Raw genomic sequence first — 230,686 nt, forward strand, 5'->3', positions numbered from 1 at the left:
CGCCTTGTCGTCTTCGCCAATGCCGTAATCAGGTCCGGACAGCCTTGGAAAGGCGCTAACGCCTCTTGACAGCTAACACGGTAGATCCCGGCTCAAGGCCGGGACGACGACTTAGATCTACGCCACCATCCGCGCCGCTCCCATCTGGGTCAGCACCGAATCCAGGCAATCGATCATCATCGAGATCTCCTCGCGCGTGACGTTGAGCGCCGGCATGAACCGCAGCGCGTCCGGCTGCGGCGAGTTCAACAGCACGCCTTCCGCAAATGCCTGCGCGACGATCGAGGCGCCGATCGGCAGTTTGAGATCGAGCGCCAGCAATAGCCCCCGGCCGCGCACGTTGCCGAGACCGTGGCGCGCCGACAGTTTCTGCAATTCGCTTTCCAGGAACAGACCGGCGTCAACGGCTTGCTTCAGGAAGTCGGGTGTTGCGACGTGTTCGAGCACCGCAAGGCCCGCGGCGCACATCAGTGGATTGCCGTTGAAGGTGCCGCCCTGGTCGCCGTGCTCGAAACAGGACGCATATTCGGTCGCCAGCAATGCCGCCAGCGGCACGCCGCCGCCGATACCTTTGCCGAGCGTCATGATGTCGGGCTCGATCCCGGCATGCTCGTAGTGGAACAGTTTTCCCGACCGGCCCATGCCGGTCTGGATCTCGTCGAGGATCAGCAGCAGCCCGCGCTCCTGGGTCAGCGCCCGCAACTCCCTGAGGAATTGATCGGTCGCCGGCCAAACCCCGGCTTCGCCCTGCATCGGCTCCAGCATGACCGCAACGGTCTTGCTCGAGATCAGCCGCTTGACGGAATCGAGATCGTTGAGCTGCGCCTTTGGAAATCCGGTGACCTTGGGCTCGAACAGCGGCTCGAACGCCTTCTTGCCCGACGCCGACATGGTGGCGAGCGTGCGGCCGTGGAAGCCGCCAACAAAGGTGATGATCTCATGCGCGCCGCCCTTGTACAGCGTACCAAATTTGCGCGCGAGCTTGATGGCGCCCTCGTTGGCTTCCGCCCCCGAATTCGCAAAGAACACCTGGTCGAAGCAGCTGTTGGCGACCAGTGCATTGGCGAGCTTGAGGCTGGGCTCGTTGAAGAACGCCGGGCTTGGCGTCAACAGCAGTTTTGCCTGCGCGGCAATCGCGTCGGCGACGATGGCAGGCGAATGGCCGAGGCAATTGACCGCCCAGCCCTGCATGAAATCGAGATAGCGCTTGCCGCTGTCGTCCCACAGATAGGCGCCTTCGCCCTTGACGAAGACGGTGGGGGGCCGCGCGGTGATGTTCATCAATGCGTCGAACGGTTGGGTAGCGCTGGTCATGTCGAACTCCTCGTTGGGTTTGGGTGAAGGGCTGGCCGAAACGCAAGAAGGCCGCACTTTTCGGGTGCGGCCTTCTCGAAAACGTTGCTGAACTAGTTGATCAGCGGTGTCGTCGGACATGGCGCAGCCCATCATCGTCGCTGGAGCGACGACGGAAAGCTGCGCGGCGGTTGGTCCGGTTCAATGTCATGGCGCAGGCCCATACAGCCGAATGGCCGGCCCTGTCAAGCGGGGAGCTGGTCATCACTCGATCTCATAGTGGCGGAATTCCTCTGATATGTCGGCTTTGATCGCCCTGGCGGCGGCTATGTCGCTCTCCGCGCCGCTTTCATCGCCCTTTTTCCGCTTGGCTATGCCGCGGCCATACAGCGAGTTCGCCAATTTCGGATCGACGCCAAGGGCAACCGTGAAACCGTCGATCGCCGCGTCGAATTGGCCGAGCTTGAGATAGCAGAAGGCGCGGCTGTCGAGCGTCTGGGCATCGTCCGGCCTGTGCCTCAGCGACTCGCTGCAGTCTGCAAGCCCTTCCTGCGGACGGCCGAGAATGGCCCGTGTCAGGCACCGGGCGTTGAGCGCGGCGGCGTATTTCGGATTGAACCGGATCGCCTGGTCAAAGTCGGACAGCGCCCGTGAAAAGTCGTGACGGTCAAAGTGAAGAAGGCCGCGCGCATAGGCATCGCGATATTCGTCAGGCGCCAGCCGCAGCGATTGGTGCAGGTCGGCCAGCGCGCGTTCTATATCGCCTTTGCCCCTGAACAGGCGCGCCCGGTTGCCATAGGCGGCGGCGTAGTTCGGATCGAGCCGGATTGATGTGTTCAGGTCGGCGAGCGCGCGGGCTTCGTCGCCGTGATTCCAATAGGCGGTGCCGCGGTTGAAATAGGCGAGTGCGAATTTCGGGTCGAGCTTGATCGCGTGATCATAGTCGGACATCGCACGGCTGAACTCGTTGATGTCACCATAGGAGTTGCCGCGGTTGTTGTAGTACCAGGGATCGATCGAATTGAGCCGGATCGCCTGATTATAATCGGCGATCGCCTTTTCTGGTTCACCCTTGTCGCTGTAGGTGATTCCACGGTTGAACCAGGCGAACGATCCCTTCGGATCGAGCGCGATCGCGCGGTCCAGGTCGGCGATGGCCCTGTTAACCTCGCCCTTGCGACGCCAGGCTTCGCCACGGTTGGTGTAGGCGCCGGCAAGCTTCGGATTGCGCCGGATCAGTTCGCTGAAATCGGCAATGGCGCGGTCGCTGTCGTTCTTGGTGAGGTAGTTGGCGCCACGATTGAGGTAGGCGCCGACGAGGTCTTTTGGCTTCGTACCTTTCGCCGCGATCACGCCGGTGCAGCCCGCGATGATCTGGTCAGGGGTGGCCTTGCCACCGCTAAAGCATGAGCTTCGGGCCATCGCCAGGGGAGACGGTGCCTTCGCGAAAGCCGGCATTGCGGTGAACAGGGTCACCAGACACAGCATGGCCTTGGCGGCACGGAAACCAATCTCAGTCCTCTTGAAACTCGCCATCATCGATCTCGCGCTGACCCGCGTTGCCAATCTGAAAATTGTCTCCCTTTGTGACCGGAAGGTCCGGCTTGGTTCACATTCCAGGCTTCGCAATTGAACCGGCTCGATAATGGAGCCGACCAAGGCGGGCCCACCAACCGCACAAGGTCATCCCAGTGTCCGACGACTATTCCTATCCCATCGATATCGACAGCATCCGCAGGGCATTTCCGCCGGGCACCGAGGCGCCGCCGTTGCTGATTGATTTTGCTGGCTGGCTCAAGGGGCGCGATTGGGGCAATGCCGGCTGCTACGAGCTTGTCGGAGACTTTTCCGACAATGCGCCGATCGTCGACGGCAGCCCGCTGCGCGACCAGTTCGCGCTGTTTGCGCGGTTGCCGGAAGGCTCTGTCGTCGGCGCCTGGTACGGGGCCGGCACCAGCGTCGCCAATGCGCCGATCGTGGTGCTGGGCTCCGAAGGCCACTACGAAATCATCGCGGCTTCGCTCGAGGGTTTGCTGGCCAAGATCGCAATCCAGCGATTTGAGGAAGACGTGATGTGGACCGACTTCACCCCGCATGAAGATGCCGAGGATGAGACGGACGAACTCGCCGATTGGTTGGCCAAACGTTTCCGCGTGAGGGACCTCAGGAGTTTGACGGAGCCGCCGACCGGACTGCCGGACTTCGGCCAATGGATGGAGAAATGGTGCAGGGATCGCGAGGCGTTTTGGGAAAAGCATCCGGCGATGACTGGGCTCGCGGAGCAGTTGGTTGCGCACCGGCCACCTGGCAAGACGCCATGGGATCGCACGATGTTCGAGGTCGCGATCGCGGGCCAGCAGTATCAGGTGCGCGTGCTAGATCGGGGCCGCCAGCCGATCGAAGAAGTCGTCGCGATTGAACCATTGCTGCGCGGTCTGCGCGACGACATGTGGCGCGCACAACCCGATCTCGGCCTCTGGTATTCTATGTCGTTTTCGATGGGGGCCGATGGCCGCATCCTGCCGCGCTTCGACTATGAGACGCGTCCGGCGATCAATGACGTTCCCGTCGCAATTGCCGAGGCGCGCACCGACCTTGTTCGCGCACCCCGACCGGAACGATGGGTGCCGGCCTGGCTGTCGACTTCCTGAACGCGCCGTCCTGGAATCCCGCGACGCTGCCGTGCATGGCGGAGGGTCTTTGCAGTGGGGTGGCCAGAGATGCCAAAGACAAGCCTGCGACGCGACGCATCGCAATTGCCCGCGACCGCCGATCCGGTATTCTAAGGCAATAGTACCGGGAACAAGTACTTGGCAGTATCGATCCAATTCCGAGAGCTCTGCGCGATCCCGACCGTGCCAGGTTTTTCGCTCGTCAGGAGCGCTGTCGCGAATGACGGCTCACTGCTATTCCTGTTTGCGGAGACGGCGACCGCCGAGTCTCTCGCCGCGACCTACAAGCGAGGCATCGGCGTGTTTCCGCGAACCCGCACGGAGATAGCGACGGGGCTTTGTCTGGTGAGGATGACGTCGATGGCGTCGCACACGATCGAGCTTCCTGAACTCGATTTGACCTTTCCCCAGGTTGACGTTTTCCCTGATGGACGAATCCTTGTTGCGGGGCCGAGGTGCGCGTGGCGAAGCAACGATGATTTCGACCTCAACGGTGCCATCATCCTACCCGAGACGGGCGCGGCAACGCGAATACTGTTGGGAGACGGAATAAGCTCGATGCAAATCGACAGTCTTGGCCGCATCTGGGTCGGTTATTTCGATGAGGGTGTGTTCGGCAATTTCGGTTGGGGAGGCCGGGACGGACCCCCTCCCGTCGGTTGCTCTGGGCTCGCTTGCTTCTCAGCTTCAGGTGAGAAAATCTGGGAATTTCCGGGGAACCCGATCTACGCAATTTCAGATTGTTACGCGCTCAACGTTTCCGGCACCGATGCTGCGATCTTTTTCTACACGGATTTTCCGCTTTGCCGGATCAGCGGTAACTTTGAGCTGACCTATTGGAAGCCAAAACTGGCGGGCTGCAACGCATTCGCAATCTCCGAAACGGAGGTTCTCTTTTCCGGCCAGTACAATGATCCGGCCGATGCTGCGTATGTCGGAAGGCTGGCGTCAGGAGGGTTGGGCGAGACCAAGCGGGTACGTCTATTGATGCCGGACGGGTCAGGTCGATCCGGCGGGCAATTACTAGGGCGCGGCAACTCCCTCTACCACTTCGACGCCGAGAAGGTGTGTCGGCTAAGTCTGGACTAGCAAGGCGCTCAAAACCCCGCGACGCTGCCGTGCAGGTCGTATTGGTCCGCACGCTCGATCTTGGCGGTGACGATTTCGCCGACTCGTAGCGGCCGGCGGCTGGAGACGTAGACCGCGCCGTCGATCTGGGGCGCGTCGGCCTTGGAGCGGCCTTTCGAGACGGTCGGACCGACTTCGTCGATGATGATCTGCTGCCGCGTGCCGACCTTGCGCTTCAGCCGCCGTGCCGAGATTTTCTGCTGCCGCGCCATCAGCGCGTTCCAGCGCTCCTGCTTGATCTCGTCGGGCACGGGATTGCCGATCGCATTCGAGCTCGCGCCGGCGACCGGTTCATATTTGAAACAGCCGAGGCGATCGATCTCGGCTTCCTCGAGCCAATCGAGCAAATAAGCAAAATCGGAATCGGTTTCGCCGGGGAAGCCGACGATGAAGGTCGAGCGCAGGGTCAGCTCGGGACATTGCTCGCGCCACTTCTTGATCCGCGCCAGCGTCTTTTCCTGCGCCGCCGGGCGCTTCATCGCCTTGAGCACTTCCGGGCTCGCGTGCTGAAAGGGAATGTCGAGATAGGGCAACACCTTGCCCTCGGTCATCAGGCCGATGACTTCGTCGACATGCGGGTAGGGGTAGACATATTGCAGCCGTACCCAGGCACCGAGTTCGCCGAGTTCTTTTGCGAGGTCGAAGAACTTGGCGCGGACCTGGCGGTCCTGCCACGGGCTCTCGGCATATTTGATGTCGATGCCGTAGGCTGACGTGTCCTGCGAGATCACAAGCAGTTCCTTGACGCCGGCGGCGACCAGTTTTTCTGCCTCACGCAGCACGTCACCCGCCGGGCGCGACACCAGGTCGCCGCGCAGCTTCGGGATGATGCAGAAACTACAGCGATTGTTGCAGCCTTCGGAAATCTTCAGGTAGGCGTAGTGCCGCGGCGTCAGCTTGACGCCCTGCGGCGGCACCAGGTCGAGATGCGGATTATGGACCGGCGGCAGCGCCCGGTGCACCGCGTCCAGTACGCTCTCATATTGCTGCGGACCCGTGATCGAGAGCACACCCGGATAGGCGGCCTCGATCTGCTCGGGTTCCGCGCCCATGCAACCGGTGACGATGACCTTGCCGTTCTCGGCCATGGCTTCGCCGATGGCGCCGAGCGATTCCTGCTTGGCGCTGTCCAGGAACCCGCAGGTGTTAACGATAACGATGTCGGCGCCGTCATGCTTGCGCGCCAGTTCATAGCCTTCGGCCCGCAGCCGCGTGATAATGCGCTCGGAATCCACCAGCGCCTTGGGGCATCCCAATGAAACAAAGCTGATCTTGGGCGCGGCGGCCTGTTGCATATCTTATCTGCCTGATTGATCAGCACGAGCTAGTCCCAATTGCCCACAATTACAAGGCTTTGCGCGGGACCATGACGTGCTATGGATGGGCCCGCCGGGTTAAGAGTTGATCGATGAGCGCTGAGTCGTCACCGAAAATCGTCATTGTCGACGAAAGCCCGATCCGCGCGGCCATTCTCGAAGAGGGGCTGCGGGAGGCGGGCTTTACCCGCGTGGTCCATATCAGCGAAATGCAGAGCCTGCTGGCGCGGATCTATTCCGAAGACCCTGATGTCATCCTGATCGACCTGGAAAACCCCAGCCGCGACGTGCTGGAGGCGATGTTCCAGGTCAGCCGCGCCGTGCGGCGGCCGATCGCCATGTTCGTCGACCAGAGCGACGCAGCCTCGATCCAGGCCTCCGTCGATGCCGGCGTCTCCGCCTATATCGTCGACGGCCTGAAGAAGGAGCGGATCAAGCCGATCCTCGACCTCTGCATCTCGCGCTTCAATGCCTTTTCCAAGCTGCAGGACGAGCTCGACCGTACCAAATCGGCGCTTGAGGAACGCAAGGTCATCGACCGCGCCAAGGGAATCCTGATGAAAGTGAAGGGGCTCACGGAAGACGAGGCCTACGTGCTGATGCGGTCCACCGCGATGCGCGAAAAGAAGAAAATCGGCGAGATCGCGCAGTCGATCCTGACCGCGTCGGAGCTGCTGAAATGACCACACCGCTGCATATCGGCTTCATCCCGCTGGTTGACGCTTCCGCGCTGATCATTGCCGTCGACAAGGGCTTTGCCGCCGCTGAGGGGCTCGATGTCACGCTGACGCGCGAAGTGTCGTGGTCCAATGTGCGCGACAAGCTCAATATCGGCCGGTTCGACGCGGCGCACCTGCTGGCGCCGGTAGCGATCGCCTCGAGTCTCGGCCTCGGCCACGTCAAGGTGCCGATCGTGGCGCCGTTCAATCTCGGGCTCAACGGCAATGCGATCACGATATCGCCAGCCCTGCATGCGGCGATCATGGGCGAAATCGACGGCGACCCGCGCAATCCGCTGGTGACGGCGCAGGCGCTCTCTCGGCTGGTGGCTGCGCGGCGCAAGGCCGGCGCGGAGCCGCTGACGTTCGGCATGACGTTTCCGTTCTCGACCCATAACTACCAGCTTCGCTTCTGGATGGCGGCGGGCGGGGTCGATCCCGACGAAGACGTTCATCTGGTGGTGCTGCCGCCGCCCTACATGGTGGACAGCCTGGCCAACGGGCATGTCGATGCGTTCTGCGTCGGCGCGCCCTGGAATTCGGTGGCCGTCGATCTCGGCGTCGGTCACATCCTGCACTTCGTCTCCGACATCCTGGTGCGTGCCGCGGAAAAGGTGCTTGCGGTCAGGCAAAGCTGGTCGGACAAGAATCCGGAAGTCCTGGCGGCCTTGATCCGGGCCGCCTCGCGCGCCGCGCATTTCATCGAGCAACCGGACAATCGCAGCGAGGCGGCGCATATCCTCGCGAAGCCGGAATATATCGGCGTCGATGCCGAAGTGATCCTGCGGACGCTGGATGGCCGGTTGAAGATTTCCCCCGACGGCAAGATCCGCGAGAGCAGCCGCTATCTGCTGGTCGGACGCGAGGGCGCCGCGCGGCCCGATCCCGCACAGGCTGCCTGGCTTTACGCCCAGATGGTGCGCTGGGGACAGACGGCAATGCGGCCGGACGCGCTCAAGACCGCAATGGGGGTGTTCAGGCCGGATCTCTATGACGCCGCCATGGGACAGCCAGCAAAGCTCGGTAACGGTTCCGACGCGGTCGGCGCCTTTGCCGGTCCTGCCTTCACCCCCGACGATATCGCCGGACATCTGGCGGCGTTCGAGATCGGTCGCTGGAAGCCGTGACGGCCTGACCTTGATGAGGCAAAACTAGGCATTGATATCAACTGCCTAATAATTGAGCTGACTGCCTTCCAAGTCGCTGTGAAGCGAGCTTCAGAGTTTCCCCAGCCTATTTCCAACGCTTTGATATTTCAAATAAGTTTTACGAAATCGGTTTGGCACGCAACTTGTATGTTGCAGTGCAGCCAAACCGACGCGGATGTCGGTCGGCTCAAGTCCAAGATGGATTTCCGCAGCAACGAAGCTGGTCGGACCGAACAGGAGCAAAAGCCCGGCACCGCGGCTGCGCCGAGTTCCAAACGGTCAAACCCATTCGTTGACGCCACCGATCGTGGCCGCAGGAGCTTCGTCACGTCAGATGAAAATGGAAACGCTCACAGTCGACTTTACCGACGAGCAGAAGCGCTACCTCGAAGGCTTCACCACCGGCCTGCAGATCAGCAGGGTCGGGCGCGGGCTCGGCGGCGGTTCGGGCAGTAAGGCGAATGCCGAGCCGAGCGGGCCTGACGCCGCGCACGTCAAGGCGCAGGACAGGGTTACCGCCTCCGGCAAGAAACTCGTCGAGCAGGAAAAGTGGAAGCGCGAGGAGCATCCGTTCGATGCCTATCCGCGCCTAAAGCAACATGCGCTGGTCGATGCGCGGCCGTCGCCGGCGGACAATTTCCGCTGGCGCTATTACGGCCTGTTCTATGTAGGACCGGCGCAGGACTCCTACATGTGCCGGCTGCGGATCCCGAACGGCATCATGAAGCATTGGCAGTTCGCCGGCATGGCGGACCTCGCCGAACAGCTGTGCGGCCCGTTCTGCCACGTCACCACGCGGGCGAATTTGCAGGTGCGCGAAATCCCGCCGAAGAACGCCGTGGCACTCATCGAAGGCATTCAGGACCTCGGCCTGTGTTCGCGCGGCTCCGGCGCCGACAACATCCGTAACGTCACGGGGACGCCGACGGCGGGGATCGATCCGCAGGAAATTCTGGACACCCGCGAATACGCCCGCGAGTGGCACTATCACGTCCTGAACGACCGCTCGCTGACGGGGCTGCCGCGCAAGTTCAACGTCGCCTTCGACGGCGCCGGCAAGATCGCGGTGCTCGAAGACACCAACGACATCGCGTTTTCCGCCGTCGAGGTGAAAGACGGTTTTGGCGTCGAGCCCGGCGTCTGGTTCAAGCTCGGCATCGGCGGCATCACGGGCCACCGGGATTTTGCCGCCGATACGGGAATCATCGTCAAGCCGGCCGATGCGACCAGGGTGTCGGATGCCATTGTCCGTGTTTTCATCGATCTCGGGGACCGCACCAACCGGCTCAAGGCGCGTTTGAAATATGTCATCGACGGCATGGGGATGGAAAAATTCCTTGTGCTGGTCGAGGAGAAACTCGGCGACGCGTTTACGCGCGTGCCGGCGGAGGCGCTGGCGCCACGGCCCAATTTCGAGCGCACGGCCCATATCGGCGTGCACAAGCAGAAGCAGGAAGGCCTGAACTGGATCGGCGTCGCACTGCCGCTCGGCAAAGTGACCTGCGAGCAGATGCGCGGCCTCGCCAGGATCGCGCAGGATCTCGGCGATGGCGATATCCGCCTTACGGTCTGGCAGAACCTGCTGATTCCTGGTGTGCCCGACGACAAGGTCGCGCTGGCTACGGCCGCGATCGAAGCCATCGGGCTGGCGATCGGGACCTCTGAACTCCGCGCCGGCCTGATTGCCTGCACCGGCCGCGCGGGCTGCAAATTCGGCCTTGCCGACACCAAGCGCACGGCCGCCAGGATCGCGGATTGGTGCGATCCGAAGGTGCCGATCGAGACGCCGATCAACATCCACCTCACCGGCTGCCACCATTCCTGCGCGCAGCATTACATCAGCGACATCGGTATGATCGGCGCGCGTGTCCCGGTCGGCGATACCGACGACACGGTCGATGGCTTTCATGTCTTTACGGGCGGCGGCTTCGGTCCGGACGCCGATGTCGGGCAGGAAGTGTTTCACGACGTCACGGCGGAGGACGTGCCTGTCTATGTCGAGCGGCTGTTGAAGGCCTATCTGGCGCATCGCGCTTCGCCTGATGAAACCTTCCTGACGTTTGCGCGCCGCCATGACGCCGAGACGTTGCGCAAGCTGGCCGACGCCCAAGTGTCCTCGTGAAGGTGTCCTCATGAACCAGATCACGCCGCCACCCAAGATCGAGATCATTCCCTCCAGCGCGCCGTTCTCCGAAGCGCAGCGCTCGTGGCTGAACGGGTTCTTTGCCGGTCTCTTGTCCGACGCGCCGACGCCGTTGTCGGCCGAGCAGGGCGCCGCCGTCATGGAAGGCGGCGAAATCGATGACGGCGCGCCGTGGCACGACCAGACCATGCCGATTGCCGACCGCATGAAGCTCGCGGAAGGCCGGCCAGTGCGGCGGAAGATGATGGCGGCGATGGCGCAGCAGGACTGCGGCCAGTGCGGCTACAATTGCAACGACTATTCGGACGCGATCGCCGGCAAGACCGAGGCGCGGCTCAATCTCTGCGTCCCCGGCGGCAAGGAAACCGCCCGGATGCTGAAATCGCTGTATGAAGAACTGGACAAGGCGCCGGCCGCGTCGCCATCGGCTGCTGCCGCACCCGCCGCCGCGGCGCCGGCGGTCGTCGCAGAGCCGGGCCGCTCGCGCGACAACCCGGCGCCGGCAAAATTCCTCGGGCGCTATCTGCTCAACAAGGGCCAATCGGAAAAGGAAACCTGGCACATCGACTTCGACCTGTCGGGCTGCGGGCTCGATTATGTCGTCGGCGATTCCTTCGGCATCTTCGCCCGCAACGATCTCGGCAATGTCGATCAGATCATTGCCTTGCTCGGCGCCTCGCACACCACCAAAGTCCGCGGCAAGACCTTGCGTGAAGTGTTGCTCGACGATGTCTCGCTGGCGCCGGCGCCGGATTCGCTGTTCGAACTGATCTCCTACCTCACCGGCGGCGCGCAGCGCGAGAAGGCGAGGGCGCTGGCGCAGGGCGAGGATCCCGACGGCGATGCCACGACGCTCGACGTGATGGCGGTACTGCAGAAATTTCCCAATGTGCGGCCGCATCCCGAAGCCTTCGTCGAAGCGCTGGAAGCGTTGCAGCCGCGGCTCTATTCGATCTCTTCCTCGCACAATGCGACGCCCGGCAAACTGTCGCTGACGGTCGACTGCGTTCGCTACGTCATCAACAAGCGCAAGCGGCTCGGCCTTGCCTCCACCTTCCTCGCCGAACGCATCCAGCCCGGCGACGAGGTCAAGGTCTATGTGCAGAAGGCCCACGGCTTTGCGCTGCCGGAGGATCCGAAAATTCCGATCATCATGATCGGGCCGGGCACCGGCATCGCGCCGTTCCGCGCCTTCCTGCATGATCGCCGCGCCACTGGCGCGCCCGGCAAGAACTGGCTGTTCTTCGGCCATCAGCGCAGCGACTGCGACTTCTTCTACCAGGACGAACTCAACGCGATGAAGACGTCGGGGCTCTTGACGCGGCTGTCGCTGGCGTGGTCGCGCGACGGCGACAAGAAGTTCTACGTGCAGGACCGCATGCGCGAAGTCGGCCGCGAGGTGTGGACGTGGCTCGCCGAGGGCGCCAACGTCTACATCTGCGGCGACGCCAAGCGGATGGCCAAGGACGTCGAGCGCGCGCTGGTCGATATCGTCGCCCAATTCGGCGCCCGGTCCACCGACGAGGCCGTCCTGTTCGTCGCGGAACTCAAGAAAAAGGGCCGGTTCCAGCAGGACGTTTACTAACGGGACTACAATCGTAACCCGGCGGGTTCCAATTCGCTCAAATCGGCCCGAATAAAATTCTCGCCCGAATTGGGTCGAGAGAATTTTTCACTGGAAAGTGAGTCCGGAGGAGGGTCCGCATCACTATTTTTAGGGCCCGCTTGCAAGTTGGCGCGAACGATATTCCATATGCAGCCCATGCTGCGTTGGAGATCGACGATGCGCGAACTATCGGCGGAAGCCCGCCTGCACCTCTATGCACGTTCCCTGTCCCGGCGGACCGGAACCGGATTCCATACCGTCGCGCTCTACGGCTCGTTCGCGCTCATCGCCGCCATCGTGTTCAGCTCGCTCTCGGTTCATCCGTTCTAATTTGAAGCGTTCTTTTTTTGACGCGTTTTCTTAACGCGAACCGGAATCCACTTCGCTCGAAAACGCTATGTTACGGCCAGGCCGCGTAGGACGCGCCGCGCCGTATCTGCTCCAGTCGAGAACGACGTCGGTAGACGCCCGGCGAAACACCCTGGTGCTTGCGAAAGAACCGGCTGAAATATCCGGGATCACGAAATCCAAGACCGTAACCGATCTGCTCGACCGGAAGATCGAGTTGCTGCAGGCGCGTGCAGGCCTCCTCGATCAGTCGCAGATGCACGACGGCGCGAGGGCTGACGCCTTTTTCGCGTTTGCAGTGGGCGTGCAGCTTGTCTTCGGTAACGCCCAGCGCGGCGGCATAACGCGCGACCTGCCAGCCATCGCGGTAATGCAATTCTACCATCTGAAGAAAATTTCCGACCAGCCTGGTGCCGTCACCCCGGTGCGCGGCTTCGTCGGGCGCTTCGCCTGAGATGACGGAGCGCCACAGATGCAGGCAGAGCAGCAGCACATGCGATGACATCATCGTCGCGGTGCCGCGCCCGGGAGAATGCAGTTCGCGCACCAGCGCATCGCAGCCATGGATCACGGCGTTGAAGGCTTCGCCGACCTGTCCCGCCTTCAAGAGCACAAGCCGGTCGATGGTGCGGCGGAGGTGAAGTGCCTCGGCGCTGCCAGCAACGGTTTTGGTGAGAAAGTCTTCGGAGATCGCGATCAGATAGCCTTGCGCGCCGGCTTCGACCTGCAGGTCGCCCTCGAGATCGGCCGGCAGCCACAGCAGCGCCGGCGCCTCAAATGCGACATGGGTGCCGCGTAGCGCGACGGCGCCGCGCCGCGCCTCGATCACCATGAGGTGGGAACGGCGAAGTCCGCGCTGACGAATGACCCATTGGGCCGGCGCAAGGCTGGCGGAAAACCGCTCCGCATGGAGGGCCGGAATCGGCTTCTCCGCAAAGGCTTCCAGCCCCGAACCCAACTGCATGGCATCCCCCAACCGTGACAATCTACCGCTTGTCCCAAGCGCTCTTTGACGGAAGGATACAATCAATCCCCGGATACGTCCAATTCTATGCCCCGAGCGCTCCCATAGGCTGCATCCGGTCGAACGCCGCTCCAAGGCGATGGACGCAAAAGTCTCTGGGAGGAGAACATGGGGTCATCAGTCACCCGCTTCGCAGCGGGATTACTCGCCGTCACCGGGGCGGCCCTTTTCGCAGCCGATGGGCCGGCGCTGGCACAAAGCTCGGTCAAGATCGGTTACGCGCTTTCGCGTACCGGTCCCAATGCTGGCGGTGCCGCGGTGACGACGCTGCCGAACTACGAAATGTGGGTGAAGGAAGTGAACGCCGCGGGCGGCCTGAAGCTCGGCGACAAGCGGGTGCCGATCGAGGTTGTCCAGTATGACGATCGCTCCAGCGCTGAAGAAGCGGCGAGGTCGCTCGAGCGGCTGATCACCCAGGACAAGGTCGACTTCATCCTGCCGCCCTGGGGCACCGGCCTCAATCTGGCGGTCGGGCCGATCCTGAACAAGGCCGGCTATCCGCATCTCGCATCGACCGCAGTGACCGACCGCGCGCCTGAACTGGCCAAGCGCTGGCCCAACAGCTTCTGGCTGCTCGGCACCAGCGCCGGCGCCGCCAACACGCTGGTGGATCTCTTGGTCAAGCTGCGCACCGAAGGCAAGATCGGCGACACCGTCGCCATGGTCAGCGTCGCCGACGGCTTTGGCATCGACTTGTCGGGCGCCGCGCGTCCTGCACTGGCAAAAGCCAATTTCAAGCTGGCCTATGACAAGACCTATCCGGTCGGCACCCAGGACCTCAGCCCGATCGTCAACGAGGTCAAGGCGCTCAATCCGGATGTCTTCATCGCCTTCAGCTATCCGCCGGATACGCTCGGGATCACCGAACAGGCGCGGATCGCAAGCTTCAATCCAAAAATCTTCTACACCGGCGTCGGTACTGCTTTTCCGCTGTTCAAGCAGAAGTTCGGCGCCAATGCGCAGGGCGTGATGGGGATCGGCGGCTGGAGCGGCGACAGTGCGCCGATCAAGGATTACCTCGCGCGTCACAAGGCGGCATCGGCGAACGGCGCGGAGCCGGATCGCTGGGCCAGTGCGGTGACCTACGCCAGCCTGCAAATGCTGCAGCAGGCGATCGAGCGCGTCGGCAAGATCGACCGTGAGGCCGTCATCAAGGACCTGCAGACCGGGACCTTCGATACCATCATCGGCAAGGTCAAGTTCGAGAACAACCTGCCGACCAAATATTGGTGGGTCGGGCAGTGGCAGGACGGCGAATTTTACGGCGTCGGCCCGGCCACCAACGAAGGCGCGCGTACGCCTGTTGTCCCGAAGCCGGCATGGAAGGCGCCGTGATCGGCGATTGGTCCAGACGGCACTGAGTAAATGACGAACGCCATCTTCACCGGCCTGATGCTCGGGGGCATGTACGCGCTGATCGCCATGGGGCTGACGCTCCAATATGGCGTGGCGCGGATCATGAACCTGTCCTACGGCGAGTTTCTCGTCGCGGCGGCCTTTGCGTCCTATTGGCTGTTCACGGGATGGGCATTGAACCCGTTGCTTGGACTGGCGCTCGTCATTCCCGCCGGTTTCGGCGTGAGCCTGTTGCTGTACCGCGTCCTGCTCACGCCGCTGGTGCGCCGGGCGCGGACGCGGGGCGCGCTCGAAGTCGACAGCATTCTGGCGACCTTCGGCATGATGTTCATCGTCCAGGGCATCATGCTGTCGATGTTCGGCGGTGCCTACTTCAGCTACTCCTTCCTGGCGATCCCGGTCAGCCTGTTCGGTGAAATCCTCGCACTGAACCGGCTGATCGCGTTCGGCCTGGCGGTCGCGGTCGGGCTCGCGCTGTATCTGGCCCTGACCCGCACCCGGCTCGGGACCTCGATCCGCGCCGTTGCGGTCGATCCGATGGCCGCGCAGCTGGTGGCGATCGATGTGGTCAGGACGTCCGCATTCGCATTCGCGCTTGGCGGCGCGCTGGTAGCGGCGGCCGGCGTCCTGATCAGCATGTTTCTGACATTCAGCGCTTCGTCGGGCGTGATCTTCACCATGAAGGCGCTGATCGTGGTTGTCATGGGCGGCGTCGGCAATCTGCTCGGCTGTCTCGTCGCAGGTTTGGCGCTGGGTCTGAGTGAATCCTTGGTCGCGACCTTCGTCGATCCGGGCCTGACGCTGGCGGTGAATTTCGCGCTGTTCCTCGGCGTCCTGCTGGTCAAGCCGGCGGGGCTGTTCGGGAGGGCGCAGCGATGAGCGCAATGCGCCTTGCCGCCGCGCTCGCAAGCTGCGCCGGCCTTACCGTGCTGGCGCTGCTGCCGATGTACGTCGATGCCTATTACCTCGCACTCGCGATCGGGCTTTTGCAATTCACGGTGCTCGCGACCGCATGGGGGCTGTTCTCCGGACCGACGCGTTATGTCTCGCTGGCGACGACGGCGTTTTTCGGGGTCGGCGCCTATACCGTCGCCGTGCTCGGCGAACTGCTTTCCTGGCCGCTGGTGCTGCTGATCGCGACCGTGATCGGCGCACTGATGGCCGTCATCGTCGGCCTTTCCACGCTGCGGCTCAGCGGCCTGCATTTCGTGATCTTCACGTTCGGGTTGGCCGAACTCATTCGCCAGCTCGTGATCTGGTACGAGGTCAACAAGACCCGCGTGCTCGGCCGCTACGTGTTCGTCGACATCACCCAGAAGGATATCTACTGGCAGCTTCTCGTGCTTGCGGTCGCGGTGTTCGTGATCGGCTGGCTGATCGCGCGCTCGCGGCTCGGCTTTGCGCTGCGCATCATCGGCGAGGACGAGACCGTCGCAAAACATTGCGGGATCAACGTCACCGTCGCCAAGGTGACGCTGTTCACGATCAGCGCCGTCTTCATGACGTTGGTCGGCGCGATCATGGCGCCGCGCTGGACCTATATCGAACCCTCGATTGCGTTCAACGCCACGATTTCCTTTGAAGTCGTGATCATGGCGCTGCTGGGCGGCGCGCACCGGCTCTGGGGACCGGCGCTCGGCGCCATTCCGCTGACATTGCTGTTCGAGTTCCTGGCGGCGCGGTTTCCGACCGCCTCGACGCTGATCATGGGCGTCATCTTTCTGCTGATCGTATACGCGCTGCCCGCCGGCGTCGTTGGCCTGTGGGACAATTTCAGGCGGCAATGGCGGCCGCAGCGCATCGAGCAGGGGGCCAAGGCATGATGGCCACAGCCGCCACCGTTCTGGAGATCAAGGGTCTGGTCCGGGCGTTCGGCGGCCTTGTCGCCGTCAATGCGCTGGATATGACGGTCGGCGCCGGCGAGATCGTTGGATTGCTGGGTCCGAACGGGTCGGGCAAGACCACCGCGCTCAATCTCGTCTCGGGCGTGCTGCGTCCGGATTCCGGCGCGATCCACTTCGCCGGGCACGACATTGCGGGAATGGCGACGCATCGCATTGCGCGCCTTGGCCTGGGGCGCACCTTTCAATTGGTCCGCGTGCTCGACGGCATGAACTGCGCCGAGAATGTCAGGGCAGGGCTTGCCTTTCATCCGGCACGCCTCGCACGCGGCGAAATGGACGCTGCCGCCACCCGGTTGCTGGAGCGGGTCGGATTGAAAGACTCCGATCAACGCATGGCGACCGAGCTAACTTACATCGACCGCAAGCGCCTCGAGTTGGCGCGCGCGCTGGCGCTGAAGCCGCGGCTTCTTCTGCTCGACGAGTGGCTGGCTGGGCTCAATCCTTCTGAGCTCTTGATCGGCATTGCGCTGATCCGCTCGCTGAAGGACGAAGGCCTGTCGATCCTGCTGGTCGAACACGTCATGGACGCGATCCGCTCGCTTTGCGATCGCTGCGTGGTCATGAACAGCGGCCGGAAGATTGCCGAGGGCACTCCGGACAAGGTGTTATCAGATCCCGCCGTCATCGAAGCCTATCTGGGAGCGGTAGCCGATGCTTGAGGTAGCGGATATCAGCGTCGCCTACGGCCAGCATCGCGCATTGACGGACGCCGCGCTGAACGTGGGCAGCGGCGAAATCGTCGTCATCCTCGGCGCCAATGGCGCGGGGAAAACCTCTCTGCTGAAAGCCATCGCCGGGATCGTGGCCTGCCTTCCCGGCAAGCGCGTCACGCTTTCGGGACGCGATATCTCCGCTCTTCCGGCCCACGAGATTGTCGAGGCTGGTCTGGCGCTGGTGCCGGAAGGTCGCGGCATCTTTGCCGATTTGACGGTCGCGGAAAACCTGTTGCTGGGCGCCAATCCGAAGCGCGCGCGTGACGGGGAGGCCGCGCGGCGGGAGCGGGTGTTGTCGCTGTTTCCGCGGCTCGGTGAACGGCTCGGACAGACGGTGCGGACCATGAGCGGCGGCGAGCAGCAGATGGTCGCGATCGGTCGCGCGCTGATGTCCAATCCCGACGTTCTCCTGCTCGACGAGCCCTCGCTCGGCCTGTCGCCGCTCCTGGTGCGCGAATTGTTCGCAAGCCTGCGCAAGGTGCGCGAGAGCGGCGTCGGCCTGCTGCTGGTCGAACAGAACGCGCGCGAAAGCCTCGCCATCGCCGATCGCGGCTATCTCATCGAGAACGGCAAGATCACCGGCAGCGGCACGGGGACCGAGCTGATGTCCAACGATGCCGTACAGCGCGCCTATCTCGGCGGAATTGTCGCAAGCGCGGTTTGAGAGTCACGAAAACAACCTGAAAACACGGAGGATCACGCCATGAACCAGATCAGTCTGCTGCTCGAAAACCAGGACGTCCAGGCGGTTGACGGCGTCACGTTCGATCGCCTCAACCCCATCACGGGTGAAGTTGCTACTCGCGCTTCTGCCGCGCAGATATCCGATGCCAAACGCGCGGCCGATGCAGCTGCGGCGGCGTTTCCGGCGTGGTCGGCGACCGGGCCGGGTCTGCGCCGAAAGATTTTGCTCAAGGCGGCCGACGCGCTCGAAGCCAAGACGGCGCAGTTCATCGAACTGATGGCGACTGAAACGGGTGCTACCGCCGGCTGGGCCGGGTTCAATGTGATGCTTGCAGCCGGGATGCTGCGCGAAGCCGCCGCCATGACGACCCAGATTTCGGGCGAGGTGATCCCGTCGGACAAGCCGGGCTGTATCGCGATGGCGGTCCGGCAGCCGGCCGGCGTCGTGCTCAGCATCGCGCCCTGGAACGCCCCCGTGATCCTCGGCGTCCGCGCCGTGGCGCTGCCGCTCGCGTGCGGCAACACGGTTATCCTGAAGGCCTCCGAAATCTGTCCGGGCACCCACCGCCTGATCGCCGAATGCCTGCGCGATGCCGGTTTGCCGCCCGGCGTGGTCAACGTCATCACCAACGCACCTGAAGATGCACCTGATCTGATCGAGGCCCTGATTGCACATCCCGCCGTGCGCCGCATCAACTTCACCGGCTCAACCCGCGTCGGCCGCATCATCGCCCAGACGGCGGCAAAATATCTCAAGCCGGCACTGCTCGAGCTCGGCGGCAAGGCGCCGCTGATCGTGCTCGATGATGCGGATATCGATGCCGCGGTCGCTGCTGCCGCTTTCGGCGCGTTCATGAACCAGGGACAGATCTGCATGTCGACGGAACGGATCGTGCTCGACAACAAGGTCGCCGACGCCTTCGTCGCCAAGCTGGCGACCAAGGCCGACTCGCTGGTGGCGGGCGATCCGCGCAAGGGCGGCACGCCGCTGGGGTCGCTGATCGGCGCTGATGCCGTCGATCGCATCCAGGGTCTCATCAAGGACGCGGTGAGCAAGGGCGCGCGTGTCGTGGCCGGCGGCCGGTCGGAGGGGACGTTGATGTCGGCCACCGTGCTCGATCACGTCACCTCGGTCATGCGGATCTATGGCGAAGAATCGTTCGGTCCGGTGGTCAGTATCGTGCGTGTAAATAACGTCGATGAGGCCGTACGGGTCGCGAACGACACCGAGTATGGATTGTCAGCGGCAGTGTTCGGCCGCGATATCGCCCGCGCGATGGACGTCGCCAAAAGGATCGAGTCGGGCATTTGTCATGTCAACGGGCCGACCGTGCACGATGAAGCGCAAATGCCGTTCGGGGGTACCAAGGCGTCCGGCTATGGGCGTTTCGGCGGCAAGGCAGGCATTGCCGAATTCACCGAACTGCGCTGGATCACCATCGAGACCGGTCCGCAGCATTATCCGATCTGAGTTTGGGCTGACATCGCGCCGCGGAAATCCCGCGGCGTGGCGCCAAAGAAACTCTTGAATGTCCGGGTCGCGTGCGCGCCGTCGGCGAAACCGCATTGCATGGCGAGCACCGCAATTGAAGTTTGCGACAGGGCAGGTTGCAGCAGCAGGTCTCGAAAGTGATCGACACGAAGCTGGAGCACGTGGCGTTCAAACGTCGTCTGCTGGTCGGCAAAGACGCGATGCAAGGTCCGCTCCGAAACGCCGAACGCAGTTGCAATCGCCGGGGCCGGCCGGATCGCCGCAATGTTCGCCCTCAGATAGGTGTCGATCAGGCCGAACAGCTCGGTGCGGGTAAGCTCGTGGTCGTCACCCGTTGCGAGACGAAGCAGGGTCGACAGATAAGCGACGATATCGGTTTCGGCCTGGCCCGGCCGCGCATCCGACAGCTGGATGGCCGCGCGAATGAACGCCGCGATCGAGCGCGCGATGGCGCCGGACAACGGAACGGGTCTTGCGCATAGAAGCTCGGCTTGCGGAAACATCCGGAGCAGTGTCGCGGCGGGCACCGTTGCGATCAGCACTTCGGAACGCTGTTCGGGTCCATCGAGCCGATCCTCGAACGGGCGCCGCGCGTCATAGAGTACGCCATATCCCGGCTCGATCGTGCCTTCGTTACCGGCCTGCGCCATCGAGCTTCGCCCGCGACGTTGAAAATCGAACATGAATTCGTCCGAGCCCGCCTTGCTCACGAGCCTTGCGTCGCGGCTGTAGCATTGCGGGCTGCTGTCGAAACGCACGAGCTTGACGCTGCCGAGTTCCACGAACTCGAAGTGACCGCTGACCCGCGTCGGACCGATCGGCCTCGTCTCGATATGGGCGAATGACCGGCAGATCGACTCGGTCCAGAACGCCTGGCGTTCGGCGGGGTGGATTTGGTCTGTCGAGACGCTGATCGGCATTGCGGGTGCGGTTCCACACGGTGATGACTCACCGTCGCCCGAATTCGGTCCGGCTGGCAAGGTCGAAAAGCTGGCAGGTTCATTCAAGACGGTGCACCCTGGTTACCCTAACGTGCGGTCCAATGTTGCAAGGTGTGAATATGGACCTGACGAGACAACCGGCCGGTACGGCCGTCACGCATCCCCTCGATCCGCTCAGCGAGGCTGAGGTGGTGCTGGCCTCCGATCTGCTGCGGGCCGCCAAGCAACTTGGTTCGGATACCCGCTTCTCCCACGTCCAGCTTGAGGAACCGGCCAAGGCCGACATCCTGGGTTGGACATCAGGCACCAATTTGCCGAGGCAGGCGGCGGTCACGCTGTTCGACTGCAAGACCGGGGCGACCCATATCGCGACCGTCGATCTCGGGTCACGGCAGGTGACGGCATGGCGCGAGCACCCGACCAAGGCGCATCCTTATGGCCAGCCCCCGGTCACGATCGAGGAGGTGTTCAAGGTCGGCGATATCGTCAAGCGTGATGCCGGGTGGCGACACGCGATGAAGCGTCGCGGGTTGACGGACGAAGACATCGAGCTGGTCCAGGTCGATCCGTTCTCGGCCGGTTATTTCGACCGGGACGTCGAGAAGGGCCGCAGGCTTGTCAGTGGGGTTTCCTTTTGGCGCCGCGATATCAAGGACAATGGCTATGCCCATCCGATTGAGGGCGTGGTCGCGCTGGTCGATCTGATCGAGGACAAGGTCGTCCAGCTCGTGGACGAGCCGGAAATCGTTCCGATCCCGAAGCGGTCTCGCAACTATGATCGCGCGTCGATCCCGAAAATGCGCGACGACGTCAAGCCGCTCGACATCGTGCAGAAAGACGGTCCCGGTTTCTCCGTCGAGGGTTGGAAGGTTTCCTGGCAGAACTGGTCGTTCCGCGTCGGCTGGACCGCGCGCGAAGGCCTCGTGCTGCATCAGATCGGTTTCAACGACAGCGGACGCGAGCGACCGATCATCTATCGGGCCAGTGTCAGCGACATGATCGTGCCTTATGCCGACCCGACCGCTAACCATTTCTGGAAGTGCGCATTCGACGCCGGCGAGTACGGTCTGGGCAAGCTCGCCAATGCGCTGGAGCTCGGCTGCGATTGCCTTGGGCATATTCACTATTTCGACGTGCCGGTCGCCGACGATTACGGCAAGCCGTCTGTCATGAAGAACGCGATCTGCCTGCACGAGGAGGATTATGGCATCCTCTGGAAGCACTATGAATTCCGCAACGAAACGTTTGAGGTGCGGCGCTCCCGCCGTCTCGTGATCTCGTTCTTCACGACCGTGGGCAATTATGACTACGGCTTCTACTGGTATTTCTATCAGGACGGCTCGATCCAGCTTGAAGTCAAGCTGACCGGTATTATCCAGACCGCGGCGGTAGCGCCCGGCCAGGCCTATCCCTGGGGCGGCATGGTCGCGGAGGGGCTCGGCGGTCCGACGCACCAGCACTTCTTCAACGCGCGCCTGCACATGATGGTCGATGGCGAGCGCAACAGCGTCACCGAGCACGAATTCAAGCCACGGCCCTTTGGCAAAGATAATCCGTACGGAAACGTGTTCGATACGACAGCGCGAACGCTCGCGTGCGAACAGGATGCGGCCCGCGAGGCCGACGGCCGCACCGGGCGCTACTGGAAGATCATCAATCCCAACCAAACCAACAGCGTCGGCGGGCCGACCGGATACAAGCTGCTGGCGCATGCCGCGCCTGTCATGCTGGCCCAGGAAAACTGTTACATGACCGCGCGCGGCGGTTTTGCCACCAAGCACCTCTGGGTCACGCGCTATGCGCCCGACGAGCGCTATGCCAGCGGCGAATTCCCGAACCAGCATGCCGGCGGTGACGGTTTGCCGAAATACGTGGCGCAGAACCGGGGAATCGAAAACGAGGACATCGTGGTCTGGCACACGTTTGGCGCCACCCATGTCTGCCGGCCCGAGGATTTCCCGGTCATGCCGGTCGAATATGTCGGCTTCGCGCTGAAGCCGAACGGTTTCTTCGCCGAGAATCCGGCGATGGATTTGCCGCCTGACCGCAACGACGCAAGCCGCGACGTCAGGGAGAAGGGGGCGTGCTGTGGCTGACACGCGACTGGTTTCGCATCCGATCCAAACAGGAGATGGGCCATGAACCGCAGGAAGCTTCTCAAGGGCGTCGGTCTTGCCGCCGCCGCAACGGCTGTCAGCGCGCCCGCGATCGCGCAGTCCACTCCGACGCTGCGCTGGCGGCTGACGACGTCGTTCCCAAAATCCCTCGATACGCTCTATGGCGCGTGCGAGATGTTCAGCAAGGCCATGGCCGATCTGTCGGAGCAGAAATTCCAGATCAGCGTGTATGGCCCGGGCGAAATCGTGCCGGCCTTTCAAGTGTTCGACGCGGTCGCCAACAATACCGTGGAGATGGGGAACAGCGCGTCATACTATTACATCGGCAAGGATCCGGCGTTCGCGTTCGGAACTGCCGTGCCGTTCGGGCTCAACACGCGGCAAATGAATGCCTGGCTCGCGTATGGCGGCGGGCTCGAACTGATGAATGAACTTTACAAGCCTTACGGCATCTACGGCCTGCCGTTCGGAAACACGACCGCGCAGATGGGCGGCTGGTTCCGCAAGGAGATCAAGACGCTCGATGATCTGAAGGGCCTGAAATTCCGGGTCGGCGGCGTGGCCGGACAGGTGCTGGCCCGCATCGGCGTCGTGCCGCAGCAGATTCCGCCCGGGGATATTTATCCCGCACTCGAAAAAGGTACGATCGACGCTGCCGAATGGATCGGTCCCTATGACGACGAGAAGCTCGGCTTCCTGAAGGTCGCGCCCTACTACTATTATCCCGGCTGGTGGGAAGGCTGCGCCAACGGCTTTCTCTACATCAACACGGCGAAGTGGGCGGAGCTTCCAAAAGTCTATCAGGACATGATGACGATCGCGGCCGCGCAAGTCGCGGCCGACCTGACCGCCAAATACGATACCCGCAACGCCCAGGCGATCAAACGCCTGGTCGCGGCCGGCGCGCAGCTCCGGCCGTTCTCGACCGACATCCTCGACGCCTGCTTCAAGGAGACCAATGAGCTGTTCGCCGAGGTCGCGGCCAAGAACGCCAGGTTCAAGGCCCTGAACGACTCCATGACGGCGTTCCGCAACGAGCAATATCAGTGGCATCAGGTCTGTGAAGCCACCTACGACAATTACATGATCCGGCGAAGCCGCGGCTAGGCTGACATCGCCGGCGGCCCGCCAGAACCGGAGACGCATTTGGATATCAGCACCGGCCGGCCGGTTTCGCTCGCGCCTCGCGGCATGGTGACGTCGCCGCATTCGCTGGCGTCCTCGGCCGGCGTCGATGTGCTTCGCGCCGGTGGATCCGCCATCGATGCCGCGATTGCCGCCAGCGCCGTGCTGGCGGTGGTCTATCCGCACATGACAGGGCTGGGCGGCGATGCGTTCTGGCTCGTGCATGACGGCCGCAGCGGAGAGATCAAATACCTCAACGGCGGCGGCAAGGCGGCAGCGGGGGCGTCGCTGGCGTCCATGGTGGGGAGAGGGCTGAAAGAAATCCCGCTGCGCGGGATCGTCGCGGCGACGCTGACGGTGCCGGGCGCGGTTGCGAGCTGGGTCGCGGCGCATGAGGTTCATGGCAGGCTTTCGCTTCGGCGCGTGCTCGAAGCCGCGGTCGGCTACGCTCGTGAAGGCTTTCCGGTCACCGGGCGGCTGGCCAGCTTCATCGAGATGATACGCGACGACCTCGTTCAGCAACGCGAAACCGCCGGGATTTTCTTTCCCGGTGGTGCGGTGCCGTCCCCAGGCACAAGGCTCACCAATCCCAATCTGGCAAGGACGCTTGAAGCGATCGGGGATCATGGATGGTCCGGCTTTTACGAGGGGCCCGTCGCCGCTGAAATGGTGCGGTTCTCGCAAGCGCAAGGCGGTTTCTTTCAGCCCGGAGATTTCGAGGCGCAAAGGGCGACCTGGGGTATGCCGCTGACTGGCCGCTACCGCGACGTCACCATTTTCAACACGCCACCGCCGACGCAGGGCTTCACCGTGATCGAGATGCTCAATCTGCTCGAGCCGCTCGAACCGCACCGCATGGACCTGCTCGGACCCGACCGCCTGCACCTGATGGTGCAGGCCAAGCAGATCGCCTATCACGATCGCGATCTCGTGCTCGCCGATCCCGCCTTTGCCGAGGTGCCCGTCGAGACGCTGATTTCCAAAGACTATGCCCGCAAACGCGGCCAGTTGATCAATCCGGCGCGCGCGCTGAAATGGGATGAGGTGCCGTCATTCGGCAGCCTGGCCGGCGATACCGTCTACATCGCCGCGGTCGATCGCGACGGCAACGCGGCCTCGCTCATTCAGAGCCTCTATGGCGGGTTCGGGTCATGCGTGGTGGCGGGCAGCACCGGCGTCGTGCTGCAGAACCGCGGCGCGTACTTTTCGCTCGATCCAAATCATCCCAATCGCCTCGAACCCCGAAAAATCCCGCTGCATACGCTGATCGCGTCGATGGCCAAGCGCGACGGCAAGCTCTGCAGCGTGCTGGGCTGCATGGGCGCCGATGGCCAGCCGCAAATCCAGCTGCAACTCTATTCGGCGATGATCGATCACGGGCTCGACATCCAGGAGGCAATCGAATTGCCGCGGTTCCTGTCCGGCCGCTTCGCGCTCGGGGAAGCCCGCGATACCCTGCACATGGAAAACCGCTTTCCCGCGGACACGATCCGTGCGCTGGAACAACGGGGCCACACCGTCCATCGCTGGGCCCCGTGGGAAGAGATGGCCGGCCACGCCCATGGCATCACCATCTCATCGCACGACGGGACCTTGAGCGGCGGTTCGGACCCGCGCAGCGACGGCGCCGCGATCGGATACTGAAACGTCAGTTCGCTGTCTTGAACGGTGCGACCGCGATCCCGGCTTCCTTCAACGCCTGACGCACGCCGCGTCCGATCTCGACCGCTCCCGGCGTATCGCCGTGTATGCAGACGGTATCGGTGCGCATCTTGATCACCTTGCCTGATACCGAGACCACGGCGCCGTCCTGCACCATTCGGACGACGCGATCGGCGATCATCTTGGGATCATGCAGCACCGCGCCCGGCTTCTTGCGCGATACCAGCTGGCCGTCGTCTTCATAGGCGCGGTCGGCGAACACTTCGTGCACCATCGGCAGGTTGGCGGCTTCGCCCGCGGTCACCAGCTTCGAATTGGCGAGCACCACGAAGATCAAATTGGGATCGACCGCCTTGATGCCGTTGGCGATCGCCCGTGCGGTCATGTCGTCCTCGCACGCGACATTGGAGATCGCGCCATGCGCCTTGACGTGGGTGACCTTGTGGCCGGCCGCGGTCGCAATCGCCTGCAACGCGCCGATCTGGTAGGCGATCAGGTTCTCGATCTCGGATGATTTCAGGCCGGGCATCGGCCGCCGGCCAAAACCGTGCAGGTCGCGGTAGCCGGGGTGAGCGCCGACGCTGACGCCGCGCGCCTTCGCCAGCTCGACCGTGCGGCGCATGATATCAGGATCGCCGGCATGGAAACCGCAGGCGACGTTGACCGACGTTGCAAGCTCGATCATCGCGGCGTCATTGCCCATTTCCCACGCGCCAAACCCTTCGCCGAGATCGCAGTTGAGGTCGATGGTTGTCATGATGATCGTCCGCTTTTGATGAGTGGATCTTGAATTAGTCCGGTCCCGATACATCCGCAGGCGACGCGACCTGCCAGGTGGCCGCATCGACGGCGCTGACGGCGTAGCCGGCGACGTTGGCATCTTGCAGCGCGTCGATGTTGAGATCAAAGCTTTCGATTGGCCGCAGCCGGTCGGGCAGGGAACGCAACAAATCAGCGAACTGGCGCGCTGCGGCCTGGGCTTCCGCCATGCTGACGGCCTTGAAGCGAAAGGCGCGCCCGGCCGGCGTCTGCGCAAACCGGCCGAAGTCGGCGGAAATCACCGTAGCGATCTTGGGATAACCGCCGCTGGTGCCGCGATCCGGCATCAGCACGATCGGCTGGCCGTTGCCGGGAACCTGCAGGCTGCCGTTCACGGTGCCGTCGGAAACGATGTTGTGGCCGTGCAGATGCTTGATGACGGGGCCTTCGAGCCGGTAACCCATGCGGTCGCTGGTCGCCGATATCTTCCACTCGCTGTGGATAAACAGTTGTTTGGCATCATCTGCGAATTCGTCGTCCTGCGGTCCCCAGACCACGCGGATCGGCGCCTCCGCCGTGGCCGGCAGTTCGATCCGGCGTTCCGGTGCGCCGCTGGCCGGTGTCGTCTGCAATTCGTCGCCGCTCTGCAGCGGGCGCGGGTAGGGACTGCCGAGCCCGGCGCGGGCGTTGACGGAGAGGCTGCCGAAGTCAGGTTCGCCGGCGATGCCGCCCTCGATGGCGAGGTAGCTGAACGAACCGCTGCGGGCAAAGCCAAGCGTCAACGTCTCGCCGTCGGCCAGCGTCGCCGACGTATCGACCGCAACCGGGCGCCCGGCGATATCGCCATTGCGTGACGCACCTGACAGCGCGATGCGGACCCCGCCGCCGCGCGCGGTGAAGACCGCACCAAACGGGCCGATCTCGACCGCCGCCGCAAACGGCTCGTTGCCGACCAGCGTGTTGGCTGCCGCCAGCGCCAGCCGGTCCATCGCGCCGCTCGGCACCAGGCCATAGCGCTGGGAGCCGGGGCGGCCGCCGTCCTGTACCGAACTTGCCGGGCCGATCGAGGTGATGACGAGCTTGCTCATGAGGTCATCAACTCTGCCACGATCTCTCCCGCTGCTGCGGCGCGGTCCTGCTCGGCAAAGGTTTTGGTGTCGACCGGCACGAACGTAATGGCGTCGCCGGGCTCCAGCAGGAAAGTCGGATCGCGATGCAGCTGATAGGTTCGAACCGCGGTCTGTCCGAGCAGGTGCCAGCCGCTGGGGCCGGCCAGGCATTGCACGCCGGTCTGCACGCCGCCGATCGAGACCGTGCCGGCTGGCGTCAGCAGCCGCGGATTTTGGCGCCGCGGCATCTGCATCGAGGCCGCCAAGCCAGAGAGATAGGACCAGCCCGGCGTGAAGCCGATCATGGCGACGCGGTAGTCGCCGGCGACGTGCCGCGCCACGATGTCGTCGGGCGTCGTCTTGAGCGTTTTGGCGACGTCCTCGAGGTCGACGCCCTGCTCGCCGCCATAGACGACAGGGATGCGCCAGCGCCGGGTCTTTGTCGTTGCCGGTACCGGCAGCTGCGCCAGCGCCAGAATCTGCTCGCCAAGTGCTTCAAATGAAATTCGCACGGGATCGTAATGCACCAGCAGCGAGCGATAGGTCGGCACGGTCTCGGTGACGCCCTCGACTGGCGTGGCCGCCATCGCGCGGTCGAGCGCCAGCACCCGCCCGTTGGCGGCATCATCGATGTTGCGGGAAAATTCCACCGTGATGGCGCTGTCGCCACTGGGCAAAAGGCGGGGCGGGGGTAGCGTCGCGGCCATGGCCTCGGTACTGCCTCGGGATCTGTCTCAGGACTGGCTAGGGACTGCCTCAGGGACTTTTGGCTGAGATCAAGCTGTAGCGTGTTTCGCGCGCCAGTGGAATTCGCTTCGTGCGAAATCATTGAGCAAGTTCAATAAATTAATCTGCATGACGTTGATAAGCTGTTGTGATCGCACTCCTTCGAACGAGCCCTTGACGCGATGCCTGCGCCCCGCAAGATGCGCTACCTCTTGATCCCTCCCATTGGAGCGTTGCCTTACCGATGTCCCTGACCCCTGAAGCGATCGCGACCCTGTCCCGCGTGTCCACTGCCACCATCACCACAGTCCTGCTGAAGAAGGGCCTGCGGAACGTCTGGATGCGCGGCACCAAACCGTTGCGCCCGGGACAGCCGCGGCTGGTCGGGCCGGCCTTCACGCTGCGCTTCGTGCCCGCGCGCGAAGATCTCGCCACCCCCGAGTCATGGTCGTCGCCGATCTCCACCCGGACTGCGATCGAAGCGATGCCGCAGGGCTGCATTGCCGTGGTCGACGCGATGGGCGTCAAGGATGCCGGTATCTTCGGCGACATCCTTTGCGCGCGCATGGTCAAGCGCGGGGTCGCGGCGCTGATCACCGACGGCGTCGTGCGCGACGTCGAGGGTGTGCTCGGCACCGGCCTGCCGGTCTGGTGCGATGGTTACGCGGCGCCACCGTCGGTGGCCGGGTTGACCTTCGTCGGCTGGGGCGAGCCGATCGGCTGTGGCGGGGTTGCGGTATTTCCGAACGACGTCGTGGTCGCCGACCAGGACGGCGCGGTGCTGATCCCGCAAGCGTTCCTCGACCTCATTCTGGCCGAAGGCGCCGAGCAGGAGCGGATGGAAGCCTGGATCGTCAACGAAGTGAACAATGGCGCCGCGCTGCCCGGCCTCTATCCCATGAATGCCGAGACCAAGGCCCGCTACGCGGCGAGCAAGAAATAACATCAACAAAGCGAGGTAACGCCATGGATATCCACGTCTCCGGCTCGCGGCCGACGCGCAAGGCTCCACCCGACTATTTCACCGGTACGGTCTGGCAGGACCCGATCATCGCCACCGAGGCGCCGGCGCGGCTGGTTTGCAATCGCGTCTCGTTCGAACCCGGCGCGCGTACGGCGTGGCACTCGCATCCGCTGGGGCAGACGCTTTACGTGGTTTCGGGGATCGGCCGCGTGCAGGCCGCGGGTGGACCGGTCCGGGAAATCCGGCCCGGCGATGTCGTGTGGATCCCGCCCGGCGAGAAGCACTGGCATGGCGCCTCGCCAAACAACGGCATGACCCACATCGCCATGCAGGAAGCGCTCGATGGCAGCTACGCGACCTGGATGGAGAAGGTCACGGACACCGAGTATTCGGCAAAGGTCGGGTAGCGTCTCCCGAATGAAGCGAGCCAATACCCGTTCTACTTTGCATGGGGTTGATTTCGCGATTTTGTGTTCGGGCCCTGCCGTTCATCGCCGATAGCGTGAACCGGACGGTCCGACGCGAGACGAGAACCGCAAACAAAAAGCCCCGCCGGTGCAGGCGGGGCCTTTAGTTGAATGCGCGCCGTTGGCGCGTCAGTTCACACGGGTCCAGGTCTGGCCACCGCAGAACATTCCGCCGAAGGCGCAGCCCTGAACGCGCAGGCTGTCGGCGCCTTTCAGCGCGAGCGTTGAATCATAGGTGCTGCCGGAATTCGGATCAAAAATCCGGCCGCTCCATTTGTTGTCCTTGCCGGGCTTCATGTTGATCAGCACCTGCTCGCCGTTGCGGTTCGACTTCTTGTCGACGGAATAGCCGCAAAGATTGGGGCCGCATTGTTCGACCCGGACCTTACCTTCCTTCTCTTCCGTCAGCCAGACGCCAAGCGGTGAGTTCGCTGCCTGTGGGGCCGCCGGCGGCGGTGCGGGCGGCGGCGTTACCGCGGCGACGGCAGGCGCAGGCTTCGGAGCGGGAGGCGGCTCTTGCTGGACCTGCGGGGCGGGTGCGCTGGGCGGCAGTGGAGCGGCCGGCACAGTCACCGGATCCGCCGCCGGGGCAACGGCGACAGTGGCGGTCGAAGGCTCAGCCGGCGCGGTCGCGGCCGGTGCGGGAGCTGCAGGGACGGGTGCAGGGGCCGGCGGCACAGCGGCCTGCTCGGCGGGGACAGGCGCGGCGGGAGCAGGTACGGCGGGAGCGACCGTGTCGGGCTGCGTCCTGGAGTCAGTCTTTGCCTGTTGCGGCGACTGTTTGCGCGGACGGTCGCGATCACCGTCCTCGTTGCGCGAGCGTTTGGCCTTCGGCGTATTGTCGTAGACGCCTGGGATCTGAACGGTGCCGCGATCGGGATCGATCCGGATGGTGCGGCCGCCGTAATCGAAGGTGTACTGCGCCTGCGCGGCACTGCTCGCCAGCAAAAACGCGGCGATCGCCAGAAGCTTCTTCATGATGACCTCCTGAGCAGGGCATCCCAACCCCCGAAGCTACGCAATGGCAGCTCGCAAAACGTGATCCAGATCACTTTCAAATGATAAGTCGTGTACTCGCGGCTTTGGTTCAATGTCGCCCGCGCAACCTAATTTGCCCCCGACAGACGGTCAATTTGCGGCGAAAATTGCATATTTTGCCGGCCGATCAATCGAACCAGGCGGCGTAGATTTTCCTGAAGCTGCCGTCCTCTCTCGCAATGTGCAGCCACTGATCGACGAAGGCTTTCAGTGCGACGTCGCGCTGCAGCCAATAGGCCTTCTCGGCGAAGTCGAACGGCTTTTCGGGATGCACCGCGCACAGCACGCCGGGATGCAGTTTCTGCTGATACAGCGTCTCCGACGAATCCGTCATCATCAGGTCGGCATTGCCCTTGGCGATCTCGTCGAAGATCGTGACGTTGTCGTTGTGGAGTTTCACTTCCGCGTTCTTGACGTTGGCGCGGGCAAACCGTTCGTTGGTGCCGCCGGGATTGACGGTCACGCGCGTGCCAGGCTTGTCGATGTCGGCAATGGTTTCGTACTTGCCCTTGTCGGCGCAGCGGGCGATCGGCGTCTTGCCCTCACGCATGATCGGCGTGGAGAACAGGCCCTTCTTCTGCCGGTCGAGCGTGATCGATACGCCGCTCATCGCGACGTCGAAATTGTCGGCCTCGAAATCCTTCATCAGTTGCGGCCATGCGGTGTGGACGAATTCGATCTTGACGCCGAGCGCCTTGCCGAGCGCTTCCGCCATGTCGACGTCGAAGCCGTTGAATTTTTGGGTCGTCTTGTCGAGATAGGTGAAGGGCCGGTAGTCGCCGGTCATGCCGACCCGCAGCGTGCCGCGCTTGATGATGTCGTCGAGGCGGGAAGGGGCCAGCTGCTGGGCATGGGCGGAAATAGTCAACAGGGCAGCCATGCCCAGACCAAATAGCATTCGAAACATCAGTTCTTCTCCGCCGGTGAATTCGATGACACCTTGATTGTGTTGGCGCAGGATTTAGACCAGATGCCCGCGCCGTACCAGCCGGAGAAATCCAATCGTGACCATCTCGCTTTGTGAAACGTCAGTCGATGTTTTCGTGCCGTATCTCGGCAATCTGTCGGTCTTGCTGGACCACGCCTCAGCCTATGCCAAGGCCAAAAACATCGATCCGGCGATCCTGCTCAATTTGCGGCTCTATCCCAACATGTACAACCTGACGCGCCAGGTCGGGGAGGCCAACCGTCACGCGGTGGTTGCGTGCGCGCTGCTGGCCGGGCGCGAGCCGCATATTTTTCCAGAGGCCGAGCCTGATATTGCGGAACTCCAATCGCGTATCGCGGCAGCGATCGCCTTTGTGCAGGGCCTGCCGCGCGCGGAGATCGACGGCGCCGCAGACAAGGAGGTGGTGTTTACATTCAGGAGCGGGGCGACACGCAAATTCACCGGGCGGTCGTTGCTGCTGACATTCAGCGTGCCGCAGTTCTTCTTCCACGTCACCACGACTTACGACATCCTGCGCCACGCCGGCGTGGATCTCGCCAAGAAGGATTTCCTGGGGCCGCCGAGATAGCGCGTCCGATTACGCCTCGCCGCTGTCTTTGCGCACCAGATTGGCGACGGCGGCGCGTCCTGTCATTTCGCTTTTCAGTTGGTCGAACCGGCGCCGCGCATCGGCTTCGCGGTCGTCGACCAGCTGGATCGCGGCATCCTTGTTCATCGGTCCGCTCACAATGGGCGTTGAATTCTCCCCAATGGTCTCGTCGACGTAATAGTCGCCATCGTCCTCGCGGACCGTCCATTTGAAACGGATCGCGGCCATCGGTCCGGGCCCGACCTTGGAATAGCCATCGGCCTCGAACGGTAGAAAGACCTCAGGCGGCGGGGCGGCCTCGATCGGCGCGGCGGTCTCAAGCGGCGGAGGAACCGCGAGCGATGGCAGTGCTTCGATCGGTTGAAATTCTTCGAGTGGCGGAGGTTCGAGCGGCGGAGGGGTGGCCGGCACCTCTTCAACGGCAGGCCGTTCCCGCTCGCGGGGGATCACGGGCGGCTGATCGAGAATGCTGGCAATCGCCGCCAGGGCGTTGTCGGTCGGGTCGTTTTGGCTCACGATTCGGCCTCCGGATCGAACTCCGTCTGCGGAATCGGTGTCCCCGTTGCCGCCCGGTATCTTTTCCTCGCTTCCGAATGAGGCTGAGTTTTGTCCGTTCAGACGCAAAACCGGCTATGCCGGGCGCGGACCTGTGCGGTTAGCCCGCAATACGGAATAAGGGTTCCTTATGGTAGGGCCGGTATGAAAACATCCCGGGCGGCCGCTCGATGGTTCAGCCGTCGCCCGGTTTGATCATGCCGGATCGGTCAGAGCACGTCCTGATTGATGACGTTCTGACGCAACGGATCGCCGTCGAGAACGCTCAGGATATTGCGTGCGGTCTGTTCGCTCATGCGATCGACGGCTTCCCTGGTCACACCGGCGACGTGGGGTGCGAAGATGACGTTCGGAAGCGCGAACAGCGAATGGCCGGCGGGTGGCGGCTCCTGTTCGAACACGTCGAGACCGGCGCCGGCAAGTTTGCCGGACACCAGCGCGTCATGCAGCGCGGGTTCGTCGATGATGCCGCCGCGTGCGGTATTGATCAGATAGGCGGTCGGCTTCATCCGCCTCAAGCGCGCGGCATTGATCATGCCGACCGTCTCCGGCGTCTTCGGGCAATGCAGGCTGACGAAGTCGGCGCGCGGCAACGCCGCGTCGAGATCGGTGACAGGCTCGCAGCCGGCGGCCTTGATGTCGGCCGCGGGCTTGTAGGGATCGAAAACCAGCACGTTCATTTCCATCGCCTGGCAGCGCTTGGCGGTGCGGGTGCCGATCCGGCCGAATCCAACGATCAGGACGGTCTTGTCATAGAGGTCGTAGGGCAGCATGCCGAGCCGGCTCGGCCATTTGTTGTCCCTGACGATGGAGTGCATTTCCACCGCGCGCTTTGCCAATGTCAGCATCATGAACAATGCGCACTCGGCAACGGAGGGCGAATTCGCGGTGCCGGCGACCATCAGCGGCACCTTGCGGCGGCTCAACGCCGGCACATCGACGGCATCAAAGCCGACGCCGATCCGGGTCACCACCAACATGTCCCTGGAAGCTTCCAGTTCCGATTCGCCGAACCGGGTGCCGCCGAGGGCGACACCATGGACCGGCGCATGCTCCTTGAGCTTGGCCTGGAAATCCGGTTGCGAAATCATGTTGGGGAATTCGACGAGTTCGATATCCTCGCGTGCGTCGAGCAACACGCGCCCCTGCTGTGACATCGATTCCGTGACGAAGATTTTCTTCTTGTTGGTCGCCATTTCCTGCCCTTGGGTGACTGTTGTCTCCGCCGTCAAATGACGGCGCCGCTCACCTCGTTTAGCAGGTGCATATTGTTGAGGTCCACTGCCAATCGGAGCGGGGCGCCATCCTGTGCGCCGGCGTTGGGATTGACCCGGCCGCAGACCTGCGTGCCCTCGAGCGCGAAGTAGATCAGCGTCTCCATTCCCATCGGCTCGGTAACGTCGAGCGTGGCATCGAAGTTCTCGACGCCGGTTTCCGGATGCGGGCTGGCTTCCGTGATGTGCTCGGGCCGCAGTCCCAGCAGCAGCTTGTCGGTCCGCGACACGTTTTGGTATCTGGCAGCGCGCGCCGGCGGCAGCGGAAAAGCGAGACGGTCGGTGATCCGGGCGTGCAGCTTGCCGCCGGATTCCTCGAGCCGGCAAGGAATGAAGTTCATCGCCGGCGAGCCGATGAAGCTCGCGACGAATTTGGTGGCGGGATTGTGATAGAGCTCGTTCGGTGTTCCGATCTGTTCGATGCGGCCATGGTTCATCACCACGACCCGGTCGGCGAGCGTCATCGCCTCGACCTGGTCGTGGGTAACGTAAACCGTGGTGGTGCGGACCTTCTGATGCACCTTCTTGATTTCGATCCGCATCTGGACGCGGAGCTTGGCGTCAAGGTTGGACAGCGGCTCATCGAACAGGAACACCTTGGGGTTACGCACGATGGCGCGGCCCATGGCGACGCGCTGGCGCTGACCGCCTGACAGCTGCTTCGGCTTGCGGTCGACGAGTTCGACGATGTCGAGCATGCGCGCGGCTTCGTCGATCCGGGTCTTGATCTCGGCCTTCGGATAGCGCTTCAGCCGCAGCCCGAACGACATGTTTTCCGCGACCGTCATGTGCGGGTAGAGCGCGTAGTTCTGGAACACCATGGCGATGTCGCGGTCCTTTGGCGGCACGTCGTTGACGACGTCGCCTCCGATCATGATATCGCCGTCAGTGATGTCCTCTAGCCCCGCGATCATCCGCAGCGTGGTCGATTTTCCGCAACCCGACGGGCCCACCAGCACGACAAACTCATGATCGGCGATATCGAGATCGATGCCACGCACCGCCTCGACGTCGTCGTACTTCTTGACAACCTTGCGCAACGTCACGTCAGCCATGAGTTCAACCCTTTGTCGCACCGGCGGTCAGGCCGGCAATGTAATAGTCCATCAGGAACGCGTAGATGATCAGCGGCGGCGCGGCGCCGAGCAGGGCGCCGGTCATGATCTGGCCCCACGCGAACACGTCGCCCTTGATCAAGGTCGTGACGATACCGACCGGCAGCACCAGTTGATCCGTCGATGTCGTGAAAACCAGCGGATAGAGAAACTGCGCCCAGGAAACCGTGAAGGCGAAGATGGTCGCGGCGATCAGGCCGGGCAGGGCGACGGGAATGAAGATCCGCGTCAGCGTCTGGAACCAGGACGCGCCGTCGATGATCGCGGCCTCGTCGAGCTCCTTGGGGATGGAGGCGAAGTAACCGATCATGATCCAGGTGCAGAACGGCACCGTGAGCGTCGGATAGATCACCAGCAGCACGTACCATTTGTTGATCAGCTGGATCCCGGTCAGGTCGCCAAACGCCACGAACATCTTGAACAACGGGAGAAACAGCAGCGTTTCCGGGATGAGGTAAGTCAGGAAAACCCCGGTCGCGAGCGTTGCCGAGCCCCAGAACCGCATCCGTGCCAGCGCAAAAGCCGCGGGCACGCTGATCAGCATGGTGATGGTCACGACGAAGATCGAGACCAGCGCCGAGTTGCGGAAGAAGGTCAGGAACTGGTTCGATGTCAGCAACTCGACGTAGTTCGACAATGTCGGATGGTAAACCCACCACGGGTTCGTCGCCGCGGAGATTTCGGCGCTGGTCTTCAGCGACGTGATTACCATGTAGAGCGGAGGCACCAGCGCAAAGACCGCGAACAATGTGAGGAAGAAGTACGACCATCGCAGCGCCCAGGTGCGGTCGCGGCTCATGCTGCGCAGTTTGACGGGGCGGGTCGGGGCGGCCTTGTCGATCACGACGGTGCTGGTCATCAGGATTCGTTCCCGCGTTTGTTGATGTCGCGCAGGATGAAGACTGCCGCGATTGCGAGTATCGGCACCATGAACAGCGAGACGCTGGCGCCGAGCGGAATGTCGCCGCCCTCGATACCGATGCGGAACGCCCAGGTGGCGAAGACATGGGTACGGTCCAGCGGGCCGCCGGCGGTCAGGATGCGCACGATATCGAAATTGGCGAAGGTGACGATCACCGAAAACAGCGTCGTGATCGCGATGATGTTGCGCATCATCGGCAGCGTCACGTACCAGATGCGCTGCCACCAGTTGGCGCCGTCGATGGCCGCGGCCTCATAGAGCTGATCGGGCACCGACTTCAGCGAAGCCAGATACATGATCATAAAGAACGGGGCGCCGAACCAGATATTCACCAGGATAACCGAGAATCGGGCCCAGCCGGTCTCGCCGGTCCACGGAATCCGGTCGACGCCGACGCCGGCCAACAAATAGTTGAAGGCGCTGTACGACGGATCGAACAGCCACAGCCACGCCAGCGTGCTCATGGCCGGTGGGATGACCCAGGGCACTAGCAGCATGCCGCGCCATTTGCGCTGCCCCTTGGCCGGAATGTTGTGGACGAAGTGGGCCACGATGAAGCCGATCAAGGCCTTGAAGAAGACGGCGGTGATCGCGAAAATGCAGGATTGCTCGACCACCAGCCAGAAGGTTTCCCGCTTGAACAGGAACTGGAAGTTTCCGAGCCCGATGAAGCGCTGCATCGACTTGTTCAGGGTGGCCAGATGCAGCGAGTAGAAGGCGGGATAGATGACCAGCAGCGAGATCAGCAGGATCAGCGGCAGCGTCATCAGGAAGGCCGCGGTCGATTTGCGCTTCAGGGCGGTTCGTAAACTGGCGCGCTTGCGCACCGTTCGCGGAGCGGCGTTACGCTCGATCGCGACATCAGCCATGATGCATCTTCCTCGCGAGTTTCATTCAGAGAAGGGTGGTTTCCTCGTCGAGAAGCCGGCGCCGCGCCGGCTCCCATCGTGTCGGCAGGCGGATGCACGCCGCCACGGCCAAGATCCAACCAAGATCCGACGGGCCGCGGCGACGAAATCGCCTCAGCTACGCATGAAGCCTTCGAGTTCGCCTTCCGCCCAGGCCAGCGTCTTCTCCATGGGCTCGCCCCGGTAGAAGCGCACGCACATCTTGGTGAGCGTCGCCTGGGTGTAGATCTGCTGGGCGACCTTAGGCGGCGCGGGCGACGCCGAGATCGAAAGCAGCTGGTGCTTGTGCGGATTCGGATAGTGGTAGAGCGTGCCCTTCGGCGGACCTTCCTCGGCCCATGTCTTCAGGGTCGTCAGTTTCTCGAAGGCCGGCAGGTCGTAGCCGCCGCTCGCCGCCACCATTTTCTCGACCGCATCCGGCTGCGACAGACGCGTCAGCACGCTCTTTGCCGCCTCCTTGTTCTTGGAGAAGCTCCAGACGCTCCAGAAGTAGGGCAGGAACGGCGCGAAGCGGCCCTTCGGACCGACCGGGAAGCCGTGGGTCCAGCATTGCTCCGCGATCTGCGGCGCATCGCGCCTGGCGACGGCCCACGCGCTCGGCGGGTTCATGATCAGGGCGCCTCTGCCCGAGACCAGCCACCTGTTGTTGGAGCCGTCGTCCCATGACGGCGCGTCCGACGGCAGGAAAGCCATCAGCTTTTTGTAATATTCGAGCGCCTGCCGCACGTTGTCGTTCTTGACGACGACGTTGCCCTTGGCATCGACGACCTCTGCCCCGAAGGCCAGGAAGAACGCCCCGACGGTATCGACGGAATCGCTGGTTTCGCCAAGACCGATGCCGAAGGGAACGCCGCCCTTGTGACAGGCCTCCGCCGCCTTCAGGAATGTGTCCGTGGTCCAGCCATCGGCTTTCGGCGCCGAACCTGCCGGGTACATCGCCTGGACGTCGATGCCGGCGTGCTGCTTCATCAGATCGATGCGCGAGCAGGGGCCCTTGATCTGGCTGCCGACGCAGGCCGGAACGCCCAGCCATTTGTTGCCGGCCTTGCCGAGATACTGGACGGTGCCGTTGACTTCGCCGTTCTGCTTGATGAGCCCCTCGACCACATCATTCATCGGCTCGAGCAATTCCGCCTGGGCGTGCGGCCACCAGGTCGGCATCGCCAGAATGTCATGGCCCGCCTTCGCCTGGGCTTCGGCGGCGATCGTCAGGAGGTTCTTGTTACCCTGGCTCGGAATGTAGTCGATAGTGACCTCGACCTTTTCCTTCTCGGCCCACTCATTGACAATATCGGTAGAAGCCTTGTTGGCGCCGGGTACCCAATGGTCCCAAAATCCGATCGATAGCTTGCCGGCGGCGTGCGCGCCGCGCACGTAGGGTGCGGTCACGAGTGCAGCCGATGATAGCGCTGTCGCAGCGATGAATTGGCGTCGAGTAAGCTTCTTCCGTGTCATGGCGTTCCTCCCTGGATGGGCCAATCGGATGTGAAGAAATTCCCGTTTTTGCTTTTTTATTCGGCTCCGTTCGGGCGCCGCGGATTTTTCATTATTGACGATCAGAGCAGAATTGCCAGCGTCTGTCGAGAAATCACGTAGGCGCTGTCCTAGAACTAACGTTGCGTGCAGATCGAAGGCAGCGACGACCGTTAGCCCGTTGTCTACCGCTCATTGCTGACTCATGGCGCGGAATATTGCGTTGCACATATCGAACTCAGCGGAGGGGGTGAGGATGTGAAATAGCGCCACAGGTTCCCCTACCGCGTGTCCAATTTGGGATACGCCGCCGTTTTCATCACCTGGATGACCGGGCGCGGCAGGTAGACTCGCGCGGCGCGAAAACGATAAAATCGGATTCGGCCGCGGTCCTTGGCCCCGCACCACCACGCCGGAAACTCACGATCGACCATGGAGACCAGAAAATGACCAGCCCGACATCGAAGCTGCGCGCGCGGCTCAGACTGTGCGCAGCCCTTGGGGTGGCCGCCCTTATGCTGTTTAGCGCGTCGCTCACGGTGGAGGCACAGGTGGTTGAGGGGGTCCAAAAGGGCGCCCGCGAGGGGAACAAGGCGGCCGGACCGGTCGGCGGCGTGCTTGGCGGCGCTATCGGCGGTGTGGTTGGGGTCGTGACCGGTGTGACCGGCGTCCTTACGGGCGGCGCACAACAGCAGCAACAGCAACAACAACAGCAAGCGGCCCCGGCGAAAGATGCCAAACAGGGCGATGCCGCCAAATCCGGCAAGGCGGCCAAGGGGACAAAGACGGCGGCGAAGCAGCCGCAGGTACTAACCCAGACCGGCGCGCCGCAAATCACGGCCGAACAGATCGTCGCCAACAGCGACGCCAATATCGAGCGCATCAAGAAGCAATTGAATCTGACGCCCGAGCAGGAGAAGAACTGGTCCGGCTTCAACAGTGCGATGCACTATCTCGGCCATAATGGCGCCGATCGCCTCAATCTGCGTATTGCGCGCGCCAAACGCGATCCGCCCGACGACATCATCGAGCAGATGCGGAACGAGGCCCAGTTTCTCAATGACCGCGCGGTGGACCAGCGCAACGTGGCCGATGCCGCCGAGCCCTTATTCGCAAGCCTGGACGAGAAGCAGAGAAAGATCTTCGTCCAGGAAATGGTCAATCTGAGCCACGAGCGCGGGCTGGATTAGCGCGCGCGATCCCTGACGCGTTGGCATGAGAACGTCATCCGCCCCGGATCAAGTCCGGAGCGGGCTTCCGCACGACAAAGGGGTATGCCCCGTGGGCGAATAGCCGGGCACGCATGCCCTGGGGTAGGTGAAAGGCGAGGCACCCGGCTATCCTGCCGCAGCGGCGCGGCGGGTTCCAATCGCCACGCAATGATGAAGAAACCCTGACGGGATCGCGCCCGACTGATGGCTGACTTGCGGCCTTGTCGGGAACCGCTAACGCAAAGCCGAAATCAAAAAGCCGGAATTAAAACAAGTTCGGCCAGCGCCGGGGCTGGCCGAATAGTCGAACGTTGCTCGCGGCGGTGGCCGGTTACGCCTTCGGGAAGTTCAGCTCCACACCGACGCCGTCGGGATCGTAGAGGAAGAATTGCGTATCACCGGTTCGCGGCACGATGCTCTCCCGGAATTTTACCCCTTTGGCCTGCAGGCGCTTGCGTACGCCGTCGACGTCAGTCGCGGCAAAGGCAATGTGGTCAAGCCGCCCGGTGTCCTCGTATTTTTTCTCGGTGCCGCGCACCACAATGCCCTCGCGTGGCTGACGCGTACCCATCAGGTGCACGGTGGCGGTGCCGCCGGAGTAGAGCCAGTAGCCGGGGAAACCGAGCGGCGGACGGTCGCCGTTCTCCAGTCCAAGCACGTCGCAGTAGAAATCCTTGGTGCGTTCGAGATCGGAAGGTTCGATGGTGTAGTGCTGTAATCCGCCAAGTCCCATGGTTTGTTCTCCTTAGACAAAGGTGAGATCGACATCGACGCCCATCATCCAGGCGCCGACGGTTTCAAAATGTCTGATCTGGCCTTGCAGCTGCTGGGTCACGGTGTGGATGTCGCGAAAGCGGCGCTCCAGCGGGTGGCCTTCGAAGATTGCGGTGGCTCCCGCCGCGTTGTAGGCGAAGTCGACCGCCTCGCGTGCCTTGTGGATGGCGTTGGTGGCGGCCATGCGGACGGTGATGCGCTGCGCGACGGTGATGCTGGCGCCGGCGACGAGGTCCTTCCAGATTTCGGCCATCGACTGCAGCACGAAGCCGCGTGCCGCGCGCAGATTGACCTCGGCCTGGGCGAGGCCGGTCTGGACCACGGCGTTGTCGCGCAAGATGCCTTTGGCGCCACGCGGCACCTTGTTGCGCGCCACCTCGACGAAATCATCGAGCGTGCTTCGGGCGATGCCGCAGGCGACGGCGGCAAAACCGACCTGGTAGCAAGTGCCGGCCCCCATGCGATAGAGCGGGCCGCCTTCGCGGCATTCCCGGTCGAATTCACGGGTGATGGAATGGTCGGACCTGACGAAGAAGTCATTCAGCGCGAACTGGTCGCTGGCGGTGCCGCGCAGGCCGACCGTGTTCCAAATGTCGGTCCATTCGACGTCCTCGGTTCGCACCAGCATGGTACGCTCCAGCGGCATACCGTTGGCTTCCAATCTGGGAGTGCCGTCGGCCGCAAAGATCGGACAATGCGCGCCGAGCCAGGTCGCGTGCCGACCACCGGAGGCAAAGGCCCACACGCCCGTGACCCGGTAACCGCCCTCGCATTCGATCGCGCGGACCTTGGGCCCGGGACCCCAGGCCAGCACCGCGCGCGGATCCCCGAAGATCGCGCGCGCCACCGGTAGATCGAGATAGGCCGCCGACATCGCACAGCCGCCGGCCTGGCTGAGGCACCAGGCCGTGGACGCGTCTGCCTTGGCGATGGTTTCAATGACATGGAAGAAGGTGACGGGATCGGTTTCGATCCCGTCGGTCGAGCGCGGCAGCAGCAGACGAAACAGCTGCGCGTCGTGCAGCCTGTCGAGCAACGCCGGCGGCAGCCGGCGCTTATTCTCAATGTCGTTTCCGGCGGCCGCCACATCGGGACGAACAGCCTCGGCACGGGCGATGATCGTCCGGTCACCGGCAAGGTCGGCAGCAGTCGCGATCAAATTATCCAAGCCTCCATCGACGCCTTGTATTCAAGGTTATGCCTGCCGGACTCTCGCCGCCGACATATTCAGCCCGTCGGCCAGTTCCTTGTCGATCTGATCTGGTTGCCGGTCAGCGTCGTCCGGCGATCGAGGATCTCGAACATGGCGTTCCCCTTGGCGCCTGTTTATGTCCGGACGGACGCCGCGCCTGCGCACCGCCTATGTAAAAAGGGTATCGCCGGGCCGTCGCGCCCGACAAGCTCATGAAAACGCGGAGCACATCTGCGCAGAAGCGATGGAGTGAGCATCCTGCCGCTCCACACAAATCGGAAAGTCGCGGTCCATCGTCGCCGATCGCATTGCGGTGCACACACGCCATTTGCTTAAGGTTTCGCGGCTAGTTAGATAGGTCGAGCGATATCCACGGCCGGAACGTATGGAAGAAAAGCGAAAATATCCGCGGACCGAGATCGAGGAGCCCGCCTATGTCTCATCGGGCGGCTCCGTGATGCGTTGCGTGGTGAGGAATATTTCGCTCGAGGGTGCGGCGATCGACGTCGAGAACCCAGCATTCGTTCCGCAGCAATTTCGCCTCGTGATGGCGAAGGATTCCTCGATCGTCCATGAGTGCCGGGTCGCCTGGATCAAGAAGAACCGGATCGGCCTGACGTTCATGAATGTCGCGCAGGAACCGCCAGAATGAAGTGGCGCGTCACTCTATCCTGAGCTTCGCGTCACGTACCACTTTGCCCCATTTTTCCATTTCCAGCTTGATGCGGGCGCCGAACTCCTCCGGCCGGTTCGCGACCGGCTTGAATCCGAGCGCGGTCAGGCGCTCCTTCACGTCTGCCTGCCCGACTGCCTTGGCAATTTCGCGATAGAGCAGGTCGACGATCTCTTTCGGCGTTCCCGCCGGCGCAAGGACGCCTGTTATGGTGTCGGCCTCGTGATCCTTGATACCTTGTTCGGCAAAGGTCGGCACGTCGGGCAACTGGGTCGCGCGCTCGCTTGCGGCAACGCCGAGCGCGCGCAATTGGCCGGCCTGCACCGCCGAAAGGGCGGGCGGCAGCGCGGTGAAAGCGATCGGCGTGTGCCCGCCGACGGTTGACTGGATCGCAGGCGCTGCGCCGGTAAACGGCACGTGCACCAGGTCGAGGCTGAACGCCAGCCGAAACAGCTCGCCTCCCAGATGCGGCGTCGAACCGACGCCGGGGCCGGCAAAACCGTACTTGCCGGGATTGTCACGGATCAGCTGCACCAATTCCGGAAGCGACTTGGCCGGCACCGACGGGTTGACCACCACCACGTTCGGGGAAACCGCGACCAGCGTCACCGGCGCGAAATCCTTGACCGCGTCGTACGGCACCTTGGCGTAGAGGCTGGGATTGACCACAAAGCCGGTGCTGACGACCATGAGAGTGTAACCATCGGGGGTCGCGCGGGCGACCTGGCCGGACGCGGTGTTGCCGCCGGCGCCGCCGATATTCTCCACAAAGAATTGCTGACCGAGCGCATCGGAGAGCTTTCGCGACACCATCCGCGCGATCACGTCGGTCGGGCCGCCGGCGGGAAACCCGACAACCACGCGCACCGGGCGGTTCGGATAGCCCTGTGCCGAGGCTGTCGGGACGGCCCCCAGCAGCAGCGCGGCAGCGAGCAAGATTTGCAGAACGGCCGCCATGACGCCCCCCGGATTTTATGTTTGTTGACGCCATCATCAACGACGGCGCGCCGCAGAACAAGGGGGAGGTGTGGAGCGGCGCAGTCGTTATTTCTTCAGCAGCGGCTTGATCCGCTCTTCGAGTTCCTCGAACGACATCGAGCCTTTCAGCCGCTCACCGTTGAGGAAGAAGGTCGGCGTTGAATCGACCTTGAGCGTTTCATGGGCGTATTTCTGATCCGCCGCGAGCTTGTCGAGCATCGCCTGATCCCTCTCGCAAGTCGTCACGTCCTGTTCGCTCATCCCGTTCAGCTTGCCGACGAAGTTCAGCGTTTCCTTGGTCTGCGCGATCAGTCGGCCCTGCAGCTTGAACAAGGTCTCGATGACGCCGAAATATTTTTCCGAATCGTTCCTGGCGATGCAGCGCGCCAGCATCGAGGCCGCCGCAGCCGCGACATCGAGCGGGAACTCGCGGAACACGAAGCGGACCTTGCCGGTGTCGATATATTTGGAGCGTAGCATCGGAAAGACGTTCTCGCCGAAGGCGGCGCAATGCGAGCAGCTCATCGACGCGTATTCGGTGATGGTCACCGGCGCCTTCGGCGATCCGATCGCGATGTCCGGCAGCGACACCGGCTTGGCGACAGCCGCCGCCATCGCGCTCTGGGCGACGGCGGGGCCTGCGAAAAACGGCGCGGTGGAAGCGAGCAGGGCGACAAAAGCGATGCAGCGAGGAGCGTTCAACGGGCTATTCCAAATTGATGGGCGGGGAGAGTCTATCCGGTTCTTCCGTGTCTGAAATTATCTATATTCTTCAACAAGCAAAGACGAAAGCCGGATGTGTCGCAGCAGCAATCGGTCCGCGTGGAGCTGCGCGCCGTCATGGCCGCCAGAATCCCTGGTCAGCGCTTCGTCGCCGATGCGTGCAGCAAACGTCCTGAAGTTGATGGAGTGGCTGCAGACCTCTCAGGGTTTACTGCTGCGGAGGTTTCGACACTTCCCGGAACTTCCGACCTCACCGGCCTTGCCGTCGACCTCGGTGACGGGAGCGACACGGTATCCCTTGCCAACGGCATCAATTCACTTAGCGCCATCGGTATTGAGAACCTGAACGGCAGCGACTTCGGTGGCACACCGAGCGACGATACGCTGACGCTTCTCAACACCGTGTGGGCCTCAATGTTCACCTGGGCGACGGCAGCAATACGTTGAACCTCGCCGCCGGCAACAATACGTTGGGCAACTTGTTTGGCGTCAACTTCGTCAACGGTAGTGCGTCGAATGATACGTTGACTATCACAGGCGCAGTAGGCGGCACGATCGATCTTGGCGGTGGCACCGATACCGTGACGTTCAATACAAACATCTTCAGCATGACGGTACTCAACGCCGAAAACATCAACGGCAGCTCGACTTTCGACGAGATTATCATCGGCAACACGTCGGGCAACACGACGATCACCGCGGGCGGGGGCGCCGATTGGGTCACGGCCAGCGCTGGTGATGACAATGTCCGCTTCACCAGCACGGCGGATTCGGCCGCGGGCGCGGGTGACACGGTCTATAACTTCGATGCCAACGACGACACCTTCAACTTCTCGGGTATCAGCGTTTCGGGTGGCCACATCGAGTATGTCGACAGCGGGGCTTTTGTTGGCGGTAACCAGGCTTCGGCGCGCCTGCAGAACTTCGGTCCGGATAACGACTTGCTCCAGATCGACGCCAATGGTGACGGGACAGCCGATATGGACATCAGCCTGCAGAACTACACGGGCACGCTGAATAACAACCACTTCCTGCCGAACTAAGGGAAGTCGGCGCACATCACGCAGCCAGATCCGGAAGCCGCGCGCCAAGCGCGGCTTCTTCGCATTCTGCAACTGGGGCGCCGCCGTCTGCTGGGTTTTTGAGTTGGCGAATCCCGATTTTTCGATGCCGCGCGAGTGTGCGCCGCGTGAGAAATGAGGTGATCTGATCGTGCGCCGAATGAGAATCGACGCCGTTCGAAATCTCGCCGCCACCGACATTAACGATCGAGAGGTCTGCCTGAACGCCGCCGGGCCGAACATTCCCAAGCATTGAAATCCGCTTGCGGCGCTGTCGCTATAAGCAGCTGATTTGTATCACTATTCCAAAATTCTCTGATGGCATTTGGCTCGACCGTCGCAAGTGCGCAGCATGCCACATCAGTGCGCACTCGTGTCGGGCCTACCACGCATCCGCGCCGAAATTAGCCATCGGTGCTCATTCTCCCATCGCCGCTATGTTCGGTGTGGGGAACGCGGTATTGTTGCTGGGTAAAGAGGCTAATTGCTAATTTCCGGTTACCGAATTGCGGCATTGCCTAAAATTTATGTCTAGTGTTTCGGAAGGTTTTTAAATGCGCAAGATTTCGTTGTTCCTGGCATTTTGCGGTATCGCATCTGTCGTAGCCGGCCCGGCGTATCCACAGGGCACGCCCAAGCAGAAGGCAGTGCCGGCGCCAAGGCCAGCAACCCAAGCCGAGGCGACGGTACCAGCAGTGGCGGCGGCCGATGAAAAAGCCGCCAAAGCGATCGATGGATTCCGTTCTTCGAAATTCGGCATGAACGAGGCGGATGTCCGCGCGGCGATCACCAAGGATTTCGGCGTCAAGCCGGATGCGATCAAGTCGCAGGACAATCCGGCCGAACTGACCCGCAGCGTATTGCTGGCCGTTCCGGACCTGCTGCCGAGCGGCGGGATCGCCGAAGTATCCTACGTGTTCGGCTACAAGTCGAAGACGCTCATTCAGGTCGGCACGGTCTGGTCGAAAGGGACGGATCCGGCGATGACGCCGGAGAAGCTGTTCTCGAATGCCAACATTCTCCGCGCGCACTTCCTGGGCGAAGGCTTCAAGCCCGATACCATCGCCGTCAACACGCCCGTCGCCGGCGGCGTCCTGATGTTTCGCGGCAGCGATGCCAAGGATCGATCGGTGATCCTGCTGCTGCAGGGAACGTTCGAGACCAAGGAGAACAACCAGCGGATCCTGACCCCCACCGGCCTGCTGCTATTCTATGTGGCCGACACCAAGAGCCCCGACGTCTTCAAACTCCCGCCCGGTCAGTTCTGATGTCGTCTCGCTCCGGATCAACCCGACGCATGGCCGCCGGTCGCTCGCTCTTGTCACCAGCGAAGGTGAGCTGACATGCGTATGCCGCTCTCAGCCAGAAGCGAGGGTGGTTTGACGTTGCGCAGGTTCTCGCGCCTGCGTTTCGTCTCGTTGATCTGCATTGCGCAGATGACGATCCTGCCGTTGCTCGGCACTGGCCTTCGGGCGCAGACGGCCAACGTGATCATTCCCGACGGTCGCACGGGAACGAGCCTGCAGACGTCGGGCAATGTCACCAACATCACTACGACCACCGTATCCGGCGCCAACGCGTTCAACTCGTTTTCGCAGTTCGGCGTGGGGCAGGGCAACACCGTCAACCTGCAGGTGCCCAACGGCAGCCAGAACCTGATCAATATCGTTCGGGACGCGCCGGCTTACGTCAACGGCACGCTCAACTCCTATCAAAACGGCAAGATCGGCGGCAACGTCTACTTCGCCGATCCCTACGGCTTCGTGGTCGGCAAGACCGGCGTCGTCAATGTAGGCAGCCTGAACGTTTCCACGCCGTCGAAGGAATTCACCGACAGCATCATCGGCGCCTCGGGGCAGATCAACAATGCTGCCGTAAGCAGCCTGATGAATGGCTCATTCCCGATCTCGCCGGACGGCAATATCCGGATTCTCGGCCGCATCAACGCCGCGGACGGTGTCCGGCTTACTGGCCAGAACGTCTTCGTCGGCGGCGGCAGGAGCCAGCGCGAGCGGGTCAACCACGAACACGCCTCCAAATTCGCGGCCTCGGTCAATTCCAAGGGCCTGCGCAGCGCCAGCGCCATCACCGTCCGCAACGGATCGATCCATATTGGCGCGGTCAACAACGCAACCATCTCCGGACGGCTGACGGCGCGCAGCCGCACCACCACGCCAAGCACGATCACGGTCACTGCCGGAAACAACATCCAGCTCGGCAAGACGGCCAGCCTGAGCACCGCCAGCAAGACGGGCGACGCCGGCAACATCACGCTGAAGACCACGGGCGATCTGACCGTGAAGAGCGGCGCCCGGATCAACGCCAGCTCCGCCACGGGTAACGCGGCTGTTGTCGATCTGAGCGCCAACGGCATCGTCGACATCGCCAGCGGCGTCAAAATCAACGTTGCCGCGCCTAACGGCAATGCCGGCAAGCTCATCCTCGATCCGACGGATATCGTTGTCGGCGCGGCCACCGGTGTCGCCGGTGTCAACATGTCGAATGCCACGGTCGCCGCCGCGATCTCCGCGCTCAACGGCACCGGCACGTTCACGCTTCTGGCGAGTAACTCGATCACGATCAATGGAAACGGCGTCGTCGACGGCGGTACCACCGTCAATGTGACGCTGAATGCGCCGACGCTGAACCTGCTGGCGGGCAGCTATGTCAGGGGCGATGCCGTTGCTCTGACTTCGACTACCTCTGGCGGCCAGGTCAACATCAATGCTGCCAGCACTGGCGGCGCTCAGGTTTTGACCAACACTGCACTGCAGATTACTGCGTCGCGGGTGGTTCTCTCCAGTACCGCCGACATGATCGTCGGCAATGGCAGCACCAGCGCCAATACCGCCGCGGCCGGCTTCGTGTCGAATGCCACGATCGCTCGCTACGCCGGCGCTGTCGGCAGCGGCGCCACTCTTTCGCTCAGCGCGTCGTCGCGGATCACGGTCGATTCCACCGGCGTTGTCGACGGCCGCCGCATGGCCGGCGCCGTTTCGAATGCCAACTCGGTGGACAACATCGTATTCACCGCACCGACGATCAACATCGACAGCGGCGGCCAGGTCCTTGCGCAGGCGGTGAATACCACGGGCACCAACGCTACCAGCTTTACTTCCGGCCGGGTCATCATGAATGCCTTCGGCGCCGGTTCAGGTATTGACGTATCCGGTACCGTTAGAGGTGGCTACCTCGCCTTCAGTACCGATCAGGCCTCGATAACCGTGGGATCGACGGCCGTCATTGCCGCCGATCCGTCGCGGTACGTCAATTTCAACGGCCCATCGATCAGCGTAAACACCGGGGCGAGCATCAGCGCGGGCACTGTCGGTTTCTTCTTCGCCCAAAGCGCGCTCACCGTTGGCGGCAGCTCGCTGACAGGCGGCAACGTCGCCGCCAACAACGGCCAGGGCGGCCTGCTGTCGAACCTGATGGTCGCCAGATACATCGCGGCGGTAAACGGCTCCGGAACCTTGTTGCTGTCGGCTCAGGCCAACACATTGAATCTCAACGCCGATGCGGTGATCAACGCCGGCAGCACGATGAAGGTCGCGCTGCAGGCCCGGACGCTCAACGTTACGTCGGGCGCGCAGATCACCGCGGGCGCCGCCGCGTTTGCCTTCGACCAGGACAACGTCATCATCGGCAGCTCGGCCGACCCCAGTGCCGGGAGCGCCGGGTTCGTGAACAACACCCAGATCGCCTCGTTGATGCTGGCGCTTTCCGGAACCAGCGCATTCGAGATTTCGGCGAACAATTCGATCACCCTGAACGCGACCGCGGTCATCGATTCACGCTCGCTGAACGCCTCGCAGAACTCGCAGGCCAATTCGCGGAACGTCACGTTGAGCGCGCCGACGATCACGATGGCCCAGGGATCGAAGATCCTTGCCCAAGCTGTCAATTTCGGCGGCTCCACCTTCACCAGCGGTGCTGTCACGCTCAACGCGAGTGCGAGCGACAATAGGTTGTCGGGCCAGGCGACCGCGGTGACGGGAATTACGATCGACGGTCAGATCACGGGCGGCCATATTACGATCAACGCGACCTCGACCGCCGTATCGAGTTTCACAAGCTCAATCCTGGGGATGTTCGCGCTCGTCGGCGAAAGCGTTGCGCCGGCGTTGCTCGGCCTCAATGGCGGCTACGTCGCGGCGAGTGCGACGGCAACGGTGAACATCAACAGCCACGCCAACATCAACGGCACCGGCCGGGTTTTGATCAGCGCGAACGGCTCAGAGCTGGCGGAGGATCCGGTCCTGGCGGGGCTCGTGAACTTCATGCCGTTCAGCGCGGCGGTGGTCGTCGGCAAGATCGACGCGAACGTTTCAACCAACGTGGCATCCGGCGCGACGATTTCCGCCGGTAGCAACCTGTCCATCCTTGCCACCAACGACGCGACGATGAAGGTGTCTGCCGTCTCGGCAGGTTCAGCGCAGTTTGTGGAGACTGTCGCTTATTCCAAGGTTTCCGTATCGACCCTGGCCAACGTTGCAACCGGCGCCAACATCAGCGTCGGGACGGTCAACGCGGGCGGCAACACGTTCGCGGTGCGTGCGCTGAACAACAACAGTTTCTCGACGTCGGCGACGTCCGTCGCATTGAGCACGCCCAGCGCCAGCGGCGGCGTCGGCGGAGCGCTGGCGATCAGCGATATCACGACCTCGGCTACGGCATTGTTGGGAGCCTCGCTCGGCACCAGCGCCAACCGGCTGAACGGTTCGGTGGTCGTCGAGGCGACATCCAACGGCAAGCTCAACTCGACCATGGCCTCGACCATCGTCGGCACGCCGGCCCTGGTCGGCGCCCTGCAGGAAGCGATTCTTACGACCGTCTCGCCGCAAAGCATGATCTTTGCGATGATGGGCCCGCTGGTCTCGGCGAGCTTCAACTTCAAGGCTGCGGGGGCGATGTCGCTTGCGAACAGCACGCAGAATGCGACGGCCGCGATCAAGCAAAACCCGAGCGGCGGCGCACCCAGCATTTACACCAATGGCAATGTCGCTGTTGTCAGCAATGTCATCGACGTCGGCGTCCGCAGCAATGCGACCGCCAGTGCGATTACGTCCGATGTGTCGGCCGGCGAGGGCGTCGCGATCAGCGCGGCCGTCGCATGGGGCACCTTCAACCACAATTCCAACGCCTATATCGGTGGCGGTACGCTGATCAACGCGCCGAACATCGGCGTCACTGCGAACACCTATTTACCGATCACCAACACCTGGTTGCAATGGGCCGGACTCGGTGAGGTGATCAGCCATCTCAACGGCAATCTCGGCGTCGGCGGCAATATCCTGACCAGCTACGCCAATGCGACCTCGGATGCCGGCGATACGGTTGGCATTGCCGGTTCGCTGAACAATTTCATGGTCAACAACAACACGACCGCGTGGGTCGCGACCGGAGCGAGCCTGAACGCCACCTGCAGCATCGCGACCTGCGGCAACGGCGCGTGGTCGGCGTCGACCTGGAGCGGCACGCAGGACTTCAACGCGACCCTGGCCATCGCGGCAAACACGTCAACGAGTTCGATCAATGCCGCCGGGAATGTCGGCACGCTGGGCTTTCTCCCGGGCAATACCTCCGGTGGCTCCTCGCTGGGCGGCGCACTCAACCTCGTTCAGTTCTCCAGCAACACCATCGCCGGTGTTGCCTCCGGGGCTTCGCTAAGCTCCGCCGATAACATTTCCATCGATGCGGTCACAACCGACCTGTTCTTCGGTGTGGCGCCGACATCCGGCAAGGCTGCGGGCGCTCTGTCGCTGAACGGAATCACGTCGATCGCGCTGGTCAGCAACAAGACGCATGCATCGATCGGCATCGGCGCCCACGTGTCTTCTCCGACTGTCAACGTCCATGCGGCGCAGGATCTGTCGATGCTGTCGATCGCCGGTGCGGTCTCCCTCGGCGGCGCGTCCGCGGTCGGTATCGCGGTCGCCTATCTCGGAGCGAACACTGATACGGCCGCCTATATCGGTGAGAACCAGAGCGACATCAGGCCGGGTCCCTTCAGCGCCAACGATCCGTTCTCGGGTACCGGCGGAGGCAACGGCACGATTGCCGTGGACCATCTGGCAGTCAGCGCGACGACTTCCGGACGTATGACAGCGGCTTCGATCGCTGCGGCGATCTCCGAGCCGTCGGTCTCGGACTTTGCCAACAAGGCCGGAGCCGTCGGTGCCGCCGCGACAGGCGGAGCCGATGGTGTCGGGATCGCAATGGCCAGGATCAGCCAGTCCTCGGGCGCGTCAAGCGATGGCTTCTCCATCGACATCGCGGGCAGTTCGTCGATCAGCGACGTCTCGCTGGGAACGAAAGCATCGGTCACCGGTGTGACCATCAACCGCTTCACGGGGTCGAGCACAGCGGCGAGCACGCTGGTCCAGGCGCTCAACGACACGGTCCTCAACAACGGTTCGGGCTCCGCTGCGGCCAACCTCGCAGGGTCCGCGGCATCGGGAAGTGTTGCGGTCGCGGGCGCCATTGCGGTCGCCATGTCGAACAACGCCACGGTGGCCTATATCGACAACACGACCATCAACAATCATGCGGCGGTGTCGGTTCAGGCACTGAACGGCGGATCGGAAACAGTCGTCGCCATCGGCATCGCCGCATCCCGGGCCAATTCGGTTGCGATCGCGCTGTCGGTCGGCATCATCACCGACAGCGTCAACGCCTACATCCAGAATTCGACCCTCAACGGCGTCTCCAGCGGCACGTCTCGCGCGGTCGAGGTCGACGCCTATCAGACCAGCAACATCGCGATCGGCGGCGGCTCGCTTTATGTGGCCGGCGGCCAGGGCGGGGTCGGCGCCGGATTTACCTATGCCTCCATCGGCGATCCGACCGGTGGGACGGCGGTCGATGCGCATATTCGCGGGACGTCGATCAACAATTACGACACGCTTACGGTGCTTGGAGACAACGCCAGCGTGATCGCCGCAGGCGCGGCATCCGGCGGGGCCGGGGGCAATGGTGCTGCCGGTGCCATCGTCGTCACCGACATTACGACGTCGACGATGGCCTATATCCGCAGCAGTGCCACCGTTAACATCACGGTCACCGGCAACGTCATTGTGACCGCCGATAGCGTCGCCATTGCATCGCTCGACACCGCGCTGTCCAATCTCGTCAAAGCCTCGAACGCCAACCAGCTCGCGTCCGACAATTGCTCGACCACCGGCGGACAGCAAAACTGCGTCGATTTCAGCTACCAGGCGCTGAACGGCGGAACGGCAGGCAGTCCAACGGCACCGGGTGCCGCTATCATTGCGGTCGCCGGCATTATCCAGGCAGGCAAGAACAATGTCGGCGCATCGATGGTGTACGACCATATCGCGACGACACATTCGGCCTACATCGCAGGTGTCTTGCTGACTTCGACCAACGGTACCGTCTCGGTGACGGCGAGCGACTCCTCGGAGATCCAGTCCGTTGCGATCGGCTTCGGCCTATCCACCGGCCAGTTCTCGGGCGTCGGCGGACTGTCGATCAACTCGATCCAGAATACCGTGACGGCCTCGATCGGCAACGCGCAGTCGACCACCACGAATTCGACGATTACGGCCGCAAATCTCTTTGTGACCGCGAACGACACCTCGAAAATCACCGGGACTGCGGCGGTGGCCGGCGCATCGACGCAAGGAAGTGCTGCGGGCCTTGCGCTCGTCTACAGCGACATCTCGAACAATTTGAGCGCCGGGATAACCGGCTCCAAGGTGGTTTCGAACGGCAATGTCGGCGTTTCGACCAAGTCGGACGCCACGATTTCGACGGTTGCGGTGGGTGTCGCCATCTCATCGCAGGTCGGTCTCGCCGGATCGGTCGCCACCAATCTGATGGGCACGAACGTCACCGCCAGCATCACCGGCGGCGCCGACGTCATCGCAGACGGCAGCATTGCCGTGCAAGCGAACAACACCGACAACGCCGCGGTCTTCGCAGGTGCCTTTGCCATCTCCAAGGGCGCGGCCGGCGGCGCGGGGTCGCTCGTTACCAACAAGATCACAGGCAACACGTCAGCCTATATCAGCGGATCGGCCACCAAGGTCGATGCGCGCGGCAACAGTTCGCAGACCGTGGTTCCTTTCTCCGTCAATAGCGGCACGCTCGCGCACGCGCTCGACCTCGGTGCGTTCAGCGCGCCGACCGACGACACGCCCGACCTGAGCGAAACGCGTGAATCGGTGAGGGGCCTTTCGGTCAACGCCAGCTCGCATCAGGCGGTCGTCGCCAACGTTGCCAGCCTTGCCGCGAGCACCGGCGTTTCGATCATGATCAACCCGATCATCAACGTCATGTCGGGCACGACCAGTGCCTATATCGACAGCGCCAGCATCGACACGCGGCTGACCAGTTCCACCCTGGCGCCGCAGATCAACGTCGCCGCCAGCAGCATTTCCTACTCCGGCACGTTCGGCCTCGGCATCGTGGCGCCGACCGGCACCGCGGGCGGCGGTGCGACCATCATCAGCACGACGATGTCGCGCGAAACCTTCGCCTATATCACCAACGCCGAAGTCGGCGGCACCGTCAACGTTGGCGGCGTGGTCTCCCCGACGGTCGGTGCGGTCACGGTCAAGGCCAATGCCGAGCAGCACGCGTCCTCCGTCGCGGTCGGCTTCAACAGCGGTTCGGTCGGGCTCAACGTCTTCAATGCCACCACGCAAGCCTATGTCGATGGCGGCTCCCTGACCGCCTCGTCGCTGTCCGTCAAGGCCAAGAACAGCACCGGTATCGCGTCCGCCAACGGCTCCGGCGCCTATGGAAGCAACGTGGCGATCGGCGCCGCCTTCCTGGTCCAGGTCAGTTCGAACAAAACCCTGGCTTACGTCGGCGACGAATTCCACTATCGAGGTAACAGCGCGGCCCATACCACGGCCTTGCAATTGAGCGGTGCACTCGATGTCGACGCAAGAACGATCAACGATTTCCAGGCGTTTTCAGTCGGCGGCGCGATCTCAACCGGCGGCGGGGCTGTCGCTGGCATGGCCAACATCGAGATCGCCAACAACGTCACGATTGCTGGCATCTACGACACCACGCTGACGTCGCCGTCCGGCACCGCCGCGGGCGCGGTCACCGTGAACGCAAACGAGGAAGTCTACATCCGGGAGATCGCAGGCGCGCTGTCGGTTGCTACCGGGGGGGTAGGCGTCGGTGCCGCCGCCAACGTGCTGGTGTTCAAGAGCCAGACCACCGCAGAGACCCGCAACAGCAATTTGAACTCGTCCGGGGCGATCAACGTCAACGCCCAGAGCATCAAGGAAGTGCAGTCCTACGCCGTGACAGTGGGCGCCGGCAGCTCGGTGGGCATTGGGGCGGCGATTGGGGTCATCCTTATCGGCACCAACACGGCGGACGCCGACGCGCAGGGCGACCAGACCGGACAATTCGGCGGCACCATCGCCGCCGCCAATGCCGGAACCAATTCCAGCCAGGGCAGCGGCGCGGTCGCGAGCGGCACGGCGGGCAATCCGAGCGGCGCCAACGCCACCTCGACATATGACGTCAGCACCGTGCTGACCGGAGGCAATGACAGCGTCACGGCACAGATCGCGGGCGGCAACGTCACCGGCACCCAGGTCAACGTAAACGCCACCAGTGCCAATGCCGCGCAGCAGTTCCTGCTCGGCGCCGGTTTCGGCAAGAATGTCGGCGTCGGCGCCGGCATCGGCTACACCACCGTCAACAGCAGCGTTCTCGCCAATCTGAGCGCCATCGTCTCGGCTCCCACGGTCAGCGTCGCAGCTGTCGTGAAGGATGCCACAACCGGGCCTTATGCGGGCAAGACGGTTGACACCGAAGCCGTTGCCGGCGGCTTGTCGCTTTACTTCGGCGCCCAGGCAGCCGTGGCCGTCGGCAATGTCACCAATACCGTGACGGCGCAGCTCGGCGGCACGGTGACGGGAACGGGCGGAAATGGCGTCCAGGTGAGCGCGCGCGACACCTCGACCCAGGCGGCAACGGCCGGGGGCGGCAGCGGCGGCATCGCGGCCGTCGGCGTTACGATCGCCACCACCGCGAAATCCAGTTCGGTCGCCGCCAAGATCCTGGATAACGCCAGCGTCAACAGTTCGACCGTTGCCGTCACGGCAACCGAAGGCGGCGCCTTGTCGGCGTCGGCGACGGCGGTCGCCGGCGGTATCGTCTCCGGCACCGGCGCGGCCGCGACCGCGAAGGAAGACTCCACGGTGCTGGCGGAGATCGGCAATAGTGCCGCGATCACCACGTCCTCGACTGGCCTCGGCACCCTGGTATCGGCTTCGGCGACGCCGGACGTCTCGGCGACTTCGCTGGGTGTCGCCGTTGGCGGCGGCGCGATTGGTGTCTCCGTGGCACTGGCAAGTTCGTCGCTCAACGTCACCTCCCGCGTCGGCAACAGTACCACTTTCACCGGAGGCGACGTTTCCGTCACCGCCATGGCGCTGGCGCCGAGCAGCGGCAACGGCATCTATGCCCGTGCGATCGCGGGCGGCGGCGGATCGCTGATCGGCGTCCAGGGCAGCTACGCCGAGACCAGGGAAAACTCGACGGTCAGTGCCTATGGCGGGACGGGGATTACCCTGCCGGCTGGCGACTTCATCATCGCCGCCCAGAACGACAGCAACCAGTACGCGACGGCGACGGGTATCGCGGCCGGCTATATCGCGGCGGGCGCGACCATCAGCAAGGTCACATCCAACGCCACCACGGATGCCTATCTCGGGGCAGGGGCGATCACCACCGCGAACCATATCGGGATCCTGCAGATCACCGCGGTTGGCACCGACAGCCTTGCGTCCAGCGCAACGGCCGGCTCGGGCGGCACCATCGCCGGCGCCGCGGCGGTCGCATTGATCAACAACACCGCGACGACGAGCGCGAACCTTTACGGCAACGCGACGTCCAATACGCTTTACCTCGGCGGGCTGAATATCCAGGCCCAGCACCAGACAAATTATGCCGGCAATGGCGACGCCTTCCAGGCATCCTTTGCCGGCGCCAGCGGCGGCAACGCGACCAACAATATCACCTCGACCACGACGGCCGGGGTCGGATCGAACCTGATCATCCATTCCGCTGGTGGCGACATGCTCGTCATCTCCAACGACATCGTCAATCAACTCGGTGGCGGAGCGCGGGCAGGGTCCGGCGGCGTGGCCGCGGGCGCCGCGACGGTGAGTGACGCCCACGTCACCCAGAGGGCCACCACGAATATCGGCAGCGGCACGATCCTCAGCCTGAACGACGATCCCCTGACATCGACCGCCAAGGTCAACATCGAGGCCTACAACTCGCTGCGCACCGTCGACAGTGTAAGCCTGACCGCGGGCGGCCTGTTTGCCGGCGGTGGCGCCCGGTCCAACATGACGGCGAACGCCTACGCCACGGTCAACATCGACGCGACCGAGATCTTCAGTGCCGGCAATCTCTTCATCGGCACCGCGTCCTCGCTGATCGCGTACAACTACGCCAACGCGAACCTGTTCGGCGCCATCACCGGCGCCGGCGCGAGCACGAATACCTCGCTGACCGCGAACCAGGCCGTCAACGTCAGTGGCGATACGACCCTGCTGGCGTGGGGCCTGCTCAATCTCACCGCCGGCCAGGCCGGCGACGGCAGCAAGTACAGCCAAGTGAGCGCCAACGCGACCACTGTGGTCTACAATCAGGCCCTGGTCCCGATTACCGCCGTGTACAGCGGCACGGCCACGGCGCGCAGCTATACCGACCTGAATATCGCCGGCGGCGCGCAGGTGCTTGGCGTGAACAACGTCTCGCTTGCAGCGACCAAAGGCGCCGTATCGGCGAATGGCAGAGGCACCAATTACAATCCATACCTGACGCTGTTCAGCACCGAGAACCACGACAACCACAGCGATGCTACCCAGGGCCGCGGCAACATCTCGCAGAACGGCGTCGTGGTGGCCGGCATCTACAATCAGCAATCGATCCTGATTGCGGTTGGCGCCAACGTGCCAACGCTAACGACGACCAGCCCGTACGCGCTCACCCTCGAACTGGTCTCCAATCCGAACAATTTCAGCACGGTCAAGAAGTACAATCACCAGACCATCCAGTACGCGGTCGTCAACGGGTTCAATCCCTATCAGACCATCGTCTCGCAGATCGCTACGTTGAGCGGGTTGTCGACGGCGGACGTGCAGACGGTGCTGTCGGGTGCCAATCCCACCATCACGATCGCCACTGCCAATGATCCGACCGGCGATATCCAGCGCCAGGTCAACACGCTGATCCAGCAGGCGCCGTTCGCCGCCAACGTCGCCGGCGCGTCGATCGCGCTCGGCGATATCATGGTCTCGGGCGGCAACGTCTCGATCCTGGCCGATACGATGAGCGGCACGCAGGTGGCCGGCAAGGCCGCACCGCGTGTCTCGTCCCGCGACTCCGTCTCGATCAACATCGAGAACCAGGGCCTGAACTTCATGTCGGTGTCGAGGATGACGGTGACCGGCGTCAGCGGTGGCCACAATGTCTTTACGGGTGCGGCGACCGACACCACGTCGCCCGGCATCACATTCCAGCAGGATCTGACTGGCTCGACGCCGGTCGTCACGGTAAACGCCAGCTATAACCGCAAGGACCCGAACACCGGCCTCGGCGTCGATCTGAACGGGATCCCGCTGACCAAAACCCCCGACATCTATTTCAACGGTGAGGTCACCAACCTCAACGGCCTGCTCAACATCTCCAACGCGCTCGGCAACGTGGTCGCGTCGAAGACCTACAACGCGGCGACGATCCAGGTGGTGGTCCCGAACGGCACCTTCACGTTCAATGGCGGAGTCGGCAGCATCTACAACACCAACGGCATCGTGTCGTCGCAGTGGGCTGGTGTCCAGTTCAGGCCCACTGACACGCTGACCGCCGTCATGACGGCGGCGACGTGGCTCGGAACGTACGGCCAATACGTTCCAGGCGAGGTCTATATTGCCGGCAACGGCACCTACAAACCGTATACGCATTATTGCTGCAACGGCGGCAGCGGCAGCGCGGCTGCTGTTCCGAACAGCGTGGTGTTCACCGCGCGCATGCTCAACCTGTTCTATGACGGCGTTTCGCTTTACTCGGCGATCTTCCTGCCGGCAGGCGAGGGCATTCCTGGAAACCTCGCTCAAATCGAGGGAGCCAATCCTGCCATCGTCTCGACCAGGCCCTGGGAGAAGAGCACCTACGACGGTCAGACCGTGTATGGTGACAACGGAAGCCCGTTCCATTGTTCGGGCTGCGCAGCCTTCTTCCAGGTCATCAACATCCAGTCCGCGGCGGTGACGCCAATAACCGCTGCGACGACCCTCACGGCGGCGGCGCCCAACGCCTTTGCCATCGGCAAAGCCATCATCCTGTCGGCGTCGGTGCTCAACGTCAACGGAACCATCCAGAGCGGACAGAGCAGCAACTATTCGGTCAATATCGGCACCAACGCCAGGAACGTCATTGACAGCCTGCGCGCCGACACGCTGGCAAACCTGTCGCTCGCCCAGGCCCAGAGCAATGCCCAGAACGGCAATTATCTCGACCTGACCCCGTATCTGACCAAGGTGAACGGTGGCGACGTGCAGGTCGGCGCGCGGTACAACGTGCTGACCGACCAGATCGTGCTGAACAGCGTGGTGCAGGGCACCGGTGGCTATGTCTACCTGAACGGCCGGATCATCAGCACATCCACGAGCGGCGCGTCGCAGGGCAACATCGTCGTCAACGGCGGCGCCGGCACGATTACCGTCAACAACACGACCGGAACGACGCTTGTCACCAACACGATCAACACCGGGGTCAGCGCCGCGAGCGTCATCCAGATCGTCGACCAGCTCAAGCAGCAGACCACCTGGTACGTCTACAATGCGGCGGCACCGGGCGGACAGCAGGTCAGCACCTACCGGACCGCAGGCGTCAATGCGAGCGGTTACAATTCGGGGATGCTGGTCGGACTCAGCGGAACCTCGGGCGTGGTCTACCAGCCGCTGGCCAACCAGTATTATCAATGGGTCGACACCGCGACGCTGACGCGTCCCGTCACCAGCACTGCCGCCGACTATGGCTGGACCTTCAGCGGCGTCTCGGCCAACTCGCCGACCTATCCCTACACGCAGACCACGAGCCTCGTCTCGAACGTGATGCAGGTCGTCAACGGCGTTACCACCAATCAGTTGCAGACCGCCAACTTCCAGGAAGTCGTCACGGCGACCGGCGGTTACCACTCAAACAACTTCAACACCAGCAGTGGTGCATGCTGTGGCAGTATCAAACAGTACAATTGGTACCAGATGATCTACGACAGCCTGACCTTGAAGCTGACGAACACGGTCAAGGCGTCCTACGACATCGGCATTCACTTCAACGGCGGCGGTTCAAGCTCGGTGGCGGTGACATCCGACGCCAGCATCGTGATCAACGGACCGATCAACAATCTGCAGGGCGCAACGACCATCACCGCGACGGGCGCCAATTCGTCCATTACGGTCGGTGCGACCGCCAATAATCCGCTGATTTCCGGAACCAACGTCACGCTCAGGGCAGATGGCGGTATCGGCTCGCTCGCGGGGACGAAGACGCCGGTGCCGGTCCAGGTCTATGGCGGCCAGCTGAACGCGACCACGATTGACCGCGACATCGCCATTGCCGCGCAGGGATCGCTGGTAATCGGTCAGGTGAAGGTCAATTCGGCGACCCCGGGCAGCGCGCCACAAGGAAACATATTCCTGTCGGCGACCGGCGACATCAATTCGGGTTCACCCTACAATTTCGCCAACCCGGTCGTGGTCGGCAAGTCGATCGAGATCAATTCGACGGGCGGCGCGATCGGCGCGATTTCAAGCGTCAGCAACGGCGCAACCGTCCTGACCAACGTCAATCCGCTGGTGGTCCAGGCCACCGGAACGACCCTGGTCAACGGCAGTGTCGATGGCGGGGTTCTCGACAGCGCTTCCTCGACCGGTACCTACATCGTGCAATCGACCGGCGATCTCAGGCTCGGCAAGGTTTCATCTGGAGGCGCGGTCTTCCTGGCGGCCGCCGCATCCGACGGTCGCACCGCCAACATCCTCAACGGCCTGTCGGCCGGCGGATTGACCGCCGAGCAGAGCGCGCACCTGCAGAGTGTCTGGACGGATCTGAACCTGGTGAGCGGCTCTGCTGCGGCCTCCGTCACCGCCTACGAGTCGATGATCAAGGCGGCCTACAACGACTATTGGCAGCTGCGCAATCTGGCCTTCGCCGATGGCAGCACTTACGCGCTCACGTCGCTCGGCACCACCGTGCTCAAGGCCCAGGTCGCGGCCAAGCTCGGCATCGATCCTGCTGATGTCTCGACCACCCAGATGATGACCGAGGCGACGACGCGCTTCGAGAGGGCCGAGTATCTGCTCGGCATCAAGACAGCGGCCCAGCTCTCGAATTCGCTCACGACGCTGTTCGGCGCCAACCTTGCCTCGAATGCAAGCCTGCAGGCAGCGCCGGATCTGACCGTGTCGCTCACGGCCTACAATCCGAACTTCAGCTATTCGCTGTCGACCAGTTCGACGCTCTACGCGAAGATCACATCGGGTTCGCAGTGGACGCAGGACCAGCTCAAATACACCGTGAGCGCCGCTGCCAATCCGGCTACCGCTGTGGCGCCGGCGCCGATCGGCGAGCTCACGCCCGCGAACGTCAGCGGCCGGCAGGTCATGCTGTATGCGCCAAACGGTTCGGTCGGCAACCTGGCCAGACCCGAGGACTTCTCCTTCACCAGCAGCACGGGTTCCTCGACGTTGTCGGACGTACAGAAGGCACTTTTGGCCTCAGCCGGTCCGTCACAACTGACGGTGACGCCGACGACCGACCAGGCTACCGGTGTCATCACGTACAATGTGAGCGTGTCGCAGCAGAGCTACGTCGTTCTCAATCCGATCGACGCCGTGGCCGCCAAGGTGCAAAGCGACATTTATCTGGCCAGCAAGTCCGACCTGAAGCTGGGTGGTATCGCCAACGCAACGTTCGGTCCGATCACGGCGGCACGGACCAACGGCGTGCAGATCGTGGGTGTCGGCGACGTCAAGCTCGATGCCGTCGGCAACATTTTCGCGGGCATTGCCAATCAGCCGGTAATCTCCGGCAACATCAGGGATCTCACCCTGATCTCGGAAACCGGCAACATCGGCCAGGCGCCGGCGGCCGGAACCAACCCGGCGAACAATCCGAACGCCCTTCAGATCGCTTTCGCCAACCCGTCGACCAACCAGCTCGACCAGGTCGTGGCGGCGCAGGGCGGCATCTATCTGAATCAGACCACCGGCGATCTCGTCCTCGGCAACGTCACCGCCGCTGGTGCGATCCAGTTCGCGGCGACCGGCAGCATTTACGCCCAGCCGCAGTTTACCGACCGTACCGCAGTCCATATTGCGGGCGCGTCGCTGGACGTGCGCGCCGGCGGCAATGTCGGCTTCAATGGCACCACGGCCCAGCCGCTCCAGGTCAAGATATCGGGCGCGATCACCGGCACTTCGGCCGGCGCCATGACGATCCTGGCCCCGTCGGACAACCTGAATATCGGTACGAGTGGAACCTACGGCGGGCTTTCCGCCGGCGGCGCGATGACGCTGAGGACGCCGGTTGGCGCGCTCAATATCAATGCCGACGTCACCAGCGACGGGTTGATGCAACTGCTTGCCAATGGCGCGGTGACGTTCACGGCCGGCACCAGCGCCGATCCGGTCGTCGCCCAGAGCACCAACGGTGCGGTGACGCTGGCCTCGGCATCGCTCACCATGGGCGCCTATACCGCTATCAACGCCGCGGGCGTGATCACCGTGGCGACCACCGGGGATGCCACGCTCGGCCAGCTCAACTCGTCGGCATCCTTTGCCGCGGCCGGCAATGCGGCTTCCATCGTGGTTTCGGCCGGCGGCGTCTCCGCGGGTGCGATCCTGAGCAATGCCGACGGCCAAACCAACCTGGTGGCTTCAGGCGCCAATGCACGGGTCGCGCTCAACGCCAACAGCATCGGGACATCGACGCAGCGGATCACCCTGAACGCGCCATACCTGGCCGCCACGGCGACCGATGGCGGCATCTATGTCGGCGCGCTGGCTGACCTCGAGGCGAGCCTGCTGTCGGCCGTCAAGGGCAGCGTGGACGTGCAGGGCAGTGGCAGCCTGACGCTCAACAGCGTTCTGGCCGGCACGGCGACCGGCGCCAACGGCACCTTCACCGCGCGAGCAACCACCAGCGGCAGCAACATCGTCGTCGGGTCAGCCGCCAGCAGCGACAGCCAGACGCTTCATGCCGACGGCAACGTGACCTTCAACCAGCTCAGTGCGACGGGTGTCGGCAGCGATCCCGGCGATATCACCGTCAACGCCGATCACGGTTTCGTCCTGGCGCAGACGGTCGTTAACGGCGGCGTCACAACACCGGGTTCGCTCGCAGCCAATGGCTCGGCCTCGCTGACGGCCGCGACAACCATCACCGGCACCACGCTGGCGGCGACGACCGGTTCGGCCTCGCTCCATGCCGCCGGCCTGATCGACTGGACCACGCTGACCGCGGGCACCACGCTGGGCGTGACGTCAACGGCCGGCAGCATCACGCTCAAGACCGCGCAGAGCGGCGGCGGCCAGACCCTGCATGCCAGCCAGAACATCACGTTCAACCAGCTGGCCACCACCGGCATCACCGGCGACGTCGGAAACATCAACATCAACGCCGACAACGGCTTCATCCTGGCGGAGACGGTGGTTGCCGGTGGCGTCACGACGCCGGGTTCGGTCGCAGCCAACGGCTCGGCCTCGCTGACGGCCGCGACAACCATCACCGGCACGACGCTGGCGGCGACGACCGGTTCGGCCTCGCTCCAGGCCACCGGCCTGATCGAATGGGCCACGCTGACCGCCGGTACCACGCTGGGGATCAATTCGACCGGAAGCAGCATCACGCTCAAGACCGCGCAGAGCGGCGGCGGCCAGACCCTGCATGCCAACCAGAACGTCACGTTCAACGAGCTCGCCGCCACTGGTATCACCGGCGACGTCGGAAACATCAACGTCACCGCCGCCAACGGCTTCATCCTGGCGGAGACGGTGATTGCCGGCGGCGTCACGACGCCGGGTTCGGTCGCAGCCAATGGCTCGGCCTCGCTTACGGCAGCCACGACCATCACCGGCACGACGCTGGCCGCTACCACCGGTTCGGCCTCGCTCCAGGCCGCCGGCCTGATCGACTGGACCGCATTGACCGCTGGCACCACGCTGGGGATCAATTCGACCGGCAGCAGCATCACGCTCAAGACCGCTCAGAGCGGCGGTAGCCAGACGCTGCACGCCAACCAGAACGTCACGTTCAACCAGCTGGCCGCCAATGGCATCACCGGCGACGTCGGAAACATCAACGTCAATGCCGACAACGGCTTCATCCTGGCAGAGACCGTCGCGGCCGGCGGTGTCACCACGCCGGGTTCGGTCGCGGCGAATGGCTCGGCTTCGCTGACGGCCGCCACGACCATCACCGGCACGACGCTGGCGGCGACGACCGGTTCGGCCTCGCTCCTGGCCGCCGGCCTGATCGACTGGACCGCGCTGACAGCAGGTACGACGCTGGGGGTCAATTCGACTGGCAGCAGCATCACGCTTGCCTCAGCACAGAGCGGCGGTACGCAAACGCTGCACGCCAGGCAGAACGTGACGTTCAATCAGCTCACCACCAGCGGCATCACGGGTGACGCGGGCAACGTCAACATCAACGCCGATACCGGCAAGCTCGCCGGCGGCTCGATCAATGCCCATGGTTCCGCCAGCCTGATCGCGGCGACCAGCAACACCGGCAATAACCTCACCACCGTCACCGGCGGCGCGTTGCTGCAGGGAACGCTGATCGACTGGGCCAACCTCCAGCTGGCCGGCGCACTCGGTATTACGGCGACGACGGGCGGGATCACCCTCGGGACGGCGATCAGCGGCGGCACCCAGACCTTGCAGGCACATGGCGACATCGTCTTCAAGCAGCTGACCGCCAACGGCATCCCCGGCGACGCCGGTGACGTCAATCTGCGCTCCGACTTCGGCTCAATCCTGGGCGGATCGGTCTATGCCAATGGCGACACCCATTTCGATACGGCGGGTTCGATCAGGCTCGATCAGATCAGGGGCAATACGGTCGCGCTGTCCGCTCCCGGCGACCTCACCATCAAATGGGTTGGCGTCGTCAAGCAACTGGATCTCGCCGCCAACACCATCAACGTCGTCGGCGGGCAAATTCCATCGACGCCGTCGATCCCGCTGATCATGAACGTCACCGGTTACAAGGGCGGTGTCGCGACCTCGGCCAATCTCAACATCGATCCGGATACGATCATCGTGAACCAGTTCAGGGTCGTTGACGCGAACTTCGTCACCGACGCGCCGAACGTCACGATCGTCAACGGCTTCGTGCCCGGCCAGCTGATGCTGACGACGCTGACCCAACGGATATTGCTGGATAACCGTTCGCCGTCGCCGTCGAACTGGGCGACGCTGCAGCTCTACCAGCCGAGCGGCGTGTTCACGATGAGCCACAACGGCAACGCCAACGTCACCGACAGCTACGTCGTCCTCTACAATGGCGACATCTCGGCGACCGTGACCAACTACGTGGGTTCTCACACCTGCTGCAGCAACTTCACCGGCTCGATGGCGATCCGCAACATCGCGAACGACACCGAGGGCACGGAAACGCTCACCACCTGGCTGGCGCAAAAGAGCGGAGCCGAAACGTTCTATCTGCTTGGTCTTGCCGGAAACGCGCGACTGGAGGCGCTGCTCACCCCGAAGCCGGTTGAGGTGATCGGATCGGGACCGGCCGTGAATATTGAGGGGCTTACGGAAGCCAGGAAGCTTCGGCAGCTCCATCGTGAAGGCCGCAAGAATAGCCGTCCGGGCTGGAACAGCACCGGGCTTGATGGACGCGCAAAAGGGAATGCTAATCGGTTCGCGGATGCCAGGGAGAATGGCAATCCGGTAGTTCAGTTCTAAGGCGACAGGTTTTCATGCGTAGGCAGGCAATAGCATTGGGCGTCGGGCTTGCACTGTTGTGCAGTGCATCCGCGCGCGCGCAGCTCGCCCCGCAGGTCAACCCCGGCGCCATCCAGACTGACATCGACCGCCAGCGGCAGCAACTCGAGCGGCAGAGCCAACCACCCAAGCTCCAGGGCCCGGGCGTGGTCGGCGGCGAGCGGGAAAAGACCCAAACCCTGAAACCAGGTGGTCCAAAATTCCTGCTGCGCAAGCTTGAATTCGATTCATCCAAGTTCATTACGCCCGAAGAGCTCGACGAGATTGCGAAGAAATATATCGGCAAGGACGCCGATATCGCGACACTTCAGCAGGTCGTAGCCGACATCAACGCGGTCTACGCCGAACGCGGGATCGTCACGGGGATCGCGACGCTGCCGGATCAGGATGCCAAGGGCGGGATCGTTCGCATCAAGCTGACGGAAGGTCGTCTGCAAAAGACCACCATCGAGGGCAACAAGCAGACGTCGACATCCTATATCCTGCCGCGCGTCCAGGCGCCGGAAGGTGAAGTCCTCGATGTGCCGAAGCTCAACCGCGATGTGATCTGGTTCAATCGAACCAACGACGTGCAGATCAAGGCGTTGTTGCAGCCGGGGACCAGCTTCGGCCTGACCGACCTGCAATTCGCCGTTATCGAACCACCCACCGATACGCTGCAATTATTTGTCGACAATCAGGGTGTCCAGAACACCGGCCGGTTCGAAGGCGGCGCGTTTTACCGGCGTCACGGCCTGTTCGGCGTGGATGATCGCCTGACCTTCTATGGGGTGAGGTCGGACGGCAACCTCAACGGCAACGTCGCCTATAACATTCCGGTAAACCCGTGGGGCGGCCGCGTCGGCGTGAGCTACACGCAAGGGAAGATCAAGATCATCGACGGACCGTTCGTTGCGCTCGACGTAACCGGGCGATCGACCCAGGCCTCCATCAATTTCAGCCAGCCGGCCTGGGTTACACAAAACTGGCTGCTGCTGCTCAATGCGGCGCAGACCGACGGCAATACGGTAAGCCGGTTTAGCACCGTTGCGGTCACCAGCGACCGCTATCAGCGAACCACGGGTGGGTTTTCGTTGACCAATTCCGGCAACAATTATTCCATCACCGTCTCGCCGTCGATGAACTACATCGAATGGCACGATTACATTCTGAACGGCAACCGAACCTTCAATACCTATACCGGCAGTGCGATAGCGACGGGGATGGGGCCTGCCAATTTCAGCGCCAATCTGCTGGGCAGCTGGCAATATTCGCCGACGAAGCTGTTGCCGGGCGACCAGATCTTTTCGATCGGCGGCCCGACCACCGTGCGCGGCTATCCCACCAATGCGGTGGCCGGCGACAGCGGCTACTACGTCAACGCCGAACTGCACTACAACTGGTCGGCCATTCTCAAGGGCCTGGACACGTATGTGTTCACCGATTGGGGCGCAGTGTTCTCCACGTTCCCCGGCATCGTGGAATTGAGTTCGATCGGGGTGGGTTTCTCGTGGACGATGGCGCCGTCGCTGACCTTCGAGGGCAGTTATGCAACGCCTCTGAAACTGGCGACTTCCACCCAGCGGCACTACGAATACTATGGCCGGTTCATCTTCCGGCCCTTGCTGATGTTCCCAAAGCAAAATACGCCCGGATAGACCGGCGATCGGGATTCCAGCGAGCCGCGCCGCTCCGGGCCAGTGTTCCGTCATCTGAAGTGACCGCGTTGCCATTCTCGACGCGCGTCCCGGAAATGCTATGCAGGGCACGTGAGCAATTTCTGCGGAGTTCGTAAGATGCCCAACCCATCACGGCGCGTCGCCGTCGTCGGCCTTGGTCCGATCGGGCGGAAGGTCGTGGAAGCCCTGGATCAAGGCATCGACGGCCTGGTCCTCGCGGCGGTATCGGTACAGGACCCGGCCAAGCATGGCGATTTTCTCGCCAAATTGAAGCGTTCGCCCGCCGTCCTGCCAATCGACGATCTCTGCGCGGCGGCCGATATCGTGATCGAGTGCGCACCCAGCAAGCTCGTTCGATCGATTGTCATCCCGTTCGTGAGCCGCGGTAAAATTGCGATCGTCCTGAGCGTGGGCGCGCTTCTCGAGAACGAGGATCTCATTGCGCTGGCCAGGCAAAACGGCGGCCAGATCGTCGTGCCGACCGGTGCGCTGATCGGTCTCGACGCGGTCACCGCCGCGGCGGAAGGCAATATCCAGTCGGTCAGAATGGTGACGCGAAAGCCGCTCAACGGCCTCGCCGGGGCTCCCTATCTGGTCGAAAACAACATCGACATTGCCGGCATCACCGAGCCCTTGAAGATTTTCGAGGGCACCGCCCGTGATGCGGCCAAGGGCTTCCCGGCGAATCTCAATGTTGCCGTGGCGCTTTCGCTGGCGGGCCTTGGGCCCGACCGGACCACGCTGCAGATCTGGGCCGATCCAACGGTGACCCGCAACGTGCACCGCGTCGAAGTGGAATCGGATTCCGCGCGCTTTTCGATGACGATAGAGAACATTCCCTCGGAAAACCCCAAGACCGGCCGCATCACGGCACTTTCGGTCATTGCATACTTGCGCAAGCAAGGTTCAGCCTTGCGCGTCGGAACCTGAGGATCAGGCGGTGAGGGGAGGCCTCACTTCGTCAACGACATCCAGCGCTCCGTGGCGCCGATCGCCGCCGACCAAAGCTGGTCCGCAGGCTGACCGCGGTGCAGCGCTTTGCCGACCTCGCAAATCGCCATGAATGCACCAGAGCGCGCCTCTTCGACCTCCAGCGGTTGCTCGCCGCTTCCCTGAACCAGGCCGACCAGTCCGTTCAGTATCGGCAAGGCCAACTGCGCCGGCTGATCTTCGGCGGCTTTCAAGGCGTCCAGCACGCGCGTCGCCTTCTCGAAATCACGCATCGCCACCACTTGCCAAAGCCCGAGGGATGAAAAGCCCAGGATAACAGGATGGGCTGGATAATCGCCTATTTTTGGCGGAAGGGGTGTCCCGTCAACGCCTTTGATATCGCTCGTCTTCCGTCGGCTATATGCCATCGAAACTACGGTTTTGACCACGGTTTTCCTGTGCCAGCGTAGATTTGCGATTAGACCGGATTTGACGGACACCAATCGTCCCCGCGGCGATGGGCGATGAGTTTGCGGACCTCCTAGTTCACGAGGAGGTTCGAAGTGCGAGCGACGGTGTCCGATCAAATTTCTTTCGCCCAGCGCAGAAATCTTCGCCACCAAACACTGGGCAGACCGTTGGCGATAGGCCGCATCTCCTCGGGCGCCAATGTGCCGTGGTTCGCCGCGCTCTCCAACGACGCAATCAGCTCCTTCAAGTCGAGGGGGAAGCCGGGCAAACCTCTTCGGTGAGGACGTGAGGGCTGCGCCGTGAATGATGAGGCCTCCCGGATGTGAAGTAGGCGTTCTACACCGTTTGCTCGACCCTTACCGTAACCGGCGGGCCTAATCCGTATCATTCCCATCACAAAGATCATTGCAACCGACGCCGTCGCCTGCTTGCGTGGCCTCCCAGTCGGAGCGGAGCGGGACGATGTCCGCCGCGCTCTTCCTATTGGGTCGTTTACATGATCGGAACGGCAGAATCCGTAGGTTCACGCCGTGGCTTTTCCACACAGCAAACGAAGATGCGGGAAATCTAGACGATTTGGGCACCAACAGGAGGATGGTGCATCCTCGATGTTCCTGCGCTGCAGGCTGCGAAATTGTAAACCCGATCCGCATTTCTTGGGATGGTGAAACGGCAGAAGCCGATAGCGGTGCGCCCATCACGGCCTCTGACCCAGTTCGTCGATTGCCGACGCATTGGGGCAATATTCGTCATAGTGTTGAGCCGATGTGCCGGCGTCGAGATCGTGCTTACACAGCGTCTTCTGTTGGCATGAGGCACAGACGCGTATCATGTCGCGCTGCAGGAAAGGCTGCGTGCGGGACAACGTCGTTTCGTCAATGCCAAGAGATTTCAATAGTCGTGGCAATTCATCGCTGGCGTGCGGTCCCTGGCGGACGACTGCATCAAGTTCGGCAGGGGTCACGGAAAGGTCCCGCGCGATGCGGGCGAAATCCCCGCTATTCATATCACGGAGCTCGCGCATCTCGCGCCGGTGCTTGAGCCAGTCGCTGAACAGATTGATGGCGCTTTCAACGATCGCGTGAGTTTTGGTGGGTTGCCATGGTGCGCTCCCTAACTGCTGAAACTGGCCCAGCATGGCGGTGTGGGCGCGCCGCGTCGTTGCGGTAGATCAAACACCATGAACGTGTGAGTGCTCGCCTGCTCTCCGCAGGGGCATCTCAATTCCTTACTGGCGCCACACGCGCCAGTGTGTGGGATGAATCAACACGGGCTGGTCGGCCCAGACATTGAACCACACGGCATGGCGCTTTCGGCAGGGAAAAGCCCAGGGGCGCACGCCGCCCTTGTCGATCACTCCGAGCTGGAGGTCGCAGTCTTCAGGCGCGATGGATATGGGGAGCCACTGATGGGATGAAGTACGAGTCTCGGACATGCCGACTGGTATGCAAAGCCGGCGGCGAAGTCGTATTGATCTCGGTCAAATTTCGCCAATATCAACCTGAACGAATGAGTCGCGCGCATGTTTAGCGGCACCCAAATGGCCTACCGGCCGCCGCTCACGAACAGCCACACTGCCACGAGAAAGAGAACGGCTGCAAAAATATTGCCGGCCGTTTGGCGCCGTCGCGGGGCCGCGAAAAAAGTCTGCAGCCCACTCGCCAGCAACACGATCAGCCCATGCACGAAAGTGGCGACGGCGACATAGATGGAAACCAGGGTCGCAAGTTCACGCACCGAAGGCGCAGGGCCGCTGATGAATTCCGGAACGACGGCGATGAAGAACAGCGCGGCCTTCGGATTGAGTAGGTTGGTGATGAACCCGCGGCGGAATTGCACGAAGATAGACTGGTTTACCGGAGCGGCCGCGACCGGTAGCCGCGCTTCTCTCCAGCTGTCAAACGCCAGCCAGCAAAGATACAACGCCCCCGCCCAGCGAAGGGATTCGTAAACGACAGGGTTGTTGAGGATCAACGATCCGCCGCCAAGCCCGACCACAATGCCGAGCAGGGCCAGTCCCAGCGCGACGCCAAGGACGGCGGAGAAGCCGGCGAGGCGGCCCCGGCTCGCGCCCAGCACGGCGAGGTAGGCCATGTTCGGTCCCGGCGTCATTTCGATGATGAGGGAGGTCAGAACAAAAGCGATGAGCGGTGATTGGAATGCCACAGAATAACCGGCGGCAAGTTCCAGGAAACGGTCCATGTCATGGCGCGTTTGTCAGGAGGCGCGGCTCCAGGTGTGTTTGCAGGGAGCGAACGTTTGGTTCGGTAGATGTTCGAGTTCATCATGACCGCTCAGATGCACTACCTCGATGCAGTCGGCATTGAGACGTTCATTGTCGACCAGACGTTCGGCCAGCACCACCGCCTGCGACGGGCTGTCCGATTCGACGTCGATCTGGCTCTGCAGGCACTTGAAACCATGGCCGTCCGAATTGAGGAGATCTTTGTAGAAGGAGACGCGATAGCTGTTCATTGTAGACTCCCGTTCTACTGTACAATGCGCATTGTTGCGCGGCCGGTCCGTAAGCAGGCAGATAGCCGCTCACGCGTCCATGTCAGCCAGACGCTGGCGGTTACGGAGTACGATCTGGCGGGCACTGGAAAACACCAGGATGCCCTGGTCGTTGAGCTGCGACAAAGCCCGCGATACGGTTTCCAAGGTAAGGCCGAGATAATCGCCGATATCGCGGCGGCACATCGGCAGCGCCATCATACCAGCCTTGGCGAGCCGGCGGTCCATTTCGAGGAGGAATGTGGCGACCTTCTCCATCGCGGTCTTGCGGCCGAGCAACAGCATGTGATCTTCCGCGTGCCTGAGATCGCCTGCGGTCATGGTCCAGAGATTGTGGGCAACCCTAACATTGGATCCCGCGGCGGTTTCCAGGCTGCGGCGCTTCACCAGGCGGACGGTGGTCTCGGTGATTGCTTCGGCCGTCAGGCGATGAGAGGTGCCGGGATCGAGGCCGAACACGTCGCCGGCCAGATGGAACGCGCCGATCTGGCGGCGTCCGTCGCTCAACAGCTTGTAGGTACGAACCGCCCCTTGGATCACCTGATAGACATACTCGGAAGGCTCGCCTTCGCCGTAGATTTCCTCGTCCTTGCCGTAGGTAAATTCGGTGGCGATGATGCCCGAACAGCTGGCGATGATGCTGAACTGATCGGCCGACGAGGGGACTGGGGCGCGCGGGGCGTTGAGAACCGTGGTTGCCGGGGCGGTGATCGTCTGGGTGTGCATGTCGCCATCTCCTATGTGGATGGCTTTGTGTACCGAGGATATTTGTTCCCCGATATTTCGGTTGATATCCTAAGGGGGTCTACTTAGGGGGTTTTACGGGGGCGCATTTCGCCTGATTATTCAGGGCTGTCCGGTCGCGGCGCCTGAGTTGACGGCGTTTTGCACGCATTCCACCAAGTTCTCCTCGAGATTGGGCTTCAGGAGGACCTGGAGCACCCCTGCCGAGTTCGCCTTCGTAGCGATGGTTTCGTCCGGATAGCCCGTAATCAGAATGATCGGTGTGCTGACGTCGAGACCGCGCAGCCGGTGCGCCAGCTCCAGCCCATCGATTCCCGCCATCTTGTAGTCCACAACGAGGCAATCCGCGGCTTGCCGGGTCGAAGACCCCAACAATGCGGAGCCGCTGCGGAATGTGCGGACATCGAAGCCCTCCGTCTCCAGGAGAAATCGCAACGACCGAAGGACGTCGTAGTCGTCGTCGACGACGTAGATCAGCGATTTTCTGGGCGGCGGGCCGATCTCGGAGCGGCCGGATGTGTGACGGGCATCTATCATGGGTGCAGGATAGCCAACTCACCCATGCCCATATTGACGTGGCTCAATCCTCGATGATCCCGGCCCGGATCGCAAATCTGACCAGTTCCGAAAGGTTACCGGCCTGCATCTTGGTCATGACGTTGGCCCGATAAACCTCCACCGTACGCGGGCTGATGTCGTATTCTCTCGCGATCACCTTGTTCGATTGGCCGCTCACCAGTCCCTTCATCACCTGGCGCTCCCGTTGGGTGAGGGAGGCGACCCGCGCGGCTATGTCGGCCGTGAGCGCCTCGCTCTTCGTGCCGCCTTCATTCTGCGAGAGGGCGGTCTCGATCATGCCGATCAGCCGGTCATCCTCGAATGGCTTTTCCAGGAAGTCGAGCGCGCCAAGCTTCATGGCTTCGACGGCAAGGGGGACGTCGCCATGCCCGGTCATGACGATGACCGGAAGCTTCCGGGCGCCGGTGACTGAATTCAGCTGACGCAGCAATTCCATGCCGTCCATGCCCGGCATCCTAATATCCGTGACCACGCATCCGCTCTCCAGCTTCGGCAGCTCGGTCAGAAAAACCTGCGCGGAAGCGAACAGGCGTACGCTGAAGCCGGCCGAGCCCAGCAGGAAATCCAGCGAGTCGCGCATCGCTGGATCGTCATCGATGACAAAGACTTTACCGTTCTGCGACATCGGTCACATCCTTGGCAGATCCGGCGGGCAGGGTGAAACGGAACGTCGCGCCACCGGATGGATTTGTCTCGGCCCACATCCGGCCGCCATGGGTTTCGATGATGGTCCGGCTGATCGAAAGGCCGACGCCCATGCCGGCCTCCTTGGTCGTGAAGAATGGCTGAAACAGGTTCTCATGAGTATCGGCGCCAAATCCATGGCCGGTATCCGACACGGCAATTTCAATCATATCATCGGCTGCCTTGGCATTCGTGACGATCAACTCGCGATGGGTCGAACTGGCCATCGCTTCCAGCGCATTGCGGAAAAGGTTGACGAGGACCTGCTGGATCTGGACCCTGTCGGCAAGTACCAGGTCGCACGCCGGATTGAGCTTGAAGCGCAGTATGAGCCCTTGTTCGCGAGCCCCAGTGAGCCCGAGTGCGCCGGCTTCCTCGATCAGCTTCGATAGACTTTCGACGTGCTTCTCCGACGCTTCTCGTGCGACAAAATTGCGTAATCGTCTGATAATGTCGCCGGCGCGGATGGCCTGTTCGGCCGCGCGATCGAGCGCGGCCTCGATCTTCGGCGCGTTGACGTCGGTACTATCAGCGAGCAAGCGGCGTGATCCCTTCATGTAATTGCTGATGGCCGAAAGCGGCTGATTGAGTTCGTGGGCCAGCGCGGATGCCATTTCCCCCATCGCGCTGAGTCGCGATACGTGAACGAGTTCGGATTGCAGGTCCTGCAATCGTGCCTGGGTCTGTTGCTGCTCGGTGAGGTCGCGCACAAAACCCGTAAAGTAGGGCTGGCCGCTCGATTGCATCTCGCCGATCGTGAGATGCATCGGAAATGTGGTGCCGTCCTTGCGCATCCCGGTCACGATGCGGCCGATGCCGATGATGCGCCGCTCGCCCGTCTTCAGATAGCGGGCGAGGTAACCGTCATGGCGACTGCGATCCGGCTCCGGCATTAATTCGCTGATATTTTTCCCGATCGCTTCCGGTTCGGTGTAACCAAACTGCCGTTCGGCGGCACTTGAGAAAAACTGGATGATGCCATGCTCGTCAATCACGATCATGGCGTCCGGGACCGTGTTCAGAATTGAGCGAAATATCCGCTCGCGTGTCCTCAACTCATCCTCGAGGCGCTTCTCATGATCGATGTCGATCATGACGCCGCTGAGCCGGGCAGGACCGCCATCGGGGCCGGTTACGATGGCGCCGAGCGCCCGCACCCAATGACCTGCATCCGAATGCCGATGCACGCGGTATTGAACGTCGAAATTGCACCCGGTATCGATCGACTGCTGCATGGCCTTCGCGGTGTGATCGCGATCCTGCAAGTCGAGCAGCGAAAGAAAGACGTCGTAATCGATCGGTGTGTCCGGCGAGACGCCGAAAAGCTTCCGCGTGGTGTTGGACCAGGTCAATTCCCGGGTGGAAAATTCAAAATCCCAAGTGCCGACGCCGGATCCTTCGACCCCGCTGCGCACGTTCTGATCGAGCGGATTCTGACTGCGAAAGGGTCGGTCGACGTCAATCATGCTCCGCCTGTGAGCTTTTCCATGCACGCCAGAAGTCGTGTCCGATCATTGTGAGCGCGGCGGGGTTATCACTAGCGCTTATCTTATTGAGAGAAAAGACAATATCCATGAATTTGTATTGTGCCAAGTATCGCATATTTCGGATTTTCCCGTAACGGCGAAAAGTGCCCCGTCTTGATCTAGGTCAGGTTCGATCCGGAATCGCCTCCTAAGGTGCCGCTCTGCGGGCAGGCCGCCCATACGGCATTTCGACCCAAGGCTGGAGCAGGATATGGACTACAAAACCGTCATGGTCAGTCTGGCGCTGGACCGGCCCAATGGTGCCTGTCTCGCGGTGGCGGGGGATCTCGCCGAGCGATTTGGAGCGCGAGTGATCGGCATTGCCGCTTCGGACGTCAAGCCGCCATTGTATTTTGCCGACGGCGACTACGCGCAGAAACTCCTCGATGAGGAGGCCACGGCCGTTCGAGGGCGGTTGTCCGAGCTTGAGGCGGAATTCCGCACTGCCGTCGAGAAACGCACCAAGTCGGTGGAGTGGCGTTCTGGCCAGACGCTGCCGGTGCCCTACGTGTTGCAGCAGGCCAGGACCGCTGATGTTCTAGTGGTTGGCGCGCGCAGCGAGACCATCGTGGATCCATGCGCCGCCGCGGATCCCAGTGATCTCGTGATGCAGGCGGGCCGTCCCCTCATCGTCGTGCCACCTGCAGTCGAATGGTTCGATTTCAGAAGCGTGCTGGTGGCCTGGAAGGATGTGCGGGAAGCCCGCAGGGCCGTTTTCGACGCGCTGCCGATCCTTGCTGCGGCAAAGGACGTCACCATCGTGGAAATTGCCGAGCAGGGGACCCGTCGCGCAGATGCCTTGTCGCACGTTGCGGACGTGGCGTCGTGGCTGCACGGCCACGGCATCGTGGCGAGCACCTTTGTTCCGGAATCAGCAGCCGAGATACCCGAACAGCTTAACAGGATCGCCGCTGATGTCGGTGCCGGTCCGGTGGTCGCGGGCGCTTATGGTCACTCGCGGCTCCGTGAATGGATACTCGGTGGCGTCACGCGTCATCTGGCGACCGAGTCCGGTCGCTGTGCCTTTCTGTCCCGCTAGGACGTCCATCCATGACAGGGAACCGCCGTGCATAAATTCCTCGAGGCCACCGCCGGACAGTACATGACGCGCGCGGTACAGACCGTCACGCGCGATACGACCATGCGTGAGTTCAAGAACCTGGTCGACCACGCGGATTTCAATACGTTTCCGGTCCGCGAAGGCGGTGACGTCGTCGGCCTGGTGACCAAGTTCGACTTTCTGAAGTGTTTCGCTTTCAACCCCGGCCGGATGGTTCCCGGCTATGACGAACTGCTGTCGCGGACGGTCGCAGACGTCATGACGCCGGAATTCATCTATGTCGATCCGGCGACCAAGCTGACGCGCGTGCTGCAGTTGATGGTGGATCATCGGATACGAAGCATCCCCGTTTTGGATGCCGGGCAGCGGTTGGTGGGAATCATTGCGCGTGAGGACGTCATGCGGGCGCTGGCGGCCAGCACCGCGCACGGGTAGCGGCCGCGCGAAAGTCTCCCCTCAACGCATCATTGCATCAATCGGCCGGACCAGTTGGTCTTTTGCCGAATCGGCATCGTCCGGCGATTCCAGATACATCCCGGATATGGGCTCAACCCAGCACAGATGGTCGTGGACCTTCTTTACGCCGGCAACGTTCTCCGCAACGACAATGGCCGCCTGCCGCGACCGTTCCTCCGTGATGACGCCGCTGAGACGGACGATGCCATCGCGCACCACGACATTGACGCCGAATGGACACCAGTCCTTCTTCTCGAGCATATTGAGGATGCGGCCGCGAATATGATCGTCGTCAGAAGTCGGATCGGGGATTTCGCGGGCAAGGTTTGCTACCGCCTGCAGTAAATTGGCGCGCGACACGATCCCGACGAGCGTGTCTCCGCGCATCACCGGCAGCCGCTTGACGTGATTTTCTTCCATCAGGAGCACGATTTCCTCGAGCGGTGTATCCTCGGTGATGGTAATCGGATCCCTGGTCATCACTTCAGAAATCTTGCGGCCGTTTTCGTGAACGAAGTCGGCCGCTGCTGCGCCATCGCCTGTCAGGAATTTGAGCCACCGGCTGCGCTTGCGCTGCGTGCCTATTTCGCTGCGGCGAAGAAAATCACCTTCCGAGACGATACCGACGAGTTTGCCGGCAGTATCGACCACTGGAAGTCCGCTGACATGCCGCCGCAGCATGATACTCGCGGCTTCGAGGATGGTGGCCTCCGGTGTGACGGAAATGACGGATCTGGTCATGATCTGATGGGCGCGCATGCGACAGGCTCCTGTTCAATTCTGTGGCGGTGCGTTGCGGACTGGGCACCCCAATGGTCAGGCTCAAGTTAGCGATGTGCGGACCGCGCCCCTTTGACGGAGATCAAACTTTCGCCATGTAACGGCGATTGCGATCTCAAGCGTTTCGCCGCCGGCCAGCGCGTGCTGACATCGCCTGAGTTTGATGTGCATCAACTTCAGTCGCGAACTGTCGATTATTCTCAAAACTACAACGAGACGCGGGCCGAGCCCCGAAAGTTTGGGAGAGCGAGATGTTCAGGAATATTATGGTTCATATTCCCTCCGAGCGGCCTGTCAGGCCGGTGATTGACGTGGCCGTCGCGCTAACACTGGCGCGCCGTGCGCATCTCGACGCGGTCGCCATCGGCTATGAATCGATGGGTGCCGTCGGGATGATGGTCGGTGGTGTAGGTGCAGCGGTTGCCGCCATGGTGGGAGCTGAACAGGAACGGGCGATGGAGAGGGCGAACGCCGCGATCTCCGTGTTCGAAGTCGAAGCCAAGCTTGCCGAAATTCCTTATGGCACGAGGGCTCTTGCGGCAATCCCGGCCGAAGCGGGCGAGACAATCAGCGCCCTGGCGCGGCTTTACGATCTCAGCGTCGTGCTGCAGCCGGAATCCTCATTTTCCAGCTATGACAACGCCATCCCGCAAGAGATCCTGTTCAATTCCGGCGGGCCCATGCTGATGGTTCCCTACATCCATAAGGGGCCGATCGACACGCAGCACGTCGGGATCGCCTGGGATGGCAGTCGGCTGGCCGCCCGGGCGGTGCGCGACGCGATGCCGTTTCTGACCGCCGCGAAGGCCGTGACCGTGATTGCTGTCAACCGGCAAGATGCGGGCGAGGTATCTTCGGATCAGCTTGTCCGCCATCTCGCGAGGCGCGGCATCCGGGCTCGCGTCCAGCGGCTGACCGCTGATCGTGGCATTGTGCATGGCTCCATTCTGTCGATCGCGGCCGAGAGCAATATCGGCCTGCTGGTGATGGGCGGGTTCGGCCATTCCCGATTGCAGGAGCGAATTCTCGGTGGAGTCACGCGAGGCATATTCGACTCGATGACCGTGCCGGTGCTGATGTCGCATTGAGCACACGACGCTGCCTGGCGGGTGAACGTAACCGTCCGGGTGGACACAGTTGATTTAGCTCAAAGTCATGCTCGTCGCAGCGCGGTAGCGTTTCGTAAGGTGAGATAGGAGATTGTGATGCCAGAACATTCTGAAGCGGTTGCAGTGACTGCCGTTGAGAAAGCGCCGACCGAGACCCAAACGCAGGTGGCAACGGCCAATGAGCGTGCCGCCACCTTCGTGGTCGGTGCCCAGAAGTTGATGCTCGAAGAGTTGATATTCGCAGGTACTTCGTTCGTTGAACGGGCACAAACCGAAATGCACCTGTGCTCGGAGTTCGTCTCGAAGGTGGCCGGGGCGCATTCTATCAAAGACATCGGAGGGATGTACGAGGAATGTAGCAAGCATCAGCTCGATTTCATCCGCCGCGATTGCGATCGAATGTTCAGGCACGGCGAGCGGCTGATCGAGGCGACGTCGAACCTGTTCAAGAGCCGTCCGCTGAACTGATCGGCGATCGGCCCTCGGCACGATGTAAAGTGCTGAATAGCCCAGCCTTGCCAACTACTGACGAACGCTGCAGCTCGAATAGCCGAAGATGGTGTAGAGCGGGCAGCTCTTGAAGAACGCCGTAACGAGCGGCACCAGACCAATCAGTCCGGCCCAATGCCATCCCTGAATCGAGAGGCCGTCCTGGAACGCGTAGGCGACCAGAGCCAGTCCGACCACAATCCGCACATATTGATCAATCGTTCCCACATTTACCGGCATGGAGCTTCTCCTTCTGGTGCATGAACACTGCTAAGGTCGCACGCGATGCCGGAATGGGTCTTGATCTGCCTCAACCATGAATTTGCGGTCGGAAGTAAGTAACGCGGGCCGGATTTGTCATCGGGCCGAGACCGTGCCGGACCACAATGCCGCATCAAGGCCGCATTGCACGACAATCGTGCGTGGGGTCATAAAGGGCCGGCACCGGCCGGATATCGAGATCGATGTCGACCTATCGCCTGAAAAATCTACTGGCACCCCGTTCGGTCGCGCTCGTCGGCGCCAGTCCGCGCCAGGGCTCGGTCGGCCGGGCCATTCTCAACAATATCGGCAAAGCCAGCTTCAACGGCGAATTCGGACTGGTGAATCCGCGCTATTCCGAGATCGACGGCGTCGCCACGGTCGGCAGGCTTTCCAAATTGTCCTTTGTGCCGGAACTGGTCGTATTGACGACGCCGGCGAAATCGATCGCCGGCCTGATCGACGAGGCGGGCCGCCGCGGCACGGCGGGCGCGGTGATTGTCAGCGCCGGGCTCGGCCATGGCCCGGGCTCGCTGGCGGAAGAAGCCGAACACGCGGCGCAAAAGCATGGGATGCGGCTGATCGGCCCGAATTGCCTGGGCATTATGATGCCTTGCGTCAATCTCAATGCGAGCTTTTCCGCGCACATGCCGGGCGAGGGAAACCTAGCGCTGATCTCGCAGTCCGGCGCCATCGCCGCGGGCATGGTGGACTGGGCGGCGCAGCGCGCGGTGGGTTTCTCCGGGATCGTGTCGATCGGCGACCAGCTCGACGTCGATATCGCCGATCTGCTGGATCACTTCGCGATGGACGACAAGACGCAGGCCATTCTGCTCTATATCGAAGCGATCAAGGACGCCCGGAAATTCATGTCGGCGGCGCGCGCTGCCGCGAGGATCAAACCGGTCGTCGTCGTCAAATCCGGCCGCATGGCGCAGGGCGCCAAAGCCGCCGCGACCCATACCGGTGCGCTGGCAGGCTCGGATGCCGTTTACGACGCCGCGTTCCAGCGCGCTGGCGTGCTGCGGGTATCTGACCTGCGCGAGCTGTTCGACTGCGCCGAGACGCTGGGCCGCCTCAAATCGCCGCCGGGCAAACGGCTGGCGATCCTGACCAATGGCGGCGGCATCGGCGTGCTCGCGGTCGACCGTCTGGCTGAACTAGGTGGCATTCCCGCCGCCATTGCGCCTGAGATTCGCGCGAAGCTGGATGCGGTGCTGCCGCCGACATGGTCGGGCTCAAACCCCGTCGATATCATCGGCGATGCCGACCCCGCGCGTTACGCAGCGACGCTTGAAGTGCTGCTGGCCGATCCCGGCAATGACGCCATTCTGGTGATGAACGTCCAGACCGCGATCGCACGCGCCGACGAAATAGCCGCGACCGTAACCGGCGTAATCCAGAAGTATCGTGCGCAACAGCGCATGTCACCCAAGCCGGTACTCGCGGCCTGGATCGGCGCGGATCAAAAGATTAGCAATCTCCTGAGCGGCGCAGGGATTCCGAATTATCCGACCGAGGACGACGCGGTGCGCGGCTTCATGCATCTGGTACGGCACCGCGAGGTGGTGGAGGCCTTGGCGCAGGTACCGCCGGCGATGCCCACTTCGTTTGCGCCCGATACCGAGGCCGCCCGCCGGATCGTCGCCGACGCGCTGACCGACGACTGCCGTTGGCTCGATCCGATCGAAATCAAGCGGCTGTTCGACGCCTATGACATCGCAATGGTGCCAACATATGCCGCCGCCGACGCTGAGGACGCTGTCGTCCACGCCGCGCCGATTTTCGCGCAAGGATCGACGGTCGTGCTCAAAATCATGTCGCGCGACATCGTGCACAAATCCGATGTCGGCGGCGTCGTGCTCAATCTCACCAGTGCCGAGGCGGTCCGTGCGGCGACATCGGACATTCTGGCGCGGGCGAAGGCGTTGCGGCCGGAAGCCCGGATATCCGGCGTGATGGTGCAGGCGATGGTGCTGCGGCCGAAGGCACGCGAGCTCATTCTCGGCCTCGCCGACGATCCGACCTTCGGCACCGTCGTGGTGTTCGGCCGCGGCGGTACGGCGGTGGAAATCATCAACGACAAGGCGCTGGCGCTTCCGCCGCTGGATCTGCAACTGGCGCGCAGCCTGATCGAGCGCACCCGGGTCTCGCGCTTGCTGCGTGCTTATCGTGACGTGCCGGCGGTGAAGGAAGACGCCGTGGCCATGGTGCTGGTCAAGCTGGCCCAGATGGCGGCCGACATTCCCGAAATCCGCGGACTGGACATCAATCCGCTGCTGGCCGACCAAGCGGGCGTGCTCGCGGTAGATGCGCGCGTCGCGCTGGGGCGGGTAGAACGGAAATTCCGCGGGTCCGGGCCGGCTAACTTCGCGGTGCGGCCCTATCCGTCCCAATGGCAGCGCCATCTCGAGGTGAAGGATGGTTGGCGGGTGTTCGTGCGCCCGATCCGCCCCGAGGATGAACCTTTGATTCATGAATTCCTGCGCCATGTCACCAGCCACGATCTACGGCTGCGTTTCTTTGCACCGATGAAGGAATTTTCCCACGAGTTCATCGCGCGGCTGACCCAGCTCGACTATGCGCGCGCGATGGCCTTTGTCGCCTTCGACGAAGTCAGCAACGAGCTCTTGGGTGTGGTCAGGATTCACTCCGATTCGATCTACGAGAGCGGAGAATACGCGATCCTGCTGCGATCCGACCTCAAGGGCAGGGGCCTCGGCTGGGCGTTGATGCAGATGATCATCGAATATGCGAGGTCCGAAGGCCTCAAGGCGATCTCCGGCGATGTCTTGACCGAAAACACCGTCATGCTGGCGATGTGCCGCAGCCTCGGATTCGAAGTAAAATCGGACCCAACGGAGCACGATATCTGCAACGTCAAGCTTGCACTCTAGCCTGAGATCGGGACGCTCTCATCCGTTAGTGCCGCGCCGCAGCTACGAATGACGATCTCGTGCGCGGCGTCGTCCGCGGTGGCCTCGATGCGCTTGTTCGGGTCCAGGACGAGTTTCGATACTTCAATATGCCAGTCGAGTCTGACCACGGCTTCCGGTACCACCGGCCGCGATGGGAGCTACCGAGTAGCGTCGGCGCGGCGGAGTCGCCACCTTCAATGCGCGTGTTGAGAAGGGCGCTGCCTTCAATCGCCGCTTCTTCAATAACCCGATGCTTTGGGAGAGCCGTCGTGCGATCCTCTGCCAGCAAATCCTCGTCGTGAACTGGTCGCCGGCGCAGGAGATTTCAACGTCACCAGTTCTTAGTCTCCGCGATAAGGCTTGGCGGCAAACATCGTCGGTGTTGGTTTTCGAGGAGGTACGCAAGTTTGGGGGGGCCGATTCTTGCGCTCGCTCGCTCGGGCCGTGAGTCGCACCGGTCGGCAAGGAACTCAACTTCATGAGCCAGTTCAGGGAGACACCGTCGGTGAGTCGGACAGCCCGGGAATCAATGATCGAGCGTGCGAGGGCTTGGTTGCCGAGCCTCCTACGGCCGATTTTCGGCTTTCGGCGCACCTACCTACCGTTGCTGATGGTCTATTTCGCCTACGGCGCATTAGGGATAGTCGACGTAAGCCGAGACATGTGGGTCAAGGAGCGGCTGTCCCTTAGCGCGGCGGACCTCGCCGGAATCGGCGTTTGGTTAAGCCTGCCATGGACGGTGAAAATGGTGTTCGGCCAACTCGTCGACAGCGTTCCGATCTTCGGTTCACAGCGGCGGTCCTACATCCTGATCGGAACCGCATTTACGGCCTCCGGAATGCTCACGCTGGCCGGCGCTGCCGGTCGATGGATCACGTTCAGTACCACTGATCACCTCTACATTCTTGGCGCCATGCTCATCGTCGCGGGGACCGTAATTCAGGATGTCGTAGCGGATGCGATGTCAACCGAAGTCGTATCCCGCGTCGACTCGACTGGAAATGCTCGTCCGGAGGGCGAGATTCGAGCCGAGTTGGGCATGGTTCAGGTTCTCGGCCGCCTGGCGCTGGGCATTGGAATTCTTTCAGTGGCCGGGCTCTCCGGATGGCTCGCTGAGGCGCTGGCCCGTGAGACCGTATTTCTGCTAGGCCTCATCATTCCTGCCATCTCCGCAATAAGCGTGCTGTTGTTTCGCTGGGAATCGAACGAGCGGCGGCCGATCGACTGGCGCATTCTCGGCGGCGGCATTGGCTTTGGAGCCGTTGTCCTTGCGATCGCCCTTGGCGGTTTGCCATTTGGTCAAGAGTTGGTCTTCATTCTTTCGATGATGGTAATCTGCGCGATGCTCTTCTTCGTCACCCGCGAACTCGACGCGAAGACACAGCGCTCAATTCTGTTCGCAAGCATCATCATCTTCGCTTTCCGCGCCACGCCATCCGCCGGAGACGGTTATTTTTGGTGGACGCTCGACGTGCTGAAGTTCGACGAGGCTTTCTATGGCAACCTTCGCCAGACAGCCGCCATCATCGCCATTGTTGCGATGTGGACATTCAGCAAGCAATTGACGGAGTACTCCGTTACCAAGGTACTATTTTGGCTGGCCGTCGCCGGAGCGACCTTGTCGCTGCCCAATATAGGCTTGTTCTTTGGCCTTCACCAATGGACAGAGGCGAAACTTGGTTTTGGCGCGCGCAGCATCGCTGTAATTGACGCGGCTGCTGCCTCACCCTTCGCGCAGCTCAGTATGATCCCGCTACTCACTCTGATCGCATTTTACGCGCCGGCGGGCCATCGTGCGACTTGGTTCGCCCTCATGGCGTCGCTGATGAATTTGGCGCTTGTCGCAGGCCAACTGCAGACTAAGTATCTCAACCAAATCTTCGTCGTGCAGCGTGGCGACTACTCAGAGCTTGGCCCGCTGTTGATTACAGCAGCGGTGCTTAGTTTCGTCCTTCCGATCGGCGCCATCCTCTTCTTCGGTCGTCGTACGTGATAATTCCATTGTCGTCGGCGCGGGTTCGCTCTGCGTGACAGCAGCGCGACTACGGTCAACCGGTAGCGTCCCGGCGGATCAAGTCGGTCCGGGACGCATAGAACGCGGTTGGAAGGGCTGTGGCTGGACCGCGCCAGAACGTCCGGTCCTCGCTGATGTGCCGGGACTGCTCGGTGCAGACTGTACTCGATCGCTTGTGAGTCCGTGCGAAAGACCAGCCCCACCCGATCCCTAATCGTTATCCCGCCTTCACGTCAAAATAATAGGTATGCATCAGCGGCATCGAAAATGAGAGGGAAGGTTGGCGGATGCTCCCAAACCCGGAGAGTTCGAGTGCACCCGCAAATCGTGCGGCCGGTCAAAAGAAGTATTTCCTTGCCGTGCTCGTAACATTTCAGAGCAATGGCGGGCGATCATGATCTCGTCGCTGTGGGGTTGACGCGGGGCCGGAGCCGCCGGTCGGAGACTTGAATCAGTTAAGCTTCGCGCCCGGGAGCAGATGCGGAGCACGTCGCTCACATTGGCGGTCCGCGTTTTTCGTCGTGGGATCAGACGGTACTTGCGACCCCCTTGTTACCGAGCCCGCCGATGGGCAGGTGGCCTTCCTCCCCAATTGGACGATGTAAGTCGGCATGGACGCTCTTTTCCACTCGCTTCGACCACGATCTGTAGTAGGCGACCGCGGTCATGACCGAGAGGCCGCCGGTTCCAACGAGGAGTTGAGCAAGAACCCCGTCGGAAGTCGCCTCCAGAATAAAATATGCGATGAATGAGAGGTAGATTCCAACGCAAAACACCTCGAGGGACTGTTGCCCGCATTTGACCAGCGGCCGCCAGATGGCCGCCCGCAATCCCGGTGCATCGATCGGTATGATTCGCGCTACGACGATGATTAGAAGCGCCAGATGCAGGAAGCGATAGGGCGCCAAATTGGTTTTGTCGTTGGGGTTAAATGCATCGAATAGAAAGCGCGGAAACACTGCCTGAAGCTCTGGCAGGAACGCCGCGAACGTCATTATCGTCGCAAAAAGCAAATAGGTTACACCGACGCAGAAGACCAGCCGGGAGCGGACCAGGAAATTCAGCGTATCGGCTCCACCCAAGACCAACCATGCGCCGAGCACAAAGAGAAGTTGCCACGCGAACGGGTTGAAATACCAAACCCCCGATGGATAGGAGGGAAAATTCCAGCCAAATTGCCGGGCAGCGAAATAGAGCAACACGGATCCGAACATGATCCAGTTGCGATGCTTGAGCATCAGCCAAAGAATTGGCGGAAAGCTACCCATTAGAACGACGTAGAGCGGTAGCACATCGAGATTCACCGGCTTGTATTTCAATACTAGTCCTTCGACCAGCGCCTCGACTGGAGCATTGGTCAGGGGAGCAACATTGAATTGGTCGATGAAATCAGGAGCGTTGAATTTGTGCGACAGAAAATGGATGGAAGATATGTAGAACACGAATAGCAAAACGTGGGCGGCATAGATTTGCCAGACGCGCTTCAAGAGCCGCGTTGCTCCGAAAACAAAGCCGCGCTCGGACATTTTTCTCGTGTACACGGAAGCCGACGTGTAGCCGGAAATGAACACGAATAGGTCGGCGCCATCGCTGAAGCCGTAGTTTCGGAACGTCAGCCAGGCGAGCACCGTGCTGGGAATATGGCCCAGGAACATAGCCCAGTTTGCGAGTCCACGAAAGAGATCGAGACGCAAATCCCGCTTTGAGGGTGGAAGAGCCGTGGCGACACTCATTTTCCTGATCCGCAATGTGATAATCCGGAGAGCCTAGGGTGCGTCGCATCCGGCTGACCGCGCAGACGCGTTGAGCCACTGGATCCGGGGTTGAGCCCTTCGACATTCATTATTAGGGTAGGGTGCAACCCTTGGGACCTTGTTGAGCTATGTCAAGACCAAGGGGGCTTCCGGGTCAGCTCCGCGGCGGCGAGCCGCGCCATGAACAAGGCTCTGGCCAACAGCAGGAGCGTTTCAGCCCTGTGATCGCAATTTCTCCGAGCAATGGCGGGCGATCATGGTCTCCTCGCTTGTAGGAATGACACGAACGTCAACCCCGCTGTTCTCAGTGTTGATGCATTCGCTCGCCTGATCATTTGCCGAATGATCGATCCGCACTCCTAGCCATTGCAGCAATTCGCATACTTGCTGTCTTATCTCTGCGCTATGCTCGCCGATGCCGCCGGTAAAGACGAGACATTCCAAGCCGCCCAGCGTATTTGCCATCGCGCTAACTTCCCTGGCGACGCGAAACGTGAACAGCTCGATCGCCTCGGCAGCTCGCGGATCGTGGCTGGCGAGCAAGACGCGCATGTCGGCGGAAAGACCGGAGATGCCAAGCAATCCGGATTCCTGGTACAGCATGTGCTGGAGGTCATCGACGGACATGCCCTGCTGCTGAAGGTATATCAGCACGCCAGGATCGATGGCGCCGCCGCGCGTGCCCATCATCAATCCGTCGAGCGGGGTGAGGCCCATGGTGGTATCGACGCTTCTGCCGTTGCGCATCGCGCAAAGGCTGGCTCCGTTGCCGAGATGCGCCGCCACGGTGCGCTTACCTGAGAGGATCGGGGATATCTCGGCTAGGTGGTTGGCGATAAACTCAAAGGAAAGTCCGTGAAAACCGTAGCGTCTAATGCCCATCTCTTCGAATCGTCGCGGGATCGCAAAGCGGCTGACGGGGGGTACGAGGCCATGATGGAAGGCGGTGTCGAAGCAGGCAATTTGCGTGAGATCGGGCCGCAGCGACCTGATGGCCCGTATCGGCGACAGGCAGCGCGGCTGATGCAGAGGTGCAAGTGGCGTCAGGGCGGCCATCGCGTCGATGGTTTTGTCGGTGACTTCGGCTGGACCGTCAAAATCGCGTCCGCCGTGAACGACCCGATGCCCGATGGCGGCTAACGTGCCGCCAGCGAGATTGTCATTGCTCCAATCCAGGATATCGGCGAGCAGGGCATCGCCGTTATTGTCGGCCGGCGCGCGTCGCTTCTCGGACAAATGATTGCCGGCGGCGTCGGTCACGGTGAAGCCTGGCTTGTCTTCGTGTTCGTCGAGCAGGCCTTTGCAGAGCAAGCGCGGCTCAGCCCCGGAAATATCGAACAATCCGAACTTGATGCTAGAGGAGCCAGCATTCAGGACCAGGACGGCGTCGGACATTATCGATGTTCCTGACATGGCAGCCGAGGCAATCGTCAGCCTCGGGCGGAAGTTTGCCGAGGATTGTTTGGCCAAACCCAGTTACGAACTTGCGGCATGTCTTCGCCGTGTTCGCGGACGTAGTGCGAATGCTCGATCAAGGCATCGCGAAATTGCTGCTTGATATGGGCGGCAGCGATGCCGAGGGCGGGAACGCGTTCGATGACCTCGATCGCCAGATGAAACCGGTCAAGCTCGTTCAGCACCAGCATGTCAAACGGGGTCGTTGTGGTGCCTTCTTCCTCAAAGCCGCGGACGTGCATTCCGGCGTGGTTGGTCCGGTTATAGGTCAGGCGGTGAATCAGGTAGGGATAGCCGTGATAGGCAAAAATCACCGGCCGGTCGCGGGTGAAGACGCTGTCAAAATCGCGCTCGCTGAGGCCGTGCGGATGCTGTTCCTTCGGCTGCAACGTCATGAGATCGACGACGTTGACGACGCGAATTTTAAGCTCGGGCAGGGAGTTTCGAAGCAGGTCTACCGCAGCCAGGGTTTCGAGCGTCGGAACGTCGCCGGCACAGGCCATCACGACATCCGGTTCGGAGTCTTCGGTTTCGCTACCGGCCCATCTCCAGATTCCGATGCCCGCGGCGCAATGCGTCGCCGCCTGCTGCATGGTCAGCCACTGCGGCGAGGCCTGTTTGCCGGCGACAATCACATTGATCCTGTCGTAGGTTCGCAGGCAATGATCGGTGATCCAGAGCAACGTGTTGGCGTCAGGCGGAAAGTAAATGCGCACGATGTCGGCCTTCTTGTTGGCGACAAGATCGACGAAGCCCGGGTCCTGGTGGCTGAAGCCGTTGTGATCCTGCTGCCAGACGTGGGAGGTCAGGAGATAGTTGAGCGAGGCGATTGGACGTCGCCAGGGCAGGCTGCGCGAAACCTTCAGCCATTTGGCATGCTGGTTGAACATGGAATCCACGATGTGGATGAAGGCCTCGTAGCAGGAGAAGAGGCCGTGGCGGCCGGTGAGCAAATATCCCTCCAGCCAACCCTGGCAGAGATGCTCGCTCAAGACCTCCATCACACGACCATCCTGAGCCAAGTGAACATCGTAAGGCTCGGTGCTCTCCATCCAGACCCGTTCGGTCGCCTCGAACACTGCGTCAAGGCGGTTTGAGGCGGTTTCATCCGGTCCCATGATCCGAAAGTTCCGCGCCTCGGCGTTCAGGCGGAAGACGTCGCGGAGGAAGCGTCCCATCGTGCGCGTCGCCTCGGCTTTGACGCCTCCGGGCTGGGGCACAACAATGGCACAATCGTTAGGGTTCGGCAGTTTAAGGTCGCGTTTCAGCAATCCACCGTTGGCATGCGGATTGGCTCCCATTCGCCGCTCGCCGGTTGGCGCGAGAGCCTGCAATTCCGGGAGCAGGCGGCCCGTGTCATCGAACAGCGTTTCGGGTTGGTAGCTGCGCATCCACCGCTCGAGCAGTTCAAGATGCTTGGGATTTCCGCGGGGATTCGCGATCGGGACTTGGTGCGCGCGCCAGAAGCCTTCGACTTTTAAGCCATCGACTTCCTTGGGGCCAGTCCACCCCTTGGGGCTGCGGAGCACGATCATCGGCCATTTCGGGCGGTCGCTCGTCTTGCGACCGTCGCGCGCAGTGCGCTGGATCGCACGAATGCTCTCGATTGCCTGCTTCAAGACGTCGGCCATCTGCCGATGCATCACCTTGGGGTCGTCACCTTCAACGAACAGGGGTTCGTGACCATAGCCGGTAAAGAGCTGACGGATCTCGTCGTCATTCATCCGGCCGAGCACGGTCGGGTTGGCGATCTTGTAGCCGTTAAGATGAAGGATCGGGAGAACCGCGCCGTCACGGACGGGGCTCAGGAACTTGTTGGAATGCCATGAGGCCGCCAGTGGTCCGGTCTCAGCCTCGCCGTCGCCTATTACGCAAGCAACGATCAGGTCAGGGTTGTCGAAAGCCGCACCATAGGCGTGCACCAGCGCGTAGCCGAGTTCGCCGCCCTCGTGGATCGACCCCGGCGTCTCCGGAGCGGCGTGACTGGGGATGCCGCCCGGGAAGGAGAACTGCCGGAACAAACGTCGCAGACCATCGGTATCCCGACTGATCTCGGGATAGATCTCGCTGTAGGAGCCTTCCAGATAGGTATTGGCGACGACGCCGGGGCCGCCATGGCCGGGCCCGCAAACGTAAATGACATTGAGATCCAGGGCCCGGATAGCCCGATTGAGGTGAGCATAAATAAAGTTGAGCCCGGGCGTCGTGCCCCAATGTCCCAGCAGGCGCGGTTTGACGTGCTCTGACCGTAGCGGTTCCTGGAGCAGCGGATTATCGAGCAGATAAATCTGGCCGACCGACAGGTAGTTGGCCGCGCGCCAATAACGGTCTACCAGGTTCAGGTCGTCGGTACTCGCCAGCTCATCATTCGCTCTTGTCGTCGCCATCTCGATCCCTCCGGGCCGGCCTGCATATCAACCAGATCGAAGGCCGATCGATCCGTCCCGTCAGGCAAAAGATCCACATTGACGGTCGGTGCGGCGAGCAGAGCTGGACGTGGTTGGCGTGCTCCATCTAGAGCTCGCGTCGCGCTTTCCATGCGACAGCGATAGCTGCGGCACCGATGATCAACGTCATCATCAGCAAGGTTTGCAGGATACCAAAATTCAAGGCGTCGCGCGCGACGAACAGCGAGGTGATCGCCGCGGCAACGACCGAGAGGAGACGAAGGAGCCAAGCCATTTGCAAGCCTTTCCGTGAGGCAATGGCGTCAGCTTGCGGCCTTCATTCCCTCTGGCGGTTCTGCGGCTTTTCGGTCTTCGGGGGATTCCACGTAGAAGCCTGAATAAGTATCTACGTAGCAGAGGTGATCGTGGACCTCTTTTACGCTCGATATATTCTCGGCCGCGACGATTGTTGCATGGCGTACGTGATCGTCGAAGATGATTCCGTGGAGGTGAACGATCCCGTTCCGAACGGTAACCTGAAATCCGGCAGGGTGCCAATCTGCCGCATGAACCGCCCGCATAATACGATTGCGGATGTGGTCGTCGTCCGCAGTTGGGTCAGGAACGTCGTGCGCCATGCTGGCCACGGCTTGTAAGAGATTTGAACGGGTGACAATCCCGACCAAGACCTTGCCACTCAGAACGGGCAAGCGCTTGATGCCGTGTTTTTCCATGAGTTCTACAAGCTCGCTCAGCGGTGTTTGCTCGCTCACCGTAATGGCATCTCGCGTCATGACATCTTCCACTTTGCGACCCCGCTCGTGGACAAACTCGTTGGCCAATTTTCCGGCGCTCGCAAAGAACTGGAGGATGGTCGATCGCTTGCGCGCGGTGCCCGTTTCGACCCGTCGCAGAAAATCACTCTCGGAGACTATTCCCATCAGGGAGCCATCGTCATCTACGACGGGTAGGCCACTAAGATGACACCGCAGCATGATGTTTGCCGCGTCTTGGATCGATGTATGAGGCGTTACGGTTGTAACGTCTTTTGTCATGATCTGATGGGCGCGCATTTCTGGATCTCCTGCTCCATTCGTCCTGAAAGGGCAGAGCGCAGCGGATTGACGCTGCGCTCTGTTGGCCACCTCACGCGGCTGTCTTGATTTCGATTTGCTTGGCTTGCTTCGGTGCCGGCTTCGGTATCGTGACCTTCAGCACGCCATTAGCGATCTCGGCGGAAATGTCTTCGATCTTGACGCCGGAGGGCAGTTCGACCGATCGCGCGAACGAGCCGTAGCTGCGCTCAACAAGGTGATAGTCCTTGTTCTTTTCTTCACGCTCGTTCTTCTTCTCGCCGCGAATGGTCAGAAGATTGTCGGTGACATTGAGCTCGACATCCTTCTTCTCCAACCCCGGTAGTTCGGCGGTAATCTCGATCGCCTTGTCGGTCTCGCTGATGTCCATGCTGGGCAGGACAGTGGTGGCGAGCCCTGGGATATTGCGCGAGACACCGTCGAACAGCCGGTCGATTTCTTGCTGCAGGAACGAGAAGGGGTTGGTGTCGCGGCGGGTGACGGCACGCTGGGTTCCAACCGGGATCACGGACTTCGTATTCATATGGACCTCCTGGTTAAGCCAAACTGACACGACCATGTTAGGCGAGGGCGGCTACAAACCCTTTGACGAGGATCAAACTTCGGCCATGCAACGTTGGATACGGTACACACGCCAATGCGAGGATGGCCACGAGATGCGCGCGATGGTTTTGACGGCGCCCGGCGCGCCGCTCCAGTTTCAAGAGAGGGACGATCCGGTTCCCGGGCCGGGCGCTGTGTGCGTCAAGATTAGCGCTTGCGGCGTGTGCCGCACGGATCTGCATGTGGTGGATCGAGAATTGCCGGATATTGCCTATCCCATCATCCCCGGCCACGAGGTGGTCGGCCGGGTGGAGGCCCTTGGCGACGGCGTAACTGCGCTTGAAATCGGAGCGCGCGTCGGTGTTCCCTGGCTCGGCTACACATGCCAGGAATGCAGCTATTGCCGGGAGGGTCGAGAAAATCTGTGCGATCGTCCGGGTTTCACCGGCTACACCCGTGACGGAGGCTTTGCCACGCATCTCGTTGCAGACGCGCGTTATTGCTTTCCACTCGGCGAGGTCGGCAACGACGTTGCCATTGCACCTTTGCTGTGCGCGGGTCTGATCGGTTGGCGCTCCCTGGTGATCGCGGGCGAAGGAAGGCATCTCGGCATCTATGGCTTCGGCGCCGCCGGCCATATCATTGCGCAGGTGGCCCGCTGGCAGGGACGTTCCGTCTACGCGTTCACGTGCGCGGGCGATGTCGAGGCGCAAGGGCTGGCGAAATCTCTCGGCGTGGACTGGGTCGGGGAATCGGAGCAGAGGCCGCCGATGCCACTCGATGCTGCCATCATCTATGCGCCGGTAGGCGCGCTGGTCCCACTGGCACTCCGCGCGGTGGGCAAAGGCGGGCGGGTGGTCTGCGCCGGCATTCACATGTCGGATATTCCTTCGTTTCCCTACAGCATACTCTGGGAAGAGCGGCAGTTGCTCTCCGTCGCCAATCTCACGCGCAATGACGGGATCGAGTTCTTCAAGGTCGCTGCCCAGGCGGGCATCAAGACCCATACGACGGCATTTCCATTACGGGAAGCCAATGAGGTTCTGTCGAAGTTGCGATCGGGACAAGTCACTGGCGCTGCCGTGCTACAGCCATGACTCTGATACGACCCAGCGATATCGCGACGGACTCCGAGAGCCAGCTCCAAGGTCGTGTGCTGGATTTTCTCGAGAACTCCAGCTTCGGCCCAGTAAAGGGTGGCAAGCGTATCGATACCCATGCCTCGGTGGTGTTTCTCGGTAGGGATCGCGCCCTGAAGATCAAACGGGCCGTGAGGCTGCCGTTTCTCGACTATTCGACGCTCGAGAAGCGCCAGCGTGCCTGCGAAGAGGAACTGAAGGTCAACGCCGGCAATGCTCCGGAGCTCTACCGGCGGGTTGTTGCGATCGCGCGCACCGACGATGGTGGCCTTGAAATAGGAGGAAGTGGTGTTCCGGTCGAATGGGCGGTCGAAATGGCGCGCTTCGATGAGGAGCAGACGCTGGATCGCATCGCCGGGAGGCAACAGGTCGGAGCGTCCCTTGCGGTCGCTGTCGCAGATGCGATCCTGCAATCGCATGACAAGGCGCCGCGTGCCGACGGCGAAACCTGGCTCGCCTCAATTCCCGGCATCATTGACCGCAACACCGCAAAATTCCGCAACGCGCGTGGACTGGATGCCGCCGCGATCGATCAGCTCGAGGCTCGAAGCCACGATCAAGTTGCGACGCTTCATGCCTTGCTAGAGCGGCGAGCCGAGCAGGGGTTCGTGCGGCGCTGCCATGGCGATCTTCATCTGGCCAACATTGCGCTAATCAATGGAGCGCCGCGGCTGTTCGATGCCATCGAATTTGATGCTGCCATCGCGACGACGGATATTCTCTATGATCTCGCATTCACGCTGATGGATTTGATCCATTTTAACAATGAGGCGGCCTCGAACGCGGTGTTTAACCGCTATCTAGCTGGCGCGTCGGACGACCATCTCGATGGCCTCGCCGTTCTGCCCCTGTTTCTCTCGATGCGGGCGGCAATCCGCGCACATGTGCTGTTTACCAAGAGCGAGCAGATGGTGGATGGCGAAGCCGCGTGGCAGGAGGCCAAACGATATTTCGATTTGGCCCAGCGCCTCGCCGACCCCAAGCCGCCACTGCTGACCGCGATCGGCGGCCTGTCGGGGACAGGGAAGTCGGTTCTCGCATGCGGGCTTGCGGACATGATCGAGCCTCCGCCCGGCGCGGTCATTCTCCGCTCGGATGTCATGCGCAAGCATCTGTTCGGCGTGAGCGAAACGACGCATCTGCCTGAAGCTGCCTATCAGTTCGAGACCTCCCGGTGTGTCTATGATCTACTTTCGAGAACCGCATCACGTATCCTTGCCCAGGGCTGTTCGGTCATTCTCGACGCGGCCTATCTCCAGGAAACGCAGCGGGCCGGACTTCCGGATTTGGCGTGCCGGCACCGCGCCCGCTTTGTCGGCCTGTTCCTGAAGGCCGATTTGACGACCCGGCTTTCGCGGATCGGGCGGCGCGAGCACGATGCGTCGGATGCAACGCCGGACGTTGCCAAGCAGCAAGAGGCGATGGCGATCGGTACGGTGAACTGGCATATGGTCGATGCTTCGGGAGCACCCGCTGACACGCTGCAGCGGGGTCTCACCTGTTTACACAAGGCGGGCGGATCATTGGGCGACAGTAGATGGAGCGGGCCACAAAGCAATCGGCCAGCGTAAGGCCTCGTCGTCATCTCCGGCGACCTGCTGACTGAAAGCCTCCGTCATGCTGACGATGTGCGCTCATTCATCCAGCGCACGCCGCAGTCTTCGAACGATGACTCCGCGCGCGCGATCGTCCGCGGCAGCCTCGATGCGATCGTTGATGTCGAGAATGAGCTTTGACATGTCATTGTGCCAGTCAAGCCTGACCACGGCCTCGGGCGCCAGCCGGCGGCGATAAGCGCCATCCAGGAGCGTCGGCGCCGCGCCGGATAATTCGTAGACGTCGTCCAGAAACGGCTGGAAAACCCGCGCCGCCGGGATAATCCGTTCGGAAATGCCTTCCGCGAGGCCGGCAATGGCTGGCTCCTCGCCATGGACCAAGAACACGCCGCGCTGAACCGGACGACGCTCGGCGATCCAGCTTGCCAGTTCGGATCCGTCGGCATGTCCGGAGTAGTCGTCGATATTTCGGATCCGCGCCGCCACCTTGATCTCATTGCCTTGGATACGAACGGCCCTGGCGCCGTCGGCGAGAAACCGGCCGAGCGTTCCCTGGGCCTGAAATCCGACCAGTAATACGGTGGCCCGCGAATTCCACAGCCAGTTGCGCAGGTGATGCCGGATACGGCCGGCGTCGCACATGCCGCTGGCGGCGATGACGACGTGAAAGCCGGTCAGTTTGGCGATCGCCTTGCTCTCGTCGACGGTTTCGGTAAATCGCAGTTGCGGCGAGTTCAAGAGCCTTCGCACGTCGATCTCTAGGTCGAGGCTTGAAGCGTGCCTGCGAAAGACCTCAGTGGCGCGAATTGCGAGCGGAGAATCGAGGAAGATCGGGGCGGACGGTATCTCACCACGCTCCATCAGATCGACCAGATCGACGATCAGTTCCTGGGTGCGCTCTACCGCGAAGGCCGGAATCAGCAGCGCGCCCTTGCGGGTCGCAGCGTCGCGAACCTCCGCCGACAGACGCGCGCGGCGCGCATCGGCCGTGATCGGCGCACGTTCGCGGTCGCCATAGGTCGATTCCGAGATGACGTAGTCGAAGCCGGCAGGTGCTTCAGGATCGGGTTGCAGCAACTTGGCGTCGGGGCCCACATCGCCGGAACAGAGAACACGAAGCGGTTTGCCTGATGCGTCTTCACCGGCGATTTCAATCTCGATCGACGCGGAGCCGAGCAAATGTCCAGCGTTCCAGTAGCGCGCGCGAACACCCGGAACCACATCGATCCATTTCTCGTAGTCGACAGGTGTGAACGACTGCAGCGTGGCAATCGCATCGGCCTGCGTATAGATCGGGCTGACCTCGGCCCGCCCGCGCGCTGCGTTGCGCCGGTTCAAGGTGGCGACCTCGGACTCCTGGATGCTGCCGGCATCCGGCAGCATGTACGAGCAGAGATCGATGGTGCCGCGCGTCGCCAGGATGCGGCCGGGAAAGCCGCTGCGCACCAGCTTCGGCAGCAGGCCGCTGTGGTCGATATGGGCATGGGTCAGGAGGACGGCGTCGATGTCGGCGGCGCGGAATGGAAACGGCCGGTAGTTAAGTTCCTTCAGGGTTTTTGGTCCCTGAAACAACCCGCAATCGACCAGGAAGCGTCCGGAGCGGGTCTCGAAAAGATAGCAGGAGCCCGTCACCGTGCGGGCCGCGCCGAAGAACCGGATGGTCACGCTCATCGGAAATTCTCCGAAAGGGTTATGAACGTTATTTCGTCTTGCAAGGCGTCGATGAATAGATTGTCGAGTGTGATGGCGTTGGTGGAGTGCGGCACGCTATGAGTCGAACGGATCGAGCGAATGCCGGACTGAATCATATCGCGGCAGAGTTCCTCCGAAAACAGCGCGTGCGTGACGACGGCGTCGATCGTTGTTGCGCCGGCCGACGTCAGCGCCCTGGCGCAAGCAATCATGGTGCCGCCTGAGGAGACTATATCGTCGACGATCAAGGCGGGACGGCCGGCAATGCGTGTCGGGTCCGGAAACCCGATTTCCGAGGAGCGGTCGCCGCGCCGGGTCTTCTGCGCAACGGTATAAGAGAGCCCGATCCGGCTGGCGAGATCTCTGACCCAGGACTCCGATTCCGCATCCGGTCCCACCGCAATGGTTGCGGGATCAAGACCGGTTTTGCGCAGCGCGACTGCTATTTCTGGCATCGCCGACAGATTGTGGGAGGCGATCCCGGTAAACACCGCCCTGATGTCGGGCGTGCGGTGCAAATGCGCGTCGGTGGTTACCACGCGATCGAAGCATCGAGCGAGCAGCGCGCCAATGACCTTTTGGCTAATTGCTTCGCCTTCGTGGAAAGCGGTGTCCTGGCGCATGTAGCAGAGATAGGGAGCCAGCAGAACGAGGCGTTTCGCGCCTCCACGCCGCACCGCCTCGGCGGCGAAGGCCAGTGCGATCAGTTTCTCGTTCGGCCGGTCGAGCGACGCATAGATGATGGTCACTGGCGATGCCGGTGCGGCGGTCACCCGTATTTCCCCGTCGGGAAACCGATGGATCGCGATCTCGTGAAAGGGAATGCCGAGTCGCGCTGCGAGCCGGGCGGCGTCGCGCGACGACGACCGCAGGCTCTGTATGCTGGCCGCTCTCACAGTGCCGTCTCGCCGGTTACGGGATGCCGGGTGCCGATGGTATAACCACTATTCGCCCTCGCGGCGGCCAGATCGAGTTCCGACTGATCATAGGCATGAATTCGATAGAGTGGCTGGCCCCTCTCGACGCGGTCGCCGACCTTACTGAACAGTCGGATACCGGCGCCCTTGTCGAGTGGTGCCCCAGCGGTGCGGGCGAGGCGGTTCAACTGGAGGCAGTTGATCTCAGAAATCGTGCCATCGGCGGTGGCGGCGATATCGAAAGTCAGCTTGCCGACGTCGTTGCGGCAGGAGGAGGGACCTTGCGCGTCGATGATGTCTTGCATTTTCTTCAGCGCCGCGCCGCTGTCGAGCAGTTCGCGGGCGCGCGCATAGCCGCTGCCGCCCCGCAACTGCGGGTCATATTCCAGCAGATGTGCCGCAAGCCGCAGCGATTTTTCACGCAGATCGGCAGGGGCGGTGGCGTCGTTGGTCAGAACGCTCATGACATCGCCAGCCTCCAGGACCGGACCGATGCCGTTGCCGATTGGCTGGCGGCCATCTGTCGTGATCACTTCGACGGCAATGCCGAAATGATCGCCGACGAATTCAAACAGCTTGCGCAGGCGCATCGCTTCGTTGGCGTTGGCCAATTTCGCCGTCGGGCCGACCGGCAGATCGATCAGGAGATGGGTTGAGCCGGCTGCGAGCTTCTTCGACATGATCGAGGCGACCATCTGCTCGCTGGTATCGAGGCTGAGTGGGCGTTCGACGGAGATCAGAATATCATCCGCCGGGGACAGGTTGACGTGTCCGCCCCAGACCAGGCAGCCGTGGCACGCCGCAACGACTTCCTTCATCTCTTCGACGCTGACATCGACCCGGGCCAACACTTCCATAGTGTCGGCGGTGCCGGCCGGAGAGGTGATCGCGCGCGAGGACGTCTTGGGGATAGTCAGCCCATGTGCTGCCACGATCGGAACTACGAGCATGGAGCTTCGGTTACCCGGTATGCTACCGATACAGTGCTTGTCGACGACGATGGGACTCGGCCATATCAGTTGCGTACCGGCCCGCGCCATCGCCTGGACCAGAGCGAGCAGCTCGCCGCTGGTCATGAAGCTGGCCGAGCCGATCAGGAACGCGGCGATCTCCATGTCGGAGTAGCGATAGTGTGTGAGGTCGTCGATGATCGCTTCGATCTCGGTCGGTTTCAGGGTCCGGCCCTGGATCTTGGCACGGACGGCATCGAGGCTTGCAGGTGAGGCTGCGGGACGCACGGTAATCAAGCTGTCAACAGGTTGGGCAAAGCGCCGGAACGCCGGTTCGGAAAGGCCGATTTCATCGGGCCCGACCAACGCGTCGTCGTCCGTGATCAGCAGCGTCGCGAGCAGAATTCTCGTGCCAACCCGCAATTCGACCCGGCTGAATCCACGGAAAACATCCGGTCGCAAGGCGCTGGAGTGGCGTGAGATCACGACCACATTCTCCCGTCCGGTATCGAGGCTGATTCGGCGAGCCTTCAAGAGCGGACGGGATCCATTCCTTTTCGTATCGTCGGCCATTCGATCTCCACGGCGCGCGGCGCACCAGCACTCCGTCAATGCGAGAGCAGGATCGGGAGCGGCGGCTTGGACAGCAGGCTCTTGGTTGCGCCACCCAGGATGAATTCGCGCCATCGCGCGTGACCGTAGGCGCCCATCACGAGGACGTCGGCCTTGTGCGAAAGCACGTAGGCTTCGAGAACCTCGTCGATCTGTCTGCCGTCCGCATCGACCTTGTCCAGCACCACGTCGATACGATGGCGGGCCAGGTTCTTTGCCAGTTCTTCGGCGGAATGCTTGGTGTCGAAAACCTTTTCGTTGCCGACGGTGAGGACGCGCACCTTCTTGGCGCGCTCAAGCAGCGGAAGCGCATCGGAAACCGCCCGGGCCGCCGCGCGGCTGAAATCCCAGGCCACGACAACGGTGCCCAGTTCGAATGGGCGCGCGCTGGGAGTCTCTGGCAATACCAGGGTCGGCCGGCCCGATCCGAAGATCACGGACTCCGCATACCATTGGTCATAGGATTCCGGCACCGGCACGATCGTGAGATCGTGAAGCCGGGCGTAGTCAACCAGCAACTCCGGAACATCAAAGGTCAGGCATTTTTCGACGATCGTCTCGTGTGGAACGCCGGCCTTTTCTGCCGCTGCGTCAAATGCAGCGAGCAGGCCTCTCGCGCTCTGTCGGCTCTTTTCGGCTTCGCCTGCAATAACACCGGAAATACTTGGAATTGAGCCCGACAGGATGTTGCCGGGTACCTGAACGTGCACCTCGCAGGAGACTGCGGCAAGGTGAGCGCCAAGTGCGGCGGCAATTGAAACCGCAGTTTCGACCACAGAGTTCGGGGTTGGCTCGGGATAGCTTGTCAGTGTCAGCAGAATGTCTTTGAAGGCCATGTGTCTCTCCTTTGTCCTGATGGCAATCTAGCGCGGCGGGGGTGACGGCTTTTGATCCATCGCAAGGAGCAGAATGCAGGTGTGGATTTGCCAGCTAGGACTGCAACCGCGAACGCAGTAACGGCTTGAGCATTTCAAGGCAGACCAGCACGATGATCCCCGCACCAAGCGTCAAAGCGAGGTCGTCAGTGTGCAGGGGTCCAAAGGCAAAAAGCTTGCCCGCGGACGGCCAAAGCAGGGTCAGAGACAGGATTGTGGTAACGGCCGCGAGTACAGCCACCAAGGTCCGGTTCGGTCGTCGCAGCGCCGTGAGCAGCGAGGCGCTAAACGAGCGATTAACCAGGATAAGGCTGACGATCGTCACGACCAGCGAGAAGAAGGTCAATGCCCGCACTTCCTGTTCGGGCATGCCTGACCTGAGTGCCACGACGAAGATGGCGGCAACCAGTGCGAATGCCACCACACCCTGCAGCAGGCTCCAGACGATCAGCGCGCCCGAAAACAGCGGGGTGTCGGCAGCGCGGGGCGGGCGCTCCATGATGTCGTCCTCCTCGGTCTCGGCCTCGAATACGAGAGAACAGACGGGATCGATCACCATCTCGAGAAACGCGATATGGATGGGCCCGAAAAGAATCGGTAGACCGAACAGCAGCGGCAGCAGCGCCAGGCCCGCAATCGGCACGTGAACGGCAAAGATGAAGCTCATAGCTTTGCGTAAATTATCGTAGATGCGGCGCCCGAGCCGGATCGCCTTGACGATCGAGCCAAAATCGTCATCGAGCAGCACGATTGCCGACGCTTCCCGCGCCACGTCGGTGCCGCGGCCGCCCATGGCAATGCCGATATGCGCCGCCTTGAGCGACGGCGCGTCGTTGACGCCGTCGCCGGTCATCGCCACGATCTCGCCATTGCCCTTGTGCGCGTTGACGATACGCAGCTTCTGTTCCGGCGTGATCCGCGCAAACACGCTGGTCGTTTTTGTCCGGCGCGCCACTTCCGCATCATCCAGTTTCGCAAGTTCCTCGCCCGTGATGACTTCGCCGGGCTTGAAGCCGGCCTGGCGGGCGATCGCATTGGCCGTTGCCGGATAATCGCCCGTGATCATCACTGCCTTGATGCCGGCCGATCGGCATTCACGCATGGCCTCGATGACGCTTGGCCGCAGCGGATCGGCAAGGCCGACAAGTCCCAGGAACTCGAATGTAAATTGACATGGTGAGGCCGGCCATTCCGGTCCAACGTATTTGGCCCGTGCGGCACCCAGCACGCGCAGGCCGGCGGAAGCCATATCGTCGATCGATTGCTTCAGCGCGGCGCTATCGGCCTCGCCGAGCCGGCAAAGGCGTCCGATTGCTTCGGGGGCGCCCTTGGCGGCGACGATGAACTCCTGCCCAGAGTTGTCCGGCTGCCAGATATGGGTTACGGCGAGTAGATCGGGCCGAAGGCCGTATGCATGGACAAGCTTCCAGTGGGGATGCGAATACTGCATATCGTCCAATTGCTCGCGTCCCAATGCATGGAACGCCCGCTCCATCGGGTCGAACGGCTCGGGTGCGCTGGCGAGCAGACCGAACTCGCTCAGGGTTTGGAATTGTTCCGGGATTTTCGTACCGTCGTGCGGACGCCAGGCTCCGCCATCACCTAACCGCAACTCGACAATCGTCATCCGATTCTCAGTCAGGGTACCCGTCTTGTCGGTGCACAGCACGGTTGCGGAGCCGAGGGCTTCGATCGCCGCAGCGCGCCGCGTCAGCACCCGAGCCTGTGATATCCGCCAAGCCCCCATCGCCATAAAGACGGTCAGCACCACGGGAAGCTCTTCTGGCAACATTGACATGCCGAGCGCAATCCCGGCCAGCACGGCATCCAGCCATCCCCCGCGCATGATTCCGTAGAGCAGCACCGCAAGGATGCTGACCGCGCCGCCGACAACGGCAAACAGCCGTACCAGGCGACGGGTTTGAGCCTGCAAACGAGGCGGTTCGGTTTCCAGGGCGACCAGCGATTGGCCGATTTTGCCGATTTCGCTCCGCACGCCAGTGGCGGCCACAACGGCCAATCCCGCGCCACGCACAACGAGCGAACCTGAAAACACCTCCGGCAGGTCATCGCCTCCCGGTGGGTGCGTTTCGATTCTCCCGCGATCCGTCCGCGCAATCTTGCGCACGGGCACGGATTCGCCGGTCAGCATGGACTCGTCTGCTTGCAAATCCTGACACTGCAGCAGGACGGCGTCGGCAGGTACCCGGTCGCCTTCCGAAAGCACGATCAGATCGCCCCGCACGACGTCCCGGCCGGCGATGCGTTTGCGCTCGCCGTCGCGAATGACCAAGGCGCGGGGACTGGTGAGATCGCGCAGCGCTTCCAGGACGCGCTCGGTACGTGCTTCCTGTACCACCGTGATCACGACCGACATGGTGGCGAATGCGACAAGGATGATCGCTTCCGTCAAGTCGCCGAGCGCCAGATAGACGCCGCCCCCGGCGATAAGAAGCATCAGCATCGGCTCGCGGAGCACCTCGATCGCTATACGGAGCGGCGTGCGCCGATTAGGCTGGGGAAGCTCATTGTTTCCCTCAGCCTTCAATCTTGCCCGAGCTTCTGCTTCACTGAGGCCACTGAGCGGGGCTCGGGATTCTGGGAAGTAACGCACTAGATATCCTCACCGGCTTTGGTCGATGCGCGCGTGAAGGGAGGATTGACCGAGTATGGCCTGGCCTCGACGGTGGCTAACGCGAGACGATGATACAGATCGCGCCGGTGCGCGAGCGGCCACCAATCGTAAAGGAAGATTTCAAGCGGTCGCCAGTTGGCAACCCAGCCGAGGATCAGGAAGCTTTCTTCAACCAATCGCCTGAATGCGGGCTCGATCAGGTAGCCTGCGGCAAAATGCGCAAGGAGGAGACAAGCCGCAAGTATTGTAGCGCCGATTGCCAGGGAACGCCGGCCAACTCGAAACAATTCGTTCAGGTCTCGTTGGATCACCACGGCTCGACCGGCAAAGTACCGGTTGAATGCCTGGAGAAGGTCGCTCGATGCCTTTCCCTGTGACTCCGTATCCGGAATGTGTATCACAATCCTGATCGGGCGGTTACCGGGCATCTCTCGGGCCCACCCGACGATATACTCCTCGGCCTCGTCAGCGAGATCCTTTTCCCGAAATGGAAAAGGATCAAGCGTGTGAAAAAGCTGCGCCACGTCCGTCACCCGAATTTCGATCAGGTTTTCGGTGACCGCAGCAGCGGGGCCGTTATCTGTCACCATTGGTTGAGGCCTCGCATCGAGCGTCGCCGCCGCGGTTAGCCTGGTCAAGGTCGGTCGGCTCCAAGCAGACATTGCCGAGATGGCGCCGCGCTAAAGGTGCGACACCGTCGTCACACGGTAGGTGTGCATCTTGCCGCGCTCGTTGACTGAGACATACTCGCCAACGACGAAGCGTTCGTCGGCGAAGTGAAAGCCGACATCGTCCGGCAGACTGGCTTCGCCATCATAGTGGAATCCCCAGCCGTTCCCCGACCGATGAACGAGATGACCGAACTGGTCCTGTTCGTTCGGGCGCTGCCGAGAGACCCGGCAAGCCTCGCGGTGTGATCGCCATAACTTGGGATCGATGCGGCCTTCGGCATCGACAGGTGCGACGAAGATGTAGGCAACATCGTTGTCGCCCTCGGGATGGCCGGGTTCGCGGGCGAGTACGATGCGGATTTGCCGGAACTGCGCGGGCAGGGAGGCATTGAGGATCGGCTTTAGCTGAGGCTTGGACATGTCGGTAGCTCCTTGGATTGCAGCATGAGGCGAAGCCTCGTCGGGATCAGGTTTGCTCGGTGGCAGCCGCAGGAGCGGCGGCCCTGGATCTCTTCAGGCTCCTGACGATGATCGTGATCAGCGGCACCAGCAACGGCAGGGCGCTGTTCAGGGGGTGATGGACCATGCCAACGAACTGCGACTGCACGGCCCGGGCCTCGCGCTGCAGCGCGTCGGTCGCCGAAACATGTATCTCGTTCGCAAGTTCGAGTTCGCGTCCCGAAGGCGGCCTTCCGGCCAACATGAACAGGGTGGCTGCGATCGCGAAATTGACACCGCTAAGGATGGCGGCCGCCGAAATCGCAGTCAAAACCTGGATCAGTGCGAAATAGGCCGTCAGCTCCAGCAGCAGGAGGCCGAAGCCGGCAATCAAGGCGGCAATCGCGCGCACGCCAAGACCGACAAGCATATGCCGCAGCCTGATCTCGGCGATGATTCGGTCGGTTCGCCAAAGCGCACGCAGGGTCTTGACGATACTCTCGCTGTCCACGTTAGTGTCTCCTCAACATGAAACCGATGACAATGCCGAGCACAAAGGCCGACGCGATTGTTGCGATCGGGCGCGCCGCGATCAGCGTCTCGGCATGATCTTCCTGTTCGCTCAGAGATTCGCCGAGCTCGTTCAAGGCGGACTTAATCTGATCTGCGATGGCGCGGTTCTTGGCGTCGTCGAGTATACCGTCGCCGTTCGGGCTCAAGAGGTGCGACACCTCACTTTTGAGCGCTTGCAGCTCTTCACTCAGTTCGCTTGAATTGAACATCGCAGCTTCTCTCATGGCCTCAATCGCTGGTCATCTAAGTGAAAACGGCTTCCTCGTGGATGGGCTCACGGCCTTCCCCGATTACCCGGATCGATAGCCGGGGTCTGATATCGGGCTCCAGGCACCGCAGGTCGGCAGCCAGATGTTTTGCGTACACGACGGCCTCCGAAGCCAGCCTGAAGTCACGCCCAACCTGATCGCGGATCGGAAGTCTGTCGCTTATGTCGAAATAGAAACGCATGGGCCTCTCCTTTTCCGTAGGGCCCGACTGTACGCGAGGCCGCAGCCCGGCAATTGATTTGCGTCAAGAGGTCAGCGCCGGTCATTTTCCGGCTTGAGGCAGGTCAACATGGTTGAGGCCCATGGGCTCTAAGGAGAGGGCGTCATGCCATCGAGGGAACATCATCTTGGCGACCGCACCTCTGTTAACGGCCACGGCAACGGGTGACGTCCTCGAGTTGCGTCCGGGCGGATCCTGGATTGCGGCCAATGTGGCGACGCTTGAGCGTCTTGCCGACTCCGTTGCGGCGCAGCTCGACCGGTCCAGTACAGTTAAGCTTGATATGGCCGAGGTGCGCGAGCTCGACACGCTCGGGGCCTGGCTGCTGGAGAAAATGTCGCGGCGCGCGACGTCGGCGGGACACCGTGCCGAGGTGGTTGGAGTTTCCGATAATTATGCGGGGTTGATCGAGGAGGTGCGTCAGGTCAACCGGCGAACGCCAGCAACGGTTCCGCCGCCTAACCCGGTCGTGGCGAAGATCAGCGACATCGGCCGCTCCGCCATTGGCGCGAGCGATGACGTTACCGCGTTCCTGCAGATGCTGGGTTCGCTTTGCATAGCGATTCTCGGCGTGTTGCGTCGGCCGCGATCTCTGCGGTTGACGTCGTTGGTCTATCAGTTTTACCGCGTTTGCTGGCAAGCGATCCCCATCGTGGTGCTGATTACCTTCCTGATCGGCGCCATCATCGCGCAGCAGGGCATCTTCCATTTCCGCAAGTTCGGTGCGGATTCGTACGTGGTCGACATGGTCGGCATTCTGGTGCTGCGCGAACTCGGCGTCCTGATCGTCGCCATCATGGTCGCCGGCCGCTCCGGCAGCGCTTATACCGCCGAGCTCGGCTCGATGAAGATGCGCGAGGAAATCGACGCGTTGTCGACTATGGGGCTCGATCCGATCGAGGTCCTGATGCTGCCCCGGATCATAGCGCTGGTCTGCGCCCTGCCGATCCTCAGCTTCATCGGTTCGATGGCCGCACTTTATGGCGGCGGGCTCGTCGCCTGGTTCTATGGCGGCATGGGGCCGGCGATCTTCATTGCGCGGCTGCATGAGGCCGTATCCGTCACCCATTTCGAAGTCGGCATCATCAAGGCGCCGTTCATGGCGCTGGTGATCGGCATCGTCGCCTGCAGCGAAGGCTTGCGGGTGAAGGGAAGCGCCGAGTCGCTGGGCAAGCAGACCACCACCTCGGTCGTGAAGTCGATTTTCCTGGTGATTGTTCTCGACGGGCTGTTTGCGGTTTTCTTCGCATCGATCGGAATGTAGGGATGCGGGAAGTGGACGGACAGTTTGCGATACGCGTGCATGACCTCGTGGTCGGCTTTCGCCGCCATGTCGTGATCGATCATCTTGCGCTTGACGTGCGACGGGGTGAGATCCTCGGACTGGTGGGCGCTTCCGGTGGTGGCAAATCGGTTCTGATGCGAACCATCATCGGCCTCATTCCGCGCCAGGGCGGCGAGATCGAGGTGATGGGCGCGCCGATCGGCGGCAACCGTGACGGAACCACACGAAGCGCGGCCGGACGGTGGGGCATCCTGTTCCAGCAGGGTGCGTTGTTTTCATCGCTGACGGTACGGCAAAACATCCAGTTTCCGCTGCGGGAAAATCTGGTTCTGTCGAATGCGCTGATGGATGAGATGGCCACTGCCAAACTCGAAATGGTCGGGCTCAAGCCGGAGGACGGCGACAAGTTTCCGTCCGAATTATCCGGCGGCATGACCAAGCGGGCGGCGTTGGCCCGCGCGCTCGCGCTCGATCCGGCGATCGTGTTTCTCGACGAGCCAACCTCGGGCCTCGATCCGATTGCGGCGGGCGATTTCGACGCCCTGATCAGGACACTGCAGAAAACACTGGGGCTGACGGTGTTCATGGTCACCCACGACCTCGCCAGCCTCAATACCGTTTGCGACCGCGTTGCGGCACTCGCCGACGGCAAGATCGTCGCCATCGGACCGATGCGCGAACTGCTTCAATCCGAGCACCCCTGGGTGCGGGCCTATTTTCACGGCAAGCGCTCCCAGATGCTGCAACCCAAAGCGAGTTAGACCATGGAAACCCGCGCTCCCTTCGTCATCGTCGGTGCCTTCGTGCTGGTGGCCATCGCCGCGGTGTTCGGATTTGTCTACTGGCTGCACAATGCCGGCGGTCTTGGTCCGCGTGCGACCTACCATGTCCAGTTCGAAGGCTCGGTGCCGGGGCTTTTGGTCGGCGCGGCGGTGCTGTTCAACGGCATCCGGGTCGGTGAAGTCTCCGAACTCGGTCTTGCGCCGGGCAAGCCGCGCGGCGTCAATGCGACCATCTCGGTGGCTGCGACGACGCCAGTGCGCGCCGACACCAAGGTCGGCTTGGAATTTCAGGGCCTGACCGGCGTTCCCGTCATCACGCTGGAAGGCGGCATGCAGGTAGCCAAAACGGGCGATGTGCCGACGCTTGTTGCCGAACCCGGGGCCGGTCAGGGTATGTCGCAGGCCGCCCGCGATGCGTTGCGTAAGGTGGATTCGGTGCTGACCGAGAATTCCGGCGCGCTGAAGGACACCATCGCCAATTTCAAGGTTTTTTCAGAAGGTCTCGCCCGCAATACCGGCAAGCTCGACGGCATTGTCGCCGGCCTCGAACGCATGACCGGGGTCACCGCGCCGCCGGCCAAGATCACCTATGATTTGCGCGCCCTGCAAAATCAGGGACCGGCGGGGAAGAGCGTCAACGTCCAATGGGCGATCCCGGAGCCCACGGCTGTGGCAATGCTGGATACGCAGCGCTTCCTGTTCTCGCCGGCACAGGATTATCCGGGCTTTTCGGAAGCAATGTGGGCCGATTCGCTCCCGAAGCTCTTGCAGGCAAGATTGATCGAGAGCTTTGAGAATTACGACCTCGCACATGCGCCGCTGCGAATGGCGGAGGTGGGCCAGGCTGAATTCCAGTTGGTGATCGACGTCAGGCGGTTCCGCGTCGCAGTCGATGCGAAGCCAGCTGCCGAAATCGCATTGTCGGCGAGGATCGTTGACAAAAATGGCAAGGTCGTCGCATCGCGGTTGTTTGAGGAGAGCGAGAAATTTGCATCCGTCACGCCACCCGAAGCCGCAATCGCTTTCAGCGAGGCCTTCGGCAGGATTGCGAAAGACGTGATCGCATGGACGGTGCAGGCATACTAGGTTGCTTGGTGGCACCGAGCCTCGGCGGCGCGGTGGGCCGGCCCGCTAGAGGTGCGTTTATTCGAGCGTCTTCATCTACGTCAGCTCCGAAGGATCCGGCGTTGCGTCCGGGTGCTTGCGCCGGTGAGCGGTCTAGTCCTGAAGATCAAAGTTGCGTCGAGGGTCACTCGATAGGAGCTGTGCGCGACCAAGACCGGAGTGACGGTAGCGGCCGCTCCAAAAACGTCTCCGAATGCGGGTCTCGATTCCGTTCCCGAGGGACCCCTCAGCATCTATCTCCTATCTGAATACTTCAGATGCAACAGCCAAAGAACCATGACGTGCCTCCTGCCAGCGCAGCGGCAGCGGTCACCGTGCCGTAAATGATCGAGAATCTAGCCGAACCCGCCGCGACGGCAATCGCTGCGCGGGACACAGCATTCATGGCCAACGCCAGCAGGATGGCCCGCGCGGCGACATCGGCTGCCACCGGTGTCGTGGCCAGGCGCGCGGCCGACAAGACGGCAACGTCAACGTCGAACAGGCCGGATATGCTTGAGGTGAGAAGCAAGGCGCTCGCGCCGAAAGATCGGGAAAACCAGCCGTTCAGCAACGCGATCGCCGAATAGGCGCTTACAAACAGCACGAGAGGCGTGAGGTCGAATGGATTGCCAATATCGAGGCCGCCATCCGCTTGCTCGCCCTTGGTGTAAAGCAACACGAGACCACCTGTACCGAACACCGCAGCAGCAGTCAGCGCAGGAACGGCTATGACGGCGATGAGTTGCGGCGCGACGAGACTGACAATGGTCAGGACGCGGACAATCGAGACCATGCCACCGATGAGCGCGCCGCCCGCAAAAAGGTACGCCGAACCGCCCTCCTTGGCGCGTCTGGCGAAGGTGATCGTCACTGCCGTTGATGAGACGACGGATCCGACCAGCCCGCCGACAAGCACGCCAAGCGATGGTCCTGCGAGCCTGACCGCAATGTAACCACCGTATGAGACAGCGGCAGTCATTATCATGAACAGCCATATTTCCCGCGGGTTGATGCTGGACCATGGGTCTACGGTACGATCGGGCAGCATCGGCAGGACCACGACGGTCATTGCCAACAGTAACAATGCCGAGCGCAGCTCTTTCCACGTCAGGCGTGCGAGCCAGCCGTGCAACTGCTCGCGGGCGGCCAGCACGCCGGCAGTAGCCACGCCGCCCGCCGCCGCCGATGTCGGATCGCCGAGGACCGAAAGCGCCCCGAGCGAAAACACGACGAACGCAGCGAGTACGCCCGTGACGCTGAATTCCCGGTCATGCTCGATCTCGCGCATCTTGAACCATGCGAACACCGCAACAAAGGTCAACATCGAAAGGGACAGCGGCCACGGGCTCGCGAGAACACGGGTGATCTCAGCGGCAACCGCGCCGATCAATCCCGACAGTGTGTAGGTGCGCACGCCGGCGGTCCGGCTGCCGGACGGCGCGTCGCGCTCGCGCCAGCCACGCTCGATGCCAATCAGCAGCCCGATCGCGAGCGCCGTGAGGAAACGGAACAATAGCGTGTTGGTCAGGTCGCCTTCCATTTAGCCACTCTTCGGGTCGTATGCGGAACACGGTTGACCTTATCAACATTGCGATCTGTCAGTTCGCGCCGGGCAAGCGCATTTTGGACAAGTCTCGACTTCCTGATCTGCTCTCGTCGGGCATTCGAGTGCATATTTGAAGCGTTTGACCCTCATGCGAAGCCGGCGCGGTCATCGGCGGCAGCCTCGATGCGGATATATCGGCGTCCAGCCCACAGCCGGCTCGAGCTTCGTCTATTCGAGGGTCTTCAGGTACGTCAGCAGGTCGCCGATCTGGTCCGGATCGAGCTGGAAGGCGGACATGGTGGGATGTCCAGTCGAGATGCCCTCGGCGAGCGCCTCTGCAAGGGTCTCGATCGGATAACGCTTGTGCAGCGTCCGGAATGGCGGCGCAATCTTGAGCGGGCTCGGCGAAACCTTGTCGATCGAATGACACCTCGCGCAATTGTTCAGCGCGAAGGTTCTACCGCGCTGTTCTTGAGGCGAAGCCGCCGCTGCCGGCGTCAAGGTGATGAGCGTAAGTGCCAGCGGCACCAGAAATCGTCCGATCATTGCGGCATCCACTCCATGGAGAATCCGGCTTCTCAGTGCGGAGCCGCACAATGAAGGATCAATCGTCAAGGCATTTGATCTGGATCAATCAGCTGGCGCTGGATCCGCTAGAATGAATCACATCTCCGAGTCCTGGTCCAACCTGCCATGACCAAGGAGATATGAAGGTCGATCGGGCGCTCGAATGGGCAGTGGCAAATGATACGCACCATCTCTCCGAATCCAAATCGCGGCACTTTTGGCCGCTGCTCGGCCTGTAATGTGCGGTCGTTGAGCATCTGCGGCGCGCTCGACCAAAACGATCTCGTGGAGTTCGAGCGAATCGTCCGCCACATTCATTTGGCGCCCAATGAGGCGCTCTTCACCGCAGGCCAGGTCGCCAGTTCGGTTCACAATCTGACCGCGGGTGTTGCGCGTCTGTACAAGCTGCTACCCGACGGGCGGCGGCAGGTGATTGGCTTCGCGCTGCCGGGCGATTTTCTCGGCACCATGCCGTCCGATCGCTACAGTTTTTCGGCGGACGCGATCGATGCCGTTTCGATGTGTCGTTTCCCCGTGGACGTCTTTAGGCACTTCATCGAGCAGCGGCCGCACTTCCTGCTCCGGATCAACGAGTTCGCGGCGCGCGAGCTGATGCTGGCGCAGGAGCAAATGTTGCTGCTGGGGCGGCGTACGGCAGAAGAGAAGGTTGCGGCCTTTCTGGTCGGCTGGCGGGCGCGACTGGCCCATATCGGCGACGAACGGCAGACCATCTCTTTACCGATGAGCCGGCAAGACATCGCGGATTACCTCGGGCTGACCATCGAGACGGTGAGCCGGACATTGACCCGGTTCGAGCGCGAAAAAATGCTTGTTATCGTCAGTGGAGGCGTTCGCCTGCTCGACTCGACGCGCGCCGAGGCCATGGCCGCGGCGTGAAGGCATTCTACACAGCAACTCCTGTTGGATTGATTCAGGTCAAAGATGATTCCCTCCGAACAGGCATCATTCCTCCATCACAAGGAGGTCACCCATGCCCGTCGATTCGATGCTCGTTGCCGCAAGTGTAACCATGATGTTCGTCGTCTTTGCCGCCGTCCTGGCGTGGGGTGATTCGCAGACCCGTACGAAACATTCGGCCCAACAAGCGAACGCAAAACGCCGGCCTTGATCCGAGGCATTTCGCGTTCAGACTTGTCTGCCAGCCTGAGGGAGCGCTGCCGTGAACGATATCGTACGCCGTTACGCCCGAATGCAGGTGCCGCGATATACGTCCTATCCGACGGCGGCCGAGTTCACGCCTGCGGTGGGGTGCGCCGACCAGCGCCGGTGGCTGCGCGATCTGGATATGGCCGAGGCCGTCTCGGTCTATCTGCATGTGCCGTATTGCCGCGAACTCTGCCTCTATTGCGGTTGCAATACCAAGAGAGCGCTACGCGACGACGTCATTGGTGCCTATCGAACGGCGCTGGAGCGCGAGATTGCGCTGGTCAGCGACAGTCTGCCGGCATCGCTTCGTATTGCCGGGCTGCACTGGGGTGGGGGAACGCCCAGCATCCTGGGGGCCGACGGACTTGCGTCCGTGATGGCCGTCCTGCGCCGATATTTCGTTTTTGAACCCGGTTTCGAGCACGCCATCGAGCTCGACCCCCGCTACGTGACGTCGTTGCTGGCGGCCAGCTTGAATGAGCTTGGTGTCAACCGCGCCAGTCTGGGCGTGCAGGACGTCAATCCAAGGGTGCAGGTGGCGATCGGCCGGTGGCAGCCGATGCAGGATGTTGCCGCGGCCGTTCTGCGGCTGCGGGCTGCCGGTATCGGCAATTTGAATTTCGACCTGATCTACGGCTTGCCGCTGCAGACGGTCACTTCGCTGCGCAAGACCTGCGAAATCGTCGCGATGCTCTCGCCGGACCGCATCGCCTGCTACGGCTACGCACATATGCCGCGCCTCAAGGCCAATCAGCGGCTTATCGATGAGAAGACGCTCCCCGGCGTGGAGGAGCGTACTGACCAGGCCGGGGCCATCGCCGAGGAACTCCAGCGCCACGGTTTTCTGAGGATCGGCATTGATCACTTTGCAAGGCCGGACGACGCGTTAACGCGGGCCGCGATGTCAGGTCGGCTGCATCGCAATTTCCAGGGCTATACCGACGACAGCAGGGAGACTCTGATCGGCTTCGGCGCGTCTTCGATCTCGCGGTTCAGGGACGGATACGTCCAGAACCTCTCCGACGTTCCAAGCTATGTTCGCGCAATTACGGATGGCCGCCTGGCGGCGGCGCGCGGATGCCGGCTCGATGCTGCAGAAAAGCAGCGCGCCCGTACCATCGAGAGCCTGATGTGTGCGTTTCAGGCCGACCTCGACGTCACCGCGCCGGATATGGAGCTTACCGAAGAACTGGCCTTGCTGCAGCCCTTGATCAAGGACGGCTTGGTGCGTGTCGAAGGCCGCGTTGTGACCGCCACCGATGCTGGCTGTCAGGTGGTGCGGGTGATTGCGGCGGCATTCGATCCCCACACGCGTACTGATCCGGCACGATTCAGCAAGGCCGTCTAGCGCAGCTTCTCAACTTGATTCAGGTCAAGGCGGATATCTCTGGATATTGCTTGGATGCCAGCTTCATCTTGCGAGACTCACACGTGCATATTTTTTCAGGCGTTGCAGGAAGATGGCCGGCTGGTGTCGCCCTGGTGCGATGGCTGAAAACCGCCTTCACCGGACGTGCGCGCAAGGACAAGCTACACGGGGTGAAGCGGGCGGAGTTCGAGCAGATTGCGCAAGATCTCAATCTCTCTCCCCCGGAGCTTTACGGGCTATTGACCGGACGCCGGCTTTCTGCCGACTCTCTGGAAGAATGCCTGGCAGCGGAGTTCGAAGCATCCCCGCAGCTTGCGAAGCGTCTGCGCGCGATCGAACGGCAGCATCGGGCGGCCAGAACACGAGCATCCCTGCCGATCGGCCCCTCGTGCTGCTGAGTGCCAACAAGCCGTTTTCCCCAACGTTCGCAAATTTGCGCGAGTTTGACCTCGATCAATTCTGAGATGCCGAAGGTGTGATCATTCGGGACTGACCTTTGCAGAAGAGAAGCCCGCTCATGATCCAGTCTCAATCCGCAAAATCGATGACACACGGCGAAGCCGGCCTGACGCTGGTGTTTGCCGCGACCGCGTTTCTCTGCCTGTTCGCCGCGGCCAAGGCGCTGGATACGCCGTTCGCCTTCCACATGTCGCTGGCGTGCGCCGCCAGCCTGTGGGCCGTCCTTGCCATCGTGAACCGGTACTACGATCGCCCCGCGGTGCTGCCGCCCAGGGAAATCAACGGACGGCCCAATTACAATATGGGGCCAGTCAAATTTTCAGCCGTGATGGCGATGTTCTGGGGCATCGCCGGATTTGCGGTCGGGCTGCTGATCGCCTCGCAGCTTGCCTGGCCGGCGCTCAATTTCGACCTGCCATGGACCAGCTTCGGCCGCCTGCGGCCGCTGCATACCTCGGCGGTGATTTTCGCGTTCGGCGGCAATGTACTGATCGCAACCTCGTTCTATGTCGTGCAGAAGACCTGCCGCGCGCGTCTCGCCGGCGATCTCGCGCCGTGGTTTGTCGTGATCGGCTACAACTTCTTCATCCTGATCGCAGGCACCGGCTATCTGCTCGGCGTCACCCAATCCAAGGAATATGCCGAACCGGAATGGTACGCGGACCTGTGGCTGACGATCGTCTGGGTGGCGTATCTGCTGGTCTTCCTGATGACCATTATCAAGCGCAAGGAACCGCACATCTTCGTCGCCAACTGGTTCTATCTCGCCTTCATCGTCACCATCGCCGTGCTGCATCTCGGAAATAATCCGGCGCTGCCAGTATCCGTATGGGGCTCAAAATCGTATATCGCCTGGGGTGGCGTGCAGGATGCCATGTTCCAGTGGTGGTACGGCCACAACGCGGTCGGGTTTTTCCTGACGGCCGGCTTCCTTGCCATCATGTACTATTTCATTCCGAAGCGTGCCGAGCGGCCGGTCTATTCCTATCGGCTGTCGATCATTCACTTCTGGGCAATCATCTTCCTCTACATTTGGGCCGGGCCGCACCATCTGCACTACACGGCGTTGCCGGATTGGGCGCAGACACTGGGCATGACGTTCTCGATCATGCTGTGGATGCCGTCCTGGGGCGGCATGATCAACGGCCTCATGACGCTGTCGGGCGCCTGGGACAAGCTGCGCACCGATCCCGTGCTGCGTATGCTGGTCGTATCCGTCGCATTCTACGGGATGGCGACGTTCGAAGGTCCGCTGATGTCGATCAAGGTGGTGAATTCACTCAGCCACTATACCGACTGGACCATCGGCCACGTTCATTCCGGTGCTCTCGGCTGGGTCGGCTTCGTATCGTTCGGTGCGCTGTACTGCCTGATCCCCTGGTTGTGGGATCGCAAGGGCCTTTACAGTCTCAAGCTCGTCAACTGGCACTTCTGGATCGCGACCATCGGCATCGTGCTCTACATCTCCTCGATGTGGGTCTCGGGAATCCTGCAGGGCCTGATGTGGCGCGCCTACACCTCGCTCGGCTTCCTCGAATATTCCTTTATCGAGTCCATCGAGGCGATGCATCCCTTCTACGCGATCCGAGCCGCAGGCGGGGCGTTGTTCCTGATCGGCGCATTGATCATGGCTTTTAATCTCTGGATGACGGTGCGCGTCGGCGAAGCGGAAGTGCAATCGCCCGTCGCTCTTCAGCCGGCGGAATGAGGAGCGACTAGATGTCATTCTGGAGCAGACACCAGACTTTCGAGAGGAACTCGATCGTCCTAATCGGTGGAATTCTGGTGGTGATCGCGATCGGCGGTCTCGTCGAGATCACCCCGCTGTTCTATCTCAAGAGCACTATCGAGGCGGTCGATGGCGTCAGGCCATATACGCCGCTGGAGCTCGCCGGCCGCAACGTCTACGTCCGCGAGGGCTGCTATCTCTGCCACTCGCAGATGGTCCGCCCGTTGCGGGATGAGGTCGAACGCTACGGCCATTATTCGCTCGCGGCCGAGAGCATGTACGACCATCCGTTCCAGTGGGGATCGAAACGCACCGGTCCGGATCTGGCGCGTGTCGGCGCCAAATATTCCGATGAATGGCACGTCACCCATCTGATCAATCCGCGCGCGATCGTGCCGCAGTCGGTGATGCCAGGTTATGCATTCCTCGCCGAGACCGAAATCGATGTCGCGGGCATGGCAGATCATCTGCGCACCAGCCGCACGGTCGGCGTCCCTTATTCGGACGACCAGGTCGCCAACGCAGCCAATGATCTGAAGGCGCAAGCCGACTCCGACAATGCCGGTGTGGATGCGTTCACCAAACGATACCCGAAGGCGGTTGCCCGGAACTTCGACGGCAAGCCGGGCACGCCTACCGAGATGGACGCGCTGGTCGCATACCTGCAGATGCTCGGCACGCTGGTCGATTTCAAGCTCTACAACGAAAAAGCCAATCTTCGCTGAGCCAATCCTCGCCGAGAAAGTAGAACGATGAAAGCCATCCTAACGGTCCAGAACATCACATCCGATTTCGTCACGAGCTTCTGGACGCCGCTCTTTGTCGGAATCTTCATTGCCATCGTGACCTACGCACTCTGGCCGCGCAACAAGGCGGCGTTCGACGAGGCGGCGAAAATGCCGTTGCGGGAGGAGTGACGGGATCATGACCGAGCACAGCGATTTCGACAAAGTCTCCGGCAAGACCACCACCGGACACGAGTGGGACGGCATCAAGGAATTGAATACGCCGCTGCCGCGCTGGTGGGTGATTACGTTTTACCTGACCATCGTGTGGGCGGTCGGCTACTGGATCGTGTACCCGGCGTGGCCGATGCTGTGGAGCCATACCACCGGCATTCTGAACTATTCCTCCCGCGCGGACGTTGCCGTCGAGCTCGCTAATCTGGAAAAGATACGCGGCGACAAGATGGTCGTCCTCGGCGCTGCACCGCTGGCGGAGATCGAGAAAGACCCGGCGTTGCTGGCGTTGGCGCGGGCCCGCGGCAAGACGGTTTTTGGCGACAATTGCGCGCCATGCCATGGCAGCGGCGGGGCCGGCGCCAAGGGGTATCCCAACCTGAACGATGACGAATGGCTGTGGGGCGGGTCGCTCGACCAGATTATGCAGACAATCCAGTTCGGCGTCCGCTCCGGGCATGCAAAGGCCCACGAGAGCGCCATGCTGGCTTTTGGCAAGGAGGGCGTCCTCAAGAAGGATCAGATCGTCACCGTCGCCAATTACGTCCGCTCGCTGTCGGGTCTGCCGACCAGCGCCGGCTATGACGCCTCGGCGGGGGCGAAAATCTTCTCGCATAACTGCACGTCGTGCCATGGCGACGCCGGCAACGGCAACCAGGAACTCGGTGCACCTGATCTTACCGACAAGATCTGGCTCTACGGATCGGACGAGGCGACGCTGGTCGAGACTATTGCCAACGGCCGCGCCGGCGTCATGCCCGCCTGGGTCGGTCGTCTCGATCCCTCCACGATCAAGGCACTTGCCGTCTACGTCCACTCGCTCGGCGGGGGTAAGTAACCGCGGGCCGGGGATGTTGGGCGTTGTTTGAGGTGGATCAATCGCGGTTGCGGAGGCGGGCCTACAGTCCGCGCCCGACATGAGATTAACAGCAGCGATGAACAAGCCCGTGAACCCAACCGACCTGCTGCTTGAAGACGATGGGCCGCTTTATGTAGCCCAGAAGAAAGTATTTCCGCAGAGCGTTTCGGGGACCTATCGCCGGATCAAATGGGGCCTGATGGCGTTTTGCCTCGGCGTCTATTACTGGCTGCCGTTCGTGCGGTGGAATCGCGGCCTCGGTGCGCCTGACCAGGCGGTCCTCGTCGATCTGCCGAACAGTCGCTTCTATTTCTTCTTCATCGAGCTGTGGCCGCAGGAAGTCTACTATTTCACCGGACTCCTGATTGTCGCTGCCATCACCCTGTTTCTGATGAATTCGGTCGGTGGCCGCATCTGGTGCGGATATCTCTGTCCGCAAACCGTGTGGACGGACCTGTTCTACGCCGTCGAGCGGCTGGTCGAGGGCGACCGCCGCGAGCGCATGCGCAAGGATGCCGCGCGCGGCACGATGAAGCTGCAGCGCTTTTCCGAACTACTTCTGAAGCACTCGATCTGGCTGATGATCGCGTGGTGGACCGGCGGCGCCTGGGTGCTCTATTTCAACGATGCGCCGACACTGGTGAAGCAGCTGGTGACGTTCCAGGCGCCGATGCTGGCCTATATCTGGATCGCGATCTTAACGGCGACGACCTATGTGCTCGCCGGCTTCATGCGCGAGCAGGTCTGCGTCTATATGTGCCCATGGCCGCGTATTCAGGCGGCACTCACCGACGAATGGGCGCTCAACGTCACCTACAAATACGACCGCGGTGAAAAGCGAACGTCGCTGAAGAAGGCGAACGAGCTGCGGGCACTTGGCGAGCCGGTCGGTGACTGCATCGATTGCTACCAATGCATCGCCGTGTGCCCGACCGGCATAGATATCCGCGACGGCGCGCAGCTCGATTGCATTCAGTGCGGCCTGTGCATCGACGCCTGCGACACCGTGATGACCAAGATCGGCCGGGAAACCCGCCTGATCGGATATGACAACGATATCAATATCCACCGCCGTCAGGCTGGCAAGCCGCCAGTCTACCGCGTCGTGCGGCCGCGTACCATCGTTTACGTAGCCATGATCGTCGGCGTTGGCGCGCTCATGCTGTATGCGCTGCTGACGCGGTCGCTGCTCGACGTCAACGTGCTGCACGACCGCAATCCAGTCGCGGTGAAGCTGAGCGACGGGTCGATCCGCAACGCGTATACCGCCCGCCTGTTGAACAAGCGTGGCTTCGATCGCGTCATCGCGATCGATATCGACGGCCCGGTCAATGCAACGCTTCATATCGTCGGCGTCGATTCCGTCACGCCGGACCGGCCGATGATCGTGCTGGGGCGCGACCAGACCACCGAGTTGCGGTTGCTGGTGACAGCGCCTGCCGCGAACAATTCAGAGAAGTCGGTTCCGGTGCATTTCCGCGTCACCGATATCGGCCTCGGCGAAGTGGCATCCGCCATCGATAATTTCGTGACGCCATGAAATCCGGGAGAGATGTCACATGAGCAAGTCGCAGGCACCGAACCCTTTGACCGGACGCAAGGTGTTATTCATGTTGGTCGCGTTCTTCGGCGTCGTGATCGGGGTCAACCTCGTCATGATGCGGTTTGCCATCCAGACGCTGCCCGGCACTGAGGTTGACAGCGCCTATAGCGCAAGCCTCGCCTATGAGAAGCAGATCACGGCGGCCCGCGATCAGAACGCGCGCAACTGGAAGGTCGATGCACATGTCGAGCGCAGCGGGCAGGGCGGCGCGACGCTGCAGGTCGAGGCGCGCGATAGCAGCGGCCGACCGATGTCGGGGCTGAAGTTTCAGGGGCGATTCGAGCGGCCCACCGACCGGCGTGCCGATTTGCCGGTAGTCCTCGCCGAAGTGGGGATCGGCATCTATCGCGGCAGCGCGCTGGCGATTGCGCCGGGCCAATGGGACCTGGTGCTCGAGGGTGTTTCGGCAGGGCAGCGGTTGTTCCTGTCGAAGAACCGCGTTCTGTTGAACTAGGAAGACAACATCATGCAGGCAACGCGCGATTTTTCACACTATGTCAAGAACTTCGGTTCGGGATTGGCGCATATCGATCTCGCGGTCGAGGGCGTCAGTTGCGCCGGGTGCATGTCCAAGATCGAGCGCGGCCTTTCGGCGCTTCCGGACGTGACGCTCGCACGGGTCAATCTGACCGACCGTCGTGTGGCGCTGGAATGGAAGGAGGGCGCGCTTGATCCGGCCCGCTTCATCGATCGGCTGGCGGAGCTTGGTTACAAGGCCTATCCGTTCGAGCCGGTTCGCGCCGAGGCCGTGGAGACCGAACAGGCAAGCTTCCTGCTGCGATGCCTTGGCGTCGCCGCCTTTGGGGCAATGAACGTGATGATGCTGTCGGTTCCCGTATGGTCCGGTAATGTGACAGATATGATCCCGGAACAGCGCGATTTCTTTCACTGGCTGTCCGCCCTGATTGCATTGCCGGCGGTGACCTATTCGGGGCAGCCGTTCTTCAGATCCGCTTTACGCGCCTTGCGGGCGCGCCGCACTAACATGGATGTTCCCATCAGCGTCGGCATCGTGCTGGCGCTTGCAATGTCGGTGGTCGAAACCATTCACCACGCCGAGCATGCCTATTTCGACGCGGCGCTGATGCTGCTCGCCTTTTTGCTGGCCGGCCGCTACCTGGACCAGAGCATGCGCCGCAAGACGCGCGCGGTCGCCGGAAACCTGGCCGCCCTGAAGGCCGAGACGGCGACGAAATTTATCGGCGCTGACGAGATCAGCGAAGTGCCGATCGCCGCGGTGCAGGCGGGAGACATCGTCTTGTTGCGGCCCGGTGAGCGCTCGGCCGTCGACGGCTCCGTGATCGAGGGACAGTCCAAGATCGACCAGAGCCTGATTACCGGCGAAACGTTGCCCGTGAAGGCCGTGCCGGGCACAGCGGTCTATGCGGGCACGCTCAATCTATCTGGCGCGTTGCGAGTGCGAGTGGCGGCAGCATGCGAGGGCACGCTGTTGGCGGAGATCAGCCGACTGCTCGACAATGCCGTGCAGGCGCGATCGCGATACGTGCAACTCGCCGACCGGGCGTCGCGGCTCTACGCTCCCGTCGTGCATGCGGCGGCACTCCTGACCATGTTGGGTTGGGTGGCGTTCGGTGCGAGTTGGCACGATGCCATCGTCACGGCAATTGCGGTTCTCATCATCACCTGCCCCTGTGCACTGGGATTGGCGATACCGGCGGTGCAGACCGTGGTTTCGGGCGCCTTGTTCCGCTCCGGCGTGCTGCTCAATTCCGGCGATGCGATCGAGCGGCTGGCCGAAGTCGACAGGGTCGTGTTCGACAAGACGGGCACATTGACCTTGCCCGAACTCGATGTCGCGAACGCCGTTGAAATTCCGGACGCGGTCTTCGATCTGGCCGGCCGGCTTGCGCTTGCCAGCCATCATCCCGTCGCCGCTGCGGTAGCCCGCGCGGCCAAGGCAAAAGCACCGTTGGCCGCTGTCGAAGAGATAGCCGGTCAGGGCGTGCATGGCTTTGTTGACGGACTCGAAGTCAGACTTGGCAGGCCGTCGTTCTGCGGCGCGGATCAGCTCGCAAACGCCATCCTGTGTAGGGATCCCGAGGCATCGGTCGTCGCATTCCGCCACGGCAAGGTGCGTCATGTCTTTGCGGTGCGCCAGCGGCTGCGTCCGGACGCAGGCAGTGCCGTCGCAGCCCTTGTGCGAGGTGGTATCGCCGTCGAGATTCTCTCCGGCGATCGTGAGCCTGCGGTGCGCCACGCTGCCCAGTCGCTCGGAATTCATGAGTGGCGCGCGGGTCTGACCCCTGCCGATAAAATTGCCCGCATCGATGAGCTGAAACGGCAAGGCGTCAAGGTCATGATGGTAGGCGACGGCATGAACGATGCGCCGGCGCTGGCGGCTGCCCATGTTTCGATGTCGCCGGTGAGCGCCACCCATTTGAGCCAGGCGACGGCCGATCTGGTATTCCTTGGCGACCGCCTGGCGCCCGTGGTGGCTGCCATCGGCTTCTCGCGGAAAGCGTTGCGGCTGATGCGACAGAATCTGTGGCTGGCGGCCGGATACAATCTGTTGGCTGTGCCTTTGGCAATTGCAGGGTTGGCAACGCCGCTGGTGGCGGCGGCAGCCATGTCGGGTTCGTCGCTGCTGGTGATTTTGAACGCCCTGCGCGCGCATCGCGGTGTCCGGGAGTTGAACTGATGGAAGTCCTGGTTTTCCTCGTTCCGCTGGCGTTGTTGCTCGGCCTGCTCGGCCTGGTGGGATTTCTCTGGTCACTTGAGGACGGCCAGTACGACGATCTAGAAGGGGCAGGGTGGCGAGCGATTGCCGATGATGAACCCGTTCGACAAAACCCGACTCCTTGAACTGCTGATGTCGGCGCAGGCCCGCGTCCAACCGAGACGACCACGACAAGCGTCAGGAGTGCTGCCCCTTCGTCGCCTGTGGAGCCCTAGTATCAAGCGACAAAACGACATTTCAGGGGGCCGCTTTTGCGCAAAGCGGACAGCCCGCCAAATGCCGACTTCCGCTAAGTGCCAATCGGACGTCTTTCGGCTGTAGCAACGCTTATTCTCGACGTTGGGGCTTCGCCGCAATCTCATATCGGCAGGCTCCGGAAATTGAAATTCCCACCTTATTCCGACTTAGATTTGATCTGCCGCAAAAGCTGATACGGCGTGAGAGATAATACTTATCTTGGAGTTCACTATACGGAGCGCTGCCATGATTATTGAGCGCTTAAGCCAGGAGCATCGCAACATTGAGAAGCTACTCGCTATCCTTGAGCGGGAACTTGAGGTTTTCAACCACGGCGACCGTCCCGACTTTAAGGTTATTCGCGCAGTTATTAGCTATTTCGAACTTTACCCGGAGGTTTACCACCATCCCCAGGAAGACGTCGTCTTTGCCAAGCTAAGAACGCGCGATCCGGCTGCGGCTGCGAAAGTCGGTGATCTCGCTCGCGAACACCAAAGAGGGGCCGAACGTTTACGCCGGGTAGTTCATGCGGTCGACAGTGTTCTCGCGGGCCGTGAAATCCTTCAAACCATCGTTCGCGATTTCATAGAGTGCGAGCGGTACCACATCATGATGGAAGATCGAGATTTTTTTCCTGCCGCCCTAAAGGCGTTAGAGCCTCAAGATTGGACGGAGATCGCTTCGGCCTTGACCAATCCTGAGGATCCGCTGTTCAGCGAGGCAGCCGAAGATACGTTCGACGCGCTACGAGCGCGTATCTTGCAGTTGGAACAAGAGGCCGAAGCCGAACGACACTAGTCGAGCTCCCACATTGCGCTCGCGATGCACGGCTCGCTCTGATGCGATTTTGAGTTGTTCGGATCGCTTCGTTCTCCATTGGATGGTTTCTAGTTGGGCGCCGAACCGCAATCAGACAGTCGCGGCACCATTGGTACACAAAAGCGGACACACGCCGCCGGTTTGTGCCAATAAGCGGCATCGTGGGCTGGGCTTGGTATCAACCCAACTGAAACGGTCAACAAAAGTAACCCCCCGTAGGGGACACTGAGCGGAGTGCTTATACTGAGCTTCGGAGTGGGCCGAAACCTCCCTTAACGGTGGATGCGACGAATGACCAACGACCAAAGTCACAAAGTGCATCTAAGTCCCGAAGACCAGGAGCGGTTGCGGGAACTTCGGGCGCAAAAGCCAGCCCGGAACGCACCCAAGCCCACACTGACGCGGGGCGCGATGCTTGCCGACCGCGTTGCCGAAACAGTTGGTTCTTGGCGTTTCATTATCATCCAAAGCGTCCTACTTGGCATTTGGATCATTCTTAACATGATGGCGTTCATCAACCATTGGGATCCTTACCCCTTCATCCTGCTGAACCTCGTTCTTTCCTTCCAATCAGCTTATGCAGCGCCCATCATCATGATGAGCCAGAACCGTCAATCCGAGATTGACCGCAGGCACGCAGAACACGACTACCGAATAAATGTGAAGGCTGAACTCGAAATCGAATTGCTGCACAACAAGATTGACGCCTTGCGTGAGCAAGAAATCTTGCAGCTACTCAACATCATTCAACGTTTGTCCGCGCACCTTGCGCCCGAGCTTGTCGCGGCTATCGAGGCCGAAACGGTTCCGCATAAGACCTAGGTGGTCTTGCTAATCGCTGGACCGTCAGTTGAGCTACGCTCGTTACTTGCTGTCCAGCGCATCGCTGCTTCTAACGGTTTGGTGCAATACTCGCGACATGACAGTGAATGTTCGTCAAAAGGCGCGACTTCAGGAATGGGTCAAAGGCTGACTCAGCTCGAATGTCCGCTACTTGGGCGGCGACGGCTAAGTGCTAGAAGCGGAAACCACTACGAGAGATGCGCTCCCGTTTTTCGGCGTCCCGCCGTACGTACCTCGCGCCCCAACCCAGACCGAGCATGGCAGCCACGAGGGAGCTCGAAAGCACGCCTAGTTTCGCCGAAGCCAATAGTCTCTCGTCGGAGAAGGCGAGCATTGCGATGAAGATGGACATTGTGAAGCCGATTCCGGCTAGCAGGCCTACGAGGCAGACGCCGCCCCACGAAACGCCCGGTGCCAGCCGACACCAGCCCAGCCGCACCGCAAGCCAAGTCGCACCGATTACACCGATTGGCTTCCCAGCAACAAGAGCAAATCCCACGCCCAGCATGACGAGGTGCTCCTCGGCAGAGAGATCAATGCCCGTGAAGGTAACGCCAGCATTCGCTAGGGCGAACAGAGGCATAATGCCGTAGGCCACCCAGGGATGCAGCGCTATCTGTACGCGCACCACGGGCGGCAACATTTCACGATTGGCTACGCGAAGCTGCCGCAATGGCGATTCGAGACGATGCGTATCTTTGTTCGAGACTGCATCAAAGCTTCGCAGTTCGTCGGCAATACGCGACACCACTTTCAACGGATGCTCCCGCATGGGGATCGGTAGCACGGGGGTCATCAAGCCGAGCACTACGCCGGCAAGGGTTGGGTGAGCACCCGTCATCAGAAAACCGATCCATACGAGCGCGGCGGGCAGAGTATACGCGAGCGCTAAACCAATCCCGATCCGCTGAAATCCTAGAACCATTAAGATGCCAAGTGACACAACGACGAAACCACTGAATTGAAGTCCGCCTGAGTAAAAGAAGGCGATGATCAGCACCGCAATAACGTCGTCTATGATGGCTAAGGCCAACAGAAAGGCTCTCACATTGACCGGAACGGATCGCCCCAGCAATGCAAGCACACAAACGGCGAAGGCAATGTCTGTCGCGGTTGGGATCGCCCAGCCCCGGCCTCGAACTAGATCGATGTTGAAGCTCAGGTAAATAAGAGCAGGCGCGATAACGCCCCCGGCTGCGGCGACGATAGGGAGCGATGCCTGATCGAGCCTGCTTAGCGCGCCTTCATGAATTTCTCGCCGAATCTCCATTCCCACGACAAGGAAGAAAACGGTCATGAGCGCGTCGTTGATCCAGAAGTGCAAAGACCGGGAAAAGATGAACTCGCCAAGCCCGATCGAAAGTGGCAGGTGCCAAAGGGCATGATAGCTGTGGGAAAAGGGAGAATTCGCCCAGGTCAGTGCGGAGGCCGCGGCAATCAGGAGCACGCCGCCGCTGACGGCCTCGACGTGCAAGAAACGCTGAAGGGTGGTGAAGGCGCGTTCGGCGAGGAATTGGGCTCGCGGCAGGTCTGCAGATGAAGGATGATCCATTGGGCGCGCACGCTTTCCGCGTGGCGGCCCGACCATCGCTTGACCTGTCACTGCTGCAAGCAGCGAACACCCGAAAGGTCGTTCTACACGGCAACGGAAAGATGGCAACCTTATTCAAAGGTGTACGTGCACTCACAAATGTCCGAGTTGAGTCAAAAACGGCCCAGAGGGAACGTCTGGTGCTGGCGGCGAGTTCAACCGATCGCTGCAACACATTCTCAGTACCGCTTAACCTCGAAGCGCCTGTGGAAAGTTCCACCCACGCAGCATTCAGCGATTACCGCTTCTTCGTAAAGATCGAGCAACTCTGAAAGGCGTCGCTCTTTACAGGCGTCGATCCAATCAACGACTATTCCGATCGCGTCGAAGCCGCCTTGGCCCTGCGCCATTCCACCTCGCTTAGGCCCCGCTGCGGAAGAGGGCCATCACAGTGAACGACGGATGAACCGTTCATTTAGCTGGTATTCGGTTAGTCAATCAGAACGGAGGAACTTCATGGCCGATCAGCACCAAGTCAACACGATTATTGCCACCGCCATCTGCGAATGTCGCAAGGACCATCCAGATCAGATTGATCCCGAGGAAGCCAAGCACATGGCGAAGTGCATCGTTGCTGCGCTGGCAGATGCCGGCCTCGCGATAGTTCGTCATGATCACATTCCCTCTTTATGAGTTCGGTGGGGCGAGGCTTAAGGGAACCTGCCAAGGCAATGATGAGTTGAAGCTCCATGACCACTGCAGACCCTCCTTCCTCCATGGGAAGCGCCGAGCGCCGAATCGAGCACGCGACGGATGAAATCCGCAGCATGTCGCAGGACCTCGCCGACGAGGTCGCGCCGCGACCAAGCTGGATCGACCAGATGCGCGCATTAACGCGCGAGGCGCCTATTCATTCGCTGGCGATTGCATTCTTGCTCGGCTTAATCGTCACCCGTTGGTGACTGTAAACAAAGTTTGCTACGCATAGGAACGGGCAGCTAACTCGCCGGTAACTATGATGTGAGGCGATCCGCTCGCGTGATCACTCCGTTTCTCCGATCCTTCCGAACATCTCAGCCGAGAGCCCGTCGCGCGATGTCAAGTAGCGGCGCCGCAATTAGGGTGGCGGGGATTTCTCGACCGCCAAAGTCGAAAGCCCGGAAGGCAAGGAAGCCTTGCTCCCGGCCGGTCGCCTTCGAAAAGGAGCAGAAACGGCGCGAGCGCGCGAAGAAAGCTGTGGCTATCCAGGTCGAGGTGGCGGCTCTCGAGGAGAGATCGCGAACCGAAGACGTCCGCTGGAATTAGGAGGAGGAGCGATTGGAAGCCGCGCTGCGGCGCGCGCGGGGTTAGGTTGCCCTGAACCGCAAACAACCGACTTGCGGCGGTCTAAGCGGGTCACTCGGCGGGAACTCCGGGCAAGGTATCCACTATCGAGTCAAGGACTTGTGCGACGGCTTCAGCCGCTGCCTGACAAAATGATCGAGGCTTTCCGGCGGCTAACGTAGTTCGGCCCCGTAGTTTTGCGAGTTCGCGACAAATAGATCCCAATAGATCGAGACTTTTGCGTCCCCGTTTGGGAGGAGGGTGGATCCTTCTTACTCCGCTGCCCATCAAAATCGAAGCCATCTCGAACTCAAACGGTCGCTGCATCACGCGCAAAGTCGTTCGCTGTTGTTCGGAGGCTGTTGAGGCTCCCGTACTTCCAATCGACGTCAAATCGCATCAGCGGGCTTCCCAGGCCTCTCCAGCACACGATCGCGGCTGCCTATTGGCTTCGTCGCAATTGCTTTTAGATGTGAGAGCTGGGCAAGCGCTCGATGAAATCACTCGTCCGCGGCAAGATAGGTGGACGTGTTGCCCTCGCAGCCGACAGTTAGCGGCTTCTTGAGCATTCCGGTGAGCTCCGATGATTAGGGGCGCGCAAACCCAGTTCACCCACCGAGTTTTGTGCGTTAGACGCAATCGAAATATGTTGTCTATCTAGGACGCGTGAATTCTGAAGAAAGAGCGTCGAGACCTGCATTCAGTTTAGACTGATATCCATCGAAACGGGTAATCAAACGCACGTAGGTCGCCATCCGCATGCCCTTAGGACGTGGGGGGAGCACCCACTCGTCCGGATCAAGTCCGCCCAGCAGTCTCGCTTTGATTTTTGCTTTCCCTAGGTGGGCCCTGTCGATCCAGTTACCAAATTGGGTTACGTAAGCGACGTCATTTGCCCAAGCGTGTCTACTGCAGAATTGGGATGCACCGGCTGGTTTCCAAATAACTGAGGCGAGGCGACTCGTAACCGGGCAAACGAAATACCACTGCACACCCCCAAACCTTCTGGGTTGCCCGGTCAGGCGAATCTCCTGAAAGAATGATCCCATCCATACCTTTAGCCAACCGGTTTGGCCTTGGCTGAGGTCAGCACTGACGCAGCCGCTTGCCACGTGACCGAAGTGGGGATGAGTCCAGCAAAGGCTCCGTTCTGTGGTAACAAATCCTCGACGGATGAAGCCATTCGCTGCGAGCCAATTCAAGTCGAGGTACGGCCCCTCCTGCAAACAAACTCGCTTACGATTTCGAGACATAGTTGCTCCACGCCCTATTTCTATCGCGATGCTCGAAATCTCTGTGCCACTGAATCTCACCTGTGTATTCTATGGCCTGCTTCCATAGGTAGGCCCTTTCCCTCCCTCCGGTCTGACATGGACCGGTGGGCCGCTGACGATGCGGAGCCCATCACTGTGACGGACCAGGTACTCAATCCCTTTGGCTTTGCCCGCAACGTTGTCCCCGTTGCGCCTCCTGGGAGCTTTTTGCGGCGCTCCCGCATCGAATGTCGGTCCGGGTGGTCATCCCCGTTGGCGACAAACGATACCTCTCGACCGTCTCCCGGGGTTGCCAGGTTACCGTTTGGTCGCAGGTCGCAATGGGCGCAGCGTTGCCTGCACTGTTTGAGTTCCGCGTCCGGACTGGCCGGTGTAGCGCCAGGGCGCGCTGCCGCTTTGAGGTGCGGCGCCTTGCTGTCGTTTATCGCGGTTTAACCACCGGCGGCGGGAAAAGGCAGGATCAAAACCCGTCGCTATTCTTCGCGGGGTCATTTCCGAGACGATGGTGAATGGCGGGACCTCCGAGCACCATTCACAAGAGCGGCTACGGCAGACCGAACGCGGTTGCTGGTTGGAGCAGGCACGTCGTTGATTGGTGGCACTTGCAAGGAGCGGCTCAACTCGGGACCGCTGTCGCGGAAGCAATGGCGGATTGAAAGACACCGCTAAGAGGCAGAGCTACTTGTTGCGCGATTCATCGCGCGCTGACGGCAGGTTGCTGAGAAAGGATCTCAAATCCTCGGACAAGACAACCGTCCGCCGTCCCATTTTGACCGCACGCAGCGCTCCGGTCTTGATGAATTGATACGCCGTCGTGCGGCCGAAGTTTGCAGTCGCGCAAACCTCAGCAATCGAAAATGCCAACTTTTCGTTCATAAGCTCTCCCCTGACGTATGCCCCCACGTACGGGCGTGTCCACGGTTAGCTTGAAGAATGAAGAGCCCGAGCAGGAATAAAAGGGGGTGGGATTTTGTTTCCGCGTTCTAGATGAGCTGAATGCGTCGTTAAGCCGTCCCGGTGCCTATTGAGGGAGCGCGATTGAGATACATAAAAAGGTTATCTATCTGTTTCGCTAAGGCGTCTTGCTTCATATCGCTATACCGCTCGCCAAACGCAGGATCATCGATCATCAATTGGCGGATTTGTTTGAACCTCGATCGACCCTCAAGGTCTGAGACATTTTTGGTCGCAAGGTAGAGATCGCGTAGCAGCTGCAGGTAGCGTTCCGCCGTCCATTCTCGGCGGCGTCCGGCGGGTTTCGTTTCGAAATGAGATCGACTGAGATAGCTAATCAGAAGGTGCCAGTGTTCTGGTCTTTCGGGATCAAGCTCGAAATACCTGAATGCCTTGGCCAGGGCGGTTTCTTCTGGCCTTAGAAAGACAGCATCGGAAAGCGCTCGCGCTCTATTCAGAATCGGATCGGCGTTTAGCATGCCGACCGAATGGTTGCCCAAAATGCCCCCGGCTATCTCGACGCCCTCGGCTATTTTTCGGCTTTTCTCCTCGTCGAGGAGCGATTTTAATCGCTGTGCCACGCTGTCACGCTTCGATGACATTGGTCCGCCTCCATACAGACTTTGCTTAATCAGGCAGCATTCTGCTCGTTGGCTCGATTTAGTTCTCCGCCAATGTACTGAGCCCAATCGTTCATTAGAGAACGCCGTTTTTCCAGTTTTTCGCCCCTCTGGTAGGCCGCCGTAGTGTCATTCTTGTACTTATGAGCAAGCGCGGCTTCGCGAACACCGTCCGGGTAATCGGTGCATTCCTCAGCCCATGTCGCAAACGTTGCCCTAAACCCGTGAACCGTGACGTGACCGTAATTCATGCGTTTCAGAGCGGCGAGCATCGCCATATCCGAGAAAGGTTCACCCTCATCATTTGAAAAGATCAGCTCGCTCTGGCTTCCGTTACGCATCTTATCGAGGACCCCCAGCGCGGCATCGGAGAGTGGCACGCTGTGATTTTCGCCCATTTTCATGCGATCGCCCGGTATACGCCAAACGGCGTGCAGAACATCAATCTCCGACCAACGAGCACCGAGCACTTCATTTGTTCGACCGACCGTAAAAATGAGGAACTGCAGCGCAGAGGCCGCTGTCCCAGCGGCGCGGGCTAACTCTCTCAAAAACCCCGGAGCGTCCGCATAGGGCAGGGCGGGATGATGCCGCTGGGTTCGTTTCGGACGTTTCGGCAATTTTTCCCGCAGCTGTTTCGTCAACTCGGCGGGGTTCCGAAACTCCTTGTCATCGATATCGATGTTTTTCGCGATTACGGTCTCGATGCGGCCCCGAACCCTGTTTGCCGTTTCGGCCTTTTCGACCCAGATTGGCTGGAGAAGTTCAAAAATATGACTTGCCTTAATCTCGCTGATCTTGAGCGGTCCAATCGTGGGGTACGCGTATCGCTTGAGCGAGGATGGCCATTGCGCCCGGTGCTTTTTGCTCCAGCTCGACCAATTGTCCTCGATAAAACGTTCGGCACATTCTTGGAACGAGGGCGCCGCAGCCTCTCTTAGGACAGTCTTCGCATCTTCCCGGGCTGACCGCTTCGCCTGGACAATATCCAAGCCGGCACGCACCTGCTGGCGCGCCGCATCACGCTTGATCCGGGCTTCGCGGAGCGACACGTCGTTGAACGAGCCCAGACCGTGCCAGCGCTCTTTGCCGTTAATCCAGTAACGGAACGACCAATTCTTGGACTTCGGTCCCGCGATGACGAGATACAGCCCATCCCCGTCCGAATATTTTCCTGGCGCAACAAGTCGGGCGACATCAAGAGGTTTGAGCTTTCCTGCCAACGTTCTCTCCTAAAAATCGTCCGCCAAACTCACGGAAAAAACTACGAACATCGCGCCAATTTTGACGAACGCTGGTGAACTAGTAAATACACCAGCTGAGGTAACGCGCTGTTTTTATTGAGTCTTCCGAACAGTGGCGAACATGGGAGAACAATGTACTGGCGGAAGGGGTGGGATTCGAACCCACGGTACCCTTGCAGGCACGCCGGTTTTCAAGACCGGTGCCTTAAACCACTCGGCCACCCTTCCGTTGCTGCGGTATCAAGCACTTAGGGGGCAGGAGATCAAGAACGGTCTGTGAACAAGTCTTTCTGGGCCAATTTGGGGGCCAATCTCAGCGCCGATCGAGGAAGCCGGCCGCAAACTTCCCGATGGCATCCGCCAGATTGGCGTCGGCCGCCTTGGTCCGTTTGCGGTTGGCGTAGTTCCGGAGGACAACCGCCGGATCGTCGCCGATGCGCAGCGCCACGGTGTGGACCGGGATGCCAGCGTCGAGGAGGGCGGTGGTATCGATGCCCGAAAGTCGTGGAAGCGGGTGCTAGCGAAACCGATTACCCCGGTGCGGCGGGCAACCTTTGACCGAACAGGTCGACCGGTTGTCGCGCCTCACCTCGGCCGACTGGCAACCCCTCAAGGTCGAACTGACGTCACGGCACGTGCGCGTTATGGCGCTCGACCTGCCGACGTCAAGGACGATGGCGACGACGAGCGCCGACGAATTCACCAGCCGCATGTTCGAGGCCGTTAACGCGATTCTGCTCGACATGCTCGGCGCTTGCGCCCGCAAGGACTACGATGATCGCCGCCGCCGACAGGCGCAGGGTCAAGCCAAGGCGAAGGCCGACAAGGGCAGGCTGGAGGACACCGAGCGCAACGAAGACATCGGCGCCATGATCACCGCCGGGCAGTCCTGGAGTATGATCCAGCGCGCCACCAGATGCAGCCGCGCGACGATCGCGAAGATCAAGAAGCGTCTGCAGCCCGTCGCGGCCTGACGGCCGCCGGGCGGCTCAATGCAGGAGAGGGACCACCCCCACCGGGGACCTTCCACCGAGGTCGGGCGTTTTTATTCTCATCCGTTTCACGCTCATCCACGTAAAAACCTCCAAAAAGAAGCCGGAGAATTTTTCTGGACCAAGCTGTGAGCGTCTCGCCTTTCGAAAATATGTTAATGAGTTGGGTCGCTTCGGCCCTGAATTCGAAACTGGCTAAACATGCTTGATGTCTATCGGTTCGTGTTGGCGCTCCTTGTCGTACAGGGCCATCTGCTCGCCTGGGGCGCGCCGTGGTTAGCTTGGCAAGCGGTGTTTTCGTTCTACGTTCTCAGCGGCTTCCTGATGACTCTCGTTACTACACTTCTGCATCGACCGGCCCATCCAAAAACTGCGATCTCACGTTAAGCGACACCGCCCAATTCCGCAAAAGCAAACCACGCTCATCGCCCCTAGATAGGGCCTACGATGCTCAGCTCGCTGTATGAAAACGCCGGTCTAGCAAATCGACGGCAAGTCTCTAAGACGGAAATCGTCCGTGCCTTCCCAGCTCAGCCAAGTTTCGATGGCCCTGCGGGCGATCTTATCCGTCGATTGAGGGAAGTTGATGTCAACGTTCGCTTCCTTCTTGTGGTCAAGATCAATGTGGGATGATTGAATAATCTCGCGGAACTGCGGAGCTCCAAAAATGCGTATGATGAATTGCGCGTGAAGCCGGCCGGTGACGGGGCTCTCAAGCCGCAGCCGCAACGTGCTGCTCCGGCTTGACCAAGAAAGCTCACCGAAGCCGACAGGCTCTCTGCTCACCGAGATTTGGCTAGGCGCTCTCAGCACGCAGACGGGCTCTGACTTCGTCTCATCAGGTGCAGCTCGATTTCAACTCCCCAATTGAGAGTTTCGCGATACCTGAAGGGGTACGATGCGCCTGTATTTTCGTCGCGGTCGCTCGACTCGCTGCCTGTGAAGCCGATCGGGCGGGTTCATCTCTCATCAACGTCTAGCGGACAATGGCTCTGATCGACCTGCTGGTGGCGCGGCGCATCTACACCCTGTTCTTGTCTACCAATCAGGTTTTCGACGGCGGTACTCCCCATGTCGCCGCAGACGCACCGATGTCGCCTGTCAGCGAATATGGTCGACAGAAGGCTGAAACAGAAAGTTTGCTGCATAAGCGCGTGGCCGACGGTGCACCAATCGGAGTACTTCGTCTTGCCAAGGTGGTTTCACCCGGAATGGCGCTGCTGTCCACATGGACGCAGGAGCTAGCGCGTGGACGTGCGATTCGTGCCTTCAGCGACCTGACAATGGCACCCACACCGGTAGATCTGGTGGCGATATCGAGCGCTCGAATGATGGAGGAACGCTTGTCGGTCATCGCCCAGCTCACCGGGCCACGAGATGTCACTTACGTTGAGACCGCGCGCTTTCTCGCAAAGAAGAACGGCGTCGATCCGCGACTGGTAGAGGCGGTTAGCGCGCTCGAAAGCGGCATGCCCAGAGGCGCAACCCCAGGCAACACCACGCTCGGCAGTTCCTTAATCACAAAGCGATATGGTATTATTGTTCCTGATGCGCTGTGATCGACAAACTCTGATGATGTCTATGGAATCCGTAGTTGCCTGCCTCTCAATTTTGATCCCCAGAAAGCGAAGCCGGCAGCACCCTTGCGGCCGAGACGATGAAAGAATGTTCTGAAGGACGAAACATGGAATTCGTAGCTGAGCTTTGGCGATTTATGCGGTTCCGAAAGAAGTTTTGGCTGTTGCCGATCCTGATCATGATGGTCGTGCTTGGCGGACTTGTGGTGCTGACGAAAGGCTCCGCGATCGCGCCTTTTATTTATACTCTCTTCTAGATGGCGCATCTGTATCCTTGGGATTTTCACAAGCGGCCTTAGACAAGTTTTTCATTGGACTCTGCGGCCCGCCAGAGGCTGAGGGCAGGGTAGGATTCCCAAATCGGGGCGGCAGACGCCCAGGCTGCGCGCCTGGGTGCTGCGGCCCTGGGTACGATCAAAGCGGCTATTGGACAGTCAATAAATACGTGACGAGTACCGCGGCTGCCGTAAACGAGCAGAGCGCGGTGACAGGCGACATGCCGGCCAATATGCAGCGCGCGGCAGCGGCGTTGGCTTGAACGAAAGGATCGGCCATCGATTCCTGGTTTCCGATGATCGACCGGGCGAGAGTTGCTGCCAACGCCGCTCGCTCGCCGTCTCAATACTTGGCGACGACCGGACCGCTGCCGAACTTGTAGTTTACACCGACGCGTCCGACGTGATCGCGCAAGTCTGTGACCAGCGTGAGCGGTCCGAATCCAGGTTGAGTTACCGCGTAGGTGGCGCTGCCGAGATCGACGTAGAGATACTCGGCCTTGGCACTCCAGTTGCCGCCGAGCGCGGCCTCAATGCCGCCGCCGATGGTCCAGCCGGCTTTGCTGTCGCTGAAGTGCGTGGTCTGGTTCAGGGGCGGAACCTGCTGATTGATGGTGGTCTTGATCTCACCGAACGCAGCACCGCCTGTGACGTAGAACAGCGCGGGTCCGGCGGCATAGCCCAGCCGTCCGCGCGCCGTTGCGAGCCACGACAGCTCCTGGGTGAAATTCTGCGTCAGGGTGCCCAGCGTCGGCTGGCATAGTCTGCAGATCGTGTCCTTCTGGCCGCTCCACTGAAAGTCGCCTTCCAGACCCAGCACGACATTGCTGACCTGCCAATTGTAGCCAACCTGCGCGCCACCGACGACGCCGTCGGGCGCGATGGTGAGCTGATCATTGGGCAGTACAAAGGTCTGGACCGCTGCATTGCGGGCGACGCCATAGCCGACGTTGCCGCCGACGTAAGCGCCGGCCCAATTGTAGGCGAGCAGAGCGGGAGCTTTGGCGAACATAGGCGCAGCTGCCGGGGCCGGCGGGGCGCCAAATCTATAGTTCACGCCGACGCGTCCGACATGGTTGCGCACGTCGCTGGTGGCGACTTGCGTACCACCGCCGAAGGCGAGAGGGATGATCTGCGTGTTCGAAACACTGCCGAGATCGACATAGAGATATTCGACCTTGGCTGTCCAGTTGCCGGCCAGTACGGCCTCGATGCCGCCGCCGGCGGTCCATCCCGTCTTGCTATTGGTTGCGGTCGCCGACGGCGCTCCGAAGCAGCAATCCAGGGTCTGTCGGATTTCCCCATAAGCCGCGCCGCCGGTGGCGTAGAACAGGGCCGGTCCGGCCGCATATCCCAACCGCCCGCGCACGGTTCCGAACCACGGCATCTCCTGGGCGACACCACGACCAATAACGCCAGGAGGGAAACTGATGCAGTTAAAGCAATACGAATCCCGTTGGTCCGTCCACTGCCAGTCGGCTTCGGCGCCGAGCACCCAATTGCCTACTTGCCAATTATATCCGATCTGTAGGCCACCGAGCACGCCGCGCGGGGCGAGTGTTACCCTGTCGGTCGGAGGTGCGCCGAAGAACGGTTCGCTGGAATTGTGTCCGACTCCATATCCGAAATTGCCGCCAACATAGAAACCGGTCCAGCTGTAGACCGACGCGGCGATCGGAGCCTTTACCGGCCTTGCCGCGAGATCCGCCGCTTGAGCTGATGCAACCGTGGCGACCGCGATCACCAAACCAAGCAGCAGACGATTCATTCCCAGCATCCCTTAATCGTATGACCCGATTCACTCTATCAAATCGGGCGGACGCATGTGTGATCGCGCTGCAACACCTGAGCGGGAATCAATATTACTGTGGCGATCGTTGGGTGAATCACTCGTCTGCGCGCAGGCGGGCCTACTGTCCGTCACCGACCCTGATCACCGCCAGCCCCGGGGGTACTCCGAACTAGTTCGAAAGGGTCAAGCGACTTGCGGTAACAATGCCCCGCGTTTTTTTCCCACTTGCCCGCCGAGAATGGCGGGGCTTCTTCGTCGGCGCAAATTCGGATGCCGCGTTATCGTTCCCGAGGAGCGCCGGTGTGCCGATGATTCTGACGGGCGACCCCGCCTATGTGCCGAGTGCGCCTATGAACAGCGCAAGCAAACCCGTTGACCCGACAACGGATGCCCAGAACAGCCAATCGAAACGTGGGCGCTTAAAAGGAAGTCTCGGCGGGTCGAATTTGGACATGTGTCGCGTCCCTTGAAGCCGGGAGCACAACACTCTCATATTACCCGTGGTCCGGTCGATGACGCCCCTTGGGTAACTCCAAATCCCCGGCTCCCGATACAGCGGCCGTTCCAGAAGGTGTGAGGTTTGCTAACACTTTTGCAAACCAACTGCTTGGGACGGAGTGGAACGAGACAGGACCAGAGAATCAACTCGGCTGTGAAAACCCTGGTATTTACGGGCTCTTTGGCACTAGGCGCGACCGACTGGTACTCTATAGTCACCTGGCTCATTATCGCTCTGGCCCGTCGCCGCCGCGAGTGACATTCGTTTCCATCGATTGAAGATCTGCGAGACTAAGCCAGACCATTTCGCTGGATGGCGTGATTAACATGCGGCGAATGATTGACGAGGTAACTCCCAATTCTTTTGCAACGCTAGCCATCGACTGTGTTGCAGAACGAGACTCGGCCCCTTTATCGGCGGCGCCATGCACTCCGATGCGGGCGCGATGGTTTGCGGTTTTTGTTTCCCCGGCCGCAAAAATGAGAAAGCACGCCGATGCGCAAGTTGCGTCCCGCCCTACATTCGTTGAGATTTTTGCAGACTTGACCACGGCTGCCAGCAGGACACCTTCTCGCAAGTTGCCGCCATCAGAGTGCAACCGCAGCAAGGTCACCAGTTTACCCGCGTCATTCGCCGCTTTGATGCGCGCTTGCAGTAAGTCAGCATCGCCAGGCAAAATATTGCCGGAGATGGAAATTTCGACGTGATCGTCTTTGAGATTAAGGGACTTTATCTCGGCAGCGGCTGCGACCGACGCGCTCAGTGCGAATAGTCCCGCATTAACGAGCCCGTAAACCGCAATTCCCAACTTTTTCCGCTCGCAGAAAAGCGAGTCACTCATTTTATTCCTTTCGCCTTCAGGCCCGGTACTCCCCGTTGTGCGCCGCACGCTGCCTAACTCGCAGGGAAATCCACCGGAAGGACCACGCATAGCCCTCGGCCGATTGGCCTCAGGTGGCCTTTTTCAATCGCCCGGCGCGACGCCCTACGTCCAGAGGTGGGACGAGGCCCCCCTCCCAGGACTAGCTGAAGGCGAGAACGAGCCAACCTGAGCACAACAGCACAAGGGCGGTGACGATTAGCGCAAGGAACCCGTCAGACACGAAGTCATGATTACTCATGGTACACCTCCTGCCGCTAACTGGAGGCTGGTCCGCATTTATTAAAAATTTCGGAATCGGCTTAAGGAAGTCACCGCCTACGAACAAGTGGTGAACGGGCTTGCTACCATTTTGCTAGGGGCGTGCCGCCGGGGAAAGCGTCGATTCGCGCGGTGACGGTGCCATCCCGCCCAGCAATGCGGAAGGCTTGCGGTCTAGCCGAGCGCGAAAGCCAGCAAGCTTGAGCACAGCAGCACCAGGCTGGCCGTGGTCAGTGCGAGGAATCCGTTAGAGACCAAATCGTGGTTGCGCATGATACACCTGCCACTCTGGATGCTCGTCCGAATTGATTAAAGCTTTCCGAATCTCCCGCCTCGAAAGAGGTGATGCGTCTTTCTGCTTGGGGCTCAGCCTCAAGCAGGGCCTGAAACTCAGGCCCGGGATCGATAGCCTTCGAATGCATGAGCCAGGAAAATCGCCGCGCTCACCAGGCCCATAATCGCTGTAACCGTCTCAATCATCGCACAAATCCTTTGCGCCCCTGCACGCACAGAACGACTGCGCCGTTGCACAGTCAAAAAGATTCCGTGGCCAAAACGAAAGTCCGGGCCGAGTGATGATTTGCTGCAACAGATTGTCTGAAAGCGGGACAGGGCAGGGATGGTCTATGGGCGATCGTCACAATGAAGCCCGTAAATCGCCGGGGGACCGAGGCAATCCCGAGGCGACGGTGGATAGCAACCATTGATTCACCACGGCGGCGCGCACCGCATTTCCGCCGTGTTCGGGTTGCGATATCTTTACGACTTGGTGCGGAGGTGGGCCGTATCAAGGAATCAGGCCATGCAGCCTCTACGTAGGCATGCGGCCGCGAGAATGGTATTTGGGGCAAATGGGGATTCGACGGTCGAAATCGATGGTCCGGGTGGCGCGTGGTGCTGCTGCCGTGGCCGCCTGTCTCCTGCTTGCCAATTGCGCCTCGTCGGGCAAGTTCGCGAGCCGCGTCGATCCCAAATACGGCGTTTCCTCAAGCCCCCGGGTGGTGGCGATGGGTGAACCCGTGCCGAAGGGCGGCGGCACCTACCGGATCGGCAAGCCCTACACCGTGGCCGGCCGGGTCTACGTGCCCGAGGAAGACCCCGACTATCGTGCGGAAGGCATGGCCTCCTGGTATGGCGACGATTTCCATGGCCGGCTGACCGCCAATGGCGAAGTATTCGACATGCTCTCGCTGACCGCAGCCCATCCAACGCTGCCGATCCCCAGCTACGCCCGCGTCACCAATTTGCGTAACGGCAAATCGCTGGTCGTCCGCGTCAATGACCGCGGCCCATACCATGGCAACCGCCTCATCGACGTCTCGAACAAGGCGGCCGAACTCCTTGATTTCAAAAGCAATGGTGTCGCCAAGGTACGTGTTGAATATGTCGGGCGGGCCCCCTTGGAGGGTTCCGACGACCGCCAGCTGATGGCGACCTTGCGGACCGGCGTTCCGGCGCCATCACCATCCACGGTGCGGGTGGCTTCCGCCCGGCCGTTCGTTCCCGAGATGCCGTCCTCCGCGGGGCGGATCCGGGGCGAAGTTCCGATGCCGGAAGGGCGGCCCTATAGCCTCGGCAACAGCTCGGCCGACTACGCCTCGATCAATGCCACCTCGGAAATATCGGCCTCCAACCGCTCGCGCGGCCGGGCGTTGGAAAATCCACGTGCGGTGTCTTACGAAAACGAGGCGGGCTATGCGGCCACGCCGCGCTCGGCCTATCTGCCGATCGATCCGCGGGGCCCGAGCGAGGTTCTGAGCGGGCGCGGGCTCTACTGATTCTTCAGGAAGGCTATCAAAGCGGCGTTGACCTCATCGGGCCGTTCCTGCTGAATCCAGTGACCGGCGCCGTCGATGATCAGCTTTTGCCGCAGGTTGGGCAGCACCCGCTCCAGTTCCGTGACGCGCTTGGCGCCGATCAGGCCGGTGATAACGGAATCTTTCGACCCCGCGACGAACAATGACGGCTGATGGATCTGGGCGCCCTGCCAGGGGGCGGTCAGTTCCCAGTTGCGGTCGAGATTGCGGTACCAGTTCAGTCCGCCGCGGAAGCCGGATTCGCGATAGACCTTGGCAAAATAGGCGATGTCGGCCTCATCAAGCCAATCCGGCAGCTTCACGACGGGGCTGATGTTGCCGAGAAAGCCCTTACCCTCGGTGATGTAGAGCGCGGCCGGGTCGGACACCCCGCGCCCAAGCACCAGGCGCATGGTCAAGGCGACATCCCGCTCGAACTCGGCCTCGGCAACGCCGGGGGTCTGAAAGTATTGCCAATAGAAATTGGTGATTCCACCGTCGCGCAGGCTGTCCAGCGGCCGGCCGCGGCCGCGGAATGGGGGCGGTACGCTGAGGCCCGCGACTTTCGTAAAGACGTCCGGGCGGAACATCGCCGCGTGCCATGCAACCGGCGCGCCCCAATCATGGCCGACAATGACGGCCTGCTTTTCGCCCAGCGCCGACACCAGCGCGACCATGTCGCCGACATTGTCGAAGATGCTGTAAGCCCCGATTTCGGCGGGCGCGCTGCTGCGGCCAAAGCCGCGCATGTCCGGCGCCACGACATGGAATCCGGCTGCCGCGATCGCAGGGATCTGGTGCCGCCACGAATAGGACAGTTCCGGCCAGCCGTGACAGAGCAGCACCAGCGGACCCTGACCTTGCTCGAGCACAAACAACTCGATCCCGCTTGCGGAAATGGTGCGTGAGGATGGCATCGCGTTTCCGCCCTGTTTTTCGTATCTTGTCGGGAAATTGCAGCGCTTGGGAAGGATACGGTCGTTCGGTCGGCGCCGCAATTGGATCGGCTGATCCACAAGTCCAAAAACCTGTGTTGTTTGCGATACTTCCAACTGTTAGAACGCCGGGATTCAGGACATCGCCAATGGCTGCCGACAGACCCGTTTCCCGCAAATCTGACGCCGCGGCCGCACGTCCGTGGCGGGGCCTGATCGCGACCACGCTGGCACTGGCCGTCGGATGGGGCGGGATCGTCTACGCCGCCAACAACAGCGTGCAGGGCGCCAAGAAGGAAGCGGAGGGTGGCTTTGACGGCGACGCGCCGACCGCGATCCTGATCGAAGGCACCAGCGGCAGCGTGCTGTTCGAGAAGAATGCCGACGAGTTGCGGGCGCCGTCGAGCATGATGAAGCTGATGACGGCCGAGGTGGTGTTCAACGCCGTCAAGACCGGCAAGGTCAAATTGACCGACGAATACCGCATCAGCGAAAACGCCTGGCGCAAAGGCGGCGCGCCGGCGGGCGGCTCGACCATGTTTGCCATCCTCAACAGCAAGGTTTCGGTCGACGACCTCCTGAAGGGCGCGATCATCCAGAGCGGCAACGACTCCTGCATCGCGCTCGCCGAGGGGATGGCCGGAAACGAAAAGATCTTTGCCGCCGAATTCTTGACCAAGCGGGCGCGCGAGCTCGGCATGACCAGGTCGACCTTCGGCAATTCAAACGGGCTGCCCGATCCCGCCAACAAGATGACGGTGCGGGAACTGGCCAACCTCTCGCGTCATATCATCCTGACCTATCCGGACATGTACAAGCTGTTCGCGGAGAGGGAATTCATCTGGAACAAGATCCGGCAACAGAACCGCAATCCGCTGTTGAACTCGCTTAACGGTGCCGACGGGCTGAAGACCGGTTACACCAAGGACGGCGGCTACGGGATGGTCGGCTCCGCCGTCCAGAACGACATCCGGCTGATTGTCGTGATCAACGGGCTTGAAGACCCCGACGATCGCGCGTCGGAAGCCAAGAAAATGCTGGAATGGGGGTTCCGCAATTTCGAGGCGCGGACGCTGTTCGCGGCCAATCAACAGGTCGGATACGCCAAGGTGTTCGGCGGTGAAAGCCGAGCGGTCAAGCTGGCGAGCCGCGAGCCGATCAAGGTGATGGTGCCGAAGAACGGTAGCGAAAAACTGATCGCGCGCCTGGTCTATAACGGCCCGGTGCGGGCGCCGGTCGCCGAGGGCCAGCCGGTCGGAGTGGTGCGGGTCTGGCGCGGCGGCAATGTCGCGATGGAGGCGCCGGTCTATGCTGCGGAGGCGGTCGCGACCGGTTCGACGATGCGCCGGGCGATCGACGGCGCCAGCGAGCTTGTCATCGGCATGTTCCGCGCGAGCGCAGAGAAGCTCTGATTATGGCCGAAGCAACGGTTAGCCGGCCTTCGGGACGCGGAAAGTTCATTTCGTTCGAAGGCGGCGAGGGCTCCGGAAAGTCCACGCAGATCAAGAAACTTGCCGATCGGCTTGCAACGGCAAAACTGCGCGCGATCGTCACCCGCGAGCCCGGCGGCTCGCCGGGCGCCGAAATCATCCGTCATCTCGTGCTGTCGGGCATGGGCAAATTGCTGGGGCCGGAGGCGGAAACGCTGCTGTTCGCCGCCGCCCGCGACGACCATGTGCGCACGGTGATTCAGCCCGCGCTCAGCCAGGGGATCTGGGTGCTGTGCGACCGGTTTTCGGATTCGACGCGTGCCTATCAGGGGCGGCTGGGACAGGTCTCGCCCGCCGTGCTCAACGCCATGCAGCGGGTCACCATCGGCGACCTCAAGCCGGACCTGACCATCATCCTCGATATCCCCGTTGAAGTCGGACTGAAGCGCGCCGCCGTCCGCCGCGGCACCGGCGCTCCCGACCGTTTCGAGGCGGAGGACGTCAAGTTCCATCAGGATCTGCGCGACGCTTACCAGCAGATCGCCGCCGAAGACCCGCAGCGCTGCGCGCTGATCGATGCCAATGCCGATACCGACACAGTCGCCACCCACGTCTGGAAGGCCTTGCGCGATCACCTGTTCGCTATTTCCTCGACGGCGAGTTCCGCATGAGCGCCCGCAAGGTCGAGCAGGACACCACAGTCCGGCATCCCCGCGAAACGCCTGACCTGTTTGGGCATCGCGATGCCGAGATCGCACTGCTCAACGCCTACCGCAGCGGCCGCATTCCGCATGCCTGGCTGATCGGCGGCGCGCAGGGCATCGGCAAGGCGACGCTGGCCTATCGCATGGCGCGGTTCGTGCTGACGCATCCCGACCCGCTGTCGCTATCCGTGCAACGCGCGGAGACGCTGGCGGTCGATCCCGCCGATCCCGTTGCGCGGCAGGTCACGAACGGCGCCCATGGCGGGCTGTTGGTGCTGGAGCGCAGCCTCAACGACCGCGGCGTGATGCGCACCGTCATTACGGTCGACGAGACGCGTGAGACGATCTCGTTCTTCGGCTCGACCGCGGCGGTCGACGGCTGGCGGGTCTGCATCGTCGATACCGTCGACGAGCTCAATCCCAATGCGGCAAACGCACTGCTCAAGATACTCGAGGAGCCGCCGCAGCGATCGCTGTTTCTGCTCGTCAGTCATTCGCCGGCGCGGGCGCTGCCGACCATCCTGTCCCGTTGCCGCAAATTGCCGCTGCGACCGCTGGCGACCGAAGACGTCATCCGCGCAGCAGCACTCGCCGCGAACATGGCGGCGGACGATCCGGCGTTGATGGAAGCCGCCGAGGCGGCGGAGGGGAGCGTCTCGCGTGCGGTGACACTGCTCGGCGGCGATGCGCTGAAGCTGCAGCAAAAGACTGCGGCGCTGCTCGCGACCCTGCCGGATGTCGATCCGCGCGAATTGCACGCGCTGGGTGACGCCCTGGGCGGCAGCGACCGCGTCGCACTCGCCGCTTTCGTCGATGGCATTGATCGCTGGATCGGTGAAAAGCTGCGCGCTGATGATCCCAACGCCAATCTGCCGCGCCTTGCACGGCTGGCGGAGGTATGGGAAAAGATCATCCGCGCCGCGCGCGATACCGAATCTTACAATCTGGAACGAAAACCGCTGGTTTTCTCGGTATTCGGGATGCTCGCGGAAGCCACGCGGTAACGCGCCGCTGCTAGCATTCCAGACAATCTGTTTTGAACGTTTAAAGGAAATTCGTGGTGGCGAAGGCTAACAAGACCTCCAAAAAGAAAAAGGCGAAGAAGGCCCGCAAGTCTTCGCCGGCGCGCGTCACCAAAAAGGCGGCTGCGAAAAAGCCTGCCGCGAAATCCAAGCGCGTCGTGAAAAAAGCACGCAAGGCGCCGAAAAAGGCTGCCAAGAAGGCCGTCAAGAAGACGGCAAAGAAAGCCACGAAGAAGACGGTTGCGAAGAAGGCGGCCAAGAAATCTGCCAAAGCCCCTTCAAGGAAACCGGCGAAGAAATCCGCGGCCAAGAAAGCCGTTGCAGCCCCCAAAAAGCCGGCTGCCATCAACAGCACCCCGTCTGCCGAAAAGAAGCCGGCCGCGCCGCCGCGTGTGAAACCGGCTGCCGCCGCAGCGCCGGCCTCGGCCGCTTCGCGGGGCAATGTCTTTTACGTCACGACGCCGATCTTCTATCCGAACGGCATACCGCACATCGGGCATGCCTATACCGCGATGGTCACCGACGCGATCGCCCGCTTTCAGCGGCTCGACGGCTTCGATGTCCGGTTTCTGACGGGAACCGACGAGCACGGCCTCAAGATGCAGCAAACCGCGGTCGCTGAGGGCCTCACGCCGATCGCGCTTGCCGATCGCAACTCCGCGCGCTTCCGCGACATGATGGCCGCGCTCAACATCTCTTATGACGATTACATCCGCACCACCGAGCCGCGCCACAAGCGGGCATGCCAGGCACTCTGGAGCGCGATCGAGAAGAACGGAGATATCTATCTCGACAAGTATGCCGGCTGGTATTCGGTGCGTCAGGAAGCCTATTTCGACGAAGCGGAAACCACCGTCGGGGACGATGGCATTCGCCGCGAGCCGCTGGGCTCGCCGGTCGAGTGGACCGAGGAAGAGACCTATTTCTTCCGCCTGTCGGCCTATCAGGACAAGTTGCTCGCCCTCTATGCTGACGTGCCCGACTTCGTGCTGCCGCGCGAGCGGCTCAATGAAGTTGCGAGCTTTGTCAAAGGCGGCCTGAAGGATCTATCGGTCTCGCGAACGACGTTCGACTGGGGCATCGAGGTGCCGGGCGCTCCGTCCCATGTGATGTATGTCTGGATGGACGCGCTAACGAATTACATTACGGCCGCCGGCTATCCCGACGTCGAGAGCGCCGAATTCCAGCGTTACTGGCCGGCCAATCTGCACGTCACCGGCAAGGATATCGTGCGTTTCCACGCCGTCTACTGGCCCGCCTTCCTGATGTCGGCCGGCGTCGAGGTCCCCCATCGTGTCTTCAGCCACGGCTTCCTGCTCAACCGCGGTGAGAAGATGTCGAAGTCTGTCGGCAACGTCGTTGATCCCTTCGCCATGGCGGCGCAATACGGCGTCGATCAGATACGCTATTTCTTCATGCGCGAAGTGTCGTTCGGCCAGGACGGCAGCTACAACCACGAGGCCATCGTCGCGCGTATCAATGCCGATCTCGCCAACGATCTCGGCAATCTGGCGCAGCGCTCGCTGTCGATGATCGCAAAGCAACTCGGCGGCATCCTGCCGGAGCCCGGCGAGTTCAGCGACAACGACAAGGCGATCCTCGCGCAGGCCGACGCCATGCTGGAGGCGTCGCGCACGGCGATGGCGACGCAGCAGATCCATCAATGGCTGAGCGCCGTGTGGGCCGTGGTGGCGGAAGCCAACCGCTATTTTGCGGGCGAGGCGCCGTGGGCGCTGGCGAAGACCGATCCGGCGCGGCAGAAGACCGTCCTGTACGTGACCGCGGAAGTCGTGCGCCAGGTCGCCATCCTGGCACAACCGGTGATGCCAGAATCCTGCGGCAAGCTGCTGGACAGTCTCGGTATCCCCCAAGATATCAAGTCGCGTAATTTTGCGGCACTACCCACGCGCATCGCCGCAGGTACAGCCTTGCCGGCACCGGTCGGGGTGTTCCCGCGCTACGTCGAACCAAAGGTAGATTGATCGGTTCGAACGCCATGCTCGTCGACAGCCACTGCCATCTCGACTTTCCCGATTTCGCCGAGGATCTCGACGGCATCGTCGCACGCGCCGAGAGATCAGGCGTCGGCCGCATCGTCACGATCTCGACGCGGGTGAGGCAGCTTGGCGGGCTGCTGCAAATCGCCGAGCGGTTTCCGAACGTCTATTGCTCGGTCGGCACCCATCCGCACCACGCCGACGAGGAAGACGGCATTCCCGCGAGCGAGTTGATCGAACTGACGAAGCATCCGAAGGTGGTCGCGCTGGGCGAGGCGGGGCTGGATAATTTCTACGACGACGGCTCGCCGGAAGCGCAGGAGCGCGGCTTTCGCGCCCACATTGCCGCCGCGCGCGCAACCGGCCTGCCGCTGGTCATTCACACCCGCGACGCCGATGAAGGTTGCGGTCGCATCCTCGGGGAGGAAATGGCCAAGGGACCGTTTCGTGCCGTGCTGCATTGCTACACTGGCGGACGCGAACTGGCGATGCAGGCGATCTCGCTTGGACTTTCGATCTCGTTCACGGGCATCCTGACGTTCAAGAAATCAGAAGCCTTGCGCGAACTCGCCGCCGACCTGCCGGCCGATCGCATCATGGTCGAAACCGACGCGCCGTATCTGGCGCCCGGCAAATTCCGTGGCAAACGCAACGAGCCATCCTACGTGGTCGAGGTGGCCAAGGTGCTGGCGGAGGCGCGCGGGGTTTCGCTTGAGGAGATTTCGCGGCAGACAACCGAAAACTTCTTTCGGCTGTTTTCCAAGGTACCCGCGCCGAAAGCGGCCGCATGACGCTGACGCTGACGATCCTCGGCTGTGGTTCCTCCGCCGGCGTGCCGCGTCCGGCGCTGGGGTGGGGCGCTTGCGATCCCAGCAACCCCAGGAATCGTCGCCGCCGTTGTTCGCTGCTGGTTGAGCGCACGGGCGCCCACGGCACCACGCGGATCGTGATCGACACTTCGCCCGACCTGCGCGAGCAATTGATCGACGCCAATGTCGACCATATCGACGCGGTGTTCCTGACGCATGAGCACGCCGACCAGACCCACGGCATCGACGATCTGCGCTCGGTCGTGCTGCACCAGCGCCGCCGCATTCCCGTCTACTTCAATCAGTCGACCGCGAAAGACATCATGGCGCGGTTCTCCTATTGCTTCATCTCGCCCGAGGGTAGCGATTACCCGCCAATCCTGACGCGTCATTCCATCGAAGCTGGCGAGAGCCACACCACGCAAGGGAAGGGCGGCCCGGTGGAGCTTTCCGCCTTCCTGGTTCACCACGGCAAGATACCCGCGCTGGGATTTCGCATTGGGGATGCCGCCTACACACCCGACGTCCACGACATTCCCGAGGAGAGCTGGCCATTGCTCGAAAACCTCGAGCTCTGGATCATCGACGGGCTGCGCTATGCCGGGCATCCCAGCCATTTCAGCATCAACGACGCGCTGTCCTGGATCGGGCGCTTCAAGCCGCGCCGCGCCGTCATCACCAACATGCATTCCGACCTCGATTACGAGGTGCTGCGCCAGAGCCTGCCGGCTGACGTGATCCCGGCTTTTGACGGGATGCGGCTAACGCTGGAGCGGACCGGCTGAGGCTCCGGCAGCCCGGCGGAACTTCGTCGGCACGAACTGATTATCACCGGAGTTCCGCTTTCAGGAGAGCCGAGATGATCCGCCGCTTGTTGGCCGCACCGGTTCTGTGGGTCTCTCTGGTATTGCCGGCGGCCGGACTGGACGCCGCGTCGATCAACAATGCAGAATTTGAATCTGCAAAACCTCCGGCAGAAAGGAAAGTCGATCCTCTCGTCATTAAGGCCCAGGTCCTGCTGGATCGCGCGCGGTTTTCTCCGGGAGAAATCGACGGCAAGCTCGGCGAAAACGCGCAGAAGGCGTTAAAGGCCTTCGCCGAGGCGAAAGGCTTGAAGCCTGCTCAGGCGCTGACGCCAGAGGTATGGAAAGCGCTTGCGGGGACGAGCTCGGACGCTGTCGTTATCGAGTACAAGATTTCCAGCGGCGACATCAAGGGACCCTTCCTGGAAAAGCTGCCCGCCAGGATGGAAGATATGCGGCACCTCAAAGCTCTCGGCTACACCAGCCCGCGCGAAGCCATCGCCGAGAAATTTCACATGAGTGAAGGGCTGCTGGAAGCTCTCAACCCCAAGAAGAAGTTCGACCAGGTTAGTGAAATCGTTCTGGTCGCGGCCGTGCCTGGCAAGGACGCCAAATTGAAAGGTGACCGCATCGAGGTGGACAAATCAGGTCAGACGGTAAAGGTCTTCACCTCGTCCGGTGAGCTTGTCGGGTTTTTTCCAGCGACAGTGGGGAGTAAGGAAAAGCCGACACCCAGCGGCACGCTCAAGGTGGTGTCCGTCGATGCCAACCCGAATTATCGCTATAATCCCGACTACAAATTCAAGGGCGTTAAATCAAAAGAGGTGTTCACCATCAAACCCGGCCCGAATAATCCGGCGGGATCCTATTGGATCGGGTTGTCGGCCGAAGGATACGGCATCCACGGCACGTCCAACCCTTCGACGGTCAGCAAGTCTGAATCCAACGGTTGCGTTCGGCTGACCAATTGGGATGCCGGCTTGTTGGGCAGGAGCATCAAAAAGGGAACGCCGGTCGTGTTCGTCGAGCAGCCGCCGGCGAGCGGAAAGAGCTAGATCGTCCGCGCACGCTTCAAGCCGCGCCGCTTCTTGTCATCACCAACAGGATTATGAAGTGCTGCGCCAGCCTCTGCAGGCTGGCGTGATCCGGCCCATGACGGTTGACGCTGGAGCGGGTGGAGCAAACGGACTACGTTGGGAGAAAAGCAGGGTAGTTTAATGATCGGCCTGTTCTTCGAAGTTCAAACAAGGCCCGGGCGCCGGGACCAGTATCTCAATCTCGCCGCTTCACTGAAGCCCGAGCTTGAGGCCATGGGTGGCTGTCTTTTCATTGATCGCTTCAGGAGTTTGACACAGGAGAACCTGCTGCTGTCCTACCAGATATGGCAGGACGAGGGCGCCCTGACGGCCTGGCGGGCCCACGGCCACCATCACGAGGTCCAGACGGCCGGCCGCGAAAAGGTCTTTTCGGACTACCGCATTCGCGTCGCTCAGGTCATTCACGAAGAAAGGCCGGGACAACCTGTCTGGCAGGCGAAGAAGCGGACGCCCTACAACGATCCTTCGCGCCGGCCGCCGACCTATGTGCTGGCGGCGGAATCGCGAAGCGCCGAACTTCCAGTCGCAACCGATTGGCGCCGTGACGCGTTCACGAGCGTCTATCGCGAAGGACAGTATGCCCACCTGATCGACGTGCCGGACGAAGCGGGCGGTGCCGCATTCGGTGCGCGGCTATTTACCGATCCCACGACGGAGTATTTCCGCGTCTTCGAGGTCATGCGCGACTACGGCATGTACGAGCGAGCTGAGGCGCCGCAGTATTATCCACCGGTCAGGAGAGAGCAGGGGTAGGCTGTAGGGTGGACAAAGGCGCGTAAGCGCCGTGCCCACCATCGTTCGTCAGATTCGCGCAAGCGTGGTGGGCACGCTTCGCTTTTGCCCACCCTACAAACCTAGGCCGAAATCGCCTTCGCGGAATCCACCTGGTTGCGCAGCAGGAATTTTTGAATCTTCCCGGTCGACGTTTTCGGAATGACCCCGAACACCACGGCCTTCGGGGTCTTGAAGCCGGACATGTGGCCGCGGCAGAACGCGATGATGTCGGCTTCGGTTGCTTTCGCGCCGTCCTTCAGCTCGACGAAGGCGCAGGGCACTTCGCCCCATTTCGGATCCGGCTTGGCGACCACAGCCGCGAACAGCACGGCCGGGTGTTTGTAGAGGATGTCCTCGACCTCGACGGAGGAGATGTTTTCGCCGCCGGAAATGATGATGTCCTTGGAGCGGTCCTTGATGATGACGTAGCCGCTCGCATCGAGCACGCCGAGATCGCCGGTGTGAAACCAGCCGCCGGCAAACGCTTCGCTCGTCGCCTTCTCGTTCTTCAGATAGCCCTTCATCACGATGTTGCCGCGGAACATCACCTCGCCGATGGTCTCGCCGTCGCGCGGCACTTCGCGCATGGTTTCGGGATCGAGCACCGTGACGCCTTCCTGCAGCGGGTAGGGCACGCCCTGCCGGCGCTTGAGCTGCGCGCGCTGATCGGCCGGCAGTTCGTCCCAGCCCGGTTGCTCGGCGCAGACCGACGCCGGGCCATAGACCTCGGTCAGGCCGTAGACATGCGTCAGCTTGATGCCGATGCTCTCGGCGCCTTCGAGCACGGCAACAGGAGGCGCTGCGCCTGCAATCAACCCGACCACGGGCCGCGCCTTGGCGCCCTTCGGGGCGTCCGGCGCATTGATCAGCGTGTTGTAGACGATCGGCGCGCCGCACATGTGGGTGACGCGGTGTTTGGGGATCAGTTCGAAAATCTTCGACGGATCCACCTTACGCAGGCAGACATTGATGCCGGCGGAGGCCGCGACCGTCCACGGAAAGCACCAGCCGTTGCAGTGAAACATCGGCAGCGTCCAGAGATAGACCGGATGCTGGCCGAGATTGCCCGCCAGGATGTTGCTGACGGCGTTGAGGTAGGCGCCGCGGTGATGCGTCACGACGCCCTTCGGGTTGCCCGTGGTGCCCGACGTATAGCTCAGCGCGATCGCGTCCCATTCATCGCCGGGCAGTCGTGCCACAAAACCAGCATCGCCCTGCGCCACCGCCGCTTCATATTCGAGTTCGCCGATCCGCTTGCCGCCGGCAAATGCCGCATCGTCGACGTCGATGACATAAGGTTTGGGTCCCTTCATCAGCGTCAGCGCTTCCGCGATCACGCCGGAAAATTCCGGATCGACCAGGATGATTTTGGCGCCGCCATGATCGAGCTGAAACGCAATCGAGGGCGCGTCGAGCCGGATGTTGAGTGCATTCAGCACCGCGCCCGCCATCGGCACCGCGAAGTGCAATTCGTTCATCGCGGGAATATTCGGCAGCATCGCCGCCACCGTATCGCCGTGTCCGATGCCGCGACCGGCGAGGTATGAGGCAAAGCGCCGACAGCGCTCATGGGTCTCCGACCAGGTGAAGACGCGGCCTTCGTAGACGGTGCTGACGGCATCGGGATAGACAGCCGCGCTGCGGGCGAGGAAGCTCAGCGGCGTCAGCGGCACGTAATTCGCCGGCGTCTTGTCCAATCCGATGCTGTATTGACCTTGGTCTGGAGTCTGGGCTGCGCTCATCGGCTTTGTCCCGCCAGTAAAATTGAACCTACAAGAACCCGATCGAAATCCACGGGAAGATCGCCACAATAATAAGTCCCACCATCAGCGCCAGCAGATAGCCCCAGATCGGCCTGATCCCTTCGGCCGGATCGACGCGTCCGATGGCGCAGGCGGCATAATAGCCCACTCCGAACGGCGGCGCGAATAGCCCGATACCCATCGCCAGAATAACGATCATGGCATAGTGAACCTCGTGCACCCCGACCGCACGCGCGATCGGAAACAACAGCGGCCCGAACAGCACGATCGCCGGGATGCCCTCGAGCACGCTGCCGAGGATCACGAAGGCCACGATCGATACCGCGATGAAGGTTGCCGAACCGCCGGGCAGGCCGGTCATGGCCGCCGCCAGCGTCCGCGAGAAGCCGGACTGGGTCAGGCCCCAGGCCATCCCGGTGGCGCAACCGATGATCAGCAGGATGGCGCCCGACAGGCACGCGGTCTCGACCAACATCGGCATGATCCGCCGCCAGTCGAAATTGCGGTAGATCAAGAGCCCGTAGATCAGATAGCCGACGACGAAGGCGTAGACGATGCCGATGGTGGAAACTTCGGTCGCGGTCGCGATGCCCTCGACCACGGCGTAGCGGATTACAAAAGGCAGCGCCACGGCGGGCAGGGCGATGATGAAGGCACGGACGATCTCGCCGCCGCTGGCCCTGGCGACATGGGTCAGATCCTCGTCACGGTAGCGCCACCACACCAGCGCCGACAGGGTGATCGCCAGCACCACGCCAGGCAGCAGGCCGCCGGTGAACAGCGCCGCAATCGATACGCCGGTGACCGAGCCGATCGTGATCAGCACGAGACTCGGCGGGATGGTTTCGGTCTGGGCGCCGGTGGCGGAGAGCAGGGCGACCAGATCGCCCGGCTTGGCGCCCCGCGCCTTCATTTCCGGAAACAGCACCGGGGCAACGGCAGCCATGTCGGCGGCCTTGGAGCCGGAGATGCCGGAAACCAGGTACATCGCGCCGACCAGCACGTAATGCAGCCCGCCCCGGACATGGCCCAGCAGGCTCGCCAGGAACGCCACCATGGCGCGCGCCATGCCGGTCATCTCGATCAGCAACCCCAGAAACACGAACAGCGGCACCGACAGCAGGATGAGGTGGCTCATGCCCTCGTCCATGCGGCCGACCAGCACCATCAGCGGCGTGTTGGTGGTCAGCGCCAGATAGCCATAGGTCGCCAGCCCAAAGCCGAACGCAATGGGAACACCCGCGAACACGCAGAAGCCGGCCACGCCAACGAAGAAGATGATCAGGTTGAGATTGCCGAGTGGCTTCAGCGAGCCCTTCAGCAGCCAGAACGCCGCGATGACAAGCGCAACGGACAGGATGGCCGCGCATACGGTACGGACGTTGCCCGCCCGCATCAGCCGCAGCAACGCAAACAGCGCCATCAGAGCGATGCCGACCGGTAGCGCCGCCGCCCGCCAGATATTGGTGACCTGCAGCGCCGGCGTGGTGATGTAACTTTCCTCGTAGGCGTATTCAAAGGCCGGCCAGGCAATCATCAATAGAAACGCCAGCGCGGCCGAAGTCGCTACCACATCGAGATAGGCGCGCAGCGCAGGCTTGGCGCTCGCGACCACTGCCGTCATCCGCATGTGCTCGGCTCGCCGGAACGCCACGGCAGCCCCCAGCATCGCCAGCCACAGGAACAGCATCGAGGCCAGTTCGTCCGACCAGATCAACGGCCGGTGCATCCCGTAGCGCGCCACCACGCCCGCGAACAGGATGACGATCTCGGCGACGACCAGGAGCGCTGCCGGGATCTCAACCAGCATCCCAAGGAAGTTTTCAGTGGACGCGAGCAGGGAACGGCGGCGAGGGGGCTCTGCCACCTCGCCGGTCACGTTCTCGGTCAGTTCGGCATGAGCCATCGCAGCGCCCTGCACCACAGCATGAACAAAAGACAGGATAGGGGTCTGAGACCCCTATCCGGCTACGACAGCTTGCCGACGGACTTTTCCAGCAGCTCCCAAGCCTGTTCGCCGTATTTGCCCTTCCATTCCGCATAGAAGCCGGCCGAGCGAAGTTTGTCTCGGAACGGCGTCACGTTGGGCTGGTTGAAGACAAGGCCTTTGCCGGCCAATTCCTGCTGCAGTCCGGCATTGAGCTTGGCGACGTCTTCGCGTTCCTTGACGCCCGCGGCGTTGATGTTTTTGGTGACGATGGTCCGGACATCCTCCGGGAGTTTTTCCCACGCGCGGCGGTTGGCCAGGAACCAGAAGCCGTCCCACATGTGGTTGGTCAGCGAACAGAATTTCTGAACTTCGTAGAGTTTGGCGGTCGAGATGATCGCCAGCGGATTTTCCTGGCCCTCGACGATCTTGGTCTGCAGTGCCGAATAGACTTCGCTGAAATTGATCGAGGCGGGCGCCGCATCGAACGCCTTGAACATCGAGGTCCACAGCGGCGAAACCGGCACCCGGATCTTGAAGCCCTTGAGGTCCTCAGGCCCGTTGATCGGCTTGCTCGACGACGTGGTCTGGCGGAACCCGTTGTCCCAGATCTTGTCCATGACCACGAGGTTGGCCTTGGTGATCTCGCCGCGGACATACGCGCCCAGCCCGCCATCCATGGCCTTCCAGACCGTGTCGTAATCCGGGAAAGCGAAGCCGATGCCACTGATGGACGCCGCCGGCACCAGCGTCGCCAGGATCAGGCCTGACAGCGTGAAGAATTCGACGCCGCCGGATCTGATCTGGCTCAACATGTCGGTGTCGGAACCGAGCTGGTTGTTCGGGAAAATCTGCAGGTCGAACCGGCCATTGGTCTCGGCCTTGATCGCCGCCGCCATCTCCTTGGCGCGGGCGTTCAGCGGATGGCCGTCCGGGAGGTTGTTGGCGTATTTGTAGGTGAATTCGGCGGCCTGGGCACGCGCCACAAACGGCGCGCCGATGCCACCCAGCACCGCTGACGCAGCGGATGCCTTGAGAAGCGTGCGTCGTGAAAAGCTCATCTGGTTTCTCCCTTGAGGGTTGTTGTTCTTGAGACCCAATCCTATGCGGACCGGATGCTGCGAGCGATCTCGCCGGGGCGGCTTATTGCAGCGTCCGCCGGCCGCGGCAATATCGGTTTTCGGGACACAGCCGCGAGCAGTCATGCGTTGGCTTTTGCGAGATGTTTGGGGCCGGCAGTCTGGATCGAAAAACCGGATCAATCTGACCTGGCTTGGAAGGAATTCACGCTAAATATCTGATCTAATTGTAGATATAAATATTCCATAATATACCTTATGCGAATCGCGGGTATTGGCAACAGCCACGAGGCGGCACGGCTACGCCCGCTCGAAGCCCGATCCTACCGCCCCTTGAACCGCGGCTTGCGCCGCTCCAGGAACGCAGCGACACCTTCCTTGTGATCCTCGCTCAGGCTCGCCAGCGCGAACTGGTCGACGTCCATATGGCTGGTGAGATCGTCGAGCGCGTGGGTGAGCCGGTTGACGGTCAGCTTGGTCATGGCGACCGACAGCGGCGGCTGGGCGGCGACCTTGGCGGCTAGCGCCATGGCGGCGTCGAACGCTTTGCCGGGATCGGCGACCTCCTCGACCAGCCGCCATTCATGAGCCTCGGCCGCCGTGATGCGGTGGTCGGCCAGGATCACGGCCTGCTTGGTCCGCGCCGGTCCCATCAGGTGCAGCATGCGCGGCACGCTCTGCCAGCTCATGTTCATGCCGAGACCAATCTCGGGCACGCGCATATGGGCGTCGCGGGCCATGACCCGGAAATCCAGCGCCACCGCCAGCGCGACGCCGCCGCCGACACAGAAGCCTTCGATAGCGCCGATCGTGATCTGTTCCATGTCCTGCCAGGCCCGCGTCAGGCGCGGCCCGAGCTTCAGGTGGCGGCGCAGGGTGCCGAGGTCCATGGTTTTCCGCGCCCGGCCCTCGGGGTCCTTGAGATCGAAGCCGGCCGTGAATGCCTTGGCGGCGCCGGTCAGCACCACGACCGAGGTCGCGCCGTCATCCTCAAAGCTGCGGGCGGCATCGGTAAGCTGGCGCATCGCCTCCGGCGACATTGCGTTGATGCCATCGCCGCGGTCGAAGCGGACGACGGCGATACGGCCATCGGGCCCAAGGCCTCTTTCAATGGTGACAAACCCGGTCAAGCGGCGTCTCCCTACCCGTTATTTTTGAGAACCTTAGCGCAGAAGTCCGCGGTCGGCCCGCGCGCTGTTTGCATGCCGGCCCCTCCTGCCCGGCGGTGCAACCGGCCGCGTGGAGGCTCACAAATGGCCCGTACGCTGGTGGTCGGGTTTGCCTCCCGGGACGGGAAAGCGGATCGTGGTGCCAAGCGTGATCCAATTGGCGTTTTCGCCCGATATGTTGTGGCCGTAGATCAGGTCGACCGAGAATATATCGTTGGGCCGGTAACGAATGCCGGTCTGGAATCGCGGCCGGATCGCGCTCGGCTCGTCCGACTGGCCGGCCTGGCCAAACGCTTCGATGGTCCACTGCAACGTGTCCGTGAGTTTCCAGTCAAAGCCGGCGCCATAGACCAGGTAATGCCGGTCGGCCATGCGGTCCCACATCCAGCCGCCGTTGAGGTTGATCCGCATCGTCTCGGACAGTCTGTAGGTCACCGGCACGACCGCGAATGCGGTGAGGTTGTCTCCGGTCAGCGCGTCGAATGATCCGCCGGCATAGAACGACAGGCCGAACCTTCCCACTCCGGTCGGAATGAAGTTCCACTTGGCTTTGGGCGCGAGGCTGTTGCTCCAGTCGCCGTCGCTGCGCGACCGGACGGTCTGCATGCTCAATTCCACCGGTCTGAAAACATTGACCGCGCAGGATGGATTGGCCACGGCCGCAAAATCCGTATTGGTCGCCGCCTGCAGCCAGCTCTCGACCTTGCAGGAGCCGACCTCGGCGATGTCGGCGGCATCGACCGCATAGGCGCCGTTGGCGGCGCGCGCATCGCCGGCCGGAAACCAAATCGGAAGCCAAGCCGAAATGGCCGCTGCCGCCGCGATTGCGATGCGCCCTGCCCCAATCCCCATGGCCAAATGCTAGCAGAGTCTTCGCCTCGACATAGCCCGGATTTTGCGACTATCTTGGCCGCATGACAGGCCATGACCACGATCACCACGACCATCTTCACCACCACGATCACGACCATTCGGAATTGTCGGAGACCGAGCAGCGGGTGCGGGCGCTGGAATCGATCCTGACCGAAAAGGGCTATGTCGATCCGGCCTCGCTCGACCTCCTGATCGACCTGTATGAAAAGAAGATCGGCCCGCGCAACGGCATCCGCGTCGTCGCAAAAGCCTGGAGCGATCCGGCCTATCACGCGCGGCTGATGAAGGATGCGACGGCGGCAATCGCCGAGCTCGACTATAGCGGGCGGCAAGGCGAGCACATGGTGGTGGTCGAGAACACGCCCGAACAGCACAACATGGTCGTGTGCACGCTGTGCTCCTGCTATCCGCATCCGGTGCTCGGGCTGCCGCCGGTGTGGTACAAATCCGCGCCCTACCGCTCCCGCGCCGTCTCCGATCCGCGCGGCGTGTTGCAGGATTTTGGCGTCGCCCTGCCCGAGACGACAAGGATCCGCGTCTGGGATTCCACCGCCGAAATCCGCTACCTCGTGCTGCCGATGCGGCCCAAAGGCACGGACGGCTGGAGCGCCGAGCAGCTGGCCGAACTCGTCACCCGCGACAGCATGATCGGCACCGGATTGCCGAAACAGCCTGGCGAGACCGCCTGATGGACGGCGCGCACGATATGGGTGGCGCCAAAGGCTTTGGCCCCGTCGTGCCCGAGCCGAACGAGCCGGTGTTTCATGGCGAATGGGAGCGCCGTGCCTTCGCGCTGACGGTCGCGATGTCACGTCCCGGCGGCTGGAACATCGACATGTCGCGCTTTGCGCGCGAGAACCGTCCGCCTGAGGACTACCTCAGCAAGAGCTATTTCCAGATCTGGCTCGCCGGTCTGGAAACATTGATGATTGAACGCGGACTGGTGACATCAGAGGAAATCGAGGCCGGCAAGGTGCTCTCGCCGCCCAAGCCCGACGTAAAGACCCTGCCCCCGCAGGACGTCGTGCCGACGATCCGGCGTGGCGCCTCGACCGAACGCACGGCAACGTCGCCTGCGCTGTTCGCGGTCGGCGAAACGGTGCGGATGAAAGAGATTCATCCGCAGACGCACACGCGGCTGCCGCAATATGTCCGCGGGCATCTCGGCACGATCGAGCTCAATCACGGGTGCCACGTGTTCGCCGATCTCAATTCGCTCGGCGTCGGCGAGAGCCCGCAATGGCTCTATACGGTGCGGTTCGACGGAACTGAATTGTGGGGCAAGGACACCGATCCGACCCTCAGCATTTCGGTCGACGCCTGGGAATCCTATCTGGAGCGCGTGTGATGAATTTGACCCCGCAACAGGCGATGCGGGCGGCGGTTGCCGTCCCCGGCGTGCCGCGCGACGAGGATGGCCCGGTGTTCCGGGAGCCTTGGGAAGCCCGCGCCTTTGCGATGGCGCTGGCACTGCACGAAGCTGGGGTTTTCACCTGGAAGGAATGGGCGGAGACACTTGGCGCAGAGATCAAGCGCGCCCAGGCCGCCGGCGATCCCGATACGGGCGAGACCTATTACCAGCACTGGCTGGCGACGCTGGAGACGCTGGTCGCCGCCAAGGGCGTCACGACATCGGATGTCCTGCACCGCTATCGCGATGCCTGGGATCACGCCGCCGACCGCACCCCGCACGGTGCGCCGATCGAGCTGACGCCGGGTGATTTCGGCTAGCCTCACGTCTGCGCCCTTTGAGGCCCGTTATTTCCACGACCTGATGGTGGATTTTCGCGCGCAGCACTGGCGCCAGTCTATGTCCAGCATCCACGTTGCCGGTGAACGCCTCGATCGCCCGCGATTTGGCCGGCGGCGCCTGAACCATCCAATCAATGGATCATTCGATCCAATAATTGATCTGCCGCAGCATCGGTGCCCGGTGTCTACTCCTGAGTTCTTCACAGCGGGGACCGCAGCGATGGCGTTCACGATCGGCAACGGGCTTCGGTCGTTTCGGGTTGCGGCTCGACTTGCCCCGAGTCGCCTCGCCGGATCTCGTCGCTGGAGTTTTTATTCTGTTTACTTCGCCAATCCGGACTGCATAGTCTAATCAGGAAAATAAGGATGTCGGCCAACAATGCCGGCACAAATAAAACATCGAGGGAGGACAATCATGAAGCGAAGAGATTTTCTCGGAGCTGGAGCCGCGACGTTTGCGTTGGCTGCGACGGGCGGCATCGGCGGTGCGGGACGCGCGTTCGCCCAGACCAAGATGGTCATCAGAGCATCGGACGTTCATCCGCTCGGCTACCCGACGGTCGAGGCCGTGGTGCGCATGGGCAAGAAGCTGGAAACCGCCACCGACGGCCGCCTTACCATTCAGATGTTCCCGTCGATGCAGCTTGGCGGCGAAAAGGAGATGATCGAGCAGGCCCAGCTCGGCGCGCTGCAGATGGCCCGGATTTCCGTTGGCGCCGTCGGCCCTGTCGTGGACGACGTCAACGTCTTCAACATGCCGTTCGTCTTCCGCGATTCCAAGCATATGGAAGCGGTGATCGATGGCGAGATCGGCGACGAGCTGCTGGCGAAGATTTCGGCGAATGAGAAGACCAATCTGATCGCGCTGTGCTGGATGAATGCGGGCTCGCGCAACATCTACAACAGCAAGCGGCCGATCAAGACGATGGCGGATTTGAAGGGCCTCAAGGTCCGCATGATGGGCAATCCGCTGTTCGTCGATACGATGAACGCGCTTGGCGGCAACGGCGTCGCCCTGGGCTTCGACCAGGTCTTCAGTTCGATGCAGACCGGCGTCATCGACGGCGCGGAGAACAACCCGCCCTCCTTCATCGCCCAGAACCACAATCAGGTCGCCAAATACTTCACCATGACCGAGCATCTGATCATTCCCGAACTGCTCGTGTTCTCGAAGATCTCGTGGCAGAAACTGACGCCGGCGGATCAGGCGTTGATCAAGAAACTGTCGAAGGAATGTCAGGCCGAACAGCGCGTGCTGTGGCACGAGGCGGAGAAAGTCGCGATCGACAAGATGAAGGCCGCCGGCACCGAGATGATCATGGACGTCGACAAGAAGCCGTGGCGCGAGGCGGTCAAGCCGGTGTGGGACAAGTACGGCGCCAAATATGCCGAGATGGTCAAGCGCATCGACGCCGTGAAGTAGGCCCGGCGGATGAGTACGCAGACTGGAGTGGCCGGCGATCCCGGAGCCGGACTGTTCCGCAGTGCCATGAACGCAGTCTACTGGACCGGCGCCGTGATCGCGTGTGCGGCGCTCGTCCTGGTCTCGGCGATCATTCCCTGGGCGGTTTACACCCGCTACGTTCTCAACAGCGCCTCGTCCTGGCCTGAGCCGCTGGCCGTCTTGCTGACGGTTGGCATCACCTTCATCGGCGCCGCGAATTGCTATCGCCAGCGCATCCACATGAACATGACCGTGGGCACCGATCTTCTGCCCCCTCGCCTGCGCGGGGCAGCAGCCGTGATCAGCGAACTGCTGATGGGGGCCGTGGCGGTTTTCATGATGGTGTGGGGCATGAAGCTCGCTCTGGCGACTTGGGGAAATTCAGTCGATGAGTTTCCCTGGCTTTCCGTCGGCATCACTTACCTGCCGATCCCGATCAGCGGCGCGATGATGCTGCTGTTCGTGATCGAACGGCTGACCATCGGGCCTCCGCCGTCAAGCGGCGGCGATCCCCACGTCCCTATAGAATAACGTTTCTCTTCCAGCACGGACGTCCGATGGATATCGCAGTTCTCCTTCTCAGCATGTGTGTGTTCTTCGCCATCGGCATGCCGATCGCCTATGCCATGGCGCTGTCCGCGCTGGTCGGCGCGCTGTGGATCGACCTTCCGGTCGCCGCGATCATGCAGCAACTGTCCAGCGGTGTCGGCAAGGTGTCGATGCTGACCATTCCGTTTTTTGTCCTGGCCGGCGCGATCATGGCCGAGGGCGGCATGGCGCGACGGTTGGTGGATTTTGCAGCCGTCATCGTCGGCTTCACGCGCATTCGCGGCGGACTGTCCCAAGTCAATATTCTTGCCACGACGATCATGAGCGGCATCTCCGGCTCTTCCGTCGCCGATACGTCCGCGATCGGCTCGGTCATGATCCCGCAGATGGCCAAAAAGGGTTACCCGCGGGTCTTCGCAACGAACGTCACCATCAGCGCCTCGCTGCAGGCCATCGTCGTGCCGCCGAGCCACAACGCCGTGATCTATTCGCTGGCGACCGGCGGGGTCGTCTCGATCACGAGCCTGTTCCTGGCGGGAATCCTGCCCGGCTTGCTGCTGGGCTTTTCGCTGATGCTGTTGTGCTTGTTCTACGCCTATCGCGACAAGCATCCGAAGGGCGAGCCGGTGCCGATCCGACAGGCCGCCAAAATGCTGGTCGAAGCCCTCTGGGGCATCGTGACGCTTGTGATCGTGCTCGGCGGCATCCTCACGGGCGTCTTTACGCCGATCGAGGCCGGCGCGGTGGCCTGCGTCTGGGCGTTCTTCGTCACCATGTTCATCTACCGCGACTACAAATGGTCGGAACTGCCGCAGCTGGCCTACCGGACGCTGCAGACCGTGGCCATGGTGCTGACGCTGGTCGCCACCGCATCCTGCTTCGGCTACATCGCCGCCGTGATGCAGATGCCCGCCAAGATGACGGAATTCTTCGTCGCCATTTCAGCCAATAAATACGTGCTGCTGATGTGGCTCAACATCATGCTGCTGGTGCTGGGCACGGCGCTCGATCTCGCGCCGCTGTTGCTGATCTGCACGCCGATCCTGCTGCCGGTGGTCAAGAGCTTCGGCATCGATCCCGTGCATTTCGGCATCGTCATGCTGCTCAATCTGGGCATCGGCCTGTTGACGCCGCCGGTGGGTACAACGTTGTTCGTCGGTTGCGCGATCGGCAAGGTGTCGGTCGACGACATCATGCGCGAGATCTGGCCGTTCTATTACGTGATGTTCGCGGTGCTGATGATCGTGACCTACATCCCCGCCGTGTCGCTGTGGTTGCCGCACTCGTTCGGGTTTCACTAGCTAAAGCGTTTTCGAGCGAAAGCCTGCCCCGGACTTGATCCGGGGTGGACACCGGTTCGCGTTAAGAAAATGCGTCAAGACAAATAACTAGGTAGCCGCATATTCGCGCCAGCCCTTGGCGCGTAAGGCGCAGGCCGGGCATTCGCCGCAGCCATAGCCCCAATCGTGCTGGTCGCCCCGCTCGCCGAGATAACAGGTGTGAGAATGTTCGCGGATCAGGTCGACCAGCCCTGCCCCGCCGAGATCATGTGCAAGCTTCCAGGTCGAGGCCTTGTCCAGCCACATCAGCGGTGTGTGCAGTTCGAATTGTCTGGCCATGCCAAGATTGAGCGCGGATTGCAGCGCCTTGATGGTCTCGTCACGGCAATCCGGATAGCCGGAATAATCCGTCTCGCACATGCCGCCGATGATGTGGCGGATGCCGCGCCGGTACGCCAGCGCCGCTGCAAACGTCAAAAACACCAGATTGCGGCCGGGCACGAACGTATTGGGCAGCCCGTCCTCGCCCATCGCGATGGCGACATCGCGCGTCAACGCGGTGTCGGAAATCTCCGCCAGCGTCGGAATCTCCAGCGTATGGCTCTCCCCGAGCCTCGCGGCCCAATCCGGCTGCAATGATTTGATGCCCGATAGCAGACGATCCCGGCACCCAAGCTCAATTGCGTGGCGCTGGCCGTAGCTGAATCCCAACATTTCCACGCGCGCGAAGCGCTGCAGGGCCCAGGCCAGGCAGGTGGTGGAATCCTGTCCGCCGGAAAACAGCACCAGCGCGGTTTCGGATTGGAACGGATCGCTCATGGAGCCCCATTACCATTCCCGGGCGCGCAGGCCAATCGGTGGAAATCAATCCGGTTTCGGCGCGTTCCGCTGGGATCGGTTCGCCGCTTGCGGCATAAAGCCAAGGTCTGTCCTTTCCCCGGCGTCGGTAAACCCATGACCCCTTCCCGCGATATTTCCCGGCTGCTCGAAATCATGGCGGCGCTGCGCACGCCGGTCACCGGTTGCCCGTGGGATCTGGAACAGAATTTTGCGACGATTGCGCCCTACACCATCGAAGAGGCCCATGAGGTCGTCGACGCCATCACCCGCGGCGATCTCGATGATCTCCGTGAGGAACTCGGCGATCTCCTGCTGCAGGTCGTCTATCATGCGCGTATGGCCGAAGAACAGAACGCCTTTGCTTTCGGCGACGTAGTCGAGGCGATCACGAAAAAGATGATAAGGCGGCACCCGCACGTCTTCGCCGACAAGGACGGCAACATCGAGCCGGCCGGCGTCAAGAGCGCCTGGGAGCGCATCAAGGCCGAGGAGAAGGCCGAACGCGCCGCGCGCCGGCCGCCGGAGCCGGCCGGACCCAAATCGTTGCTATCGAGCGTCAAGGCCGGTCAGCCCGCGCTGACGCGCGCGATGGAATTGCAGCGCAAGGCCTCGACCGTCGGCTTCGACTGGAACGATCCTCGGGCCGTGCTGCATAAAATCCGCGAAGAGGCCGACGAGATCGAGGCCGCGCTCGACAAGGGCGATACCGAGGAGCTCGCAAGCGAGACCGGCGACCTCCTGTTCGCCCTGGTCAATCTGGCGCGGCATGTCGGCGCCGATCCCGAAGCCGCGCTGCGCGGCACCAACGCGAAATTCGAGCGCCGCTTTGCCTACATCGAGCGCGCGTTGACGGCCAAGGGCCGCTCGCTCGATAACGCCTCGCTCGCCGAGATGGACGCATTGTGGAATGAGGCCAAGGGCGAGGAGCGGCCGGCGGAGCCGACAACGGTAGCGAAGGCTTGAACCTGCATCAGCTGGCCGATACCGTCCCGCGATATTGTCTCAATTGAGGGGCCATGCCTTTGACCGGTTTGGTGAGCCAACTGCTTCCTTTCGTGGCGGCCGCCAGCCTTGGCCTTCTCGCTGGTGCATTGCTGGCCGAAGACCGGCTGCTGCTGCCTTACTGGCGCACGCTGTCTGCGGACACGTTCTACGAGCTACATCCAAGCTATGGGCCGCGCCTGTACCGCTTCTTTGCGCCGCTGACAACGGCTGCGCCAATGGCCGCTGTGCTGGCTGCGATACAGATCGTGCTGCAATCCGAGGGGGTTGGGCCGCGCACCACCGCGGCGATCACCGCAGCCGTTCTGGCGTGGAGTCTGGTCGCGATCTATTTGGTTTATTTCAGGTCGGCGAACGATGCTTTTGCACGGCACGCGGTGTCGCCTGAGGATTTGTCGGCCGTACTGGCGCGCTGGGCCGGCTGGCATCGGGCGCGTGTGCTGATCTGCCTGGCAGCGTTCGCCCTGTCGCTTGTTGCCCTCGCGGCCTAGGCCGCGTGGGGCACGGCCCCGAACCGAGACACCACGATATCGCGCTTGGTCTCGTCTACCCGCACCGTCATGTCGAACCGCTCGCCGTGAAGCTCCTTGGTGAGCACTTCGGCGTTACGATGCAGCCAGCTGATGCCGGCGCCATCGGAGGCGTCGATCGAAAGATCGAGCGTCATGCGGAAGGCGGCGAGCCGATCCTCGATCGCGGTTAGCAGAGCTTCGATCCCCTCGCCGGTCTCGGCGGAAACCAGAAAGCACGGCCGCTCCGGCGGTCGGCGCGCGGCGATGTTGCGCAGATTGTCGCGCTCTTCGGGATCGAAGCGATCGATCTTGTTCCAGACTTCGAGGATGCGCACGCCAGCTTCCGGATCGATCCCCAGTTGGCGCAGCACGGCGTCGACGTCGCGCTCCTGCGCCTCCGCGTCCTCATGCGAGATGTCGCGAACGTGCAGGATGATATCCGCTTCGAGCACCTCTTCCAGCGTGGCGCGAAACGCCGCGACCAGTTGCGTCGGCAAATTGGAGATGAATCCCACGGTGTCCGACAGCATCGCCTTGCCGCCATGCGGCAGAGTCAGCGCGCGCAATGTAGGATCCAACGTAGCAAAGAGCATGTCGGCGGCCTGCACGTCGGCACGCGTCAGGCGGTTGAACAGCGTCGATTTGCCGGCGTTGGTGTAGCCGACCAGTGCGACGACGCGATACGGCACCCGCTGCCGGCCGGCACGATGCAGCCGTCGCGTCGCCTGCACCTTCTTGATTTCGTTCTCAAGGCGCGTGATGCGGTCGCCGATCAGGCGGCGGTCGGCCTCGATCTGGGTCTCGCCGGGGCCGCCCATGAATCCGAAGCCGCCGCGCTGGCGCTCCAGATGGGTCCATGATCGCACCAGCCGGCTGCGCTGATAATTCAAATGCGCAAGCTCGACCTGCAGCGAGCCTTCCTTGGTCTTGGCGCGACGGCCGAAGATTTCCAGAATCAATCCGGTACGGTCGAGCACCTTGGTGTCCCAGGCCTTCTCGAGATTGCGCTGCTGGATCGGCGACAACGCGCAGTCCATCACCACGAGTTCGATGTCATGGCCTTTGATGAGGCCGAGGATCTCCTCGACCTTGCCCTTGCCGAGATAGGTCGCGGGCCTGATCTGGCTGATCGGAGCGATCAGGGAATCGGCGACCGCCAGGTCGATGGCGCGCGCCAGACCTGCGGCCTCCTCCAGCCGCGCCTCGGAATCGCGCACAGCCTCGTTCGCCTGCGCATCGGCGTCGCCGCGGCGCATACGCAAATAAGGACCGATGACGATCACCCGCCCGGTCTGTCTGCCCCCCGCCGACCGCGGACGGTCGGCGCCCCCTTCACGATTGAGGGGTTCCAATCAGGTCACTCTCAAGCCGGAGCATCCTCACCGCCTTCGAACAACTGGATCGGAGCGCCCGGCATGATGGTCGAGATCGCGTGCTTGTATACAAGCTGCGAGTGACCGTCGCGCCGAAGCAGCAGGCAGAAATTGTCGAACCAGGTGACAATCCCCTGCAGCTTTACTCCGTTGACCAGAAAGATCGTTAGTGGCGTTTTGGTTTTGCGAACGTGATTTAGGAAGGTGTCTTGTAGGTTTTGTGCGCGGTCTGCCGCCATTGTTTTTGTCCCGCCGTCTTGTGCTTCTTTTTATTTAACCGGTTGTTGCTCTCTCACGGAGCCTGCCCCGGTCGCCGGCTTCCCCTGAGATCCCCCTCTGGTCGGCTCGGCGGAATGATTAGAAGGCAGGCGCGCTTTTTAGGCAAGCCAGTTCGCGCGTCACCCCCGCGGAACCCAGTGACCATTCTCCGTAAAACTCCGGAAAGAGACGAATATTCTCAAGCAAGTGCATGGATCGGCGCGGCCGCCGGCCGGATGCCGATCGGCATAAACTTCAACCAACCCCGAGCGCTTTGAGCTTGCGATGCAGGGCCGAGCGCTCCATGCCGACGAATTCCGCTGTGCGAGAGATGTTGCCCGAGAACCGGCTGATCTGGGCAATCAGATAATCGCGCTCGAACACTTCGCGCGCTTCGCGCAGCGGCAAGCCCATGATGTGCTCGCCATTGTTGCTGGTCGGCATGGCCGGCACCATCGAGCCGACGTCCTGCGGCAGCATGTCGGCAGTGACGATCGCTTCCGGCCCGCCGCCGGCCAGAATCATCACCCGCTCGACGTTGTTGCGGAGCTGGCGGACGTTGCCGGGCCACACATGCGACTGCAGTACCGCCATCGCATCCTGGCCAATTTGGCGTTTCGGCAAGCCGGTCGCGATCGAAATCTGATCCATGAAGTAGTCGATCAGTTCGGGAATATCTTCGCGGCGTTCCGACAGCGGGGGCACCCGGATCGGCACCACCGATAGCCGGTGATAAAGGTCCTCGCGGAATCGCCCTTCGGCGATCTCCTCTTCCAGATTGCGCGCGGTCGAGGAGACGATGCGGACGTCGACATGGACCTTGGCGGTGCCGCCCGAACGCTGGAAGGTCTGATCGACCAGCACGCGCAGGATCTTGTTCTGGGTTTCGCGCGGCATGTCGGCGATTTCGTCGATGAACAGCGTGCCGCCATGAGCCTCTTCGAGCGCGCCGGCCTTGCGCGCCTGTTCGCCATTGGTCTGCTCGACCCCGAACATTTCGACTTCCATCCGCTCCGGCGTGATCGCCGCTGCGTTGATGACGACGAACGGCCCTTCGGCGCGGCTCGAGGCGTGATGCAGTGTCCGCGCCGCCAGCTCCTTGCCTGAACCAGGAGGGCCGACGATCAGGATGCGGCTGTTGGCCTTGGCGGCCCGGTCGACGGTCTGGCGCAGCTGGTTCATGCAGGCCGAGCGCCCGGTCAGAACGCTAGCAGCCGGAGCCAGTTGCTTGAGTTCTTTTACCTCGCGCTTGAGGCGCGAGGTTTCCAGCGCCCGCGTCGCCACCAGGATCAGGCGGTCCGATTTGAAGGGCTTTTCGATGAAGTCATAGGCGCCGCGCTTGATGGCGGCGACCGCGGTCTCGATGTTGCCGTGGCCGGAGATCATCACCACCGGCACGTCGGCGTGATCCTTCTTGATTTGCTCGAGCAATTGCAGGCCGTCGAGCTTGGAGCCCTGCAGCCAGATGTCGAGAAACACCAGATGGGGGCGGCGGTTGGCGATCTCGGCAAGCGCCGAATCGCTGTCACGCGCGGTCCGGGTGCTGAAACCCTCATCGTCCAGAATGCCCGCAACAAGGTCCCGGATATCTGCTTCGTCGTCGACAATCAGAATGTCACTGGCCATGGGTTACACCTGTCTTGTCAGTTGCCTGTTGCGGCTTTGATTTTTGGTTCATCATTAGTCGCGTTTGCCGCCTCATTGGTTTCGGAAGCCGGCGCTTTTGTTTCGTCGCCCTGCTCTTTTACGGCCGCAGCCGGTTCTTTCGATTCGGCCTTCGGCGCCTGGCCGGAGACGGCAAAGCGGAGCCGCATCCAGGCCCCGCGCTGCCCCGGCCGGAAGTCAGAGGCATCCTTGAGCTCGATGCGGCCGCCATGGTCTTCCAGCACCCGCCCGACGATCGCGAGCCCAAGGCCGGTGCCCTTCTGCCGCGTCGTCACGTAAGGCTCTAGCAGGCGCGAACGCGCGGTCTTCGGCAGGCCGATACCGTTGTCTATCACGTCGATCACGATGTCGTCGTTCTCTTGCGCGGCGACGACATCGATACGACCCTTGCCAAGCTCGTCCGGCGGAACCTGCTCGATTGCTTCGGTCGCGTTCTTGATGATGTTGGTCAAAGCCTGCGAAATCAGCCGGCGGTCGAACTGCGCCCGGATCGGGTCTTGCTTGATTTCGGTCTCGATATCGAGGTCGGGATGCCCGACCTTCATCAGGAATACCGCCTGCCGTACGGTATCGGCGACGTCCTCGCCTTCCATTACCGGCTTCGGCATCCGCGCAAAGCGGGAGAACTCGTCGACCATCCGCCTGATATCGTCGACCTGCCGCACGATGGTGTCGGTGCACTGCTCGAAGATACCCTTGTCCTCGATAATGACCTTGCCGAACTTGCGGCGGATACGTTCGGCCGAAAGCTGGATCGGCGTCAGCGGATTCTTGATTTCGTGGGCGATGCGGCGCGCCACGTCGCCCCAGGCCGAGGTGCGCTGCGCGGAGACCAGATCCGTGATGTCATCGAGCGTGATGATGTAACTGTCGCGCGATTGCCCGGTCTGTTCGGCGCTGACGCGGACCGACAGATTACTCTCATGGCCGTCGCGGGTGATGGTGATCTGGCCCTGCACCAGCTTCTGCGTACCCTCGCGCGCGGTTTTCATCATGTCGTCGAGTTCGGGCAGCACGTCCGACAGCGGATGATCGAGCGTTTCTGATTCCACGTGACCGATGAGTTTTTCCGCCGAACGGTTCAGGATACCGACGCTGCCGGAGGCATCGACGCCGATGATGCCCGCGCTGGCCGAGGACAGCACCGCTTCGATGAAACGGCGGCGGCTGTCGATCAGGTCGCTGGCGCTGACCAGTTCGTCGCGCTGGGTGCGCAGTTCCTGGGTCATCTTGTTGAAGGTCTCGCCCAATTGGGCCAGATCGCCTTCCGATTTATGGACGGGTACCTGGACATGCAGATCGCCGGTGGAGACGATGTTGGCGGCGCTCATCAAATTACGGATCGGCGCCACCAGCCAGTTGGCAAAGTTCAACCCGATCAGCACTGACGCCATCAGGATCGTAAGCGCGATCACTGCGAACATCAGCGCGAAAGCGACCTGAATGCCGAGCCGGCGTGCTTCGATCTGGGCATATTCGGCGACGCTGGCCTGGGTCTGCCGCAACTGGCCAACCACCCGTGCATCGAGCAGGCGCGCGACGTAGAGAAAGGTATCGTCGAAGGCCCGCAGGCGGACCACCGCTGCGACGTAATTCTCCTCCGGGAAAACCGAAATCTCGGGTTTGTCCTCGCCGACATTGTCGAGCAATTCCTTTGGCGGCGTCGCAAAGGCTTGCCTGATGCCGGTTTGCGCAGACACCACGACGTTGCCTTCCTTGTCGAGCAGCATCGTGCCCGGCAAGTTGCGCTTGGAGGCACTCGCCGTCAGCAATTCCAGAAACGTACGCCGGTCCTGGACGAACAACGGCCACGCGTTGGCGATATCATTGGCCATGCCCAGGATGTCGCCATTGATGAGCTGCGCGTGCTCGTACGTGTAGGCCCGCGCGATGATCAGCGAATTCTGGATCACCTCCCGCGTCGGGCCCGAGAATAGCCGGTCGAGGCCGCGATCGATGGTGATGTTGGCCACGATCGCCACCAGCACCGCCGGCAGCACGGCAATCACCGAGAAAAGACCCACGATCTGGACGTGCAGCCTTGCCGCCGCCTTGCCACGGCGCCGCGCCTGCACCACCAGCCAGACTTCGCGGATGATGATGGCAACCAGCAGCAGGATGGTCGCGGCATTGATCAACAGGAAGGAGTAGACGACGTTGCGCGAAGGTTCGATCGGCGTCAGGCCGCTGAGCACGACAAAGGTCAGGAACGCCGACAGCAGCGCGATCCCGACGGCAAACGGCGCCACCCATTTCCGCAGGATTCCTCCTGTGGATTGGGCAAGCGACGGGTCAAACGTAGGCGCCGAGGTCTCTGCGGTGGTCATTCCGGCAATCGGTGAGCTGAAAGGCTTTGTGTCCGCCTGCCGCGGACTGATGCATTCATATCACAATGTTGCCAAATTGCGACAATTCCGCGGCGCACCCCGCCGCGAAAGCGTTCGATACCAGGATTTCGACGAGATCTAACCGGCTAGCCCCCGCTGCGGTAGACCTGAATATCCAGATCCCTGATCTTCTTCCGCAGCGTATTGCGGTTGAGGCCGAGCAAATCGGCGGCGCGGATTTGGTTGCCCCGTGTCGCCGCGAGCGCCGCCGTGAGCAGCGGCACCTCGATTTCCTTGAGGATGCGATGGTAGAGGCCCGGCGGCGGGACGCCGTTCGGGAAGCCCGAGAAGTGCGACGACAGGTAGGCCTCGACCGCGCCGCCGAGATTCTCGACACCGAGCGGCACATTGCCCCCCGACGCCACGGCCGGCGGCGCCAACTCGCCGTCGATCACTGAGCCCGTGATGACGTCCTGCGGATAGAGCGCTGCGAGCCGGCGTGCGAGATTTTCAAGCTCGCGCACGTTGCCAGGCCAGCGGTGCTGCTTGAGCCGCTCCAGCGCCAGCGTATCCAGCTTCTTGGGCGGCAGCCCGTCTTTCTCGGCGAGCGAAAAGAAATGCCGGATCAGGTCGGGCAGATCCTCGATGCGCTCGCGCAGCGGCGGCAGCCGCAGCGGCACCACGTTGAGACGGAAGAACAGGTCTTCCCGGAACAGGCCCTGCTGAATCAGGATGCGCAGGTCCTTGTTGCTCGCCGCCACGATCCGCACGTCGGTCTTGATCGGGGTGCGCCCGCCCACCGTGGTGTATTCGCCCTGCTGCAGTACCCGCAGCAACCTGGTTTGCGCTTCCATCGGCATGTCGCCGATTTCGTCGAGAAACAGCGTACCGCCCTCGGCCTGTTCGAACCGGCCGGAAGCCCGCGTATTGGCGCCGGTGAACGCGCCGCGTTCATGGCCGAACAGTTCGGACTCGATCAGATCGCGCGGGATTGCCGCCATGTTGACCGCCACGAAGGGGCCGTTGCGCCGCTTGCCGTAGTCATGCAGCGCGCGAGCGACCAACTCCTTGCCGGTGCCGGATTCACCGGAGATCATCACCGTGAGGTCGGTCTGCATCAGACGCGCCAGCACGCGGTAGATTTCCTGCATTGCCGGCGAGCGGCCGACCAGCGGGATAGAGTCGAATTCGCCTTCGTCGGCAGAACTCGCCACGCGCTCCTTCGGCTCCGCCAAGGCGCGCCCGACGATCGTGATCAGCTCCTTCAGGTCGAACGGCTTCGGCAGATATTCATAGGCGCCACGCTCCGAGGCCCGGATCGCCGTCATGAAGGTGTTCTGCGCGCTCATGACGATGACGGGAAGGTTCGGCCGCATCTTCTTGATCCGCGGCAGCAGGTCGAACGCATTCTCGTCGGGCATCACGACGTCGGTGATGACGAGGTCGCCCTCGCCCTGGCTCACCCATCGCCACAGCGTCGCCGCGTTTCCGGTCAGGCGCACCTCGTATCCGGCGCGCGAGAGAGCCTGGTTTAGAACTGTGCGGATGGCGGTGTCGTCATCAGCGACAAGTATACTACCTGCGGGCATCATTATTCCTCATCTTGCGGCCTGTGAGGCAGGCGATGGCGTACCCGAAACGTCATCGCGATTGCTTTGGTCGAATTGTTTGGTGGAGCTGAACATCGGCAGCAGCACGCGGAACGTCGTCTTCCGCGGCTGGGATTCGCATTCGATGATACCGCCGTGATCGCCGACGATTTTTGCGACGAGCGCGAGACCGAGCCCGCTGCCGGTTTGCTTGGTGGTCACGAACGGATCGAACAGGTTCGGCAACAGGTCTTCCGGCACGCCGGAGCCGTTGTCCTTGACGCAGAATTCAAGCGGCAGCGATACCCGCGACTTCTTGCCCGGTACCGACAGGCGGACCCCCGGGCGGAACGCGGTGGTGAGCTGGATTTCGGCGTCGCTGCCGAGATCGGCGACCGCTTCGGCGGCGTTCTTCACCAGATTGAGGAAGACCTGAATGAGCTGGTCCTGATTGGCCAGCACCGGCGGCAGCGACGGATCGTATTCCTCGACGAAGCGGACGTTGCGGGCAAAGCCCGATTGCGCCAGCCGTTTGACGTGGTCGAGCACGGAATGAATGTTGACCGGACCGCGCGCCACCGGCCGGTCGTCGCCGAACACTTCCATACGGTCGACCAGCGTGACGATGCGGTCGGCCTCGTCGCAGATCAGCCGCGTCAGCATACGGTCCTCGGATGAGGCCGCCTGCTCGAGCAATTGTGCCGCTCCGCGAATGCCGGACAACGGGTTCTTGATTTCATGCGCCAGCATCGCCGCCAGCGCGATCACCGAACGCGCCGCGCTCCGATGCGTCAATTGCCGGTCCATCTTGTCCGCGATCGTGCGCTCCTGCAGCATCACGACGATGTGGCCCGGCCGCTCCGTCAGCGGCGCGACGTGAAGATCGACCTGGCGGTCGCCGCCGATCCTGGGCGTACCGAGATCGACCTTGTATTCGTTGACCGGCGAGCCGCTCGATCGCACCTGATCGATCAGCGCCAGCAGCGGACTTCCGAATGGCACCAGTTCCTTCAGCGACTGTCGTTGCAGGAACTGGGTCGAAATCTCGAAAAAGGATTCCGCGGCGATGTTGGCGTCGACGATGCGCCCGTCGGGCGCGATCAGCAGCACCGGATTCGGCAGCGCATTGAGGATCGCATCGCTTTCGGACGGCAGTCGCCGGCGTTGTTCTGCGGCCGAATTCATGCTGCAGCACTCCATGCAAAATCGTCGTAGGCGTCCTCGAGCGATCGATGTACCCGGTGCGGATCCTCCGACGTCAGTATCTTTTGCCGCCAGCTCTTGAGTTTCTCCGCCGGCGCGCGGCTGCATTCGGCAGCGATCTCGAGCGCCCAGCCGAGATGCTTGCGCGCGTGCTTGAGGCCGATACGCAAACCGTAGAGACGGCAGACTTCGTCATAGAGCGCGCGGATGTGGGCGAGCTGTTCGGCCAGCGAGGGCGCGGCTTCGGGCGTTCCGGTTTGCAGCTGGCGTCCGATCTGGCCGGGCAGCCAGGGCTGTCCCTGCGCGCCGCGGCCGATCATCACGGCATCGGCGTCAGACATTTCGAGCGCGCTCACCGCCTTCTCGAACGACGTGATGTCGCCATTGACGACGAGCGGAACCGAGACCGCGTCCTTGACCGCGCGCACCGCGCTCCAGTCCGCCTCGCCCTTGTAGAACTGGCAGCGCGTGCGGCCGTGCACCGTGATCATCTGCACGCCGGCACCTTCCGCGCGGCGCGCGAGTTCGGGGGCGTTGAGCGAGCCGTGGTCCCAGCCGAGCCGCATCTTCAGCGTCACCGGAACCTTGACGGCAGCGATCGTCGCCTCGATCAGTTTGAGCGCATGGTCGAGATCGCGCATCAGCGCCGAGCCGGACTGGCCGCCGGTCACGTGACGCGCCGGGCAACCCATATTGATATCGATGATGTCGGCGCCGGCCGCCTCGGCAATCCTGGCCCCTTCCGCCATCCAGTGGGTTTGACAGCCTGCAAGCTGAACCACGTGCGGGCCGATCCCGGTCGCCTCGCAGCGCAACACCGACATCGGTCGGCCATGCACGAGATCGTCGCTGGCGGTCATCTCTGACACGACGAGTCCCGCCCCAAGGGCGGCGGCAAGGCGTCGAAAGGGGGCGTCGGTAACGCCGGACATCGGCGCCAGGAGAACCCGGTTGGCGACCGAAATATCGCCTATCTTCAACGTCTTAGGGCGTGGGTCGTCCAGGCCGGTCACGGTGTTCTCATTGGTCTGGCAGCAGCGGCATTGCTACTGTCGGCGCATATTGTGAGCACAAATCTTGTGCAGTCAAGCTTCATGCCTACACTTTAGACAGTTCTATCATTTGTGCAAGTGCACTGCAACAAAAACTGCTTTTCCCACAGCTATTGGGAAACGCTCTGTTTTTACGCATTCGGCATGGTAAGGGCTGTGCGCCGCAGGGGCCCGATCCCCTCTCCTCAACCCGATCCGTCCGTAATTGAGTCAAATGTCGAAACCCGAGCGTACAGCAGCCATCCTCGTCGCAGCCGGGCGCGGACTTCGCGCCGGCGCGGGAGGGCCCAAACAATACCGTACGATCGGCGGGCAGACCGTGATCTTCCGCGCGATGGAAGCGTTCTGCCGCCACCCCGACGTCTTCGCCGTGCAACCGGTTGTGAATCCCGACGACGCAGCGGTCTTCAATGAGGCCGTCGCCGGTTTGCGCCATCACCCCCCCACCAACGGCGGCGCGACGCGCCAGGCGTCGGTGCATGCCGGGCTCGAGGCGCTGGCCAGCGAGAAGCCCGACATCGTTCTGATCCATGACGCGGCGCGGCCATTCGTGACACCGGCGGTGATTTCGCGCGCGATCGACGCCGCCGGCCGCACCGGCGCCGCCGTGCCGGCGATCGCCGTCACCGATACGATCAAACAGGTCGGTGAGGCCGGCGATGTGGAAGCCACGCCGGACCGCGCGCGGCTGCGCATCGCCCAGACGCCGCAGGCGTTTCGTTTCGACGTGATCCTCGAAGCGCATCGCCGCGCCGCGCGCGAGGGCCGCAGCGATTTCACCGATGATGCCGCGCTCGCCGAATGGGCGGGATTGACGGTGGCGACCTTTGAAGGCGATCCTGCGAACATGAAGCTCACGACCCCTGAAGATTTCGTCCGCGAGGAAGCCCGCCTCGGCGCCATGCTCGGCGACATCAGGACCGGCACCGGTTACGACGTGCACGCCTTCGGCGACGGCGATCATCTGATGATCTGCGGCGTCCGCGTGCCGCACACCCGCGGCTTTCTCGCCCATTCCGACGGCGACGTCGGCCTGCACGCCATGGTCGATGCCATCCTCGGCGCGCTGGCGGACGGAGATATCGGTTCGCACTTCCCGCCCAGCGATCCGCAGTGGAAAGGCGCCGCTTCCGACAAGTTCCTCAAATATGCGGTCGATCGCGTCACCGCCCGCGGCGGCCGCATCGCCAATCTCGAGGTCACCTTGATCTGCGAGCGACCCAAGATCGGCCCGCTGCGCGATGTCATGCGCGCGCGCATCGCCGAGATCACCGGGCTCGACATCTCTCGCGTCGCTGTCAAGGCGACCACCAGCGAACGGCTTGGCTTTACCGGCCGCGAGGAAGGCATCGCCGCGACCGCGAGCGCCACCATCCGTCTGCCTTGGGACGATCAAGGTCGGAGCGAATAGCATGAGCGGCAGCGACGCCCGCGCCCTCTCCCGCTCGCTGCTCGATCTGTGCCGGATGCGCAAGCTGACGATTGCGACCGCGGAATCCTGCACTGGCGGCCTGGTCGCGGGCGCGCTCACGGATATTCCCGGCTCCTCCGACGTCATTGACCGCGGCTTTGTCACATATTCCAACGATGCCAAGCGCGCGATGCTCGGCGTCAAGGTAACGACGCTGGCGACCTTCGGCGCGGTCAGCAAGGAAACCGCCACCGCGATGGCGGTCGGCGCCCTGGAGAAGGCCGGCGTTGACCTCGCCGTCTCCATCACCGGCATTGCCGGTCCCGGTGGCGCCACACCCGGCAAGCCGGTTGGGCTCGTGCATTTCGCGGTCGCCTCGCGCGACGGCCGCATCCTGCACCGCGAATGCCGTTTCGGCGCCATCGGCCGTACCACCGTGCGCCAGCGCTCGGTGGTCGAGGCGCTGCGCATGCTGATGGAACTGGCGCGCGGACCGCAGGCATCCGTCAAACCGCGCCGCGAGGCCGTCAGCCGGCTCCGCCCGCGTGTCGCGCGTTCGACCCGGGGCAGCGCCGTCAAGCGACGACGGCCGCCGAGATCCTAGCGAACCGCCTCATCACTTCGCCGCGGCCAAAGCCTTGGCGCGGGTTTCGCTGAGCGAAGCCGCCGGCGTCAGCGCCTCCGGGCTGATCGTGAGTTCGATGATCGCCGGCAAGCGCGAAGCCACCGCCTCGTCGAAGGCCTTTGCAAAATCTTCGGTACGGTCGACCCGGGCGCCGAAGCCGCCAGAGGCACGCGCGAGTGCGGCGAAATCCGGGTTCGCCAGATTGGTGCCGGAAACCCGGCCAGGATAATGCCGCTCCTGATGCATGCGGATGGTTCCGTACATGCCGTTGTTGCAAACGATCACGATGAGGGGCAGCCGATTCTCGACCGCGGTCATAAACTCGTTGCCGGTCATCTGGAAGCAGCCGTCGCCGGCGAATGCGATCACCGGCCGGTTCGGATGCAGATGCTTGGCCGCAACCGCCGCCGGCAAGCCGTATCCCATTGAACCGGATGTCGGCGCGAGTTCGGTCCGGAACTGCCGATAGCGCCAGAAGCGATGAACCCAGACGGCGTAATTGCCGGCGCCGTTGCAGATGATCGCATCCTCCGGCAGCCGCTCGCTGAGATCACGCACGATACGCGAAAGCTGAACATCGCCGGGCGAACGGGTCGGCTCGGCAAAGGCGAGATAATCGGCATGCGCCGCCTTGAGTTCGTCGCCGCGCGGCTGATGCTTCGGTTTCAGTCGGCTGATCGCGGCCGCGAACGCCGCGCTCCCGGAAATGATGCCCAATTTCGGCGCATAGACGCGGCCGATCTCCTCGGGATCCGGATAGATGTGAACCAGCGGCTGTTTCGGCTGCGGAATGTCGAACAGGCTGTAGCCCGATGTCGTGATTTCCCCGAGCCGGGTGCCGAGCGCGATGATCAGATCGCTGTCACGAATCCGTTCGGCGAATTTCGGGGAGATGCCGATGCCGACATGGCCGGCGTACGCAGCGTGCAGATTGTCGAAATAATCCTGGCACCGGAATGAAGCGCTGACGGGCACCTCATGCGCGGTCGCGAAGGTTTCGAGGTCGCGGCGCGCTTTATCGCTCCATCCGCCGCCGCCCACGATCAACAACGGCTTGCGTGCCGCGGCCAGCAACTCCTCGAACTGTTGCAGGCTTTCCGCGCCGGGCGCGACGGTTTGCGGCTTGTAAGGCTGCGCATCCGGAACGTCAGCCTCGTCGGTCAGCATGTCCTCGGGCAGCGCCAGCACCACCGGTCCGGGCCGACCGGAGGTGGCCGTATAAAACGCCCGCGAGATGAATTCCGGAATCCGCCGCGCGTCGTCGATCTGCGCCACCCATTTGGTCATCGGCCCGAACATCTGCCGGTAGTCGATTTCCTGGAACGCTTCGCGTTCCATCATGTCCCGCCCGACCTGGCCGAGCAGCAGGATCATCGGCGTCGAATCCTGAAATGCGACATGAACGCCCGCGGAGGCGTTGGTGGCGCCGGGGCCGCGCGTCGCAAAGGCGATGCCGGGCTTTCCGGTGAGCTTGCCATAGGCGTCCGCCATCATGGCCGCCCCGCCCTCATGCCGGGAATTGACGAAGCGGACCCGCTGGTTCTGGTACATGCCGTCCAGCGCGGCCAGAAAACTTTCCCCGGGCACGCCGAACACCGTGTCGGCGCCGTGCAGGGCCAGTTGATCGATCAGAATGTGCCCGCCGGTTCGCATGGGTGCCTTGATGTCCATCACTTGGTCCTTCCGTTCCGCAGAGCCTTTTCCGTTCCGATAAAATCGGAACGGGGTTCTAGTTTTTTGTTTGACGCGTTTTGTTCACGCGAACCGGTATCCACCCTCGGATCAAGTCCGAGGGCATGCTTCGCTTGAAAACGCTCTGAATCGTATAGCATTCAACCGCCTTGATTTCGATCTTGCGGCCGGACGCGGGCCTCGACGCCGGTGACGGCCTCGTAAGCCTTGATCACGGCGGTGCAGGACTCGCCGTCATGACCGAGCAAGGCGGCCTGCCGGTAGGTCTGGTGCACGGCATCGGCCATGAAACCCGGCAATCCGGCGTCTTCCAGCCAGCGCGCGTAATAGCGCACGTCCTTGCGGGCGTTCGCCAGCGACATCAGCGGGGTAAAGTCGCCGTCGAGCGTCGCCTGGCCATAGAGGTCGAGCATGCCGCTCTTGCCGCCGGCGGCCGAGATGATGGTGATCAGTTGCTTGAGATCGAGGCCGTCCTTCGCCGCCAGCGCAAACCCCTCGCACCACGCCGCAACGTTGGCAAAGGCGATGTAGTTGTGGATCAGCTTGAGGCGGATGGCGTGGCCGAGCGGTCCGATGTGGAAGATGTTCTCCGCATAGCGCTCGAAATAGGGCCTGAGCTCACCGAGCAAATCGGCCTCACCGCCGTAGAGCACGTTGACCTTGCCGGCGTCCGCATGCTTCGGGGTCCGCGTCATCGGCGCCTCGGCATAGCGCCCGCCGGCTGCACGCACCAGCCGATCGAGTTTATCGACCATTTGCGGGCTGCCCGTGGTGTGATCGACGATCACAAGCCCCGGCGCCGGGTGGGCAAGTAACCCGTCGGCCCCCGTCAGCAGCGCCTCGACGTCCTCGGCGGCATTGACGCAAATCATGATGATGCGGCATTCGCCGATGTCGCCAAGACCGCCCGCCGCCGTCGCGCCCTGGGATTTGGCGATGGCAACCGCCTCAGGGTTCAGGTCGTACGCCGTGACGGCGACGCCCTTGGCGAGGAGGTTCTTGACCAGCCCGCGCCCCATTCCGCCGAGACCGATGAAGCCAACGCGTTCCAATGCCGTCATGTCACGCCCGCTTTCCATAAACCACATCCGCCCGCTTTTCGAACGCCGCGGCAAAGCGCTGGAACGCGGTGTCGAACATCGTGCCCATCAGCATCGCCAGCATCCGGCTCTTGAATTCGTAGGACAAGAAGAAGCCGACATCGCAATCGGTTTCGGATTTGGGTTCGAAACTCCAGCGGTTTTCCAGATTGCTGAACGGGCCCTTCAGATACTCCACCATGATCTTCAGATTGGGACGGTCCAGCGTCACCCGGCTGGTGAAGGATTCCCGAATGAGCTTGAACGACACCGTCATGTCGGCGACCACGACCTCGGTGCCGTCAGGCTGCGCCGTGCGCTGACGGATTTTCAGCGAATGGCATAACGGCACGAATTCCGGATAGCGCTCGACGTCGGCGACCAGATCGAACATCTGCTGGGCGGTGTGATGCGCCCGCCGCTTGCTTGAAAACCTCGGCATCGGCTATCTCAGCGGGATCGCGCCGCGCGCGCCGCCTGCAGCTTGGCGAAATCATCGCCGGCATGATGCGAGGAGCGGGTCAGCGGGCTCGCCGACACCATCAGGAAGCCCTTGGTGTAGGCGACCTTCTCGTAGCCGGCGAACTCGTCCGGGGTCACGTAGCGCATCACGGCGTGGTGCTTGCGGGTCGGCTGCAGATATTGCCCGATGGTGAGGAAGTCGACGTCCGCCGAGCGCAGATCGTCCATCACCTGCAGCACCTCGTGGCGTTCCTCGCCGAGGCCCACCATGATGCCGGACTTGGTGAAGATGGTCGGATCGATTTCCTTGACCCGCTGCAGCAGCCGGATCGAATGGAAGTAGCGCGCGCCCGGACGCACCGTGAGATAGCGCGACGGCACGGTTTCCAGATTGTGGTTGAACACGTCGGGCTTTGCGGTCGCGACAATCTCCAGCGCGCCTTCCTTGCGCAGGAAATCCGGCGTCAGGATCTCGATCGTCGTGGTCGGACAGCGGGCGCGGATCGCGCGGATGGTTTGCGCAAAATGCTCGGCGCCGCCATCGGCGAGATCGTCGCGGTCCACTGAGGTCACGACGATATGGGCGAGCCCGAGCTTGAAGGTGGCCTCCGCGACATGTTCCGGTTCGGCGGCATCGAGCGCGCCGGGCATCCCGGTCTTGACGTTGCAGAACGCGCAGGCGCGGGTGCAGGTGTCCCCCATGATCATGAAGGTGGCGTGCTTCTTGTCCCAGCACTCGCCGATATTCGGGCAGCCGGCCTCCTCGCACACCGTGACGAGGCCGTTCTCTTTCACGATCTTCCGGGTATCGACGTAGCCGCGCGTGTTCGGCGCGCGGACGCGGATCCAGTCCGGCTTCGGCGGCGACAGCGCATCCGGCCGGTTCACCTTTTCGGGGTGGCGCGGGCGAACCTGGTTGGATGAAACGGTATCGACGAGAACGACCATTTGGAGCCTAAATATTCCTGGAGGCTTTAGCTAATCCGTGTCGCGTTGCGCCGCAACCTCGTTGCAGAAGGCGGCAACTGGGGTTGCGGAAACCTAGCAGAAGCAGGCACCATATTGGGAGCTTTCCTCCTGTTCCCGCTGATTCTCACCTCAAAATGGTTCAAATCACGAAATCGGCCGAGGCAAAGGCCCTTCGCCTCGGCAAAGCCCTGAAACGCGCGTTTTTTGCCCGCAGCGTGCATGAGGTCGCGCCCGACCTGATCGGCGCCACGCTGCTGCTCGACGGCGTCGGCGGCATCATTGTCGAGGTCGAGGCCTATCATCACACCGATCCGGCCGCGCATTCGTTCCGGGGCCCGACGCCGCGGAACCTCGTGATGTTCGGCCCGCCCGGCTTTTCCTACGTCTATCGCTCCTACGGCATTCACTGGTGCGTGAATTTCGTCTGCGAGAAAGAAGGCTCGGCCAGCGCGGTTCTGATCCGCGCGCTGCAGCCAACCCACGGCATTCCCGCGATGCGCCGCCGCCGCGGATTGCACGACGAGCGCACCCTGTGTTCGGGGCCCGGCAAATTGTGCGAGGCGCTGGGCATCACGATCAAGCACAGCGAATTGCCGCTCGATGCGCCGCCGATCAGCTTGCATGCGCGGATTGGCGACGCGGAAATCGTCACCGGCATTCGCATCGGCATCACCAAGGCCGTGGATTTTCCGTGGCGCTACGGGCTCAAGGGCTCGCGGTTTTTGAGCAAGGCGTTTTGAGGAAGCGTGCTCCGCTCTAGCGTCGTCCCGGCGAACTCAGATGCGCAATTGCGCATCAGGGGACCCGTACTCCGCAGCGGTTGTTGTTGGAGCAGGTCGCTAACGCCAGCGTTCCTACCGATGGGCCGCGGCGTATGGGTCCCGGCGTTCGCCGGGACGACGGCGGTGTTTGTCATTGCACCATCATCCAAACGCGACTTCGCATTCTCGCGACGGATTGCGCCCGAGGTTTGCAAGTAACTTCCTTGCCCTCGAAAATAGAGGGCGCAGGGAAGACCGGGTGCGCGCTGCACCCGCGGTCTCGTGTGCGAATTGTGCTAAGTAGGCTGCACACGAGCATACAGGGCAGCGGAGAACACCCAGCCTTCCCTGCGCAATGGCTTTACGGCTTATGACGCGCTCTCCCCGGTGAGACGGCCTCTATTGCCACCGTCGCCTCTCGGAAGCGTTAGCTCCCGCAGGACTTAACGCCGTTACGGGCGCCAGGACCACACGCTTTCGCCGTACGCTTCAGCCGCGACCGTCAATCGTAACTGTTACGTCCATCGCAACCCGCCCCTCGTCGTGACGACGGCCGACGCCCCTCTGAGTGGGACGGGATAACGCAAACTCGTAGAGATGATTTGCCCGACGGCGAAAGCGAAATATTTTTTATTTCGGGGCTTGACACAATTTCTGACAATCAGAAGTGATTTGCCCGTCGTGTCAGTTTGTCGCGGCGGTATCTCGCTTTTCACACCGCGTGATGGCACACGGCCTCGATGCGGTTGCCGTCGGGATCGCGCAGGAACGCCGCGTAATAGGACGCGTGATAGTCGCGCAGTCCCGGCGGTCCGTCGTCGGTGCCGCCGGCGGCGATGCCGGCGTCCCAGAAGGCGTCGACCTTGGTCTGCCATCGTGCCTTGAAGCACCAGTGGCGGCCAAAAGCGTCGTCCGGTTTCGGGCCCTTGCGGATGGTGAGATAAACCCGGTCCGGATACGCCGGGCGCGCCCGCTCACCATAGCCGAGCCAGTCGTCGCGACGGCCGACCTTGACGATTCCGAGCGCTTTCATGATCGCGTCGTAGAACCGCTCGGCGGCGGCGATGTCGGAGACCGTGATGGAGACGTGGTCCAGCATGGATGGCTCTGCGAGTTGGAACGCATTCCGCCTGAGTGACAATCATGGCCGCATGGTTCGAGACGCGCGGCGCTGCCGCGCTCCTCACCATGAGGGTCAAAGATCTCATCGTGAGCTAGCAGACCTCATCCTGAGGAGCATCGCAAAGCGATGCGTCTCAAACGATGAAGCCATCGCCCTAAACCGCGTTCTTCAGCCGCTCCAGCGCTTCGAGAATTTTCTCTTTTCGCGCCACGGCCGCCTCGCGCTTCTCTTTCTCTTCCTCGACGATCTCTTCGGGCGCATTGGCGACGAATTTCTCGTTGCCGAGCTTGGCGTCGACGCGCTTGATGTCGGCGTCGGCCTTGGCGATTTCCTTGTCGAGCCGGGCTTTCTCGGCCGCCAGATCGATCACGCCCTTGAGCGGCAGCGCCACGACTTCGCCGCGCACCAATAGCTGCACGGCGCCTTCCGGCGGGCGGTCGGCAAAGGATATCTCGCCAAGCCGCGCCATGCGCTTGACCGTATCGCTCCAGCGTTGCGCGCGATCCCTGGTCTCGGCGGATGCGCCCGACAGCACCAGCGGCGTCAGCGTCGCCGGCGCGATATTCATTTCCGCGCGCACCGAGCGGATCGCGGTGACGAGATCTACTACCCAGCCGATTTCAGCTTCCGCTGCGGGATCGCTGAACTCGCCGGGCTCACGAGTAGTCAAAACCGTGGACGCCAGTCGTGGGTCGAAATCCGCGCCATACGCAAGTGTGCCCAAGTCATAGTCAGTAGGAACCCTCGCCTTGCGTGGCCATTCCGCCAGCACCAGCAGGCCGTCACGCGCCGCAGTCACTGCCCACAATTCCTCGGTGATGAAGGGCATGAACGGATGCAGCAGCTTCAGAATTTCATCGCGCGCCCAGGCGACCATGGCGCGGGTTTCGGTTTTCGCCGCGCCCTCCTCGCCCAGCAACATCGGTTTTGCGAGTTCGATGTACCAGTCGCAATAGACGTTCCAGACGAAGCGATAGATCGCGTTGGCTGCGTCGTTGAAGCGATAGGCCTCGATCGCCTCGGTGACTTCACGCGTCGCGCGCGAGGTTTCGTGCGCGATCCAGCGGTTCAGGGTTTCCTTGGCGCTCGTGTGATCAAAACCCGCCGGCATGACGCAGCCATTCATCTCGGCAAAGCGGCAGGAATTCCACAGCTTGGTTGCGAAATTGCGATTAGTTTCAACGAGTTGCGGCGATAACTTGATGTCATGGCTGTGCGCGGCGCCGCGTGCCAGCGCAAAGCGCAGTGCGTCGGCGCCATAGTCGTCGATGACGCCCAGGGGATCGATGACGTTGCCTTTCGACTTCGACATCTTCGCGCCCTTCTCGTCGCGAACCAGGCGGTGGATGTAGACGGTCGAGAACGGCGCTTCCTCCTTGAAGTGAAGGCCCATCATCATCATCCGCGCGACCCAGAAGAAGATGATGTCCCAACCCGTCACCAGCACGTTGGTCGGATAGTAACGCGCGACCTCCGGTGTTTCCTCCGGCCAGCCCAGCGTCGAGAACGGCCACAGCGCCGACGAGAACCAGGTGTCGAGCACGTCTTCATCGCGCGTGATGAAGCCTTCGCGTTTGGCGGAATCCTCCGCCATCGCCTGCCCCTGCTCCGGCGTGATGACTTCCTGTTCGACGTAATAGCCGAGCGCGTTGCCGACGGCTTCCTCTTCGGTCTCGGCGACGAACACCTTGCCGTCAGGGCCGTACCAGGCCGGAATCTGGTGGCCCCACCAGAGCTGGCGGGAAATGCACCAGGGCTGGATGTTCTCCATCCATTCGAAATAGGTCTTTTCCCAGTTCTTCGGGACGAACGCGGTCGCGCCGCCACGCACCGCCGCGATCGCCGGCTGCGCCATCGTCTTGGCGTCGACATACCATTGATCGGTGAGATACGGCTCGATAACGACGCCGGAGCGATCGCCGTGCGGCACCGCGTGGGTGTTGGGCTCGATCTTTTCGAGGAAGCCGAATTCCTCCAGACGCGTGACGATCCGCTTGCGCGCGGCGAAGCGATCGACATGGTGGAATTCTTCCGCGAATTGGGACGCGCCTTCCGGCAAGCCGCGCAGATAGTCCTCATTGTCGACGAGGGCCATGCAGCCCTCCTGATCGAGCACGCTGATCTGCGGCAGACCGTGGCGCTTGCCGACTTCGAAGTCGTTGAAGTCGTGCGCCGGCGTGATCTTGACCGCGCCCGAACCCTTCTCGGGATCGGCATAGTCGTCGCCGACGATTGGGATGCGGCGGCCGACCAACGGCAGGATGACGTGCTGGCCGATCAGATGCCCGAGCCGTTCGTTGTCCGGATGCACGGCCACCGCCGTGTCGCCCAGCATCGTCTCCGGCCGCGTGGTCGCGACCACGATGAAGGTCGTGGGATCGTCAGGGCTGAAAGTTTTGCCCTCGATCGGATAGCGCAGATACCAGAGACTGCCCTTGACCTCGACCTGCTGCACTTCGAGATCGGAGATCGCGGTAAGCAGCTTCGGGTCCCAGTTGACCAGCCGCTTGTCCTTGTAGATCAGCTTTTCGCGGTACAACTCGACGAACACTTTGGCGACCGCGCGAGAGAGGCCCTCGTCCATCGTAAAACGTTCGCGCGACCAGTCGCAGGACGCGCCGAGCCGCTTCAGCTGGTTGACGATGACACCGCCGCTTTCCGCCTTCCACTGCCAGACGCGCTCGAGGAATTTCGCGCGCCCCAATTCGCGGCGGCCTGGCTCCTGCCGCTCCATCAATTGCCGCTCGACCACCATCTGGGTCGCGATGCCCGCATGATCGGTGCCGGGTTGCCACAGGACGTCGCGGCCACGCATCCGTTCGAAGCGGCAGAGAATGTCCTGCAAGGTGTTGTTGAGCGCATGGCCCATGTGCAGCGAGCCGGTGACGTTCGGCGGCGGGATCACGATGGTGAAGGGCTCGGCGTCGCGCCGCTCGGGGCGGCCGGCTTTGAACGCGCCGCTCTCCTCCCAGATGGCCGACATGCGGCTTTCGATATCGGCGGGCTGGTAGTTTTTCTCGATCATGACAATGCAATTGGGGTCTTGAGGAAGCGATAGCGTTTTCGAGCGAATTTGGAGACGGTTCGCGCCAGGAAAACGCGTTCAAAACAACAGACTAGCGCCCGACTCTGAAGCAATCAGGAACCTTACGGGCCCCTAGAAAGCCGCCGGAAGGCATCGAGTCAACCGCAGCTGCACGCCGAAGTCCGATAAAGCCCGTCGGGCATGGCTGAATGAGGGCCAAACGCCTCGCAAGCGGCCGCTTTGACGGGCTAGCGCCCGCGCGAAACCCGCTCGATTTCGGCTTTGACGAGCTTCTCCACCAAGCCCGGGAGATTGTCGTCGAGCCAGGATTTCAGCATCGGCCGCAGCATTTCCTTGACCAGATCTTCCAGCGTCCGGGCGTTGTTGCTGAGCACCGTGTTGGCCAGCGAATTGAAGGCGGATTCGACCGCGGACACCGTCGAGCGCGACAATATCTGCTGCGCCGGCGAAGCTGCGGCGGCGCTTTCAAACGGCGGCGGTTCATAGGCCGGCTGCCGGTGCAGCGCCTTGGCGGCGGCGGTCTCGGTGAACTCGATGTCGTCCTGCGGCTCGATCTTGTGGAATGAGGATGCCGCCGGCTGCGGATCCGGCACCGCCATCTCGTCGGTGAGCTCGAACACGTCGGCCTCGGGCTGCGCCGGCCGGATGTCCGCCTCCGGCGTCGCCGCGTCGAGGCTTGCGAGCATCGCGTCGATGTCGTCCTGGTTGTTGCTGGCGGCGGGCTCCGGCGCAGGCGGCGGTGGCGCGGGCTTGGGCGCGGCGGCCGGTTTGGGCGCGATCGCCGACGGCGGAATATCCTTCATCGCCGTCGGCTTGGCGGCCGGAGGCTCGGGTTTCGCTGATGGCGGCGGGCTTGCGGGCTTCTCGGCGGCAGCCGGCTTTGCATCAGCAGGTTTGGCTTCGTCGTCAGCGATGATGCGACGGATCGACGCCAGAATCTCCTCCATCGAGGGCTCTTGGACCTTTGCAGGTTGCGTCATCGCCGACTCCACATCGAAACCATTTTACACCAAGCCACTCGGGATTTGCCGGTTCCGGATATGCAGGCCGGGATTTTCATCGCGCAAGCCAGACTTGTCCCCAGATCAACCCCACACGATGCATCGCGCGGGGTTCCGCTCCCCAAAAGCAACGCGGCTCGCGGCCTGTAGACGTAAAAGGTGTGCGAATCGCCCTGCTGCCTCCAAGAAAGTTATGTCACGGCAACAAGTGATTGCAACAACACACCCGGCGTACTCCCCGTCGGGTGGTGAATCATTCCGGCCGAATGACGTTGTCATCCCCCGGATGACGTTGTCATCCCCGGGTGACGCTTGTCATCCCGCACGCATGCGGGTGGCGGGATATCAGCGGCCGTCGGGGGTGCGAACGCCGGCCCAGCTGTCGCGCACCTGATGATAGTGCACGCTCGGATCATAGGTCGTGGTCGGCAGCTTGAGCACGATCGGTGACAAACGCCCGATCGTGTTGAGCACCGAGTAGGACGCGACGACGCGGTCGTGCTGGGCGGTGACGAGCGCGACGCGCGCGTTGACCAGCGCCTGCTGCGCGTTCAAGACGTCGAGCGTGGTGCGCTGTCCGGCCTTAGCTTCCTCGCGCACGCCGTTGAGCGCGATCTCGGACGCCGTCACCTGCGCCTGTGCCGACTGCACCTGCGCCTTGCCGGCCACCAACTGTCCCCAGGCCGTGACGACGTTGGCGCGGGCCTGATCCCGCTGCTGTTCGAGAGTGAGGCGCTGCTGCGCCAGGGTTTCCTTGGATTGGCGGATCAACGAATATTCGGCGCCGCCATTGTAGATCGGGACATTGAGCTGCGCGACAGCCGACGCCCCGAACGACCTGTAGACGGTCATGGTCTGTTCGTAGGACTGCTGCACCGATGCCACCAGGTTCACGGTCGGCAACAATGCGCCCTCGTTGACCTTGACCTGGAGGTAGCTGACGTCGATGCCGAACATCGCCGCGGTAACATTCGGATTTTGCGTCAGGCCGAGTTCGACGGCGCCGGGCAACGTGCCCGGCAAATAGCGATCGACCGGCGAACCCGGGGCCAGCGCTACCGGCTCATTGCCGATGATGCGGCGGAAGTTCGAACGCGTCGTGTTCAGGTTGGACTCGGCGGTGAGTTGCTGGGTCCTGCCGGCGGCCAGTTGTGCTTCCGATTGCGCGACGTCGGTGCGGGTCACTTCGCCGACATTGAAGCGGTCCTTGGTCTGCTTCAGCGTCTGTTCGAGCACGCGAACGTTGCTCTTCTGAACCTCGACGATCGCGGAGTCGCGCAGATAGTCCATGTAGATCGTGGCCGCCGACAGCAACACAGTCTGCTCCAGCGCCCGCAAGGCTTCGCGCGCGCCGGAAACCTGGCTTTCAGCGGCGCGGGTGCGGTTGGCGGTCTGCTGGCCGTTGAACACGTTCTGCGTGACGGTAGCGCCGACGCTGCGCGGCGCGTTGGTGCCGTGAGTTTGCTGAGAAACCACGACGGGGGCACCCGCAGCGTTGAGACCGCCAGAATTGAGAAGCGTGTCGGTATATTGATAACCGGCGCTGGCGGTGACGGCGACCCTGGGGCGATAGCCCGACAACGCCTGTGGCACGTTTTCGTCGGTGAAGCGCACCTGGGCGCGCTGCGCGTTTAACTGTGGGTTGTTCTGATAGGCGCGCACCAGCGCGGCCTCGATCGTATCGGCCAGAGCGGGCGTCGGGCCCATCAAAGCTAACAGAAGGACCGAAGCCGCAGCTCCGGTGAAAACCTTCACCCCACGCATCAATGGTGATCCAATCATTTAGTTCGCCGGCCAAAACAACAACCGGACGCCGCTTCGTCGAAGTGAGTCCCGGCTCACCTTATTCCGCACCGGGGCTCGACGGAACCACCCAGCAAGCGAAACCGGTCGAAACTCTTCACGTGGGGCAAACGGGCCACACTTCTGATTCAGAACGGGATTTTAACAGCCTGAACGGGGCGTCTTTTTGTTTTGACGCGTTTTCCTGGCGCGAACCGGGTTCCACCCCGGATCAAGTCCGGGGCAGGCTTTCGCTCGAAAACGCTTCTAGAAAACGAACGCTGGAAGCCGTTCCATGCCCGGCAGCACCGGCACGGCGGCGTCGAACAGCGCCCGGTTCCCGAAATCGCCATGGGAACGCGTCACGATGGTAGCCCGCTGCGGCTGCGACATCGCGAAAACGCCGACCAGCCGGCCGCCGTCCCGGAGTTGCCCATAGAGCTTTTGCGGCACGACCTCGGTCGCGCCGTTCAGGACGATGACGTCGAAGGGCGCCTTGGCGGGATCCCCGTCGGCGCCTGTCGCGCTATGGACCTGCCTGGCAAATTGGCCAATCACGGCAGCGGCGTATCCGCTGGCGCAGCCCACCACCAGAACATTGTCGGTTTCCTTGATCTCGGCGGCCTGCAGCATCTTCGCCAGCACCGCCGGCTGGATCAGGAACTGCTTTTCCGAACCGGCCTCGCCGACCTCGAGATCGAGGTCCAGATAAGCCAGGGCGCGCTTGTTTTCGGGGACAAAGGTCTCGCGCGGCACCGCCAGCATGGCGTCGATGATGCGGATATCGGTGACGTCGCTGGGACGCACCTGACCATCGACCATTTTCTGGCGCGCGGTCGAAAAACCGGACATTGGCGAAGACCCTTGGGCTAAGACCCTGAAAGCAAGCGGCGTTGCCGCCGGGAGAGCTGAAACCGGGGTCATCTTTGGTACAAGCTCCGGCAAAACGCAACACGCCGGGCGCACGCGCCAACCCGGCGCAGGATTCCGAAGATAAAGGCGCCCTACTCGATCGTGACCGCAAGCCGGCCGATCAGCTGCGCCACCTCGTCCAGATGCTCGGAATCATGTTCCACAAGCGCTTGCGCCAGCCGGAACAGGCATTCGTCATCGCTGAGATCAGGAATATCGCTCGGCACGATCGAGGGCACGGCTCTCATCAGGTCGGCGGAAATGGCTGGCATCGAATCGGCTCCCGTGAAACCCGGCAGTTTCAAAATTCGGATCGGATTGAGTCGAATTGGCGGCTGGCGCCATGCTCCGCGCGGATGCCGGGTTTGCACAGGTGCGTTGCCGGTTATGCCCGCGCCGGACCGGGAAATGGCGGCAAATCCTTGAACCGCCGGGGATTTCAGGCCCCATCCACCATGGCGCCGGGGATGGACATTTGGTCCTTTGCAAGCCCGAAAGGCTTTGTTATACGCTCCCGGCTCGCGAACATTTGTTTCGCCTATTCCTCGGTAGCTCAGCGGTAGAGCATTCGACTGTTAATCGAATGGTCGCTGGTTCGAATCCAGCCCGGGGAGCCAGCAAATTCAATTGTTTCTCAGGTTTCGACGCGGCGCCCGACAGGCGCCTTCTGCATCGGGGCCACTTCAAGGCCCACTTGAGTATCCCGCGTCCTGAGCGACAACGTACTTGTTCCTCAGGAGCTATCCGGTCGAATCGGAGCACCCCCGATCGGGCGGCTAGAGCAGCGGATGCGGTGCTTACCTGCTGCCGATCAGTGCAGTCTTTCGCGTTACGTCACCCGTAGCTGCAGTCCGCCGATCCAAAGTGACGTTCGATCCCGAGCGGCACGCTGCGGATTTTTTTCCCCCACCGACGCGGCTATTCAATTAGGGATCCCATTTGCTCAGCCGTTACCTGCCGGCTCGGCAAAAGACAGTGCTAGCCGCAAAAATTCTTCGCGGTCAAATTCAACTTCGCCGAATGTACCACGCAAGACCAGCGGACAGGTCGCGGCTGCCTTGAATGCGGCTTCATTGATCAGCCTATATTCGCGGCCGTGCAGATTCATCGTAAGGCCGGATAACGCTTGAAGTCGGTAGCTGATAGCGACCAGATCAGCGGTGCTTACTTCCTTGGAAAGTGCATCGACGATTGAAATGGTGGCGTTCTCGAATCCACGGGGGCCATCCTCAGCCGCGCTGTTGGCGCGGGTCAGAAGATCGGCGCAAACTTCTCGTACTGGCTCGCCCATATGAGGTTCCTGCGAATCGGGATCACTCACGATGACACAATGCAGGGTGCCAAAACCGAAGATTGAGGGCTTGTCCCACCTATTCACAGGGTACTCCCACAAGCGCTGCTTGAGGCGGAATCCGTCCCTTATCATCGAACGACGCAGTTAAGCCTTGGTGCGCTTCTGGCGCGGCGCTGGAGTCGGTTCCGCCTCGGGCCGGCGCAGTGCCTTCAGCATGGCGATACAGGCCATCATCTCCGGCCCGTCACGCTCGGCAAGCCAATGAAAATGAAAGAGCTGAGGTACTCCGAACTAGTTCGGAAAGATCAACCGAGCTGCGGTAACTTGCGGAGGCCGTTGGCAATCCGCCATTGCCGGTCGGTTGGAATGGGCGGCCCCAGTACAGCCCGGTCCCCCCGGCCCTGGGGCCGCCTCCAACTGAGGCAGCCTTTACTTCGGCGTTTGATCGATCGGCCGGGACCACGGCTCGCTCAACGCCCCAGAACTGGCGCCCCGCGCGGAGTCTGCCGACTCGGGTTTCGACGCGGCGCCCGACAGGCGCCTTCTTCATCGGGGCGACTCAAGGACCACTTGAGAATCTTGCGTCCTGAGCGGCGAAGGGGCTCGCGCCAGCGCCAGGAATGATCGATGATCTGATCGCCAACCAGGAACGACCAGAGATCTTCGATCTTGAGCTGAACCCCTTCAAAGTGGTGTCAGCGAAACGGAGCAGAGGGAGAAACCGGGGCAGTGGCAATCAGAACGCCTTACTCGACGTCGGGAGTTAGGGCCCCCGATCCGCCTGAACGGCCTGACGGGGCGGACGATGGTGCGAACCATCAACCGTCCGCGCAGGAAAGCCGCCAAACGATCGCGATTGAGACGGCTGACGCGGCGCCTCAGGACGCTCCCGCCTTCTTGCGACGGGGCTTCGGTTCCAAGGCTCAAGGGCCGAGCGGTCAATCGTCTCAGTTATCGAATCCCCTCACCTACACCGCCACGAAAATGCACTCTATCGTCGAGCGTTGGCGCCGCCATTTTGCGCAGGATACTTCAATGCCAAAAGCCGAACACCATGTTGCAGGGATAGGAGGCGCGCTGCATTTGCAATCCTGATCTTGGTCGTGGTCGTTGCAGGCGTCGGCGCCGCCATTGCGGGCGGTCAGTCTTGGAAAACTCGAGCAAGCGGAAAAAACGAAGAGAGACTTGGTCAACAAGAGGGGGCGCAAGACGATGCCACCTCGGAAAAGAACAAAGCTGGTGGGGAGACCGGCACCGATCAAGCTGCGCTCAATCTCTCGCGAGACTTGGCAGGCCATCGACGCGCAACACCGAGGGACAGTGTGAAATTCAAGTTGGCGATACTGACTGCGCTAGCCAAGCGCCCTGACGGCCGCGCGTCTCTTGACGACCTCAGGGACGATGTCGAGGCGCTCACTGCCGAAGATCAATCGGAAGAGATTGCCTCCGCGCTCGATGACATCGACATTTTTCAGTCGGGGCTGGTGACGCCGGAAGGCGACGGGTTACGAATTACCGACGCAGGCCGATCGGCGTTGAGGGCTTTGGGAGCCTCGAACGAGCCCTCATTTGATCTTCCCGCACCATCTCCCTCCCCTTCACTGAAAATGATCGATCATCTCGTCGGCACTGAGGAGCGTCTGAAAATTTTCGATCTCGATCGGCGGGACGATAAAATCGATGTCGACCCCGACAGGATGGAAGAAACTGCAAATGCCGAGGATACTTCTTCGGCAAGTACAATTCCTGCCGCCGCTCAAGAATCAGGCGGCCATTTGCCCCATGAAAGTATTGCCCAGCCCATAGCTCCGGAAGTTGGTGCCGCCGATCTACAGAACAGCAATCCAATCCCGGTTCCTCAGGAGGAACCGCGGCGGCCGAGCGCACCCGCCTTTTTTTCGCGAAATTCTGATGCCGAGGCCAAGACGCCAGCGCTCGCGCCGCCTGAACGAAACAAGTTCAGTAAGCTAATCGCTGCCGGATTGCAGCAAGCTCAGGCCATCTGGCAACGTCATCTGGAGCGAGACGGATCCACCGCAAAGGCGGCACGAAGGACCGGAAATGTCGGAGGCGTAGCCATTGCGCTCCTGACCCTGCTCGTGCTCGTGATGTGCGCTGGAGCAGTGATTGCGCTCACCCAGATCAGATCCCTGAAATCGGAAATCGCAACCCTCCAGCGCGAACTCTCGCCTCTCAGGGAACGCGCCGCCAGGGCGGATTTTTTGGAAAAAGCAAAGCAGAAGGCTGACCAACAAACGGAATCCCAAAACAAATCCGTTGCTGAAAAGAAGGCCGGGGCCGACCCTCGAACCGAGCAAGCCGCGCTCAATCTGACACCAGAAGAAATTCGACTGATCCGGGATTTTATCAAGCCCGCGCCGGCCGCGGGCACGCCTGCACCCGCGATCAAAGTCGGCGATACGGTCGGCATCGCAACGATCCCGCTACCGTCCCAGCTCATGGAGAAGATTCCGAAATTGCTCGGAGCCAGGTTTACGACCCGCAATGGATCGATCATCATTTTGCGACGTGATAGCCGGCAGGCCGACCTTGTCTTGCCACCTAACTAGCTAAGCTGCGAACTCAAAGGTGCACGGCCGGAAGCGCCGGACCGCCTTGATTAAGGCAAGGCAATCGGCTGCTGGTTATTGCAGTGGGATGATCGGACCCGTGAAAGGACAGCTCTATTGCGCGGGCGCCGGCGGCCGCGACGTCGGTGACGGTTTTGGCCTTTCGGCCCTCGGCTGGGTTGTGGCCTGTGGCGACGAGAGTGTCGGCACCGGCTGGCGCACCCCGGGAGCTGCTGGCCGTGGCGAAGGAGGCGTCGGCCGTGGCGGGGTCGCGGCTATTCTGGGCGACGCATTCTGCTCGGGAGCCCGGGAAATGACGCTGGCCAATTGTTCCTGGATTCCTTTGATTTGCCCGGCTACGCTTGCATTGTCGCGCGCCGCTTGCTCCTGGCTTGCCTTGAGTTGTTCGGAAAGCTGGGCAACGGCGCGGGTCAGTTGTTCCTGGCTCGCCCTGAATTGCTCGTTGAGCTTCGCATTGTCGCGGGCCATTAGGTCGCGACCGGCCTTGAGCTGCTCGATCTCCTTCCCCATGCTTGCAAGATCGCGCGCCATCGACTGGAGCAGCGGCGTCAACTCGGGCGGCAGGGCAGCGGCGGTCGGCGCGGCCTGGGCCAGCGGCGCCGGTTGTGAAGGAGCTGTCTTCGCGGCATCGCCGGGCGACCCCAACCAGGTGGCAAGGCCTGCGCCGATACCGGCCGCCAGCAGGACGCCGGCGATGCCACGTAACGCCCAACCGCCAAGCGAAATCCGGTTGTCCGAGACAGCCGGGCGAAACGTGTTGAAGCTCTTGGTCTGCGGATCCGACCGGGGGCTTGGGACTTCGTGCGACAGCCTGGAAGCCAGTTGATTTCCCGCATCCGATGGAGCGGCACCGGGGACTTGTTCAGCGAGTGCTTGACGAGCTATGCCGGGGATTTCGTTCCTGGCGTCACGGGCGACGGGCGCGTCGTGTATCTTCTTTATCGAAATCCCAGGTTCGCGAGACGGTGCCTTTCCGAAATGCTCTATTGGCGTTTCGATGCCCCGCCGAAGATTGTCAGAAGCCTTCGCAACCTGTTCGCTGGCCCGCGCTGCGTCGTGGGGCTCCTCGTCAAAGAAAGTAGGTGGCGAGGGAGGCTCGCTCAGTATCTCCGCTACAGTATTGTGTAGCACCTGAAGTTTATCGGTACTCATTTGCTAACCCTCAGCCACAACTCGACCAAGCGGCGGATAGTCTCGGGCGACCGGGCAGATCGTCCTGTTTGCGGCGCCAGTTGTCAATATTCTGCAAGTTGGCGAGCGAGGCAAGTGAAGGACTCGCCCGGCTGGCCCGAAAAAGCATTAGGTTGCGGGAACGCGCAGCCAGGTCGGGTCTGCTGGAAAAGCGAAGCAGAGTTTTGGTTCGAGGGTCGGCTGCGGCCCTCACCCATACCCGCGGTCAATGCGGCAACGCAGTGGCCACCCGACCAGCTCATTAAATTCATCTCATGAATAAGGGCCGCGATGCAGTTCGTCATAAAGCATTGTCTGAAACATCGAGCGCAAGGCCGCTGACCTTGCCCCACGGACTTAAAGCCACCGGCTGCTGCCGCATGACCATGAGATACCAGACGACCCGGGCGGACGATGCCGGCCTTCGCCAACGCATGCGGGCGATCGCCCAGGAGCGGCGCCGCTTCGGCTATCGGCGCCTGCACGTTCTGCTCAAGCGGGAGGGCTAAACTCGCCGTAAAGCTTGCGAGCTCGCTCAAGTTTGCCCGAATTCATGATGTCCGGGATTACCCCAAAAGGTCCACGCATGGGATTGAATATTCTTGTTAATGAATAGATCCGATGTGTTTGCTTTCGACTGACGGCTTCGGCGGTCCTTCTGAAGGCTGGCATTGTCTTCTGGAGCGGGAGTTGGAAGCTCCAGCATTCGCCAATCAGGTAGCGCTCTTAGAACCCGACATAGGCCGCTGAAGCAGCAGATTGTTATTGAGGCGACATCGCCGAACAAGTCGATATTGTGGGAACTTGGGCAATGCTGCCCGGTTCAGGGAGGAGGAAAACCTATGAAATATATGTGTGAGTATACGATCCGAACGGCAGGTCTTTCCTTTGATCAAAACATTGCGGGGGGCGAGGCGCTTCTAACCGCGTTCAGTAAGTGGAAGCCTGAAGAGGAAAAGGGGCTGACGATTCACGCGTTTGTTTCAGACCTCGCCGGAAGGGGCGGCTTTATTTTGGTTGAGACCAATGACCCGAAGGCCATCACCGCCTTCGCTGCGAAATACAACTATTGGAATGACGTTAAGATTACTCCTGTGCTCGATGTTGGCGAGGTGGTTCCGATATCAGCGAGTGCGCTTGATTGGGCGCGTAAAGCATCAAAGGGTTGATCGACGGCCGCTACAGTCCATTGAAGCGTCCCGATCCGGAGTCGTCGGGGCGCTTTATATGATTTGCACACACCACATACGCATTACCCCACGCCGTTCCCAAGGGCTTCGAGCACTTGCCGTCGCCCCCAGGCGCGGTTGGATGGGCCGTTATCGCGAGGAATAATGGGGATGCAAAAGTGGGGAATTGCGGCTAGCAGGCTTGTGAGTGCGGGGCTCGCGCTGAGCGTGTCGATCGCGGCCGCCGCCGAGATAAAATCTTTGAATCTCAAAGACGATCGCGTCGAAATTTCCATCTCCGGCAATATTGCGCCGGGTGACGCTGACTTACTGAAGGCGCGCATCAAGGAGGCGAATGATGCAGGTAAACTGGTGACCTCGCTGCGGTTGAACTCTGATGGGGGCAACTTGCTGGAAGCTGTCCGAATAGCAGACGCGGTCAAGTTTGCAAAAATGTCCACAAATGTAGGGCGGAGCTCAACGTGCGCCTCAGCTTGCTTTCTCATTTTCGCGGCAGGAGAAGCAAAATACGCAAACAATAGCGCCCGTATCGGAGTGCACGGCGCCGCCGATAAAGATGTCCGGTCTTCGAGAGCTGCAACCACGTCGATGGCAGACATTGCGAAAGCATTGGATGTTCCCTCGTCGATTATTCGCCGCATGGTGATCACGCCGCCCGGCGAAGTGGAATGGCTTAGTCTTGCAGATCTTCGATCGATGGGAACGAATGTCAGTCGCGCCGAGCCAGAGCGATAAAAGAGCCAGGTGACCGGCAACAGACGAACACGCTAACCGCTGCAGAAATGCTTACCGTTCCCCACCCTAGGCGCCGCTGCCGTAGCTACGTGGATAACCAACGTCGTTTTTCCAATCCCGCCACAGCTTATCGAAGCAAATCAGCAAATGCCGACTGCGTCTAAATCGACAGGTCGTCAGGATTCGGCGTCATCGAGCGTTCAGACACCCAGCACAGAAGACGCCGCGACCGCCTATCAACGAGCCGCGGAGGCTATCCTGAAGGCATGCCAGGTTCAGCCATTTACGGAGCTAGCGCGTCGCCGCCTCAGTGGCGGCCTCTTTCGCTAACCGACTCTTAGGTTTTCCGCGGATGTTTTGCCGCGGTTTTCGGTTTCCTCGTAGCTAACCTTCGTGCCCTCGTTGAGGCTGCTTAAACCGGCTCGCTCCACAGCCGAGATGTGCACGAAGACATCCTTGCCGCCGTTGTGAACCCATAACCCTTGGCCGAGTTAAACCACTTCACAGTACCAGTAGCCACGTCCGCACTCCCTTCTGAAGCAATGGCGCCAAACCTGGATTGGTTGTGGCGCGCACTGCAAGAAACTAAGCGACCGCTGAAGGCGGTATCCGGTCCCGCGCCCGACGACGTCGGCCGCGCCGGTTTACGACAACCAGCCTAATCGGCGTCAACGACTGCGGCGGCACCGGCGTTGCAGCAGCGGCTTCCGTCGGCTGTTCGTTATCCGCGGTCACCTGGATCGGGCTTTCGACCGAAGCGAGAAACACTCGACCGGCATCGGTGATTTGCCAGCCCGCATCATCGCGTAGGACGAATGATTGACTGAATATTTCGAGGCCTGGGGCGCGCGCAGCAAGGCGTTTTGTTCGGTCGCTCCAGTCCGGTCCGCTGGACATTAGAATGGCGACCGCGCGCGTGAGCTCGGCGAGTGAGGCGCGTCCGCCCGGATGACCGGCTAATACCTTCAATACTGTAATTTGAAAACTCACCACACGCCCCGAGACGCAACGGAAGTTTCGTAAAGAAGGCAAAGCTATCTCGCGCTCTCCGCCAGGTCTGCCGAATTGTGAACATACACCCGACGGCGAACACATTTGAGGTTGGTGTGCTAAGTGCGCAACACCGGTAGTATTACCAGGTTTTCCCGAATCGTCTTTTCCGTAGGGGAACCGGCTGGTAGCTTTCGGATGCGCGCTCCCGCAGAGCGCGGGGTTTTATAGATCACGCCTCCATCAACCCTAAAACGCCGGTGGCGGTTGGACGGTGCAGCCGATGATCCGCGATGATCGGGGAATAAACCGATACTTTGAAGTAGGTCTGCTTGTTGCCGCCCTCGCTGGGGTTGGCATGATGGTATATTGGGGCTTGACCTAAGGCCGCCTCGGTTGTCGGCCTTCCGGTTCCAGGCTCGTACCTTCGTCGGGCTGCTTAATCTGACTCTCCACCACCATTGTGCTGGGGTCGTTTGCCAGTTGCTAAGACCGCGCCTCAATGGGCCATGCCCGCCCTCACCCGCCGCCCCACCCCGAACGTTCTCACACGCTGTTTCTGTGGCGCCGCGATCAATAACGCAGGCAATCACCGGCCGCAGCTCGCGTGAAATTCGCACGTCGTCCCTATGCAGTTTGTGCCACAGCCAACTTTCAGGCTCGGTACTACTACTAGGTTTTTCCGGATCTTCTTTTCCACGACGGAGCTGGCTGATAGCCTTCTGCATGGCGCTCTCGCAGAGTGCCTGGGTTTGATCGATGATGCGCGAGCACTCAATGAAGAGATGCAGCATGCCCGAGCTCGAACGGTTGTGGACAACCATTCCAAACAGTGAAGACAGTGCAGCAGAAGGTGCCACTGAGATTTGGATGCGCTATGATGTTGGGGCGCGCGCAACAATGCACCATACGTTGAACCGGTTGACCGCCGAGGGACGTATCAAGCGAATATCCCGCCCAATTCCGAATGGCGGCGAAGTGCATTTGTATTATCGAGCACCAACGCCGGACGGTTCTTCATCGCGCTGATGGTTCTCGCCGTGCTCCAGCGGCCCGCCTATCGACTCCCCAGGACCTGCTTTTGGACCGGATGCCAGTCGGTGTAATCGTATGCTCCCGACCAACGGTGCACGACGGTGTCGCAGTCGAGACATGCAAAACTGTCCTGCGAAACATTAAACTTGCGCTGTTGAACCGCGCGGAAAGTCGCGCCGCATTTTGGACAGGAAAAGATAATGTAGGTGCCGTCAACCATGGGCCCATTGTGCCGCAAATCCTGGTCGTTTCCTAGCTGCTCGGGTTTGCGGCGGCAGCCTGTGGCTACATGATTGGGTGTCCGAATTTTCCTGAGCGGGAGCTTAAGGTCGGGAACGAAACGGCGGAGCCTCGGCTTGAATCCAGATCCCCGCGAGGGTGCCGGTATTTAGTGACGTCGCCGCCCCGGATGGAATGACCAGTTGCCTTTGCTGTTGGAACTTTCACCGGCTTCGCATTGCTATGGCTTAATCTACGACCAATACGGCCACATATCGCTGTAACGAAAGAGGACGACGCACATCAGCCAGCGCCGAGCGAGCACGCTCCGATCTAAGCTCATCCCTTACTTGACGAGCTTCAACGCCATCTGTCCGAGGTCGATCGAGGCGGCGCAAAGCCACGCTAACCCGTCTGAAGAAAGCTGATGCGGACAGAATTACCGCTGCAAACATAGGGCATCGGTGATGCGGGCACGTTGCCGCTTATTCCCCTAAAATTACCAAGTTTTCCCAAATCGACCTTTCTGCCATCTGACCGACTGGCAGCCTTGTGACCGGCGCTCCCGGAGAGAGATTTTTGCCTAACCCGCTTGCCGTACAATTTGACTGTCACTAGGTTAAATGAAGTTGCGCAGTGAGTTTGCGTCATGCGTAGACCCGATCAGTCCCCCTCAATAGTACCGCGGGAAGCCAACCAGGACACGTATCTGGTATTGGACGACTTTGGCGGGCGACTGGGCCACGCTTGGCGGGAGACCAACGAAGAAGACGCCGACCGCGAGACGCTGATCCAGGACCTGATGGCGGAACAGTACAGCCTTCCGGCGCGCATAGTCGCCTTCAATACCGCCGAGGGTTGGTCGCGGGACGTGACGATGGATATCGCCGACGAGCTCCGAACGAGATTGGCTGAGTACGACGAGATACCGGCTTCCGTGCAGGAGTTTCTGAAAACCGCCAGCCGGGCGGGCTGAGCCAGATTACGCCCGCCTTTTGACCTGTTCCCTGGGGAACAGCGCTCCACTCGCCGGTGGGCCATTGTCTCGTCACCGAGGCGATGGTGCCTGCGGAGAGCAACCGGAGAATGAACATGGAATGCGCAACCTCGATCGAAGTGACCAGAACGGCTGAGCTGTCCGATGAGCAGCTCGAAACAGTAGCCGGTGGAGCGTTCGAAGTAGTTAGGGTGGTCGCAATTCGCGCGGACGGTACCAACATGCAGATGTGGACCACATCCGTTACCAAGAAGTAAGCAGCTCTGTTGGCGAAAACATAGGCCGCCTCAGTTGGCGGCTTCTTTTTCCATCGCGCGGGCAACGATCCAGTTGTCGTGACCGGTTGCCGCGCGGCGGTCGGCGGCGAATCGACTGGGAAAAATTGGGTTCGTTCTGCCAAAATGCTTGCTCATGATTTCTTGATAGTTCGACAAACAATTGCGCGTATTGCCGATCACGGCGCGCGATGGCGCGTGCTTCATACCTGCCAAGCTTCGCTGTCTCGGGCAAAGCCCGGCGGATGGCTTCTGCAAGGCGTTCGGGACCAGGTGGCGGCATGGTACTCGAAGGATCAAATAGCTCCCGCCAATTCGGTGAAGCTACAAATCTCTCGATATCGCCAGGATTCTGGCCCGGACGTTCGGTGCAGCCAAACACATACGCGCGCTCGATCCAGGCCCCCCTCGTCATTTTCAGCTTTGCCAATTCCAACTCCGCATCCGCGGCCTCGCGCGCATGCTCGATGATGAATGGATCAGTGCACCCCTGGGCGAACAGCAGCGAAAGCTCCTCCATTTCGGGAGTTGTTTCACGGGGGCGGGCTACGGCCAGTCCGTGCCTGCGAGCATTGTCTCGCGAACGCTGTTTGCCCAGGGCTGTCTTCGGCCCGCTGCTTTTTTTTGCGTTCTGCCGATTGGCCGCAATTTGCGCGGGCGTGGCCATTATGCGGTGCCGCTTTGATCGAGGGATGCGCCATCGCCATCGATCGCACGCTGGGTGACGGCGCGCACCCGTTCGGCCAGGTCGTCGGCGCGGCGTTTGAAAATCTTGTTAATTGCCTTATCGCGACGATCCTCCCACATGGCAATTTCCCGTCCCAGACGCTCCAGATCGACGCCGTTGAGCTTGATCGCCAGCGCCATGATTGAGTGTTCATCAAGACTGTATTTCTTCAATAGCGCCGCAAGTTCAGCTTTAGCTTTGTCGGAAGTAAACCACCGATCAGCCAATAGCCCGGCTTCGCTTTCCCTGGTTTGGTGCGTTCCCAACTCCACAACAAGCAACTGCAAAATCGCTTTGCGAAACGACGTGTTGATGGTGCCAGTTCGGGACGACCGCAGCTGCTTAATGTACCAGGCGGCCTCAATAGCATCGCGGACGTTGAGTTCATCAAAGATATTTTGCGGCTGTATTTCTTCAATCATGCGAGCAGCAAAATCGTCGTAATCTTGATGGTTCTCGGTGAGGAGGACTCGCGGAGTCATCAATACCGATAATTTTTTTGATTGTTCGCTCATGGGACATTCCCTTTCTGCGTTGCGAAAATGGATGTGCTGTCGGACATCAAGTCTCGACACATTTCCCGGATACGCCACTGGGAACAACACTAAGTGAGAAGGCTCACTGTAGCGTCGTGACCATGCTGCGATGAGATTGTTAACGGCGAGTTAGAGTTGCCGCATCTCCATCGAGTGTCGGTGCGTGACGTCAGTTATCCACAGTGCAATGGAGGCGCCGGCATTTGTCATGCGGCGTCCCGATGCTGCATAAGCTGAGAAGCGGTCGTGGGGAGTTCCGTTGCCGATCGATTTTTTGAACAAGCGCTCAATGCTTCGCGGGTGCCGCGCTCGAAGTCTGAAAAGATTAGACCTGCGAAATTGGGTTCGTTCTGCGAAATTTTAAAACGAGCCGATTACGAGTTCATCGAAACTGAGGAACATTTACTTCTTCCGGGTCTGACGCTTTTGCGTGGCGACTAAGCGCACTCCAGGTCCTCCACCGTTTTCTTCGATGAATTCGATGCCGGCCGCGGCGAGTGAACTCAAGATTTTTTCGGCAGTCTGACCGCGGCCCCCCAACGGACCATCATTAGCTTCTAACCGCTTAACCGTCGGAATGGACACGGCAGCAGCTGCAGCCAGCTGCTCCTGCGACCAGTCCAACAATGCTCGTGCAGCCTTAACCTGCCTAATTGATACTTTTAGTATTGACTCTGAAGTCTTCATAATTGATACTTTCAGTATCGAACGGGGTTTTTGAAGAATCACTAGGAGACTCGCAATGTCAGGCGCTTTTGCCAACTCCCATTCGTCGCTGGATCGCCGCGCGTTCATCGGCGGCTCAGATGCCCGGATCATCATGAGCGACGACGAGACCGGCGCAGTGTTCGAGGCCAAGTTCATGCTGCCGTGGTCGTTCTCCGAGGAAGGGGCAGCCGAGAAGCACATGGCGCAGCTGCAGCACAACATGTGGGTCACCGCCTCGCGCATGGCGGTGCTATCTATCATCACCGGCGGCGGAAAGTGGGTGGAAATGACCATTCCGGCCGATCCGCTCTACCAGCACCTGCTGCTTACTGCAGAAAAGAAGTTCTGGCGCTGCGTTCAGACCGGCGAGACCCCTCACCTGTTTGGCGTTGAGCCGCCCAAGCCGCGGATCGAAGCGGTCAGAACCGTCGACATGGGTGCGTCCAACTCCTGGGCGGAATTCGCGGGGGTGTTTTGCCGAACCCGGGCCGCCTTCCTCGATCACGAAGCCGCCAAGGGCGAGCTCAAAAAGCTCGTTCCAGAGGACGCGAAAGAGGCCAAAGGGCACGGCGTCCGCGCCAAGCGCTCCAAATCGGGCGCCATCAGTTTTGAACTCCAGGCCGCCGAATAGCCGCTTCCGAGCTTTCCGATCGGGGATGGCTTTCGGGGGCCCTAAGCGAGGCTCTCGCAGAAGGTCAGGACGTGGATGCGCCCCATGGAGTCGCCCTTCGACTTTGTCCATCTCGACCCGTCCTGCGATCCTCCGGAGGAGTATGTCGCAGCCTTTGAGCTATTGGCCGCATTCTGGTGCGAGCTGCGCGCATTCCGGTCCGCCTCCCCGCAGGATGCGTTTCTGAGCGACTTCTCCGCCCATCTGGAAACCCAGCTGGTCGCCGCTGCTCTCGTGTTAGCGATCCAGGTCGAACTCCTAAGCGCCAATTAGCGACCCCGCATATTTTAACGGAGTTACCGATGCAACGTGCCAGCCAATCGATCAGCAACATAGGTGCCGCCCTCGCCAAAGCGCAGGCGGAAATCCAGAACCCGGAAAAGTCGCTGACGGCGACCATCCCTTCGGCGTTCCCGCGAGAGGAGAGCCGTACCTTTCGGTATGCCTCGCTGGCAAGCGGACTGGATATTGTCCGAAAATGCCTCAGCAAGCACGAGATCGCAACCGTCCAGGCAACCGCGATAGAGCCTGAGACGGGTCTGATCAAGCTCACCACCACCCTTCTCCATGCTTCCGGCGAATGGCTGGCCTCGGACTGGCCGGTCTGTCCCGTCACCGATACCGCGGCCCCGCACCGGATGGGCTCCGCCCTCACCTATGCCCGGCGCTACGGCCTCTTCACCCTGGTCGGGATCGCCGGCGATGACGATCTCGATGCACCCGACGTCGGTCCCCTATCGGCGGAGCCAGCCCCCACCAACAGGCCGCAATCCGGTACGAACGGCCAGACCCCGCTAGCGAAAACCTCCCAGAGCGCTCGCAAGCGTGCCAACGGTGCTCACTTCAGCGTCCTGCCGGCTGAAGCCTCTGCAGCGCTGCGGGACCAGTTGCTGGCCGAACTCGACGGGTTGGGACTCAAGGACGATCTGGACGCCTGGACGCTGCAAGCCTGGCCAAAAGTAAACTCCCTGACGCCTGCAGATGGCGACAAGGTAAGGGCGGCGTTTCAGGTCCGGCTCGCCCGCGGCGAAATGACGTCGGAGGCGGATACCGCGTCAGACGAACTGCAATTCCCCATAGCGACCCCAGAGGTCCGATCGCGCATCGACAAGAGCGTGCTAACCCTGCCGGAGACCAAACGGCAGCGAGACCGGCAGCACCTGCGCTTTGTCGCTAGCCACCCCTGCCTTGTCTGCGGCCGCGAGCCGTGTGATCCACACCATTTGCGTTTTGCACAGCCCCGCGGGCTCGGCCAAAAGGTCAGCGACGAATTTACAGTGCCGCTGTGCCGAGCGCATCATCGCGAGCTGCACCGCGCCAGCAAAGAAAGAGATTGGTGGGTGACAGCCGGCCTGGAACCAGTCGGTTTGGCGCGCCAGCTTTGGCTGGAAACCCATCCGCTGCCTGTCGTTCCACCCGTTCAAGAAGAAGATGAGGCAAATGGGCGCCTGCCGCGCCGCCCGTCGCATCGGCCTAGTCGGAAAATAACACCCTTGACCTCAATGTGATTTGATAGGGCGGCAGCTCGACTTGCGACAACCGATTTTTCATCGCTGCTCGCCTAGACGCAATCGCTGACTGGCCACGCTCACTGTTTCGGTGCCACAATCGATATACCGGCCACGTGGCGAACAACTCTTGTCAAATCGATCGATCGCGACGATCATTGATCATTCGAAAAGCGACGATAGACCGCAACGTAGCACTAGCCCTCCGCTCAGTGGATAGGAATGGGTCATGCCTGCTGCACCTTGGATCAAGTCGTATCCGCCGGGCGTCCGCTGGGACGCGGACTTAGCGATGATGCCGGTTTCGCAGATTTTGGAGCAATCAGTTGCAAAGTGGCCAAACAACCCGGCCCTCGATTTTATGAACAAAAGGATCTCTTATCGAGATCTCAGCGACCTTTCCAATCGGGCCGCGAAAGGATTTCAGAAACTGGGTGTGCGCCCTGGCGTGCATGTCGGGCTCTACCTGCCCAACACGCCCCACTACGTCATCGCTTTCTTTGGCGTGATGAAGGCCGGTGGCACGGTAGTCAACTACTCGCCCCTGGATGCGGAAAAGGTTCTCGAGCACAAGGTTGACGACAGTGAGACCGACATACTCGTGACGCTGGACCTTAAGGCACTGTACCCGCAGATGGGTCGGCTGCTCGGAACGACAAGGCTGAAAACCCTTGTGGTCGGCAACGTAGCTGAGATGACCCCTGCGCCCACGGCCATGCGCGATCATATGCTGAAGAATGATGAAATCGCCGCCGTTCCTAACGACAACAGGCATCTGACGTTTGAGTTACTCCTTGAAAACGATGGCAAGTACGCGGAGCATCCGATCGCCGACCTGCGTGAGTCCGTCGCGGTACTTCAATACACTGGCGGTACGACCGGACTTCCAAAAGGCGCGATGCTTACGCACGCCAATCTGTCGTGCGCGACCGCACAGTATGTAGAGACGACCCACACGCAACCGCAGCTTCTCGACGAAGGCCGCGAGCGGATTCTTGCCGTCCTGCCGCCGTTTCACATTTATGCGTTGACGGTAAACATGCTGATGGGACTACGGATCGGCGCCGAGCTGATCTTGCACACGCGTTTCGACACGGCTGCGGTCGTCAAGGATATATGCGAAAAGAAAGTTACGGTCTTTCCAGGCGTACCGACGATGTATGTCGCGATCATCAACTATCCCGGTGTCGAAAATCTCGACCTCTCTTCAATCAAATGGTGTGCGTCCGGCGGGGCCCCCCTTCCTCTCGAGGTGCAGAAGCGCTTTCAGGACATTTCCGGGTGTCGGCTTGCCGAAGGCTGGGGCATGACCGAAACGTCGCCCACCGGTACATTTACACCATTGAAGGGGGCGGTGAAGCCTGGCTCGTGCGGTATCCCGATCCCTGGCATCACCATCAAGTTTGCCGATGTCGACGATCCGTCTCGCTATGTTGGGCTGGGTGAAAAAGGTGAGATTTGCATTGGCGGGCCCAACATCATGAAGGGATACTGGAAGCGCGGGGACGCAACAAAGGAGACGATGACGAAGGACGGCCTTCTGCGAACCGGCGACGTTGGATACATGGACGAAGACGGATATGTCTTCATCGTCGACCGCACCAAGGACATGCTGCTATGCGGCGGCTTCAACGTGTACCCGCGCATCATCGAAGAAGCGATTTATCAGCATTCAGACATTGAAGAAGTCATCGTGATCGGAATCCACGATGATTACCGGGGTCAATCACCCAAGGCCTTTGTGAAGCTCAAGGCTCACTCAAGCGCAATCACGCTCGACCAAATGAAGGATTTTCTCAAAGACAAACTCGGCAAGCACGAAATGATCAGCGCGATGGAAATTCGTGATGCCTTGCCGAGGACAGCCGTCGGCAAGCTGTCCAAGAAGGAGCTATACGACGAAGAGGCCAGCAGACCCCACGCTCAAGACAGAACGTCCTGAACGCTCCCGGCAATCACATGCTGGCCTGCGGTAACCTTCGCACGGACATTTTCTTGCTTGCTGCCTAATCTTCTGGGATGCCAGCCTCCCAGTCGGCCGTGAATAAAAGTTCCGACACTTCAAACGTCGGTTCGATTAATTTCCTTGCGGCATTCCCATGATTGGACAACACTCGCGAAACAGAAGGCACCTGCATTCGTCTTCCGGTTTGTCTTTTCGCGGTTGGCGATGCTTGTAAGCCTACGAAGAGCGACCAAGAGGGAGGAGTGCCATGCGTCAGTGGATAATAGCTGCTGCCTTGTTGCCGGTGCTCGGCGGTGTGGCTCTTGCGCAAGAGACGGTCAAAATCGGCTATATCGATCCGCTCTCGGGCGGCGGTGCCAGCGTCGGCGAGGTCGGCTTCAAGACCTTCCAGTTTCTCGCCGACGAGTTGAATGCCAAGGGCGGCATTCTCGGCAAGAAGGTCGAGATCGTACCACTCGACAATAAGACCAATCCTCAGGAAAGCTTGATTCAGGCGCAGAAGGCGATCGATGCTGGCGTGCGCTACATCACCCAGGGCAACGGGTCGTCAGTCGCCGGCGCGCTGACGGATTTCGTAGCAAAATACAACGAACGCAATCCCGGTAAAGAGGTCCTCTATTTCAATTATGCCGCTGTGGATCCGGTGCTCACCAATGCAAAGTGCAGCTTCTGGCATTTCCGTTGGGATGCAAATTCAGACATCAAGATGGAAGCGCTCACGAACTACATGAAGAGTGCTTCAGCCATCAAGAAGCTTTACCTTATTAACCAGGACTATTCGTTTGGTGAGTCGGTTCGTTCCGCAGCGAAGACCATGCTGAAGGCGAAGCGCCCGGACATACAGATCGTCGGCGACGAACTGCATCCGCTGCTGAAGATCACTGACTTTGCACCGTATGTCGCGAAGATCAAGGCGTCTGGTGCTGACAGTGTCATAACCGGCAACTGGGGGCAGGATTTTGCGCTCCTCCTCAAAGCTAGTGCCGATGCCGGACTCAAGGTGAATTGGTACACCTATTATGCGGGCGGCACTGGCGGTCCCACCGCGATCAAGCAGGCCAATCTCAATCATCAGGTGTTCCAGATCGCTGAGGGTATTCCAAATCTCGGCAATCCTGCCGCGGACACTTTCGAGAAAGCGTTACGCGCAAAATACGATTTCAGCCTGTTCTATCCGCGCGTCGTCAACGAGATGCGAATGTTTGCGGCCGCAGCCGAAAAGGCCAAGTCGCTCGATCCGGTCAAGGTCGCGGCAGCGCTCGAAGGCATGGAATTCGACGTCTATGACGGCGGCAAGGGCACCATGCGGAAGGATGATCACCAGTTCTTCCAGCCCATGTATATCGCTTCATTCGGCGATCGCACGGAGAAGGAGCCGTTCGACGAGGAAAAGACCGGTTGGGGCTGGCGGCTAGCCGCAAAGATCGAGCCTGAGCAGACCATGCTCCCCACCACCTGCAAGATGGAGCGCCCGAACTAACCGTCGTCACCGCGCAAACTTCCTGCGCTCCAGCGTTCGCCGGAGCGAGGTCGGCTCATCTCTCGGGGGTGGAGCGTGCTCGAACTTATCGTCATATCGACGCTGAACGGCGTTCTGTTTGGAATGCTGCTGTTTTTAATGGCAAGCGGCTTGACCGTCATCTTCAGCATGCTCGGTGTTCTCAATTTCGCGCATGCAAGCTTCTACATGCTGGGCGCGTTTTTCGGCTTCCAGCTTAGCCGCTGGTTTGGCTTCTGGCCCGCGCTACTCGTCGCTCCCTTGCTGGCAGGGGGACTTGGTGCAGCGGTGGAGCGATTTGGTCTGCGACAGGTTCACAGGAACGGTCATGTCGCAGAACTCCTGTTCACGTTCGGCCTGGCGTTCGTGATCGAGGAGCTCGTACAGATTATCTGGGGCAAGAGTCCCGTCGATTTCCGCATTCCGTCTGTTCTGGATTTTCCCGCCTTCACAATCTTCTCCACCAATTACCCCGCCTACAAGATGTTTATGCTACTGGTGTCGATCGCGATCTTCGTTGGCCTGCTACTGGTTCTCAAGAAGTCTCGTGTCGGTTTGATCGTTCAGGCAGCGCTCACCCATCCGCATATGGTTGGCCATCTCGGCCACAATGTCGGACGCATCTTCATGCTGGTGTTCGGTGTCGGTACAGCCCTCGCCGCCGTCGCCGGCGTGATCGCAGGCCCCGCGCTGGTGACGCAGTCGAACATGGCTGCACTGCTCGGACCCATCCTGTTCGTGGTCGTTGTCGTCGGTGGGCTCGGTTCGCTGCCGGGCGCCTTCATTGGGTCGTTGCTGATCGGCCTCGTCCAAACCTTCGCGGTCTCAATGAATGGCTCTCTCGAGGGCGCGTTTGGTCCGCTGAGTCCGACCTACGCGCAGTCCTGGCTGGCCGACATCTGGAGCGTGACGATCGCCCAGATCGCACCGATCATGCCCTACATGTTGCTGGTACTCATTCTGATCTTTCGTCCAATGGGTCTGCTGGGGACGCGTGAAACATGAGCGAATTGACTTCAAGTGTAGCGCCGCCCTACCCCGCATTGAGCGAAAAGCTGAGATTCTATGGGATCTGGCTTGTCACAGGACTGATACTGCTGGCTTTGCCGAAAATTTTCGGCTCGGGGGGCGCGCTGACCACCTTCAGCTTGATTGGAATCTCGATCATCTTCTCTCTATCCTACAACATTCTGCTCGGCCAGACCGGATTGCTTTCGTTCGGCCACGCGGTCTATTACGGCTTAGGCGGCTTTCTGGTGATTCACGTCATCAATATTATCAGCGCCAACAAACTGCCGATCCCGTTGCCCTTGGTTCCTATTATCGGTGGCCTCACCGGACTATTCTTCGCTGCGCTGCTTGGATGGGTCTCGACCCAGCGCAGCGGAACGGCATTCGCAATGATTTCGCTTGGCATCGCCGAACTGATCGCCTCGTCGGCTCTGATCCTGCGGACGTTCTTCGGAGGAGAAGCTGGTATCTCAGCGAACCGCACCAAATTGTTTCGGGTTTTCGACTGGAATTTCGGGCCTCAAATTCAGATCTACTATCTGATCGCTGCATGGACATTGCTGGCGGTCATCGCCATGTATGCGCTGACGCGCACCCCGCTTGGCCGCATGTGCAATGCGGTGCGGGATAATCCAGAACGTGTTCAGTTCGTTGGCTACGACCCCCACGTCGTTCGTTATCTGGCCTTCTGCTTTGCCGGCTTCTTTGCCGGCATTGCCGGCGCTCTAGCCGCGATTAATTTTGAAATCGCCAACTCGGCCTATCTCGGCGCCTTGCAGTCCGGCACTGTGTTGTTCTCGACGTATATCGGCGGCATTGGCTATTTTATTGGACCTATTGTCGGAGCCATATTCGTTACCGTGCTATCGCTGAGCTTGAGCGATCTGACATCGGTCTGGCAGCTTTACTTCGGACTGTTTTTCATAGCGGTCGTAACGTTTGCGCCCGGAGGCCTCACAGGGCTTCTGATGATGCACCGGCCGCTGCTTAAGAGCGGCACATTGGGCAAGGTGTTGCCGTCCTATTTGATAGCGCTCGTTCCAACACTTGCATTGGTGGTAGGTCTCGTTCTTGCGACAGAATCGATCGTGCATCACACCGTGCATGCGGGCGATGACCCAAACATCAAAGCCTTCGGCGTGAACTTCAACGCCTCGAGCCCGATCACGTGGATCATTGCTCTGTTCCTGATTGTCGCCGGATCTTTCGCGGCGCGACTGACCTGGCGGCGGCTTGCACAGGCTTGGGGCGAGGCGCTCTCGGCAGCCCATGAAAGGGGATACCACGCATGACCGCGCCCGCCATAGAGGTGAAGGACGTTCAAAAAAGCTTCGGCAACATATCGATCATCCGCGACCTGAACTTAAGCGTGTCACAGGGCGAACGACACGCGCTCATTGGCCCCAATGGTGCGGGAAAATCAACAACGTTTAATCTCATCAGCGGCTATATCAGACCGACGTCGGGAACGGTGGCGCTTCGGGGAGAGGTGATTAACGGTTTGCCGCCCTACCAGATTAATCGTCGCGGGCTCTCGCGCAGCTTTCAGGTTACAAACGTGTTCGCAAACATGAGTGTATGGGAAAATCTGCGTTGCGCAGTCCTCTGGACCGACGGCCATCATTACTCATTCTGGAAGAACATCGACAATTTAAAAGAGGTCCGCGACCGAACGGCGCAAGTTCTCTCTGATATCGGCCTCGCTGCACGCCGCGACGTGCCGGCGGGGCTGCTAACATATGCCGAACAGCGCGCGCTGGAAATCGGCATTACCGTTGCGGGCGGCGCCGACGTCATCCTTCTCGACGAGCCTACCGCAGGCATGAGCCATGCGGAAACAGAGCGGGCGGTTTCGCTGATTCGTCGACTCACCGAAGGACGAACATTGGTGATCGTCGAGCACGACATGAGCGTCGTGTTCGGCCTCGCCGACCGAATCTCGGTGCTGGTCTACGGCCACATTATTGCGACCGGAACGCCGGACCAGATTCGCTCGAATCCCAAAGTCAAGGAAGCCTATCTCGGCGAGGAGGCAGCTTGATGCTCGAGGTCAAGGACCTGCACGCCTATTATGGCAAGAGCCATATTCTCCAGGGCGTTGATCTGCGGATCGATGCTGGTGAAGTCGTAAGCCTATTGGGCCGGAACGGTGTAGGACGTTCGACGACGGTCAAAGCGATCATGGGAGAAGTGCCGCCACAGGGCACCATCCGATTCAAGGGAGCTGACATCGCGGGCAAGCCGAGTTTTCAAATCGCCCAACTCGGCCTCGGATATGTTCCAGAGCATCGCGATATTTTTCCTGGGCTTACTGTGCGTCAAAACCTGATGCTCGGGATCAAAGACCCGCGCAAGCCTGGCAAATGGCGGCTCAACGACATGCTGGACATGTTTCCGAACCTCGCCGCGCGTGCGGATACGGACGCTGGCGTCATGTCTGGCGGTGAGAAGCAGATGCTCACAATGTGTCGTACGTTGATGGGCGATCCCGAACTGATCATGATCGACGAGCCCACTGAAGGGCTGGCGCCCCTCATTGTTCATCAGGTCGGCGACCTGATTGCGGAAATCGCGCGTCGTGGTGTGGCAATCCTGCTGGTCGAACAGAAACTCTCCATCGCCATGCGTATATCGCACCGCGTGTACGTCATGGGCCATGGTCGCATTGTGTTTGAGGGCACACCCGCGAACTTGACGAGCAACGACGCGGTTCGGAGGGAATGGCTTGAGGTTTGAACCGGGCATTTTCGATGCCCGCAAGTTGAGTGGATTATCGATGCCGGTCACTTCAGCCAATGGAATTGAGATCGCATACGACGATCGAGGCAATCGGAGCGATCCGGCCGTCGTCCTCGTTATGGGCCTTGCCACGCAAATGATTGCCTGGCCGGAGGCATTCTGTGACGACCTTGCCGCTCGGGGCTTCCGCGTTATTCGCTTTGACAATCGAGATGTCGGGCTGTCGACCAAGTTTGATTCTGCGCCATCGATCGACCCCGGCGCGGTCCTGCAACGGTTGATAGCTGGGGAAAAACTAAATCCACCTTATGACCTGACCGATATGGCCGCAGATACCGTCGGGCTGATGGATCGCTTGGCAATCGAGAATGCTCACGTGGTCGGAGCGTCCATGGGAGGCATGATTGCGCAGATCGTCGCGGCCAAATATCCCACTCGCGTACGAAGTCTGGTTTCCATTATGTCGTCGAGTGGCGACCCCGGTCTGCCACAGGCGAAACCCGAAGCGATGGCTGCGATCATGCAGGCCCGTCCGGATAGCAGCGACCGCGAGCTTGCGATTCAGCACGGCGTCAAAATCTATAAAGTGATCGGTAGCCCAGGCTATCCGACGCTGGACGAGGAGCTGCGAGCCAAGGTCGGCGCCGCCTTCGATCGGTCTTACTATCCCGTGGGAATCGGCCGCCAGTTTGCCGCGATCTTGGCAAACGGCTCGCGTGTCGAGATGCTCAAGAGGCTTTCCGTTCCAACGCTGGTACTTCACGGCGCTGACGATCCGCTGGTACCCCTCGAAGCCGGCAGACATACCGCCGCGTCGGTTCCGGGATCAAGCCTCATGGTTATCCCCGGGATGGGCCACGATATTGCCGCCGGTCTCATTCCCGTTCTGGTCGAGGCAATCGCCGCGCACTGCAAGAAGGCCGACCAAAACTCGAAGCGAGGGAAGATCATGGAACAGAGCAGATAGCTTCAGCGCAGGCCGCCGGCACGCGTTCCGGCATCTTCTCGAATCGGATGGAGAAAGCCATGGACAGGTTGTCAGCACTCGATGCCAGCTTCCTTTACGGAGAAACACCGGAATCTCCCATGCACGTTGCCGGACTGGCAATCTTCGGGCCCGCTCCGGCAGATACCGATATCTTCGCGATGTTCCGCGACCATCTCAAGAGCCGGCTCCATCTTGTTCCTTTCTTTGAGCGCAAGCTGGCGTTGGCGCCGATTCAGCTCGATCATCCAGTCTGGGTGCACGACGACAATCTTGACCTTGATTATCACTTTCGCCACACCTCGTTGCCAAAACCCGGAACGCAAGAGCAGCTCGAGACACTGGTGGCGCGGCTGCACATGATCCTGCTCGATCGCGCCCGACCGTTATGGCAGTATTATGTAATTGAGGGTCTCGAGGCTGGCGGCTTCGCCGTATACATCAAGATGCACCACGCCGGTATCGACGGTGGCGCAGGGATGGCTGCGCTTCCGATCATCTTCAGCCCCTCGCCCGAACCGGAACGCGCGCCGCTTCCATCGCCGCCAGCCAAGGACAGCAGAGCACCTGAGATCTTCGAACTGATCAGCGACTCCTACGCCAAGTTTTTCAATCAACAGCGCGCCTTCTATGAATCCTGGCCCGATCTCGCCAAGGCGATCGCAAAAGTGGGACAGCGCGCTACGCAGGACCTAGCTAATCCTCCTCGAATGCTTCCGCTTGCACCGAAAACGCTTTTCAATGTGTCACTTTCAAGCCAGAGGTCGTTCGGAACCTGCACCCTCTCCCTTCGCGACGCAAAGGCCGTGGCAAAGCTCACAAAGTCGAAGATAAACGACGTTGTGATGACGATCAGTGCCGGTGCATTACGGCGCTATCTAGAGCTACGGAAGGGGCTTCCCGATGGCCCGCTGATCGCGGCGGTGCCGGTTTCGCTGCGAAAAGCGGGCAACGCCGATATGAATAACCAGGTCACGGCGATGCTTTGCAACCTGGCCACGGACATTGCCGATCCGATCCGTCGTCTGGAAGCCATCGTTGCCTCATCCACCGACTCCAAGAAGCGGCTGGAGGATATTCGTGATGTCATTCCGGCTGACCTGACGTGGCTGGGAGCACCGATCATTATCACCGGGATGGCGCGCTTGATGGGGCAAGCTAAACTTGCCGAGCAACTGCCAGCAATCGTGAACGTCCTGATTTCAAACGTGCCCGGACCAAAGGAGCCGCTGTACTGCGCCGGCGCAAGGATGCTGAATTATTTTCCGGTCTCGATTCCATCGAACGGCAGCGTCCTGAACATCACCGTGCAGAGCTATCAGGATAATCTGGATTTCGGACTGATCGCCTGCCGAGCCGCTGTTCCTGATATCGAGAAACTGGTGGAGTTTTTAATCGATGAATTCGATCGCCTGAGAAGGGCGGCGGGCGGACCAGAGCAAGCAAAGGCACGAAAGATCGAGATCAGGGAAGCCAAGAGCGCATAGGTCCGGGGGAAATATTTGCGCCAGCGGACGAAGAACGGCTCGAGCAAATTGTATCAAATCACAGGAGGGTAAAGCCATGGCCAGCAGCATTTATAAGGTTATCGAATTGGTAGGTACAAGCACCGAGTCTTGGGAAGAAGCCGCGCGCGGTGCAGTTGAGCGTGCTTCGAAAAGCTTGCGAGATCTCCGGGTAGCCGAGGTAGTCGAACTCGACATGCAGATCACTGATGGCAAGATTGAAGCGTACCGTGCCAAGGTCAAGGTGTCGTTCAAATTCGAGGACAACCAGTAGCTCTGACGACATCGTTACGGTCAATCGTTGGCACGTCAGGTTGTTGGCTTGCCGTGGATGCTGCTGGATTCCCGCGCAGAACGATAATGAGCGAGCGGAAAAGAGTTCTTCTCACTACGACGGCTCAAATTCAGGGGCGCCGAGCATGGCGAGAAAGGGATAGCATCAGTTCGATCCTGGAGAATGTCGGTGAAGACGATCACAGCATTGGCTGCCAACAAGCTTGGTAAGTTTCTGGCCAAGGATTTTCGGCGCATTTTTGGGCCGGCACATGATGATCAGGCAGAGCGTCTTGGCTCTTTGGCGCGGAGTACGATTGAATTCCTCGGAAGGAGCGATGCTCCCTATCATAATTTTGAACATACATTGTTAGTCACGATGGTCGGGCGCGACATTTTACACGGCTTAACGCTCTGCCAACGAATTGAGCCTGCGGACTACAATCATCTCATCGTAGCATGCCTATTGCATGACATCGGTTATATGCGCGGCGCGCTGAGTGGCGATACTGAGACGGAATTTGTTGTGGATCGGAGCGGAGAAAAAGTTAAGCTTCCTCGCGGCGCTTCAGATGCAGCCCTGACACCTTACCATGTCGATCGCTCGAAGCTGTTTGCTTTTGAACGCCTCGGAAAATCTCCGACCATTGATGCCACACGCGTCGCGGAAGCAATCGAGTGTACCCGTTTTCCACCTCGGCCGAAGCGAACCTCCGCAGATGATATGGAGCCGAGATTAGTGCAGGCTGCGGATCTCATAGGACAACTCGGCGACCCCATGTACTCGCGCAAAGCAAATGCCCTTTATTCTGAGTTTGCAGAGATCGGCATGAATCGACAACTCGGGTATTCGTCGCCAGCCGATCTTATCGATAAGTATCCAGCCTTCTTTTGGAACAATGTCTCAATGCACCTCGACGACGGTATCAAATACTTAAATATGACGGTTTCCGGCCGTCAGTGGATAGCCAACCTCCATCATCACATCCTGTGTGCCGAGCGTGCCCACCGCCTGATGGGACCTCAGCGTTGAGGAATCGGTTAAAAGTGATCACGCGTCACCCAGTGTTTCGCTTCCGCGATGATTTACTGGAGCCAAATACTGCCGTTACTCCGCTCGATCCGGGAGTTGATTGGCACGCATTCGTTGCGACGCAAAAAGGCGGCCTCAGCGCGGCAGGTACTGGAGGCAGCCGAGAAGTTCCGCTTGGTCCACCTCTATCCGGACACCAAGGTACAGACAGCCCGCCGGTTCACGGTTCCGATTAGTCCAATTCTCCCCGCTGCAAATGAGGATTGCCACCGCCCGCTTGAGATCATCGACCGATAAGCGCCCGGCGGGATGGCCCGCTAATACCTTCAAAACTGTTACCGGAAAACTCACGGAGGCCTCCTCGCGACCGTCCAGGCCACGGCGATTGAGCCGGAGACCGGTCTGATCAAGCTCACCACCACCCTTCTCCATGCTTCCGGCGAATGGGTGGCCTCAGACTGGCCGGTCTGTCCGCGGCGCCGCACCGGATGGGCTCCGCCCTCACCTATGCCCGGCGCTTCGGCCGCTTCACCCTCGTCGGGATCGCCGACGATGAAGATCAGTACTTGTGGCAGCAGGGCCACCAAAGCGATCGTTGATACGGGCGGTAACCAGATCGATCTCCTGCCTGATCCCAACGTTGGTATAGCGCCAATTCGCGCTGGCAATTGTAGTTCGCCAGCAAGACGTGGTGCGATGACGTCAGGGTCGGCATGATCGCCGTCGCGGGCATGTTGCACTGATCTTTGGAATAGGTTGCCAGACTGGTACCAGAGCAGCGGTTCGGCAGCTACCTATGCCGCTGCTCGCAAAGCTATCGAAACCGCTTGCACGGTGGCATCCGATCCTTCCCTTCGGCTCGTCAAAGCTGATGCCGGAAGCGAACCTGCAACGGCCACGCAAGTCACGGTGGGTCAAGCGCCGATACAGAACCCGAAGAATGATCGAGGCGCAGATGATCTTGAAACCGAGTTGTCCAAAGCGCGCCAGGTTATTGCGGAAGCCGAAGAAAGACAGCCCGATTGAAGCAGAGGGCTGAGACTGCCACGACCGAACTGCGGCAATCGCTTGAAAAAGTGGCGAGCCTGGAAAATGAACTGGCGTTAGCGCGACAGCACGTCGAACAGACGTCACGCCCCCCGCGGCAAATCCGTCGCATTCCACAACGACGAGCAAAGCGCGCCAACCAACAGGATTTCTTCGGAGCTTTCAACTTGGCTCCCAATCGTGCCCTGGCCCAACGCTCCGCGCGAATCCGGTAACAATTGCTGTCTTTGAGTCAGGTGTCCTAATTCCTTAGGGTTTGATTTCCAGCCTATGCGGCTTAGCCCGCTGGGACCGAGTTCCGACCTCCAGAACAGCACTAAATGACTTCTTGAGGCCGTTGATGGGGTGGGGTAAAGTCCCTGTATTCGCTAAGTTTTTTCTTAGAAATAGTAAAATCCGTGAATAGGCGTCTTTTTACATGCGCCGTACAATCGACACCGCTCCAAGGGATGGGACGTTCGTCATTCTTGAAGATGACGGAAGCGGAAGCTTCGAGTTTGCTCAGTGGTCGGCTGAGGCACGTGGGTGGGTAAGGGAGAATGGCAAGCCAAGTGAGATCACGCCGACGCATTGGCAAACGAGGCATCTTCCCGAGGAAGGCGATGAATTTCTTTGGCGAGACGAATTTATTCCGCCGACGCTAGCCAAACCGCCGCCCCCTCCGGCGTCGCAAGAGCCACGCTCCTTTAGTTTCCCCTCGGGCCTGGCTGCACGCGCGAGGGCGACGGAATTAGCTCGTCTTGTTGCGAATGCGGACCCTGTCGATGTCGTCCGGGCCGGGGCGCAGACCGCGCAGGCCAAATCCGAGCAAGGACGGGCCACGTCCCGCTGGTTTACCGTCTCCTCGATCGCCGCAGTCATGGCCGGCGCGATGCTCGTCGGCTGGTATTTCCACGATGAGCTCGCCGGCTATGTGTCGCGATACAGTGACGAACTGAAAAACGTCAGGATTGGCACAGGCGGCGTTGAGGTCGCCGAGCAAAACACCCCTCTCCCAGTCCAGGACTCGCAAAAAGCCAATTCATTGGCGCAGGATCCTGCTCTACGCCAGCAAGTCGACCGGCCGAGCTCACAGGCGCCGGGGGATACTGCGCAGGTCAAGCAAGGTGCAGAAACTGAGCGGCCTTTGGAGAAAGAGCTGCGCCGGGCCGACGTTCCCGCAAAAGAAGTGGCGACGCAGCCCAGTCCGACCGTGGAAGCCGCGACGGCGGAGCTGCGACAATCTCTGCAGCAGGAACGCGACAGGGCCGAGGCACTGGCCGGCGAGCTGGCAAAGGCACGACGTGACATTGCAACGCAGCTGGCGTTGCCGAGCAAGGCACGCGACGAGACGGCGCAGCGCAATCAGGCAGCGGAGAAGGCGACCGCAGAACTGCGACAGTCCCTGAAAATAGAGCACGACAGGGCCGAGGCATCGAATGGCGAGCTGGCAAAGGCGAAGCGGGACCTCGAGACCCAGCTAGCGCTGTCGAGCAAGGCGGGCGATGAGGCGCTGCAGGTGAAGAAGGCCGCCGAGAGTGCGACTGCAGAGTTCCGGCAGTCACTCCAGAAGGAGCGCGACAGGGCTGAGGCGCTCACCAGCGAACTGGCGAAGGCGAAGCGAGAAATCGAGACCCAGCTGGCGCTGTCAAAAAAAGCAGGCGACGACGCTGCGCAGAAGAATGCCGCCGAGAAGGCGACGGCCGAGCTGCGCCAGTCGCTACAGAAGGAGCGCGACAGGACCGAGGCACTGAATGGCGAACTGGCCAAAGCGCGGCGGGACATCGAGACGCAGCTGGCGCTGTCGAGCAAGGCGGGCGATGAGGCGCAGCAAGTGAAGAAGGCCGCCGAGAGTGCGGCCGCGGAGCTACGACAGTCGCTACAGAAAGAGCGCGACAGGGCCCAGGCGGTGACGAGTGAGCTGATCAAGGCGAAGCGGGACGTCGAGACCCAGCGGGCGCTGGTGAGCAAAGCGCAGGAGCGCGACCGGCCCGAGGCGACGGCACAGATTCGTGGAATGATACAGCCCGAGACGCAAACTCCGGTCGGGCGTGCGTCAAACGGCCAGATCACCGGGGTGAAACCAGCCGCGACCGCGGCAGCGGCCGAGCGGCCGACGGCCGCAGAGCCGCCAGGCAATCCGGAAGCTATCAGGTTGCTCGCCCGCGCTAGCGAGCTGCTCACCCAGGGAAATATTGGTGCCGCGCGGATCGTGCTCGAGCGCGCTGCAGAGACGGGGAGCGCACAGGCGAGCTTCATGCTCGCGGAGACCTATGATCCCCTCGTTCTTTCGACATGGAAAACATACGGGACGCGCGGCGATGCGACGAAGGCGCGCGAACTATACGAGAAGGCTGATGCCGGCGGGATTCAGGCGGCCAAGAGTCGAGCCGACGCATTGCGTTAATAAGTGTAAGGATGGCGCTTGGGCATCCAGAAAACCCCAAAGGCAAAGTTATCCAGTCAATCCGGTCTGGCGACAACTATTGGCTTCGCGTAGAGATCACACCTCTTGGTCACGGGTACTGGAAAGACGCTATCATCGTAACATATAGCGCACCTTCGCCGCCGCGACCGCTGCAGTCCCCATAAGAGAAAAACAGATTGCCGGATTCCAAGGATAGTTCCGTGGTAAAACGAGTTCCCAAACCGTTCTCGGCGCGACAATAGAGCTGCCTCTCGTTGATGCTTGTTTAATGTGGGATGGGGAAAACGGCATTCGATTTGTTCCCCGGCCTCATTGCCCCAACTAGTTCTTCTGCGCCGCCTCAACCCCAGCATCTCGCAGCACGCGCTCACGGATCGCATTGAGCGCCCGCATGTGCTCCTCTTGGCTCACGGTCAGGCTTCTCCCCCGTCGCGATGTCTATGATCGACTTGGCGAGATTGCATCTCCCGACGGGTGGTTTGGTTCAACCTGACGCCAGTCCAAATAATCGTAATAGCTGGACCATCGGTAAATCTCAGCACTGCAATTCCAGCATTTGAAAATCCCAAATCGGCTGGGCGAACGCCGCTCTTGCATGGCGCAGTAAACCCGACTGCATTTGGGGCAGGCAAAGACTACCGTGGTCTTAGTGCCGAGCGGCATCTAATCAATATGCGCCCGGAACCCGCCGATTCCTAGGCATCGGAGGCTGCCAATCAAACTGATCCACTAGTTTTGATGGTAATCGCGAGTTCATTTTCGCTTCGCCCCTATGTCGAACCGACCGAGGCCTAATGAAACAGGCGCGTTGGATTTGTAGCCGCGTTGTTGGGCGCGTATCTGCCCCGCGCAGGCCCGGCGGTAGCTCCTCACCCGTCGGCCGCTCAGCAGGATGACTAAACTCGCAAGGATTGCGACGCCGTCAGCCGACCCTGAGATTCTCCGCCGACATTTTTCCCCGGTTTTCCTTCACTTCATAACTTACCTTGGTGCCTTCGTTCAGATTGCTGAGCCCGGCCCTCTCCACAGCCGAGATGTGCACGAATACGTCATTGCCACCGCCGTCCGGCTGAATAAAACCAAAACCTTTGGTCGCGTTGAACCACTTCACAGTACCTGTCGCCACGTCCGTTCTCCCATTGCAGAGCAATGCTGCCAGCCAGGTCGGCCGCCGGTTTGCGGCAATAAAACCCCGCCGGTAATTGCCCCCGGCGGGTTTCCTTATGCATCATCTCGCCCGGTGATACCGAGCAGCCGCCGGGTTGTCGCTCGCATACGGGCTCTCTGCGCTGCCAGTCATAGAATCGCGACTGGTTAGAGCCGAGTAAAGTTACAGCTTGGCGCCCGCCAACGTGAATCCCAGGATAAGGATAGCAAAGGCATGAAGCGTAGTCAGGTGCGATTTTGAAGCCTAAGATCAAGCCTTGGACGGAGGAAGAAGGAGCGACTGAAAAAATTCGCCGCCGACGGCGCTACCGCAGCGCGAGGTTCAGCAGCGCTGAACCAAAAAACAATATTAGAGTGCAGGCAGCCAAGCTTGGCATTCGCTTTCCAACAGTGCGGGAGCAACCCAAAAAGATTGTTCCCGCGCCGACCAATCCATGGCGGCAGTATTAGGCATATCCAGCAACCTCAGCAAGAACCGCAACGACGTCGTCTCCAATGTAGGGGCTCGGAACTAACCCCTTCTCCAGATGGTTGAGAACTGTGTACGGAACGATGACGAATGACGGATATTAAGAAGCTGACTGGGGCAGATTGGGCGCGTTACACATCCAGGCCGATACATGTTTAAGTTCGGCTGGCTGACGATAACAGCCGAGGACCAATGGGTTTGGGAAAATTACCCCACCGCTGCTTTCACTCTCGTCCGAACACCGATGGAAACCGACGAAAGCTGGGGACGTTCGAACTGCGCACCGATTCCAATTATTCGGGAAGCGAAAAACAGCATAGCAGAGGTTTTGTGCACAGCCGTCGCACGCGGAATCATTACCGAGCTGCGCTGCGCCTGTCCTAACGATAGCGCGCCGCGAAAGGCCCTCTTACCGAGCGTTGTTCATTTAAAGACAGCGATTATCCATCCAATAATAGTTTGAATTGGCGTTGGCGGAGGTGAAACAGTCGAAAAATTCTTCTGTGCCTCGCCGGCTTTGCGTCCTCCGACAACGATGTCGAGCTCGTCGTCAGAGATGATCTGGCTTTCGGATTCGATCATGACGCCCTCCATAAATTGGTTGTCCGAACATGCCCTGGGCGGTCCTGCGTCATCTGTGCTGAAGGTCACATATTCGCGGATGGCTGTCCGGGCATACTCGCTCCAGATCAACGGCGCACAAGTCGCCACACGTGGAGCGGGACGATGAGCAATGAGGTAGCTTTGTTGAACGACGCGGAACTCGAAGGCGCCTTCGGCGGCATCATCACTAGCAACACTAGGTTGGACGGCATTCCTCCCGTAACCACCCTCAGCCGGGTGAAAACCTCCGACAAACAGCAACAAGCCGTGCTGGCGTTCATTAAGGGGTGAGCAGGCGGCGCAGGAATTGAAGTTCGATCGAGCGCGCGCGCCAGTCTTGTCGCCTCATTCGCCCGCGGCGTAACGAATGATGAAAGCGGCGGTCCGCGCGTCAATCATATTGCCCTGTCCAACGGACAGACCCGAGGGTCAGATCACCCGCTTCAAAGCTCGTCAGACGGCAAATGTACGGCCGCGGCAACTCGATTTGCTTCAAGCTGATCAAAAGTGTGCCAGAGCTAATTTTGGACGCCGATCAGGGGTCAAAATTTGCGCGCTGATTGACAGATTATCCAGCGACAAACGTAGTGAAAGCGGTGAGGACAGCGGTTAGTCCGGTCGTTAGCATCGTCGTAATAGTACCACCACCAACAGAACCGAACGCAGCACCCACCGCGGCGATGATACAAGCCGCGACCAACACGTACTCGAACGACACCACGCCGTCCTTGTCCGCGCGCACACGCTTCAAGGCTTCGGCGGTCTTCTGAACATAATGGTTCAACATAGGAGCAAATTCTCCCTTCAAAATGAAATGTGAAACATCGCAACGAGCCTTGTCAGAGAAACCTGCCAATGGGGTAATTACATTTGGGCCAGAGGGCTGCCCTGCTAATCATTGGCTAATTCTACCATGACTAGACGAGCAAATCACCCCCTCGTCCGCGACAATGGGCGTGAGTGTTGCGGCGGATGCTCGCAGAAAAGCCTTGTCGACCTCGACCAACCGCGCTGCTTGAGCTGTCGCAAGTGTGATCCGCGGTTCACCTTGGTTTCGCCGGTCAAGAGACCTTGCTTGTTCATCCGGTCTCATGCCGATTACCCAAGACCCAAGTCCGTTTCGATCTGGCAAACCGTCCTTGCGTCTGTCCAGCATGTCACGGCTGCAAACTCGCGGCACGGCTGGATGCATGTTCGAATCTGCGAACGATTCTGGACAACGCCCTTACCAGAGCTCGAATTTCCCTTCCGACGGCGAAGAAATAGAGCAGGTGCGTGACCGCAAAGGACAGGAGGCAAGTCCCTAAAATGGTCGCCATCACATACAGGCCAACGCCCGACGGGACCGCCAGGGTTCCAAGCGATGCCTGCGTGAGGGTGGGTACGCCAACCTGCCAGGAGAAGACCAAAAGGCCGGCATAGACTACGCTCGCATGCGTTGCGACCGTGAAAGGGAGCCTGGACCTGGCTGCGAGCCCAATGCAGGCAAGCGCGAAGATCGGAAGCGCAACCCCGAAAAACTGAAACCCGTCAATCGGAACGAGATAGCTCAACGCTGAGTAGCTGCGCTGAAAGATGCCGAACACCCTGAGATTGATGAACCAGAGAAGTTCAGAGCTGGGGGCATATTGAAGGGCCCGCGCGGCCAATTCGGCGCAAAGCGTGGCGGTAAAAAGCGCAAACGGCCCGAGAAATTGCAGCTTGAAAAGACGGTTCATCCGACAAGTCATACGCCAAAAACGTTTAGCTTGTCTTAAAAGTTCCCCGGCACCTCTGGTCAAAAACTATCAACAAAATCAATGAACTACGGCCGACTATTCTACCCTGGCTGGTTGTTCGGCGGCCTCTCGATGAACCGCCGGCTGCCATTGAGCAGCTCAAGGTTATTGATGACCACCGGGTTGGTCGGATCGAGCGAATAAGCCCTCTCAAACTTTCGCCGCGCCGCATTCAGATTGCCGCGCAGCATGTATGAATATCCCTGGTCATTCAGGACCTGAATAGTTTCGCCGCCGAGCCGGATCGCTTGCGCATAAGCCTGATCGGCAAGATCAAAACGGCGTATCCGGTCATAGCTCGCCGCGAGCCCCATCCATGCCGTCAGGTCCTTCGGCGACTTCTCGACCGCATCCTTGAAATAGCGCTGGGCGATCCCGTAATTGCCGCGGTTGAAATGCTCCAGCCCAAGCCGGACGGGCTCGTCGGAAGGGTAATATTTGACGTCGGTCGGTTCCTGCACGGGGTCAGCGCCCGCCGGATTCACGGGAGCGACGATAGCCGCGTCTCTCGTTGTGGTGTCACACGCCGCAAGGCCGGTCGCCAACCAGCAACAGGTCAGCATTAGAATGAGACGACGCATAACCCTTGGTCCCCCGCCCCGGTCCAGTGAACCGGTGCACTGTTCGAAATATCATCGCTGCACTTAGCTATAGAAAACAGTTACCTGCCCCCTGCACCACCGACCGGCACCGATACGCCAGCAGACGATCCAGCCCCCAATCCATCAATGTTAATATTCTGGGTTGGGGTAGTCCGCACGCCCATCTGCTTGCCCGATTCGCTGATGTCGGGAAGCTGATCGACCGGCTGTTTCGTGTTGCCATAGCGTGTCACGGCGGCTCCCACGCGCCGAGCGTCGGTCGCGATCCTGCGATCACCAACGTATCGCGGCCATGGATGGATTGTGTGGGTGACGGCGTTGACCTGTTTGGCATCGCCGGCGCTCATGGTGATGGTGTCGGAACGCTGGAAGTAGCGATCCACCTCGTCGTGCCCCGCCAATCCATAGCAGCCCCCCAGCAGGAGCGGAGCGAATATGGCCAGCAATCTGATGCGCATAGTTCGTCCTCAGTTCAGGGTTTTGATCGCTGGTTGACCAGAAACGGGAACCGGCGCCGGAGCACGCACTGTGAGCTCGGGGGCGATGATGTGGCCGTACGGTCCCTTCACCTCGCCGCCGGAATTGACATAATCGTTATAGCGCTTCCGCACTTCCATCTGGCCGTTGAGGAAGAAATCGACGTCGTTGGCCGGCAGACGGGAGTCGAGCGGCGATGCCAGCGCCTGTCCGGGCACCGCCGGCGCGGCCAGGCGCGGCGTGACGATGATCACCAGATCGGTTTCCTCCTGCTGGTAGGACGAAGAGCGGAATAGCGTCCCGAGCACAGGCACCGAGCCGATCCAGGGCACTTGCGAGACGTCCTGCCGATTGCGGGTCTGCAGCAGGCCGGCGATGGCGAAGCTCTGGCCGTCGCGCAACTCAACCGTGGTTCGCGCATCACGCCGCGACAATGCGGGAATGATCGTGCCCCCGATCTGGACCGCGTTCTGGAAATCAAGCTCGCTGACCGAGGGTTCAACCCGAAGGTTGATGACGCCGCGCGACAGAACGGTAGGAACGAACGCCAATTCGACGCCGAACTTCTTGAACTCGATAGAGACCGTAGGGAAGCCAGAAGCCCCCACCGTAGAAGCCACCGGCACCGGAAACTCACCGCCGGCCAGGAAGCGCGCCGCGTCTCCCGACAGCGCCATCAGATTCGGCTCGGCCAGGCGGCGCAGTACACCCTTGGTCTCCAACGCTGTCACCAGACTGTCGATCGACATGCCGTTGTTGAGTCTGAGAATGCTTGTGAGCAATGCGCCATACGGCGCCGCGCCGCTTGCCAGTGTGGCAACCGTACCAAGCAGCGGAAGGCTGCCAGTCGGAGAGGCACCGACATTATTAGTACTCGTCACGGTCGTGGCGTTGTCCGATGGATTGGTCCCGGTAACGGTCACGCGTTGTGTGCTGTTTATGGTATTACCGCCGATGGGTACGCGCCCGGGGCGCCCATTCAGGCCACCAAGACCCGTGTTACCCACGTTCGTGCCGTTTGCATTGGCGGCAAAGAGGTTGACACCCAGGTCACGGCCGGCGGCTCTGTTAACCTCGAGGAATCGGACTTCCAGCATCACCTGCTGCGGCCCCGCCACGCTCATGGCGTTGACGACGGTGCCGCCCTTCGCGACCATGCCGGTGGCAATGGCCATCGCTCGCTCGGCGGCGACCGCGTCCGCTGCTGTTCCGCTCAACACCACCTGGCCCTCCCCGGAGGAGACGCGAATGCCGCGCGTGCCGGTACTGGACTGGATGTTCTGCTGCAGATTGCCGGTATCGATCGCGACCTCGACATCGAGGATGCCGATCTGCTTCATAGAACTGTCGAACAGGATGACGTTGGTAGTGCCGGTCTGCTTGCCCTGGATGTAGATCAGCTGATCGCTCAGCGACTTCACGTCGACAATGTCAGGCGACCCCGCGACAATCGTCGAAAAAGGCGCATCGACCCTGAAGGTGCGTGACTTGTTGAGGGTCACCTTGACCCGCTGGACATCATTCATTTCGCTGACGAAGACGCCGCCGCCGGAGGAGCCTCGCCGATCTGCCGCGCCCGCGCGCTCAACGGAATCAAACAAGGAAAGCGCAGCGCCAAGAGCTATCATGCTCGAAGCCAGAAGCCTCCCTCCTGCCCTAGCTGAAACGCGACCGCCCTTCATTCGATTTCCCCTCGCCGCGAACCACTTCTGTCCCCGTAAATTTACGGCCTCAGCGTCCTAACAACTCTCCTTCGCGCACCACGTCGCAAAGCTTACAATGTGTCCCACTATAAATCGTTACTTCGTGTTCTTGGCGCGCTCTGCCCCTAGAGAGGGCACTTCCCGGTCTCCCGCTGGCCGCAAATACGGCTTCAAGATCATCATCAGTCATGCTCCTCGATTGCAAGGAGAGACCCTCATTAGGTTGCTGCAACATCAGCGAATATTTCCCAATGTTGCGAGCGAGCACCACCTTTTGTGCAATGCGGAAGATTGACCGTGGCCAATACTCGATCGCTTGCTGGTGCCGACCTTATTCTCAGTGAGAGTGGGACGTAGCGCTAGGCTCCACCATCTCGCGCGTCATGCAGGCGCCGCGATTTTACGGCGAGCGCTGGCGCCGAAATTCGCGCAGGCTTGAAAACGGAACCGCGGGCCAAATCGAGGACCCTGCCGACCAACGTCTCGCGCCAAAGGCCGAACCGAATCCGGCTCACTGCATACCGGGTCGCTCGTTGGGCCGCGATCGCCCCGAGCGCCAGCGCCGCGCCGGCGAGCACGTCGACCAGATAATGCCCGCCAATCGGCGGGATCGAAAACAGCATCGCCGCGTTCAGCGCTGCGATCCCATATCCGAGCAGGCCGGTACCGCGAAAGGCATATGTGAACAGCACGGCAAGAACGGTATGAAACGAGGGCATTGCTACAATGCCTTGCATCGCCAACGACTCGAACTGCCACGGCCCGCTTGCACGCAGCGTCAGCAGATCTCGCAGATAGGTAACGTCGCCAACGCCATGCACGGCAAATGGGCCCAGCGTTGGCCAAATCGCCGAGATCAGTGCCGTCGGCGCCACCGTCGCGCACATCAGCAGCATCAGCTCTTCGATACGTGCGGATCTGTCCCTTTTCGAAAAGTAGATGACCGCAAGAAGGAACTGCGCAAAGAGGGTGTTATAGACCACCAGCAGCAGACGGTTCAGGGTCGGCCAGTCGAGCAACGCGGTGTGCAAAGCCGACCAGTCGAAGCCAATCGCCAGGTCCCACCGCTCCATCACCACGTCTTGCAGAGGGAACGCGCAACTGGCAGCGAGGTAAGTCAGCACGGAAGCCGTGGCGGCGAAAGTGAACAACCAGGCAACCGCCTCCAGCATGTTCGCTCTAGCGCGATGGCGGTGATGGCATGCCGCGGAAAGCGCAAGCAGGGCACCGATCAGGCCGACCCTGATTTCGCTGCCACTGATTTTCATCCCAACCTGTGAGGCCCACACAAAATCAACGGCAAGCAGAAGGCCAATCAATGCCCAAGCCAGGGGCCACTGGAAGATCGCGACCGGGCCCAAATATTGGGCCGGCATCACGGCCTGCGGCAATGATGCTGTCATGGTGGCATTTGTCGTGGTTTCACATCTGGCATCATCGTGAACGCGATCGCCATCGCGGTGGGCTCGTCGAGTGTTCATCGGCCAGATGCCTGGGATGTGCTAGAAAGGAATTGTGGTGGTCGCGCTCGGGCTGTTCAATGTTGTGCCCCATATCGGCATCAGCATGTTGAAAGTCACAGATGCCGTAACAGTAAGTGCGCTGCCTCCCGTAGTCGTGTTCAGTGTCGGCGAGAGACCGCCTATCATTGGGGCAACGGCTTTCTTCTCCGCAAGGGATGGCAGGGGGTCACCGGCACAGGTTGGCGAAGTTTTTTTCATTACGCTATGGACGTAGCAGTCGTTGATCATCCATGTCCGAGCACCAGCATTCGCGAGCGTCCGCAATGACTGCATGGTGATTGCGTAACGCCCCAGATCGAAGATGGCGAACATCAATATGAAAAGCGGCGCGGCGACAAGGCAGAATTCCATCGCTCCGATGCCGCGCTGATCGAGCTTTCTCATTATTGCACCAACTGGACATACTGGCTGCTAACCAACTTCGTTTGCGATGGGCACCCTGTGGTGTCGAAGGTCGCATTGCCGTTGAACGCGACTGACTTGGAGATCAACTCGCCACACTTTCCGCCGGTCACGTCGAGCGTCGGATTGCCCTGGAACGTCACATTCGCGCTCGGCAAGTACATGATCCCCTTCAATTCGATACCGGAAGTTCCGCCAAGTTGTACGTCGTTCGGGCCGTTCTTGCTCGTATCAGGATCAGTGATCTTGTAGAGCGCCATATGGGCGAATAGGCTGCGGATGGCGTCGGACTGAAGTGCGGAGGGAAGCTGCGAGGCTGCGACCGACGGGTTGCCAGTGAGATTGAGAGAACTATTGCCAGTCACCTTCAAACTCGCGCCGGGCAACAGGATGAACAGTGCCGTGCCGGAGATCGACACGCCGCCACTCAGGGTGAATGTGTCAGAGATGAAGTAGACCCCACCTGTCAACGGTGGGGGGGAGCCACTAGCATTACCGGTCAATTTAAACTTATCGTTCCTGCAAGGGGTCGCGGCACTGTAAGCGGTCAGAGCGCTACCTGAACACTTCGCGAGCGTCGGTATCGTCACCGCATCAAGCGCGGAGAAAGGATTGGGGATCGGCGCCGGCATATAGGTTAGCGCGGTGTTGCAGAACGATGCGGCGCCCGTGCAGCCGCCGACACTTGTTAGCGAGCCAAGATTCATGCTCATCCCACCGCCGGTGAAGTTGATTGCATCATTGGCCATACTGTTCGAGGCCATGCCGCAATTGGGCGCATTGATGTTCGGGCTGCCCTGGAAACTGACAGAGCCGGTCAATGCCAGGACGCATGGCGGCTTCTCTATAATCTGTACTTTGGCAACGGCTGTCGCGGCTATGTTGACCGTGGACAAACCAAGCACTCTCGCCAGGTATGCTGGTTGTTGCTGGCTCACAGTGGCCTGAATGTACGTTCCGGCTATCCCCTTCCATGAACCGAGCGAAGCGACCTGGACGGAATGCGAGACTCCTGCCGGGCTGGTGACACACTTGGAGCCAGGATAGGAGGTGCCCGCGTTGCAGAACGCGTTGTGTGCCGCGGATTGCTTGGCGCGATAGTCCCATGTTTGTGAAACCGCGCACGATGAGCCCGATAAGCACAACTGTTGCACGGCGCCCGAATAAGCTGCCGCATCGGCGGCATTCTGCGCGTGTTGCCTGGTAACGTACCACGATCCCGCCTCGCCCCCGAGTGCGACCACTCCTATCAGCGGCACCAGGGCGATAACGGTTGCGAAGGCGGCGGAACCACGACGAGAGCGAAGCAAGCTACGCATGGAACACTCCTATTGAAACCGTTCACCGTAAGACAGTGTGAACGAACAAGGATTGGCGTTACCACTCTGACAGATCACCGACCTTAACAGGATGGGCGCCATGGTGACGGTCGTCGAGTATGTATAGTGCTTGGGCGGAGCAAAGTTGCCTGCGGAGCAGGCAGCCATGCTGTCGCTGCAAACGACCTGGAGATTTTCGATGGGATAACCCGAAACCGAAGTGGGCAGTGCCGACTTCCAGGCTGCCCAATCGGTAACGTCCTTTGGCGGGTCGTACTGGATCTTTTGCCCGAAGGCGCGCAACGCCTCCCACGCGGATACATACCGAAAGCCCGCGGCAGCAACGTCGGCAAGCGGCAGAAGCAGGCCCATCACCAGGAAAAAGTAAACGACCAGCATTTCAAGCGCGGCCGCGCCGCGCTGATCCGCGATGAAAGAAACTCTACGGTTCACGAGCCTGTCTCGACAGGGCGATAAATGCAGCACGTTGGCCCCTCCGCGTCAGTGTTAGGCCGATGCAGATCAACACGCATGTCCATAACAAGTTGGCCATTCATGACCACTCACCAAACATAGGGAATCAATCTCCAGCGCGATGCTTCGTAACTGGAGTACTCAGGGAGGCTGCGCCGAAGCAGGTCCTCTTCGTAAAGAATTCGGCATATTTGGACGCCGATATGCAGGAACAGTATGATCACCGTTGTCACTGTCAGATATTGCAGGACTACACCCAGGATCACGATTTCTTCCGCTAGGTAGAGTGGGTGTTTGATCCATCGGTAAGGACCGGTTTGCACCACTTTACGTGCCTGCGGTACCAAACTGAACGACTTACCCAGATGTCGGATCGTCACAAGCATCATGATGATGCCGATCAGCACGCAAGCGGTGGACAGCAAGTTTGGCAACGATTCCTCGGTTTTGCCGAAGAAGGTGATGGTCCATGGCATATAGCTGCCGACGAATGCAGCTATCCGAGGCAGCGGGCCGGTCGCGTGCGCCTTTGCCGGTGGCCTGGTCAACATCAAGACCGTCAGGAGCACGTAGAAGATGCCAAGGCAAAAACTCGACAGCAGCGATGGCCAGGGATCGTCAAGCGATGTCCCGATTTTTGTGGCGACCAGCAGTGCCAGCAACATGAACCACATGCCGCCAAGCATCTGCATCGTCCGCTCGTAAGACCAGTTTTTTGACAGGGTAATCGTGCTCATGCTTATTTCATCCCGAAGCTGGCAAATGTACGTATGAGGTGCAGAAACGGACTTCCGCCCAAAATGATGAACATGGCTGGAAGCATAAACAACACCATCGGGATAGTCAGCTTGGCGCCCAGCTTGTGTGCTCTTTCTTCCAGGTTGGTAATACGTTCTCGCCGGAGGTCGACAGCGATACTGCGCAGCGCCTTGCTCAACGGCGTTCCATACTGCATGCTTTGGCTAACCATGACGCCGAACCGGCGAAGTCCTTCCGACGTAGATCCAATTTTCTCGAATGCGTCGCTGCGGTTTGGCAGTATCCGGAGATCATCAAGAAGGCTGTACAAGACCTGGGCCATCGCAGGATTAGTCCGCTTCATTTCTTCCGCTACGCGTTCCAGCGCGCTCTCCAGACCCATTCCCACTTCGCTGCAGACAACTAGCAAATCGATCATATCCGGCGTACCGAGCCGGATGGCGGCGTTAAAACGCCGTCTCAGCACCGACAGTATCAACCGCGGCCCCATAATTCCGATTACCACGCCAATGAGCATGAAGATCAGCCCATCGGTCAGCGACTTCCCTGAAAGCTGCGCGACAAACAAGCCAATGATCGGAAGCAAAAACATGCTGACAGTCTTGACACCAATCCAGATCGACAAGGTTCGATGAGGATTGAAACCTGACGCTTGAACGATTGTTCGTAGTTGGTCCAGATTTTCTGCAGAGTAGAAGCGCCGATACCGCGTCCCGAGCGATGAAAGCCAGCCAGTCATGCCTCCGAAGGCCGTTGACCGGTCAGGAATGCCCATCACGGCGTTTGACACCCGCACGTTCAACGCACGGATGTGCAGTTCGTGGATGATCAACACGCCGGTCGCAGCCGCAAGTGCTATGGCGAAGGCGACCAAACTGAAGCCAAAAGTCATAGCTGTGTTTCCCTTCTGACCATCCAGCGTATCACCAGGGTTCCGATAATCACCGAGGCTGCCGCGTAAGCCAGGAGTATGTTTCCGGTCGGATCGTAGAACAGCAGATCGACTGTTTGCGGATTGATCAGGTAAAGTAACCCACCTACAACAATGGGCGAGATTGAAAGTGCGCGAGAGGAAAAGATCACCTCTCCAGCCAGAGCCTTCGCGCGAGCAGCGAGCGCAACACGCTGCCTCACAGTATCTCCCAGTGTCTGCAACGTTTCGGTCAAGCTGCCACCTGACTTCAGCTGGACTGCAAGTGTCACCGCAAAGATCCCATACTCCGTCACTTGCGTTCGCTGATAGACAGCTTCTACAGCTTCCTCTGGAGATCTCCCCATCGTCACTTCGCTGCATACGATGGCGAACTGCCCAGCTGTTGGTTCCGGCATCTCGCGAGCGATGGTGCGAAATGCTTCGTTCACAGGCAGCCCGGATCGAACAGTACTGGTCACCAGCTGGATCGTGTCAGGTAGCTGTCGAAAAAGTTGGTTGGCGAGGCGATGTTGCTGCCATCCGAACAAACCTCGCACCACCATCAGGGCCACAATAGCAGCCGCGAGAGACACGTAGAGGGTAGAAAATTTCAGATAGCTATTGGCATAAAAGATCGCCGCTGCTGCAATGACACCGGCAATTATCGGATACGCGGGGTGCCAGGTGTAAGCTATCCCAGCCTTGTAATTGGCTAAGCCGTGGAGAAACTGCCACCGGGACCCGGCCTCTAACCGACGAATGGAGGGCAGGCTCGCCAACTCTGAGGCTGGCAGAGCTGTCGTTATCTGTCGGTCCATGCGGCTTTGTCGAGCGCCGAGCCACAACGTCATGGCTGCTGCGCATATCAGGAGCACCAGGTTAACGATCGTCAAAAACTCCGGAATCATAGCTGCCTCATAGCCTCAGCCCAAGCTCGATCAAGCCCATAATAGACAAGACGGCTCTTGAACTTAGGGACTGCGTGGGTGGACCTATAGGTGCCCGATATCCGCCCGTGAACATCTTCCTCTTCGTACTCGAACGCTGCGATGTCATTGGTGGTGATCACATCGCCCTCAAGACCGATCACCTCGCTGATTTGGATAACGCGACGTTGTCCATCCCGCATGCGTTCCACTTGCACGATGACATCCAATGCCGCGACGATCTGAGACCTGATCGCCCGCAACGGCAGATTTGGCTGTCCCATCTGCACCATGTTTTCAATACGGGTCAGTGCGTCGCGCGCAGAGTTGGCATGCACCGTGGAGATCGAACCATCATGGCCGGTGTTCATCGCTTGCAGCATGTCAAACGCTTCGGCGCCGCGCACTTCGCCTACGACGATCCGGTCAGGACGCATCCGCAGCGCATTCCACACCAGATCGCGTTGCGTCACCTGCCCTGTGCCTTCGAGGCTGGGAGGCCGGGTCTCCAGGCTGATCACATGCGGCTGTTGAAGCTGCAACTCTGCCGCATCCTCGATGGTGACAATGCGTTCAGTGTGATCGATGAACTGGCTCATGGCGTTCAACAGCGTCGTCTTGCCGGAGCCGGTACCGCCGGAGACCAGAACATTCAGCCGACACCGGCCGGCGATCTCCAGCAATTGTCCCATGGCCGCTGTCATTGAGCCGTTTTTGATCATTCCGGCCATATCCAAGCGGCGACTTGGAAATTTTCGGATGGAAATGCAGGGGCTATGGATCGCCAGCGGCGGGAAGATGATGTTGACCCGGCTGCCGTCCGGCAAGCGGCAATCCACCATCGGACTGGATTCGTCAACGCGCCGTCCAACCTGAGCGGCAATCTTCTGCGCCACCGAGGCGATGTGATCATTGTCGCGGAATCGTACCGCGATCCGTTCCAGCTTGCCGCGTCGCTCGACATAAATGTTACTTGGTCCGTTGACCATGATATCGTTGATCGATTCATCCAGCAGGAGCGGACGGAGCGGCCCGTAGCCGGTCATGTCGTCCGCTATCTCGTCTGCTAGCTGAAACTGCTCGCGACCCGACAGTTCGAGCCGTTCCTGATTGGCGATTCCATGGATGATTTCCTCGATCTGCTGCCGAAGAATGTCGCGCGAAACAGTTGCGGCCACCGATGGCTCGATCTGCGCAATGACCCGTTCGCGCAGCGAAGCCGGCATCATGACCCGTTCGCGCGGCGACGCTGGCATCACGTCTCGTTCGCGCAGCGAAGTTGGCACCACGGGCTGCTCGCTCGAAGGTTCATCGCGGCTTGGCGTCAATGCAGGCAAACGAGTTGGCGCGCCGTCCTTTGGCGTCAATGCAGGTAAACGGGTTGGCGTGTCGTCGCGTTCGCGCGTACCAAATTTTTTCGTCACCTGAACAGCCTCCTGAACCATCCCTTCCGCTGGGCGCCGACACCAGCAATCTCCCGTACGATCGGGGCGAGGTGACGTCGCAGTTTTGATACGTGCTTCAGAGCTGGAATTCCGAGATTGACCGCCTGGGTCATCCCCTTGCCGAGATCGGGAATCACCATGTCCGGTTCTGCGCCCAAGGCCTTGACGATTGTGGCCCTGGGAAGCCCCCCGGCACGATCGGCACGATTGAGCAGAGTAAAGACCCGATCCTTGCCGGCGATGTTGGTGACGGCGGTGCGGAGTGCGTGGGCATTGCGAAGTCCGGTCACCTCCGCTTCAAGCAGCACCAGCACGTGGCGAGAAAGCATGATCACCGGATGGATGGATGGCGGAAACGGGACGGGTATATCGACAACGATGTAATTGAAGCGTTGACGGAGCAGACCCAGCACGTGTCTCACTCCCGCTTCGGTGATGTCGAGCTGCGCATCCAGGTCCTCATCGGCGGAAATCAGGCAAACGCGCTCGTTGATATCGATGGCCGCGCGTTCGAGGAACAAGGTGTCCGCCCGCATCGGGTTTTCCAGAGCGATGCGCAGCCCCGGCCCGGGCCGAACACCCAACATCACCGCTGTTTCGCCGTTTTGTAGATGAAGGTCGAGCAGCGCAACCTTGGCCTTTGTGGTTTCGGCCAGTTGCAGGGCGAGATTGATAGCGATACTGGTTGCTCCAGCGCCCCCCTGCGCGCCGCAGATCGAGATCACATGCCCGCCGCGATCGGCCGCACCGGGCGCCACGTCGCCAAGCAGCTTCGGGCGCAGCTGGGCCAGCACGATATCGCGCGTGAGCGGCTTCGGAAGGTACTCCGTCAAGCCGAGTTCCATAAGCTCGCGGTAGAAGGTGATCTCCCTGCTCTCACCGATCAGCGACACCTGGACATCGGGTGGGCAGACGCTGGCCAACCTTTCCAGTTCCGTAAATGGATCATCGATTCCGCTGATGTCTGCCACCAGGGCGAATAGCTCGGTGTCGGTCTCGAGCATCTTTATGGCATTGCGGATCGTGCCACGCCTGATCGTCAGGTTGCTACCGTCGAGGCCTTTGCGCAGAGCCGCTGCACTCAACTCATCGTTCACGAAACAGATGATTTGGTTGCGCGTTGCAAGAGACGCAGTTTCTTCAGGCGGACTTGCGATTGCCATGTTAACGCTCACCACTACCTCCTCCTACCGACGTACGGCCGAAGCGACCGGCGCTGACGGGGTAATTACCGGCGACGCATTGCTGCTCAACACAGGGCGCGCAATCCCTGCATCGTCTCTCCTGACTGAGTATTTCGTGCCGTTATTGCGCGCATAGACCACCACCGTGGTGTCCGTGTCCCCGCTATCCTGGCGATCGACCGCTGACCGTACCGCCAAGGTGAGCTTTCCGCGCTGTCCTGCGACTACGACTTTCTTGACCTGGTCCGGCGCAAGCTGCAACGAGACGGTGCGCGCTACCTTACCTGCCGCGGAGTTGTTGGATGGGCCACCTTGCACGATCTCCTGGTCAATCGCGACAATTCGAACATTGTGAGCAACGGTTTCACTCAGCGTGCCATGCTGTTGAGCTGTTCTATCCTCGCCCGATGTCGACGGCTCCTGGATCAACACGACATCCACATAGTCACCCGGCCAGATCAGGCCAGAGACACCGGACGCCGCATCAACGTTGATGCTGATGGCACGGCTATCCGGTGCCAGGACGCTGGCGAGAAAACCCCGTTCTCGCGGGCGCAATATGTCTTCGGGTGTGACCAGACTGCCAGTGTCGAGGAAACTGCGAACCAGAGATCCGCGAATTCCGATCTTGGCGTCGGGCGTATCGAGGATCGCTCCTGCTGGAACACTGCCCGACGGCGCCGAGCGCACTGTGAAATCTTCATCGCGGGCCAGCGTCCCTCTCGGCAGCGGACGGGCCGCGACAAAGTACCCGACAGTGAGAGGCTCCGGCGCCTTCACCGTGACCTCTACGACCGGGACCTGCACTTTCGACTGGTTCATGTTGTAGGCAATAAGCCCGAGCGCGGTGGTTGCGAGCAACAGCACCATGATGATCGAGAGACGCAAAGTAGATGACATGTCAAAGTCCTTTGCTGAAAACGGTGCAAATACCACCGCACGCTATGGCAACACCGTAAGGAAGCGGTGCGTGTCGCAAATGGCGCCAGCGCTCTACCGCGTAGACCCGGCGTACGAAAGACGATCCCGCTGGCGCCAGCCTGGGTTGTGGCAGCACGCGCATAATCAGATGCACCAGGGCAAGAACGCCGCCGGCCAGCGCAGTTACAGTCAACAATTGAATCACTCCGACCAAGGGCAGACCGATCGCCAAGGCGACCAGCAGCTTGACATCGCCGCCGCCAATCATTCTTCGCTGGTAGATGACCAGCAGCAGCAGGAACAGGATTGTCGCAACGATCAGCGATTGGGCAACCTGCATCGGGCTGGCTTGACCGGCGATTCCGAGCAGCGCCAGCACCAGACAGATTTCATTCCGGATCAATCGTGTCGCGATATCGATCGTCGCGACATAGAGCAACAACAGGATTTCCAGTAACGAGGCTGTGGGAGCAATCCAACTCATGAAATGCCTCAAAAAGCGAGGGCACATTAATAAATTTAAGCTCGGGGCAAATTTAAAACTGGGGGGCACATTCCGATGCCCCCCTCCGATCAGGTGGTTGTATTACACGGCCGCGGTGAAAGCGGCTGTGATAGCGGTGATCCCGCCAGACAGCGCCGTCGCGATAGCACCACCTGTTCCCGTACCGAACGCCGCAACCACTGCGCCGATGATACAAGCCGCGACGATAATGTATTCGAACGACACCACGCCGTCCTGGTCCTTGGAGAGGGTCTTCACGTCATTGAGAAAATTACGCATATTAACGCCTCCGAAATTGATGTTAAGTTTTGAAATTCCAATTCAGTGGTGCGGAGGAGCCCGGAAACCACTGGGTAAATTTTGTGTTAAGGCGGGGGCTAAGTCAATGTTTATGCAAAGTTTTGGCAATCATCCTTAA

204 protein-coding genes, 2 tRNA genes and 3 pseudogenes are annotated in these 230,686 nt (G+C 61.2%); 100 read left to right on the forward strand and 109 right to left on the reverse strand.

All coding sequences use genetic code 11. The features are described 5' to 3' along the window. Nucleotides 1-117: 117 nt before the first annotated feature. Together JQ597_RS12380 and JQ597_RS12385 are read right to left on the reverse strand one after the other, a co-directional pair. A complete protein-coding gene (locus tag JQ597_RS12380) occupies nucleotides 118-1,314 on the reverse strand; it encodes an acetylornithine transaminase (protein WP_212264446.1) in 1,197 nt (398 codons plus the stop codon). A gap of 243 nt (nucleotides 1,315-1,557) precedes the next feature. Then, nucleotides 1,558-2,829, reverse strand: a complete 1,272-nt coding sequence (locus tag JQ597_RS12385; RefSeq protein ID WP_249147769.1) for a tetratricopeptide repeat protein — start codon at nucleotides 2,827-2,829, stop codon at nucleotides 1,558-1,560. A gap of 155 nt (nucleotides 2,830-2,984) precedes the next feature. Between JQ597_RS12385 and JQ597_RS12390 the strand changes: the two genes are divergently transcribed. Together JQ597_RS12390 and JQ597_RS12395 are read left to right on the forward strand one after the other, a co-directional pair. Then, a complete protein-coding gene (locus JQ597_RS12390) occupies nucleotides 2,985-3,944 on the forward strand; it encodes a hypothetical protein (RefSeq protein WP_212264447.1) in 960 nt (319 codons plus the stop codon). A gap of 159 nt (nucleotides 3,945-4,103) precedes the next feature. Beyond that, complete coding sequence (locus tag JQ597_RS12395; protein WP_249147771.1) at nucleotides 4,104-5,054, forward strand: hypothetical protein; 951 nt, start codon at nucleotides 4,104-4,106, stop codon at nucleotides 5,052-5,054. An 8-nt stretch (nucleotides 5,055-5,062) separates the two neighbouring features. Here JQ597_RS12395 and rimO read toward each other — a convergent pair whose 3' ends face one another. Beyond that, complete coding sequence (rimO, locus tag JQ597_RS12400) at nucleotides 5,063-6,388, reverse strand: 30S ribosomal protein S12 methylthiotransferase RimO (RefSeq protein WP_212264448.1); 1,326 nt, start codon at nucleotides 6,386-6,388, stop codon at nucleotides 5,063-5,065. Nucleotides 6,389-6,501: 113 nt separating this feature from the next. Between rimO and JQ597_RS12405 the strand changes: the two genes are divergently transcribed. From JQ597_RS12405 to JQ597_RS12425, 5 genes are all read left to right on the forward strand, one after another. Continuing rightward, complete coding sequence (locus tag JQ597_RS12405; RefSeq protein ID WP_209837170.1) at nucleotides 6,502-7,092, forward strand: ANTAR domain-containing response regulator; 591 nt, start codon at nucleotides 6,502-6,504, stop codon at nucleotides 7,090-7,092. After that, entirely contained in the window at nucleotides 7,089-8,255 is a 1,167-nt protein-coding gene (locus tag JQ597_RS12410; RefSeq protein WP_212264456.1) for a CmpA/NrtA family ABC transporter substrate-binding protein, read from the forward strand. Before JQ597_RS12405 ends, JQ597_RS12410 begins: the two co-directional genes overlap by 4 nt. Before the next feature lie 355 nt (nucleotides 8,256-8,610). Then, nucleotides 8,611-10,398, forward strand: a complete 1,788-nt coding sequence (locus JQ597_RS12415) for a NirA family protein (RefSeq protein ID WP_212264458.1) — start codon at nucleotides 8,611-8,613, stop codon at nucleotides 10,396-10,398. A 10-nt stretch (nucleotides 10,399-10,408) separates the two neighbouring features. Further along, complete coding sequence (locus tag JQ597_RS12420; RefSeq protein WP_212264460.1) at nucleotides 10,409-12,004, forward strand: sulfite reductase subunit alpha; 1,596 nt, start codon at nucleotides 10,409-10,411, stop codon at nucleotides 12,002-12,004. A 198-nt stretch (nucleotides 12,005-12,202) separates the two neighbouring features. Continuing rightward, nucleotides 12,203-12,355, forward strand: a complete 153-nt coding sequence (locus JQ597_RS12425) for a hypothetical protein (protein WP_212264462.1) — start codon at nucleotides 12,203-12,205, stop codon at nucleotides 12,353-12,355. Nucleotides 12,356-12,425: 70 nt separating this feature from the next. On the opposite strand, the gene JQ597_RS12430 is transcribed toward JQ597_RS12425, so the two are convergent. Beyond that, entirely contained in the window at nucleotides 12,426-13,337 is a 912-nt protein-coding gene (locus JQ597_RS12430) for a helix-turn-helix domain-containing protein (protein WP_212264464.1), read from the reverse strand. A gap of 168 nt (nucleotides 13,338-13,505) precedes the next feature. On the opposite strand from JQ597_RS12430, the gene JQ597_RS12435 reads away from it, so the two are divergent. From JQ597_RS12435 to JQ597_RS12460, 6 genes are read left to right on the forward strand one after another with little or no spacing between them, the layout of a single operon-like run. Continuing rightward, nucleotides 13,506-14,732, forward strand: a complete 1,227-nt coding sequence (locus JQ597_RS12435) for an amino acid ABC transporter substrate-binding protein (RefSeq protein WP_212264465.1) — start codon at nucleotides 13,506-13,508, stop codon at nucleotides 14,730-14,732. 30 nt (nucleotides 14,733-14,762) lie between these two features. Continuing rightward, entirely contained in the window at nucleotides 14,763-15,632 is an 870-nt protein-coding gene (locus JQ597_RS12440; protein ID WP_249133094.1) for a branched-chain amino acid ABC transporter permease, read from the forward strand. After that, nucleotides 15,629-16,576 (forward strand): branched-chain amino acid ABC transporter permease, encoded by a 948-nt coding sequence (locus tag JQ597_RS12445; protein WP_249133093.1) that lies wholly within the window; start codon nucleotides 15,629-15,631, stop codon nucleotides 16,574-16,576. Before JQ597_RS12440 ends, JQ597_RS12445 begins: the two co-directional genes overlap by 4 nt. After that, the gene (locus JQ597_RS12450) at nucleotides 16,573-17,316 is read left to right on the forward strand and encodes an ABC transporter ATP-binding protein (protein WP_249133092.1); all 744 of its coding nucleotides are present in this window, start codon (nucleotides 16,573-16,575) and stop codon (nucleotides 17,314-17,316) included. The genes JQ597_RS12445 and JQ597_RS12450 overlap by 4 nt, the downstream gene beginning before the upstream one ends. Continuing rightward, entirely contained in the window at nucleotides 17,309-18,034 is a 726-nt protein-coding gene (locus tag JQ597_RS12455; RefSeq protein WP_212264467.1) for an ABC transporter ATP-binding protein, read from the forward strand. The genes JQ597_RS12450 and JQ597_RS12455 overlap by 8 nt, the downstream gene beginning before the upstream one ends. Nucleotides 18,035-18,073: 39 nt before the next feature. Next, nucleotides 18,074-19,525, forward strand: a complete 1,452-nt coding sequence (locus JQ597_RS12460) for an aldehyde dehydrogenase (RefSeq protein ID WP_212264469.1) — start codon at nucleotides 18,074-18,076, stop codon at nucleotides 19,523-19,525. On the opposite strand, the gene JQ597_RS12465 is transcribed toward JQ597_RS12460, so the two are convergent. Continuing rightward, entirely contained in the window at nucleotides 19,513-20,466 is a 954-nt protein-coding gene (locus tag JQ597_RS12465; protein ID WP_212264471.1) for a helix-turn-helix domain-containing protein, read from the reverse strand. The two genes, JQ597_RS12460 and JQ597_RS12465, sit on opposite strands and share 13 nt — an antisense overlap. 140 nt (nucleotides 20,467-20,606) lie before the next feature. On the opposite strand from JQ597_RS12465, the gene JQ597_RS12470 reads away from it, so the two are divergent. From JQ597_RS12470 to ggt, 3 genes are read left to right on the forward strand one after another with little or no spacing between them, the layout of a single operon-like run. Then, nucleotides 20,607-22,583, forward strand: a complete 1,977-nt coding sequence (locus JQ597_RS12470; RefSeq protein ID WP_212264472.1) for a primary-amine oxidase — start codon at nucleotides 20,607-20,609, stop codon at nucleotides 22,581-22,583. Nucleotides 22,584-22,625: 42 nt separating this feature from the next. Further along, nucleotides 22,626-23,711: a TRAP transporter substrate-binding protein gene (locus JQ597_RS12475; RefSeq protein WP_212264474.1), complete on the forward strand. Its 1,086-nt coding sequence runs from the start codon at nucleotides 22,626-22,628 to the stop codon at nucleotides 23,709-23,711. A 39-nt stretch (nucleotides 23,712-23,750) separates the two neighbouring features. Beyond that, the gene (gene ggt, locus JQ597_RS12480) at nucleotides 23,751-25,373 is read left to right on the forward strand and encodes a gamma-glutamyltransferase (protein ID WP_212264476.1); all 1,623 of its coding nucleotides are present in this window, start codon (nucleotides 23,751-23,753) and stop codon (nucleotides 25,371-25,373) included. Nucleotides 25,374-25,377: 4 nt separating this feature from the next. Here ggt and JQ597_RS12485 read toward each other — a convergent pair whose 3' ends face one another. The 3 genes from JQ597_RS12485 to pxpB are packed head-to-tail and all read right to left on the reverse strand — an operon-like array spanning nucleotide 25,378 to nucleotide 27,966. After that, on the reverse strand, nucleotides 25,378-26,148 hold the full coding sequence (locus JQ597_RS12485; RefSeq protein ID WP_212264477.1) for a LamB/YcsF family protein: 771 nt from the start codon (nucleotides 26,146-26,148) through the stop codon (nucleotides 25,378-25,380). Nucleotides 26,149-26,182: 34 nt separating this feature from the next. Then, a complete protein-coding gene (locus JQ597_RS12490; protein ID WP_212264479.1) occupies nucleotides 26,183-27,238 on the reverse strand; it encodes a 5-oxoprolinase subunit C family protein in 1,056 nt (351 codons plus the stop codon). Continuing rightward, on the reverse strand, nucleotides 27,235-27,966 hold the full coding sequence (gene pxpB, locus JQ597_RS12495) for a 5-oxoprolinase subunit PxpB (protein WP_212264481.1): 732 nt from the start codon (nucleotides 27,964-27,966) through the stop codon (nucleotides 27,235-27,237). Before pxpB ends, JQ597_RS12490 begins: the two co-directional genes overlap by 4 nt. 263 nt (nucleotides 27,967-28,229) lie before the next feature. Here pxpB and JQ597_RS12500 point away from each other — a divergent pair, with 263 nt between their 5' ends. Both JQ597_RS12500 and JQ597_RS12505 read left to right on the forward strand, forming a co-directional pair. Beyond that, nucleotides 28,230-28,928, forward strand: a complete 699-nt coding sequence (locus JQ597_RS12500) for a ribonuclease activity regulator RraA (protein ID WP_211996833.1) — start codon at nucleotides 28,230-28,232, stop codon at nucleotides 28,926-28,928. A 23-nt stretch (nucleotides 28,929-28,951) separates the two neighbouring features. Further along, nucleotides 28,952-29,356 (forward strand): (R)-mandelonitrile lyase, encoded by a 405-nt coding sequence (locus JQ597_RS12505; RefSeq protein WP_212264482.1) that lies wholly within the window; start codon nucleotides 28,952-28,954, stop codon nucleotides 29,354-29,356. Between the two features lie 189 nt (nucleotides 29,357-29,545). Here the strand turns inward: JQ597_RS12505 and JQ597_RS12510 are convergent, their stop codons facing one another. Both JQ597_RS12510 and JQ597_RS12515 read right to left on the reverse strand, forming a co-directional pair. Then, on the reverse strand, nucleotides 29,546-30,394 hold the full coding sequence (locus JQ597_RS12510; protein ID WP_212264484.1) for a DUF2147 domain-containing protein: 849 nt from the start codon (nucleotides 30,392-30,394) through the stop codon (nucleotides 29,546-29,548). Nucleotides 30,395-30,581: 187 nt separating this feature from the next. After that, nucleotides 30,582-31,361: a transporter substrate-binding domain-containing protein gene (locus JQ597_RS12515; protein WP_212264486.1), complete on the reverse strand. Its 780-nt coding sequence runs from the start codon at nucleotides 31,359-31,361 to the stop codon at nucleotides 30,582-30,584. A 97-nt stretch (nucleotides 31,362-31,458) separates the two neighbouring features. On the opposite strand from JQ597_RS12515, the gene JQ597_RS12520 reads away from it, so the two are divergent. Further along, nucleotides 31,459-31,971 (forward strand): DUF1993 domain-containing protein, encoded by a 513-nt coding sequence (locus JQ597_RS12520; RefSeq protein WP_212264487.1) that lies wholly within the window; start codon nucleotides 31,459-31,461, stop codon nucleotides 31,969-31,971. A gap of 9 nt (nucleotides 31,972-31,980) precedes the next feature. On the opposite strand, the gene JQ597_RS12525 is transcribed toward JQ597_RS12520, so the two are convergent. The 6 genes from JQ597_RS12525 to JQ597_RS12550 all read right to left on the reverse strand — a co-directional run bounded on the left by JQ597_RS12525 (nucleotide 31,981) and on the right by JQ597_RS12550 (nucleotide 38,221). Next, nucleotides 31,981-32,508: a hypothetical protein gene (locus tag JQ597_RS12525; protein ID WP_212264489.1), complete on the reverse strand. Its 528-nt coding sequence runs from the start codon at nucleotides 32,506-32,508 to the stop codon at nucleotides 31,981-31,983. A 248-nt stretch (nucleotides 32,509-32,756) separates the two neighbouring features. Further along, a complete protein-coding gene (locus tag JQ597_RS12530) occupies nucleotides 32,757-33,743 on the reverse strand; it encodes a hydroxyacid dehydrogenase (protein ID WP_212264491.1) in 987 nt (328 codons plus the stop codon). Nucleotides 33,744-33,775: 32 nt separating this feature from the next. Then, entirely contained in the window at nucleotides 33,776-34,876 is a 1,101-nt protein-coding gene (locus JQ597_RS12535; RefSeq protein WP_212264492.1) for an ABC transporter ATP-binding protein, read from the reverse strand. A 4-nt stretch (nucleotides 34,877-34,880) separates the two neighbouring features. Further along, on the reverse strand, nucleotides 34,881-35,795 hold the full coding sequence (locus tag JQ597_RS12540; RefSeq protein WP_212031516.1) for a carbohydrate ABC transporter permease: 915 nt from the start codon (nucleotides 35,793-35,795) through the stop codon (nucleotides 34,881-34,883). Next, nucleotides 35,795-36,727 carry a carbohydrate ABC transporter permease gene (locus tag JQ597_RS12545; RefSeq protein WP_212264494.1) on the reverse strand — a complete coding sequence of 311 codons (933 nt, stop codon included), beginning with the start codon at nucleotides 36,725-36,727 and terminating at the stop codon, nucleotides 35,795-35,797. Before JQ597_RS12545 ends, JQ597_RS12540 begins: the two co-directional genes overlap by 1 nt. A gap of 153 nt (nucleotides 36,728-36,880) precedes the next feature. Then, nucleotides 36,881-38,221, reverse strand: coding sequence for an ABC transporter substrate-binding protein (locus tag JQ597_RS12550; protein WP_212264495.1), 1,341 nt, complete (start codon nucleotides 38,219-38,221; stop codon nucleotides 36,881-36,883). A gap of 464 nt (nucleotides 38,222-38,685) precedes the next feature. On the opposite strand from JQ597_RS12550, the gene JQ597_RS12555 reads away from it, so the two are divergent. Continuing rightward, on the forward strand, nucleotides 38,686-39,429 hold the full coding sequence (locus tag JQ597_RS12555) for a Spy/CpxP family protein refolding chaperone (RefSeq protein WP_212264497.1): 744 nt from the start codon (nucleotides 38,686-38,688) through the stop codon (nucleotides 39,427-39,429). Between the two features lie 352 nt (nucleotides 39,430-39,781). Here JQ597_RS12555 and JQ597_RS12560 read toward each other — a convergent pair whose 3' ends face one another. Together JQ597_RS12560 and JQ597_RS12565 are read right to left on the reverse strand one after the other, a co-directional pair. Further along, the gene (locus tag JQ597_RS12560; RefSeq protein ID WP_212264499.1) at nucleotides 39,782-40,183 is read right to left on the reverse strand and encodes a VOC family protein; all 402 of its coding nucleotides are present in this window, start codon (nucleotides 40,181-40,183) and stop codon (nucleotides 39,782-39,784) included. Nucleotides 40,184-40,195: 12 nt separating this feature from the next. Further along, entirely contained in the window at nucleotides 40,196-41,392 is a 1,197-nt protein-coding gene (locus JQ597_RS12565) for an acyl-CoA dehydrogenase family protein (RefSeq protein WP_212264501.1), read from the reverse strand. A 409-nt stretch (nucleotides 41,393-41,801) separates the two neighbouring features. On the opposite strand from JQ597_RS12565, the gene JQ597_RS12570 reads away from it, so the two are divergent. Continuing rightward, a complete protein-coding gene (locus JQ597_RS12570) occupies nucleotides 41,802-42,068 on the forward strand; it encodes a PilZ domain-containing protein (RefSeq protein ID WP_212264502.1) in 267 nt (88 codons plus the stop codon). Between the two features lie 9 nt (nucleotides 42,069-42,077). Here the strand turns inward: JQ597_RS12570 and JQ597_RS12575 are convergent, their stop codons facing one another. Then, nucleotides 42,078-43,046, reverse strand: a complete 969-nt coding sequence (locus tag JQ597_RS12575; protein ID WP_212264504.1) for a Bug family tripartite tricarboxylate transporter substrate binding protein — start codon at nucleotides 43,044-43,046, stop codon at nucleotides 42,078-42,080. Between the two features lie 87 nt (nucleotides 43,047-43,133). After that, a complete protein-coding gene (locus JQ597_RS12580) occupies nucleotides 43,134-43,769 on the reverse strand; it encodes a DsbA family protein (protein WP_502754409.1) in 636 nt (211 codons plus the stop codon). Between the two features lie 96 nt (nucleotides 43,770-43,865). Here JQ597_RS12580 and JQ597_RS12585 point away from each other — a divergent pair, with 96 nt between their 5' ends. From JQ597_RS12585 to JQ597_RS12610, 6 genes are all read left to right on the forward strand, one after another. Further along, the gene (locus JQ597_RS12585) at nucleotides 43,866-44,237 is read left to right on the forward strand and encodes a hypothetical protein (RefSeq protein WP_212264505.1); all 372 of its coding nucleotides are present in this window, start codon (nucleotides 43,866-43,868) and stop codon (nucleotides 44,235-44,237) included. Further along, nucleotides 44,234-44,833, forward strand: a complete 600-nt coding sequence (locus JQ597_RS12590; protein WP_212264507.1) for a M10 family metallopeptidase C-terminal domain-containing protein — start codon at nucleotides 44,234-44,236, stop codon at nucleotides 44,831-44,833. The genes JQ597_RS12585 and JQ597_RS12590 overlap by 4 nt, the downstream gene beginning before the upstream one ends. Nucleotides 44,834-45,405: 572 nt before the next feature. Next, nucleotides 45,406-46,119: a hypothetical protein gene (locus JQ597_RS12595; RefSeq protein WP_212264509.1), complete on the forward strand. Its 714-nt coding sequence runs from the start codon at nucleotides 45,406-45,408 to the stop codon at nucleotides 46,117-46,119. Between the two features lie 75 nt (nucleotides 46,120-46,194). Next, nucleotides 46,195-64,839, forward strand: coding sequence for a leukotoxin LktA family filamentous adhesin (locus JQ597_RS12600; RefSeq protein WP_212264510.1), 18,645 nt, complete (start codon nucleotides 46,195-46,197; stop codon nucleotides 64,837-64,839). A 14-nt stretch (nucleotides 64,840-64,853) separates the two neighbouring features. Next, nucleotides 64,854-66,515: a ShlB/FhaC/HecB family hemolysin secretion/activation protein gene (locus tag JQ597_RS12605; RefSeq protein WP_212264512.1), complete on the forward strand. Its 1,662-nt coding sequence runs from the start codon at nucleotides 64,854-64,856 to the stop codon at nucleotides 66,513-66,515. A 138-nt stretch (nucleotides 66,516-66,653) separates the two neighbouring features. Beyond that, the gene (locus JQ597_RS12610; RefSeq protein ID WP_212264513.1) at nucleotides 66,654-67,466 is read left to right on the forward strand and encodes an aspartate dehydrogenase; all 813 of its coding nucleotides are present in this window, start codon (nucleotides 66,654-66,656) and stop codon (nucleotides 67,464-67,466) included. 23 nt (nucleotides 67,467-67,489) lie between these two features. On the opposite strand, the gene JQ597_RS38270 is transcribed toward JQ597_RS12610, so the two are convergent. The 8 genes from JQ597_RS38270 to fixL form a co-directional block, all read right to left on the reverse strand. Then, a complete protein-coding gene (locus JQ597_RS38270) occupies nucleotides 67,490-67,966 on the reverse strand; it encodes a hypothetical protein (protein ID WP_349628816.1) in 477 nt (158 codons plus the stop codon). Nucleotides 67,967-68,634: 668 nt separating this feature from the next. Then, on the reverse strand, nucleotides 68,635-69,075 hold the full coding sequence (locus JQ597_RS12620) for a DUF6455 family protein (protein WP_249147773.1): 441 nt from the start codon (nucleotides 69,073-69,075) through the stop codon (nucleotides 68,635-68,637). A 407-nt stretch (nucleotides 69,076-69,482) separates the two neighbouring features. Beyond that, nucleotides 69,483-70,139: a LysE family translocator gene (locus tag JQ597_RS12625; RefSeq protein ID WP_212264515.1), complete on the reverse strand. Its 657-nt coding sequence runs from the start codon at nucleotides 70,137-70,139 to the stop codon at nucleotides 69,483-69,485. Between the two features lie 15 nt (nucleotides 70,140-70,154). Further along, nucleotides 70,155-70,412, reverse strand: coding sequence for a hypothetical protein (locus tag JQ597_RS12630; protein ID WP_212264517.1), 258 nt, complete (start codon nucleotides 70,410-70,412; stop codon nucleotides 70,155-70,157). Nucleotides 70,413-70,481: 69 nt separating this feature from the next. Continuing rightward, the gene (locus tag JQ597_RS12635; RefSeq protein ID WP_212264519.1) at nucleotides 70,482-71,177 is read right to left on the reverse strand and encodes a helix-turn-helix domain-containing protein; all 696 of its coding nucleotides are present in this window, start codon (nucleotides 71,175-71,177) and stop codon (nucleotides 70,482-70,484) included. Nucleotides 71,178-71,297: 120 nt separating this feature from the next. Continuing rightward, nucleotides 71,298-71,732, reverse strand: a complete 435-nt coding sequence (locus tag JQ597_RS12640) for a response regulator (RefSeq protein WP_212264521.1) — start codon at nucleotides 71,730-71,732, stop codon at nucleotides 71,298-71,300. 43 nt (nucleotides 71,733-71,775) lie between these two features. Further along, nucleotides 71,776-72,399 carry a response regulator FixJ gene (gene fixJ, locus JQ597_RS12645; RefSeq protein ID WP_212264523.1) on the reverse strand — a complete coding sequence of 208 codons (624 nt, stop codon included), beginning with the start codon at nucleotides 72,397-72,399 and terminating at the stop codon, nucleotides 71,776-71,778. Further along, on the reverse strand, nucleotides 72,383-73,924 hold the full coding sequence (gene fixL, locus JQ597_RS12650; RefSeq protein WP_212264525.1) for a sensor protein FixL: 1,542 nt from the start codon (nucleotides 73,922-73,924) through the stop codon (nucleotides 72,383-72,385). The genes fixJ and fixL overlap by 17 nt, the downstream gene beginning before the upstream one ends. Nucleotides 73,925-74,195: 271 nt before the next feature. On the opposite strand from fixL, the gene JQ597_RS12655 reads away from it, so the two are divergent. Beyond that, nucleotides 74,196-75,023 carry a putative universal stress family protein gene (locus tag JQ597_RS12655; protein WP_212264527.1) on the forward strand — a complete coding sequence of 276 codons (828 nt, stop codon included), beginning with the start codon at nucleotides 74,196-74,198 and terminating at the stop codon, nucleotides 75,021-75,023. Nucleotides 75,024-75,050: 27 nt separating this feature from the next. Beyond that, a complete protein-coding gene (locus JQ597_RS12660) occupies nucleotides 75,051-75,479 on the forward strand; it encodes a CBS domain-containing protein (protein ID WP_212264529.1) in 429 nt (142 codons plus the stop codon). 21 nt (nucleotides 75,480-75,500) lie between these two features. On the opposite strand, the gene JQ597_RS12665 is transcribed toward JQ597_RS12660, so the two are convergent. Then, nucleotides 75,501-76,259, reverse strand: a complete 759-nt coding sequence (locus JQ597_RS12665) for a CBS domain-containing protein (protein ID WP_212264531.1) — start codon at nucleotides 76,257-76,259, stop codon at nucleotides 75,501-75,503. Between the two features lie 272 nt (nucleotides 76,260-76,531). On the opposite strand from JQ597_RS12665, the gene JQ597_RS12670 reads away from it, so the two are divergent. Together JQ597_RS12670 and JQ597_RS12675 are read left to right on the forward strand one after the other, a co-directional pair. Continuing rightward, nucleotides 76,532-77,368 carry a universal stress protein gene (locus tag JQ597_RS12670; RefSeq protein ID WP_212264533.1) on the forward strand — a complete coding sequence of 279 codons (837 nt, stop codon included), beginning with the start codon at nucleotides 76,532-76,534 and terminating at the stop codon, nucleotides 77,366-77,368. 117 nt (nucleotides 77,369-77,485) lie between these two features. Further along, the gene (locus tag JQ597_RS12675) at nucleotides 77,486-77,857 is read left to right on the forward strand and encodes a hypothetical protein (RefSeq protein ID WP_249147776.1); all 372 of its coding nucleotides are present in this window, start codon (nucleotides 77,486-77,488) and stop codon (nucleotides 77,855-77,857) included. A 54-nt stretch (nucleotides 77,858-77,911) separates the two neighbouring features. On the opposite strand, the gene JQ597_RS12680 is transcribed toward JQ597_RS12675, so the two are convergent. Then, on the reverse strand, nucleotides 77,912-78,118 hold the full coding sequence (locus JQ597_RS12680; protein WP_212033724.1) for a YgaP family membrane protein: 207 nt from the start codon (nucleotides 78,116-78,118) through the stop codon (nucleotides 77,912-77,914). A 224-nt stretch (nucleotides 78,119-78,342) separates the two neighbouring features. Here JQ597_RS12680 and JQ597_RS12685 point away from each other — a divergent pair, with 224 nt between their 5' ends. Together JQ597_RS12685 and JQ597_RS12690 are read left to right on the forward strand one after the other, a co-directional pair. Next, the gene (locus tag JQ597_RS12685) at nucleotides 78,343-81,036 is read left to right on the forward strand and encodes a bifunctional acetate--CoA ligase family protein/GNAT family N-acetyltransferase (protein ID WP_212264535.1); all 2,694 of its coding nucleotides are present in this window, start codon (nucleotides 78,343-78,345) and stop codon (nucleotides 81,034-81,036) included. 499 nt (nucleotides 81,037-81,535) lie between these two features. Continuing rightward, a complete protein-coding gene (locus tag JQ597_RS12690) occupies nucleotides 81,536-83,050 on the forward strand; it encodes an MFS transporter (protein WP_249147778.1) in 1,515 nt (504 codons plus the stop codon). Nucleotides 83,051-83,598: 548 nt separating this feature from the next. Here the strand turns inward: JQ597_RS12690 and JQ597_RS12695 are convergent. From JQ597_RS12695 to JQ597_RS12720, 6 genes are all read right to left on the reverse strand, one after another. Continuing rightward, nucleotides 83,599-84,804 (reverse strand): OpgC domain-containing protein, encoded by a 1,206-nt coding sequence (locus JQ597_RS12695; protein ID WP_212264537.1) that lies wholly within the window; start codon nucleotides 84,802-84,804, stop codon nucleotides 83,599-83,601. A gap of 234 nt (nucleotides 84,805-85,038) precedes the next feature. Continuing rightward, nucleotides 85,039-86,220: an acetate/propionate family kinase gene (locus JQ597_RS12700; RefSeq protein WP_212264539.1), complete on the reverse strand. Its 1,182-nt coding sequence runs from the start codon at nucleotides 86,218-86,220 to the stop codon at nucleotides 85,039-85,041. 35 nt (nucleotides 86,221-86,255) lie between these two features. Further along, nucleotides 86,256-88,667 (reverse strand): phosphoketolase family protein, encoded by a 2,412-nt coding sequence (locus tag JQ597_RS12705; RefSeq protein ID WP_212264541.1) that lies wholly within the window; start codon nucleotides 88,665-88,667, stop codon nucleotides 86,256-86,258. Between the two features lie 127 nt (nucleotides 88,668-88,794). Then, entirely contained in the window at nucleotides 88,795-88,962 is a 168-nt protein-coding gene (locus tag JQ597_RS12710; protein WP_212264543.1) for a hypothetical protein, read from the reverse strand. A 28-nt stretch (nucleotides 88,963-88,990) separates the two neighbouring features. After that, nucleotides 88,991-89,740, reverse strand: coding sequence for a CBS domain-containing protein (locus JQ597_RS12715; protein WP_212264545.1), 750 nt, complete (start codon nucleotides 89,738-89,740; stop codon nucleotides 88,991-88,993). Nucleotides 89,741-89,813: 73 nt separating this feature from the next. After that, nucleotides 89,814-90,284 carry an Hsp20/alpha crystallin family protein gene (locus JQ597_RS12720; RefSeq protein WP_212264547.1) on the reverse strand — a complete coding sequence of 157 codons (471 nt, stop codon included), beginning with the start codon at nucleotides 90,282-90,284 and terminating at the stop codon, nucleotides 89,814-89,816. A gap of 133 nt (nucleotides 90,285-90,417) precedes the next feature. Here JQ597_RS12720 and JQ597_RS12725 point away from each other — a divergent pair, with 133 nt between their 5' ends. Both JQ597_RS12725 and JQ597_RS12730 read left to right on the forward strand, forming a co-directional pair. Beyond that, nucleotides 90,418-91,401 carry a zinc-dependent alcohol dehydrogenase family protein gene (locus JQ597_RS12725; RefSeq protein ID WP_212264549.1) on the forward strand — a complete coding sequence of 328 codons (984 nt, stop codon included), beginning with the start codon at nucleotides 90,418-90,420 and terminating at the stop codon, nucleotides 91,399-91,401. Nucleotides 91,402-91,457: 56 nt separating this feature from the next. Further along, on the forward strand, nucleotides 91,458-93,014 hold the full coding sequence (locus JQ597_RS12730) for a bifunctional aminoglycoside phosphotransferase/ATP-binding protein (protein WP_349628817.1): 1,557 nt from the start codon (nucleotides 91,458-91,460) through the stop codon (nucleotides 93,012-93,014). A gap of 63 nt (nucleotides 93,015-93,077) precedes the next feature. Here JQ597_RS12730 and JQ597_RS12735 read toward each other — a convergent pair whose 3' ends face one another. From JQ597_RS12735 to JQ597_RS12780, 10 genes are all read right to left on the reverse strand, one after another. Then, nucleotides 93,078-94,670, reverse strand: coding sequence for an MBL fold metallo-hydrolase RNA specificity domain-containing protein (locus tag JQ597_RS12735; RefSeq protein WP_212264552.1), 1,593 nt, complete (start codon nucleotides 94,668-94,670; stop codon nucleotides 93,078-93,080). Further along, entirely contained in the window at nucleotides 94,667-95,587 is a 921-nt protein-coding gene (locus JQ597_RS12740; protein WP_212264554.1) for a ribose-phosphate diphosphokinase, read from the reverse strand. The genes JQ597_RS12735 and JQ597_RS12740 overlap by 4 nt, the downstream gene beginning before the upstream one ends. Continuing rightward, entirely contained in the window at nucleotides 95,584-97,131 is a 1,548-nt protein-coding gene (locus tag JQ597_RS12745) for a thymidine phosphorylase family protein (protein ID WP_212264750.1), read from the reverse strand. Before JQ597_RS12745 ends, JQ597_RS12740 begins: the two co-directional genes overlap by 4 nt. Nucleotides 97,132-97,166: 35 nt before the next feature. Then, nucleotides 97,167-98,006 (reverse strand): universal stress protein, encoded by an 840-nt coding sequence (locus JQ597_RS12750; RefSeq protein WP_212264556.1) that lies wholly within the window; start codon nucleotides 98,004-98,006, stop codon nucleotides 97,167-97,169. A 94-nt stretch (nucleotides 98,007-98,100) separates the two neighbouring features. Beyond that, entirely contained in the window at nucleotides 98,101-100,659 is a 2,559-nt protein-coding gene (locus JQ597_RS12755; protein ID WP_212264559.1) for a cation-translocating P-type ATPase, read from the reverse strand. After that, entirely contained in the window at nucleotides 100,659-101,318 is a 660-nt protein-coding gene (locus JQ597_RS12760; RefSeq protein WP_349628818.1) for a hypothetical protein, read from the reverse strand. Before JQ597_RS12760 ends, JQ597_RS12755 begins: the two co-directional genes overlap by 1 nt. A gap of 42 nt (nucleotides 101,319-101,360) precedes the next feature. After that, on the reverse strand, nucleotides 101,361-101,771 hold the full coding sequence (locus JQ597_RS12765) for a hypothetical protein (RefSeq protein ID WP_212264561.1): 411 nt from the start codon (nucleotides 101,769-101,771) through the stop codon (nucleotides 101,361-101,363). A gap of 46 nt (nucleotides 101,772-101,817) precedes the next feature. Then, nucleotides 101,818-102,300, reverse strand: coding sequence for a phage holin family protein (locus JQ597_RS12770; protein ID WP_212264563.1), 483 nt, complete (start codon nucleotides 102,298-102,300; stop codon nucleotides 101,818-101,820). Nucleotide 102,301: 1 nt separating this feature from the next. Further along, a complete protein-coding gene (locus JQ597_RS12775) occupies nucleotides 102,302-102,571 on the reverse strand; it encodes a hypothetical protein (protein ID WP_212264565.1) in 270 nt (89 codons plus the stop codon). Nucleotides 102,572-102,605: 34 nt separating this feature from the next. Continuing rightward, nucleotides 102,606-102,812, reverse strand: coding sequence for a DUF6894 family protein (locus JQ597_RS12780; RefSeq protein ID WP_212033709.1), 207 nt, complete (start codon nucleotides 102,810-102,812; stop codon nucleotides 102,606-102,608). A gap of 166 nt (nucleotides 102,813-102,978) precedes the next feature. Here JQ597_RS12780 and JQ597_RS12785 point away from each other — a divergent pair, with 166 nt between their 5' ends. Genes JQ597_RS12785 through JQ597_RS12795 form a run of 3 tightly spaced genes read left to right on the forward strand, consistent with a single transcriptional unit; the run spans nucleotide 102,979 to nucleotide 106,004 of the window. Further along, a complete protein-coding gene (locus tag JQ597_RS12785) occupies nucleotides 102,979-104,115 on the forward strand; it encodes an ABC transporter permease (protein ID WP_212264567.1) in 1,137 nt (378 codons plus the stop codon). Nucleotides 104,116-104,117: 2 nt separating this feature from the next. Further along, nucleotides 104,118-104,897, forward strand: a complete 780-nt coding sequence (locus JQ597_RS12790; RefSeq protein ID WP_212264569.1) for an ATP-binding cassette domain-containing protein — start codon at nucleotides 104,118-104,120, stop codon at nucleotides 104,895-104,897. A 3-nt stretch (nucleotides 104,898-104,900) separates the two neighbouring features. Then, complete coding sequence (locus JQ597_RS12795) at nucleotides 104,901-106,004, forward strand: ABC-type transport auxiliary lipoprotein family protein (RefSeq protein ID WP_212264571.1); 1,104 nt, start codon at nucleotides 104,901-104,903, stop codon at nucleotides 106,002-106,004. A 292-nt stretch (nucleotides 106,005-106,296) separates the two neighbouring features. On the opposite strand, the gene JQ597_RS12800 is transcribed toward JQ597_RS12795, so the two are convergent. Continuing rightward, a complete protein-coding gene (locus JQ597_RS12800) occupies nucleotides 106,297-107,565 on the reverse strand; it encodes an MgtC/SapB family protein (RefSeq protein ID WP_212264573.1) in 1,269 nt (422 codons plus the stop codon). A gap of 234 nt (nucleotides 107,566-107,799) precedes the next feature. Then, nucleotides 107,800-108,117 (reverse strand): c-type cytochrome, encoded by a 318-nt coding sequence (locus tag JQ597_RS12805; RefSeq protein WP_212264575.1) that lies wholly within the window; start codon nucleotides 108,115-108,117, stop codon nucleotides 107,800-107,802. Nucleotides 108,118-108,315: 198 nt separating this feature from the next. Here JQ597_RS12805 and JQ597_RS12810 point away from each other — a divergent pair, with 198 nt between their 5' ends. The 14 genes from JQ597_RS12810 (at nucleotide 108,316) to JQ597_RS12875 (ending at nucleotide 120,859) form a co-directional block, all read left to right on the forward strand. Further along, nucleotides 108,316-109,035, forward strand: a complete 720-nt coding sequence (locus JQ597_RS12810; protein ID WP_212264577.1) for a Crp/Fnr family transcriptional regulator — start codon at nucleotides 108,316-108,318, stop codon at nucleotides 109,033-109,035. 94 nt (nucleotides 109,036-109,129) lie between these two features. Further along, nucleotides 109,130-109,267 carry a hypothetical protein gene (locus JQ597_RS12815; RefSeq protein ID WP_212264579.1) on the forward strand — a complete coding sequence of 46 codons (138 nt, stop codon included), beginning with the start codon at nucleotides 109,130-109,132 and terminating at the stop codon, nucleotides 109,265-109,267. Between the two features lie 81 nt (nucleotides 109,268-109,348). Continuing rightward, nucleotides 109,349-110,653: an oxygen-independent coproporphyrinogen III oxidase gene (gene hemN, locus JQ597_RS12820; protein WP_212264752.1), complete on the forward strand. Its 1,305-nt coding sequence runs from the start codon at nucleotides 109,349-109,351 to the stop codon at nucleotides 110,651-110,653. Nucleotides 110,654-110,667: 14 nt separating this feature from the next. Continuing rightward, complete coding sequence (locus JQ597_RS12825; protein WP_212264581.1) at nucleotides 110,668-111,072, forward strand: hypothetical protein; 405 nt, start codon at nucleotides 110,668-110,670, stop codon at nucleotides 111,070-111,072. 146 nt (nucleotides 111,073-111,218) lie between these two features. After that, complete coding sequence (ccoN, locus tag JQ597_RS12830; protein ID WP_212264753.1) at nucleotides 111,219-112,841, forward strand: cytochrome-c oxidase, cbb3-type subunit I; 1,623 nt, start codon at nucleotides 111,219-111,221, stop codon at nucleotides 112,839-112,841. Nucleotides 112,842-112,852: 11 nt separating this feature from the next. After that, entirely contained in the window at nucleotides 112,853-113,587 is a 735-nt protein-coding gene (ccoO, locus tag JQ597_RS12835; RefSeq protein ID WP_212264583.1) for a cytochrome-c oxidase, cbb3-type subunit II, read from the forward strand. A gap of 27 nt (nucleotides 113,588-113,614) precedes the next feature. Continuing rightward, nucleotides 113,615-113,779: a cbb3-type cytochrome c oxidase subunit 3 gene (locus JQ597_RS12840; protein WP_212264584.1), complete on the forward strand. Its 165-nt coding sequence runs from the start codon at nucleotides 113,615-113,617 to the stop codon at nucleotides 113,777-113,779. 7 nt (nucleotides 113,780-113,786) lie between these two features. Next, a complete protein-coding gene (gene ccoP, locus JQ597_RS12845) occupies nucleotides 113,787-114,659 on the forward strand; it encodes a cytochrome-c oxidase, cbb3-type subunit III (protein ID WP_212264586.1) in 873 nt (290 codons plus the stop codon). 97 nt (nucleotides 114,660-114,756) lie between these two features. Then, nucleotides 114,757-116,220, forward strand: coding sequence for a cytochrome c oxidase accessory protein CcoG (ccoG, locus tag JQ597_RS12850; RefSeq protein WP_212264588.1), 1,464 nt, complete (start codon nucleotides 114,757-114,759; stop codon nucleotides 116,218-116,220). A 19-nt stretch (nucleotides 116,221-116,239) separates the two neighbouring features. Continuing rightward, the gene (locus JQ597_RS12855) at nucleotides 116,240-116,737 is read left to right on the forward strand and encodes a FixH family protein (RefSeq protein WP_212264590.1); all 498 of its coding nucleotides are present in this window, start codon (nucleotides 116,240-116,242) and stop codon (nucleotides 116,735-116,737) included. A gap of 12 nt (nucleotides 116,738-116,749) precedes the next feature. Continuing rightward, nucleotides 116,750-118,942, forward strand: coding sequence for a heavy metal translocating P-type ATPase (locus JQ597_RS12860; RefSeq protein WP_212264592.1), 2,193 nt, complete (start codon nucleotides 116,750-116,752; stop codon nucleotides 118,940-118,942). Further along, complete coding sequence (gene ccoS, locus JQ597_RS12865; protein WP_212264593.1) at nucleotides 118,942-119,106, forward strand: cbb3-type cytochrome oxidase assembly protein CcoS; 165 nt, start codon at nucleotides 118,942-118,944, stop codon at nucleotides 119,104-119,106. Before JQ597_RS12860 ends, ccoS begins: the two co-directional genes overlap by 1 nt. Before the next feature lie 358 nt (nucleotides 119,107-119,464). Then, the gene (locus JQ597_RS12870; protein WP_212264595.1) at nucleotides 119,465-120,016 is read left to right on the forward strand and encodes a hemerythrin domain-containing protein; all 552 of its coding nucleotides are present in this window, start codon (nucleotides 119,465-119,467) and stop codon (nucleotides 120,014-120,016) included. Nucleotides 120,017-120,328: 312 nt separating this feature from the next. Continuing rightward, entirely contained in the window at nucleotides 120,329-120,859 is a 531-nt protein-coding gene (locus tag JQ597_RS12875; RefSeq protein WP_212264597.1) for a DUF1003 domain-containing protein, read from the forward strand. A gap of 193 nt (nucleotides 120,860-121,052) precedes the next feature. Here the strand turns inward: JQ597_RS12875 and nhaA are convergent, their stop codons facing one another. Then, entirely contained in the window at nucleotides 121,053-122,432 is a 1,380-nt protein-coding gene (nhaA, locus tag JQ597_RS12880) for a Na+/H+ antiporter NhaA (protein ID WP_212264599.1), read from the reverse strand. Here nhaA and JQ597_RS12885 point away from each other — a divergent pair. Next, a complete protein-coding gene (locus JQ597_RS12885) occupies nucleotides 122,417-122,743 on the forward strand; it encodes a hypothetical protein (protein WP_212264601.1) in 327 nt (108 codons plus the stop codon). The genes nhaA and JQ597_RS12885 overlap by 16 nt on opposite strands. Before the next feature lie 166 nt (nucleotides 122,744-122,909). Here the strand turns inward: JQ597_RS12885 and JQ597_RS12890 are convergent, their stop codons facing one another. Continuing rightward, nucleotides 122,910-123,083, reverse strand: a complete 174-nt coding sequence (locus tag JQ597_RS12890) for a hypothetical protein (protein ID WP_212264603.1) — start codon at nucleotides 123,081-123,083, stop codon at nucleotides 122,910-122,912. 77 nt (nucleotides 123,084-123,160) lie between these two features. On the opposite strand from JQ597_RS12890, the gene JQ597_RS12895 reads away from it, so the two are divergent. Next, nucleotides 123,161-123,373, forward strand: coding sequence for a hypothetical protein (locus tag JQ597_RS12895; protein WP_212264605.1), 213 nt, complete (start codon nucleotides 123,161-123,163; stop codon nucleotides 123,371-123,373). Between the two features lie 2,313 nt (nucleotides 123,374-125,686). Here the strand turns inward: JQ597_RS12895 and JQ597_RS12900 are convergent. The 5 genes from JQ597_RS12900 to JQ597_RS38080 form a co-directional block, all read right to left on the reverse strand. Then, entirely contained in the window at nucleotides 125,687-125,884 is a 198-nt protein-coding gene (locus JQ597_RS12900) for a helix-turn-helix domain-containing protein (RefSeq protein WP_212264607.1), read from the reverse strand. A 128-nt stretch (nucleotides 125,885-126,012) separates the two neighbouring features. Then, nucleotides 126,013-126,564, reverse strand: coding sequence for a hypothetical protein (locus JQ597_RS12905; RefSeq protein WP_212264609.1), 552 nt, complete (start codon nucleotides 126,562-126,564; stop codon nucleotides 126,013-126,015). Between the two features lie 29 nt (nucleotides 126,565-126,593). Continuing rightward, the gene (locus JQ597_RS12910) at nucleotides 126,594-127,805 is read right to left on the reverse strand and encodes a tyrosine-type recombinase/integrase (protein WP_212264611.1); all 1,212 of its coding nucleotides are present in this window, start codon (nucleotides 127,803-127,805) and stop codon (nucleotides 126,594-126,596) included. Nucleotides 127,806-127,964: 159 nt separating this feature from the next. Further along, a tRNA-Ser gene (locus JQ597_RS12915) sits at nucleotides 127,965-128,054 on the reverse strand. Nucleotides 128,055-128,139: 85 nt separating this feature from the next. Then, on the reverse strand, nucleotides 128,140-128,274 hold the full coding sequence (locus JQ597_RS38080; protein WP_283813414.1) for a hypothetical protein: 135 nt from the start codon (nucleotides 128,272-128,274) through the stop codon (nucleotides 128,140-128,142). Between the two features lie 106 nt (nucleotides 128,275-128,380). Here JQ597_RS38080 and JQ597_RS12920 point away from each other — a divergent pair, with 106 nt between their 5' ends. Continuing rightward, entirely contained in the window at nucleotides 128,381-128,800 is a 420-nt protein-coding gene (locus JQ597_RS12920) for a recombinase family protein (RefSeq protein ID WP_212264613.1), read from the forward strand. A 495-nt stretch (nucleotides 128,801-129,295) separates the two neighbouring features. Here the strand turns inward: JQ597_RS12920 and JQ597_RS12925 are convergent, their stop codons facing one another. Beyond that, nucleotides 129,296-129,547: a hypothetical protein gene (locus JQ597_RS12925; protein WP_212264614.1), complete on the reverse strand. Its 252-nt coding sequence runs from the start codon at nucleotides 129,545-129,547 to the stop codon at nucleotides 129,296-129,298. A gap of 257 nt (nucleotides 129,548-129,804) precedes the next feature. Between JQ597_RS12925 and JQ597_RS12930 the strand changes: the two genes are divergently transcribed. Further along, nucleotides 129,805-130,377: a sugar nucleotide-binding protein gene (locus tag JQ597_RS12930; RefSeq protein ID WP_212264615.1), complete on the forward strand. Its 573-nt coding sequence runs from the start codon at nucleotides 129,805-129,807 to the stop codon at nucleotides 130,375-130,377. 125 nt (nucleotides 130,378-130,502) lie between these two features. Next, a complete protein-coding gene (locus JQ597_RS12935) occupies nucleotides 130,503-130,652 on the forward strand; it encodes a DUF5989 family protein (RefSeq protein WP_212264617.1) in 150 nt (49 codons plus the stop codon). Between the two features lie 361 nt (nucleotides 130,653-131,013). Here the strand turns inward: JQ597_RS12935 and JQ597_RS12940 are convergent, their stop codons facing one another. Both JQ597_RS12940 and JQ597_RS12945 read right to left on the reverse strand, forming a co-directional pair. After that, nucleotides 131,014-132,438: an outer membrane protein gene (locus JQ597_RS12940; protein WP_212264618.1), complete on the reverse strand. Its 1,425-nt coding sequence runs from the start codon at nucleotides 132,436-132,438 to the stop codon at nucleotides 131,014-131,016. A 749-nt stretch (nucleotides 132,439-133,187) separates the two neighbouring features. Beyond that, nucleotides 133,188-133,802 carry a COG3904 family protein gene (locus tag JQ597_RS12945; protein WP_212264620.1) on the reverse strand — a complete coding sequence of 205 codons (615 nt, stop codon included), beginning with the start codon at nucleotides 133,800-133,802 and terminating at the stop codon, nucleotides 133,188-133,190. Nucleotides 133,803-134,953: 1,151 nt separating this feature from the next. Between JQ597_RS12945 and JQ597_RS12950 the strand changes: the two genes are divergently transcribed. After that, nucleotides 134,954-135,880, forward strand: coding sequence for a septal ring lytic transglycosylase RlpA family protein (locus JQ597_RS12950; RefSeq protein WP_212264622.1), 927 nt, complete (start codon nucleotides 134,954-134,956; stop codon nucleotides 135,878-135,880). Here JQ597_RS12950 and JQ597_RS12955 read toward each other — a convergent pair. Continuing rightward, entirely contained in the window at nucleotides 135,874-136,815 is a 942-nt protein-coding gene (locus JQ597_RS12955) for an alpha/beta fold hydrolase (RefSeq protein WP_212264624.1), read from the reverse strand. The genes JQ597_RS12950 and JQ597_RS12955 overlap by 7 nt on opposite strands. Before the next feature lie 167 nt (nucleotides 136,816-136,982). On the opposite strand from JQ597_RS12955, the gene JQ597_RS12960 reads away from it, so the two are divergent. Genes JQ597_RS12960 through JQ597_RS12970 form a run of 3 tightly spaced genes read left to right on the forward strand, consistent with a single transcriptional unit; the run spans nucleotide 136,983 to nucleotide 139,971 of the window. After that, nucleotides 136,983-138,245, forward strand: a complete 1,263-nt coding sequence (locus JQ597_RS12960) for a D-alanyl-D-alanine carboxypeptidase family protein (protein WP_212264625.1) — start codon at nucleotides 136,983-136,985, stop codon at nucleotides 138,243-138,245. A 2-nt stretch (nucleotides 138,246-138,247) separates the two neighbouring features. After that, on the forward strand, nucleotides 138,248-138,934 hold the full coding sequence (tmk, locus tag JQ597_RS12965; RefSeq protein ID WP_212264627.1) for a dTMP kinase: 687 nt from the start codon (nucleotides 138,248-138,250) through the stop codon (nucleotides 138,932-138,934). Beyond that, nucleotides 138,931-139,971 carry a DNA polymerase III subunit delta' gene (locus JQ597_RS12970; RefSeq protein WP_212264629.1) on the forward strand — a complete coding sequence of 347 codons (1,041 nt, stop codon included), beginning with the start codon at nucleotides 138,931-138,933 and terminating at the stop codon, nucleotides 139,969-139,971. The genes tmk and JQ597_RS12970 overlap by 4 nt, the downstream gene beginning before the upstream one ends. Before the next feature lie 40 nt (nucleotides 139,972-140,011). Here JQ597_RS12970 and JQ597_RS38275 read toward each other — a convergent pair whose 3' ends face one another. Then, the gene (locus JQ597_RS38275; protein ID WP_349628822.1) at nucleotides 140,012-140,335 is read right to left on the reverse strand and encodes a hypothetical protein; all 324 of its coding nucleotides are present in this window, start codon (nucleotides 140,333-140,335) and stop codon (nucleotides 140,012-140,014) included. Nucleotides 140,336-140,381: 46 nt separating this feature from the next. Here JQ597_RS38275 and metG point away from each other — a divergent pair, with 46 nt between their 5' ends. From metG to JQ597_RS12995, 5 genes are all read left to right on the forward strand, one after another. Further along, nucleotides 140,382-141,971, forward strand: coding sequence for a methionine--tRNA ligase (metG, locus tag JQ597_RS12975; protein ID WP_349628823.1), 1,590 nt, complete (start codon nucleotides 140,382-140,384; stop codon nucleotides 141,969-141,971). 14 nt (nucleotides 141,972-141,985) lie between these two features. Beyond that, entirely contained in the window at nucleotides 141,986-142,777 is a 792-nt protein-coding gene (locus JQ597_RS12980; protein ID WP_212264632.1) for a TatD family hydrolase, read from the forward strand. Beyond that, nucleotides 142,774-143,580, forward strand: coding sequence for an MBL fold metallo-hydrolase (locus JQ597_RS12985; RefSeq protein ID WP_212264634.1), 807 nt, complete (start codon nucleotides 142,774-142,776; stop codon nucleotides 143,578-143,580). Before JQ597_RS12980 ends, JQ597_RS12985 begins: the two co-directional genes overlap by 4 nt. Before the next feature lie 74 nt (nucleotides 143,581-143,654). Beyond that, complete coding sequence (locus tag JQ597_RS12990; protein WP_212264635.1) at nucleotides 143,655-144,653, forward strand: L,D-transpeptidase family protein; 999 nt, start codon at nucleotides 143,655-143,657, stop codon at nucleotides 144,651-144,653. 162 nt (nucleotides 144,654-144,815) lie between these two features. Continuing rightward, nucleotides 144,816-145,448, forward strand: coding sequence for an antibiotic biosynthesis monooxygenase family protein (locus JQ597_RS12995; protein WP_212264637.1), 633 nt, complete (start codon nucleotides 144,816-144,818; stop codon nucleotides 145,446-145,448). 101 nt (nucleotides 145,449-145,549) lie between these two features. Here JQ597_RS12995 and JQ597_RS13000 read toward each other — a convergent pair whose 3' ends face one another. The 5 genes from JQ597_RS13000 to JQ597_RS13020 all read right to left on the reverse strand — a co-directional run bounded on the left by JQ597_RS13000 (nucleotide 145,550) and on the right by JQ597_RS13020 (nucleotide 152,259). Continuing rightward, nucleotides 145,550-147,211, reverse strand: coding sequence for an acyl-CoA synthetase (locus JQ597_RS13000; RefSeq protein ID WP_212264638.1), 1,662 nt, complete (start codon nucleotides 147,209-147,211; stop codon nucleotides 145,550-145,552). Between the two features lie 28 nt (nucleotides 147,212-147,239). Next, nucleotides 147,240-149,138: a TRAP transporter large permease gene (locus JQ597_RS13005; protein WP_212264640.1), complete on the reverse strand. Its 1,899-nt coding sequence runs from the start codon at nucleotides 149,136-149,138 to the stop codon at nucleotides 147,240-147,242. 62 nt (nucleotides 149,139-149,200) lie between these two features. After that, nucleotides 149,201-150,220: a TRAP transporter substrate-binding protein gene (locus JQ597_RS13010; RefSeq protein WP_212264642.1), complete on the reverse strand. Its 1,020-nt coding sequence runs from the start codon at nucleotides 150,218-150,220 to the stop codon at nucleotides 149,201-149,203. 341 nt (nucleotides 150,221-150,561) lie between these two features. Next, on the reverse strand, nucleotides 150,562-151,368 hold the full coding sequence (locus JQ597_RS13015) for an enoyl-CoA hydratase/isomerase family protein (RefSeq protein ID WP_212264643.1): 807 nt from the start codon (nucleotides 151,366-151,368) through the stop codon (nucleotides 150,562-150,564). A 117-nt stretch (nucleotides 151,369-151,485) separates the two neighbouring features. After that, the gene (locus tag JQ597_RS13020) at nucleotides 151,486-152,259 is read right to left on the reverse strand and encodes a PA4824 family protein (RefSeq protein WP_212264645.1); all 774 of its coding nucleotides are present in this window, start codon (nucleotides 152,257-152,259) and stop codon (nucleotides 151,486-151,488) included. Nucleotides 152,260-152,321: 62 nt separating this feature from the next. On the opposite strand from JQ597_RS13020, the gene nthA reads away from it, so the two are divergent. The 6 genes from nthA (at nucleotide 152,322) to JQ597_RS13050 (ending at nucleotide 157,326) form a co-directional block, all read left to right on the forward strand. Further along, a complete protein-coding gene (nthA, locus tag JQ597_RS13025) occupies nucleotides 152,322-152,969 on the forward strand; it encodes a nitrile hydratase subunit alpha (RefSeq protein WP_212264647.1) in 648 nt (215 codons plus the stop codon). Continuing rightward, complete coding sequence (nthB, locus tag JQ597_RS13030; RefSeq protein WP_212264648.1) at nucleotides 152,969-153,628, forward strand: nitrile hydratase subunit beta; 660 nt, start codon at nucleotides 152,969-152,971, stop codon at nucleotides 153,626-153,628. The genes nthA and nthB overlap by 1 nt, the downstream gene beginning before the upstream one ends. Continuing rightward, nucleotides 153,628-154,011, forward strand: coding sequence for a nitrile hydratase accessory protein (locus JQ597_RS13035; protein WP_212264650.1), 384 nt, complete (start codon nucleotides 153,628-153,630; stop codon nucleotides 154,009-154,011). The genes nthB and JQ597_RS13035 overlap by 1 nt, the downstream gene beginning before the upstream one ends. 436 nt (nucleotides 154,012-154,447) lie before the next feature. After that, nucleotides 154,448-155,455, forward strand: coding sequence for a TRAP transporter substrate-binding protein (locus JQ597_RS13040; protein ID WP_212264651.1), 1,008 nt, complete (start codon nucleotides 154,448-154,450; stop codon nucleotides 155,453-155,455). Nucleotides 155,456-155,464: 9 nt separating this feature from the next. Beyond that, nucleotides 155,465-156,007 (forward strand): TRAP transporter small permease, encoded by a 543-nt coding sequence (locus tag JQ597_RS13045; protein WP_212264653.1) that lies wholly within the window; start codon nucleotides 155,465-155,467, stop codon nucleotides 156,005-156,007. A 26-nt stretch (nucleotides 156,008-156,033) separates the two neighbouring features. Continuing rightward, nucleotides 156,034-157,326 (forward strand): TRAP transporter large permease, encoded by a 1,293-nt coding sequence (locus JQ597_RS13050; RefSeq protein WP_212264655.1) that lies wholly within the window; start codon nucleotides 156,034-156,036, stop codon nucleotides 157,324-157,326. Nucleotides 157,327-157,413: 87 nt separating this feature from the next. Here JQ597_RS13050 and queC read toward each other — a convergent pair whose 3' ends face one another. After that, a complete protein-coding gene (queC, locus tag JQ597_RS13055; RefSeq protein ID WP_212264656.1) occupies nucleotides 157,414-158,124 on the reverse strand; it encodes a 7-cyano-7-deazaguanine synthase QueC in 711 nt (236 codons plus the stop codon). A 135-nt stretch (nucleotides 158,125-158,259) separates the two neighbouring features. On the opposite strand from queC, the gene mazG reads away from it, so the two are divergent. Together mazG and JQ597_RS13065 are read left to right on the forward strand one after the other, a co-directional pair. Further along, nucleotides 158,260-159,108, forward strand: coding sequence for a nucleoside triphosphate pyrophosphohydrolase (gene mazG / locus JQ597_RS13060; RefSeq protein WP_212264658.1), 849 nt, complete (start codon nucleotides 158,260-158,262; stop codon nucleotides 159,106-159,108). A 53-nt stretch (nucleotides 159,109-159,161) separates the two neighbouring features. Continuing rightward, nucleotides 159,162-159,638 carry a hypothetical protein gene (locus JQ597_RS13065; RefSeq protein ID WP_212264660.1) on the forward strand — a complete coding sequence of 159 codons (477 nt, stop codon included), beginning with the start codon at nucleotides 159,162-159,164 and terminating at the stop codon, nucleotides 159,636-159,638. Here the strand turns inward: JQ597_RS13065 and hflX are convergent. From hflX to dusB, 7 genes are all read right to left on the reverse strand, one after another. Further along, nucleotides 159,635-161,011, reverse strand: coding sequence for a GTPase HflX (gene hflX, locus JQ597_RS13070; protein WP_212264662.1), 1,377 nt, complete (start codon nucleotides 161,009-161,011; stop codon nucleotides 159,635-159,637). The two genes, JQ597_RS13065 and hflX, sit on opposite strands and share 4 nt — an antisense overlap. Before the next feature lie 11 nt (nucleotides 161,012-161,022). Further along, on the reverse strand, nucleotides 161,023-161,271 hold the full coding sequence (hfq, locus tag JQ597_RS13075) for an RNA chaperone Hfq (RefSeq protein ID WP_006020546.1): 249 nt from the start codon (nucleotides 161,269-161,271) through the stop codon (nucleotides 161,023-161,025). A 274-nt stretch (nucleotides 161,272-161,545) separates the two neighbouring features. Beyond that, nucleotides 161,546-162,916, reverse strand: coding sequence for a nitrogen assimilation response regulator NtrX (gene ntrX / locus JQ597_RS13080; protein WP_212264664.1), 1,371 nt, complete (start codon nucleotides 162,914-162,916; stop codon nucleotides 161,546-161,548). 17 nt (nucleotides 162,917-162,933) lie between these two features. Next, nucleotides 162,934-165,282: a sensor histidine kinase NtrY-like gene (locus tag JQ597_RS13085; protein WP_212264665.1), complete on the reverse strand. Its 2,349-nt coding sequence runs from the start codon at nucleotides 165,280-165,282 to the stop codon at nucleotides 162,934-162,936. 146 nt (nucleotides 165,283-165,428) lie between these two features. Beyond that, nucleotides 165,429-166,871, reverse strand: a complete 1,443-nt coding sequence (gene ntrC / locus JQ597_RS13090; protein WP_212264667.1) for a nitrogen regulation protein NR(I) — start codon at nucleotides 166,869-166,871, stop codon at nucleotides 165,429-165,431. Nucleotides 166,872-166,880: 9 nt separating this feature from the next. Further along, entirely contained in the window at nucleotides 166,881-168,056 is a 1,176-nt protein-coding gene (locus JQ597_RS13095; RefSeq protein WP_212264669.1) for a two-component system sensor histidine kinase NtrB, read from the reverse strand. Continuing rightward, a complete protein-coding gene (gene dusB, locus JQ597_RS13100) occupies nucleotides 168,053-169,054 on the reverse strand; it encodes a tRNA dihydrouridine synthase DusB (protein WP_212264754.1) in 1,002 nt (333 codons plus the stop codon). The genes JQ597_RS13095 and dusB overlap by 4 nt, the downstream gene beginning before the upstream one ends. A gap of 286 nt (nucleotides 169,055-169,340) precedes the next feature. Between dusB and JQ597_RS13105 the strand changes: the two genes are divergently transcribed. Then, entirely contained in the window at nucleotides 169,341-170,537 is a 1,197-nt protein-coding gene (locus tag JQ597_RS13105; RefSeq protein ID WP_212264670.1) for a bifunctional 2-C-methyl-D-erythritol 4-phosphate cytidylyltransferase/2-C-methyl-D-erythritol 2,4-cyclodiphosphate synthase, read from the forward strand. Nucleotide 170,538: 1 nt separating this feature from the next. Beyond that, entirely contained in the window at nucleotides 170,539-171,141 is a 603-nt protein-coding gene (locus JQ597_RS13110) for a CinA family protein (protein ID WP_212264672.1), read from the forward strand. A 12-nt stretch (nucleotides 171,142-171,153) separates the two neighbouring features. On the opposite strand, the gene JQ597_RS13115 is transcribed toward JQ597_RS13110, so the two are convergent. The 4 genes from JQ597_RS13115 to lipA form a co-directional block, all read right to left on the reverse strand. Continuing rightward, nucleotides 171,154-172,833: a thiamine pyrophosphate-binding protein gene (locus JQ597_RS13115; protein ID WP_212264673.1), complete on the reverse strand. Its 1,680-nt coding sequence runs from the start codon at nucleotides 172,831-172,833 to the stop codon at nucleotides 171,154-171,156. Between the two features lie 161 nt (nucleotides 172,834-172,994). Further along, nucleotides 172,995-173,915 (reverse strand): NAD(P)-dependent oxidoreductase, encoded by a 921-nt coding sequence (locus JQ597_RS13120; RefSeq protein ID WP_212264675.1) that lies wholly within the window; start codon nucleotides 173,913-173,915, stop codon nucleotides 172,995-172,997. A gap of 1 nt (nucleotide 173,916) precedes the next feature. Then, nucleotides 173,917-174,375, reverse strand: a complete 459-nt coding sequence (locus JQ597_RS13125; protein ID WP_212264677.1) for a type II toxin-antitoxin system RatA family toxin — start codon at nucleotides 174,373-174,375, stop codon at nucleotides 173,917-173,919. Between the two features lie 8 nt (nucleotides 174,376-174,383). Then, nucleotides 174,384-175,343, reverse strand: coding sequence for a lipoyl synthase (gene lipA, locus JQ597_RS13130; protein ID WP_212264679.1), 960 nt, complete (start codon nucleotides 175,341-175,343; stop codon nucleotides 174,384-174,386). Between the two features lie 155 nt (nucleotides 175,344-175,498). Between lipA and JQ597_RS13135 the strand changes: the two genes are divergently transcribed. Continuing rightward, nucleotides 175,499-176,104 (forward strand): DNA-3-methyladenine glycosylase, encoded by a 606-nt coding sequence (locus JQ597_RS13135; RefSeq protein ID WP_212264681.1) that lies wholly within the window; start codon nucleotides 175,499-175,501, stop codon nucleotides 176,102-176,104. Between the two features lie 733 nt (nucleotides 176,105-176,837). On the opposite strand, the gene JQ597_RS13140 is transcribed toward JQ597_RS13135, so the two are convergent. The 6 genes from JQ597_RS13140 to JQ597_RS13165 all read right to left on the reverse strand — a co-directional run bounded on the left by JQ597_RS13140 (nucleotide 176,838) and on the right by JQ597_RS13165 (nucleotide 184,261). After that, nucleotides 176,838-177,224, reverse strand: a complete 387-nt coding sequence (locus JQ597_RS13140; protein WP_212264683.1) for a VOC family protein — start codon at nucleotides 177,222-177,224, stop codon at nucleotides 176,838-176,840. 178 nt (nucleotides 177,225-177,402) lie between these two features. Further along, complete coding sequence (locus tag JQ597_RS13145) at nucleotides 177,403-180,273, reverse strand: valine--tRNA ligase (RefSeq protein ID WP_212264685.1); 2,871 nt, start codon at nucleotides 180,271-180,273, stop codon at nucleotides 177,403-177,405. A 248-nt stretch (nucleotides 180,274-180,521) separates the two neighbouring features. Continuing rightward, nucleotides 180,522-181,274 carry a PopZ family protein gene (locus JQ597_RS13150; RefSeq protein ID WP_212264687.1) on the reverse strand — a complete coding sequence of 251 codons (753 nt, stop codon included), beginning with the start codon at nucleotides 181,272-181,274 and terminating at the stop codon, nucleotides 180,522-180,524. A 366-nt stretch (nucleotides 181,275-181,640) separates the two neighbouring features. Then, a complete protein-coding gene (locus tag JQ597_RS13155) occupies nucleotides 181,641-183,059 on the reverse strand; it encodes a TolC family outer membrane protein (protein ID WP_212264688.1) in 1,419 nt (472 codons plus the stop codon). Between the two features lie 285 nt (nucleotides 183,060-183,344). Beyond that, complete coding sequence (locus JQ597_RS13160; protein WP_212264690.1) at nucleotides 183,345-183,929, reverse strand: protein-L-isoaspartate O-methyltransferase family protein; 585 nt, start codon at nucleotides 183,927-183,929, stop codon at nucleotides 183,345-183,347. A 152-nt stretch (nucleotides 183,930-184,081) separates the two neighbouring features. Beyond that, entirely contained in the window at nucleotides 184,082-184,261 is a 180-nt protein-coding gene (locus JQ597_RS13165; RefSeq protein WP_212264692.1) for a hypothetical protein, read from the reverse strand. A gap of 270 nt (nucleotides 184,262-184,531) precedes the next feature. Between JQ597_RS13165 and JQ597_RS13170 the strand changes: the two genes are divergently transcribed. Beyond that, nucleotides 184,532-184,606: transfer RNA gene (locus JQ597_RS13170), tRNA-Asn, on the forward strand. A gap of 326 nt (nucleotides 184,607-184,932) precedes the next feature. On the opposite strand, the gene JQ597_RS13175 is transcribed toward JQ597_RS13170, so the two are convergent. Beyond that, on the reverse strand, nucleotides 184,933-185,367 hold the full coding sequence (locus JQ597_RS13175) for a hypothetical protein (protein ID WP_212264694.1): 435 nt from the start codon (nucleotides 185,365-185,367) through the stop codon (nucleotides 184,933-184,935). A 1,019-nt stretch (nucleotides 185,368-186,386) separates the two neighbouring features. Between JQ597_RS13175 and JQ597_RS13180 the strand changes: the two genes are divergently transcribed. After that, complete coding sequence (locus JQ597_RS13180; protein ID WP_212264696.1) at nucleotides 186,387-187,853, forward strand: hypothetical protein; 1,467 nt, start codon at nucleotides 186,387-186,389, stop codon at nucleotides 187,851-187,853. A 114-nt stretch (nucleotides 187,854-187,967) separates the two neighbouring features. On the opposite strand, the gene JQ597_RS13185 is transcribed toward JQ597_RS13180, so the two are convergent. Continuing rightward, entirely contained in the window at nucleotides 187,968-189,026 is a 1,059-nt protein-coding gene (locus tag JQ597_RS13185) for a hypothetical protein (protein ID WP_212264698.1), read from the reverse strand. A 377-nt stretch (nucleotides 189,027-189,403) separates the two neighbouring features. On the opposite strand from JQ597_RS13185, the pseudogene JQ597_RS13190 reads away from it, so the two are divergent. The 3 genes and pseudogenes from JQ597_RS13190 to JQ597_RS13200 all read left to right on the forward strand — a co-directional run. Then, nucleotides 189,404-189,550 (forward strand): annotated as a pseudogene (locus JQ597_RS13190) (IS3 family transposase); the annotation flags it as partial. Between the two features lie 336 nt (nucleotides 189,551-189,886). After that, nucleotides 189,887-190,213 carry a DUF3303 domain-containing protein gene (locus JQ597_RS13195; RefSeq protein ID WP_212214966.1) on the forward strand — a complete coding sequence of 109 codons (327 nt, stop codon included), beginning with the start codon at nucleotides 189,887-189,889 and terminating at the stop codon, nucleotides 190,211-190,213. A gap of 171 nt (nucleotides 190,214-190,384) precedes the next feature. After that, nucleotides 190,385-190,969, forward strand: a complete 585-nt coding sequence (locus tag JQ597_RS13200; RefSeq protein WP_212264699.1) for a COG3904 family protein — start codon at nucleotides 190,385-190,387, stop codon at nucleotides 190,967-190,969. A gap of 326 nt (nucleotides 190,970-191,295) precedes the next feature. Here the strand turns inward: JQ597_RS13200 and JQ597_RS13205 are convergent. Then, nucleotides 191,296-191,489: pseudogene (locus JQ597_RS13205) on the reverse strand (cold-shock protein). Nucleotides 191,490-191,554: 65 nt separating this feature from the next. Continuing rightward, the gene (locus JQ597_RS13210; protein WP_212264700.1) at nucleotides 191,555-191,959 is read right to left on the reverse strand and encodes a hypothetical protein; all 405 of its coding nucleotides are present in this window, start codon (nucleotides 191,957-191,959) and stop codon (nucleotides 191,555-191,557) included. Nucleotides 191,960-192,751: 792 nt separating this feature from the next. Here JQ597_RS13210 and JQ597_RS13215 point away from each other — a divergent pair. After that, the gene (locus tag JQ597_RS13215; protein ID WP_212264701.1) at nucleotides 192,752-192,988 is read left to right on the forward strand and encodes a hypothetical protein; all 237 of its coding nucleotides are present in this window, start codon (nucleotides 192,752-192,754) and stop codon (nucleotides 192,986-192,988) included. 874 nt (nucleotides 192,989-193,862) lie between these two features. Continuing rightward, on the forward strand, nucleotides 193,863-194,189 hold the full coding sequence (locus JQ597_RS13220; RefSeq protein WP_212264702.1) for a hypothetical protein: 327 nt from the start codon (nucleotides 193,863-193,865) through the stop codon (nucleotides 194,187-194,189). 264 nt (nucleotides 194,190-194,453) lie between these two features. On the opposite strand, the gene JQ597_RS13225 is transcribed toward JQ597_RS13220, so the two are convergent. The 3 genes from JQ597_RS13225 to JQ597_RS13235 all read right to left on the reverse strand — a co-directional run bounded on the left by JQ597_RS13225 (nucleotide 194,454) and on the right by JQ597_RS13235 (nucleotide 196,543). After that, nucleotides 194,454-195,152 carry a hypothetical protein gene (locus JQ597_RS13225; RefSeq protein ID WP_212264703.1) on the reverse strand — a complete coding sequence of 233 codons (699 nt, stop codon included), beginning with the start codon at nucleotides 195,150-195,152 and terminating at the stop codon, nucleotides 194,454-194,456. Further along, nucleotides 195,152-195,727, reverse strand: a complete 576-nt coding sequence (locus JQ597_RS13230; protein WP_212264704.1) for a hypothetical protein — start codon at nucleotides 195,725-195,727, stop codon at nucleotides 195,152-195,154. The genes JQ597_RS13225 and JQ597_RS13230 overlap by 1 nt, the downstream gene beginning before the upstream one ends. A 423-nt stretch (nucleotides 195,728-196,150) precedes the next feature. Next, nucleotides 196,151-196,543 (reverse strand): hypothetical protein, encoded by a 393-nt coding sequence (locus JQ597_RS13235; RefSeq protein WP_249147829.1) that lies wholly within the window; start codon nucleotides 196,541-196,543, stop codon nucleotides 196,151-196,153. Between the two features lie 25 nt (nucleotides 196,544-196,568). Between JQ597_RS13235 and JQ597_RS13240 the strand changes: the two genes are divergently transcribed. The 15 genes and pseudogenes from JQ597_RS13240 (at nucleotide 196,569) to JQ597_RS13305 (ending at nucleotide 213,077) form a co-directional block, all read left to right on the forward strand. Then, on the forward strand, nucleotides 196,569-197,087 hold the full coding sequence (locus JQ597_RS13240) for a hypothetical protein (protein ID WP_502754422.1): 519 nt from the start codon (nucleotides 196,569-196,571) through the stop codon (nucleotides 197,085-197,087). A gap of 84 nt (nucleotides 197,088-197,171) precedes the next feature. Next, nucleotides 197,172-197,399, forward strand: coding sequence for a hypothetical protein (locus JQ597_RS13245; protein ID WP_212264706.1), 228 nt, complete (start codon nucleotides 197,172-197,174; stop codon nucleotides 197,397-197,399). 29 nt (nucleotides 197,400-197,428) lie between these two features. Then, nucleotides 197,429-198,634 (forward strand): ERF family protein, encoded by a 1,206-nt coding sequence (locus JQ597_RS13250; RefSeq protein ID WP_212264707.1) that lies wholly within the window; start codon nucleotides 197,429-197,431, stop codon nucleotides 198,632-198,634. Between the two features lie 229 nt (nucleotides 198,635-198,863). Further along, a complete protein-coding gene (locus JQ597_RS13255) occupies nucleotides 198,864-200,576 on the forward strand; it encodes a long-chain-fatty-acid--CoA ligase (protein ID WP_212264708.1) in 1,713 nt (570 codons plus the stop codon). 271 nt (nucleotides 200,577-200,847) lie between these two features. Continuing rightward, nucleotides 200,848-202,080, forward strand: a complete 1,233-nt coding sequence (locus tag JQ597_RS13260; protein WP_212037260.1) for a branched-chain amino acid ABC transporter substrate-binding protein — start codon at nucleotides 200,848-200,850, stop codon at nucleotides 202,078-202,080. 75 nt (nucleotides 202,081-202,155) lie between these two features. After that, nucleotides 202,156-203,103 (forward strand): branched-chain amino acid ABC transporter permease, encoded by a 948-nt coding sequence (locus JQ597_RS13265; protein ID WP_212264709.1) that lies wholly within the window; start codon nucleotides 202,156-202,158, stop codon nucleotides 203,101-203,103. Next, nucleotides 203,100-204,401: a branched-chain amino acid ABC transporter permease gene (locus tag JQ597_RS13270; protein WP_212264710.1), complete on the forward strand. Its 1,302-nt coding sequence runs from the start codon at nucleotides 203,100-203,102 to the stop codon at nucleotides 204,399-204,401. Before JQ597_RS13265 ends, JQ597_RS13270 begins: the two co-directional genes overlap by 4 nt. Then, nucleotides 204,398-205,150, forward strand: a complete 753-nt coding sequence (locus tag JQ597_RS13275; RefSeq protein ID WP_212037257.1) for an ABC transporter ATP-binding protein — start codon at nucleotides 204,398-204,400, stop codon at nucleotides 205,148-205,150. Before JQ597_RS13270 ends, JQ597_RS13275 begins: the two co-directional genes overlap by 4 nt. Further along, nucleotides 205,150-205,845: an ABC transporter ATP-binding protein gene (locus tag JQ597_RS13280; RefSeq protein WP_212264711.1), complete on the forward strand. Its 696-nt coding sequence runs from the start codon at nucleotides 205,150-205,152 to the stop codon at nucleotides 205,843-205,845. The genes JQ597_RS13275 and JQ597_RS13280 overlap by 1 nt, the downstream gene beginning before the upstream one ends. Beyond that, nucleotides 205,835-206,815 (forward strand): alpha/beta fold hydrolase, encoded by a 981-nt coding sequence (locus JQ597_RS13285; protein WP_212264712.1) that lies wholly within the window; start codon nucleotides 205,835-205,837, stop codon nucleotides 206,813-206,815. Before JQ597_RS13280 ends, JQ597_RS13285 begins: the two co-directional genes overlap by 11 nt. A gap of 59 nt (nucleotides 206,816-206,874) precedes the next feature. Continuing rightward, the gene (locus tag JQ597_RS13290; protein WP_212264713.1) at nucleotides 206,875-208,320 is read left to right on the forward strand and encodes a WS/DGAT/MGAT family O-acyltransferase; all 1,446 of its coding nucleotides are present in this window, start codon (nucleotides 206,875-206,877) and stop codon (nucleotides 208,318-208,320) included. 76 nt (nucleotides 208,321-208,396) lie between these two features. Further along, nucleotides 208,397-208,612 (forward strand): dodecin family protein, encoded by a 216-nt coding sequence (locus tag JQ597_RS13295; protein ID WP_212037254.1) that lies wholly within the window; start codon nucleotides 208,397-208,399, stop codon nucleotides 208,610-208,612. A 189-nt stretch (nucleotides 208,613-208,801) separates the two neighbouring features. Further along, nucleotides 208,802-209,644: an HD domain-containing protein gene (locus tag JQ597_RS13300; RefSeq protein ID WP_212264714.1), complete on the forward strand. Its 843-nt coding sequence runs from the start codon at nucleotides 208,802-208,804 to the stop codon at nucleotides 209,642-209,644. A 360-nt stretch (nucleotides 209,645-210,004) separates the two neighbouring features. After that, nucleotides 210,005-210,204 (forward strand): annotated as a pseudogene (locus JQ597_RS37620) (ERF family protein); the annotation flags it as partial. Between the two features lie 905 nt (nucleotides 210,205-211,109). Further along, nucleotides 211,110-213,077, forward strand: coding sequence for a coiled-coil domain-containing protein (locus JQ597_RS13305; RefSeq protein WP_212264715.1), 1,968 nt, complete (start codon nucleotides 211,110-211,112; stop codon nucleotides 213,075-213,077). Nucleotides 213,078-214,020: 943 nt separating this feature from the next. Here JQ597_RS13305 and JQ597_RS13310 read toward each other — a convergent pair. Further along, the gene (locus tag JQ597_RS13310) at nucleotides 214,021-214,224 is read right to left on the reverse strand and encodes a cold-shock protein (protein ID WP_192740466.1); all 204 of its coding nucleotides are present in this window, start codon (nucleotides 214,222-214,224) and stop codon (nucleotides 214,021-214,023) included. A gap of 933 nt (nucleotides 214,225-215,157) precedes the next feature. Then, nucleotides 215,158-215,316 (reverse strand): hypothetical protein, encoded by a 159-nt coding sequence (locus JQ597_RS13315; RefSeq protein WP_212264716.1) that lies wholly within the window; start codon nucleotides 215,314-215,316, stop codon nucleotides 215,158-215,160. A 144-nt stretch (nucleotides 215,317-215,460) separates the two neighbouring features. On the opposite strand from JQ597_RS13315, the gene JQ597_RS13320 reads away from it, so the two are divergent. Beyond that, entirely contained in the window at nucleotides 215,461-215,628 is a 168-nt protein-coding gene (locus JQ597_RS13320; RefSeq protein ID WP_212264717.1) for a hypothetical protein, read from the forward strand. A gap of 277 nt (nucleotides 215,629-215,905) precedes the next feature. Here JQ597_RS13320 and JQ597_RS13325 read toward each other — a convergent pair whose 3' ends face one another. From JQ597_RS13325 to JQ597_RS13405, 17 genes are all read right to left on the reverse strand, one after another. Continuing rightward, the gene (locus tag JQ597_RS13325; protein ID WP_212264718.1) at nucleotides 215,906-216,124 is read right to left on the reverse strand and encodes a Flp family type IVb pilin; all 219 of its coding nucleotides are present in this window, start codon (nucleotides 216,122-216,124) and stop codon (nucleotides 215,906-215,908) included. 370 nt (nucleotides 216,125-216,494) lie between these two features. Then, the gene (locus JQ597_RS13330) at nucleotides 216,495-217,055 is read right to left on the reverse strand and encodes a hypothetical protein (RefSeq protein WP_249147787.1); all 561 of its coding nucleotides are present in this window, start codon (nucleotides 217,053-217,055) and stop codon (nucleotides 216,495-216,497) included. 101 nt (nucleotides 217,056-217,156) lie between these two features. Next, complete coding sequence (locus tag JQ597_RS13335; RefSeq protein WP_349628827.1) at nucleotides 217,157-217,576, reverse strand: tetratricopeptide repeat protein; 420 nt, start codon at nucleotides 217,574-217,576, stop codon at nucleotides 217,157-217,159. A gap of 200 nt (nucleotides 217,577-217,776) precedes the next feature. Continuing rightward, nucleotides 217,777-218,175 carry a hypothetical protein gene (locus tag JQ597_RS13340; protein ID WP_212264720.1) on the reverse strand — a complete coding sequence of 133 codons (399 nt, stop codon included), beginning with the start codon at nucleotides 218,173-218,175 and terminating at the stop codon, nucleotides 217,777-217,779. Nucleotides 218,176-218,184: 9 nt separating this feature from the next. Further along, entirely contained in the window at nucleotides 218,185-219,876 is a 1,692-nt protein-coding gene (locus JQ597_RS13345) for a type II and III secretion system protein family protein (RefSeq protein ID WP_212264721.1), read from the reverse strand. Nucleotides 219,877-220,256: 380 nt separating this feature from the next. Beyond that, entirely contained in the window at nucleotides 220,257-221,300 is a 1,044-nt protein-coding gene (locus JQ597_RS13350; protein ID WP_212264722.1) for a phosphatase PAP2 family protein, read from the reverse strand. Between the two features lie 99 nt (nucleotides 221,301-221,399). Next, entirely contained in the window at nucleotides 221,400-221,804 is a 405-nt protein-coding gene (locus tag JQ597_RS13355; protein ID WP_249147789.1) for a TadE family protein, read from the reverse strand. Further along, nucleotides 221,804-223,141, reverse strand: coding sequence for a pilus assembly protein TadG-related protein (locus JQ597_RS13360; protein ID WP_212264723.1), 1,338 nt, complete (start codon nucleotides 223,139-223,141; stop codon nucleotides 221,804-221,806). Before JQ597_RS13360 ends, JQ597_RS13355 begins: the two co-directional genes overlap by 1 nt. A 9-nt stretch (nucleotides 223,142-223,150) precedes the next feature. Beyond that, a complete protein-coding gene (locus JQ597_RS13365; protein WP_212264724.1) occupies nucleotides 223,151-223,594 on the reverse strand; it encodes a hypothetical protein in 444 nt (147 codons plus the stop codon). Between the two features lie 110 nt (nucleotides 223,595-223,704). After that, nucleotides 223,705-224,352, reverse strand: a complete 648-nt coding sequence (locus JQ597_RS13370; protein WP_212264725.1) for a methyltransferase family protein — start codon at nucleotides 224,350-224,352, stop codon at nucleotides 223,705-223,707. 2 nt (nucleotides 224,353-224,354) lie between these two features. Then, complete coding sequence (locus JQ597_RS13375; RefSeq protein ID WP_212264726.1) at nucleotides 224,355-225,266, reverse strand: type II secretion system F family protein; 912 nt, start codon at nucleotides 225,264-225,266, stop codon at nucleotides 224,355-224,357. Further along, complete coding sequence (locus JQ597_RS13380; protein WP_212264727.1) at nucleotides 225,263-226,195, reverse strand: type II secretion system F family protein; 933 nt, start codon at nucleotides 226,193-226,195, stop codon at nucleotides 225,263-225,265. The genes JQ597_RS13375 and JQ597_RS13380 overlap by 4 nt, the downstream gene beginning before the upstream one ends. After that, entirely contained in the window at nucleotides 226,192-227,442 is a 1,251-nt protein-coding gene (locus tag JQ597_RS13385) for a TadA family conjugal transfer-associated ATPase (protein WP_249147827.1), read from the reverse strand. Before JQ597_RS13385 ends, JQ597_RS13380 begins: the two co-directional genes overlap by 4 nt. Before the next feature lie 191 nt (nucleotides 227,443-227,633). Continuing rightward, entirely contained in the window at nucleotides 227,634-228,821 is a 1,188-nt protein-coding gene (locus JQ597_RS13390; protein ID WP_212264729.1) for a CpaE/TadZ family protein, read from the reverse strand. Nucleotides 228,822-228,845: 24 nt separating this feature from the next. After that, the gene (gene cpaB / locus JQ597_RS13395; protein ID WP_212264730.1) at nucleotides 228,846-229,742 is read right to left on the reverse strand and encodes a Flp pilus assembly protein CpaB; all 897 of its coding nucleotides are present in this window, start codon (nucleotides 229,740-229,742) and stop codon (nucleotides 228,846-228,848) included. A gap of 1 nt (nucleotide 229,743) precedes the next feature. Next, nucleotides 229,744-230,247 (reverse strand): A24 family peptidase, encoded by a 504-nt coding sequence (locus JQ597_RS13400; protein WP_212264731.1) that lies wholly within the window; start codon nucleotides 230,245-230,247, stop codon nucleotides 229,744-229,746. Between the two features lie 102 nt (nucleotides 230,248-230,349). After that, nucleotides 230,350-230,547, reverse strand: a complete 198-nt coding sequence (locus JQ597_RS13405) for a hypothetical protein (protein ID WP_212264732.1) — start codon at nucleotides 230,545-230,547, stop codon at nucleotides 230,350-230,352. Nucleotides 230,548-230,686 lie beyond the last annotated feature (139 nt).

Origin of the sequence: Bradyrhizobium sp. AUGA SZCCT0177 (assembly GCF_018130125.1) — a bacterium.
Taxonomy (GTDB): domain Bacteria; phylum Pseudomonadota; class Alphaproteobacteria; order Rhizobiales; family Xanthobacteraceae; genus Bradyrhizobium.

Coding starts and splice junctions, on each gene's coding strand:
- JQ597_RS12595 (WP_212264509.1), top strand. CDS start 45,406: ATGCGCAAGATTTCGTTGTTCCTGGCATTTTGCGGTATCGCATCTGTC.
- JQ597_RS13035 (WP_212264650.1), top strand. CDS start 153,628: ATGAATTTGACCCCGCAACAGGCGATGCGGGCGGCGGTTGCCGTCCCC.
- JQ597_RS12875 (WP_212264597.1), top strand. CDS start 120,329: ATGACCAACGACCAAAGTCACAAAGTGCATCTAAGTCCCGAAGACCAG.
- JQ597_RS12860 (WP_212264592.1), top strand. CDS start 116,750: ATGCAGGCAACGCGCGATTTTTCACACTATGTCAAGAACTTCGGTTCG.
- JQ597_RS12535 (WP_212264492.1), bottom strand. CDS start 34,876: ATGGCTGACGTGACGTTGCGCAAGGTTGTCAAGAAGTACGACGACGTC.
- JQ597_RS12780 (WP_212033709.1), bottom strand. CDS start 102,812: ATGCGTTTCTATTTCGACATAAGCGACAGACTTCCGATCCGCGATCAG.
- JQ597_RS12455 (WP_212264467.1), top strand. CDS start 17,309: ATGCTTGAGGTAGCGGATATCAGCGTCGCCTACGGCCAGCATCGCGCA.
- JQ597_RS12900 (WP_212264607.1), bottom strand. CDS start 125,884: ATGAACGAAAAGTTGGCATTTTCGATTGCTGAGGTTTGCGCGACTGCA.
- JQ597_RS12510 (WP_212264484.1), bottom strand. CDS start 30,394: ATGAAGAAGCTTCTGGCGATCGCCGCGTTTTTGCTGGCGAGCAGTGCC.
- JQ597_RS12500 (WP_211996833.1), top strand. CDS start 28,230: ATGTCCCTGACCCCTGAAGCGATCGCGACCCTGTCCCGCGTGTCCACT.
- JQ597_RS13235 (WP_249147829.1), bottom strand. CDS start 196,543: ATGAACGCGCGGCGATCCAGCGACGAATGGGAGTTGGCAAAAGCGCCT.
- pxpB (WP_212264481.1), bottom strand. CDS start 27,966: ATGGCCGCGACGCTACCCCCGCCCCGCCTTTTGCCCAGTGGCGACAGC.
- cpaB (WP_212264730.1), bottom strand. CDS start 229,742: ATGTCATCTACTTTGCGTCTCTCGATCATCATGGTGCTGTTGCTCGCA.
- JQ597_RS12985 (WP_212264634.1), top strand. CDS start 142,774: ATGACGCTGACGCTGACGATCCTCGGCTGTGGTTCCTCCGCCGGCGTG.
- JQ597_RS12750 (WP_212264556.1), bottom strand. CDS start 98,006: ATGGCCTTCAAAGACATTCTGCTGACACTGACAAGCTATCCCGAGCCA.
- hfq (WP_006020546.1), bottom strand. CDS start 161,271: ATGGCGGCAGACCGCGCACAAAACCTACAAGACACCTTCCTAAATCAC.
- JQ597_RS13250 (WP_212264707.1), top strand. CDS start 197,429: ATGCAACGTGCCAGCCAATCGATCAGCAACATAGGTGCCGCCCTCGCC.
- nthA (WP_212264647.1), top strand. CDS start 152,322: ATGACAGGCCATGACCACGATCACCACGACCATCTTCACCACCACGAT.
- JQ597_RS12735 (WP_212264552.1), bottom strand. CDS start 94,670: ATGAGCGTGACCATCCGGTTCTTCGGCGCGGCCCGCACGGTGACGGGC.
- JQ597_RS13005 (WP_212264640.1), bottom strand. CDS start 149,138: ATGGCTCATGCCGAACTGACCGAGAACGTGACCGGCGAGGTGGCAGAG.
- JQ597_RS13050 (WP_212264655.1), top strand. CDS start 156,034: ATGGATATCGCAGTTCTCCTTCTCAGCATGTGTGTGTTCTTCGCCATC.
- JQ597_RS12795 (WP_212264571.1), top strand. CDS start 104,901: ATGGAAACCCGCGCTCCCTTCGTCATCGTCGGTGCCTTCGTGCTGGTG.
- JQ597_RS12555 (WP_212264497.1), top strand. CDS start 38,686: ATGACCAGCCCGACATCGAAGCTGCGCGCGCGGCTCAGACTGTGCGCA.
- JQ597_RS12885 (WP_212264601.1), top strand. CDS start 122,417: ATGAAGGATGATCCATTGGGCGCGCACGCTTTCCGCGTGGCGGCCCGA.
- JQ597_RS13125 (WP_212264677.1), bottom strand. CDS start 174,375: ATGCCGAGGTTTTCAAGCAAGCGGCGGGCGCATCACACCGCCCAGCAG.
- JQ597_RS12625 (WP_212264515.1), bottom strand. CDS start 70,139: ATGGACCGTTTCCTGGAACTTGCCGCCGGTTATTCTGTGGCATTCCAA.
- JQ597_RS13275 (WP_212037257.1), top strand. CDS start 204,398: ATGACCGCGCCCGCCATAGAGGTGAAGGACGTTCAAAAAAGCTTCGGC.
- JQ597_RS12890 (WP_212264603.1), bottom strand. CDS start 123,083: ATGACGAACTATCGCGAGGCCGGCATCTGCCAGCGCAGCAACGATGCA.
- JQ597_RS13305 (WP_212264715.1), top strand. CDS start 211,110: ATGCGCCGTACAATCGACACCGCTCCAAGGGATGGGACGTTCGTCATT.
- JQ597_RS12945 (WP_212264620.1), bottom strand. CDS start 133,802: ATGAGTGACTCGCTTTTCTGCGAGCGGAAAAAGTTGGGAATTGCGGTT.
- JQ597_RS13400 (WP_212264731.1), bottom strand. CDS start 230,247: ATGAGTTGGATTGCTCCCACAGCCTCGTTACTGGAAATCCTGTTGTTG.
- JQ597_RS12790 (WP_212264569.1), top strand. CDS start 104,118: ATGCGGGAAGTGGACGGACAGTTTGCGATACGCGTGCATGACCTCGTG.
- JQ597_RS12680 (WP_212033724.1), bottom strand. CDS start 78,118: ATGCCGGTAAATGTGGGAACGATTGATCAATATGTGCGGATTGTGGTC.
- JQ597_RS12530 (WP_212264491.1), bottom strand. CDS start 33,743: ATGGCGACCAACAAGAAGAAAATCTTCGTCACGGAATCGATGTCACAG.
- JQ597_RS13345 (WP_212264721.1), bottom strand. CDS start 219,876: ATGAAGGGCGGTCGCGTTTCAGCTAGGGCAGGAGGGAGGCTTCTGGCT.
- JQ597_RS13040 (WP_212264651.1), top strand. CDS start 154,448: ATGAAGCGAAGAGATTTTCTCGGAGCTGGAGCCGCGACGTTTGCGTTG.
- mazG (WP_212264658.1), top strand. CDS start 158,260: ATGACCCCTTCCCGCGATATTTCCCGGCTGCTCGAAATCATGGCGGCG.
- JQ597_RS13280 (WP_212264711.1), top strand. CDS start 205,150: ATGCTCGAGGTCAAGGACCTGCACGCCTATTATGGCAAGAGCCATATT.
- JQ597_RS12745 (WP_212264750.1), bottom strand. CDS start 97,131: ATGGCCGACGATACGAAAAGGAATGGATCCCGTCCGCTCTTGAAGGCT.
- JQ597_RS12605 (WP_212264512.1), top strand. CDS start 64,854: ATGCGTAGGCAGGCAATAGCATTGGGCGTCGGGCTTGCACTGTTGTGC.
- JQ597_RS12895 (WP_212264605.1), top strand. CDS start 123,161: ATGACCACTGCAGACCCTCCTTCCTCCATGGGAAGCGCCGAGCGCCGA.
- JQ597_RS13330 (WP_249147787.1), bottom strand. CDS start 217,055: ATGAACCGTCTTTTCAAGCTGCAATTTCTCGGGCCGTTTGCGCTTTTT.
- JQ597_RS13260 (WP_212037260.1), top strand. CDS start 200,848: ATGCGTCAGTGGATAATAGCTGCTGCCTTGTTGCCGGTGCTCGGCGGT.
- JQ597_RS12545 (WP_212264494.1), bottom strand. CDS start 36,727: ATGGCTGATGTCGCGATCGAGCGTAACGCCGCTCCGCGAACGGTGCGC.
- JQ597_RS12620 (WP_249147773.1), bottom strand. CDS start 69,075: ATGCTGGGCCAGTTTCAGCAGTTAGGGAGCGCACCATGGCAACCCACC.
- JQ597_RS12840 (WP_212264584.1), top strand. CDS start 113,615: ATGAAAGCCATCCTAACGGTCCAGAACATCACATCCGATTTCGTCACG.
- JQ597_RS12800 (WP_212264573.1), bottom strand. CDS start 107,565: ATGGAAGGCGACCTGACCAACACGCTATTGTTCCGTTTCCTCACGGCG.
- JQ597_RS12690 (WP_249147778.1), top strand. CDS start 81,536: ATGAGCCAGTTCAGGGAGACACCGTCGGTGAGTCGGACAGCCCGGGAA.
- JQ597_RS13010 (WP_212264642.1), bottom strand. CDS start 150,220: ATGAGCTTTTCACGACGCACGCTTCTCAAGGCATCCGCTGCGTCAGCG.
- JQ597_RS13380 (WP_212264727.1), bottom strand. CDS start 226,195: ATGATTCCGGAGTTTTTGACGATCGTTAACCTGGTGCTCCTGATATGC.
- JQ597_RS12610 (WP_212264513.1), top strand. CDS start 66,654: ATGCCCAACCCATCACGGCGCGTCGCCGTCGTCGGCCTTGGTCCGATC.
- JQ597_RS12765 (WP_212264561.1), bottom strand. CDS start 101,771: ATGTCCAAGCCTCAGCTAAAGCCGATCCTCAATGCCTCCCTGCCCGCG.
- JQ597_RS13185 (WP_212264698.1), bottom strand. CDS start 189,026: ATGAGTACCGATAAACTTCAGGTGCTACACAATACTGTAGCGGAGATA.
- JQ597_RS12930 (WP_212264615.1), top strand. CDS start 129,805: ATGGCTCTGATCGACCTGCTGGTGGCGCGGCGCATCTACACCCTGTTC.
- JQ597_RS12440 (WP_249133094.1), top strand. CDS start 14,763: ATGACGAACGCCATCTTCACCGGCCTGATGCTCGGGGGCATGTACGCG.
- JQ597_RS13325 (WP_212264718.1), bottom strand. CDS start 216,124: ATGTTGAACCATTATGTTCAGAAGACCGCCGAAGCCTTGAAGCGTGTG.
- JQ597_RS13145 (WP_212264685.1), bottom strand. CDS start 180,273: ATGATCGAGAAAAACTACCAGCCCGCCGATATCGAAAGCCGCATGTCG.
- fixL (WP_212264525.1), bottom strand. CDS start 73,924: ATGATTGACGTCGACCGACCCTTTCGCAGTCAGAATCCGCTCGATCAG.
- JQ597_RS12575 (WP_212264504.1), bottom strand. CDS start 43,046: ATGGCGGCCGTTCTGCAAATCTTGCTCGCTGCCGCGCTGCTGCTGGGG.
- JQ597_RS12410 (WP_212264456.1), top strand. CDS start 7,089: ATGACCACACCGCTGCATATCGGCTTCATCCCGCTGGTTGACGCTTCC.
- nthB (WP_212264648.1), top strand. CDS start 152,969: ATGGACGGCGCGCACGATATGGGTGGCGCCAAAGGCTTTGGCCCCGTC.
- JQ597_RS12990 (WP_212264635.1), top strand. CDS start 143,655: ATGATCCGCCGCTTGTTGGCCGCACCGGTTCTGTGGGTCTCTCTGGTA.
- nhaA (WP_212264599.1), bottom strand. CDS start 122,432: ATGGATCATCCTTCATCTGCAGACCTGCCGCGAGCCCAATTCCTCGCC.
- JQ597_RS12385 (WP_249147769.1), bottom strand. CDS start 2,829: ATGGCGAGTTTCAAGAGGACTGAGATTGGTTTCCGTGCCGCCAAGGCC.
- JQ597_RS12570 (WP_212264502.1), top strand. CDS start 41,802: ATGGAAGAAAAGCGAAAATATCCGCGGACCGAGATCGAGGAGCCCGCC.
- JQ597_RS12715 (WP_212264545.1), bottom strand. CDS start 89,740: ATGCGCGCCCATCAGATCATGACAAAAGACGTTACAACCGTAACGCCT.
- JQ597_RS12655 (WP_212264527.1), top strand. CDS start 74,196: ATGGACTACAAAACCGTCATGGTCAGTCTGGCGCTGGACCGGCCCAAT.
- JQ597_RS12505 (WP_212264482.1), top strand. CDS start 28,952: ATGGATATCCACGTCTCCGGCTCGCGGCCGACGCGCAAGGCTCCACCC.
- JQ597_RS12630 (WP_212264517.1), bottom strand. CDS start 70,412: ATGAACAGCTATCGCGTCTCCTTCTACAAAGATCTCCTCAATTCGGAC.
- JQ597_RS12560 (WP_212264499.1), bottom strand. CDS start 40,183: ATGGGACTTGGCGGATTACAGCACTACACCATCGAACCTTCCGATCTC.
- JQ597_RS13320 (WP_212264717.1), top strand. CDS start 215,461: ATGAGCAATGAGGTAGCTTTGTTGAACGACGCGGAACTCGAAGGCGCC.
- rimO (WP_212264448.1), bottom strand. CDS start 6,388: ATGCAACAGGCCGCCGCGCCCAAGATCAGCTTTGTTTCATTGGGATGC.
- JQ597_RS12515 (WP_212264486.1), bottom strand. CDS start 31,361: ATGTTTCGAATGCTATTTGGTCTGGGCATGGCTGCCCTGTTGACTATT.
- JQ597_RS12950 (WP_212264622.1), top strand. CDS start 134,954: ATGGGGATTCGACGGTCGAAATCGATGGTCCGGGTGGCGCGTGGTGCT.
- JQ597_RS12475 (WP_212264474.1), top strand. CDS start 22,626: ATGAACCGCAGGAAGCTTCTCAAGGGCGTCGGTCTTGCCGCCGCCGCA.
- ntrX (WP_212264664.1), bottom strand. CDS start 162,916: ATGGCCAGTGACATTCTGATTGTCGACGACGAAGCAGATATCCGGGAC.
- JQ597_RS13020 (WP_212264645.1), bottom strand. CDS start 152,259: ATGGGGATTGGGGCAGGGCGCATCGCAATCGCGGCGGCAGCGGCCATT.
- JQ597_RS12415 (WP_212264458.1), top strand. CDS start 8,611: ATGAAAATGGAAACGCTCACAGTCGACTTTACCGACGAGCAGAAGCGC.
- JQ597_RS13255 (WP_212264708.1), top strand. CDS start 198,864: ATGCCTGCTGCACCTTGGATCAAGTCGTATCCGCCGGGCGTCCGCTGG.
- JQ597_RS13140 (WP_212264683.1), bottom strand. CDS start 177,224: ATGCTGGACCACGTCTCCATCACGGTCTCCGACATCGCCGCCGCCGAG.
- JQ597_RS13405 (WP_212264732.1), bottom strand. CDS start 230,547: ATGCGTAATTTTCTCAATGACGTGAAGACCCTCTCCAAGGACCAGGAC.
- JQ597_RS13160 (WP_212264690.1), bottom strand. CDS start 183,929: ATGTCCGGTTTTTCGACCGCGCGCCAGAAAATGGTCGATGGTCAGGTG.
- JQ597_RS12465 (WP_212264471.1), bottom strand. CDS start 20,466: ATGCCGATCAGCGTCTCGACAGACCAAATCCACCCCGCCGAACGCCAG.
- JQ597_RS13105 (WP_212264670.1), top strand. CDS start 169,341: ATGTCGAAACCCGAGCGTACAGCAGCCATCCTCGTCGCAGCCGGGCGC.
- JQ597_RS13220 (WP_212264702.1), top strand. CDS start 193,863: ATGCGTAGACCCGATCAGTCCCCCTCAATAGTACCGCGGGAAGCCAAC.
- hemN (WP_212264752.1), top strand. CDS start 109,349: ATGCAGGTGCCGCGATATACGTCCTATCCGACGGCGGCCGAGTTCACG.
- JQ597_RS13095 (WP_212264669.1), bottom strand. CDS start 168,056: ATGAATTCGGCCGCAGAACAACGCCGGCGACTGCCGTCCGAAAGCGAT.
- JQ597_RS12905 (WP_212264609.1), bottom strand. CDS start 126,564: ATGTCATCGAAGCGTGACAGCGTGGCACAGCGATTAAAATCGCTCCTC.
- JQ597_RS13315 (WP_212264716.1), bottom strand. CDS start 215,316: ATGATCGAATCCGAAAGCCAGATCATCTCTGACGACGAGCTCGACATC.
- JQ597_RS12490 (WP_212264479.1), bottom strand. CDS start 27,238: ATGAGCAAGCTCGTCATCACCTCGATCGGCCCGGCAAGTTCGGTACAG.
- JQ597_RS12970 (WP_212264629.1), top strand. CDS start 138,931: ATGAGCGCCCGCAAGGTCGAGCAGGACACCACAGTCCGGCATCCCCGC.
- JQ597_RS12670 (WP_212264533.1), top strand. CDS start 76,532: ATGTTCAGGAATATTATGGTTCATATTCCCTCCGAGCGGCCTGTCAGG.
- JQ597_RS12380 (WP_212264446.1), bottom strand. CDS start 1,314: ATGACCAGCGCTACCCAACCGTTCGACGCATTGATGAACATCACCGCG.
- JQ597_RS38275 (WP_349628822.1), bottom strand. CDS start 140,335: ATGGCAGCCGGCTTTTTGGGGGCTGCAACGGCTTTCTTGGCCGCGGAT.
- JQ597_RS12775 (WP_212264565.1), bottom strand. CDS start 102,571: ATGTTCAATTCAAGCGAACTGAGTGAAGAGCTGCAAGCGCTCAAAAGT.
- JQ597_RS13375 (WP_212264726.1), bottom strand. CDS start 225,266: ATGACTTTTGGCTTCAGTTTGGTCGCCTTCGCCATAGCACTTGCGGCT.
- JQ597_RS13135 (WP_212264681.1), top strand. CDS start 175,499: ATGGTTCAAATCACGAAATCGGCCGAGGCAAAGGCCCTTCGCCTCGGC.
- ccoS (WP_212264593.1), top strand. CDS start 118,942: ATGGAAGTCCTGGTTTTCCTCGTTCCGCTGGCGTTGTTGCTCGGCCTG.
- JQ597_RS12485 (WP_212264477.1), bottom strand. CDS start 26,148: ATGACAACCATCGACCTCAACTGCGATCTCGGCGAAGGGTTTGGCGCG.
- JQ597_RS13360 (WP_212264723.1), bottom strand. CDS start 223,141: ATGCGTAGCTTGCTTCGCTCTCGTCGTGGTTCCGCCGCCTTCGCAACC.
- JQ597_RS12855 (WP_212264590.1), top strand. CDS start 116,240: ATGAGCAAGTCGCAGGCACCGAACCCTTTGACCGGACGCAAGGTGTTA.
- JQ597_RS13120 (WP_212264675.1), bottom strand. CDS start 173,915: ATGACGGCATTGGAACGCGTTGGCTTCATCGGTCTCGGCGGAATGGGG.
- JQ597_RS13230 (WP_212264704.1), bottom strand. CDS start 195,727: ATGAGCGAACAATCAAAAAAATTATCGGTATTGATGACTCCGCGAGTC.
- ccoO (WP_212264583.1), top strand. CDS start 112,853: ATGTCATTCTGGAGCAGACACCAGACTTTCGAGAGGAACTCGATCGTC.
- JQ597_RS13225 (WP_212264703.1), bottom strand. CDS start 195,152: ATGGCCACGCCCGCGCAAATTGCGGCCAATCGGCAGAACGCAAAAAAA.
- JQ597_RS12600 (WP_212264510.1), top strand. CDS start 46,195: ATGCGTATGCCGCTCTCAGCCAGAAGCGAGGGTGGTTTGACGTTGCGC.
- JQ597_RS13370 (WP_212264725.1), bottom strand. CDS start 224,352: ATGAGCACGATTACCCTGTCAAAAAACTGGTCTTACGAGCGGACGATG.
- JQ597_RS12705 (WP_212264541.1), bottom strand. CDS start 88,667: ATGGCGACGACAAGAGCGAATGATGAGCTGGCGAGTACCGACGACCTG.
- JQ597_RS12675 (WP_249147776.1), top strand. CDS start 77,486: ATGCCAGAACATTCTGAAGCGGTTGCAGTGACTGCCGTTGAGAAAGCG.
- JQ597_RS13390 (WP_212264729.1), bottom strand. CDS start 228,821: ATGGCAATCGCAAGTCCGCCTGAAGAAACTGCGTCTCTTGCAACGCGC.
- JQ597_RS12685 (WP_212264535.1), top strand. CDS start 78,343: ATGTCGACCTATCGCCTGAAAAATCTACTGGCACCCCGTTCGGTCGCG.
- JQ597_RS12720 (WP_212264547.1), bottom strand. CDS start 90,284: ATGAATACGAAGTCCGTGATCCCGGTTGGAACCCAGCGTGCCGTCACC.
- JQ597_RS12695 (WP_212264537.1), bottom strand. CDS start 84,804: ATGAGTGTCGCCACGGCTCTTCCACCCTCAAAGCGGGATTTGCGTCTC.
- JQ597_RS12430 (WP_212264464.1), bottom strand. CDS start 13,337: ATGCAGTTGGGTTCGGGGCTGGAAGCCTTTGCGGAGAAGCCGATTCCG.
- JQ597_RS13240 (WP_502754422.1), top strand. CDS start 196,569: ATGAGCGACGACGAGACCGGCGCAGTGTTCGAGGCCAAGTTCATGCTG.
- JQ597_RS13290 (WP_212264713.1), top strand. CDS start 206,875: ATGGACAGGTTGTCAGCACTCGATGCCAGCTTCCTTTACGGAGAAACA.
- JQ597_RS12935 (WP_212264617.1), top strand. CDS start 130,503: ATGGAATTCGTAGCTGAGCTTTGGCGATTTATGCGGTTCCGAAAGAAG.
- JQ597_RS12425 (WP_212264462.1), top strand. CDS start 12,203: ATGCGCGAACTATCGGCGGAAGCCCGCCTGCACCTCTATGCACGTTCC.
- JQ597_RS12995 (WP_212264637.1), top strand. CDS start 144,816: ATGATCGGCCTGTTCTTCGAAGTTCAAACAAGGCCCGGGCGCCGGGAC.
- JQ597_RS12955 (WP_212264624.1), bottom strand. CDS start 136,815: ATGCCATCCTCACGCACCATTTCCGCAAGCGGGATCGAGTTGTTTGTG.
- JQ597_RS13150 (WP_212264687.1), bottom strand. CDS start 181,274: ATGACGCAACCTGCAAAGGTCCAAGAGCCCTCGATGGAGGAGATTCTG.
- JQ597_RS13270 (WP_212264710.1), top strand. CDS start 203,100: ATGAGCGAATTGACTTCAAGTGTAGCGCCGCCCTACCCCGCATTGAGC.
- queC (WP_212264656.1), bottom strand. CDS start 158,124: ATGAGCGATCCGTTCCAATCCGAAACCGCGCTGGTGCTGTTTTCCGGC.
- JQ597_RS13110 (WP_212264672.1), top strand. CDS start 170,539: ATGAGCGGCAGCGACGCCCGCGCCCTCTCCCGCTCGCTGCTCGATCTG.
- fixJ (WP_212264523.1), bottom strand. CDS start 72,399: ATGTCGCAGAACGGTAAAGTCTTTGTCATCGATGACGATCCAGCGATG.
- JQ597_RS13045 (WP_212264653.1), top strand. CDS start 155,465: ATGAGTACGCAGACTGGAGTGGCCGGCGATCCCGGAGCCGGACTGTTC.
- JQ597_RS13355 (WP_249147789.1), bottom strand. CDS start 221,804: ATGAGAAAGCTCGATCAGCGCGGCATCGGAGCGATGGAATTCTGCCTT.
- JQ597_RS12460 (WP_212264469.1), top strand. CDS start 18,074: ATGAACCAGATCAGTCTGCTGCTCGAAAACCAGGACGTCCAGGCGGTT.
- JQ597_RS13340 (WP_212264720.1), bottom strand. CDS start 218,175: ATGCGCATCAGATTGCTGGCCATATTCGCTCCGCTCCTGCTGGGGGGC.
- JQ597_RS12960 (WP_212264625.1), top strand. CDS start 136,983: ATGGCTGCCGACAGACCCGTTTCCCGCAAATCTGACGCCGCGGCCGCA.
- JQ597_RS13200 (WP_212264699.1), top strand. CDS start 190,385: ATGCAAAAGTGGGGAATTGCGGCTAGCAGGCTTGTGAGTGCGGGGCTC.
- JQ597_RS12665 (WP_212264531.1), bottom strand. CDS start 76,259: ATGCGCGCCCATCAGATCATGACCAGATCCGTCATTTCCGTCACACCG.
- JQ597_RS13350 (WP_212264722.1), bottom strand. CDS start 221,300: ATGACAGCATCATTGCCGCAGGCCGTGATGCCGGCCCAATATTTGGGC.
- JQ597_RS12805 (WP_212264575.1), bottom strand. CDS start 108,117: ATGATCGGACGATTTCTGGTGCCGCTGGCACTTACGCTCATCACCTTG.
- JQ597_RS12550 (WP_212264495.1), bottom strand. CDS start 38,221: ATGACACGGAAGAAGCTTACTCGACGCCAATTCATCGCTGCGACAGCG.
- JQ597_RS12940 (WP_212264618.1), bottom strand. CDS start 132,438: ATGAATCGTCTGCTGCTTGGTTTGGTGATCGCGGTCGCCACGGTTGCA.
- JQ597_RS12435 (WP_212264465.1), top strand. CDS start 13,506: ATGGGGTCATCAGTCACCCGCTTCGCAGCGGGATTACTCGCCGTCACC.
- JQ597_RS13155 (WP_212264688.1), bottom strand. CDS start 183,059: ATGCGTGGGGTGAAGGTTTTCACCGGAGCTGCGGCTTCGGTCCTTCTG.
- ccoP (WP_212264586.1), top strand. CDS start 113,787: ATGACCGAGCACAGCGATTTCGACAAAGTCTCCGGCAAGACCACCACC.
- JQ597_RS12470 (WP_212264472.1), top strand. CDS start 20,607: ATGGACCTGACGAGACAACCGGCCGGTACGGCCGTCACGCATCCCCTC.
- JQ597_RS12540 (WP_212031516.1), bottom strand. CDS start 35,795: ATGACCAGCACCGTCGTGATCGACAAGGCCGCCCCGACCCGCCCCGTC.
- JQ597_RS12810 (WP_212264577.1), top strand. CDS start 108,316: ATGATACGCACCATCTCTCCGAATCCAAATCGCGGCACTTTTGGCCGC.
- JQ597_RS12870 (WP_212264595.1), top strand. CDS start 119,465: ATGATTATTGAGCGCTTAAGCCAGGAGCATCGCAACATTGAGAAGCTA.
- JQ597_RS13115 (WP_212264673.1), bottom strand. CDS start 172,833: ATGGACATCAAGGCACCCATGCGAACCGGCGGGCACATTCTGATCGAT.
- ccoN (WP_212264753.1), top strand. CDS start 111,219: ATGACACACGGCGAAGCCGGCCTGACGCTGGTGTTTGCCGCGACCGCG.
- ntrC (WP_212264667.1), bottom strand. CDS start 166,871: ATGCCCGCAGGTAGTATACTTGTCGCTGATGACGACACCGCCATCCGC.
- ccoG (WP_212264588.1), top strand. CDS start 114,757: ATGAACAAGCCCGTGAACCCAACCGACCTGCTGCTTGAAGACGATGGG.
- tmk (WP_212264627.1), top strand. CDS start 138,248: ATGGCCGAAGCAACGGTTAGCCGGCCTTCGGGACGCGGAAAGTTCATT.
- JQ597_RS12450 (WP_249133092.1), top strand. CDS start 16,573: ATGATGGCCACAGCCGCCACCGTTCTGGAGATCAAGGGTCTGGTCCGG.
- JQ597_RS12980 (WP_212264632.1), top strand. CDS start 141,986: ATGCTCGTCGACAGCCACTGCCATCTCGACTTTCCCGATTTCGCCGAG.
- JQ597_RS13295 (WP_212037254.1), top strand. CDS start 208,397: ATGGCCAGCAGCATTTATAAGGTTATCGAATTGGTAGGTACAAGCACC.
- JQ597_RS13195 (WP_212214966.1), top strand. CDS start 189,887: ATGAAATATATGTGTGAGTATACGATCCGAACGGCAGGTCTTTCCTTT.
- JQ597_RS12445 (WP_249133093.1), top strand. CDS start 15,629: ATGAGCGCAATGCGCCTTGCCGCCGCGCTCGCAAGCTGCGCCGGCCTT.
- JQ597_RS13000 (WP_212264638.1), bottom strand. CDS start 147,211: ATGAGCGCAGCCCAGACTCCAGACCAAGGTCAATACAGCATCGGATTG.
- JQ597_RS13085 (WP_212264665.1), bottom strand. CDS start 165,282: ATGACCACCGCAGAGACCTCGGCGCCTACGTTTGACCCGTCGCTTGCC.
- JQ597_RS13065 (WP_212264660.1), top strand. CDS start 159,162: ATGCCTTTGACCGGTTTGGTGAGCCAACTGCTTCCTTTCGTGGCGGCC.
- JQ597_RS12725 (WP_212264549.1), top strand. CDS start 90,418: ATGCGCGCGATGGTTTTGACGGCGCCCGGCGCGCCGCTCCAGTTTCAA.
- JQ597_RS13385 (WP_249147827.1), bottom strand. CDS start 227,442: ATGATGCCGGCTTCGCTGCGCGAACGGGTCATTGCGCAGATCGAGCCA.
- JQ597_RS12710 (WP_212264543.1), bottom strand. CDS start 88,962: ATGGCTTGGCTCCTTCGTCTCCTCTCGGTCGTTGCCGCGGCGATCACC.
- lipA (WP_212264679.1), bottom strand. CDS start 175,343: ATGGTCGTTCTCGTCGATACCGTTTCATCCAACCAGGTTCGCCCGCGC.
- JQ597_RS12700 (WP_212264539.1), bottom strand. CDS start 86,220: ATGTCCGACGCCGTCCTGGTCCTGAATGCTGGCTCCTCTAGCATCAAG.
- JQ597_RS12635 (WP_212264519.1), bottom strand. CDS start 71,177: ATGCACACCCAGACGATCACCGCCCCGGCAACCACGGTTCTCAACGCC.
- JQ597_RS12405 (WP_209837170.1), top strand. CDS start 6,502: ATGAGCGCTGAGTCGTCACCGAAAATCGTCATTGTCGACGAAAGCCCG.
- JQ597_RS12420 (WP_212264460.1), top strand. CDS start 10,409: ATGAACCAGATCACGCCGCCACCCAAGATCGAGATCATTCCCTCCAGC.
- JQ597_RS12640 (WP_212264521.1), bottom strand. CDS start 71,732: ATGATAGATGCCCGTCACACATCCGGCCGCTCCGAGATCGGCCCGCCG.
- JQ597_RS13245 (WP_212264706.1), top strand. CDS start 197,172: ATGGAGTCGCCCTTCGACTTTGTCCATCTCGACCCGTCCTGCGATCCT.
- JQ597_RS12815 (WP_212264579.1), top strand. CDS start 109,130: ATGCCCGTCGATTCGATGCTCGTTGCCGCAAGTGTAACCATGATGTTC.
- JQ597_RS13215 (WP_212264701.1), top strand. CDS start 192,752: ATGCCCGAGCTCGAACGGTTGTGGACAACCATTCCAAACAGTGAAGAC.
- JQ597_RS13165 (WP_212264692.1), bottom strand. CDS start 184,261: ATGCCAGCCATTTCCGCCGACCTGATGAGAGCCGTGCCCTCGATCGTG.